This is a genomic window from Haladaptatus sp. CMAA 1909 (assembly GCF_043952005.1).
GTDB lineage: Archaea > Halobacteriota > Halobacteria > Halobacteriales > Haladaptataceae > Haladaptatus.
The window spans coordinates 576,717-807,402 of record NZ_JBIOAV010000002.1; the positions used below are offsets into that span (position 1 = coordinate 576,717).

Annotated in this window: 180 protein-coding genes and 3 pseudogenes (1 of these 183 running past the window's edge); 97 read left to right on the forward strand and 86 right to left on the reverse strand. The window is 57.4% G+C overall.

All coding sequences use genetic code 11. The annotated features are described in order from the left end of the window. Window positions 1-1,011 precede the first annotated feature (1,011 nt). A pseudogene (locus ACGYLY_RS20860) lies at window positions 1,012-1,691 on the forward strand (IS6 family transposase). 271 nt (window positions 1,692-1,962) lie between these two features. Here ACGYLY_RS20860 and ACGYLY_RS20865 read toward each other — a convergent pair. Beyond that, the gene (locus ACGYLY_RS20865; protein WP_395284622.1) at window positions 1,963-4,737 is read right to left on the reverse strand and encodes an alpha-L-fucosidase; all 2,775 of its coding nucleotides are present in this window, start codon (window positions 4,735-4,737) and stop codon (window positions 1,963-1,965) included. Window positions 4,738-5,605: 868 nt separating this feature from the next. Here ACGYLY_RS20865 and ACGYLY_RS20870 point away from each other — a divergent pair. Further along, entirely contained in the window at window positions 5,606-5,812 is a 207-nt protein-coding gene (locus tag ACGYLY_RS20870) for a hypothetical protein (protein WP_395284928.1), read from the forward strand. Window positions 5,813-5,900: 88 nt separating this feature from the next. Here ACGYLY_RS20870 and ACGYLY_RS20875 read toward each other — a convergent pair whose 3' ends face one another. Then, on the reverse strand, window positions 5,901-6,269 hold the full coding sequence (locus ACGYLY_RS20875; protein WP_395284621.1) for a helix-turn-helix transcriptional regulator: 369 nt from the start codon (window positions 6,267-6,269) through the stop codon (window positions 5,901-5,903). Between the two features lie 369 nt (window positions 6,270-6,638). Here ACGYLY_RS20875 and ACGYLY_RS20880 point away from each other — a divergent pair, with 369 nt between their 5' ends. The 3 genes from ACGYLY_RS20880 to ACGYLY_RS20890 all read left to right on the forward strand — a co-directional run bounded on the left by ACGYLY_RS20880 (window position 6,639) and on the right by ACGYLY_RS20890 (window position 9,277). After that, window positions 6,639-7,349 (forward strand): phosphoglycerol geranylgeranyltransferase, encoded by a 711-nt coding sequence (locus ACGYLY_RS20880; protein WP_395284620.1) that lies wholly within the window; start codon window positions 6,639-6,641, stop codon window positions 7,347-7,349. A 135-nt stretch (window positions 7,350-7,484) separates the two neighbouring features. Next, complete coding sequence (locus tag ACGYLY_RS20885; RefSeq protein ID WP_395284619.1) at window positions 7,485-7,721, forward strand: hypothetical protein; 237 nt, start codon at window positions 7,485-7,487, stop codon at window positions 7,719-7,721. A 431-nt stretch (window positions 7,722-8,152) separates the two neighbouring features. Next, entirely contained in the window at window positions 8,153-9,277 is a 1,125-nt protein-coding gene (locus tag ACGYLY_RS20890; protein WP_395284618.1) for a hypothetical protein, read from the forward strand. A gap of 10 nt (window positions 9,278-9,287) precedes the next feature. Here the strand turns inward: ACGYLY_RS20890 and ACGYLY_RS20895 are convergent, their stop codons facing one another. After that, window positions 9,288-9,590, reverse strand: a complete 303-nt coding sequence (locus tag ACGYLY_RS20895) for a hypothetical protein (protein WP_395284617.1) — start codon at window positions 9,588-9,590, stop codon at window positions 9,288-9,290. Further along, window positions 9,580-9,801 (reverse strand): helix-turn-helix transcriptional regulator, encoded by a 222-nt coding sequence (locus ACGYLY_RS20900; protein ID WP_395284616.1) that lies wholly within the window; start codon window positions 9,799-9,801, stop codon window positions 9,580-9,582. Before ACGYLY_RS20900 ends, ACGYLY_RS20895 begins: the two co-directional genes overlap by 11 nt. 396 nt (window positions 9,802-10,197) lie before the next feature. Between ACGYLY_RS20900 and ACGYLY_RS20905 the strand changes: the two genes are divergently transcribed. From ACGYLY_RS20905 to ACGYLY_RS20930, 6 genes are all read left to right on the forward strand, one after another. Continuing rightward, window positions 10,198-10,440, forward strand: a complete 243-nt coding sequence (locus ACGYLY_RS20905; RefSeq protein ID WP_395284615.1) for a hypothetical protein — start codon at window positions 10,198-10,200, stop codon at window positions 10,438-10,440. A 120-nt stretch (window positions 10,441-10,560) separates the two neighbouring features. Beyond that, window positions 10,561-11,856 (forward strand): hypothetical protein, encoded by a 1,296-nt coding sequence (locus tag ACGYLY_RS20910; RefSeq protein WP_395284614.1) that lies wholly within the window; start codon window positions 10,561-10,563, stop codon window positions 11,854-11,856. A gap of 6 nt (window positions 11,857-11,862) precedes the next feature. Continuing rightward, on the forward strand, window positions 11,863-12,009 hold the full coding sequence (locus ACGYLY_RS20915) for a hypothetical protein (RefSeq protein WP_395284613.1): 147 nt from the start codon (window positions 11,863-11,865) through the stop codon (window positions 12,007-12,009). Between the two features lie 57 nt (window positions 12,010-12,066). After that, window positions 12,067-15,285: a VirB4 family type IV secretion system protein gene (locus ACGYLY_RS20920; protein ID WP_395284612.1), complete on the forward strand. Its 3,219-nt coding sequence runs from the start codon at window positions 12,067-12,069 to the stop codon at window positions 15,283-15,285. Continuing rightward, the gene (locus tag ACGYLY_RS20925; RefSeq protein ID WP_395291273.1) at window positions 15,285-16,334 is read left to right on the forward strand and encodes a hypothetical protein; all 1,050 of its coding nucleotides are present in this window, start codon (window positions 15,285-15,287) and stop codon (window positions 16,332-16,334) included. Before ACGYLY_RS20920 ends, ACGYLY_RS20925 begins: the two co-directional genes overlap by 1 nt. A 100-nt stretch (window positions 16,335-16,434) precedes the next feature. After that, on the forward strand, window positions 16,435-19,383 hold the full coding sequence (locus ACGYLY_RS20930; protein WP_395284610.1) for a type IV secretory system conjugative DNA transfer family protein: 2,949 nt from the start codon (window positions 16,435-16,437) through the stop codon (window positions 19,381-19,383). An 11-nt stretch (window positions 19,384-19,394) separates the two neighbouring features. Here ACGYLY_RS20930 and ACGYLY_RS20935 read toward each other — a convergent pair whose 3' ends face one another. Then, complete coding sequence (locus tag ACGYLY_RS20935; protein ID WP_395284609.1) at window positions 19,395-19,934, reverse strand: hypothetical protein; 540 nt, start codon at window positions 19,932-19,934, stop codon at window positions 19,395-19,397. 568 nt (window positions 19,935-20,502) lie between these two features. On the opposite strand from ACGYLY_RS20935, the gene ACGYLY_RS20940 reads away from it, so the two are divergent. Beyond that, the gene (locus ACGYLY_RS20940) at window positions 20,503-21,009 is read left to right on the forward strand and encodes a hypothetical protein (protein ID WP_395284608.1); all 507 of its coding nucleotides are present in this window, start codon (window positions 20,503-20,505) and stop codon (window positions 21,007-21,009) included. Between the two features lie 2,134 nt (window positions 21,010-23,143). Here ACGYLY_RS20940 and ACGYLY_RS20945 read toward each other — a convergent pair. Then, complete coding sequence (locus ACGYLY_RS20945) at window positions 23,144-23,371, reverse strand: hypothetical protein (protein WP_395284607.1); 228 nt, start codon at window positions 23,369-23,371, stop codon at window positions 23,144-23,146. Between the two features lie 547 nt (window positions 23,372-23,918). Here ACGYLY_RS20945 and ACGYLY_RS20950 point away from each other — a divergent pair. After that, window positions 23,919-24,284, forward strand: coding sequence for an ArsR/SmtB family transcription factor (locus ACGYLY_RS20950; protein ID WP_395284606.1), 366 nt, complete (start codon window positions 23,919-23,921; stop codon window positions 24,282-24,284). 3 nt (window positions 24,285-24,287) lie between these two features. Beyond that, entirely contained in the window at window positions 24,288-24,623 is a 336-nt protein-coding gene (locus ACGYLY_RS20955; protein WP_395284605.1) for a hypothetical protein, read from the forward strand. A 708-nt stretch (window positions 24,624-25,331) separates the two neighbouring features. Here the strand turns inward: ACGYLY_RS20955 and ACGYLY_RS20960 are convergent. The 5 genes and pseudogenes from ACGYLY_RS20960 to ACGYLY_RS20980 form a co-directional block, all read right to left on the reverse strand. Further along, window positions 25,332-26,324: an NAD-dependent epimerase/dehydratase family protein gene (locus ACGYLY_RS20960; protein ID WP_395284927.1), complete on the reverse strand. Its 993-nt coding sequence runs from the start codon at window positions 26,322-26,324 to the stop codon at window positions 25,332-25,334. A gap of 20 nt (window positions 26,325-26,344) precedes the next feature. Beyond that, window positions 26,345-27,366, reverse strand: a pseudogene (locus tag ACGYLY_RS20965) (NAD-dependent epimerase/dehydratase family protein). A gap of 2 nt (window positions 27,367-27,368) precedes the next feature. Next, the gene (locus ACGYLY_RS20970) at window positions 27,369-28,535 is read right to left on the reverse strand and encodes an NAD-dependent epimerase/dehydratase family protein (protein ID WP_395284604.1); all 1,167 of its coding nucleotides are present in this window, start codon (window positions 28,533-28,535) and stop codon (window positions 27,369-27,371) included. Window positions 28,536-28,601: 66 nt separating this feature from the next. Beyond that, window positions 28,602-30,146 (reverse strand): alkaline phosphatase family protein, encoded by a 1,545-nt coding sequence (locus tag ACGYLY_RS20975; RefSeq protein ID WP_395284603.1) that lies wholly within the window; start codon window positions 30,144-30,146, stop codon window positions 28,602-28,604. A gap of 142 nt (window positions 30,147-30,288) precedes the next feature. Further along, a complete protein-coding gene (locus ACGYLY_RS20980) occupies window positions 30,289-31,296 on the reverse strand; it encodes a YbhN family protein (protein WP_395284602.1) in 1,008 nt (335 codons plus the stop codon). A gap of 279 nt (window positions 31,297-31,575) precedes the next feature. Between ACGYLY_RS20980 and ACGYLY_RS20985 the strand changes: the two genes are divergently transcribed. Next, complete coding sequence (locus ACGYLY_RS20985) at window positions 31,576-32,742, forward strand: sulfatase-like hydrolase/transferase (RefSeq protein WP_395284601.1); 1,167 nt, start codon at window positions 31,576-31,578, stop codon at window positions 32,740-32,742. 51 nt (window positions 32,743-32,793) lie between these two features. On the opposite strand, the gene ACGYLY_RS20990 is transcribed toward ACGYLY_RS20985, so the two are convergent. Beyond that, entirely contained in the window at window positions 32,794-33,615 is an 822-nt protein-coding gene (locus ACGYLY_RS20990) for a polysaccharide deacetylase family protein (RefSeq protein WP_395284600.1), read from the reverse strand. A 368-nt stretch (window positions 33,616-33,983) separates the two neighbouring features. Here ACGYLY_RS20990 and ACGYLY_RS20995 point away from each other — a divergent pair, with 368 nt between their 5' ends. Then, window positions 33,984-35,045 (forward strand): DUF2304 family protein, encoded by a 1,062-nt coding sequence (locus tag ACGYLY_RS20995; protein WP_395291274.1) that lies wholly within the window; start codon window positions 33,984-33,986, stop codon window positions 35,043-35,045. Here the strand turns inward: ACGYLY_RS20995 and ACGYLY_RS21000 are convergent. After that, window positions 35,029-35,355, reverse strand: a complete 327-nt coding sequence (locus tag ACGYLY_RS21000; protein ID WP_395284942.1) for a hypothetical protein — start codon at window positions 35,353-35,355, stop codon at window positions 35,029-35,031. The genes ACGYLY_RS20995 and ACGYLY_RS21000 overlap by 17 nt on opposite strands. Before the next feature lie 135 nt (window positions 35,356-35,490). Here ACGYLY_RS21000 and ACGYLY_RS21005 point away from each other — a divergent pair, with 135 nt between their 5' ends. Then, window positions 35,491-36,990, forward strand: a complete 1,500-nt coding sequence (locus tag ACGYLY_RS21005; protein WP_395284926.1) for an ArnT family glycosyltransferase — start codon at window positions 35,491-35,493, stop codon at window positions 36,988-36,990. Between the two features lie 124 nt (window positions 36,991-37,114). Here the strand turns inward: ACGYLY_RS21005 and ACGYLY_RS21010 are convergent, their stop codons facing one another. Next, window positions 37,115-37,768: a right-handed parallel beta-helix repeat-containing protein gene (locus tag ACGYLY_RS21010; RefSeq protein WP_395284598.1), complete on the reverse strand. Its 654-nt coding sequence runs from the start codon at window positions 37,766-37,768 to the stop codon at window positions 37,115-37,117. A 577-nt stretch (window positions 37,769-38,345) separates the two neighbouring features. Between ACGYLY_RS21010 and ACGYLY_RS21015 the strand changes: the two genes are divergently transcribed. Beyond that, complete coding sequence (locus tag ACGYLY_RS21015; RefSeq protein ID WP_395284597.1) at window positions 38,346-38,684, forward strand: HalOD1 output domain-containing protein; 339 nt, start codon at window positions 38,346-38,348, stop codon at window positions 38,682-38,684. Between the two features lie 247 nt (window positions 38,685-38,931). Then, window positions 38,932-40,023 carry a cellulase family glycosylhydrolase gene (locus ACGYLY_RS21020; RefSeq protein WP_395284596.1) on the forward strand — a complete coding sequence of 364 codons (1,092 nt, stop codon included), beginning with the start codon at window positions 38,932-38,934 and terminating at the stop codon, window positions 40,021-40,023. A 24-nt stretch (window positions 40,024-40,047) separates the two neighbouring features. Here the strand turns inward: ACGYLY_RS21020 and ACGYLY_RS21025 are convergent, their stop codons facing one another. After that, entirely contained in the window at window positions 40,048-40,620 is a 573-nt protein-coding gene (locus ACGYLY_RS21025; protein ID WP_395284595.1) for a hypothetical protein, read from the reverse strand. Between the two features lie 1,438 nt (window positions 40,621-42,058). Here ACGYLY_RS21025 and ACGYLY_RS21030 point away from each other — a divergent pair. Beyond that, window positions 42,059-43,003, forward strand: coding sequence for a polysaccharide deacetylase family protein (locus tag ACGYLY_RS21030; RefSeq protein WP_395284594.1), 945 nt, complete (start codon window positions 42,059-42,061; stop codon window positions 43,001-43,003). Window positions 43,004-43,468: 465 nt separating this feature from the next. Next, on the forward strand, window positions 43,469-45,313 hold the full coding sequence (locus ACGYLY_RS21035) for an ArnT family glycosyltransferase (protein ID WP_395284593.1): 1,845 nt from the start codon (window positions 43,469-43,471) through the stop codon (window positions 45,311-45,313). 504 nt (window positions 45,314-45,817) lie between these two features. Here the strand turns inward: ACGYLY_RS21035 and ACGYLY_RS21040 are convergent. Next, on the reverse strand, window positions 45,818-46,837 hold the full coding sequence (locus ACGYLY_RS21040; protein ID WP_395284592.1) for a hypothetical protein: 1,020 nt from the start codon (window positions 46,835-46,837) through the stop codon (window positions 45,818-45,820). Window positions 46,838-47,163: 326 nt separating this feature from the next. Then, window positions 47,164-48,195: an NAD-dependent epimerase/dehydratase family protein gene (locus tag ACGYLY_RS21045; RefSeq protein WP_395284591.1), complete on the reverse strand. Its 1,032-nt coding sequence runs from the start codon at window positions 48,193-48,195 to the stop codon at window positions 47,164-47,166. A 33-nt stretch (window positions 48,196-48,228) separates the two neighbouring features. Between ACGYLY_RS21045 and ACGYLY_RS21050 the strand changes: the two genes are divergently transcribed. The 4 genes from ACGYLY_RS21050 to ACGYLY_RS21065 all read left to right on the forward strand — a co-directional run bounded on the left by ACGYLY_RS21050 (window position 48,229) and on the right by ACGYLY_RS21065 (window position 53,435). Beyond that, complete coding sequence (locus ACGYLY_RS21050; RefSeq protein WP_395284590.1) at window positions 48,229-48,417, forward strand: hypothetical protein; 189 nt, start codon at window positions 48,229-48,231, stop codon at window positions 48,415-48,417. Between the two features lie 416 nt (window positions 48,418-48,833). After that, window positions 48,834-49,871 carry a DUF2304 family protein gene (locus ACGYLY_RS21055; RefSeq protein ID WP_395284589.1) on the forward strand — a complete coding sequence of 346 codons (1,038 nt, stop codon included), beginning with the start codon at window positions 48,834-48,836 and terminating at the stop codon, window positions 49,869-49,871. A 75-nt stretch (window positions 49,872-49,946) separates the two neighbouring features. After that, entirely contained in the window at window positions 49,947-51,830 is a 1,884-nt protein-coding gene (locus tag ACGYLY_RS21060) for an ArnT family glycosyltransferase (RefSeq protein ID WP_395284588.1), read from the forward strand. Window positions 51,831-52,400: 570 nt separating this feature from the next. Next, window positions 52,401-53,435, forward strand: coding sequence for a glycoside hydrolase (locus tag ACGYLY_RS21065; RefSeq protein ID WP_395284587.1), 1,035 nt, complete (start codon window positions 52,401-52,403; stop codon window positions 53,433-53,435). 33 nt (window positions 53,436-53,468) lie between these two features. Here the strand turns inward: ACGYLY_RS21065 and ACGYLY_RS21070 are convergent, their stop codons facing one another. After that, window positions 53,469-54,035: a NosD domain-containing protein gene (locus ACGYLY_RS21070; RefSeq protein ID WP_395284586.1), complete on the reverse strand. Its 567-nt coding sequence runs from the start codon at window positions 54,033-54,035 to the stop codon at window positions 53,469-53,471. A gap of 1,216 nt (window positions 54,036-55,251) precedes the next feature. Here ACGYLY_RS21070 and ACGYLY_RS21075 point away from each other — a divergent pair. After that, window positions 55,252-55,728: a hypothetical protein gene (locus tag ACGYLY_RS21075; RefSeq protein WP_395284585.1), complete on the forward strand. Its 477-nt coding sequence runs from the start codon at window positions 55,252-55,254 to the stop codon at window positions 55,726-55,728. A 21-nt stretch (window positions 55,729-55,749) separates the two neighbouring features. Here the strand turns inward: ACGYLY_RS21075 and ACGYLY_RS21080 are convergent, their stop codons facing one another. The 3 genes from ACGYLY_RS21080 to ACGYLY_RS21090 all read right to left on the reverse strand — a co-directional run bounded on the left by ACGYLY_RS21080 (window position 55,750) and on the right by ACGYLY_RS21090 (window position 60,869). Beyond that, on the reverse strand, window positions 55,750-58,188 hold the full coding sequence (locus ACGYLY_RS21080; protein ID WP_395284584.1) for an alkaline phosphatase D family protein: 2,439 nt from the start codon (window positions 58,186-58,188) through the stop codon (window positions 55,750-55,752). Window positions 58,189-58,352: 164 nt separating this feature from the next. Next, a complete protein-coding gene (locus tag ACGYLY_RS21085; protein WP_395284583.1) occupies window positions 58,353-60,185 on the reverse strand; it encodes an ArnT family glycosyltransferase in 1,833 nt (610 codons plus the stop codon). Window positions 60,186-60,467: 282 nt separating this feature from the next. Continuing rightward, window positions 60,468-60,869 carry a hypothetical protein gene (locus ACGYLY_RS21090; RefSeq protein WP_395284582.1) on the reverse strand — a complete coding sequence of 134 codons (402 nt, stop codon included), beginning with the start codon at window positions 60,867-60,869 and terminating at the stop codon, window positions 60,468-60,470. 102 nt (window positions 60,870-60,971) lie between these two features. On the opposite strand from ACGYLY_RS21090, the gene ACGYLY_RS21095 reads away from it, so the two are divergent. Further along, on the forward strand, window positions 60,972-61,337 hold the full coding sequence (locus tag ACGYLY_RS21095; protein WP_395284581.1) for an ArsR/SmtB family transcription factor: 366 nt from the start codon (window positions 60,972-60,974) through the stop codon (window positions 61,335-61,337). Window positions 61,338-63,120: 1,783 nt separating this feature from the next. Here ACGYLY_RS21095 and ACGYLY_RS21100 read toward each other — a convergent pair. Continuing rightward, complete coding sequence (locus ACGYLY_RS21100) at window positions 63,121-63,870, reverse strand: hypothetical protein (protein ID WP_395284580.1); 750 nt, start codon at window positions 63,868-63,870, stop codon at window positions 63,121-63,123. Between the two features lie 1,377 nt (window positions 63,871-65,247). Here ACGYLY_RS21100 and ACGYLY_RS21105 point away from each other — a divergent pair. Beyond that, window positions 65,248-65,667: a plastocyanin/azurin family copper-binding protein gene (locus ACGYLY_RS21105; protein ID WP_395284579.1), complete on the forward strand. Its 420-nt coding sequence runs from the start codon at window positions 65,248-65,250 to the stop codon at window positions 65,665-65,667. Window positions 65,668-66,833: 1,166 nt separating this feature from the next. Here ACGYLY_RS21105 and ACGYLY_RS21110 read toward each other — a convergent pair. Continuing rightward, entirely contained in the window at window positions 66,834-68,648 is a 1,815-nt protein-coding gene (locus ACGYLY_RS21110; RefSeq protein WP_395284578.1) for a hypothetical protein, read from the reverse strand. Window positions 68,649-69,588: 940 nt separating this feature from the next. After that, window positions 69,589-70,608 (reverse strand): YbhN family protein, encoded by a 1,020-nt coding sequence (locus ACGYLY_RS21115; protein ID WP_395284577.1) that lies wholly within the window; start codon window positions 70,606-70,608, stop codon window positions 69,589-69,591. Window positions 70,609-71,152: 544 nt separating this feature from the next. On the opposite strand from ACGYLY_RS21115, the gene ACGYLY_RS21120 reads away from it, so the two are divergent. From ACGYLY_RS21120 to ACGYLY_RS21130, 3 genes are all read left to right on the forward strand, one after another. Then, a complete protein-coding gene (locus ACGYLY_RS21120) occupies window positions 71,153-72,820 on the forward strand; it encodes a glycosyltransferase family 39 protein (RefSeq protein ID WP_395284576.1) in 1,668 nt (555 codons plus the stop codon). A 44-nt stretch (window positions 72,821-72,864) separates the two neighbouring features. Then, window positions 72,865-74,193: a polysaccharide deacetylase family protein gene (locus ACGYLY_RS21125; RefSeq protein WP_395284575.1), complete on the forward strand. Its 1,329-nt coding sequence runs from the start codon at window positions 72,865-72,867 to the stop codon at window positions 74,191-74,193. Window positions 74,194-74,295: 102 nt separating this feature from the next. Beyond that, window positions 74,296-75,117, forward strand: a complete 822-nt coding sequence (locus ACGYLY_RS21130; protein WP_395284574.1) for an undecaprenyl-diphosphate phosphatase — start codon at window positions 74,296-74,298, stop codon at window positions 75,115-75,117. A gap of 279 nt (window positions 75,118-75,396) precedes the next feature. Here the strand turns inward: ACGYLY_RS21130 and ACGYLY_RS21135 are convergent. Then, a pseudogene (locus ACGYLY_RS21135) lies at window positions 75,397-76,078 on the reverse strand (IS6 family transposase). A 225-nt stretch (window positions 76,079-76,303) separates the two neighbouring features. On the opposite strand from ACGYLY_RS21135, the gene ACGYLY_RS21140 reads away from it, so the two are divergent. After that, window positions 76,304-76,558 (forward strand): hypothetical protein, encoded by a 255-nt coding sequence (locus ACGYLY_RS21140; protein WP_395284573.1) that lies wholly within the window; start codon window positions 76,304-76,306, stop codon window positions 76,556-76,558. A 1,366-nt stretch (window positions 76,559-77,924) separates the two neighbouring features. Here ACGYLY_RS21140 and ACGYLY_RS21145 read toward each other — a convergent pair. The 3 genes from ACGYLY_RS21145 to ACGYLY_RS21155 all read right to left on the reverse strand — a co-directional run bounded on the left by ACGYLY_RS21145 (window position 77,925) and on the right by ACGYLY_RS21155 (window position 81,735). After that, the gene (locus ACGYLY_RS21145; protein ID WP_395284571.1) at window positions 77,925-78,743 is read right to left on the reverse strand and encodes an IclR family transcriptional regulator; all 819 of its coding nucleotides are present in this window, start codon (window positions 78,741-78,743) and stop codon (window positions 77,925-77,927) included. 328 nt (window positions 78,744-79,071) lie between these two features. Continuing rightward, complete coding sequence (locus ACGYLY_RS21150; RefSeq protein ID WP_395284570.1) at window positions 79,072-80,325, reverse strand: M20 family metallo-hydrolase; 1,254 nt, start codon at window positions 80,323-80,325, stop codon at window positions 79,072-79,074. Window positions 80,326-80,466: 141 nt separating this feature from the next. Beyond that, window positions 80,467-81,735 (reverse strand): amidohydrolase, encoded by a 1,269-nt coding sequence (locus ACGYLY_RS21155; RefSeq protein WP_395284569.1) that lies wholly within the window; start codon window positions 81,733-81,735, stop codon window positions 80,467-80,469. A gap of 164 nt (window positions 81,736-81,899) precedes the next feature. On the opposite strand from ACGYLY_RS21155, the gene ACGYLY_RS21160 reads away from it, so the two are divergent. The 6 genes from ACGYLY_RS21160 to ACGYLY_RS21185 all read left to right on the forward strand — a co-directional run bounded on the left by ACGYLY_RS21160 (window position 81,900) and on the right by ACGYLY_RS21185 (window position 88,036). Continuing rightward, on the forward strand, window positions 81,900-83,633 hold the full coding sequence (locus ACGYLY_RS21160) for an ABC transporter substrate-binding protein (protein ID WP_395284568.1): 1,734 nt from the start codon (window positions 81,900-81,902) through the stop codon (window positions 83,631-83,633). Between the two features lie 85 nt (window positions 83,634-83,718). After that, complete coding sequence (locus tag ACGYLY_RS21165; protein ID WP_395284925.1) at window positions 83,719-84,681, forward strand: ABC transporter permease; 963 nt, start codon at window positions 83,719-83,721, stop codon at window positions 84,679-84,681. Window positions 84,682-84,683: 2 nt separating this feature from the next. Then, window positions 84,684-85,694, forward strand: a complete 1,011-nt coding sequence (locus tag ACGYLY_RS21170) for an ABC transporter permease (RefSeq protein ID WP_395284567.1) — start codon at window positions 84,684-84,686, stop codon at window positions 85,692-85,694. Beyond that, window positions 85,691-86,734, forward strand: coding sequence for an ABC transporter ATP-binding protein (locus ACGYLY_RS21175; RefSeq protein ID WP_395284566.1), 1,044 nt, complete (start codon window positions 85,691-85,693; stop codon window positions 86,732-86,734). The genes ACGYLY_RS21170 and ACGYLY_RS21175 overlap by 4 nt, the downstream gene beginning before the upstream one ends. Then, the gene (locus ACGYLY_RS21180; protein ID WP_395284565.1) at window positions 86,727-87,833 is read left to right on the forward strand and encodes an ABC transporter ATP-binding protein; all 1,107 of its coding nucleotides are present in this window, start codon (window positions 86,727-86,729) and stop codon (window positions 87,831-87,833) included. Before ACGYLY_RS21175 ends, ACGYLY_RS21180 begins: the two co-directional genes overlap by 8 nt. Continuing rightward, window positions 87,830-88,036 carry a hypothetical protein gene (locus tag ACGYLY_RS21185; RefSeq protein ID WP_395284564.1) on the forward strand — a complete coding sequence of 69 codons (207 nt, stop codon included), beginning with the start codon at window positions 87,830-87,832 and terminating at the stop codon, window positions 88,034-88,036. The genes ACGYLY_RS21180 and ACGYLY_RS21185 overlap by 4 nt, the downstream gene beginning before the upstream one ends. Before the next feature lie 432 nt (window positions 88,037-88,468). On the opposite strand, the gene ACGYLY_RS21190 is transcribed toward ACGYLY_RS21185, so the two are convergent. Beyond that, window positions 88,469-89,257 (reverse strand): IclR family transcriptional regulator, encoded by a 789-nt coding sequence (locus ACGYLY_RS21190; protein ID WP_395284563.1) that lies wholly within the window; start codon window positions 89,255-89,257, stop codon window positions 88,469-88,471. 264 nt (window positions 89,258-89,521) lie between these two features. Between ACGYLY_RS21190 and ACGYLY_RS21195 the strand changes: the two genes are divergently transcribed. Next, a complete protein-coding gene (locus ACGYLY_RS21195; RefSeq protein ID WP_395284562.1) occupies window positions 89,522-90,970 on the forward strand; it encodes a rhamnulokinase family protein in 1,449 nt (482 codons plus the stop codon). 23 nt (window positions 90,971-90,993) lie between these two features. Here ACGYLY_RS21195 and ACGYLY_RS21200 read toward each other — a convergent pair whose 3' ends face one another. Then, window positions 90,994-91,770, reverse strand: a complete 777-nt coding sequence (locus tag ACGYLY_RS21200) for an SDR family NAD(P)-dependent oxidoreductase (protein ID WP_395284561.1) — start codon at window positions 91,768-91,770, stop codon at window positions 90,994-90,996. 161 nt (window positions 91,771-91,931) lie between these two features. Here ACGYLY_RS21200 and ACGYLY_RS21205 point away from each other — a divergent pair, with 161 nt between their 5' ends. Beyond that, entirely contained in the window at window positions 91,932-92,963 is a 1,032-nt protein-coding gene (locus ACGYLY_RS21205) for an alcohol dehydrogenase catalytic domain-containing protein (protein ID WP_395284560.1), read from the forward strand. Window positions 92,964-92,966: 3 nt separating this feature from the next. Here the strand turns inward: ACGYLY_RS21205 and ACGYLY_RS21210 are convergent, their stop codons facing one another. Beyond that, entirely contained in the window at window positions 92,967-93,743 is a 777-nt protein-coding gene (locus ACGYLY_RS21210) for an SDR family NAD(P)-dependent oxidoreductase (protein ID WP_395284559.1), read from the reverse strand. A 309-nt stretch (window positions 93,744-94,052) separates the two neighbouring features. Between ACGYLY_RS21210 and ACGYLY_RS21215 the strand changes: the two genes are divergently transcribed. The 7 genes from ACGYLY_RS21215 to ACGYLY_RS21245 all read left to right on the forward strand — a co-directional run bounded on the left by ACGYLY_RS21215 (window position 94,053) and on the right by ACGYLY_RS21245 (window position 101,477). Then, on the forward strand, window positions 94,053-95,462 hold the full coding sequence (locus tag ACGYLY_RS21215) for an ABC transporter substrate-binding protein (protein WP_395284558.1): 1,410 nt from the start codon (window positions 94,053-94,055) through the stop codon (window positions 95,460-95,462). A 53-nt stretch (window positions 95,463-95,515) separates the two neighbouring features. Beyond that, a complete protein-coding gene (locus tag ACGYLY_RS21220) occupies window positions 95,516-96,448 on the forward strand; it encodes a carbohydrate ABC transporter permease (protein ID WP_395284557.1) in 933 nt (310 codons plus the stop codon). Then, complete coding sequence (locus tag ACGYLY_RS21225) at window positions 96,448-97,278, forward strand: carbohydrate ABC transporter permease (RefSeq protein WP_395284556.1); 831 nt, start codon at window positions 96,448-96,450, stop codon at window positions 97,276-97,278. The genes ACGYLY_RS21220 and ACGYLY_RS21225 overlap by 1 nt, the downstream gene beginning before the upstream one ends. 78 nt (window positions 97,279-97,356) lie before the next feature. Continuing rightward, complete coding sequence (locus tag ACGYLY_RS21230) at window positions 97,357-98,529, forward strand: ABC transporter ATP-binding protein (RefSeq protein ID WP_395284555.1); 1,173 nt, start codon at window positions 97,357-97,359, stop codon at window positions 98,527-98,529. Window positions 98,530-98,532: 3 nt separating this feature from the next. Then, window positions 98,533-99,192, forward strand: a complete 660-nt coding sequence (locus ACGYLY_RS21235; RefSeq protein WP_395284554.1) for a class II aldolase/adducin family protein — start codon at window positions 98,533-98,535, stop codon at window positions 99,190-99,192. Between the two features lie 92 nt (window positions 99,193-99,284). Further along, on the forward strand, window positions 99,285-100,436 hold the full coding sequence (dgoD, locus tag ACGYLY_RS21240; protein WP_395284553.1) for a galactonate dehydratase: 1,152 nt from the start codon (window positions 99,285-99,287) through the stop codon (window positions 100,434-100,436). 60 nt (window positions 100,437-100,496) lie between these two features. Next, window positions 100,497-101,477 (forward strand): amidohydrolase family protein, encoded by a 981-nt coding sequence (locus ACGYLY_RS21245; protein WP_395284552.1) that lies wholly within the window; start codon window positions 100,497-100,499, stop codon window positions 101,475-101,477. Window positions 101,478-101,820: 343 nt separating this feature from the next. Here ACGYLY_RS21245 and ACGYLY_RS21250 read toward each other — a convergent pair whose 3' ends face one another. After that, window positions 101,821-102,900, reverse strand: coding sequence for a Gfo/Idh/MocA family protein (locus tag ACGYLY_RS21250; RefSeq protein WP_395284551.1), 1,080 nt, complete (start codon window positions 102,898-102,900; stop codon window positions 101,821-101,823). 99 nt (window positions 102,901-102,999) lie between these two features. Here ACGYLY_RS21250 and ACGYLY_RS21255 point away from each other — a divergent pair, with 99 nt between their 5' ends. After that, window positions 103,000-103,875 (forward strand): sugar phosphate isomerase/epimerase family protein, encoded by an 876-nt coding sequence (locus ACGYLY_RS21255; protein WP_395284550.1) that lies wholly within the window; start codon window positions 103,000-103,002, stop codon window positions 103,873-103,875. 54 nt (window positions 103,876-103,929) lie between these two features. On the opposite strand, the gene ACGYLY_RS21260 is transcribed toward ACGYLY_RS21255, so the two are convergent. Together ACGYLY_RS21260 and ACGYLY_RS21265 are read right to left on the reverse strand one after the other, a co-directional pair. Continuing rightward, a complete protein-coding gene (locus ACGYLY_RS21260) occupies window positions 103,930-104,811 on the reverse strand; it encodes an EamA family transporter (RefSeq protein ID WP_395284549.1) in 882 nt (293 codons plus the stop codon). A 38-nt stretch (window positions 104,812-104,849) separates the two neighbouring features. Next, window positions 104,850-105,983 carry a mandelate racemase/muconate lactonizing enzyme family protein gene (locus ACGYLY_RS21265; RefSeq protein WP_395284548.1) on the reverse strand — a complete coding sequence of 378 codons (1,134 nt, stop codon included), beginning with the start codon at window positions 105,981-105,983 and terminating at the stop codon, window positions 104,850-104,852. Between the two features lie 311 nt (window positions 105,984-106,294). Here ACGYLY_RS21265 and ACGYLY_RS21270 point away from each other — a divergent pair, with 311 nt between their 5' ends. Next, window positions 106,295-107,134: an NAD-dependent epimerase/dehydratase family protein gene (locus tag ACGYLY_RS21270; RefSeq protein WP_395284547.1), complete on the forward strand. Its 840-nt coding sequence runs from the start codon at window positions 106,295-106,297 to the stop codon at window positions 107,132-107,134. A gap of 22 nt (window positions 107,135-107,156) precedes the next feature. On the opposite strand, the gene ACGYLY_RS21275 is transcribed toward ACGYLY_RS21270, so the two are convergent. Beyond that, a complete protein-coding gene (locus ACGYLY_RS21275; protein WP_395284546.1) occupies window positions 107,157-108,095 on the reverse strand; it encodes a dihydrodipicolinate synthase family protein in 939 nt (312 codons plus the stop codon). A 128-nt stretch (window positions 108,096-108,223) separates the two neighbouring features. On the opposite strand from ACGYLY_RS21275, the gene ACGYLY_RS21280 reads away from it, so the two are divergent. The 3 genes from ACGYLY_RS21280 to ACGYLY_RS21290 all read left to right on the forward strand — a co-directional run bounded on the left by ACGYLY_RS21280 (window position 108,224) and on the right by ACGYLY_RS21290 (window position 112,625). Further along, window positions 108,224-109,468, forward strand: a complete 1,245-nt coding sequence (locus tag ACGYLY_RS21280) for a mandelate racemase/muconate lactonizing enzyme family protein (protein WP_395284545.1) — start codon at window positions 108,224-108,226, stop codon at window positions 109,466-109,468. Between the two features lie 46 nt (window positions 109,469-109,514). Continuing rightward, window positions 109,515-111,008: a glycoside hydrolase family 4 gene (locus tag ACGYLY_RS21285; protein ID WP_395284544.1), complete on the forward strand. Its 1,494-nt coding sequence runs from the start codon at window positions 109,515-109,517 to the stop codon at window positions 111,006-111,008. Between the two features lie 399 nt (window positions 111,009-111,407). After that, window positions 111,408-112,625 (forward strand): mandelate racemase/muconate lactonizing enzyme family protein, encoded by a 1,218-nt coding sequence (locus tag ACGYLY_RS21290; RefSeq protein ID WP_395284543.1) that lies wholly within the window; start codon window positions 111,408-111,410, stop codon window positions 112,623-112,625. Between the two features lie 47 nt (window positions 112,626-112,672). Here ACGYLY_RS21290 and ACGYLY_RS21295 read toward each other — a convergent pair whose 3' ends face one another. From ACGYLY_RS21295 to ACGYLY_RS21305, 3 genes are all read right to left on the reverse strand, one after another. After that, window positions 112,673-113,347 (reverse strand): carbohydrate-binding family 9-like protein, encoded by a 675-nt coding sequence (locus ACGYLY_RS21295; RefSeq protein WP_395284542.1) that lies wholly within the window; start codon window positions 113,345-113,347, stop codon window positions 112,673-112,675. A gap of 19 nt (window positions 113,348-113,366) precedes the next feature. Then, window positions 113,367-114,254, reverse strand: coding sequence for an NAD-dependent epimerase/dehydratase family protein (locus tag ACGYLY_RS21300; protein ID WP_395284541.1), 888 nt, complete (start codon window positions 114,252-114,254; stop codon window positions 113,367-113,369). A 213-nt stretch (window positions 114,255-114,467) separates the two neighbouring features. Then, the gene (locus tag ACGYLY_RS21305) at window positions 114,468-115,922 is read right to left on the reverse strand and encodes a glycoside hydrolase family 4 (protein ID WP_395284540.1); all 1,455 of its coding nucleotides are present in this window, start codon (window positions 115,920-115,922) and stop codon (window positions 114,468-114,470) included. 142 nt (window positions 115,923-116,064) lie between these two features. Here ACGYLY_RS21305 and thsB point away from each other — a divergent pair, with 142 nt between their 5' ends. Further along, window positions 116,065-117,630 carry a thermosome subunit beta gene (gene thsB / locus ACGYLY_RS21310; RefSeq protein ID WP_395284539.1) on the forward strand — a complete coding sequence of 522 codons (1,566 nt, stop codon included), beginning with the start codon at window positions 116,065-116,067 and terminating at the stop codon, window positions 117,628-117,630. 54 nt (window positions 117,631-117,684) lie between these two features. Here the strand turns inward: thsB and ACGYLY_RS21315 are convergent, their stop codons facing one another. Next, window positions 117,685-118,830, reverse strand: coding sequence for an ABC transporter ATP-binding protein (locus ACGYLY_RS21315; RefSeq protein WP_395284538.1), 1,146 nt, complete (start codon window positions 118,828-118,830; stop codon window positions 117,685-117,687). A 203-nt stretch (window positions 118,831-119,033) separates the two neighbouring features. Here ACGYLY_RS21315 and ACGYLY_RS21320 point away from each other — a divergent pair, with 203 nt between their 5' ends. Together ACGYLY_RS21320 and ACGYLY_RS21325 are read left to right on the forward strand one after the other, a co-directional pair. Further along, entirely contained in the window at window positions 119,034-119,963 is a 930-nt protein-coding gene (locus tag ACGYLY_RS21320; RefSeq protein ID WP_231187887.1) for a carbohydrate ABC transporter permease, read from the forward strand. A gap of 54 nt (window positions 119,964-120,017) precedes the next feature. Continuing rightward, window positions 120,018-120,929 carry a carbohydrate ABC transporter permease gene (locus ACGYLY_RS21325; protein WP_231187888.1) on the forward strand — a complete coding sequence of 304 codons (912 nt, stop codon included), beginning with the start codon at window positions 120,018-120,020 and terminating at the stop codon, window positions 120,927-120,929. A 323-nt stretch (window positions 120,930-121,252) separates the two neighbouring features. Here ACGYLY_RS21325 and ACGYLY_RS21330 read toward each other — a convergent pair whose 3' ends face one another. Further along, on the reverse strand, window positions 121,253-122,521 hold the full coding sequence (locus tag ACGYLY_RS21330) for an extracellular solute-binding protein (protein ID WP_395284537.1): 1,269 nt from the start codon (window positions 122,519-122,521) through the stop codon (window positions 121,253-121,255). Between the two features lie 161 nt (window positions 122,522-122,682). Next, on the reverse strand, window positions 122,683-123,126 hold the full coding sequence (locus tag ACGYLY_RS21335) for a hypothetical protein (RefSeq protein ID WP_395284536.1): 444 nt from the start codon (window positions 123,124-123,126) through the stop codon (window positions 122,683-122,685). Between the two features lie 393 nt (window positions 123,127-123,519). Between ACGYLY_RS21335 and ACGYLY_RS21340 the strand changes: the two genes are divergently transcribed. Continuing rightward, window positions 123,520-124,548 (forward strand): Gfo/Idh/MocA family protein, encoded by a 1,029-nt coding sequence (locus ACGYLY_RS21340; RefSeq protein ID WP_395284535.1) that lies wholly within the window; start codon window positions 123,520-123,522, stop codon window positions 124,546-124,548. Window positions 124,549-124,868: 320 nt separating this feature from the next. Here ACGYLY_RS21340 and ACGYLY_RS21345 read toward each other — a convergent pair whose 3' ends face one another. Further along, a complete protein-coding gene (locus ACGYLY_RS21345) occupies window positions 124,869-125,642 on the reverse strand; it encodes an IclR family transcriptional regulator (protein ID WP_395284534.1) in 774 nt (257 codons plus the stop codon). Between the two features lie 221 nt (window positions 125,643-125,863). Here ACGYLY_RS21345 and ACGYLY_RS21350 point away from each other — a divergent pair, with 221 nt between their 5' ends. After that, the gene (locus tag ACGYLY_RS21350) at window positions 125,864-126,928 is read left to right on the forward strand and encodes a mannonate dehydratase (protein ID WP_395284533.1); all 1,065 of its coding nucleotides are present in this window, start codon (window positions 125,864-125,866) and stop codon (window positions 126,926-126,928) included. A 599-nt stretch (window positions 126,929-127,527) separates the two neighbouring features. Here the strand turns inward: ACGYLY_RS21350 and ACGYLY_RS21355 are convergent. From ACGYLY_RS21355 to gfo6, 3 genes are all read right to left on the reverse strand, one after another. Next, on the reverse strand, window positions 127,528-128,409 hold the full coding sequence (locus ACGYLY_RS21355; protein WP_395284532.1) for a fumarylacetoacetate hydrolase family protein: 882 nt from the start codon (window positions 128,407-128,409) through the stop codon (window positions 127,528-127,530). Window positions 128,410-128,628: 219 nt separating this feature from the next. Next, window positions 128,629-129,867 (reverse strand): mandelate racemase/muconate lactonizing enzyme family protein, encoded by a 1,239-nt coding sequence (locus tag ACGYLY_RS21360; protein WP_395284531.1) that lies wholly within the window; start codon window positions 129,865-129,867, stop codon window positions 128,629-128,631. A 65-nt stretch (window positions 129,868-129,932) separates the two neighbouring features. Next, window positions 129,933-131,024, reverse strand: coding sequence for a D-xylose 1-dehydrogenase Gfo6 (gfo6, locus tag ACGYLY_RS21365; protein ID WP_395284530.1), 1,092 nt, complete (start codon window positions 131,022-131,024; stop codon window positions 129,933-129,935). Window positions 131,025-131,138: 114 nt separating this feature from the next. Here gfo6 and ACGYLY_RS21370 point away from each other — a divergent pair, with 114 nt between their 5' ends. The 3 genes from ACGYLY_RS21370 (at window position 131,139) to ACGYLY_RS21380 (ending at window position 135,390) form a co-directional block, all read left to right on the forward strand. Further along, the gene (locus tag ACGYLY_RS21370; protein ID WP_395284529.1) at window positions 131,139-132,587 is read left to right on the forward strand and encodes an aldehyde dehydrogenase family protein; all 1,449 of its coding nucleotides are present in this window, start codon (window positions 131,139-131,141) and stop codon (window positions 132,585-132,587) included. Window positions 132,588-132,750: 163 nt separating this feature from the next. After that, a complete protein-coding gene (locus tag ACGYLY_RS21375; protein ID WP_395284528.1) occupies window positions 132,751-132,990 on the forward strand; it encodes a hypothetical protein in 240 nt (79 codons plus the stop codon). A gap of 69 nt (window positions 132,991-133,059) precedes the next feature. Continuing rightward, window positions 133,060-135,390 carry a glycoside hydrolase family 3 N-terminal domain-containing protein gene (locus tag ACGYLY_RS21380; protein WP_395284527.1) on the forward strand — a complete coding sequence of 777 codons (2,331 nt, stop codon included), beginning with the start codon at window positions 133,060-133,062 and terminating at the stop codon, window positions 135,388-135,390. A gap of 143 nt (window positions 135,391-135,533) precedes the next feature. Here the strand turns inward: ACGYLY_RS21380 and ACGYLY_RS21385 are convergent, their stop codons facing one another. Beyond that, window positions 135,534-136,502 carry a sugar phosphate isomerase/epimerase family protein gene (locus ACGYLY_RS21385; protein ID WP_395284526.1) on the reverse strand — a complete coding sequence of 323 codons (969 nt, stop codon included), beginning with the start codon at window positions 136,500-136,502 and terminating at the stop codon, window positions 135,534-135,536. A 133-nt stretch (window positions 136,503-136,635) separates the two neighbouring features. Here ACGYLY_RS21385 and ACGYLY_RS21390 point away from each other — a divergent pair, with 133 nt between their 5' ends. The 4 genes from ACGYLY_RS21390 to ACGYLY_RS21405 all read left to right on the forward strand — a co-directional run bounded on the left by ACGYLY_RS21390 (window position 136,636) and on the right by ACGYLY_RS21405 (window position 141,523). Beyond that, the gene (locus ACGYLY_RS21390) at window positions 136,636-137,748 is read left to right on the forward strand and encodes a Gfo/Idh/MocA family protein (protein WP_395284525.1); all 1,113 of its coding nucleotides are present in this window, start codon (window positions 136,636-136,638) and stop codon (window positions 137,746-137,748) included. Between the two features lie 3 nt (window positions 137,749-137,751). Next, complete coding sequence (locus ACGYLY_RS21395; RefSeq protein ID WP_395284524.1) at window positions 137,752-138,513, forward strand: hydroxypyruvate isomerase family protein; 762 nt, start codon at window positions 137,752-137,754, stop codon at window positions 138,511-138,513. Window positions 138,514-138,610: 97 nt separating this feature from the next. Then, the gene (locus ACGYLY_RS21400) at window positions 138,611-140,173 is read left to right on the forward strand and encodes an extracellular solute-binding protein (RefSeq protein ID WP_395284523.1); all 1,563 of its coding nucleotides are present in this window, start codon (window positions 138,611-138,613) and stop codon (window positions 140,171-140,173) included. Between the two features lie 195 nt (window positions 140,174-140,368). Further along, on the forward strand, window positions 140,369-141,523 hold the full coding sequence (locus tag ACGYLY_RS21405; protein WP_395284522.1) for an ABC transporter ATP-binding protein: 1,155 nt from the start codon (window positions 140,369-140,371) through the stop codon (window positions 141,521-141,523). Window positions 141,524-141,636: 113 nt separating this feature from the next. On the opposite strand, the gene ACGYLY_RS21410 is transcribed toward ACGYLY_RS21405, so the two are convergent. From ACGYLY_RS21410 to ACGYLY_RS21420, 3 genes are all read right to left on the reverse strand, one after another. Beyond that, on the reverse strand, window positions 141,637-143,283 hold the full coding sequence (locus ACGYLY_RS21410) for a TCP-1/cpn60 chaperonin family protein (RefSeq protein WP_395284521.1): 1,647 nt from the start codon (window positions 143,281-143,283) through the stop codon (window positions 141,637-141,639). A gap of 70 nt (window positions 143,284-143,353) precedes the next feature. Further along, on the reverse strand, window positions 143,354-144,226 hold the full coding sequence (locus tag ACGYLY_RS21415) for a carbohydrate ABC transporter permease (protein WP_395284520.1): 873 nt from the start codon (window positions 144,224-144,226) through the stop codon (window positions 143,354-143,356). A gap of 12 nt (window positions 144,227-144,238) precedes the next feature. Further along, window positions 144,239-145,180 carry a carbohydrate ABC transporter permease gene (locus tag ACGYLY_RS21420; RefSeq protein ID WP_255666458.1) on the reverse strand — a complete coding sequence of 314 codons (942 nt, stop codon included), beginning with the start codon at window positions 145,178-145,180 and terminating at the stop codon, window positions 144,239-144,241. Window positions 145,181-145,293: 113 nt separating this feature from the next. On the opposite strand from ACGYLY_RS21420, the gene ACGYLY_RS21425 reads away from it, so the two are divergent. Together ACGYLY_RS21425 and ACGYLY_RS21430 are read left to right on the forward strand one after the other, a co-directional pair. Next, window positions 145,294-145,989 (forward strand): hypothetical protein, encoded by a 696-nt coding sequence (locus ACGYLY_RS21425; protein WP_395284519.1) that lies wholly within the window; start codon window positions 145,294-145,296, stop codon window positions 145,987-145,989. Window positions 145,990-146,070: 81 nt separating this feature from the next. Further along, complete coding sequence (locus ACGYLY_RS21430) at window positions 146,071-148,071, forward strand: beta-galactosidase (RefSeq protein WP_395284518.1); 2,001 nt, start codon at window positions 146,071-146,073, stop codon at window positions 148,069-148,071. An 8-nt stretch (window positions 148,072-148,079) separates the two neighbouring features. On the opposite strand, the gene ACGYLY_RS21435 is transcribed toward ACGYLY_RS21430, so the two are convergent. After that, window positions 148,080-148,739 carry a ThuA domain-containing protein gene (locus ACGYLY_RS21435; RefSeq protein ID WP_395284517.1) on the reverse strand — a complete coding sequence of 220 codons (660 nt, stop codon included), beginning with the start codon at window positions 148,737-148,739 and terminating at the stop codon, window positions 148,080-148,082. A 619-nt stretch (window positions 148,740-149,358) separates the two neighbouring features. Between ACGYLY_RS21435 and ACGYLY_RS21440 the strand changes: the two genes are divergently transcribed. The 9 genes from ACGYLY_RS21440 (at window position 149,359) to ACGYLY_RS21480 (ending at window position 159,180) form a co-directional block, all read left to right on the forward strand. Further along, entirely contained in the window at window positions 149,359-150,114 is a 756-nt protein-coding gene (locus ACGYLY_RS21440; RefSeq protein ID WP_395284516.1) for an IclR family transcriptional regulator, read from the forward strand. A 138-nt stretch (window positions 150,115-150,252) separates the two neighbouring features. Continuing rightward, window positions 150,253-151,428 carry a mandelate racemase family protein gene (locus ACGYLY_RS21445; protein WP_395284515.1) on the forward strand — a complete coding sequence of 392 codons (1,176 nt, stop codon included), beginning with the start codon at window positions 150,253-150,255 and terminating at the stop codon, window positions 151,426-151,428. A 104-nt stretch (window positions 151,429-151,532) separates the two neighbouring features. Further along, entirely contained in the window at window positions 151,533-152,042 is a 510-nt protein-coding gene (locus tag ACGYLY_RS21450) for an LUD domain-containing protein (protein WP_395284514.1), read from the forward strand. Beyond that, a complete protein-coding gene (locus ACGYLY_RS21455) occupies window positions 152,043-154,247 on the forward strand; it encodes an LUD domain-containing protein (protein WP_395284513.1) in 2,205 nt (734 codons plus the stop codon). Between the two features lie 82 nt (window positions 154,248-154,329). Then, a complete protein-coding gene (locus ACGYLY_RS21460; protein ID WP_395284512.1) occupies window positions 154,330-155,292 on the forward strand; it encodes a mannonate dehydratase in 963 nt (320 codons plus the stop codon). Window positions 155,293-155,477: 185 nt separating this feature from the next. Continuing rightward, the gene (locus ACGYLY_RS21465) at window positions 155,478-156,659 is read left to right on the forward strand and encodes a UxaA family hydrolase (protein ID WP_395284511.1); all 1,182 of its coding nucleotides are present in this window, start codon (window positions 155,478-155,480) and stop codon (window positions 156,657-156,659) included. After that, the gene (locus ACGYLY_RS21470) at window positions 156,656-156,961 is read left to right on the forward strand and encodes a UxaA family hydrolase (protein ID WP_395284510.1); all 306 of its coding nucleotides are present in this window, start codon (window positions 156,656-156,658) and stop codon (window positions 156,959-156,961) included. The genes ACGYLY_RS21465 and ACGYLY_RS21470 overlap by 4 nt, the downstream gene beginning before the upstream one ends. Beyond that, the gene (locus ACGYLY_RS21475) at window positions 156,958-158,052 is read left to right on the forward strand and encodes a UxaA family hydrolase (RefSeq protein ID WP_395284509.1); all 1,095 of its coding nucleotides are present in this window, start codon (window positions 156,958-156,960) and stop codon (window positions 158,050-158,052) included. Before ACGYLY_RS21470 ends, ACGYLY_RS21475 begins: the two co-directional genes overlap by 4 nt. A gap of 102 nt (window positions 158,053-158,154) precedes the next feature. Continuing rightward, complete coding sequence (locus ACGYLY_RS21480; RefSeq protein ID WP_395284508.1) at window positions 158,155-159,180, forward strand: aldo/keto reductase; 1,026 nt, start codon at window positions 158,155-158,157, stop codon at window positions 159,178-159,180. A gap of 51 nt (window positions 159,181-159,231) precedes the next feature. Here the strand turns inward: ACGYLY_RS21480 and ACGYLY_RS21485 are convergent, their stop codons facing one another. The 8 genes from ACGYLY_RS21485 to ACGYLY_RS21520 all read right to left on the reverse strand — a co-directional run bounded on the left by ACGYLY_RS21485 (window position 159,232) and on the right by ACGYLY_RS21520 (window position 168,277). Beyond that, the gene (locus ACGYLY_RS21485) at window positions 159,232-160,110 is read right to left on the reverse strand and encodes an SMP-30/gluconolactonase/LRE family protein (RefSeq protein WP_395284507.1); all 879 of its coding nucleotides are present in this window, start codon (window positions 160,108-160,110) and stop codon (window positions 159,232-159,234) included. A 102-nt stretch (window positions 160,111-160,212) separates the two neighbouring features. Next, the gene (locus ACGYLY_RS21490; RefSeq protein WP_395284924.1) at window positions 160,213-161,109 is read right to left on the reverse strand and encodes an ABC transporter permease; all 897 of its coding nucleotides are present in this window, start codon (window positions 161,107-161,109) and stop codon (window positions 160,213-160,215) included. A gap of 100 nt (window positions 161,110-161,209) precedes the next feature. Continuing rightward, window positions 161,210-162,811, reverse strand: a complete 1,602-nt coding sequence (locus tag ACGYLY_RS21495; protein ID WP_395284506.1) for a sugar ABC transporter ATP-binding protein — start codon at window positions 162,809-162,811, stop codon at window positions 161,210-161,212. Further along, the gene (locus ACGYLY_RS21500; RefSeq protein ID WP_395284505.1) at window positions 162,804-164,123 is read right to left on the reverse strand and encodes a sugar ABC transporter substrate-binding protein; all 1,320 of its coding nucleotides are present in this window, start codon (window positions 164,121-164,123) and stop codon (window positions 162,804-162,806) included. The genes ACGYLY_RS21495 and ACGYLY_RS21500 overlap by 8 nt, the downstream gene beginning before the upstream one ends. 134 nt (window positions 164,124-164,257) lie before the next feature. Further along, entirely contained in the window at window positions 164,258-165,265 is a 1,008-nt protein-coding gene (locus tag ACGYLY_RS21505) for a TIGR03557 family F420-dependent LLM class oxidoreductase (RefSeq protein WP_395284504.1), read from the reverse strand. 52 nt (window positions 165,266-165,317) lie between these two features. After that, the gene (locus ACGYLY_RS21510) at window positions 165,318-166,112 is read right to left on the reverse strand and encodes an ATP-binding cassette domain-containing protein (protein WP_231187937.1); all 795 of its coding nucleotides are present in this window, start codon (window positions 166,110-166,112) and stop codon (window positions 165,318-165,320) included. Between the two features lie 2 nt (window positions 166,113-166,114). Beyond that, on the reverse strand, window positions 166,115-167,125 hold the full coding sequence (locus ACGYLY_RS21515; protein ID WP_395284503.1) for an ABC transporter permease: 1,011 nt from the start codon (window positions 167,123-167,125) through the stop codon (window positions 166,115-166,117). A gap of 15 nt (window positions 167,126-167,140) precedes the next feature. Next, window positions 167,141-168,277, reverse strand: a complete 1,137-nt coding sequence (locus tag ACGYLY_RS21520) for a sugar ABC transporter substrate-binding protein (protein ID WP_395284502.1) — start codon at window positions 168,275-168,277, stop codon at window positions 167,141-167,143. 199 nt (window positions 168,278-168,476) lie between these two features. Between ACGYLY_RS21520 and ACGYLY_RS21525 the strand changes: the two genes are divergently transcribed. Further along, window positions 168,477-169,475 carry an LLM class flavin-dependent oxidoreductase gene (locus tag ACGYLY_RS21525; protein WP_395284501.1) on the forward strand — a complete coding sequence of 333 codons (999 nt, stop codon included), beginning with the start codon at window positions 168,477-168,479 and terminating at the stop codon, window positions 169,473-169,475. Here the strand turns inward: ACGYLY_RS21525 and ACGYLY_RS21530 are convergent. The 4 genes from ACGYLY_RS21530 to ACGYLY_RS21545 all read right to left on the reverse strand — a co-directional run bounded on the left by ACGYLY_RS21530 (window position 169,472) and on the right by ACGYLY_RS21545 (window position 174,155). Continuing rightward, window positions 169,472-170,203 carry a fumarylacetoacetate hydrolase family protein gene (locus tag ACGYLY_RS21530; RefSeq protein WP_395284500.1) on the reverse strand — a complete coding sequence of 244 codons (732 nt, stop codon included), beginning with the start codon at window positions 170,201-170,203 and terminating at the stop codon, window positions 169,472-169,474. The genes ACGYLY_RS21525 and ACGYLY_RS21530 overlap by 4 nt on opposite strands. A gap of 49 nt (window positions 170,204-170,252) precedes the next feature. Then, the gene (locus ACGYLY_RS21535; protein WP_395284499.1) at window positions 170,253-171,116 is read right to left on the reverse strand and encodes an amidohydrolase family protein; all 864 of its coding nucleotides are present in this window, start codon (window positions 171,114-171,116) and stop codon (window positions 170,253-170,255) included. 2 nt (window positions 171,117-171,118) lie between these two features. Next, window positions 171,119-172,213 (reverse strand): Gfo/Idh/MocA family protein, encoded by a 1,095-nt coding sequence (locus ACGYLY_RS21540; RefSeq protein WP_395284498.1) that lies wholly within the window; start codon window positions 172,211-172,213, stop codon window positions 171,119-171,121. Between the two features lie 1,177 nt (window positions 172,214-173,390). Further along, window positions 173,391-174,155 (reverse strand): IclR family transcriptional regulator, encoded by a 765-nt coding sequence (locus tag ACGYLY_RS21545; RefSeq protein ID WP_395284497.1) that lies wholly within the window; start codon window positions 174,153-174,155, stop codon window positions 173,391-173,393. Between the two features lie 154 nt (window positions 174,156-174,309). Between ACGYLY_RS21545 and dgoD (ACGYLY_RS21550) the strand changes: the two genes are divergently transcribed. Beyond that, entirely contained in the window at window positions 174,310-175,488 is a 1,179-nt protein-coding gene (gene dgoD / locus ACGYLY_RS21550; protein ID WP_231187954.1) for a galactonate dehydratase, read from the forward strand. Window positions 175,489-175,570: 82 nt separating this feature from the next. Here the strand turns inward: dgoD (ACGYLY_RS21550) and ACGYLY_RS21555 are convergent, their stop codons facing one another. The 3 genes from ACGYLY_RS21555 to ACGYLY_RS21565 form a co-directional block, all read right to left on the reverse strand. Next, entirely contained in the window at window positions 175,571-176,341 is a 771-nt protein-coding gene (locus tag ACGYLY_RS21555; protein ID WP_395284496.1) for an HpcH/HpaI aldolase/citrate lyase family protein, read from the reverse strand. 1,069 nt (window positions 176,342-177,410) lie between these two features. Then, window positions 177,411-178,763 (reverse strand): DUF362 domain-containing protein, encoded by a 1,353-nt coding sequence (locus ACGYLY_RS21560; RefSeq protein ID WP_395284495.1) that lies wholly within the window; start codon window positions 178,761-178,763, stop codon window positions 177,411-177,413. Between the two features lie 52 nt (window positions 178,764-178,815). Continuing rightward, complete coding sequence (locus ACGYLY_RS21565) at window positions 178,816-180,105, reverse strand: lactate racemase domain-containing protein (protein WP_395284494.1); 1,290 nt, start codon at window positions 180,103-180,105, stop codon at window positions 178,816-178,818. A 157-nt stretch (window positions 180,106-180,262) separates the two neighbouring features. Here ACGYLY_RS21565 and ACGYLY_RS21570 point away from each other — a divergent pair, with 157 nt between their 5' ends. Beyond that, the gene (locus ACGYLY_RS21570) at window positions 180,263-181,480 is read left to right on the forward strand and encodes a mandelate racemase/muconate lactonizing enzyme family protein (protein ID WP_395284493.1); all 1,218 of its coding nucleotides are present in this window, start codon (window positions 180,263-180,265) and stop codon (window positions 181,478-181,480) included. On the opposite strand, the gene ACGYLY_RS21575 is transcribed toward ACGYLY_RS21570, so the two are convergent. The 3 genes from ACGYLY_RS21575 to ACGYLY_RS21585 all read right to left on the reverse strand — a co-directional run bounded on the left by ACGYLY_RS21575 (window position 181,473) and on the right by ACGYLY_RS21585 (window position 184,706). Further along, window positions 181,473-183,146, reverse strand: a complete 1,674-nt coding sequence (locus tag ACGYLY_RS21575; protein ID WP_395284492.1) for a thiamine pyrophosphate-binding protein — start codon at window positions 183,144-183,146, stop codon at window positions 181,473-181,475. The genes ACGYLY_RS21570 and ACGYLY_RS21575 overlap by 8 nt on opposite strands. Before the next feature lie 74 nt (window positions 183,147-183,220). Next, a complete protein-coding gene (locus ACGYLY_RS21580; RefSeq protein WP_395284491.1) occupies window positions 183,221-184,405 on the reverse strand; it encodes a hypothetical protein in 1,185 nt (394 codons plus the stop codon). Between the two features lie 7 nt (window positions 184,406-184,412). Then, window positions 184,413-184,706 (reverse strand): hypothetical protein, encoded by a 294-nt coding sequence (locus ACGYLY_RS21585; RefSeq protein WP_395284490.1) that lies wholly within the window; start codon window positions 184,704-184,706, stop codon window positions 184,413-184,415. Between the two features lie 91 nt (window positions 184,707-184,797). Here ACGYLY_RS21585 and ACGYLY_RS21590 point away from each other — a divergent pair, with 91 nt between their 5' ends. Continuing rightward, window positions 184,798-185,154 (forward strand): cupin domain-containing protein, encoded by a 357-nt coding sequence (locus ACGYLY_RS21590; protein ID WP_231187973.1) that lies wholly within the window; start codon window positions 184,798-184,800, stop codon window positions 185,152-185,154. A 33-nt stretch (window positions 185,155-185,187) separates the two neighbouring features. On the opposite strand, the gene ACGYLY_RS21595 is transcribed toward ACGYLY_RS21590, so the two are convergent. Beyond that, window positions 185,188-185,979, reverse strand: coding sequence for an SDR family NAD(P)-dependent oxidoreductase (locus tag ACGYLY_RS21595; RefSeq protein WP_395284489.1), 792 nt, complete (start codon window positions 185,977-185,979; stop codon window positions 185,188-185,190). Window positions 185,980-186,208: 229 nt separating this feature from the next. Here ACGYLY_RS21595 and ACGYLY_RS21600 point away from each other — a divergent pair, with 229 nt between their 5' ends. Continuing rightward, a complete protein-coding gene (locus ACGYLY_RS21600) occupies window positions 186,209-187,483 on the forward strand; it encodes a four-carbon acid sugar kinase family protein (protein ID WP_395284488.1) in 1,275 nt (424 codons plus the stop codon). 82 nt (window positions 187,484-187,565) lie between these two features. Here the strand turns inward: ACGYLY_RS21600 and ACGYLY_RS21605 are convergent, their stop codons facing one another. From ACGYLY_RS21605 to ACGYLY_RS21620, 4 genes are read right to left on the reverse strand one after another with little or no spacing between them, the layout of a single operon-like run. Beyond that, window positions 187,566-188,753, reverse strand: a complete 1,188-nt coding sequence (locus ACGYLY_RS21605) for an ABC transporter ATP-binding protein (RefSeq protein WP_395284487.1) — start codon at window positions 188,751-188,753, stop codon at window positions 187,566-187,568. Between the two features lie 40 nt (window positions 188,754-188,793). Further along, window positions 188,794-189,672 carry a carbohydrate ABC transporter permease gene (locus ACGYLY_RS21610; RefSeq protein WP_395284486.1) on the reverse strand — a complete coding sequence of 293 codons (879 nt, stop codon included), beginning with the start codon at window positions 189,670-189,672 and terminating at the stop codon, window positions 188,794-188,796. Next, the gene (locus ACGYLY_RS21615) at window positions 189,669-190,622 is read right to left on the reverse strand and encodes a carbohydrate ABC transporter permease (RefSeq protein ID WP_395284485.1); all 954 of its coding nucleotides are present in this window, start codon (window positions 190,620-190,622) and stop codon (window positions 189,669-189,671) included. Before ACGYLY_RS21615 ends, ACGYLY_RS21610 begins: the two co-directional genes overlap by 4 nt. Before the next feature lie 7 nt (window positions 190,623-190,629). Further along, complete coding sequence (locus tag ACGYLY_RS21620) at window positions 190,630-192,180, reverse strand: ABC transporter substrate-binding protein (protein WP_395284484.1); 1,551 nt, start codon at window positions 192,178-192,180, stop codon at window positions 190,630-190,632. A 182-nt stretch (window positions 192,181-192,362) separates the two neighbouring features. Between ACGYLY_RS21620 and ACGYLY_RS21625 the strand changes: the two genes are divergently transcribed. After that, complete coding sequence (locus ACGYLY_RS21625) at window positions 192,363-193,295, forward strand: 3-hydroxyacyl-CoA dehydrogenase family protein (RefSeq protein WP_395284483.1); 933 nt, start codon at window positions 192,363-192,365, stop codon at window positions 193,293-193,295. A 17-nt stretch (window positions 193,296-193,312) separates the two neighbouring features. Here ACGYLY_RS21625 and ACGYLY_RS21630 read toward each other — a convergent pair whose 3' ends face one another. The 3 genes from ACGYLY_RS21630 to ACGYLY_RS21640 all read right to left on the reverse strand — a co-directional run bounded on the left by ACGYLY_RS21630 (window position 193,313) and on the right by ACGYLY_RS21640 (window position 196,860). Beyond that, window positions 193,313-194,281: a D-2-hydroxyacid dehydrogenase gene (locus ACGYLY_RS21630; protein ID WP_395284482.1), complete on the reverse strand. Its 969-nt coding sequence runs from the start codon at window positions 194,279-194,281 to the stop codon at window positions 193,313-193,315. 94 nt (window positions 194,282-194,375) lie between these two features. Further along, window positions 194,376-195,638, reverse strand: a complete 1,263-nt coding sequence (locus ACGYLY_RS21635; RefSeq protein ID WP_395284481.1) for an MFS transporter — start codon at window positions 195,636-195,638, stop codon at window positions 194,376-194,378. A 4-nt stretch (window positions 195,639-195,642) separates the two neighbouring features. Further along, window positions 195,643-196,860, reverse strand: coding sequence for an enolase C-terminal domain-like protein (locus tag ACGYLY_RS21640; RefSeq protein ID WP_395284480.1), 1,218 nt, complete (start codon window positions 196,858-196,860; stop codon window positions 195,643-195,645). 117 nt (window positions 196,861-196,977) lie between these two features. Between ACGYLY_RS21640 and ACGYLY_RS21645 the strand changes: the two genes are divergently transcribed. Together ACGYLY_RS21645 and ACGYLY_RS21650 are read left to right on the forward strand one after the other, a co-directional pair. Continuing rightward, window positions 196,978-197,901 carry a dihydrodipicolinate synthase family protein gene (locus ACGYLY_RS21645; protein ID WP_395284479.1) on the forward strand — a complete coding sequence of 308 codons (924 nt, stop codon included), beginning with the start codon at window positions 196,978-196,980 and terminating at the stop codon, window positions 197,899-197,901. Between the two features lie 93 nt (window positions 197,902-197,994). Beyond that, window positions 197,995-199,674 carry a TCP-1/cpn60 chaperonin family protein gene (locus ACGYLY_RS21650; protein ID WP_395284478.1) on the forward strand — a complete coding sequence of 560 codons (1,680 nt, stop codon included), beginning with the start codon at window positions 197,995-197,997 and terminating at the stop codon, window positions 199,672-199,674. Here ACGYLY_RS21650 and ACGYLY_RS21655 read toward each other — a convergent pair whose 3' ends face one another. Continuing rightward, entirely contained in the window at window positions 199,675-201,231 is a 1,557-nt protein-coding gene (locus ACGYLY_RS21655) for a TCP-1/cpn60 chaperonin family protein (RefSeq protein ID WP_395284477.1), read from the reverse strand. A 142-nt stretch (window positions 201,232-201,373) separates the two neighbouring features. On the opposite strand from ACGYLY_RS21655, the gene ACGYLY_RS21660 reads away from it, so the two are divergent. The 7 genes from ACGYLY_RS21660 to ACGYLY_RS21690 all read left to right on the forward strand — a co-directional run bounded on the left by ACGYLY_RS21660 (window position 201,374) and on the right by ACGYLY_RS21690 (window position 208,588). After that, window positions 201,374-202,918: an extracellular solute-binding protein gene (locus tag ACGYLY_RS21660; RefSeq protein ID WP_395284476.1), complete on the forward strand. Its 1,545-nt coding sequence runs from the start codon at window positions 201,374-201,376 to the stop codon at window positions 202,916-202,918. A gap of 83 nt (window positions 202,919-203,001) precedes the next feature. Next, window positions 203,002-203,949, forward strand: coding sequence for a carbohydrate ABC transporter permease (locus ACGYLY_RS21665; protein ID WP_395284475.1), 948 nt, complete (start codon window positions 203,002-203,004; stop codon window positions 203,947-203,949). Between the two features lie 2 nt (window positions 203,950-203,951). After that, the gene (locus ACGYLY_RS21670) at window positions 203,952-204,779 is read left to right on the forward strand and encodes a carbohydrate ABC transporter permease (protein WP_395284474.1); all 828 of its coding nucleotides are present in this window, start codon (window positions 203,952-203,954) and stop codon (window positions 204,777-204,779) included. 90 nt (window positions 204,780-204,869) lie between these two features. Further along, complete coding sequence (locus ACGYLY_RS21675; RefSeq protein WP_395284473.1) at window positions 204,870-206,045, forward strand: ABC transporter ATP-binding protein; 1,176 nt, start codon at window positions 204,870-204,872, stop codon at window positions 206,043-206,045. Window positions 206,046-206,097: 52 nt separating this feature from the next. Next, entirely contained in the window at window positions 206,098-207,153 is a 1,056-nt protein-coding gene (locus tag ACGYLY_RS21680) for a 3-isopropylmalate dehydrogenase (RefSeq protein ID WP_395284472.1), read from the forward strand. A gap of 89 nt (window positions 207,154-207,242) precedes the next feature. Beyond that, window positions 207,243-208,145 (forward strand): dihydrodipicolinate synthase family protein, encoded by a 903-nt coding sequence (locus ACGYLY_RS21685; protein WP_395284471.1) that lies wholly within the window; start codon window positions 207,243-207,245, stop codon window positions 208,143-208,145. Window positions 208,146-208,207: 62 nt separating this feature from the next. After that, the gene (locus tag ACGYLY_RS21690) at window positions 208,208-208,588 is read left to right on the forward strand and encodes a cupin domain-containing protein (RefSeq protein WP_395284470.1); all 381 of its coding nucleotides are present in this window, start codon (window positions 208,208-208,210) and stop codon (window positions 208,586-208,588) included. 36 nt (window positions 208,589-208,624) lie between these two features. Here ACGYLY_RS21690 and ACGYLY_RS21695 read toward each other — a convergent pair whose 3' ends face one another. Further along, window positions 208,625-209,791: an enolase C-terminal domain-like protein gene (locus tag ACGYLY_RS21695; RefSeq protein WP_395284469.1), complete on the reverse strand. Its 1,167-nt coding sequence runs from the start codon at window positions 209,789-209,791 to the stop codon at window positions 208,625-208,627. 152 nt (window positions 209,792-209,943) lie between these two features. Here ACGYLY_RS21695 and ACGYLY_RS21700 point away from each other — a divergent pair, with 152 nt between their 5' ends. Further along, on the forward strand, window positions 209,944-210,894 hold the full coding sequence (locus ACGYLY_RS21700) for a malate dehydrogenase (protein WP_395284468.1): 951 nt from the start codon (window positions 209,944-209,946) through the stop codon (window positions 210,892-210,894). A 1-nt stretch (window position 210,895) separates the two neighbouring features. On the opposite strand, the gene pdxA is transcribed toward ACGYLY_RS21700, so the two are convergent. Next, window positions 210,896-211,918 carry a 4-hydroxythreonine-4-phosphate dehydrogenase PdxA gene (pdxA, locus tag ACGYLY_RS21705; protein WP_395284467.1) on the reverse strand — a complete coding sequence of 341 codons (1,023 nt, stop codon included), beginning with the start codon at window positions 211,916-211,918 and terminating at the stop codon, window positions 210,896-210,898. 43 nt (window positions 211,919-211,961) lie between these two features. Next, a complete protein-coding gene (locus ACGYLY_RS21710) occupies window positions 211,962-213,281 on the reverse strand; it encodes a DUF362 domain-containing protein (protein ID WP_395284466.1) in 1,320 nt (439 codons plus the stop codon). A gap of 132 nt (window positions 213,282-213,413) precedes the next feature. On the opposite strand from ACGYLY_RS21710, the gene ACGYLY_RS21715 reads away from it, so the two are divergent. Both ACGYLY_RS21715 and ACGYLY_RS21720 read left to right on the forward strand, forming a co-directional pair. Then, window positions 213,414-214,205, forward strand: coding sequence for an SDR family oxidoreductase (locus ACGYLY_RS21715; RefSeq protein WP_395284465.1), 792 nt, complete (start codon window positions 213,414-213,416; stop codon window positions 214,203-214,205). A gap of 4 nt (window positions 214,206-214,209) precedes the next feature. Then, complete coding sequence (locus ACGYLY_RS21720) at window positions 214,210-215,031, forward strand: fumarylacetoacetate hydrolase family protein (RefSeq protein WP_395284464.1); 822 nt, start codon at window positions 214,210-214,212, stop codon at window positions 215,029-215,031. Window positions 215,032-215,087: 56 nt separating this feature from the next. Here ACGYLY_RS21720 and ACGYLY_RS21725 read toward each other — a convergent pair whose 3' ends face one another. Further along, a complete protein-coding gene (locus ACGYLY_RS21725; protein WP_395284463.1) occupies window positions 215,088-215,999 on the reverse strand; it encodes an NAD(P)-dependent oxidoreductase in 912 nt (303 codons plus the stop codon). A gap of 220 nt (window positions 216,000-216,219) precedes the next feature. Here ACGYLY_RS21725 and ACGYLY_RS21730 point away from each other — a divergent pair, with 220 nt between their 5' ends. Continuing rightward, window positions 216,220-217,326 (forward strand): mandelate racemase/muconate lactonizing enzyme family protein, encoded by a 1,107-nt coding sequence (locus ACGYLY_RS21730; RefSeq protein ID WP_395284462.1) that lies wholly within the window; start codon window positions 216,220-216,222, stop codon window positions 217,324-217,326. Window positions 217,327-218,289: 963 nt separating this feature from the next. Here the strand turns inward: ACGYLY_RS21730 and ACGYLY_RS21735 are convergent. The 3 genes from ACGYLY_RS21735 to ACGYLY_RS21745 all read right to left on the reverse strand — a co-directional run bounded on the left by ACGYLY_RS21735 (window position 218,290) and on the right by ACGYLY_RS21745 (window position 221,781). Beyond that, entirely contained in the window at window positions 218,290-220,254 is a 1,965-nt protein-coding gene (locus ACGYLY_RS21735; protein WP_395284461.1) for an archaea-specific SMC-related protein, read from the reverse strand. Between the two features lie 241 nt (window positions 220,255-220,495). Further along, a complete protein-coding gene (locus ACGYLY_RS21740; protein ID WP_395284460.1) occupies window positions 220,496-220,912 on the reverse strand; it encodes a hypothetical protein in 417 nt (138 codons plus the stop codon). Then, window positions 220,909-221,781, reverse strand: a complete 873-nt coding sequence (locus ACGYLY_RS21745) for a ParA family protein (protein WP_231188022.1) — start codon at window positions 221,779-221,781, stop codon at window positions 220,909-220,911. The genes ACGYLY_RS21740 and ACGYLY_RS21745 overlap by 4 nt, the downstream gene beginning before the upstream one ends. A 999-nt stretch (window positions 221,782-222,780) precedes the next feature. Between ACGYLY_RS21745 and ACGYLY_RS21750 the strand changes: the two genes are divergently transcribed. Next, window positions 222,781-224,166: an ATP-binding protein gene (locus ACGYLY_RS21750; protein ID WP_395284459.1), complete on the forward strand. Its 1,386-nt coding sequence runs from the start codon at window positions 222,781-222,783 to the stop codon at window positions 224,164-224,166. 1,449 nt (window positions 224,167-225,615) lie between these two features. Here the strand turns inward: ACGYLY_RS21750 and ACGYLY_RS21755 are convergent. Next, the gene (locus ACGYLY_RS21755) at window positions 225,616-227,010 is read right to left on the reverse strand and encodes an orc1/cdc6 family replication initiation protein (RefSeq protein ID WP_395284458.1); all 1,395 of its coding nucleotides are present in this window, start codon (window positions 227,008-227,010) and stop codon (window positions 225,616-225,618) included. A 217-nt stretch (window positions 227,011-227,227) separates the two neighbouring features. After that, window positions 227,228-227,455: a hypothetical protein gene (locus tag ACGYLY_RS21760; protein WP_395291275.1), complete on the reverse strand. Its 228-nt coding sequence runs from the start codon at window positions 227,453-227,455 to the stop codon at window positions 227,228-227,230. Between the two features lie 162 nt (window positions 227,456-227,617). On the opposite strand from ACGYLY_RS21760, the gene ACGYLY_RS21765 reads away from it, so the two are divergent. Together ACGYLY_RS21765 and ACGYLY_RS21770 are read left to right on the forward strand one after the other, a co-directional pair. Then, the gene (locus ACGYLY_RS21765; RefSeq protein ID WP_395284456.1) at window positions 227,618-227,914 is read left to right on the forward strand and encodes a hypothetical protein; all 297 of its coding nucleotides are present in this window, start codon (window positions 227,618-227,620) and stop codon (window positions 227,912-227,914) included. A gap of 821 nt (window positions 227,915-228,735) precedes the next feature. Continuing rightward, window positions 228,736-230,686: the 5' portion of a xanthine dehydrogenase family protein molybdopterin-binding subunit gene (locus ACGYLY_RS21770; protein WP_395284455.1), read on the forward strand. The gene runs 431 nt beyond the window's last position; 1,951 of the gene's 2,382 nt are visible here — the first part of the coding sequence; the start codon lies at window positions 228,736-228,738; its stop codon lies off the right edge, out of view.

The window sequence follows — 230,686 nt, forward strand, 5'->3', positions numbered from 1 at the left end:
AATATATCGCTGGGAACGAGGTGGGAAGATCATTCTACGACAAACACGGGTTCGAGGTACACGAAGAACGGACGATTGAACTCGCCGAAGAAAAAGTCGACGACGGCGTGCTCGTCCGGGATTTGTAGACGTCTCCATATCAAACGAAGATGAACAGAATGGATCAATGATAGATTTTTAACGCTCGCTAACAAAGAAATAATCGGCAACAAATGACCAACGCCCTTAATGAATATCTCAAAGAAAGGCCGGCACTCGGCGGTCTTGCCGTCCTTGGCATGCTCTTCATCGGAATGATGATCTGGACAAAAATATACTATCCCTATCGTCCTGTCGGAACTATTCTCTTTGATCCTGGTCTTTGGTTTGTCTTTATTCTCCTCGCTCCTATCCTTTTTCTCAGTTATTATCTCAGTTCTAAGTATTTCAACTAATACTCTACATAAATCAATTATTGATTTGAAAATACTACAAACTGAACTAGAACGCAAGACGACGGTGGGTTCCTGATTCTCTGGAGTGGCCGGTTTGGCGGTTTTTGGGACTACACGGGCCGGTAAGTGGAGCAAAAGCCCAAAGTAGGCCGACCGCCCTTCTACTGCCTGATTTGATAATCGGAAGTACAACCTCCCCGAGAGTTTCGAACCAATCTATGCGCAGTTCGTAGCAGCCAACATCATTCAGAGCTATTCAAAATATCCCGCCTAGAAGTATAAACACACTAACCACTGCCACAATGATACTCATGACCTGACTAAGAAGGACGCTCCAGTTTGCTGGCTCCACTTCGTCCCAGGGTGTTGTACTTCCAATCGAATCGATACGTTCACTCAACCGTGACAACTCGTAGGCATACTGGTACCCGAATATACCCCCCTAGGAGTGCAAGTACAAAAAGCGTTTTCCAACCTCAATCATGTTGAGTTATAGAACACTGGTAGTAAGAACTTTGTGGATAGTTAGTATAGCACTGTCCAGATAAGGACGAGCAGGTCGAAGCGCTAGTTGTTCATGCTACCTTCAAACCTGCTCAAAGAGTGTGTAGACACGGCTACGCTTGAATGTTGGGAGCGTGAGCGGACTGCAACGCCCATCAGGGCGTTGCAGTCCGGCTCCACGCAACCGGATGTTCAATAAGAGAAACAAAAGGGACTCTCGCGCTCCTCGGCGTGAAACGGTCGTATCAAGCGATTTTTCAATGGATTCATAGGATCACTGACAGCGTCTCCGACCCATCGTTGGCATCGCCGGCGCGGGTCGCGGTCGACGAGACCGCTGTCAAAATAAACGGCGAATGGTCTTGGGCGTATGATGCAATAAGTATCGAAACGAAGTTCCCTCTCGACATCGCCGTGTTTGATCAGCATGGGACTGATTCAGCGGTTGCGTTTCTGTCAGGATTGTCCGAGAAACGCGATCTCTCGGACGCCATGTTTCTCGTTGATGACTACGGCTATCGGACTGTACTCTTTCGAATTGGGTTGGGCGGTCGGCTCGACGACACCGAGCGAAACCTGCTTGAAAAGTGGTTTCACACGCTCAAGCAGCGGATCGACCGCTTCCATACGTCATGGGTGGGCAGTCGGCCGAGCGTTCAGCAGTGGCTTGAGCAGTTTGTGCATTACTATAACCGTCAGAGACCGCATCATTCGCTTGAAAACCGAACACCTGTCAAGGAGGAGCTTAACTAAACAGTGCCCAAATTTTTAATATAGTGGAATGCGGATTTTAGATCATGGAGTATGGTTGGTAATAGCTGTACTTAAATATTCCAAATACAGTTTTTCAGAGATTAATTTTAAGATAATTACCTACGGTTTCACGACATTCATCTCCAGAATGGATGCTATTTAAATAATCCATATTCCGGTCTAATTACCGCTATTGGTCTAGTATCACCTTTCAAAACGTCGCGAACAGATCATATAGTAGAGAAATTATTGATTTCTCTGCCTCGTAGTATTACAAATTTTTGAAAAGGGCGACGATATCATCGAAATCGAACCGCCCGTTTTCGTTGAAATCAAACGCGTCAACGTTGTCCTGCACTGCGTCCTTTTCGGAATTGTTGAAAAGGTCGACAATATCATCATAGTTGGCCTTCCCGTCACCGTTGATATCCTCGTAGTGACCATCCCTGTCTAGGTCTTGCGGTCGCGAGTCCCCGACAACTGGTGGAGGACTGTCGGCATTGACCGTAATCGGACCGAGTGGACCGTCATAGAAGCCACCATCTCCATTGCTATCATAAACACGAATAGCAATCGTGTTCTCTCCACCGAAATTCACGTCCTCACGATCTACCGTATACTGACGTGTCTCTTCCCAGGCCGTTTCATCTCCGTTTTCGGGGAACGTTCCCGATTGCCCAATTTTGACCCCATTGAAGAACGTTTCATCAACGTCATCGATTTTACCGAGTGGAATATGTAGGTCATAGCCTTTCCATTTGCTGGGAATTGTGATCGACTTTCGGTACCAGCCATATGCTGGATTCTCCGTGTAGTCGGAATGGTCCTCCCAGTTGGCGGGAACAGTAACTACTTCCCAGTCGCTTTCGTCAATCGATGATTGCTTCCAGTCCGTGTTATCTCCTCGGTGGAAACGCCACTCACCAGCAAGATTCATAATCGGTAACGGGATAATCTTTGCCGCGGTATTATTCTCTTCCGAATCTTCGGAATCAATTACTGCTGTGATTTCATAGATTCCTTCCGATTGACTACCGATTTCCCAATCAAAGTCTACAGTGAATGACTCCTGTGGTTGGATCGACTCAATAGTTTTTGACGCAAGCTGTGTCTGATCCTCTCCAGATGTTTCGAAAAATTGCAGGGAGGATTTTTCCGTAGTCGAATATCCATCGTTATTAACCGTCGCAGAAATATTGAGAACGCCCGAACCATCATTCTCAACAGTAATATCCGATGGCGTTATCGCGAGATCTCCCGGTTGTGCCTCTAATTCAAATCCTTTGAATTCGAATGCTATTGCATGCTTACTCGGTCGTTCGGACTCCGAGAGATCTGGAATGTCGATCGTCACTTGTTTGTTGGCATCGTCAACGCTGAAATCAACCGCTCTGTATCCCAGCAAGGTGACCTCGGACGCACCAGCGTGAGGCGGGACCTGTCCACTATCGGAATTATTCGATTTCTCCGGGCCAGAGTATTTCTCGACTTTGACAGCATCGAGAGTCAGTTCTTCTTTCTCCGGCCATCCAAGGACGGTCGCATACAGCGTTTCTCCATTTTTCGACTGTGTGTATCGTACGTCTTTTTGTGTATATTCCACGCTTCCGACAAAGTGGCCACCCGAATCTAAGCGGGTCGGGCCTTCGCCAAATACCTTCCAGGGTCGTGTTTCGTATACTGCATCACCATTGGTCTCTAGCCAGCCTCCCACACCGAGCAAGCGCTCGCGCTGTACATCTGGAATCGTACCGTTAGCCTTCGGTGAAATGTTCAACAACATTTGGCCGTTCTTGCTGACAATATCGATCAGTGTATGAATCACTTGATCAACTGATTTGTACGTTTGGTCTTCTGTATATGACCAAGATCCGAATGAGAGCGTAGTGTCGGTTAGCCACGCTTGATCCTGCATCGTCCGTGGTCGTCCCTTCTCGAAGTCCTCGATACTCATCGAACTAGGTAGGTCTTCTTGCTTCCGAGTGACGGCGACATCCTGATCGTTTTCGGCCGCTTGGTTGTAGTAGTACGCAAGGAAATTGTATGCGTACTCATCTGGGACAGTTTCGACAGCGTTGTCAAACCAAATCAGATCCGGTTGATATTGACTGATCACCTCTAGAAGTTTTGCTTCCCAACTTTCTAAGAAGAGCTCTGTAGACATATTGGCATACATCGCTCGTTCAGGCCACCCCTCTGTAACCGATGGGAAGTTTTCGTACGCGTGTGAGTAGTGGCCGACCTCCCCTGCAGGATCAATATATGAGAAATCACCTTCGTCCCAGGGGAGGCCGTTGCGGGCATGGTGGAACGATGTGATAAAGTGAAGACCCTCGTTTCGGATCGCTGATTCGAGCTTACCGGTAATATCTGTTTGAGGTCCTCGATCGCTAGCATTCCACGGATTAATTGCCGAATCCCAATTTGACCAACCATCATGGTGCTCTGCAATAGGACCCGCAAATCGCGCACCAGCTTGTACAAATAGATCTGCCCATTCTTGAGCGTCGAATATTTGGCCAGTGAACTGCTGTACTAATTTTTGATAGGGGTAATCTTTCGGAGAGCCATATGCTTCTAAGTGATGATCGTACATGTAATTATTCGTATCGTACATATGACGAGGGTACCATTCCGATCCGTACGCGGGGACAGAGTATGGACCCCAATGGAAATAAATGCCAAACTTATCATCACGGAACCACTCTGGGACTTGATCTACGTTCTTGAGTGAATCGCGTGTGGGCTCGTAAGGACCCTGGTCAATGACCGACTGTGCATTTTCGAGTGTGTCATCGATTACGCTTTGGAATTCTTCAAAGCTTTTGGGGGCGGATTGGTTCATCTCACTTTGTCCGGCAACTGTCCCGACACCAAACGCTGTGGCTAAAGTGAGAGCACCGCTCGCGGCAAGAAAGCGGCGTCGTGATGCTTTGAGTGACTTTCGATCTTGTTGCTCGTCGTTAATATCGTTTATATCAATTGAGTGTTCTTCATGATCTGTTTGCTCATTCCTCGAGCTCTCTTCTGCGTCGTTTGTTGACATGGATCTACGGCATATATAATATGTTGTATATACAAATATATTTTGAAGAATTAATTACAATTAAATGTAGCTATACTTCCTACTAAGGATAATAGAATATTTATCCCCTTCTGACATTTTAAACCTGCGTTATTTAGCATAAAATATACTACTAAAAATATTACAGAAATAATACGCTCGATCTACCAATGCTTACCGCTATTAATATATCTAATTCATCCTTTGTCAAGATGCTCACTATCGTGAGACCACTCTTTTGATCATCGGCGAAGATAAAAGTGTCATATTATAGTTGCACGGGTGCTGTATTCTGTACAGTATTCGAAGAGACTGACTGGAATTTTTCAAGTTCAGTGGGCACTCGGTTGTTTACAGTTGTCGTACTGTAATACTCTGCTTTATCCAAATATTATCTAAAGGAATTGTGTGTGGGGAGAGCTCTCGTTCCTATAATTTTGCCTTAACCTAGTAATAATGAATCACTCAATAGTGATTTTTGTCGTATTTTGTATTACTAGTGATTCAAATGTTATGCAGTAAGAACGAAAAATTACATAGACGAGACTCTACTGACCTCGAATATCTGACCGTCAAACGTGGCGTATCCGACGAATGTCAACTGTGTATAAATCTAAGCCTTCCCAGCGAGCGGTTCGATAGAATAAGTACAAAAGTTATTGACAAACCCGATAATCGAATCAATTGTCGAGTGTATCTGGATAGGGTATTGTTGTCTTCCTCACGGACACTCACGTATCGTTTCAACGAATTTTGTTTCCAATCAATACACCAATGCATTCTTCGGGGGAAATACTATACTAACACTATGGTCGGTCACACTGTGTTCGATTACAGCGGTTAATCAGCGATCGTTACTGGATCTACGAAAGAAATTGGTCGTGGTATCGCAGAAGGGCTCGCCGATGCTGGAGCCAACGTCGCTATCAATTCACGAACGAAGGAGGACGTAACTACAGTTACTGAGCAACTTGACAAATCATGTAGGTTACTTGCTGTGCTCGCGATTGAAGCAGTCATTGTCGCACTCTCTCCGTTCGCAGAAGCGTTCCCATGAGAGAATTAGTCCTGACTCAAGCCCTATCGTAGACGATGATATGACCGACTGAAAAAGCGACAATCAGCAGTTAGAGGTGATTTGATAGCTACTCTGGCGTCACGATATCGTGCATGAATTGGTGATATTCTTCGACCGCCCAATCACCCCTCCCGACGGTCGCATACGCATTCCGTCGCTTATCGCTCGCTTTCGTCTGTTTTGAGATCAACCCTTTCTCCACAAGGCGATCGAGGCCAGGATATAATCGACCGTGATTGATCGGCTCAGGATAGATGTCTTCCAACGCCTCCTGCAGATCGACGCCCTCAGCGGGTCCCAAACGGTAGATGAGACACAGGAGGTGTGCCTGAAAGGCGGTGAGATCGGTCGGGAGATTATACGAAGCAAAGTCAAGACCGGATTCGTTCTCGTGTGTGTCAGCAGAGGCGTCTTGGTCGGATTCTGAAGTAGTCATACTGGAGTGACTAATCTTCGCTACTTAAAATCTACTATTACTACGATAGTAAATTGGTGCTAGCGAGTGGGAGAGTTTGTGACCAACACTCGCTATTGCGGGAAGAGAAGCGTATTGGTTGCTTTGATCCCCCGACAAAACCTTTGGGGTGAGTCGGAGTTGCCTCACAGTCCTTTGTGGGACCCAGTTGATATTCATAGGGACTAATACTTCTAGCAAGGGGAAACCCGAACGAGCTGATACAAACGACTTCCATTTCGAAAACGGAGAGTGAGACACGAATATCTATGGGGGCTAGAATGGTACACAAACGTGGATCAATTTTTGCGGAGAGAAAGTGGTTTGCGTGTCATCGCATTACAGTGAGCTATGGCGGCTCCGTGGACGCAGTGGAATCACGTCACGAAGGTCGACCCAGACAAAGCACTCCACGATGGGAATACCTATGCTGGCATTGCTGACACGGGCACAGACGCAATTATTATTGGAGGAACTACGAACGTCACAGAAGCACGCGTGCAACCGATTCTTGATGCACTCGCTTCTGCCGAGATTCCCATTTTTGTCGAACCGACCTATCGCCCGTCGTCGTTTCACACTGAGTCACTCTCTGGCTACTTGCTCCCGATCGTTCTGAATGCCGATGACCCACTGTGGATCACAGGAGCACACCACGAATGGGTTCGTTCGTCTGATCTTGAGTGGGAAGCTGTCCATCCAGAAGCCAATATTGTTTTGAATCCGGCGTCGGCAGTCGCCACATACACGCGAGCAGACTGTGACCTCGACGTCGATGACGTCATCGCCTATGCTGAACTCGCCGAACAGATCCTTGGCCAGCAAATCGTTTATCTCGAGTATTCCGGCGCCCTCGGTGATCCAGCAGTTGTGGCTGCCGTACATAATGCACTCTCATCAGCGCAGCTCTTTTACGGTGGTGGGATTCACGACTACGACTCGGCCTACGAGATGGCGAGTGTCGCTGATACAGTGATTGTCGGTGATGTGCTCCATGAGGCCGGTATCGAGGCAGTCAAGGAAACTGTTCGCGGAACACTGGACGCGAAGCACGACTCGTAATCCTTCATTCAACAATCGAAGTGGTCACTGCGTTGATCAAGAGTGTGCGCTTGCAGTCAGTCGCTCGTAGATTAGTATATAATACTAACCTAGACAGCCAGCCGATTTAACGACGTTCGGGCACTACCAGTCGATATGAGCGAGAATGCCACAATCGTCGCTCGGATAATCGAGCATAACACGGGCGGGCAGAACCGTGCGACAATCGATCGCGACCACATCGGTGTGGTTGCATCCCAGCATGGGCGCTTTGACGGCGATATTGATGATTCGATAGCCGAGGCCCTTGCTGAAGGATACATCGAAGAGCAGGACGGTGAGTACGTCGCGACAGAGAAAGTGTGGAATCTCGTTCCCGGTACTACTCGCTAACCCGTCGGTTAATCTGCCTGCGTTAAGTACTCTTTTGTTTTCTCATTAGCATAGTGTGCTAACGGGAACAGTTGCAACTTCTAAGATACTTAAATCAGTAAATACAGTAACTCACGAAAATCTTATCTAGATAGATGTAATACTATCTCCTAGAAACAACGTTCGCACTGAACTACTATTGATTCCCCTCCATGGCAACATCTCCACCTACTGACACGGATACCCGCAAATCGTATAGCAGACGTGCGTATCTCGCGACAGGAACAAGTGTAGGAGCGACAGCGCTGTCAGGCTGTCTCCTTCCAACTGGCGCGAGCGGTGGGAGTGTCCCGTCCACAGGGCCGACAAATAACAGCACAAACGCAACGAACGGTAATTTCGGATCGATCGACCCCAAGCCGTGGCGCGGCGAGTTCCAGAACGTTGTGAACATGGCGAAAGCAGGCGCGGATCCAACCGGCAACGAGGACGTTTCGCCCGCCATCCAGCGGGAGATTGGGAGTGATACGCTCCTCTACTTCCCGCCCGGGAGATACAAAATGAACAGCCAGGTTCGCCGCGTCGGGCTTCAGAACCTCGGTATTATCGGGCAGAACGCAACGCTCGTTCACGGGAAGGTGGATGCAATCAACGGCTTCGACGTTTCGGCAGGCGAGTTCCACGGTCCCGCCCAGCACTTCAAAATCGGGATTCCAGACAACCCGCATCGAGGGAAGTTCGTGTTCGGCGGGTTCACGCTCGACTGGCGCGGAGATAACCAAGGGATACAGGTATTGAATCACCATACGGCGGGGACATCGGAGATTCGTTCGCTTCGCCAAGTCGGCATGCATTCGCTTGGCTGTCAGGGACCACTTCGAGTACACCCAGCAACGGAGAAAGCCCGAGCCCGCGTAAGTAACGTTGACTTTCGCTTTGGTGGACTCACGTACCAGAAGACGATCAACACGCGAGATACATACGACGGTGGGCCGTATGCTGGTCGATCGTGGGCAACGTCGGGAATTACGATGCATCCGAAGGCACAGGGATACCTCCGTGTCGAGAACTCATTGTTCGGCGGGTGGCCGGACAACGGCATCTACGTGATTGGTGGGCATCCTGGAACGGGCGATGGGACGGTCGAGGTCGTGAATTGTATCGCGGCGAATAGCCAGGCATCGAATATCCGTATCGGCGGCGATAACTCACGAATCCACAACTGTGTCGTTGTGACCGATCGCTCGTTTGGCGGCGAATTCTATTACGAGCAACGCCCGATCCGAATCGACGACGGCACGTGTACGGTCTCGAATACGAAAATCGTTCAGACAAAGCCGACTGGATGGTCGCTCACAGCGTTGCACGGTGTTGAGAAAGCAGTGATCCAAAATGTGGAGGTGACGATCAAGGATACGCCGATGAAGGCACTTGTCGTCGACGAAGGTGTCGGCCAAGCGACGGTCAAAGACTTCGTGATCAAAACGCCAGGGTGGAATGCGACAAAGGCCCGAGTCATTCGGAACGGAGGTGCGACGCTCAAGAACGTGTTTCTCGACGGCGAAAAAATCGCGTGAGTTCTGTGCTTCAAACTCGGGTGAACTGATCAGCGTTCACAGGGAAGATGCTCCGCCCATAGAGTTTGATGAAATACGCCGCAAGGAACCACGAGAGGATTACCATCCAGCCAGTGGCAGTGCTAGAGTAGTGGAGGACATGACGGCCAAGCGCCCACGCACAGGCGAGGACGACGATCTGAATAATGCTGCCGACGAGAACGACTTTCAGTAAGCCGATGAGTATCGCGAAGTGCCGACGCATTGCTTCTCGGGCGCTTTCGTTTCGTGGCTTGATCGAGAGTGGCGGAATTTGCACGGCTTCATCCTCCATTCTCCTCGTCAGCAAGCGGATCGTCTACTAGCTCGTACAATGCTGTCTTCGCGTGAATGTTCTCAAGATAGCCGGCAGCGGCAAGGATTCCTAAGCGATTGTGGATGTGTTGGCGTGAGAAACCCGTTTCGTCGACAATGTACGATTGCGTAGCTCGTCCTTCTCGAAGGAGTTCGAGAATTTCTTTGTCGACATCTGTGAGCGAGACCATGCTACTGGGTTTGTATAGGAGCATGTAAAACAGCCCTATTCCGAACTACTAGTACTTTACGGACACACTAATTGGGTTCGTAATACAATCCAGACCACTGTGTCCGTAAAGTATATATCTAGAGATCTAGATCTCATAGTGAACACGATGATTGAACGAAAGTCGAAATCAGATGAAAAAACCAACTCAAACTGGTTCCAGTACTTCAAACACGACTCACCACAGGGTGATCGGTCTTGGAAATCCGTGCTTGCCGGGACGTGTGAGGTAATTTCCACGCGATCCGTTCGGAAGAGTATGGGAATCATCACTCTCTTGTCGGTGTTTTCGGTCCCGGTCGCAGCACAGGCGACTAACGAGGCGAGTGACGTAATGTGTTCATCGGGGCTCGGTCCTGTGATCACACTCGCATTCGGGATGATCACCCTCGGAATGATCCTCCTCTCGGCATTTCGCGGTGCGATCGCCGTGAACAAGATGGGAAGCGCTCGGTCGGACAAAAAGAAAGAGGGCCGTGAAGCGCTCAAGGGTGCGATTATCACGTTCCTTGGCGCGTGGTTCTTCCCGCTGTTCGCGGTCGTGATCGACAAAGCAGGCGTGAGCACGCTCTCGTGCGTGAATTTCGCGAACATCATGTGAGCCACATGGCTCATCCTTTTGACTATGATACAGAATCGTAACACCAGGTGGCTGTCGGTGCTTTGTCTCGTCGCGATAGTTGCACTACTCACTACTCCCGTCGGCGCTCAATCAGCCGCAATGAACAATTCGACCACCGAGCAGAACCACTGGATCGGTCTCCCGGGGATCGGGCAAACGTCGCCTCCGGACAACGCGACGACAACGACGAGCGGGAACAACTCGACAAGCGGCGGGAATAGTGGAAACGACGGCGGGGGCCTTGTCGACGACATCCTTGGCGGTGGTGGCGGTGGACTGGTCCCATCAATTAACCCGGTTGATATGGCGAAGGGCCAGCTCAAAGCGATCGCCGGAATCTTCCTCGGTATCGGGAAAGGCATCGCGAATACGGTTCGCGATAGCGTCGCAGCAGTTCCAGCGCCCGGGCAAGCCGACAAACCGAGTACGTGGGTCAATCCGCAAAATGGGCTCTGGCCTGGTGTGTATACAGCCGCACGATGGACGTCTGGCCTTGCTGCAGTGGCGCTCATGGCCGGGTTCGGTATGTCCTTCTACCGCTCGGATCCGTACGAAAAGCGCCAGGCCTGGAAGCGTGTCGGTATCGCGTTTCTCATGGTCGCGACAACCTGGATCATCCCCCCGCTCATCCTCCATCTCGCGAATGAAACAGCCATGTCGGTCGCTCCTGATGGCGCCGAGTTCATTCGGACAAACTCGAAGCTCGCGAAGCTGGGCGTCGGGATTGGCGTCGGTGCGCTCCTTGGGTTGATACAATCGGGGACGATCGCGGTCGGGATTCTCGTCCTCGGGCTTGAGCGCGCGCTTATTTACTTGAGCGTGTTCTTATGGCCGCTGGCCTGGGCGTGTCGGTGCTTCTCCGGGTTCCTGAAGAGCATCGGCGACACGTTCGTCTACCTTTTTGGCGTCGTGATCATCACGAAGCTCTTTCAGGCACTCGTCCTTCGGTTGCTTGCCGATCTCCCCTGGACGTCAGGGGTGCTCGGTATTCTGGAGACGTTTGTCCTCGTGGTTGGCGGGCTCGTCTTCGCCTTGGTCATTCTCCCGAAGGAGATGCTCGCACACGCGAACGACGCGGCGTCGGTCGCACTCGGTACTTCCGCGTCAAACCAGCGGAAGGCGGGCGAATACGTCGACAAAGCCGGCGAGCGCGTCGGCCACGCGGTTCACGAGAAGTACCAGGACTATCGCAGCGATGATTCGAGTTGGGAGCAGTCGGAGAACTCGACGTTTAGCGCTGGCTCGTCGGCGGATGATGAGACGGTGAACTACCACTCGGTGGACAACGCGCTGAATGCCGACGGCGGTATTGACGCCCAAGCTGCCCGCGAAGAACAGGAACGCGCCGATTACGAACTGAACCGTGGTCGCGACATCCTCCGGCGATACGAGTAGTCAACTATGACAGATGATACCACAACCGAACCGCTCGAACTGGCAGAAGACGACGGATACCACCGAATCACGCTTGGACAGACCGGAATCGGGAAGTCCCAGCTGATGGCCGCGAATGTGGCTCGATGGTATGCAGAACAGCACGACGACTAACTCCCGTTTCGGTTCACGCCACCATCCCGGTGCAAGGCTGGGAAACGGGCCTTACCCATGACAACCAACGAAGACGCGCCGAAAGACCCGACCCAACTCGTCCCGCCGTACGTCGATTCTAGTCTCGACTTTCACGGGTTCAACGTGAACGACATGCTCTACAGTGCCCCGGGCGCCGGTCTGATGGGCGTTAGTGGCCTCGCTGCCCTGTTTGGCGCCCCACTTGTTCCCTCTGCAGTGGGCGCCGGGATCGGCGCTCTGGGTGGCCTTGGCGCCTTTGGGCTCGCGATTTCTTCCGACGAGTACACCACGGGGCTGGACAGGATCAAAGCCCCACTCGCCCAGCTGAAGGCCAGCCGTCGTCTGCCCAAGACGGGCGACGAAGCGGCGACTGTCCACGGCGTAAAGCGAATCCACGCCGATGGCACCGCCGAAATGGACGACGGGCGGCTGGTCGCGATGGCCCGCATTTCGGGCCGCAACACGGCGATGCAGAAAGAGAGCGAGGCACGGGAAATGATTGGCCGAGTTCGGACCGAACTCGACCAACACGTGAGCGATTTCAGTTTCCGCCTGTTCAGCTCGGCACTTGAGATCGATTCGCGCGACGTCACGGACAAGTACCGATCGAAGCTCTATTCCTCGGAGTACGCCGGCGAGGAATGGAAACTGGCGCGCGAGCTGTTACGGAGCGTCATTCAGTGGACCGAGAACACCGATTTCCCACGCTTCGACGCTCGGGAATGGCAGCACTATCTCGTCGTCGAGGTCCGCCCGGACGAAGTTGCGGTGTCGGATATGACCGACGACGGCGAGATTCGTTCACTTCTGTTCGGCAGCGACAATGAGCAGTGGGAGGCGAAGCGGCGGCGGATGCAGCGGGAAGTGAAAACCCGTCTGTCTCGCCTCTGTCGGGCGTTCGGGAGTACCGATGGGTGTGAGACAACGCAAGTCGGGCCGGCCGAGCATGCGCTTCTCTTGGGCCGGTATTGGAGTGGTACGGAACACTCCTTCGACACCGAACGGGTGACGAAAGATATCGATGCCGCGGTGTGGCCGCATAGCGCCGAGGAGGGCGATAGCCCGCGCCCGGAAGCCGTGGATGCAACCGATACGCCACGGACAGGAGTAGCGGACGTCGCGACGGTCGAAGCGACAACCGATGGCGGCACTGTCTCGCAACCAGTCGCAACGAGTACCCATGCTGACAAGGACGCCGACGAAGACACATCGTTCCTCGCGCAGGTCCGCGAAGGGTTGCTCAATCCGCTCGCGAGCGGTAACGACGATGGTAACAGCCTATCCAATGACCGCGTTCAGGAACTGCTCGCGCCACAGACGTTCGACGCTCGCGACGGCTACGTGCGAACGGGCCAACAGTACTGTCGGACCTACTGGATTGCCGATTGGCCGGTCGAACCCCGAGAGAAGTTCCTGGAGCAGATCTACACCATGCGAGGCGTGGATGTGGACGTCTGTTTGGACGTGCGTGAACGGGACAAGCGCATGACCGAGTTGGAATTGAAGGATACAATCGGGGAGATTGACGCGAACATCGACGAGCGCAAAGACGTGAGCGACGTCTCGGCGATTCTCGTCGAGGACGACCTCGATCCCTACGTGAAGATGTATAAGCTGCTCCACCACACACAAGCCCAGCCGTGGGACTTGAGCGGCTACGTCACCGTACGAGCAGGAACGCGCCAAGCGCTCGACAAAGCCGAAGAACGAATCGAGGAAGGCCTGGCGAGCGAAGACGACCTCACGTTAGACATCGCGAAGCATCGGGCGCTCGAAGACGATTGCGACACGGTGCGAGACACGCTCGAAAGCGCACCCGCTCACCTGACGGTGCTGGCCCCGGAACAGCGCCAGGCCGAATTATTCGAATCCTGCTCGCCGAACGGCCGGGACAAATTCGCCGATGTCTCAACGCGCGAGCGCTATTCGCTCACCCTTTCGGGAACGATCGCGGCGGCCTTCCCACCGGTATCCGCCTACATCGACCAGGAGGACGGCGTCGAGCAGGGGCGAAACGTCCAGAACGGGAGTGAAATCATCAAGGATCAATTCTCGGTTGCGCCGGGCCATCGGTTGACGATCGGGAACTCCGGCAGCGGGAAATCCTACCACGTTGGCAAGCAAGCGACCCGCTGGTACCTTGCTGGCGAGGATCGCACGCTGATACTGTGCGATACAATGGGTGAGTTCGGGAGTCTCATCGAACTCATGAACGGCCAGCACATCACGGTCGACGGGTCGCAGACCATCAACCCGCTTCATATTGAGGAAACGCCGGAAGCGGCGCTGGCAGCATCAGGGAACCTGGATCCGTACGATATGAAATTCACCGAAGCGCGCAACTTCATCCTCGATATGATCGGGGACGAAGCCGGTGAGTTCGCCCCGCTCGTTTCCGATGCACTGAACGCCACCTACGAAGAGGCGGGTGTGCTGAAAGAGGACGTCACGACACACAAAGCCGAGAACAGCCCGACGATGGCCAATTTCCGGGAGACCGTCAACGACATGGGCGAGAATCCGGGCGAGTACGTCGACTCGGAGTTAGAGAAGGTACAGATCCAAGAGAACGCGGGCCCGCTCCTTCGCCGTCTTAGTGGCTTCAAACAGGGCGGCGAACACGACGCACTCGTCGGGGAATCCGAGGCGCACATCCGGCCGGGAGAAGTGTCGTATCTCGACCTCCAACAGATTCAGGGGCTCGGTGCAGCGGCGGACAAAGCGACCATGCTCCAGTTGATGCTGGGGCAGGTCTATCAGGCGGTGAAGCGAGCGCCGAGTAAGACGCTGTTCGTGATCGACGAAGCGCACTACCTCTTTCAATCGAAGGAAATCCTCGCCTGGCTTCAACAGTCGGCCCGTCACTGGCGGCACTTCAACGCCGGGCTGTGGTTTCTCTCGCACCGTCCGAGCGACTTTGCGAGCGCCGACGACAAGGACATGCAAGAGTCCAAGCGCGCTATTCTCGGTCAGGTTCCGACAACCGAGTTCTTCTACACGGACAAGCTGGAGGAAGACGACGCAAAGACGCGCTTTGGGATGAACGACGAGCAACTGAACTTCATTACCAGCCAGGCAAAACGCGGAGAAGACGGACTGGGGTATACTGACTATCTCGTTGATTATGCGGACGTCGAAGGGTGGATGCACGCACAGGAACGAGCCTCGCCCTTCGAGGACGTGATCTATAGCTACAAAGCGAGCGAGGACGGGCCGTTTCGGCCGTACATCGAGGACGAATGGGGTGAGATCTGATGGGGCTATTCAGCCGGTCGAACAGCACGTTCACCGCAACGAACCTCGGCGAGCAGTACTTCCAACCCGCCGAAGACACACCAGGAACACTCTTGCGAATCACGCCGCACAAGGATAACGACGGCATCCAAGGAGCCGCCCGTCTGTTGCAGTCAATTCACGACGTGCAGACGAGTGGGTTTCGCGGCAAGAATACGAGTGATCATCACGCGTTCGAACTCTGGTTTGATGAGGGTCGTGTAAAGTTCCTCATGCACGCCGCAACCGAGAAAGTCGCCACCAAGTACACGACACGCTTGGAAAATGCGTATGCAAACTCCGACGTGCATACCGTCGAGGACGGTGACGGGTTCCCCCCTATCGATACTGACGACTATGTGGCGGCTGCTGAACTCGATATTGAGCGTCATTACTTCTACCCGATTCGCCACCACGAGGGCGATGGGTTCACTCACGACCCCTACAGCGAAGTGACAAGCGAAATGCAAGGGCCAGAAGAGACGCGGGTGGTTGTCCAGGTCGTCTTTCGGCCTGAGCCCAAAGAATGGGCGATCGACGATGGGGGCGGGCTCCTCCGCAGCGGTGAGAGCGTCGATGATGTCGCTGAAGGGTTGCGCCAAAACACGGTGACGGGATGGCTCGATCCCCGCGAACGCGAGGCATCGAAAAAGGACAAGGACGCCGCGAAGATCATCGAACAGCAACGTGGGAAGTACGCGTTCAACACGAACCTCCGAATAATCGCCGTTTCACCCGACAAGTACGAGGCCGAAGCCCGCTGTGAAGGCGTGGCGGGGATGTTTACTCGCTATTACAACAGTAAGACCGAACAAGGCTTTGAGGCAACACCCGTTTCGAAGAGTCGCCTTCCAACGATTATCGAGTCATTCCACACTCGTGAATGGCATGACCGAGAGATGATTCTGACCATTGATGAGTTAGCAGGGGCAGCCCACATTCCCAACGAGGAGATCAACACGCCGAATATCGATTGGAAGAACACCCAGCGGGGCAGCAGTATTCCGCCGGATTCAGCACAGCAGCAGTAGCAAACACCCCATCATTACCAACCCAACCATGTCACTATTTAACTTCAGTTCAGACGACGAGCCAGCAGCAGACGAACCGGCCACAGACGACGTGAACGACGTGCCCGACGAAATGCAGTCACTCACAGGCGAACCCTACCAGATCGACCCGCAGGACCATATCCGAGAGGGTGGCACCTACGTGGCAACCAAGACCCCAAGCACGAGTCCAGACCGAGAGTACGATTTGGTGGCGAGTGAGCGGATTCGACGGGGGATTGAAGATGGCTACGAGAATCCACAGTCACCGATCTGGGCCGGATACAACGTCTCCGCCCAGCAGGGCTACACCGCAACGGGCTTCCCGTTCAGAGATATGTTCCAGCACCTCTGGGTGGTCGGGACGACCGGTGCGGGGAAAACGACCCTGTTGCTCAATCAGATGGTGCAACTCGCATATGCGGGCCATGGCTTCGTCTATTTCGACCCGAAAGCCGAGGATTCACGCGAGTTGTTGCGCATGCTTCCCGAACATCGCTTAGATGATGTTGTGTGGATTGAGCCAGGGAGCGACGAGTTCGACAAAACCGTCGCGATCAATTTCCTCGACGTGCCCAAGTGCGACACCGATGCCGAACGGGAGCGGGCGATTGAAGACCGCTTGGAGGTGCTGAAAGCGATTTTCGATAATGATGAGTACTGGGGGATTAACATGGAATCGATCACCGAATCAATGGGCCGGGCGATGCTCCGGCACAATGTGGAGGCTGATCATCCCCAGGACTACTATTCGATCATCGACTTCTACTTTGTGTTGCTCAATCAGCAGCGCCGCGAGCAGTTCGCCCAAGAAGTTGAAGACCCGTTTGTCGCCGAGTTCGTGAACGAGATCGCGGAGATGGAGGACGACGAGGTACGACCCCTACTGAAGCGCATCAAATCATGGGTCGAAAACGGCATCATCCGACGTATTGCCGCGTGTCGCTCATCGACGATCGACTTTGAGGAGATCATCAATGACAACAAAATCGTCATCGTTCGCACCCCCGTCACGAATGACGATATCAAGCAGATGATTTCACTCGGGACGATGCGTCCCATCTGGACGGCCGTCCAGAACAAATCCTTCGACGGGAAAGAGCGCGAACCGTTCTTTGCCATCTTCGACGAGTCGGACAAAGTGCTGAACGAGAATCTAGACGTCGAGGATATGCTAGCGCGGGCCCGGTCGATGAAACTGTCGGTGACGCTGGCGTGTCAGTATCCCACCCAACTCAAGAAAGCTGGAGTGCTGAAAGCGGTTGAAAACAACTGTAACAACCTCATGGCCTTCCGGGTAAACGACGATGACGACGCCCGGCCATTGATGAAGAAGTTTCGGGGCTACGACGTAGAAGACCTCATCGAGACGGAGAACTATCGCATTTGGACGCGTGTACCTCTGAATGGGGGTGGGTACAGTGACCCGCTCAAGCTGCATACGTTCCCACCCTACCCGCCACTCCGATCCGAAGACGACGTAGACGACGTGATTCGGGCCTCGCTCGATCAGTATGGACGCACCCCGCAGACGGACGAAGAGATACAGCAAAATCTCCAGTTCGGCAGCCTGGGTGAGGCACTTGAGACGACCGTTGAAGAGCACCAAGACAGCGAGCAAGCACCGGACGAACTGATGGACAAGGACGTGCTGGAAGCGCTCTTTGTGGCGGCGGTCGAGCGGACCGGCGACGGCATGGGTAGCGTCTCGGTACGAAAGATCGAAGTCGAGTGCAAGCGGCGGACGAACTACGACAACTATCCCGCGTTCACAAATCTCGTGGTTGAAAAGCTGGGTGGATTAGTCGAGACGCAGCGAGCAGACGGAAACGTCATGGCGTCGCTTACTGAGCAAGGCCATACAAAACTGTTCGAGCAGGACACCGGCAAGGGCGGCAGTGGTGGCGGTGAGGATCACCGCTGGGTCCTCGGCGAGTCGTTCAAAGCATTCACCCGATTGGGCTACCGGGTTTCGTTACCGAGCCAGGACGAAGGCGGTGAACTGCCGGACGGCGTTGCAAAGCTGCCGATTGACCCAACAGCAGAGCCAACCCTGCCGAAAATCGAAGAGAAACGTGAGGAACTCATCAACAGCTATGGCGACCTCTACGCGTTCTCAGGCGGGCAGAATCTGAGCATTGAGGCCGAGACAACTACGATCAAACGGCCCATGCAGACACTGACGAACCTGCGAAAAGCGGTTGAGGCCGATCAGAAGTGTGTGTTCACAACGAAGGACGCCACTGCGTCGAAGGATAGCTTCGTCTTCTGGGCACGCCGTGGCGAGCGAGCAATCTATCATACAACCGGCCACGCCCAGGCGACGGAAACCGACTATTCGACACTCACCTTTGCGAGCGATGGCACGCACGGGAGCCGCGTGTTCTTCAATAAGGGTGAGGCAATCGAACCGGAACCAAATCGCTACGCGCTCCGGCCAGCAGTCGAGGAGCTAAACAAAGAGAACGATACCGTACAGTGGCAAGAGGACGGCGAGGAGATCGTCTTCTCACATGCAAACACTGATGAAGAGTATGCCCGCTTCGAGAGCATGGACGCCCTGGCAGCGGTCGAGAAAGAGGCGTTCCCCGCCTATTATCACTACGACCCTGGCGACCGAACCTATACGATCTACCACGATGGCGAGCAGGAAACGTATGAAGACAAGGAGGGCTGGGCGAATAAGTGGAAGAAAGTGCCCGTGCCGTTCCTACCGGAGAAAGAGTTTGGTCGGCTTCCCACCGAGAAGGATTTTGAGTTCGTCATCTTCCCGGACGATGACAACGACACCTACGACGGACCACAGCGCTACGAGCAGGGCGAACTTCGACCCTTGTTTGAGGATGAGACGATCAGTAATCAGATAGCCCACGAGCCGGACACCGCCCCCGAGCATACCGAGTCAGTGCCACCGTCAAGCGATGAACCAACAGAGGAACTGCAGACACCGGAGACGGAGGAAAACACGGCAGAGACACAGACAGAAAACGAACAGAGTGATGAAGGTAGTAGTTATGATAGTTTCTTCTAATCCTGGTCGGACTACTGTTGACCATAGCTAGCGAGGTCAACATCGTTCTCAGTCTGAATGTAGTCCCGAATCACTTCCATTGCGTTCCACAATTCATCGACCTTGTGGTCAAGTTCTTTCAGATCAATATCATCCGGAACAGTCGCGTTCTCGTCGGGGTATGAGTTCGTTTCTGCCTCCTGATCGAGACGGGCCTGCACCTGTGATATTCCTGCCTCAACTTTTTCTATCCGGTCTGATATATCGGTGGGTGTTTCCTGGCGCTCGGCAATCTTCTCGGCAACGCTCTCTCCGGTCGGTGTGAGGGTCGTCACCTTGGCTGGAATCTGGTTATTCTCGATCTCAGGCTGCATCACCTCCACGAGATCATTCGGCACTAACTTCTCACGAAGCCGATATAGAATATGATCGTTGTTCTCTAATCCTGTGAAGCTCCGTATTTCAGATGTATCGGCGGTTCCATCCTGCTCGTAGAGCGCCCACAGAATCTCCTGAGATTTCCAGTCGAGCTGCTCGGTGAGCGGTCGATCATCGTCGGTAGTCTGGCTCATATATTTCTCTCTAATCTCTGTACACTTAAACAATAGGCCCTAAAATAAGGTACCAAAAGATAGTACCTAAGAGAATCCTTCCAAATATGGCCTCTAAATTAGTAGTGTTTAGAAGCCAAAAATCCCGCGCAACACTAAAGACTGGAATACCAGACGGTGCACCAAAGCCAAAGGGGGATACAAATGAAGCGAGAAAGACGGAAAATAAAATAATCGAAAAACAGACACAACCGAAGTCAACAAAGGCCGACAATCAACAGAAACGACACAGAAGGGATTCAACCAGGAACAAGCAGTCAGGGATTCAGATGAGAGTGATAGACCGACCAGAATACAGTTCGATACAGAGGGGATTCACTAGAGCAACAGCCAAACAGAAGTCGAGAAAGTGTTAGAAAGTGGATGTTGAATTGAGAACAACAGAGCGACAGGAACCAGGCGAACAGCAGAGACGAGAGAACAGGAAGAGCAACCAGCAGACAACAGATCGAGAACGAGAACAAAGGGGGGTTCGACTGAGGCGAGAAAAGAGAGGGGTTCAGAGGGTAGTCGGAAGAGTGATACAAAAGTGAGAATCAACACCAATCAGCCGAGAATAACAGCAGGGTGGTATCCCAATAGAGAACGAGAATCTGGTATTCCAAAGGTACTACAGCCAATGGAAGTATCAACAGTAGTAAGAAGAGGAAACAGCGATAGAGAAAGCGAACAACGAGACAGCAAAAGCGGAAGAAAACGAGGAGGAGCTAGACCAAATTCAGCACAGAGAGCAACAGCAGTTAACAGCTATACAGCAATGTCAAATATAGCATGGTTCTCGATGAGAGGGGAAGCCAGCAGGCAACAAAACAGGGGCAGTGTTACAGCGGAAGTCCGGTGTGGTAAAATGAGTCAAGACGACGGTCGATCAGTCGAGCAGCGCGAGCAAAGTGGAGCTCGAGCAGCACCAACCAGAGACAAACAGCCAACAGCATCAGCAAGGGTGAATCCCGACTGGGACGACACACCAGGAATCCCACAGTGGAGTGCTACATCTGAATCCCATTTCTGGTTCGACCAGTGGAATCCCATATGAGAAAGTAGTTGAGGAATCCCCCAAGGGCAATCAGACAAGCAGCAACCGCTGGTGACGATCAACAGCAACACTGCACGGAGAACACCAACGGCACGACTACGAAGTCAGCATCATAGCAGAGGTGAACCCCAACAGTGTTACAGCAGGTTGAACCCCAGATCGGAACAGAATAATTGAACCCCAGATCAGCGAAAGAGGGAAGCCCAAAACTCGAGCAGCACGACAAAGGGAGGACGGTAGCAGAGAGAACATCCAGCGGATTGAGCTCTGCCCGGCTTCCTGTTGTGCCGGCAGATCACAGGTTCTCGTGAACGGTGGTGTTGTACAATCGAGCAAGAAAGCCATCCTAGAGCGCGTTCTTTGTCGCTTGAAAAGAATAAATGATAACAACGAGAGATTGTCCCGCTCAGTCTAAATTCGAAATCGCTTCGTCAATATCGAAATCTTGAGTGGTTTCGGACCCCTCTTCTGTCCGATCGACCTTCTCTTGATCCTCATCGATCTCTACTTCCGGTCCCTCTTCCTCGGTAAACTCCGTGTTTACTCCCCACGGCATGTTATTGTTCCCCGACCTGAACGTACTCGAGTTCTGGATCCATTATGTGCTTTTGAAGCCATCAGTTCTATTGAATCCATCGGTGGTGTAGTGGTAGCGATGAGGGATGCATCCTCTCTAATCAGCAGGCCGTTTGTATCAGCTGCTAAATATCCCAAGGAGCAGGCTGATTCATGATAGTACAAAGCAGAAAGAGAGTCAAAGGAGCGCCACAGATAACTGTAGAGTAGTATCATCAGTGAAAGGATGTTGGTGGCCATGAAGGTCCACCCATCACCCTCAAAGCAGGGAAATATCCCTACTCCATGTTCTGCTGCTCCCCGCGTGAAAGAGAACAGCAGATTGCCATACGGTAGTGGGGGTCTTAACCTTGCAACTCTCGTCGAGAGCCGGATTCCAATGACGTTCGTTGGGAACATAGCCTCAGACACCACGGTCTGTGAGACAGCACAGGACAATCTCCAAGTGTGACGAATTCTGACAATCCTCTCCCTGGGACAGGACGACGAGATCCAATGAGCGACGTGAGAGGAGCGCCAGTGGCAATACTGGTTGGGGTGCCCACAGTCATCACGCAAATCTAGGTGCCAACCTGGACGACAGAATGGGTGCTAACAGGAGCACGCACCATCTGAGGTGCCGGTGTGCCTGTATCATTTGGGTGCCACCCTAATCACATCAGTGGGGTGCCGTCTCTTGCGGGACACCGCAGCTTCAATGAAGTGATCCGCGACAACGGGAGGGAACAGCACAGTGGACTGTCCACCAATAACAGATTACCGTGTCCGATGATCACTACAGATGGACTGTCATGTTTGGTGACCAGCATTCCCTAATCTCCGGTGGTGTCCCACTGAAGGAACTTTCCACCCTGCCGGGAAAACTGGACGCCGAGCAGCAACAGCACTCGAGACTGCTTCTCTGGGAGGACACTCCACGACTGCCAATAACAGCAGGGTGATTGTCCTCTAGACTGTCTCCAAAGGGACTGTCAGAAAGAGCGCTAATGTACTGAATTAATTCCACGATGGATGGGAAAGAAGTGTGTGGTAGCGGTGTGAGAAGTGCGGAATACGGCCGATTTACTGCGGAAATGTGGTGTCTTCAAACAAAGTTATTGGTAGCAGACATATCTGGCCTAATACCGAGTGAACCAGAGGGAGCTTCCTGCCCTCTGTCTCTACTTGGAGAGTGCCCAGAGACCAGCTGCGATGACAAGGAGAAACGCGACGAAGAGTGAGAGTACGAAGAAACTCCGCTCTCCGTAAACCAGTTGGTATACTTGACTGACTGCTCCAAGTGCGCCAAATAACGCAATGAGAATCAATCTTCGTCGACTGATCGAGACTGCTGTGGACATAGCTGACGTTGTCAGTGTTAATATTTAAACACTGATGACCCGTGTATTGGACCTTGGGCGTATGCCATCTCTTAGTGAGACAATTGCGTTGTGGCAGGGTATGGTCACGAGGTGCATTTTCTCATACACCTGTGTCTTCAAAGACGGACTGTCCCCCCGGTCACGAGCAGCGGTCCATTCGACGCATCGCTGGGCGTTCGCTGACTAGAGAGACAAATTCAGAGACTAAACGCCCGAATCACGAGATAGAACACCGATTCAAGTCCAATAATCAATATGCTGAATACGAAGGTGATGATCACTAAAATCAGAAAGTGAACCTCAACGGACTCATCATCAACATATGTGTCAAAGTCCTCATTTGGAGCAACGCGATCGAGAGCAACGGAGTACAGCATGCGAAAGTCGTCTTCTCGACTCCCGTCGGTTATCTCTTCGTCTATCATTGCAACCCTATTGCTGTTGACTGACAATAAAGCCATCGACAGGGCCATTTACGGCATTGTTCTCTACCTCAAATTTTGAACTAACCAGAGAAAGAGTACAAATATGGCGCGTTTCCTCCGCATTCTCGGCGTTATCGCAGACGTAATGCTTGCAGGCTGCCTCGGCGGCTTTGGATTCGGCGACAGTAGCGGCGACCTAACTATAACAACTAGCACAGATCCGACGCAGACAGCGACCAGAACGGCAACACAAGCAACGACGGTACCAACACAGACCACCGCCTGAATCAATGCACCGAGCGGCGGCCAGCGTTTCGAAGCACGAGTAATCATTGTCGTCGATCCGACAACCCACAAAATCGAACACAACGGCAAGACCCAGACGGCTGATTTGATCGGTGTGCGCGTCCAGAAGAGTGTACTACCACTGGAAGCAAATTATAGAGCAGGTTACCGACAAGGACACGAGATAGTCCTTCGAGTTTAGTTTCTTTTCGAATGCTTCAAATCGGCGTCTATTTATGCTCTCATCTGATTGAGCCAATTTGTGAGCAAGGATTGGGAGCCAGACAATATCTTTGAGGTCTTGGGTAATGCCCAAGCGCGGCAGATACTCGTGCTCGCCGATCTAAAACCAATGTCTGCCCAAGAGCTGGCTGATCGGTGTGAGACGTCCCTTCCTACAATCTATAGACGAATTAATGAGTTAGTAAATTATGATTTACTACGTAAGCAAACACAAAAAGAGGACGGAACCCAGTATCAGATTTTCAAAACTGATCTTAAGAAAGTATGCTTCGAGATCGACAATGGGGGATTTGTTGTGGACGTCCAACTACGCCAACAGATGGTTGATCAATTTGAAGATTTTTGGGGGGAGTTGCAAAACTCAAGTGAAAAGGAGGAGAATTAGATAATGAATAACTTTGTCCTCACCTTCATGCCACAACAACACTCTTGGTTCGAATTTTTTGGCTTCCTACTTGTAAATATATTAACATTAATCTTTGGAAGTGTATTGTCAATTCTTAGCTATCATGCATATAGACGACGTAAGATTCAATCTTTCAAAATCGCCACCATTGGATTCGTGATTATTACAATCGGAACTATTGTTGAAGCAATTTATGAAATTGGGATTAGGAGAAGTTTCGAACTTACCGGTCAGGAGCTAATTATTCTCCACTCTATGGAAAGCTTATTATTAGCAATCGGATTAGGTCTTCTTTTTTATTCTATTACCCGGCAATGATTTAGCATTTTCAGATTAGTACCTGCCCCGGGGAAATTGTTTTTGGTTCAAGATAAAATAACACAAGGCAATAAATAAAAATTGCTAATGATAAAACAGTAATGATGGATAATACTACTTGGGAAATGTCTCTTTCTCGATTCATTATCTATCATTGAATCTCTAGCGGCTCATCTGAATGAGCTTTTTGTTATTTGGGTCTGACCATGGCACTCGGAAACTGTTATTAATCTATATTTGAGCCACCGCGGCATAGAAATGTACACGATTTTCAAATACTGAAAAAGAGAACCATTACACATCTATGTTCGTAAAGGCAGAGTTTATTGCTTTTACCCCACGATTTGGAGAATGCTCACGATCAGTTGGGAGGATAATGGGTCCATGTATTTACCGCTTTTTCATTATCTGAAAATCGTCTTTACAGACTAGTGTGTCACCACAGTTTGGACAAACAATATGTGGTGTACTTGCAGATTTGGTCTTACCACGCGTAGTGCATTAACAAAAATTGTATTTCTTACTGCGTTTCTATAAAATACCATATATTATAGTAATTGACACAAATTTACCGCTCGTTACCCGATCATTCTTGAACTTATAATACTTCCCTAAGAGGAAAGTAGCCTTCTAATTTGTATATTGCTGCACTAGAAAAATATGGAAGTCGGAATTTCCAGCTGCCCCTCGTCACGCCAGATCTATGACCTATTTGCATTTGGTCCTGAGGAGAGAACGGACACTCTGGACAACGGAGCGCTCGGGATGCCAGCCCAATTCACGGCGGGCGCGGGCTGTGTCGACAGCAAAATTCTCAACGAACGTTTCGTTAGGACGAGGGTTCTCGACAAGCGAAATTTCGATATCTCGATCGGTCTCCTTAGTGGCAATCGACTGAACAAGTTTTGCGATCTCAATTACGCTCATGTCCTCGTCACCAGCAATCTCGTATCCCTCAGCTCCTGTTTTCCCACGGTCGAGATCGTTGAGCAACCGCTCCGCGCTATTTACGTATGCCTGGGCCACGTCGTTAACGTGGACATAGTTCCGTGACTGTGTCCCAGGTTCGTACACAGTAAGCTCTTGACCCTCCGACACTCGATTGACGAAGAAATTGATAACGGTGCCTTTTGAGACGGTTCGACCATCAACCTCATGTTCGCCGTAGAGGTTCGACTTTAGGTAGCAATGGGCTGGGAAGGCACCGTCGGCCATATCGGCGACAGCGTGTTCGCCAATGAGTTTCGTCCGACCGTACCAGTTCAGCGGGTCGCGTGGGTGATCAACCGTTATCGGAAAATCCATGGGATCTCCGAGGACAGCCACGCTGAACGGGAAGACAAGCGCGGCACCGGTCTTGCGACAGAACCAAGCAACGTTGTTCGTCCCACCAATATTCACTTCGTAGGCGAGATCCTGACGTTCCTCGCAGTCCTGGACGCCAGTAATCGCTGCGAGGTGGAGGATAACGTCTGCACCGTCGAGAAACGACTCCAGTTGATCGCGCTCGCGCAGGTCTACGTGTTCAATCTCAACGCCGCCGGCCCGCCGAACATCCCCAAACCAGAAGTTGTCCATTGCAACCACTGTCCAATCGGGGTGGGCTGCTTCGAGGTGGTACAGGACACGGCTCCCGATGTATCCCGCAGCGCCGGTGACTGCGATCGTCGGCGTCCTTTCGTCAGCGGTCCTCTCACCCATCGACGCATCGTCGTTGGCGGTCATTCGTCATCACCGTTCCCAAATTGCCCCGAACACTGTCCGTCGGCTCCGAATTCTGCTGTCGGCGTCGGCGGCTCGGTGATGAGTTCCCGAAATCGTCGTGCGAGATCGACGACTCCGTCTTGGACAGACAGCTCCGGTTCAAAGCCGGTCTCACCGGGCGGTCGAAGTTTACGTGGTATGAGGGGCCAGGCTGTTTTTCTCCAAGGTAGGTGACATCGATCGGCTGATCGAGTTCTTCCCGAACGATCTCAGCGATTTCGGCGATGCGGTAGTTCTCCTTGTTACTTCCGACGTTGTATACCAGCTGGGGCCACTGTTCGGGGTGGCAAGCGGCGCAACTGTACGCTCGTGCCGCATCGCGCACGTGGATAAAGGGCCGCCAGTTGCTCCCATCGCCGTAGACAGTAAGCGGCCGGTTCGTGAGCGCTCGGAAGACGAAGTGATTGATGACGAGGTTGAATCGGATACCGGGAGCGTACCCGTAGTTGGTGCTCATTCGGAGCGCGGTCCCATTGAATCCGTAGGTCTCGACCGCTTCCATGAGGAGTTGTTCGGCCTGGAGCTTTGACTCCGCGTATGGGTTCAGCGGTTCGGCTTTTGTCTCCTCGTCCAGACTTTTACTCGTTGTCCGGCCGTAGTTGTTGCAGGAAGACGCAAAGACGACCGTCTCAACACCGAGTTTCCCAGCGGCAGTAAGGACGTTCTCAGTGCCACCGTAATTGACCGCAAATGTCTCCTCCCGACGGTTGTGCGTATTGTCGGCGCCCGTTATCGCTGCGAGGTGGATCACCGAATCGGCGCCACGCATTACGCTCTCGACGGACCCGTACTTGCGGACGTCGCCACGCTGGAACGAAAGTGCAGCGTCCCCTCCGAGACCGGTTCTGATGAGGTTGCGCGGCGACCCCGCTTCAAGCGAGTCAAACACCGTCACTTGCTCAACTGCCTCCTCGGAAAGTAGTTGCGGGACGAGCACGCTACCGATGTACCCGCAGCCTCCGGTCACTAGGACATGCATGGTTAGTCGTCAACGAGAACGCCTGGCAGGAAGCGATCCTCGTAGGTTTCAATGGTGTTCTCATGGCGGGTAAGCGTCTCAAAGATGTCCCGTACGCTCTCCTCGAACGACTGCGCCTGTTTGCCGATGAGAGATCCGTACCGATCATGCTCAATCTCCATCTCGTGGGTTTCATCCTCCTCGCGGGGGTTCTCGAAATGTTTGACCTCAACATCGTAGCCATACTCACGGCCAACCTCGGCGATCGTGTTAGCAATTTCGACGATCGAGATAGCCCGTGTCACCTGATTGTACACCGTGAGACTCTCCTCATCGTTCGTTTCGGTTGCTAAACGCGCAAGTCCCTCGACGGCGTCTTCGAGGCTCACGAATGGTTTTCGCTGTTTGCCCTTTCCGTAGACGGTAACGGGGTACCCCGCGACTGCCTGCGCACAGAAGCGATGGGTGACGGTGCCGAAGTAGTAGTCAAAGTCGAACCGCGTTTTCAGGCGGTCGTCGGTCCGTGTTTCCTCGGTCTCGGTGCCATAGACGATCGCTGTCCGGACGTCGCTGATTGGGATATCAAACTGTTGGTGGGCGAGACGCATGTTCGCCGCATCGTGGCTTTTCGTCAAGTGGTACCACGACCCGGCCATCGCTGGGAACGGAACCTCATCCTCCTGTCCCTGGTGACGCATCGTCGCGCCGCCCTCCGGGATCGGGAAGTCTGGCGCGCCATAGACCCCAGTGGTTGTCGTCTCAACGAAGTGCGTGTCGGTGAGATCTGCCTCCTCGAGTCCCCACAGCAGGTTACGGGTTGCCTGGAGGTTATTGTCCTGGGTATAGTTTGCGCGGTCTCCATCTATTTGGGAGTATGGAGCAGAGGGTTGTGCCGCGGTGTGGATTACTGTTGAGGGTTCGTGAACCTGGAGGAGTCGGTTGACAAACGCCTTGTCCGTGAGGTCGCCTTCGATGAACGAGAGGTTTCCAAGGCCGTGGACGTCCCGAGCGGCTGCCAGCCGCTCGTCTGCGTTGGCAATCGGTACGGCAGACGTCGAACCGACTTCCTCGACCCACCGGCGGCGGGCGAAGTTGTCGACGAGCACGACGCGCTTTTCGCAGCGGTCGGCGATGCGGAGACTGGTCGGCCAACCGAGATAACCATCGGCACCGGTGACGAGAATCGTCATAATGCGTTGGATGCCTCCTTGTTACAAATACATGTTCATTATCGGGAGACGATAGTGAGAGTTCCTTTATTCCATGTACCCGAGCTGTTTGAGCCGGTCGGAAACTTCACCGGCCGCGCGTCGACCGTTGGCTGTGTCGATGGCGATTGGTTCCCGGCGTTCCCACGACAGCTTGTTGGAGAGTATCGGGAGAACCTCACCGCGCATATCCGTCGGGACGTCGCAACCGGCGCTCACTAACAGCGTGGGCGCAAGATCAAGGATACTTATCTGGTCGATCTCTCCTTGTGCGTCGAATGAGGGACCGCTAGCAAGGAAAATGCCGCTACGCGTGTTCTCCGCAGCCCAGCGATCCGGTTTGGTGTGAATTCGACCACCGCCGATGCCGTCATTGATGTGGACGCCTGGGCGTTGATCTACGACAATTTCAGGGCCTTCGGAGACATAGGAACCAGTGTAGACATCCTCACCCCGGTGGACGTCCGTGAATAGGCAGCCCTCGTCATCTGCGGCCTCATGGAGGTCAGCCATCAGTGCCTGGCGCACCGAATCAACGTCGTATGCTGAGTTGAGGTAGATTGGCCCCTGAGAACTCGCGACGGCTTTCGTCCGGTCGAGATCAATTGCCTCTAACTTCCGCCCACGTTTGAGCCCTGCTTGCTGGGGCACCAATTGCTGAAATCGCTCCGGAACCGTCTTTGCAAGCAGATCAACGGCCCCGGCACGTTTTGCGAACCACAGCGCGTTCTCCCGGGTGAGACCAAGTGGACGGAGGTAGTCTTCGAGGGTCCGTTCTCTTGTCTGGTAGCCGTTTTCGGCCAGCCACTCATTAATGTAGAACTCCGTCGTCGTCGCCGCACTCCCATGATCGGACATCAAGACGAGATCCGTATCCTCTAGCTCCGCGAGTCGGCCAATCCACTTATCGATCCTCTGCCAGCCACGTCGGGTCGGGTCGTCATCCCAGAAGAAGTGGTGGAGGACGTTGATATAGAACAGTGTCAGGTGAAGGAAGTCGAGGTCGTGCTCCTCGAACAGCGAGAGGGCGGCCTCGAAGCGCGCGTCGAACAGGTCAAGGATCGCTTCTACCTCCGCGTCGCGCTCGTCATTCGACGAAAGCAGCGGGTCCGGGTGGACGCGGTAGTCGAATCGTTCTTCGAGCTCGTCTGCGAGGGACGCGGGCGCTGTATACCCGGAGTTAATCGAACGGTATTCGCCTTCGACTGCGTCTGGGCCACCGCTTACAACGAAGCCATCGAGCTCGCGCGGAGGGTACATCGTTGGCATGTTGATGACGCCGGTAGTCTGCCCTTCGTCGTTGAGGTAATCCCATATCTCAGCGGTGTGGAAGTCACTGCCGTTTACGACATCGATCTGCCTCTCGGCCAGATCGACACGCTCGAACCAGAAGACACCGAATCCGCCAGGATCCTTCCCCGACGAGTAACACTTCCAGTTCGGAAACGTCACCGGTGGTAGGCAGCTCCGACTCTCCGCCCACGTCCCGTCCTCACGAAGCGCCGCCAGATTGGGTAACTCTCCCGCCTTGATCCAAGGATCAAGCAGTCGCCAGCTGGCACCGTCGAGACCAAGGACGAACGTTCGCGTCATACACTACATTGCTCGGCCTGGCCAGATAGGTTCTTCTACCTCGGTTGGTCTATCACCGGATCAGTCCCCCCTCCTCACTGATCGTTTCTCTTCGTCGATTCATTGCTCCTGTCAAGCCTGTACAGCATCCGCCTGCGACGGCTCACTTTTGGTCTGAGAGAACCGACGAGATATCCAATCGCATCGCCGGAACCCACCCGGCGAATGCCGGGAGGTAGACGCCGAGGAACCGGTCGATGAGGATCGTCGGCGCGGCGACGGACGCGGGAACACCGAGCGCAGCCAACACAAGCGTTGCCGACGCCTCCGCAACACCGACACCGCCTGGGGTCAGTGGGAGCAGCGTGACGGTGTAGGCGGTGACCAGCGCGACTGGAAGCAACACCGGTGGCGAGAACTTCACGCCCGCCGCATCAAGCAGCAACCACGTTCGGACCCCCGGAACGACCATCATCGCAAACGTCCACCCGCCAGCGTAGAGCGCGATCATAGAGTAGTCGGCGGCCAGTCGCTCGAAAGTATCAGCGGCGTCCGCGCCGAAGTTCGGGAGGGCCCCGAAAAACCGATCAGCAACCGATCCGACGAGCGGGATGCGTCCGACGCCGACCCGATTGCGCACCGCGACAGCTACCCTGCCGGCCCCCTCCAGCCGAGTCCCCATTAACAGAATCAACGGACCAACGACGAGGTAGAGCGTCGCGGACGCGCCGACAGCGACGAGTAGGCCCTTTGAGAGAGAGGACGCGAAAAGCGCCAGCCCGAACAGCGCCACCGCGCCGTTGAGGACTGCGTACAGTGCTGTGTGGAAGCCGGCGACCGACACAAGTTCGCTCCAGTCGTATCCGGTGTATTGACGTAGAACAACCGGCGCAAGCGACCGCCCGGAGACGCGGGAGGGGATTACTTGATTGACGAAATTGACTGTCAGTGTTGTCCGCGCTGCCGTCGAGAACGGCGTCCGACGAAGCGTGTTGAGCAGAACGTGCCACATGGAGAACCGGGAAAGAACTTCTAGAACCGTCAATGCGAGGATAAACGCTATGGCAATACGGTTCATCCCACCAATAGTCTCGATAACGCGTCCCCACGCGGCCTGCTGGAGGATCCACGCTAGCGCGGCGATGCTCAGCCCGTAGCGGATGACCTTCAACAGTTGACGGCGACGGGTGGAACTCATGATTGCGAGGGCTTTCGCTTGCGTATTGACGAAAACGGGGCGGCGACCACTGCTCGAAGAGACGAAAGCGAGACTTCCATGTCGACGTAGATCATGTATTGAGTGTCGGCACTTGTCTACTTCGTTGTTGCCTTGTCTACTTCGTTGTCTCCTGTGCCATCATGCTGATTCTTCTGCATTGGCGACGATCAATATCAGCGTTGACCGGACCGCAACGCCTATTCGTCCGTCAGGTGACCTACGAGATAAGTGATGAAGGACATCGTACTCGTCACAGCGGACTCCGTCCGCTACGACCACTTCGATTCGATGGAGTTCCTCTCGTCGTTCGACTCCTACGTGGGCATCACCCCCGCCCACTACACCCGTCCGAGCCTCGCGGGGCTGCTCTCGTCGAGTCTTGTTTCGGCCCTCCAGTCACGAGTAGCGGAGCGGTCGCTCGCCGAGGTGCTGGCGGCGGAAGGTTACACTTGTATTGGGCTGACACCGACGCCACAGGCTGACTCGGCGTTCGGCTTCGACGCTGGCTTTGACGAGTACGAGACGTTCACTGAGGGCGGCGGGGAGAATCCCTTCAAGAACCGACGGAGTCGAATCCGGGAGTATCTCGGTGGGTTCATCCCTGTCCGCCGGCTCTACCGCCGTCTCGTCCCGATGGAGGCAGTGCTCTCCTCGATCCCGCCCGATGAGGAACTCATCGACGTGGCGATCGAGCGCTTCAACGATGCGAGCGGACCGCGATTCCTTTGGATCCACCTAATGGAGAGCCACCGACCGTACGGTGTCGGTGACGAGGCCATCCCGAAGTCTCTCGACCGGAAGGCCGGTGCCGCTGGGGACGGCGGACTTTTTTCGACGCCAGCCCCTTCCGACGAGGAAGTCGAAGTGATCGATCGGGCCTACCGAGACGCACTTTCCCGGGTGGACAAGCAGATTGAGCGCCTGCTCTCAGAACTCGACAGCGACCCGTCATTCGTCTTCACCGCGGATCACGGCGATGAATTTGGCGAGGAGGGCTATTTCTATCACCAAGGATTCCGCCGTCGGGTCGTCGATCCGATCGTCGAGGTGCCGCTCGTGTTCTCTGGTTTCGATGCCGTAGAGAACGCCGAAACCGACCGTGACCGGATAAGCTTGCTCGACGTGGCACCTACACTAGTCGAGAGCATCGGGGTTGAACCACCAGCGAGGTGGCATGGGAACTCCCTCTTTGAGGGCGGTTCGGAGACGATGATTACGGTCGCCCCATGGCACGAAAAGGCGACGGTCGCCGTCAGGAGCGACCTCGGTACGCTGATAGCTCGGAACGCAGATGTAATGCTCGATAGCGGCGGATGGCAGACCGAAGCAAAACGAGCCGAGGCGAGTGAGGAGTTGGAACAGCGGCTTCGTGAACTCGGCTACGTCGATGCTGGGTGAGCCGCTTCCGCTCCAGCAATTGGAGGTGCTAACGTACCATTATCACCGATTTCAATACTTTTCGACAACTGATCTAGCAGTGACGAATTCGAAGTCTTCATTAAGGATTGCCGTCAGCGCACGCCACATCCACTCTCCGGAGCGCCAGTAAATCCTCCGTGGAACGCCCGCTATCGTCGGCAATTCGCAGAACTCCCATGGGTGGACGTAGAGGACGGGCGAAATCCCTTTGCGGGCCAAGAGGCGCATACCAAGGATTGTGTATCGGACGCCGAAAAATCGGAGCCACGTCCCTGTCAGGGGAAGTCCGATCCCTGGCATGACTGCAACCGGGAGTTCGGCGACAGTTGACGGCGCGCCCGCGACAAGCTTGTCAGCGCCGCAAGGGCGACGCATGGACCACTCCCCACCGTACCAGCCAGGGATCTTTCGGCACGGAACAATGCTCGAGTCGTACTCGTACCCAGTGTCGGCGAGCAAGTCGAAGTGGTCTGGCGGGACGTCGAACGATGGGGCGCGGAACCCTGTCACTGACGTACCCGTCGTCCGTTCGAGCGCCTCGCGCGAGCTTTTGAGCTCTGCGTGTCGCTCTTCGGGAGAGATCTCTGAGAGATGGACGTGGCTGCGAGTGTGCGAGGCAATCTCGTGGCCAGCGTCAGCCGCCCGAACAGCGAGCCCTGGACGACGCTCCGCGACGTCGGAAACAACAAAGAATGTCGCCCTGGCGTTGGCGTCATCAAGAATGTCAAGAAGGCCGTCCATGGCTCCCAGTCCAATATCAGTGTCAGTTACCGTCCCACGGGCGTTCCGATAGGCAGGAGTGTGCGAGAAGTACTCGAAGTCAACGGAGATGACGGCGCGGGGAGGGCTCATAGCTGTGGGAAGTGACGATTTCAGCTATCGGAAGGACTTGTGCCCATTTACATCTTTGCCTTCGATCGCCCGAGAATGTGTAGCAGAGATCAAGATGGAGGTTCATCTGGATTTCTCAAATTCAACTCATCATCTCCACAGATCGGTACTGCGCTTATATGATAACCATGAAAGGTCGTTCTAGAATCTCATATCGCGATGATTGTTTTCCGGATTGTTTCCACTGCGCTGGTGATTGCGACAGTGCAAAAACACAATGTAACCGTAACCGATCGCTCGATGCCACGGCACCCACGGCCTCCAGAAGTGTTTCTGGAGAGCCACAACGAATAACTATTATTCTCGCGAACTAACCGTCAACTGAAGCCGTGGTGCTCTCTTTGACGATCCTACAAACGACCGGTCTTGACAGTCCGACACTCACTGCTCTGGTGTTGATCATCGCGCTCGTGACCTTCCTATGGGGGTTCGAGCGCTACCGAACAAGCTTTTCGCGGGCCGAATTCGGCGTCGCAATCCTACTTTCGTTGGGCATGTTCATCCTTGCCCTATTCCCGAACGTATTTTCTCGTATCGGGTTGCTCTTGCACATTCAGCGCCGACCGCTGGCGATCGCATTAGTCGTGAACGTAGCACTGATCGCCTTAGTGCTCTATCTGTTCGCACGGACTCGATCGAACCAGTTGCAGCTGGCTGACCTCGCGCGGAGCCTCACAATCGATCAAGCGAAAATTAATGCGGGCGACGAGCGACGAATCTTCGTCGTGATCCCCGCATATAACGAGGCCGGAAGCATCCGAGGCGTCGTAAGTTCGCTCCCGGAATCGATCCGTGGCTACACGATTGAACCGCTCGTTGTCTCCGATGGTTCGACCGACGATACTTACGATCAGACCGACTCGACCGACGCGTTCGTCGTCGAACACCCGATCAACCAGGGACAGGGCGGCGCACTTAAGACCGGATTCGAGATTGCCCGACAGAACGGTGCAGACGTAGTTGTGACGATGGACGCCGATGGTCAACATCCGGTCGATCAGCTCGAAGACCTCGTCGCACCGATTCTTGAGGACCGGGCAGACTACGTCGTGGGGTCTCGATACATCGGCTCTGATCAATCAGAGAATGGTATCGCTCGACAATCGGGGATCAAAGTGTTCACCGCGTTGATTAACGCGATCACTAAGATGGAGGTCACTGACTGCACGAACGGGTTCCGAGCAATTCGTGGTCCAATGATCGACAAGTTACATCTGACCGAAATGCGGTTTAGTGCACCCGAACTACTCATTGAGGCCCGTAAAAACGGCCTCCGCATTGAAGAAATCCCCGTTACTATTGCCCGTCGCGAGACCGGCCAGACAAAAAAGCCGAAGCTTGGGTACGCGGTCGGCCTCATCCGAACAATCGTCGTTACGTGGATTCGGTGACAGACTGTGCAAATCTCCTTGACGGCTGTCCGACGAGCAACCCACCACGCTTTTTATCGCCTTCCTCTAAGACATCTGCATGCGGCGTGCTATCTCTGCCGTCCTGAATCGGATAACCCAACAAATTCGCGACGATCTCGAAACTGACCCATACCTTTCGTATATTTTCCTCCTCACGTTCGTCCTCGTTGGATTTTGGATCTGGCATCATGTCCCAGACTTCGCGACTCGCGACGAACGCTGGCGCGTTGTCGATCCGCTGGAGGTACTTGTGTTCTTCCTTAGGGATCCCAGCGTTGAGTCTCTTCAAAGGGGACTCCAGCATTGGCGGCCTTATGGAGCGACATTATACCTCTATGGAATCGCCCTCATTCCCATAATCGTGTTTGCGTTTCTCACCGGTCAGCTCGATGCATTTACGGGGATTCTCAGACCACCGGATGGAATGAGTGTTAATCTCTGGGCGCATTGGAATCGGACGCCTGCGTGGGCCTGGATCGCGATCATTATCTCGTCGCGATTGGTTAATCTGCTACTGGCGGTTGGTTGCGTTTACGTGATGTACCGGATCGGAACAACGATGCAAGACCGCGCGACTGGGCGACTGGCAGCGATTCTGCTGTCGCTAACGTGGGGCTTCATCGTTTTGGCCCACGAGGCCGGTGAAGACATCCCGGCATTATTCTTCTTACTGCTAGTCGTCTACTTTGCCCTCCGTTACTCCGTGACCGGAGAGAACTCGCTGTTCTACGCTGGCTGTATCTGTGGCGGGATTGCAATGGCGTTCAAGCTCACCGCAGGAGTCAGTGTCGTCCTGCTTGGGCTTGCATATCTTTTGTACGCACGGAACCCCGAAACGACCCCTCGGGAGGCGCTTGTGCGGCCACGACTTCTCGTGTTCGGCGCAGTCCTCGGCGCGGCAGTGATTGTCATCGGTTTCCCGAGCACGTTTGCTGGGGGAATCAATGTGATTATCGAACGGGTGCATAGAGGAACAACGAATAAGGGGCAGTCGTTTGGTTGGCTGGTTGCCCCGAGTTGGTGGTGGATCCTTCGTGGGTATCTCAATGGTCTTGGACTACCGCTCTTTCTTGGGGTACTTGGGGGCGTCGCCGCGAGCCTTCCACTCCTCCGCGAACGGTCAACAACGTCGAATGGAGTACTGTTGGCGTTTGCAGGAACGGTAACGTACCTTGCCGTCTATAGTCGCTGGGCGTATATTCGTACCCATCACCTTCTTCCAACATTCGCCCTTCTTATTCTCATCCTTGCGGTGGTCTTGGCGCGCTTCTATAATAGAAACCGGTCACTAGCGCGGCCACTCGTCGTAATTCTCATAATAACAAGCGGTGTGTACGCCGGCATAGGTGACTTCGGATATGCAAATCAGCCCCGAGATCAGACGATGTCGTGGTTGTCATCGCACGCTGCAGGGAACGCAACCGTCGAGACGTACACGATGGATCCACAGGATGCCGCAGTTCCTCACGGGATGAACGTCTACCAGCCGAGCAATCGAGAGATGACGATCAATGGGAAGACGCGGACCCCCGGCGTCAGGAAGTGGACGCTCGCCATGCCCGAGCGATGCCCTTCGTACATCCAGCTCAACTATCAAAACGGTATACTGTATCTCGCGCCCGACAATTATAGCGAACGAGCGAAACTCTTGTCCAATCCGCGGATGGAAAGCTACTTCCGACATCTAATAGCCGAAGACAAATACTCTTACGAGGTTGCTGCCACATTCGGTCCCCGTCCACAGTTTTTGGTCACAGACAAGCCTCGTCTCTTTTGGTGGGACTTGCTTCGGGTTGGAATCTTCCCGCGAACCATCCAGTATGGAGACGCACAGGATTTCGGTGTGGACCAATATACAGTAGTCTTGGAGCGGAGTGCCCCGTGTAACACGTCCACACGGCGCAGTACGCATAGGAATGTTTGAGTAACAGATCGACAGTGTTCAACTTGACAGGGAAGTACTGAACGTGAAATTCAGCATTGTTCTGAACAGATGATGGAAAATAAAATACAATTTAATTAAAAATAATATATAAATTATCTATATTTTATTTTATCCTATCTTGATGTTGAATCTGTGGTTGACCAGACTGAGATTGGTATTCGCCCCAGCTAATATTCCATATATTATTTCCTTCAAAATAGACTGATGAGACTGAAACGCGAGGACTTGAGCGGTCAACAACTAGTCCAAAGAGATTGTTTGTCAGTCGACAGTCCTTGATTCTAATTTTAGTGCTATTCCATACTGTAACTCCCTCTGTGTTCCGCCACGCATCAACATCTTGGAGCGTAGCATCTGATGTATTGACTAAGTGAACGCCTCGATTCCACCGAGTAGTTTTGATCGAGCGTACAGTTACATCTGATACGCCATCTGGACTTGATATAAGAATAGCAGTGGAGTCGGTCGCACCCCTACCCATAAGTGTGTGTTTACTACCTTGGAGTGTCACGTGGCTTTCTTTGATCCGAATACAACTACTTGCTATCCTTCCGCCTCGAATATCCTGCGTTAATGTGTAGGTACCCTCTTCCGAAATCACAGTACAGTGGGATATTGGGACTGGTTCTTCTGCTAATGGAGTATCATTGAATAATGATGGTTGTATTACGAGACTGAGTGCAGCAAGGATAATACTAAGTCCTACTAATAGAACGATCCATCTGGCCCTAGAGGGGAGGAGTTGAGTAGGGACCATTCGATATTCTAATTTGAATCGGTAACGTAAAAGTTCGAACGGCCACCGAGCGATACATAGTTTAAAGATAGATTTAATCTATTTCGTAAGGTCACTTTTGACTCATCTTGACATCTCCCCGCTGTTTACGGGGAGATTCTCTCCTCGTAGAAAGATAGCCACAAATACGCGGTTCAGCACGAGTCGAAAGTCTCTAAAACGGTGTGACACATGAGTTTCGGCAACTTTCGTTTGAAGTCAGTCTCCTATACCAAGGCGGCAAATTACACTCCTCAAATAATATATTAAATCTGTTATTTTGAGCCAGTGGCGTATGTATATCGTGGTGGCCCAGTCCGCGTCCATTCCGCAACTAATCAGGATAAATCACCGATAGTGGAAGAGTACCTCTGGCAATGATGTAACGTGATTGGTTTACTAATTGTACTTAATGCAGTAGCGGGGATATAACCTCCTCCGGAGAATGCTATCTTAGACAATGTGTAGTTTGTAATGCAAATTTCCGGATCAGGTGTTTGTTTATCCGCTTAAGTCGTCCACACTTTGTTTATACGAGTCGGTCGTAGTTGGACACAGTATGGGGAGTGAAGATTCGCCAATTGATCAGGAGGAGAAGACGGAGGAACCTAAGCAGATTCAGGCGTTCTATAACTGGGGGGATACAGCACCGAGCGCAGCTGTCATCGATACGGTTGCCTTCGCAGCCCATCGTGAGCTATCTGATCTTCCGTTATTGTACGAAGTAGTCGAACCGGAAGCACTCAATAAGCTGATTTCCTCCTCGAATGCAATGCAGTCCACTCAAGATTCACAGCTCTCGATTTCATTCGCCTATGCAAACTGTGCGGTGACTGTGAAATGTGGTGGCGAAGTTTGTATCCGGTTACCGACTCATTCGGAAAAACAGTCGGAATGATAGGTTCGATCTCCTCGTTTCACCCTTTGATGAGTCCTATCTAAACAGAGGAGCTCCTAGACCGATTTGCAGCGAGTGACATATACCGTCAGAACATGAATATGGGTCTAAAACTCCTGTTTTAGCTTTGTATTGACTAGATTTCCCAGATTTTCCACAGTGAATGAATTTCCCCCATCCTTACAACCGTTGACGATATCTCCATATGTAAGAACTGATGAGAGGTACTCGACGGCAATTTGTTAAAATGAGTAGTGTAACAGGAATTGGTCTCCTTACAGGTTGCAGTGCGCCGGGAACACCAACTAATACGGAAAATGTAGCACCTGTTGATATTAGAGGTGCTCTCTATCTACCAACACGGGATTTTAATTTCTACCAGATGTGGGAAAATTATTCGCCCAAAATAATCGAGCGTGATCTCAGTTATGCAGCACAGTTAAATATGAATGCGATTCGAACCTGGGTGAATTATGAATTTTGGCTTGAAAACCCACGAGCTCATAGAAAAGCGATAAATCATTTTCTCACAACTGCCGCCGACAAAAACATCGACGTTTTGTTCAGTCTGTTCGAAAACGTCGGTACAACGCCAAGCCATGAAAATCTAATAGATACTGACCCTCAAACTGCAACGCCAGTACGATCACCTTCACTAACGGTCGTTCAAAATAAGAAACAGTGGACGAAACCGCGAGAATTTGTTCGATGGTTCATGGATCGATATCGTAACGACGACCGGTTGCTCGCTATCGAAGTGATGAATGAACCTGGATGGCGCAACGACGTGAAGAGATTTGCAAAGGCAATGTTTCAAATGCTTCTGCAGAATCGCGGTGCTGTTCCATTAACCGTAGGCGCGACTAGTCTGATTAACAGTGTAGACTATCTCGACTGGGGGAGTGATATACTACAGTTCCATTATAATTATCCATCTAGTAAGAAGATATTCAGGGATTTGCTGCAAGATTATCGCACAATATCGGAACAAGTTGAGCATCCAATTTGGTTAACAGAGTGGCAAAAAGTAGCCTCATTTGGATGGAATAGTTCCAGTCAAGCGGTAGAAGATTGGTATCCTGACTACTCATCACTAGCGCCACTTCTGCAAAAATACGGCGTTGGCAACTTCTTTTGGTCACTTATGCTCAAGCCAGCGTATACAATCCCAATGCGTCGAAAGAGAGTTCTCAATGGCCTTTTTTATGAAGATGGTGCTGTGTGGAGTCTGGAAGACGCACGAAGCATCAAAGGCATGTCCGGCGACAGTTCATTTTCGGGTGTGGAACGAAAGCAATGGCCGCAATGGATCAACGCAATAAAGCACCCACAAAGCTAAATCTCTAATCTGATAAGGTTGATTTTACAATAAATCAACTTCATTATTTGAATACGAATTCTTGTCTACTTCCAACTGTTCAATACCATCACCAACTCTTATTCCAACGGTGTTATTTTGGATTGTATTCCATTTGATTTGTGCCCGAGTGACATTTTCAACGGAGATCCCAAAGACGTTTGATGAAGCCTCAACATTCTGTATATTAGCCACCGTTGCCTGCCGAAATTCAACCCCATTATGCCAATCTGTGAGAGATAAGTTTTGTATTTTAACTCCCTCAGTAGTCTTTGACGTAATTACTTGAACTCCTGTGGTATGACTATTTCCACGCCCGCTTATCGTATGTCCGTTACCATCTAAAACTACATTTCCAGATCGGATTTTTATACAAGATTTGGAAATACCAGTACCGCCTCCGTTTGTGATATTACTTTTCAGTTCGTAGTGCCCTGGCTTATTGATTGATGTGCAATTATTGATTGTCCTCTTGTTTTCAACATTTGATATTTGGTAAGCACTTTGAGCGCCGAGACATCCTGAGAAAGTGATTGTGAAGATTAAAAAGACTGATAAGAGTTCTCTGTTTGTGTGCACAGGGGAACCAATGAGTTCATCCCCAATAGATGTTTATTGAGAGATTCACCAGAAGCTAGATTCACGTCTCGTCACGAGATTTAACGGGGATATCCGAGAGCAATAACTTCTAACGGCGACGATTGATCCCTTGAGAGACTGGTCTCCTCTTACAGATTCATAACCAAGAGTACAAGCGAGCCATTTTTTTGCCCACACCATGGGGAGAGTCGTAATATGACTAAGCCACTGGAATTGTAGTTATTCATCAGCATGATGAGGTAGAGCATTGAAATTGATCTCACAGATGGTTATTTGATAAATCTTAAAGCAAAGGATAAGAATATATATGCAAAAAGGAAGTTCAAATATAGTAGTTTGATGCTCAGAAAGCTTATTACTCTATCTAAAGAGAAAGTACTGTGCCCCCTCGACGACGAATTCTTGCACTGTCGGGTTTAGCGCTGACGACGAGTAGTCTTGGAAGCTGTCTTTCAAAGGTTAGACTTGCGAAAATTGGTCATATCCAAGCGAAAGTCCTCTCTCTTGAGTGGACCGATCAGGGACAACGGCATGAAGATCAACCATTGAATATCGCGTTTGATCGTTCGAGAGGGCTAATTTATGGGAAGTATGATCCAAACATTGTCGGCGATAGTATTCAGTCGCCAACTAACATTGCTGTGACCAAAGCAACACACAACCGGCTCTCTGCTCGGTTCAACGTAAAATATCTCATTCGGATCTGCGGATCAGACTTCTCTCAAGATGGTACGCAGGGATGTTTAAATAGGTGGACAAAGAGAAGTGATTTCAATAGTGTTCAGTTAGGTGATCGGGCAGAGGTTCATGTGACACAAGACAATTTCGATATTATAGATATCTATGGTGGTTCAGATACAGTGCAGTCAGTCAATGTTCACACATTTGACTTTGCTGAGCTTCACAAAAACGATGGGATCTCTCCCGACAAGTGGTAACGTCCAAATTAGGGAGGAAAGATCAAAGCTATGAGATACACACTCGATTTGACAGGCAATGGTGAATGTGCCTGATGGCACTGATAACGAGAGAGAGAGCACAGTACTAGTGGTCAGTTCCAGTAGAGACAGCTGACGATGTTATTCTCACAACAATACTCGTGTCCTACTTACCTACTGTGACCGCTCGGGGGGAGGGGTACAGATACGCTTGAGATTGAGCAGCTATCCGTACAACAACAAGAACTAGAAAATACGTGTTTAATCAATACGTACCGTTGGTAGAAGCTACTAGACTTCAAGAGCTACATACTGTAGACAGTACCCACTTAACAAAGTAAATCCATCGCCTCAGGGAGTAACTCATGAGGGCAATAACTCCAACCAATAATGAGTTCACATTTATCATTGGTATATTGTCAATTAGATCTACCACTCAAAGACCAAGATCAAGTAGCAAGGTAATGGTGAATGCGTAAATGGTTGGAGTAATTACAATAAGTTTAGAGATTGAATTGGGGTGGGGCTATCATGATATGGGATATTATAATCGATTCAGTGAAAATCGCTATAGGGAAACAAAAACCCTCCAACGGTTACTCGAAGCATGTGATGAGTTGAATATCCCGCTAACATTCGATGTTGTTGGTCATCTTCTCGAGAAACAACTACCATCACAGGAAACCCCTCACAGAGAGGGTTGGTGGGACTCAATCCCAAGTGGCTGCGACTCTTTGTTTTTTGCACCCGATATCGTTCAAGCCATTCAAGATTCGAATACTAACCACGAAATCTGCTCACATACCTATTCTCATGTCTTATGTAAACATGTGTCTAATCGTGTCTTAGAATGGGAACTCCAACGAGCAAATGAAGTACACCAAAAAATCGGAGAACCAAAACCGGTGTCACTCGTACCACCTCGTCACTCTCCACCATCAAAGGAGGTTCTCAAAAAAAGTGATGTCGAGATTATTCGCCGGTTAGGGTATGAATCGGCTCCAACCCGGCTACACAAATTCAACCAGCTTGTATTTAGTCCTCCAGATCCAATCGAGCCACAATTAGTCGATGAGATTGTCGAGACATATTGTACTAAATATAGTACTCTTTCTGCTGCCTCTCTTCCATCTGGAGCTGAACAGCCACTTTTCCTATTTCGTTCCATACCAACGTCCATTCGGCAGTGGTTTCATCGGCGATATTTAGAACGAGCAGTATTAAAAGTAATACGACAAGACTCATACATCCATTTGTGGAGCCATCTACATAATATCGCTAATGATGAGCAATGGTCTCCTATTCGTTCATTTTTGGAGATTGTAGCACACTGGCGAGATCGTGGTGACCTTGTAGTGATGCCAATGAGTGTACTGAATAAACATATTCGAGCACAACCATCTGGTAGTAACGATCAATCCTAATATCAATTTCTATCAATCAACTTGTCGACAACGAAATTAGGGAGAGAGATTGGTCGCAGTCACAGTCTTTCGTCGTAGCTTTCATTGATAGCGTCGATTGATCCGAGATCAATGATGTCAAAATATGTGAGAATCATCTAGCTATGCGTTGAGAATTTTAATCTCAACATCTATCGGCAAGAAATTTTGAGAACTGATCTAATAACAGAAGAACATCAAGGAGTCGCTTTTCAAGTATAAGTAATTCAACTAAGCCTTAATATGTGTGCGCTACGCATTGGAACCGCATGGAGCCACTTACAATCTGCGAGATCCCGATTACGGTCGCAGAACGGGTATCCAAAGAGAGTAATAAGCCTAGACTCAGCTACGCATTCAGGCTGACGCGAACGACTCTCGTCACACGAATTCGATGAACCGCGGATACGTTGTTGCGGCACCGGGAGGACGCCCTCGGAGGCAATCGTGTTCCGACTGATTACGAGCCTCTCTCGTCGCGTCTACGCGCAGGTTCGAGACGACCTCCGCGCGGATCCATACCTCGTGTACGTCCTCCTGCTGGCGGTCGTGCTTGCTGGCTTTTGGTTCTGGCACCGCGTGCCGAACTTTGCGACCCGTGACGAGCGGTGGCGGGTTGTTGATGCAATGGAAACAATCGGCTTTCTCCTCCAGGACCCGAGCTACGACTCGCTGAGAAAGGGTGTCCTCTACTGGCGAACCTACGGAGCAACAATGTACCTGTATGGACTGGTCTGTCTCCCCGTATTCGCGTATCTGTTTCTCACCAGGCAGACCGAGGTGTTCACTGCGACGACGCGTGCCTGGAGTGACGGGCTATGGATACACTGGCAGAGCATCCCCGGCTGGGTGTGGACGGGAACGCTGTTGCTCTCGCGGCTCACATGCGTCGTCTTCACGGTGGGTTGCGTCTACGTCATCTATCGCATCGGCACAGTGATGCAAGACCGCGCGACTGGGCGGCTGGCGGCGCTACTGTTGAGCCTTACGTGGGCACTCCTTGTGTCGGCTCACGAGGTCGGAGAAGACGTTCCGGCATTGTTTTTCCTGCTCGTCACGATGTACTGCGCGCTGCAATACGTCGAGACGACGCGGGCAAACTGGTTCTGCACTGGCTGTCTCGCCGGTGGACTCGCCATTGCGTTCAAGCTCTCGGCAGGCGTGGCTGTTCCGATCCTCGGCGTCGCGTACCTTGCCTGTGGACGGCAACCCAATGTAGAGTGGCGTGACGCGCTGTTCAGACCGCAGCTGCTCGTCGTTGGTGGGGTGCTGGGTCTGCTCGCCGTCATGGTAGGTTTTCCGAGCGTCATTCTCGGCGGCATCGATGTGCTTGCCGAACGGATCAGCCGGGGGACAGTGGCAAAGGGAGAGCCCCACGGCTGGATCGTCGCACCCACTTGGTGGTGGCTGCTCCGGAGTTCGCTTAACGGGGTCGGCCTCCCACTGTTCGTCGCGCTCATTGCAAGTGTTCCGGCGGGACTGTGGCGGCTCCGAGAACGCTCGCGGGCGGCCGACGGGATCGCGTTCGCGCTGGTCGGCGTCGCCGTCTACCTGTACGTGTACTCGGGGTGGTCATACGTCCGGATGCACCATCTGCTGCCCGTCTTCGCGCTGTTGATTCTCGTGTTGGCACCCGTCGCGATCCGGCTGATCGAGCACCGCCCGTCGGTCGGTCGACCACTCGTCGCGCTGCTGCTGGTGACGAGCGCGCTGTACGCAGGGATCGGTGTCGCTGGATACGCCGACGCACCGCGAGACGAGGCAACGGCCTGGCTGGCGGCGAACGCCGACGAGAACGCGACCATCGAGTCGTATGTGTGGGACCCGCAGGAGGCGGCCGTCCCCCATGATGCGACCGTCTTCCAGCCGACTGACCGACAGATGACCGTCGACGGCGAGACAGTGAACCCGAATTACGTCCAGTGGACGCAAGCGATGCCGGAGCGCTGTCCAACCTACATCCAACTCGGCTATCATACCTCGTTGCTTTACCTCGCGTCGGACAACCACAGCGCGCGCTCGGCGAGTCTCTCGAACAATACGATGGCAGAGTACTACGGTGCGTTGCTTACCGAGGATAAGTACCCTTACGAGGTGGCAAAGACGTTCGGACCGGAACCGCGGTTCCTCCGAACCAACCAGCCTCGCGACCCCACTTGGAAACTCCTCCGCGTCGGGATCTATCCCCGGACTATTCAGTACGGTGATCCCCAGGATTTCGGCGTCAACCAGTACACGGTGATCCTCGAACGAACCGGAGAGTGTCAGCCAGAGGAGAATTCGCCGCTGTAACGACGATCAGTGGGCTGGGTTTCGTTTTGAGTGTCCGAGCGAATCCCTCCTGAGATACGGATGTATTTTTGTGTGGTTGCCAGATTGTGTCACCCTCTCTGCGCCTGTAACGGTACCGGGGCAACGTCGTTATACGCATAATAGCTGGCGGCGGTCGCTCGCAAACAACGTGGATAGACGCGACCCTAGAGATCGGCTTCACTGGCTGCAGCCCTCAATCCGGTAATATAAAGTCCGTAGGTTTCCGAGCAATAGGCATCCTAGTGATAGATTGTACATGAGTAGGTGCTTATTTTCTTACTCATTATAGCCACGGCACATGGTTCAGCACGGAGTCCACTAAGAGGTGCACCGTACTTCGCGATCTATTTTCGACCGTTCAAATCCGAGGTATGTCGGAGCTTGTTCGCTTGCTGTGAGATAGAGAGATTATTAGTATCCTCCACCACCTGAACGCTGAGGAATCCCAAGCAGTGGGAGTTTTAGGTTTGCAACCATGACTCCTCACTCTGTTGAGGCCATGAAAAACTCCTGATAGCAGGTGGCGGCGAGCAGGGCGAGGAATGGAAGCGGATAGAGCCAGTACGCGCGATACGCACGCACGAACAGCGGCAGTATCATCGAAACCACAAGAAACGCAGTCGTCATAACGGGCACATTCGTCGACAGTGTGGGTCGCTTGGCGTCTCGTGTAAAAAGCACCAATTGAACGACAATCACTGCGGGGACGATAAGAACGAAGTGGTTGAGGGCTTCGCGGTACAGTGCACTCATCCACTGACTCGTGTCGCCGATGAGCGACGGGACGACAGGATTGGTCGTGTACTTCTCCGCGGCCCCGAACGACCAGTAAATCGCGCCGTTGAACGAAGTCTCTCCCCATACCACGTAGACGAATGCGAACGTGATGGCCACGACGCCGAGTCCGGCGAAGGTAAACGATGCTAACCATTTGATGCCCGACTCGCGGTCGAGTTCGCGGAGTCGGTCGTATGCGAGTGCTGGAATGGCGAACACTGCGTATTGGGAAAACAGTCCCGCAACTGCGATGTTCGCGCCGCGTGCCGCAGGATTGCTCACCGAGAGTGAGAGGAGGATGCCCGCAGTTGCGAACGAACGAACATTTATTACTGTTCCTCCAGCGACGGGGACGCTCGTCAAGAACAGTAATCCCGCTACTAAGCCAATGTGGGAGGCATCATGCTGTTTGCAAATTCGCCAGAGGAGGATTGCGATGACCGCATTCGCAAGTCCCACGAGAACGAAAAACACGAGTAGATAATGGCCAGTCGCGGCGACGGTGATGTTGAGCAATTCGAATAGTGGCGGCTTATTGTCTATCGCTGGCCGGACGTAAATGGGCTTTCCGGCAAGCACCGCCTCTGCAAGCGGACGCCAGCAACACCGCACGTCGATGTGTGGGAGTTGTGTGCCCGACTGAATCCGCGCGTATCGACCCATCGTTTCGAGAACGCCGAGAAGGAGGAAGAATGTCGGAACGATGAACATGGAGGATTCGAGCATTTTGTGTTTTAAGGAAAACAGGTGCATTAGAGGAGAACAGAGTGTGTTTGTTTGAGTTTAGTGCTGGGCGTGTCAATGACTGTACTTCCGTCAGTATCTTCTGTGCTATTGATTGTGTAAATATCTTCTTGTACCGGCTTAATAGTTAGTTGTACCGGATATCGAAATGTGGCCATCTCAATCGTTTCGGGCGACAATGAGTTACACAGATTCGAGGAGAAAGCCTATGGTTTCAGTCGCGGATGTCAACTGCTGTCTCAACCTATAGCGCCAATCCGCTTGTTCGGATTGCCACCCTCCTTGCCTATATCCATGTTTGTGGGTTTTTATGAGAGACACTTGGCACGCAGGAGCGAACGGACGCTCTCGGCGACGGATTGCTCGGGACGCCAACCTAGCTCATGGCAGGCACGGGCCGTGTCGACAGCAAAGTTCTCAACAAACGTCTCGTCGGGTCGGGGGTTCTCGACAAGCGAAATTCCGACATCTCGGTTGGTTTCCTCGGCGGCGATCGACCGGACAAGTTTCGCGATCTCTGTGACGCTCATGTCCTCATTGCCGGCGATCTCGTACCCATCAGCACCTGTCTTCCCGTGATCGAGGTTGTCGAGCAACCGTTCTGCGCTCTTCACGTACGCTTGGGCCACGTCGTCGACGTGAACGTAGTTCCGCGACTGCGTCCCCGGTTCGTACACAGTCAGCTCTCGACCCTCGGACACACGATTGACGAAGAAATTGATAACAGTTCCCTTGGAGACGGTTCGCCCGTTGACCTGGTGTTCGCCGTAGAGATTTGACTTTAGATAGCAGTGAGCTGGGAAGGCACCGTCGGCCATGTCAGCGATAGTGTGTTCGCCAATGAGCTTCGTCCGACCGTACCAGTTCAGTGGTTCGCGCGGGTGTTCGACCGTGATTGGAAATTCAATGGGATCGCCGAGGACGGCCACGCTGAATGGAAAGACGAGTGCGGCGCCGGTCTTGCGACAGAACCAGGCGATGTTGTTCGTCCCGCCGACGTTCACCTCGTAGGCAAGGTCTTGACGCTCCTCGCAGTCCTGAACGCCGGTAATCGCAGCAAGGTGGAGGACGACGTCCGCGCCGTTGAGAAATGACTCCAGGTGACCGCGGTCGCGCAGGTCCACATGTTCGATCTTGACGTCTCCGACCTGCCGAACATCGCCGAGCCAGAAATTGTCCATCGCGTTCACCGTCCAGTCGGGGTGGGCCACCGTGAGGTGGTACAGGACGCGGCTCCCGATATATCCTGCAGCGCCGGTGACCGCGATCGGATGAGCCTGCTCGACGTGGCGCCCACGCTGGTCGAGAGCGTCGGGGCCGAACCGCCAGAGGGGTGGCATGGGATCTCCCTCTCTAAGGGTGGTTCAGAGACGATGATCACAGTCGCCCCATGGCACGAAAAAGCGACAGTTGCCGTCAGGAGCGACCTCGGAACGCTGATAGCCCGAGACGCGGATGTAACGCTCGACAGTGGTGGGTGGCGGACTAAGGCCAAGCGGGCCGAAGCGACCGAGGAGATAGAACAGCGGCTCCGCGAACTGGGCTATGTCGACTCCGGATGAGCCACTTCTGCTCCCGAAATAGATATGTCAACTCTCAATGATGTTGGTTTTAACAGCCCTCGACGACCGATCTGACGGTGACGAACTCGAATCCCTCGTCACTCTGCCACTCGGGATTTCTTCGTTTGAAGACAGGTGAAAGTCTCAATTGAACCGAGTCTTTCTGATTTCATTATAATACCGGTAAATGTAAAGGCGCCTAGAGTTCATTTCACACCGTGATGATCATCCTCCTCGGATTATCTCTACGGGAACTGGTGATTGCGACGAAGCAGCAAAAACGCAACAATGACCGATTGCTGTCACCGGCACCCGCGACCCCTAGTAGTGTCGCCGGAAACCATAACGTATAATTATCGTTCTCGCAAAGCAGTCAGTTAGCTGAAACTGTGGTGCTAACTTCGACGATCCTGCAGTTGACCGGTCTTGACAGTCCGACGCTCACCATCGCGCTGGTGATCGTTGCACTCACCATCTTCCTGTGGGGGTTCGAGCGCTACCGGACGAGCTTCTCGCGGGCTGAGTTCGGCGTCGCGATCCTGCTTTCGCTGGGCGTGTTCACTATCGCCCTGTTTCCAGACGTATTCGTCCGTATCGGATCGCTTCTAGACATTCAGAGCCGACCTCTGACGATCGCGCTGGTCGTGAACGTGGCGCTGATTGCCCTGGTGCTCTACCTGTTCGCGCGGACCCGGTCGAACCAATTGCAGGTGGCTGGCCTCTCGCGGAGCCTCACTATCGAACAAGCGACGATCGATGCCGGTACCGACGAGCGGCGGATCTTCGTCGTGATCCCCGCGTACAACGAAGCTGGGAGCATCCGGGGCGTCGTCAGTTCGCTCCCGAAGTCAATCCGCGGTTACGCGGTTGAACCCCTGGTCGTCTCCGATGGTTCGACCGACGACACCTACGATCGAACTGACTCAACCGACGCGATTGTGGTCGAACACCCGATCAATCAGGGACAGGGTGGCGCACTCAAGACGGGGTTCGAGATCGCTCGACGGAATGGCGCGGACATGGTCGTGACGATGGACGCTGACGGGCAACACCCGGTCGACCAGCTCGAAGATCTCGTCGCGCCGATCCTCGAAAACCGAGCGGACTACGTCGTCGGATCTCGATACATCGGCTCTGATCAATCAGGCAATGGTATCGCTCGACAATCGGGGATCAAAGTGTTCACCGCGTTGATTAACGCGATCGCGAAGATGGAGATCACCGACTGTACGAACGGGTTCCGGGCGATCCGCGGCCCAATGCTCGACGAGCTGCGCCTAACTGAAATGCGATTCAGCGCACCTGAGCTGCTCATCGAGGCTCGTAAGAACGGCCTCCGCATCGAAGAGATCCCTGTCACCATCGCCCGTCGTGAGACCGGTGAGACAAAAAAGCCGAAGCTTGGGTACGCGGTCGGCCTCATCCGAACGATCCTCGTCACCTGGATCCGGTAACGGGTCAGTGGAAACCGTCTCACCGTCCGGCGACCAACTCGCCACGCTTTTATCACCCTCCTCCAATAAACCAGCATGCGGCGAGCTATCGCTGGCGTCCTGAATCCGATAAAACGACAGATCCGCGACGATCTCGAAGCTGACCCGTACCTCACATACATCCTCCTCTTCGCGTTCATCCTCGCCGGATTCTGGATCTGGCATCACGTCCCGAACTTCGCGACCCGCGACGAGCGCTGGCGCGTTGTCGATCCGCTGGAGGTGCTGGTGTTCTTCCATAAGGACCCCAGCGTCGAGTCCCTACGGAGGGGACTCGAACACTGGCGTCCCTACGGAGCGACGTTATACCTCTATGGAATCACCCTCATTCCCGTGATCGCGTTCGCGTTTCTGACCGGTCAGCTTGACGCATTCATGGGCATTCTCAGACCGCCCTCGGGGATGAAAGTCGACCTCTGGGCGCATTGGAACCGTACGCCTGCATGGGTCTGGACCGCGATCGTTCTCTCGTCGCGATTGATCAACGTCCTGCTGGCGGTCGGCTGCATCTATGTGATGTACCGGATTGGAACGACAATGCGAGACCGCGCGACCGGGCGACTAGCGGCGATTCTGCTGTCGCTGACGTGGGAATTCCTCATTTTGGCACACGAGGCCGGCGAGGACATCCCGGCACTGTTCTTCCTGCTGCTGGTCGTCTACTTTGCCCTCCGTTACTCCGAGACAGGCGAGGAGTCGCTATTCTACGCGGGCTGCGTCTGCAGTGGGATCGCAATCGCGTTCAAGCTCACCGCGGGTGTCAGTATCGTCTTGCTCGGGCTCGCCTACCTCCTGTACGCACGGAACCCCAAGACGACGCCACAGGAAGCGCTTGTGCGGCCGCGACTTCTCGTCCTCGGCGCCGTGCTCGGCGCGACAATGATAGTCGTCGGGTTCCCGAGCACGTTTGCCGGCGGGATCGAGGTGATTATAGACCGAGTGCACAGAGGAACAACAAACAAGGGACAGTCGTTCGGTTGGCTGATCGCCCCAAGTTGGTGGTGGATCCTGCGTGGATATCTCCACGGCCTCGGACTGCCGCTCTTCCTCGGGGCACTTGGCGGCATCGGGGCGAGCCTCCCGCTTCTGCGCGAGCGGTCGACGGCATCGAACGGGGTACTGCTGGCGCTCGCGGGAACGGCGACGTACCTCGTCGTCTATAGTCGCTGGGCCTACATTCGTGCTCACCACCTCTTCCCGACGTTCGCGTTCCTCATCATCGTCCTCGCAGTGGTCCTGGCGCGCCTCTACGACAGTAACCGATCGCTCGCGCGGCCGCTCATCGTGGTCCTTCTAATGACGAGCGGTGTGTACGCCGGCATGGGCGATCTCGGGTACGCGACCCAGCCCCGAGACCAAGCAATGTCGTGGCTATCGTCGCACGCCACGGAGAACGCGACCGTCGAGACATACTCGATGGATCCGCAGGATGCCGCAGTTCCCCACGGGATGGACGTCTACCAGCCGAGAAATCGAACGATGACGATCGGAGGGAAGACGCGAACCCTCGGCGTCAGGAAGTGGACGCTCGCTATGCCCGAGCGATGTCCCACGTACATCGAGCTCAACTATCCAGTCGGAGTACTACACCTCGCGCCCGACAACCATAGCCAACGGGCAAAGATTTTCTCCAGCCCACGGGTTGAGAGTTACTACCGCCACCTGTTGGCCGAAGACAAGTATCCCTACGAGGTCGCTGCCACGTTTGGTCCCCGTCCACGATTCCTCGATACGGACAAGCCCCGTCCGCTCTGGTGGGACATGCTCCGGACCGGACTTTTTCCGCGAACCATCCAGTACGGAGACACGCAGGACTTCGGCGTGGACCAGTATGTGATGATCCTGAAGAGGACTGGCCAATGTACACGTCCAGACGGTCGCCGTTCGCGTCCAAAGACCGGGAGAATTGGTACTTCGTGAGGAATTGCAAGGGCAATTGAGTGCGATCAAGTGCATCTCAAACCGAATCTTAATCACGAGTGCTATAGAACAGCAAATACTGTCGTCGATTCCATTTATGAATATATTCCAATTTTAATTTTCAATAATAAGATAAAATATGAAAGATGATTTTCGAGCAATAAAGAGTATTAGGTGAGATGAGAGAACTGTTCACTGATGAAAACACCTGTACTCTTGTCCTGTATTTTTAGATGTTTAAATCGGTAATTATTGTGCTCCTCGCGATAATAGTAACATTCGCGGGAACGTTATCCTTCGTTACAATTCCGTCAGTGCGAAACAAATCTCGCAGAGACACAAGAACAAATTGCTGCATGACGACGAAATACCCAGAGTTTTTGAATCTACTCCACTAGCTATTCGTTGGATACCTCTAACTTGGATAACACGGATGGCCTGTACGTTTACAAAACCCGCAGACTTATCGAAAAGTAACCATCAATGACTATTACTCGACGGCAATTCATTCGTACAGGTAGTGCAGTAGGAATCGGAATTTCTACTAGCTCTAGTGGGATCGGTGGCACCTTGACTACTGAGGATAAACCGCCAGTTGATATCAGAGGTGCTCTGTATCTTCCAAGTCGTGATTTTAACTTCTATCAAATGTGGGCCAATTACTCACCAGAAATAATCGAACGTGATCTTGGGTATGCAGCTCGTCTAGATTTAAATGCGATTCGAACCTGGGTGAATTACGAATTCTGGCTTGAGAATCCACAAGCACATGAGAAGGCGATTAACCATTTTCTTACGGCTGCATCAGACAAGAATATCAAAGTGCTATTTAGCCTGTTTGAGAATGTTGGTACAAAACCCACTCATGAAAATTTGATAGATACTAATCCACATACAGCACCACCCGTCCGCTCACCATCGCTAACCGTTGTCAAAAATCCAAATCAATGGACGAAACCCCGTCGATTTGTTCAGTGGTTCATGAACCGTTATCGAAACGACGAGCGATTATTAGCGATCGAGATAATGAACGAACCGGGATGGCGCAAAGACGTTAAGAGATTTGCAAAGGATATGTTTCGAACTCTCTCACGCAACCGTGCTTCTATCCCATTAACTGTCGGTGCAACGAGCCTTATTAACAGTGTGGACTATCTCGATTGGGGAAGCGACATACTACAATTCCATTATAATTATCCTTCGAGCAAACGGATATTCAAAGATTTGTTGCAGAATCATCGAGAATTGTCTTCGAAACTCGAGAAGCCGATTTGGTTGACCGAGTGGCAAAAGGTCGCATCGTTTGGGTGGAGAGGTTCAAATCAAAAGGTGAAAGAATGGTATCCAAACTACTCATCACTAGCTCCACTCATCCGAAAATACAGTGTTGGCAATTTCTTTTGGTCATTGATGTTAAAACCAGCATACACATTGCCGATGCGTCGGAAAGGCGTTCTCAATGGGCTGTTTTATGAAGACGGTGCCGTCTGGAGTCTACAGGATGCAAGAGAACTCAAGGCAATGTCGGGAAATCGTACGTTTTACGGCGTTGAGCGTAAGGAATGGCCCGATTGGGCTAGTTCGATCAAGCATCCACGAAGTTAAATAGTCGAAGAAGAGAAAATCTCATTCAGTGAATCAGATTCGATCGACGTTATTATGAGTGATCGTATTTCCCCACAACTTGAGATGGAGACTGTTGTCACTGCTTTTGATTCCAACCAGATTATTTTCCATCCTACTGTCTGTGGTTACTATCAGGTGGGAATCCTCGATTGAGATTCCATAAACGTTTGATGACGCCGAGACATTGTGGATTTCACCAATAGAACCATGTTGAAATGCTATACCTTCATGCCAATTAGTAACCTTCACATTAGAGATCTGTACATCATTGATGCTGGCTGTATTTATCTGAATTGCGGTCGTATGACTATTTCCCCGTCCGTCAATGGTATGTCCATTCCCATCTAGTACGACGTTTCCGGATCGGATTTCAATACAGCTTTGTGAAATGCCAGTTCCTCCACCATTTGTGATATCTGTTGTAAGCTCATATCGTCCGGGCTTATCGATTGTTGTACAGGAGTTGATTTTCTGTGTATTTAGGTAGCCAGATATCGATGGTGTCGCTTGAATCCCGACGCAAGCGGAGAGAGAAATTACAATAATTACAATGATTACTCTCCGCTCCTTCCTTTGCATAGCGACACAACGTTCTCATCCCGTATAGGATTTACCGCAATTCTCCCTATTCTCGACATTCAACTTGGAAATAATTCGGAGGGAAATATCTTCAAAAAGAGCCATGTCATGGAGACAGACTCCCAACCATAACCAACTTCCCCAGCATCGTTCTTACTGATTTTAACGGTCTATCTCACCGTTGTCCATCTATTCAACACAACAGAATGTTCATGAACTAATTCCCACCTGGAAAACACATTATCTAAGCACATTATCAGAGACCGTTGAGAATGCTACTGTCGCAGAACGATCAAGGCTTATCCCTCGGGGATACTGTGAGCGATAACGAGCCAGATAGGACTGTGAGCGGTTCTTTATTATCCATAACATCAGAGTCCGAGAACTCCATGTTTGTTAATTGAGTGCTACCATTTAACTATTCATTTAATACATGGTGAATATACGGTGTTTAGCTCAGTTCCAAAGCGGCTGGACAACACGTAGAGCGTATTTTCACAATCCGAAAAAACCAGCAGCAAACTAATTAGTATAGTTTGAGTTATGTTTTGATCGTTGAATTCCAAGCTTAATATCGCGGATCAGTAGACTCATTACAGATGTAGTTATGTAAAGCAAGCATTTTTCAGTTATTGAAACTTGACCCAAAAATCAAAACTTCGGTAAGGCATTCTTATTCTAAACAAACGGGATTGTCATATAGCGCGTTTCGATAAGCGAGGAGTAGCAAATGGTGCTTTTGATGAAATGGTTCGGTACGGAGTCTCGATGACACACGTGCAACCAAAGCGATGTCTAGGAAACTCTTGTTTAGTGACGCAGAACGGAGAATATTCGATCGGATGGCTGCCATGAGTGATACATCTCTTTTTTAAATGAATTCATTAGTCATGAGATCTCCTAATCATCTATGTAACAGCGATTCAGTCGATATTGACTTCGTTGTCAATATTTTCTTCATCTAAATATCATTGTATTATATAATTCTGATACGAATGCTATCAACAAACCTGAGCAGAATGTAGTTGATTTATATTGGTCAGCACCACATTCACTCTTGATGGTCTCCTCGCGTTATCGATTAACGAGACGAAGAGTCGTTATTTTATTTCTACTTGGTATTGTACTCTGCGTAGGAATTATCTTGGCTTTCTAGGACCCTTCTAGCGGGAACGATTTATCAATTAGACAATCACAACCAGTAAAACATTGTCGTATGATCTCCAGCCCCGGAACGTACCATATTACACAAGATATCCAAGGTGGGCAATTAGCAAAAAGTTGTATCACTATTAATGCAAGCCATGTCACTCTCAACAGAAGAGATCATATCATTATTAGAAGAGGTGTGACTGATTCAACAGCGATTCTTATTCAAAACCGGATGGGAATCACAGATGTCTCGGTCAACTCGGTACGGATCAGGCGTTGGAATCGAGGAGTGCATATAGTGAATGCGTCCCAGGTAACTGTTCAAAATGTTGATGCCTGGCTGAACGCAGAGGGAGTTACTGTTTGGAACTCGTCCGAAATTAAAATTGTTGGTGGCCGACTTACCCGTAATTTAATCGGAGTGATAGTAGATGATTTATCATCTCAGATCGCTATATCAAAATCCCACGTAGAACAAAACCAAATCAATGTGGACTGGGCTTACAATAGATCAGAAATTAAAACTACTACAAATATCTGAAGCGATTTGCAGGGAGACTGGTTAGTCCCCACTTGTTTCGTCAAACGCAAGGTGATACGGCCACCCCGGATATTGTGTGGCATCGTCTGCTGTTGGATTTTTGAACCAGGGCCAGCATTCGATAACGAACTTCTCAACGCCGTGATCAGCTCTGACAATTCCATAGCCCTCGGGTCTCAGCTCCCGGTCATACAAATCCCCGCTATTGTATTGGTCGAATTCCGCCTTCGAAATATCCGGATTCTTGACTGCCAACATCTGGAACTTGTTTCCGAACGGATCGGTGAACTCGCCGGTATACGCCTGACTCAGATCGGTGGAGCCCGCCCCGTTTGGCTCAAACCACCGGGGATAGACCGCGGCGCCTGCCGGCCCGGTGAACTGAACAGGTCCATCGGTGAAAGTGGTGATCCCGTGGCGCACGAGTGAGGGGAGATGTTGATCTCCGGCTACAATGAGCGCGCCCGCGTCGCGAAGCAGTTTGATCGCTCGATCTCGTCCTTGCTTCGGCCAGCCATTCGTATCATAGAATCCCTTCAATTCACCGTCCGGTGTCGTGCGAGCACTCGCGAAGATCGTTTGAGTCACGCAAATCCGAGGTAACCCATCGTCGCGGGTGGCCCATTGTGCTAAGAATTTAGCTTGTCGATCACCGATAAGTTGCTTATCTTCCCAGAACCATCTGCTTTCGCTCGGTCCGTCCTTGAATTTGCGGCCGGTAAGCAGCGCGAAATTTACCCCACCATACGTGAATGAGCCATAATAGACGTTGATCCCGTTATTAATCGGGGTTGGATCATACGGATCGGGATTGTGACTACACTGGATGCGTTGAGCGAGCGTGACGAATTCGGGTGAATGCGTGTACCCTCCGTCGTGGCGACCCTCGTTCTTCGACACGGTGTCACCACCCGATCCCCAGAGATTTGGCTGATAGACATCGTGATCGTCGGACAAGATGATCGTCGGTGTATCACGCGTGAGGGTACGGAATGACCATACCCAGAGTAACCATCGGTAAAGAAAGTCAAGCTTAGGGTTGTCGTCTTTCGGCTTTCTCGTTGGACTTTGTTCATAGAACTGATCGCCAACAAATAGCAACAGATCAGGGTCATGTGAGCCGGCATTCTTCGTAAGATCCGGATAGGGGAAGTATATGTTCGCCGGCGTGTACCTGCCTAGTACCGCCGTACCTGCAGCATTCATTGTAGGAGCGGACTCGTCGAGACGCTGCCCTGTCGCACTCGTGCAACTGAAGAGTGCAATCGTCGTTTCCTCACTCGCTTTGGGATCGGCAGGAATCGTCCCCTCATACTGCCAATCTGTTCCGGTCTCATCCGTGTAGTTCACACGATACTCCCAGGGTTGAGTCGTATCCCAATCCTCAACACGGAAGCACGACGTGTAGCCTTCTGTGACCTTAGCATGCTCCGTGTGCCATGACTCGGAAATAGTGGACTTGTTTGTCGAACGATACTGAAAGCGAATCGTGTTGGGGGCCGATTTGCCAACCGGGAGGAGTTGGGTCGTGAGTTTCAGCAGGGACTTGCGCGTATCGATAGAAAAGAGCGTTCCCGCGATTGGACCGAATGTACGTTTGGGAAACGTAGCTATTTTGGCGCCACTCGTCGTGAACTCCTTGAACCACCATCGAGGCCCATCTTGTTTTGGGAGTGGGGAAGATACGAACGAGATGCCCCCAGTCAGTACGTCTTCGGAAATGCCATCACATCGTGCGGCTGCACGAAGGCTCCCGCTTTCTTTATCGATGGCTTTGAGAACGATGGTGAATGTCGCATCGTCTTGCGGTAAGATGTCAAGTAGAAGTCGGATTTCGTCATCGGATGTCGGCTCGGGAGCGGGACCCTCCTGCTTGGTTATCGGGAGCGTTTCGTATGCTATCGGCGTTCGTTCATTCGTGTGGTCTCTGAACCGGACGTGTCCGTCGGTCTCGTACGTACAGAGCAAGCCACCGCCGACACCCGAGCTACGTTGAGTGAGAGCTGCGGCACGGTAATCAAGATCGGAGGTGCCGGTACCGAGAAGGAAACCTGAAAATCCGTCGCCGTCATCGCTTCCAGAGATACCGGTCGTTACCCGGAGGTGGCCTGGTTTATTGCCGGGACTGATTTCGCGGGTAAGCGCAGCGACGGTTCGAAGTTCGTATCCCGCTTCACCACGGAGACACTCGATCCGGCCGTGGTTGTACCGCCAGTCCTGTAGACGATTGCCCCAGAATTCAGGGCCAAGCCAATGGCGACGGGTGTCTGGAGAGGTGGCAGTCCCGACCTCGGACGGGTCCTGCAAGTGTGGGTCGAGTGAGACGTCGCCATTTCCAGAGAGGAAGCTACACCCTGGTAGGGCGACAGATGCACCGAGTGAGGTGGCGCCGACCATAAACAACCGACGATCGATCTGAGGGGAATTCGAATCATCCTCTAGTGAAGGCTCCTTATCCATCTTAAATTGCTCAATAGGAAACCTCTATGCAAAAATAAAAAAGTTCTTCGGTGAGCAACCAAACCGAGACTGATTAACTCTACTCAGTAGATGAGTCTTGTCCGATCAATTGTCAGTTTGATCATGAACCTGTTCATCAATTTAGCACCTGGATTGAGAACCACTCACCGTGATACGTTGCATCCCCCAGTCCGCTTTAAAATCACGATATATTGATCAACTCCAAAGTCTTGCGGATCACCATACTGAATCGTTCGAGGAAAAAGGCCAACTCGGAGAAGTTCCCACCATTGTGATCGCGGGATTTGTGTTTTGAGGAACCGAGGTTGTGGACCAAATGTGCGGGTAATGTTGTAGGGGTATTTGTTTTCAGCTAATAAATCGCGATAATATTTTGTCAATCTCGGATCAGAGAGCCGTCTTGCGTGCTCACTGTGGTTATCTGAAGCGAGGTACAGTACTCCGGTGTTGTAGCTTAGTTCGATATAAGTAGGACATCGTTTTGGCATCAATAATATCCATCTAGTGTAAGAGGGTGTCCGGTTTTTTCCGTTAATTTTCATTTCCCTATCGTACGGCCAATCCACTGCCATTCCATGTGGAATCGCCGCTTCTTGAGGGTCACTCACATATATCTCAACAGTACTATTTTCGGAAGCATGTGATGCTAGCCATTTTGTAGCATTATCTCGTGGCTGGCTAGCATATCCAAGATCACCGACGCTAGCATACAATCCGCTTGTTACGATTAAAAAAAGCAAGAGCGGTCGTGCAAGCGACCGATTACTATCATATAGCCGCATCAACATCACTGCGAGGATCAGAATGAGTAACGGAAAGGTCGGCAACAAATGGTGGGTACGAAGATATGCCCATCGAGAAAGCACGACGAGAACAGTTGTGATGCCTACTAACGATAAAATAATACCATCTGTTGCAAGAGATCGCTCTCGAAGTTGAGAAATACTCGCTAGTGCGGCAGTTATCACTCCTATAAATAAGGGTAAGCCAAATCCATTCAAATATCCACGAAGTATCCACCACCAACTTGGTTTAACTCGCCAGCCAAATGTTGATCCCTTATTGTTCGATTTTAACAGTATCCAATTTGTAAGCGTTTCGATTCCACCGACTAATACACTAGGATAGCCAACGTAGATCGTTACAAAGCCGAGGAACGCACCAATGAGCAAAAGTTGAGGTCGCATAAGTTCCGCTCGAAGTGATGTGTCTGGTCTTCTTGCTCGAAGGAGGTATGCGACTCCGAGTAGCAGAATGCTAATACTTGCAGTGAGCTTGAACGTAATAGCAACCCCCCCACAGACACATCCTAAATAAAAGATTTTCTCCTTCCCTGTTTTAACATATTGTAGAGCGAAGTAGAATACGAGCAAAAGGAAAAACAGAGCTGGAATGTCTTCTCCTGCTTCATGTGCTAGAACGACAAACCCCCAGGAAATAGTGAGTAAAATCGCCGCTAATCGACCAGTTGCACGGTCACGCATCGTTGTTCCGATCCGATACATGACATAAACACAACCGACTGCAAGTATGACATTGACAAAGCGTGCAAGCAGTATACTTGATGTCCAAACCCAGCGTGGCGTTTGGTTCCAGAGAATCAACAAGTTATCTGATCTGAGATTTGGGATAGCTGAAAACACGTCCAGCTGCCCAGTAATGAACGCATATATGAAGATAGGAAGGAAAACGAATCCATATAAATAAAAAGTTGCACCAAATGATTTTCCATAGAGAACACCTTTTTTGAGAGATTTTATACTGGGATCAGCAGCAAAAAATCCAACTGCTTCCATTGAGTCGATAATACGCCAACGTTCATCTCGAGTCGCAAAATTTGGAACACGATGCCATATCCAGAATCCAGCGAGTATGAATGAGTAAAGAAGAATGTAGGAAAGAAATGGATCGGCTTTGAGATCGGCTTTGACTTGTCGCTTCACTTGAGACACAGAATCAGAAATTACTCGTCGCATATCCCTTGTCGGGGTTCCTCTGACAAAAAAATAGCGAATTTTCAATTTGAGCCAATTAAAATAACCATATGTGTTCTGAATTAGGGGACTGTCCTCTCCCGGGATCAACATCTCGAATGAAACGATTAATCATTGCTTGAGCTTCGATTGACAACCACACTTTACGTTGCTTTCGACCGTTCTGACTCTCAATCGTGTCTTTGTCGTTCGTTACCTCTAGTTCATGATGGCTACCCTTGTCTATCCAAGAGGTATCCGAAGAAGTGTCGCGGAGAACGTCTATCACGCTTTGTGCTTTGTTTTATCAACAAATTGATACTCGGTGATACCGGCAAAGTGTTTGATGTCTGCACGGTCATGTGTCCGTCGGACGACCCGAAGTACTTTCCGTCGGTGTGGACGTTTCGAGGATGAAAAGACGACCCATACCGTGTCGATATTCCTGACTTGTTTTCGAATCGCCGGACGAAGTGGCCCTGTAATATCACCGACTGTCGGCATGCCCGCTCGGTCGAAGTAATATCCAAATGGTGATGATGACTTTCGTTTGTCGACGATAATCAAATCATCAGGCGAATAGCCTTGGTCGACGAACTGAGCGGCGGATTCGAATTCTCGTTTCTGATGATCTCTATACTGAAAACTATTCAGGGCAACCGAGTTGAGTAAGATAATAGCGAGCAATACTGTTCGGACATTAGGTGGCGGGATGAGTGCAACACCACGCGCGAAAAGCAAAGTTTCAGAATCGCTGTTTATTTATATCCCCGAATAATGAGCCCACCTGTGAGTAAGGATTGGGAGGCAGACAATATCTTTGAAGTCTTGGGTAATGCCCAAGCACGGCAGATACTTGTCCTCGCCGATTTAAAGCCAATGTCGGCACAAGAGCTCGCAGATCGGTGTGAAACATCACTTCCCACAATCTATAGACGCATTAATGAATTAGTGGATTATGATTTACTACGTAAACAACTGCAAAAGGAGGATGGAACACAGTATCAAGTCTTTAAAACCGATCTTAAGAAAGTGTGCTTTGAAATTGAAAACGGGGGGTTCATTGTAGATGTCCAGATACGACAACAAATGGTTGATCAGTTCGAAGGATTCTGGCAAGATTTGCAGGAATTCAATGAACAGGAAGATAGGTGAATAATGTTAGAGATACTACCCAATTTCACATCACAACCAGAATCGGGAATTGGGATTTTCGGCTTCATTCTAGTTAATATAATAACGCTTATTTTTGGAAGTGTCTTATCGATTCTTAGTTACCGTGTATATAGCCAACGAGGTAATCAATCATTCAAAGTCGCAACTTTAGGATTTGTAACAGTCACTGTCGGAACAATTGTGGAAGCAATCTATGAAATTGGAATTCGAAGAAGTTTCGAACTCACTGGTCAAGAGTTAATTACGCTCCATACAATAGAAAGCTTATTGTTGGCAATCGGACTTGGGCTCCTTTTTTATTCAATTGTTCATAGATAGATACAATTAAAATTATATTTATCTAAAATAAGAATAGAACAAATTTGGATCAATATAAGACAGTACAATGTAAAATCCAGCAATAATTGATGACAATATGACAACAATGGATAAAAATATTCGAGTGATCTCCTTCTCTCGTTTCATTATTCCCCATAGCATACCTGGCGCTCTGACCTCATGAGACTTTTGTATTCCTCTGGCTTTCATCATTTGAACGCGATCTTCGAACCATTCTTTTGTACTTTGTCTATCTCGAATGGCACTCTGATTTCAGAAGTTGAAAATATGTCCCATTACACAGCTAATACTGTAAAGGCCATAGAGCTCTCCCTTGCTCAATTGTGGGAAAACCTTCTACAGTCGCCGGCTTCAATACCTCAAATAGAGCACTGCATTTCAGTAATTGAAAAAGGTCCTCAACGTCCCATGGGATAGAGGAAGAATAGCGAACGAAAAATGAATTGCTGAAATCGGAATTAATGTTATGTATGAATTTATGTTTAATTAGAGGATGAAACGCTATAATCGAGATCGTCAATATCGCTACGAATTAGTTTACCGCCACAATCTGGACAGACAATATGCGGAGTAATCGCTGGTTGGGTATTACCACATCTTGTACATTCATACAGCTCATACTCTTCGTTTGCATCCCGTAACCGATCAAGTAGCAACTGGAAAATTGACATAATTAGCTCCCATCTGAGTCTATTACTTTTAGATTAATAAGAGTTCACCTCCAAAATGGTAGCCAAGAGAGTGAGATGGTAGCACACTTTAACTAATTCATACGTTTTTCCTTAGGAACATTGCAGAACACAATATAATCAATCCTACAATCATTACAAGAACTGCAAGGGAAATGGACATACCGTAAAAAAAGGTAACCAAAGGATCCTTTAATTATAAATATATTTATAGATGCGATAGCAAGTAAAATCAATTCTAAGCCGATAAATCGTGCGGCTAATGGACTTCTATACAACCGTCTCTTGCTTCGAGCCGACGTGTCACTCATTTGCCGTGGGTATGAATTAGCCTACTCTCGCTTTGTCTTTGGGGTTCAGTTAAGCAGTCAAAGATCGATTCTCATACTCAAAATTCTGTATTTGAATAGCAAGACATGCTTCTAATCCTCTTTAGTAAATAGATTAGCTGTGGTCCCAAACAAATGCTCCCCAATAACAGGACAATTTATTTAGTTCTCGACGGGGCAAAATGGGTATGAACTATTTGACATTAAGATTTGTACCAGCAATATATAATTCGTACGGACACTGATCGATACGCATTCTAACGAACGGGATGCTGCAAATCAACCCATACATTGTGAGGTAGCCGAGAAATCCCCATAGGAAATCAGTATTGGCTAATTAGAAGAAATAGTCGCAACCCTTTCGGGAATTCGTCCCTCGGAAAGAAAGAGTTCCTTGCATGCAGATTAGAACAGACTAGTGAAAAACGACACCAATGATTCCAAGGCCGAAACAAAACCGCTCCAAATCTGACCAAAGATCGATTGACCTTCATTTATATTTTTATCGTCAGATGGTTTTGATGATGTCGCGTGTTTGCTACTCTCTTTTTGTTTTTTGTTTCTTGCCGTCTCCTGTGGTGGAGACTCTTGTTGGCATGTCTTAGATGAGATCGTGACTGGTTTAGTCATATCGAGTTTTGTTCGGGAGGGGTCGTTCATGTTTCCGGACAGAAACTCCCACTGCTTTACTTTCCCGCTGTTTTCATCCGATAGAATGGCGTTCTCGTTAAATTGAGGATAGATAGTAAACTCAAACTGATTTCCTAATCCACGATAAACGAATCCATCCGAGCTCCCGCTGTCCCATGCCCAACTAATGTTAACACTCGCAGATTCCTTCCCCTTCCAATTTCTGTTCTTTGAGTAGTCCCAGGTATCGAGGTTCGTTGACGAATTGTACGAGTCGTCCTTAACAACGAGCTTGCCTTTAGCCGGGAGATTCGTGACTCGGAACGTAACTGCACCGCCGTCTCCAGCATCGATCTTATCGTGAACCGCCACCAGACTCAGCCCATTGGGTCCCTCGTACAGGAAGAGAATACTCGTGTTCTTCCGTTGGAGTTCCTCCGAGCCGAACGAGGCGTACTTGTGAGAGGATGGATTTGTCTTCGGAGTACGATAGTCATAGAACTGTTTGACTGGGAGTCCAGACATCGACAGCGGTGCAATAGGAATACACTTGCCGTTTTGTTCTAAGGTGTATTGTGGGGAACGACTAGACTGGCGAGCACTTGCCGCTGAGATACCACCAACCAAGGCTATCGAGGCAATCGTCCTCTGAATAAACTGACGACGATTGATGTGACTTGAGCTTACGGGCATGCTATCACGACGAATAAGTACATCTATTGTCTTTGTTCCGTTCCACCTAATTCGAATTAGACAGTGGCAAACAACTTGAGAATGAGGAATCATCAAAGGAAAAGTTACTTTACAGTAGTACGACAACTATTGTATGATAATAATTATAAAATATTATATTTGTAATATAAATTAAATTTTTAGTTTGGTAAATTAAATTGCTGGTTTTGCAAGACAAAACAGAGGAGATCTGTTTAAGAAAGTTGGACTGGATAGAACACTTCTTGGAGCTCGCCAAAAACAGTCTTCAAATGAGTGGTCAGGGAGTCTTGGCGAAGAAAGTTTTCCAATTTGTCTTTCACAAGACCTCTACGCGTGCGTTGAAACCACACTTAATGGCCTCCCAGCAATGGATTTAGATTCAAACGGGTTTCCTCCTTCTCAGCGTAACGAAGCAATTGATCTTCTTCGAAAAGCTGGTGCAATGGTTCTTTCAGGAGATAGACACCTTGCTACCCTTGTTCGCCATGGAGTCACAACGCACACCGATGATCAACTGTATGTTTTGACTCTATTGTTTAATAGAACCAATATCCAATTAGGCTTTTGGCAGCCAAGATCATAAAATATCGTTTGTAGATTGCTACATTAGGGAAAGAATGATACTGCGAGAGTGATGAAGAATGCCGCAATAGTCAATATATGTCGCTTCGACAAACTAGCTTCCACTTTATAAGAATCTTAGCGATTTCAGAATTTGAAATCTGAACCCTCGAGAGGACTCCAAATCCTCCATGTAATACTGTATCGCTAGCTATCCGGTAGTTAATCCTGCTGAATTGCCTTTACAGTCGTAGTACTGTGACGAAGCAGTTTTTCAAAAACTGAATGCGGCTGGGCCCTGACTATTATAGCGGAATTATTCACAAAGGTGGAGATCGGACTACATAATTCAATAAGAATCAATCAAACAAAAAATGGCCAATCATGCTACAAAATTTAAACAGCATTTAGTTTCATGCCCCACAAAATTGGATAAGACTGTCTATCTGAAAAAAGAGATGCGATGCAATTTTCAACACACAAAGCGAAGCAATGTGGAAGTGGTCATACTAACTGACATGGAGAAGATAGGTATACAGACATAATTCGCAAAAAAAACGCTTGCCCCATTTTCAGTGATTAGGAATCCCCAGGAAGTATTTAATAATCGCAGCCTGAAAGTCTACTATGAGACGTCGAGCATATTTAGCTGGTGCTACTGTATCTTTGGCTACTAGTTTAACTGGCTGTGCAAATTTGATTCTTGGCTCCAGTCGCTTAAACGGAGATATTTCTATGGGTTCGCAGTCTTTCAACCCACAGAAGTTCGAAACAAAAATAGGAGAAACCGTTGTGTGGGCAAATACTGATATGCGCAGACATAGTGTTACTGCGTACGAAAATGCTATCCCGAAAAATGCAGAATACTTTGCCTCCGGTGGCTTCGAGTCCGAACAGGCAGCTCGTGATGCTTGGCGGAAGGGCCATGGCACGGTTGATCCGAAAACTACATTCAAACGCACCTTTGAAATCCCTGGAACCTATTCGTACTTCTGTGTTCCTCACGAGATGGAAGGAATGACAGGGAGGATTATTGTAAAAGAATGATTTTAGTATCGAAAATCAGTAATCGGCCCTATTTATTACGAGTGGTCTTCGATTGTGTGAAGCTTTGATGGCAAGGTTGCTTGCGCCATGTATTTACATCCTCTAGAACACAGATATAAACCTAGCATAAAAAAGAGCAGTAGCTCAATTGGGACGCCATATTTGCTTATTAATTGATCGATCGATAGGTAAGCGAATACACTCCCGATAATGGTCCACGAAATAATATTCAAGGTCTTCTCCATCAGAAAAAATCTGACAAGACGAACCTCCCTGGATTGATCGATATTCACCTCCAAGATTTCTGGATCGGAATTCTCTATGGGCATCCCATTTCGTAATAAGGGTTCAGTCTTGATTAATCTTTATGATAGTAGTACTACGTGTTGGAAATTGAGTTCCACGGGCCCAAGGAATATGGTATTCCCCGGTATTTAAATGAAGTATTATGTGCAGTCTTTAATTGAGTATGAACAGCACAATCTTCGGACTGTTCGCTTTTTGAATTGGCTCAATTAAACATAGTCTATAGTAACTGCCTTCCGCAATGTGGACAAGATTCATGATATTCTTTCACTGTGTTTCCACATCCAGCGCATTCAAAATCGACACCCGAAAAGAACAATGAATTGTTTCGAAGAGATTTCCAAAGGTCAGTCAATTTCCTCATAGTAGCTGATGAGAAGGATTCAGATGTAAGTCTGTTGGTGATAAATGATCGAAAGCCATACTGTAACTACGGCTTTTCTGGTCATTAACGGCAAATCACTGCACACTAAAAGATCGTTAACAAATGCCAACAACTGCTTCATAGAATATCTAGTGATGGCTCTCTTGTTGATGAAGTGACTGCTCATACTATCAATAGCGGTCGGGAGATGCTTAGTGCTGTGCTTTCGACGGCTCAGACGCATCTGCAAAAGGTTTTATCATTTTCTTCAGTTGGCAGCCTGTGCCACCCTGTTCCTACTCCATGCTCTAGGGACTTAGCAAGCGTTCATTCCATCAGTGCTCTCGTCAGTCGAATACCTGTCGAAGAGGTGCTAAACTAACAGTGACGAATCAGCGGAATCCCAGAAATCCGACTACTCCTTCTCCGATTGTTTGGAGCAACCGAAGACGGCATATCGATAACCAATCAAGAAAATAGCTTCGTGGCATAAATGCTATTCTGATGTCCGTAGATAATACAATTGGAATCCATCACTAGACTGTACACGAGCGATCCTCGGTTGATTCTCTAGGGACCGGAACCCTCGTCGAGGGAATCGAAGCCCATTGTATACACGAATTTCACGCTGTCGACCAGTAGCGGTAATTGGCAAGTAGTGACTTGAGTTATAATAGTTCACTAAGTATGACCCAGTAAAGTTCTTCCCAGTTGCAGGAGTATCAGCGTAGAGACTGTCACCGAGGAACTCGCGAGGATCTCTTTCCCGAACTCCATACAATGCATCAGCGTACCGCGTTCCAGGCGCACGTAACCCGATGAATGACGAGTTTCCCCTGTTAGCAAATGCGGTTTCATAGCCAGTTACTTCTCCCTCGGTTACATGCTCCGATGGTTGGAAAACATACGGTGAATGAAACAGAGTCGCTCCAGAAAGAACCAGTAGTGCGATGAAAAATATTGTGAGAGGAGATTTCACTAACTCCGTCCGTTTTATATGGTGATCAAGATAGTCAATAAAGTGTGTCAATCCAATCGCGCCGAAAATCGTAGTAATCACCATAATAAACCCAAGTTGGCGAAAATGGAATTTTCCGGTACTTGTGACGAGATAGGCTCCAAAAAGTGTAAACAGAGGAATATAGGCGACGAAGAAATAGTTGCTAAATTGGTTAACTCGCGATGTGGAAAGACGATTGCTCACACCGGCAAGCAGCGTTAGGGCGGTAATCACGCAGAAAATGAAACTGATTAAGAACAGTTTGAGAAACATCGACTCAAGACTTCCACCGATTTGTGTGAGACCACCAGCTTGTTGGGTGATATCTTTTGCAGCAGTATTCGATCGAAAGAGAAGCTGACGGACAAGATATCTCGCTGAGCCACTGGCACGCTGATGCGTTGGCATCCATATCAGGAACAAAATACCAAGAAACACAGTCTGGCCGAACAATGACCGATGCTGTCCAGCGATAGCGTGATTGGAACAGAATAAAGAATAGAGCCACTGAACGCCAACAATAGAGCCGTACACAATCAATACGTTAGCCGTCTGTTGAGGATGCACGAGTAGAATTGCAATAGAGGAAAGCGCAAGTAATACTCCAAACGGAGTTTTAACGAAGGGAATTTTACTTTTCTCGTCGCCGGTGAGATACCGGACAGCAAGGAAGAGAACAAGAGGAAAGAAGAGTACTGCTTGTGATGCGGGGTGTGGCTGCACAAAAAGGCTGATTCCATTGATCGGTAGCAATAGACACGCAGAGAGCGCTCCGAACACTATTGAGAGTTTGTGAGGGTCGAGCGCTCGTGTACAGAGTGGAAGGAATAGAAGATAAAGAAGAACGAATGAAACAACGGTCAACAGCAAGGCTCTATTGAGAGGAAGGCCGGTAGCAGTACTAATGATGACCGAGATCGTATGGATCCCCGGATAGAGTAACTCGGTAGGATTCATGGCTCCGGCGCTGATTTCGCGTGCCCATCCGAGATGGGTCAATGCATCTCCATGACCGAAAAAATAATACCCTCGAATGACTGGAAGACTCACAACCGTCAAAATACAAGTTCCAGAGAGGATGAGTGCGAGGTGCCGTAGAGGTCCAATCGTCCGGAACGCTAGGATAGCAGCAATGAAAAGCGCAATACCAACACCAATCCAGAACGCTACTGGAGTGGCCTGATAGATTGAGAGTTCGTATGATTTTGCCGGGTCTCTATGTGCTATAAGCGCCGATATTGCGAGTGATAAAAATCCAACAAGGAGTGTTGCTTTTTGTGCACGTTGGTTTGAGATATAGTTTGGTGCCATTAAGATCGCTACAGAACAATCGGTAGTTCAGTAGTTTGTTATACACTGATTACGACTCTTTTGCAACCTCATTTCCCGTGGGTCAGATACACACACCTACATTCTCCTCTGGCGGATAGGACATATTTTCGTTTACTGTCTCTGTGGGGGAACGATATCAAATGCAAGCAGTGACATCCCGGCCTGGATGATAAGAATCGTAACAAGTGTTTGTCCGCGAATCTCTCTAAATCGCTCGGGTGCAAGTGACAGCGAGACTGATTCAATCATAATCGCCAGAATCGGTGTCGACAATGGCGTTAGAATGGCTACTACAGGGAATACCAACCCATTCCCACTGAAAGGAGCACCAACATCAAGAGTGATGCACCAATGAGGATAGCGACACAAATAACCATGCTATGAGCCATTGATGAAGGAACCTGGGTTTGAACTCGGGTTATTTATTAGGATTCTATTTTCAGTCCAAAATCAAGGTGGTACTCAAAACATGGTCTCGAAACCACTGATCGCCACAACGAAATATCGCCATTGAATGGAGTAGAAGACCTGATTCATGCTGGCGAGCGGGTTCGCTCAAGAGAGAAACGAGAGAAATAGTAAATAACATACGGTGTGATGAGAGAGAAACAACCAATGAATCCATCAAAGTTACATCAATCAGCTAGTTTAACATTTTCAGTATATCTTATAGGTAGCTCTCTATTTACGGTACTTCTATTCGGTGCAATGATCGGCGTACTCACCACATCGCTTGTCAATCGGACTGGGATTGTGACACGGAAGAGCGCAGTATTCGCACTGTTTTTGATGTGGGTCGGGAGTATGTGTATCACGATCGGTGGAGCAATTTATTTTACTGGATCATAACATACTGATAGTAGATCAATTCCGCCAAGAGAGATGAGAGATATTTGTACATTATAATCGAGGATCAGATTTAGTTCGTTGTTTGTTCGAGTATAAGTACACATATCCCACCAAGCAGAGTAGAAAACCAATATGTTCCAAGTCGATAGATAAGTGCCGCTCCAAGAGCGACTTCTTTCGAAATGCCCATCGGAAGGAGAAGCAATGTTATTGCAACTTCAACGCCGCCAGTCCCACCAGGGAGCGGTGTGACACTTGCTATCGTTGCGACAGGAACAATGATAAAGACGACGAACAGTGGGAAGTTTACACTACCTAACAGCGTCTGTATCGATACAAACATAATCAAGCCCATTAAAACCCATCCAATTGTTAAATACATGGACGCAGCGAAAAGGTCAGTCGGATTCGTGCTGATCCGGTGGATGGTCTGAAAATATCCATCAACCCGTTCGCGAATCGCATCCTGACCAGGTGGCTCATAGGATGGGATAAAGATAGTGCTGTATTGCAAAATAACCGTAAGTAAGTGAGTGAGTTTAGAATTGATCTGTGTAGAATATCGCCATGATGTATAACTCACGATTGGAAGGCAAACGATAGTTCCCGCTATTAGGATCATAATTAGGGATAGATGTTGGCCAACGGCATATTGAACAGCATAATAGCTAAGTCCAATAACTGCCAAGGTAATTGATGGAAGAAGGTTGAGTGCGTCAAAGCTAGTAATTGATGCTAAACCAGTCTCATATGTTGTTTTTGTCGAATTTGAGATTAGTAAAGCACTGAACGGTCCCCCGCCCGCCTGACCAAACAGAGTAATGTTGTCTGCAAATACCGAACTCGCGAATAGAAGAAACGCCACCCAGACAGAAGATTTTGCACCAACCACATTCAATATTCGATGAAGAGCAAGCGACCAAGAAAGCATCCATGCCAATGCTAATCCGAATATGACGGCTACCGATCGCGTCGTAAGCTTTGCAAAGGCGGCACTGATTTCACCGATACCAATGAACCAAAGTAGCATCAGCAGAACCATAGCCGCACTTAGAAACCCGAGCCAGATACTGCGAGAATGAATCTTCATCTAATATAAATGCTGATACCGTATCCCCGTAGGTCTTTTGTACTGATGCTACACGTCAGAAACAGTTATAAGCCACTGTCTAGATAAGAAAAATCGAGCGGCAGCGATACGATTGGCGCAGTTTTTCTCGCCGATTATACGTGGCTGATTCTGGAGATCGATATCGGTTGCACTGTGAGATGACGAAATTCGGCTATGTCACAGAAATCCTAGCCATGATGAGACGAAGTGATTCATTCGCCACTCCCGCTAAAGACATGAAACGCCACTCTACAACAGAATCACGTAACTAGATAGTGCCGATGAGGCTTTATTATCAGATCTTTTACTAATATTTTGCCGCCAATCAGTGTATAACCCATACAGCATCGTTGAAATGACTTTTGTCGCCCTTCCACGACCAGAAAAAGACTAGTTGAAACTCATTGTGTTACCTCGATTAAATCCCAATCTATTGTTGTAATCTCGTTGCTTGAAGTAAAAGCATTCTTACGGATCTCGATATCGGTTCTCTAATCCGTATTGAGACCAGAAATCGAAGAGAATGACGGAGAACGATAGTAAGAATCAAACAACAGAACCAAATAATTCTATCTCGAGCAGATACTACCAGCAGTTCGAATGGATCATCAACAACTCTGTTACTTGGCTGGTACCTAGTATACTCATTGGGACGATTCTTGTTATTGGGTATCTTCGAACGCATCCATACCCCGCGTTCGGCGCGGGATTGTATCTACTAATGGCAGGTCGTATCGTCGACCATGGTTATGCACTGCCACAAGTCATTCCATACTACACGAGCGGAGGATTGCCATTCGCCTATCCACCGTTTGGATTGTATCTCGCTGCTATTCTTCGCGATTGGCTCAATATGCGTCCACTCACCATCGCACGGATCCTCCCTGGCATTCTCACTGTCGGCTATCTCATTCCAGCTTATGCTCTCGCCGAACAATTGCTTGAGTCACGACCGAAAGCCAGCCTCGCGGCAATCATCATTGCTGTGACTCCGCCAGTATTGCAATGGCATCTTTCGGCTGGTGGGTTTGTCCGTGCCCCTGCCTTTGGGTTCGTAATTCTTGGTCTCTATGCCGGTCTTTTGATCTTTCGTGATCAAGATACTCGTTGGCTTCCCGTAGCTTCTATCGCGTTCGCAATGACCGTTCTTTCACATCCACAGTATACTGTCTTCTTTATCGGGAGCTTTGCCTTACAATGGTTCGTTTTTGATCGATCCTTTGATGGGATTCGCTATGGTTGGCTCACTGGTTTAGGGGGGATTTTACTCACAGCACCATGGTGGATGCAAGTCATTCAAACCCATGGTGTCGATATATTCGTGGCTGCAGCAGGAGCACAGGGAGGAATAGGAGGAAATCTGTCCCATTTGAAACGAATGTTTAGATTCGGATCAATGGCTGAGACACTCTATTTCTTTTGGGGACCAGTATCTCTCCTAGGAAGTCTCTATCTACTCGCTCGTCGGCGTGTATTTCTTCCTGCCTGGCTCCTCCTTGCCTCACTTGTGCTTGATAAGGCTCGATTCCCGTTTTTCGTCGGTGCATTTCTCAGTGCGCCCCTTATTATCGATGGCGCCAAAGCAGCCGTTCGTCCGTTCACACAGACGATAGCTGAACGTCAAATTGGTGTAAGTAGTCTCGTATTAGGTATCGTGTTACTTGGTGGCGTAGCTGGTGGGCTCTATGTAACCAGCAGTATTAACACACATGCTGGGAGTCAATCGTTACCTGCGTTTATGGACAAAGCAGACGTGAGCGCAATGCAGTGGGTACAGCAGAATACAGCGCCAACTGCACAGTTCATCGTCTTTGGGGATACTGCCGAATGGTTTCCACAACAAGCACATCGCACTATCATCGTAGGGCCATGGGGGGTTGAATGGATGGGAAAAGAAGCATACCGGACGCAGATTCAGCGATTCAGGCGGATTTCAACATGTGAGACAAGCGATTGTGTGACGGACACACTTCAAAAAGCACATCTCTCGCCCGACTTCCTCTATGTACCGAAAGGAAGGTTCACAGTACGAGGCATACAGCATCGACAAACCCAGCAGACGATTACCTCGTTACGTGCCTCTGCACGTTATCAGCAAGTATTTGAAAACGATGGTGTCGTTATCTTCAAAACAATTCCTATGCGAGATATTAATGAATCAACACACAAGGAATTCAGACACCTTACATGATTTGAAAAAGACTATAAGACTACTATCTTTGTACCTCAGTAACAATGTCTCGCCAAACACGGCGTGCTTTCCTTCGAACAGTTGGAGCAATAGGAACGGTCAGCCTTGCCGGGTGTACTGTATTCGGCGACTCAAACGAGGAAACAAGCGCACCGAACCAGTCATCGACCACTGCGAACAGAGGAACTACATCGGCTCAAGAAACACAGACACCAGAAGAAAAGACAACAACTAGCTCTGATAGTCAAGGAGTTCCCAAGGCGTTTGAGAACTTCGAGTCGCTCGGTAGCTGGAGTGCTGTCGACGGACTAGGAACGCTAAAAAAGGGTACAAAACAGGTATATGCTGGGTCACAGTCAGCCCATGTCATTGGTGGTAAGCAATCTATCGAAGGCCAAATCCATCGAGTGAATTTCGCCAGCAACCCTGCCGATTTTAGCAATAAAAACCTCTCGCTGGCGTTCAAATGTACGTCCCATGATTTTGTAAAAGTCGCCGTTCAGTTGTATGCACCTGATCAAGGGCATATCGTCGAATTGAAACGCACTCTCTATGGACCGAAGGGAAAATGGGTACGAGTAAACCTTGGAGTTACAGATGTTCAGCGCCAGCAGAGCGTCGATCTTTCCAACGTCTATGAGGTACGTATTATTGGCCGTCCGGAAGATCCGAATTCGACGACTCCCATCGATTTTTATGTTGATGATGTGAAAACCGTACCCGCTCCTAAGAAGGGGATGGTGATGCTCACGTTCGATGACAGCCTTGAGTCTCACTATTCAGTGGCATATAAGAAGCACATGAAGAAGCACGGATTCCCTGGGGTAGATGCAGTCATCACGGATGCAATATACGATGATGGCTTCCTCACACAGCCTCAAATGCGTGAGATGGTCAAAGATGGTTGGGATATGATCGCCCATCCAAATATTGGTGCAAAACCGTTTCCTCAATACCCTCCAAAAAAGCAAGAGGAAATAATGACAGAGTCGAAAAGTTGGCTCAAACGGTATGGCTATGATGGACACAAATACATGGCTGTCCCGAAGAATATCGTTGGGCCTAAAACATTCGACCTTGCGCAAAAGCACTTTGATCTAACACTATCGTTCGGCGCATCACCAAACGCACTACCGATAATCGAGAAGGATACAATCCTCTCACGGATGTACGGCGATGGAAATATCGCTCGGACGAAACAGATGGTTGACTATGCAGCAACGTACAAGCAGCTGTCGGTCTTTTTGTTCCATAAGATTGGTGCAGGAGGGTTTTCCGAGAAGAAGTTTGAATCTCTTCTTCAATATATTAAGCAAAGCAACGTTGAAGTCGTCACACTTACAGATCTAGCGAAGAAAGGTTTGTTTATCTGAAAAAACCCATTAGAAGGTGATAGACAGGGAAGTACTCAAGATATTTAAACCGAGTTCATTCAATTCGAAGATTATTTCATCACCCGCTTTGGAGGGTCACATATGAGTCGCTCTTTCCTGATTGGTCTTATCCTCGGTATTCTCCAAGGGATTTTTGAATGGCTTCCGATTTCGAGTGAAGGTAATATCACTCTCGTTTTCGCATTCTTCAACCTAGCATCACCAACGGAAGCAGTTGCATATGCCCTATTTCTTCATCTTGGGACTGCGGTTTCGGCGACGGCATACTATCGAGATGAACTTGTGAACGTCTTGGGGACGCTTCCAGACTGGCGGCCACAAAGTGCGTTCTCGGACGAGACAACCACACTCTCCTTTTTAGGAGTTGCAAGTCTCGCGTCTGGGATCGTCGGAATTATCGCGTATCTTGGGCTCGAACACGTTATTTCTGCGGTGACGGGCGGAACGTTCGTTGCGCTGATCGGTCTTCTGTTGGTTTGTACTGGCTTCTTACAGCGGTTTGCTGGTGGACTCTCTCTTGGAACGCGAGACGAGCCCAATCTCGTTGATGCAGTTCTCGTTGGATCCCTGCAGGGACTTGCAATTCTACCTGGCGTGTCTCGGTCAGGGACAACAGCAAGCGCGCTCCTCCTGCGAGGGCACGATGGCCCCAATTCATTCCGGCTTTCGTTTTTGCTTTCGATTCCTGCAGCTTTGGGAGGGGCCCTTATCGCGGTTCTAGATAGTGGTGGCATCCCATCACTCTCACCACTGGCGGCGTTCGTTTCCATTGTAACTGCGGCAGTGGTTGGCTACATCACGATTGATGGGTTAATGCGGCTTGTTGAACGAGTTTCATTCTGGGCGGTGTGTGTGGGGCTTGGTCTTCTTGCAATTATTGGAGGAGTACTGTTAACTGTTTAATGCTGCAATCGTTTACTACGAAGGATTACGGTTTCTTGTGCGGTGGTGCGGATCAACGATCAGTACCATTGCTATATCGCAGATCCAACTCTCATATCAAGTAAAAGAACAAGTCCAACGAATCCGAACAGAATTAGACTCCAAAACACAATAACCTGGTTTGACCACGCCCCTAAAGCAGTGATAAGGCCGATCCACACGGAGAGAATTGAAATACCTATGACCGACAACTGGACAGAAATTGTTGACATAGTAGCTAATCTGTTCATAGGGCACTGTCTAGTTTAGCTCCTCTTCGACAGGCGTTCGGTTGTTGAGCGATTGATGCGGTCGCTGATGGTTATAGTAATGCACAAACTGTTCAAGCCACCGCTGGACGCTCGGCCGACTGCCCACCCACGACGTATGGAAGCGGTCGATCCGCTGCTTGAGCGTGTGAAACCACTTTTCGATCAGGTTTCGCTCGGTGTCGTCGAGCCGACCGCTCAACCCGATCCGAAAGAGGGCAGTCCGATATCCATAGCCATCAACGAGAAACACGGCGTCCGAGAGATCGTGTTTCTCGGCCAATCCAGACAGAAACGCAGCCGCTTGATCAGTGCCATGCTGATCAAATACATCGATACCGAGCAGCAGTTTTGTTTCAGTGTCTATTGCAGCGTACACCCAAGACCATTCGCCACTGATTTTGACAGCGGTTTCGTCGACCGCGACCCGCCGTCGGCAGCGCCGACGGCGGGTCGGAAACGCTGTCAGATACCCGATGAACCCATTGAAAAATCGCTTGATGCGAACGTTTTACGCCGAGGAGCGCAAGAATCGATTTTGTTTCCCTGAGCGAACAACCGGTCGCGTGAAGCCGGACGGCGAACGCCCTAACGGGCGTCGCCGTCCGCTCACGCTCCCAACATTCAAGCGTAGCCGTCTCTAAACTCTTTTTGAGCAGGTTTGAGAGTAGCATGAATCACTAACTCTTCAACCTGCTCGTCCTTATCTAGACAGTGCCAAACGCGCCAAAATCCCAGAAAGCAGACTACTTTTCTCCAGTTGTTCGGCATAGCCGAATCCAGTCGTCGATTTCATCAACAGATGGCACGCTAAATACGCATCACGCACTTTGTAACTCTCCGAGCAAGATGCTAAATTGAGAGCGTAGATTTATCGCACTAGAAAACCAGTTAGTTCTATGAATAAACTCGGCATCAATAGTCAGTGGCTACTCACCGAAAGCCTCCGCGTTGGAACAATCCTCTTAATCGGCTTTCTCCTCGCCCATTTTCTCGACGAATTCATCGCAGCGTTCGGTATTGAACTCCTCTATGGACTACGGAGTACTCTCATCACAGTCATCCAAAATACCGCGCTCCTCACTGGATTACTCTATGTGATTACGAAGGGGATTAATACCTCTTCGTCATCCGCCAATCATCGTGGCGATTAGCGGTTAGAAAGCAGAAAACGGGCATCACGTGTCTTTTGTACGATCTGTAGCTACAATTTATATTATCTTCGGACTATTGACTAGACGCCATTTGTTATTGGTCAGTTTAAACATTTAGAACTGAGATAGTAGCTAAGGAACAGGATGGGGGCGATGAGAACAAAGACAAACCAAAGACCGGGGTCAAAGAGGATAGTTCCGACGGAACGATGAGGATAGTATATTTTTGCCCAGATCATCATTCCGATGAGGAGCATGCCAAGGACGGTAAGACCACCGAATGCCGGCCTTTCTTTAAGATATTCATTGAGAGAGTTGGTCATTTGATACCGATTATTTCTTTATTAGAAAGCGTTAAAAATCTATCATTGATCCGTCCTCGCTCATCTTCATCTGGGAGAGATGGAGTTTCTTAGACCCAAGGAGCAATAGAGAGCGTGTATTTAGCCGGTAAATCGTGATAGAACACCCGTAGATTGCCGTGTCTATTTCTTCTGGTCTTGTTGGTGGGCGATACGCTGTTGAGCGTCGGCAATGGCTTCTATCGCAACGAGAAATCGCCACAGTAAGTAGAGCGGAATGATGATTAGTGCGGGAAGCAGTCCAAGTAGAGGTGAACCCGCTAACAGAATTGAATATAGTAAAAATATGATATATAGAACAATTATCGTGGCAGCCCAACTTCGCGGAATTGACGGAGGTGACGAGTCAACCATATCTCCTCTCTATTCGCTGTTATCTTAACCATTCTCCTGACCGTTTCTTTTCACTCGCCGTCGAACACCACCTCTCCCTGTAACCGATACACACCCTCTATGCAACACGACTTGACGAACAGTATCCTCAGTTGAGAGTCTGGTCGATGATCGGATAACACTACGAACTGCGCATAGATTGGTTCGGGGGTCCCGGGGTGGTGTTACTTCCGCTTACGGAGATATGGAGAAGTAGAATGGCCGAGCGCTGATGTACCGAAAGCGGGTGACAGAGGACCGCTACCGGCAGAGCAGGAATTGGTAAACTATATTTAGCTATATAAAATTGTGATGCGACGGTCGTGAGCGATTCTCTTCCTTCGCCGGTTTCACGGCCGCTGTCTCTGAAGAATTTGGGAATACTATTTGGCCTCATCAACGCCGAATACAACGTATACCTTGTGTTGCTCTCGAAGAAGTCACAAATTGACTTACAGATGTAGTGTTGTAATGGCGTTCGGCGCGATCACTCGCAATTGACAACGGTGAGTCCGAAGGACGGCGGCCGACGGATGGATAACGAGGGGATCGGTTCGCCGATACCGGGATCAAATGCGGAACCGTCCCCACCGAAGCACGTCTCGGTAGCAGCGCGCGACGTGATGACGGGACTACCCCAAACCCAGCGTGTCGGAGCTCCGATCCGACATGTTGATGTTAACCTCGATGACGTTGGCGGTGCTCGTGACCATCTCCGGTATCGTCTCCTGGAACTGCGTTCCTTTCATCCGGCTCGTCGGCCCGGAGACGCTCAACGCCCCGAGGACGTTTCCGTCGCGGTCCCTGATCGGCGCACCGACCGCGCGCAACCCCTCGATCTCCTCCTCGTCGTTGTAGGAGTAACCGCGTTCGCGCGTCTCCTCGAGTTCTTTGAGAAGTTCGTCCCTGTCGGTGATGGTGTTCCGGGTTTTGGCCGGTAGGCCGTGAAAGTCGATTATCTCCGCGGTTCGTTCGGGCGAGAGTTGTGACAGTATCGCCTTCCCCGTCGCCGACGGGTGCAGATAGTCGGGTTTCTGTAACTTCGACGTCTGATACTCGTCCCCGACGGCCTTCTCGCCGCGTACCTTGAGCAGGCTGATTCGAAGGCCGTGTTGCTCAGTCGAGAGGTGCGCGTACTCGTTGGTCCGTTTGGCCAACTTCTCGACCTCCTTCTTCCCCACTTTGTAGAGGACGTGCTGGTTTCGGACGAACTCGCCGAGGAGGAGGAACTGAAGACTGAGTTCGTACGCGTCGCCGTTCTTGACGACGAGCCCGGTTTGTCGAAGTGTTGCAAGATGGTTGTACATCGTGGTTTTGGAGACGTCGAGGTGGTCGACCAAGTCGTCAACGGTCGCGTTACGTAGCTCCTCCAGAGCCCGTATCACGTTCACCGCCGTCACAACGGTACTCAACGACCGTGATGGCGACCCGTTGTTCGGTAGTTTGCTCATACCATCACTGTGCAAACGACCGTTATAGTTGTTTGCATATGTTGCAATCCCAAGGGAGAAGGTAGTACGTGTGTTTTCGTCCGGCTATGACTCGTCTAACCGTCCCATTACCGACCGACGGAGCTCGAGCCCCGGGTGCAAATCATCTTAGGGCGGCGTGATTTCCCGACGTTACGCGGGGGAAGTCGGAGTATTGAAATCGAACACCAACGGTTGAATCCGACACATATGGAGAGAAACAAGTCCACATACCACTTCTAGACGCCGGTTGCAACTATCTACGACGCAACGAATCGGCGTCCATCGTCGAGTTCGAAGTCCGATTCGGCTAGTAGTCGCTCGCCAGTTCCGCCAGCGTCGTCGCGAGTATATCGGTCGCTGCGGCGCAATCGTCCCAGTCGGTCCATTCGAGTGGATTGTGCGACAGGCCGTTCCGCGAGGGGGCAAATAGGAGCACGGTGTCGGTCACCGACGAGACGTTTGCAGTATCGTGCATCGCTGCGGAGTGCATCTTCTGTGCCCCGATATCGAGCATTTCAACCGCATTCAATGCCACTTCGACACACCTGTCAGCCATCCGGCTGGGCCGCTGGTCACGGTACCGGTTGAATTCGGTTCGAACCGGAGCACGGCGTTCGAGACGCGTGAGCGACTGTCGGGCGCGGTCCGCGAGCGCGTTCATCGACTCGTATTCGACGTCGCGGATGTCCATGTGGAGTTCGACGTACCCCGGAACGATGTTGCGAGCGTTCGGCGCGACGTCGCACCGGCCTACCGTTCCGACGGCCGTCGGACTGGTGGAGGCGACCACTTCTTCTGCGGCGCGACGAAAGTCGACGATGAACTCGCTCGCGGTCGTGAGCGCGTCGGACCGTTCGTCCATGGGCGTCGCGCCCGCGTGGTCGGCCTCGCCGACGACTTCGACCCTGCAGTTCGTGATGCCGGTGATGGCGTCCACGACGCCGACCTGATTCCCGGCCGATTCCAACGTCGTTCCCTGTTCCACGTGCAGTTCCGCCCAGGCAGACCATTCGTCCGCGTGAACATCGTCGTCGCCCGCAAAGCCGACGTTCTGCAGGTGCGTCCCGAGTGTGCGCCCCTCGTCGTCAGCGAGTGACAGCGCCTCCTCGGGCGTTCGAACGCCGGCGGCGACAGACGACCCGAGCAATCCGAAGGAGAACCGTGCGCCCTCCTCTTCGGTGAACGAGACGACCTCGACCGGCCGGCGGAGGTCCGCGTTCGAAGCTTGCAGCGTTCGGACGGCTTCGAGCGCGGCGTAAACGCCGAGCGGTCCGTCGAAGATACCCCCCTCGGGAACGGAATCGAGATGACTCCCGGCCGCCACGGGCGCGGCATCGGGGTCGGCTCCCTCCGGCGTCCACCGCCCGACGATGTTTCCGACCGCATCGACGCGCACGGAGAGCCCGGCGTCTTCGAGCCGCGAGACGAAGAACTCCCGTGCGCGCCGGTCCGCGTCGCTTCCTGTCAGTACCGTCCGCCCGTGTCCTTCATCGACGTCGATGGCACCGAACTGGCCGTTCCGTTCGACGTCGCGACGAAGGCGTTCCTGGTCAACCTGCATACCTCCGCTCAATCGAAATGAGGGGTAATAAACGCAGTGTATCGCCCGGATAACTACCGGTAGCGCCGTCGAGTCGATGGCCGCCCTACCGACGGCGCGGCCGCTCTGAACCCAGCGGCGAGTCACGTCCGAGTGCAGCGATCAGAGCGTTCGAACGGTACGAGCGACGACGTCGACCCCGATAGCGAGGGAATCCTCGTCGATATCGAATCGCGCCGTGTGATGGCCGTGCGGGTTGCTCGCGCCGATGCCGACGTAGGTCGCTTCACCGCCGTTCTCCTGTACGCGACGGATGAGGTACGACGCGTCCTCGCTCCCGCCCATGTCGGCGCGTTCGACGACGGTGGAGACGGTGTCGACATCGGCCGCCGCGGCCGTGACGGCCTCGATCATCGGATCGTCGGCCGTAAACGTCGTCGTCTTCCCGTAGAGGCCGGTTCGAAGTTCCACGTCGTGCATTCCGGCCGCGTGTTCGACGACGCGGCGCGCTTTCTCCAACATGTAGTCGTTCAGGTCCGCCGAGCCGCCGCGAACCTCGACGCGCATCCGGACCTCCTCGGCGACGATGTTCTGCGGATTCGGCGAGTGAACCTTCCCGACGTTGATCCGGGTCGCGCCGTCGGAGTGGCGAGGGATGGCATAGAGGTTCTGAATCGCCGTCGTCGCGGCCTGTAACGCGTTGCGTCCCTCGTTTGGCGCGTTTCCAGCGTGACTCGGGGCACCCTCGAACGTCACGTCGAGTTTCGCGTTCGACAGCGGGTTCTCGTACGCCGCGACGACCATTCCAGTCTCGTTACCGAGTCCGAGGTGAAGCGCGAGGAAGTATTCGACGTCGTCGAGGTGGTCGGTCTCGCTCATCGGTTTACCCCCCCGTCCGCCCTCCTCCGCGGGTTGGAAGAACAGTTTCAACGTCCCGTCGAAACCGCCGTTCTCGTCGAATTCGCGTGCGATACCGAGACCGATGGCTGTATGGCCGTCGTGGCCACACGCGTGCATTTCGTTCGGATGGGTGCTCCCGAACCCGTCGCGGGCGGGGCGGTGGTCGTCGTCGGTAGCCTCGCTGCGTTCGAGGGCGTCCATGTCGACTCGGACACCGACGGTCGGTCCCGACCCGTCTCCGTACGACTTCTCGGCGACGAGTCCGGTGATATCGTCCATTCGATCGATGAACGACTCCGGTGCACCTTCCTCACGGGCGCGAGCGACCGCGTTCGCGATGTCGGCCTCGTCCGGAACGCCGAGGCGAGCGTCCTCGGCGACGGCGTCCGTACCGAGATGAAGGGTGTAGTCGCGTTCGTCGAGTTCGTGTGCGATGAGCGCAGTCGTACGGAACTCCTTCCAACCGGATTCGGGATTTTTGTGCAGGTCTCTGCGTAGCTCTCGTAGGGTGAGCGGTCTGGCATCTGCCATGGCCCTACAACAAAGTTCGACTATTAAACTGCTATGGGACAGGTAATCGTAACGAAACGTATCGAAACGAGGCCGTGCCTCCAACAAAACAATTATATAATCTATCTCCATGTGCTAAGATAGACCACACCAAAATGTGTGAATCGAAGTAGGTATACGTAGACATGAAAGAAGATGACATAATCGAATACAACCTGAATAGACGGCAGTTCGTCGGCGTCGCCGGCGTGCTGGCCGGGACTGCGCTCGCGGGATGTTCCGGAAAGTCGGACGACGGCGATAACAGCGGCGGAGACGGCAACGGTGGCGGCGGCGGTGGCGGAAACGGCAAGAAGACGCGGTTGAACGTCGCCATCTCCGCGGAAGTGTGGAACTTCGATCCCGCGCTCTGGACGGACACCGCCACGAGTACCGTCGGCGGCCTCATCTTCGACGAGGTCATCGAACTGACGCCCGACGAGAAGCTGAAGCCGGGACTCGTGACGGAAGTGCCGGAACCGAAGAACGGCGGAAAAGCGTTCGAGTACACGCTCCGCGACGGAATCACGTTCCACAACGGCGACGACGTGACCATCGAGGATTTCAAATACTCCGTCGATTGGATTCTGAACCCCGAGAACAACTCCCCCATCAAGAGCCGCATGCCGTTCGTGGAGAGCAGCGAAATCGTCGGCGACCGGACCCTCCGGCTGAACACGTCGAAGCCCTTCGGGACGCTCAACTGGTGGCTCACACGGAGTCTGGAAGGAATCGTCCCGAAGGATTCGCGCGGCGAGACGCAGGACGGGAAGGGACCGAGCGGCCTCGCGACGAAATTGACGAACGATCCGAGCGGCGCGGGAACCGGCCCGTACGAGTTCGTCGAGTGGAAGAGCGGAAGTCACGTCCTGTTGAAGAAAAACGAGAACTACTGGATGGACGGCATCCCGTCGGTCGATGAAATCAAGTTCGACTTCATCGGGGAGAACTCCACGCGCCTCGCCAACCTCCGCTCCGGCACGATAGACCTCACGAACAAGGTTCCGCCGAAGGATTTCGAGGGGCTGAAGGGCCAGCCGGACATAACGGCGGAATCGGTTCCCGGAAACCTCACGCAGGTGCTCTACGTGAACCTCATGGAAGCGGAGGGCAACCCGATGAGCAACGTCAACAACCGGCGGGCGGTGCTCTACGGCATCGACGGCGACGAGATTCTGGACGAAATCTTCCAAGGACAGGGCGTCGTCCAGAAAGGTCCGTGGTACCCCGACAGCGAGTGGACGTCGCCGAAGCTCAAGGAGATGAAACTCTACGACCCCGACAAAGCACGCTCGGAACTCGAAAAAGCGGGCAATCCCGACGGCTTCGAAATGGACATCATCGCCACCAAGGGCTCGTGGTTCAAGGACGAAGCCGTCGTCATCCAGAATCAGCTGTCCAACATCGGCATCGATGTGAACGTCACCGCCGTGGACAAGTCGACCCTGTTGAACGAGGTTTACAGCACGAACACGTGGCACGCCGCCATGGAAGACTGGGGACAGTCGATTCCGGTCGTGACGTCGTGGCTGGAGGCAGGCTACGCGAACAACAACCACAACCACAACAACTGGCACCACCAGGCGGACGACCTGATGGACATCTACGCCCCGAGCGGACCGGAACCGCCGGCTGACGCCGAGGGAGACTACTCGAACGGACACGAGTGGTACGTCGCACAACTGCGCGAAGCGCAGGCCGCGACGGACGAAAAGACCCAGAAAGAGATCGTCTACCGTCTCCAGGAGTATCTCGTCGAACACGCGATTCAGATCGACATCGCGTACGTGAACAAGCTCGAAGCGTGGAGCAACTCGGTCAAGAACTACGATATCGGGACGTTCGTCGACAAGTACCGGGACATCGAGATCGGTGAGTAAACGTATATAACCATGGAATTCGATCCAGAGGGAGTGAACGAATGAGTCTATGTAGAACCGCTGCGGTGGTGATCGGTCGATGAGCATGGGACGCTACGTCGCAAAACGCCTGCTGCTGACGATACCAGTACTGCTCGGTGTCAGCGTCGTGGTGTTCGCGCTGGTTCACCTCGCACCGGGTGGCCCCGTCCGCGTGATGCTCGGGCCGCTCCAAGACGAAAAGCTCGTCAGCCAAATTCGACACGACATGGGGTTGGACCAACCGGTGTACGTCCAGTACGGGCTCTGGATGGCCGATGCCATACAGGGCGACCTGGGAACGTCGTGGACCGTCCAACAGGGGGCGCCAGTGACGGACCTCATCGTGGAGCGACTGCCGCTGACGGTCGAACTCTCGATACTCAGCATGATGATGGCGATACTCATCGCCATTCCTACCGGCATCATCAGTGCCGTGCGCCAGGACCGGATCGAGGACCACGCGGCGCGTATCGCCGCGTTGACCGGTATCTCCATCCCCGATTTCTGGCTGGGGATCATCCTCATCATGGTGTTCGCGGTCCAGTTCTCGTTCCCGTGGGCGACAGGCGGTTGGACGCCGCCGTGGGTCGACCCGGTGGCGAACCTCCAGCAGTTGGTACTACCCGTGATTACGCTCGGAACGGCATACTCCGCGCTCATCGCGCGGATGATGCGCTCGGAGATGCTCGACACGCTCAGCCAAGATTACATCAAGACGGCGAAAGCGATGGGTATCAGCAGCCGCGAAGTGATACTGAAAGACGCCACAAAGAACGCACTCATCCCGGTCGTCACCGTCATCGGCGTCGGCCTGGGACAGCTGATGAACGGGGCGATTCTAACGGAGACCGTATTTAATCTCCCGGGAATCGGGAAGCTCCTGATCCTCGCCATCGACCGGCGGGATTACCGCATCATTCAGGCGCTCATCCTGTTCATCTCGATGGTGTTCGTCTTCGCGAACCTCGCGGTCGACGTACTCTACGCCTACCTCGACCCCAGAATCCGATACGGCGGGAGGAACTAACGATGGCAACGAAAGACCACGCAGAGGCGGACGAGTTCGACGCTGGATCGGCCCCCGGGACGCATCACTCGCAGCTCCAGATGTTCTGGAAGGAGTTCCGGCGCAACAAGCTATCACTGATCGGCGGTGGAATAATCGGCACGATGGTTCTCCTCGCGCTGTTCGCACCCTACGTCGCCCCGCACGACCCGACCGCACAGTTCGAGGCACCCGAGGGCGAACACAACCCGATGCCGATGGGCACCGAGATGATAGTCGAAAACGAGAACGGCGAGGCGGTCGGATCGATGACCGCCTACCTCGGAACTGACCATCACGGCCGCGATATCCTCTCGCGCATCCTCTACGGCTTGCGCACACTGATGACGGTGTCGCTCGGCGTCGTCTTTTTCGCCATGCTCATCGGCGTGAGCGCGGGTGCGATAGCCGGCTACTACCGGAACACGTGGATCGACGAAATCATCATGCGGTTCATGGACATCCTCTTTTCGTTCCCGAGCCTCATCCTCGCCATCGCGGTGCTGGGCGTACTGGGCGTCGGGGAGACGGAATACGCGTCGTTCGTGCTCCCGAACTTGGTGAAGATAATCATCGTCATCGGCGTCGTCTACATTCCGAGTTTCGCCCGCGTCATGCGCGGGTCCGTGCTCAAGGAGATGGAGGAGGATTACATCGACGCCGCCAAGGCGCTCGGGGCGAGCGACCGACACATCCTCATGAAGGACATCGCCGTGAACACGTTGCCGACCGTGGTCGTTCAGGGCACGTTGTACATGGGAACGGCCGTGCTGGCGAGCGCCGCGCTGTCGTTTCTCGGTCTCGGCATCCAGCCTCCGAAGGCGAGTCTCGGGTTGATGCTGTCGAACGCGCGAGGCTACCTCTACAGCGGCGAGTGGTGGTACTCGGTGTTCCCGGGCGCGGTCATCGTGCTCACCATCCTCGGGTTCAACCTGCTCGGTGACGGGCTACGTGACGCACTCGATCCGCGGTACACGGAGGAAACGAGAGAATGAGCGACCCGATACTGTCGGTTCGCGACCTCGTCACGCGGTTCTACACGGACGAAGGGACGGTGAAAGCCGTCGACGGCTCCTCGTTCGACCTCCACGAGGGCGAAACCCTCGGCATCGTCGGCGAGAGCGGGTCCGGAAAGAGCGTTACCGCGCTCTCCGTGATGCAACTCGTCGACGACCCCGGACGCATCGAACGGGGAAGCGTCCTCTACGGCGGCGACGATCTATTGGACAAGAGCGAAGCGGAGATGCGCGCGATACGGGGCAACGAGATATCGATGATGTTCCAGGACCCGATGACGAGCCTGAACCCGGTGTTCACCATCGGTCAACAGATCAGCCGCGTCATCCTGCGACATCAGGACGTTTCGAAGCGAGAAGCGCGCGAGCGCACCGTCTCACTCATGAAAGACGTGGGGATTCCGGAACCGGAGGCTCGCGTCGACAGCTATCCGCACCAGTTTTCGGGCGGAATGCGCCAGCGGGCGTTACTCGCGATGGCGATCTCGTGCGAACCGGACGTGCTCATCGCGGACGAACCGACGACGGCGCTCGACGTGACCATCGAGGCACAGATCTTCGAAGTGCTCGACGACCTTCAGGAAAAGTACGGCATGAGCATCATCCTCATCACGCACGATCTCGGCGTCGTCGCCGGCACCTGCGACCGCGTCGCGGTCGCGTACGGCGGTCGCATCGTCGAACGCGCGAGCGTGGACGACCTCTTCGAGAATCCGCGCCACCCCTACACGCGCGGGTTGATGCGTTCGCTGCCGACGCTGCGGGGAGAACTGGACCGGTTGGTCCCGGTCAAAGGCGACGTGCCGAACCTCGCCGCCCTGCCGTCGGGGTGTTCGTTCCATCCGCGATGTCCGCACGCGACGGACGCGTGTCGCGAGTACGACCCGGAACTGCGGTCGGTCGAACCGAATCGCGAGGCCGCCTGTATCCACGCCCGTGGATACGGCCCGACATCGAACGAGACGGAAACCGGTCCGCGTACCGAAACCGCGGCCGATGGAGGAGTAATCGATGACTGACGACTCACTGGTAGAGGTGAGCGGACTGCGCAAGCACTTCGTTCAGAACGATGGACTGATCGACCGACTGATGGGCGCGGAGGAGCGCATCAAGGCCGTCGACGGCGTCGACTTCGAAATCGAACGCGGCGAGACGCTCGGACTCGTTGGCGAATCCGGAAGCGGAAAGTCCACGACGGCACGGTCGCTCCTGCGCCTCGACGAGCCGACGGCGGGGACGGTTCGCTACGACGGAACCGACCTCACCGACCTGTCGGATGGGGAGATGAAGGCGATGCGAAAGCGCATCCAGATGGTGTTTCAGGACCCCGCATCCAGTCTCAATCGTCGAAAGACCATCTCACAGCTGCTCAAACAGCCGATGGAGATTCACGGGCTGTACGAGGGCGAACGCGACGAGCGCGTCGACGAACTGATGGAGACGGTCGGCCTTCCGCCGCAGTTCTCCAATCGGTATCCCCACGAATTCTCGGGCGGGCAGCGCCAGCGCGTCGGTATCGCCCGCGCGCTGGCGGTCGATCCGGAGTTCATCGTCGCCGACGAACCCGTCTCGGCGCTCGACGTCTCCATCCAAGCCCAGGTACTCAACTTGTTGATGGACCTGCAGGACGAGTTGGATCTGACGATCCTGTTCATCGCCCACGACCTCAGCGTCATCCGCCACGTCTGTGATCGCGTGGCGGTCATGTATCTCGGCGAGATCGTGGAGGTGGCTGACGGGTCGGACCTCTTCGAAAGTCCACAACACCCGTACACGAAGTCGTTACTCCGCGCGATTCCGGAACCGGATCCCGACCTCGCCCGCACGCGAACGGCGTTGGAGGGGGAAGTCCCCTCGCCGCTCGACCCGCCGTCAGGGTGTTCGTTCCACTCTCGCTGCCCGAACGCTACGGAGGAGTGCAAGACGACTGCCCCGTCGCTGGATGCGATACCCGGGGCGAACGACGGGCACAAGGCGGCGTGCATTCACGTCGACGAGTTCGAGTACGGAACGGGCTTCGTCGCCGAGGACGCGGTCGTCGACGACAGGTTCAGCATCGAGGGCTTCGACCACGCCGACGAACCTGTCGCGGACGGCGGACGGCCGGGTAACGAATGAAAGTCGCGCTGAAGCCGATGATTCGGCTTGTCCTCACGTTCGCCATCGTGTGGTTCTACAGCGCCCTGCTCACGCCACTCGATTCGGGGGTCCGCTTTCTCGCCATCGTCGTGCTCGCCATCCCGACGTGGCTCGTCGTGAGTCGGGCGCTCTTCACGGACGACGACCGGTCGCCGTTTCGGTTCCGTCGCGACACGGAGTGACCGGGAACCGACCCGGGTCGCCGTTGTTACGCTTACACGATACACTGTGTGTAGAGAGGCTCGGAGCGGATTCGGTTTCGCCTACCGCTCGATACGATACGGAAAAACGCTATTCTTAAGTGGGGAGTGGTCAGAATAGGCAGTAGAGAGGCATTTAGGACAACACATATGCTTGACGATAGTATAGAGAACGAGACGAGGTGACGAGGCCACGTAGGATGCAAGCCAACCGTTGGACCGTCGTCGTTTTGACGATCCATTGCATTACACCCCTACCATTGTAATTTAGATGTGGGAACGTTAGGAACCGCGGTCGCCTCGGCAGTTTCGAGGACGATAGCGGTCGACGAACCAAGGGACGATTCCCGACCGGTACCGAGAGTACGAACGAACCGGAGAACCCGTCGCACCGTTTAGAATTACTAAACGAGTTCAGTCGGATCTGAGTTCCAGTTCTACCTGCTTCGCGGTACTCAACACCTGGCCGGTGATGTCCTCCTCGAAACGCCGGCCGTTGAGTACCTCCGCCCGTCCGACTACGGAGATGGCTCCCTCGCGCTCGTCCTCGTTACTGCGGACGGGAGCGGCAACGCCGTTGACTCCTTCGATTCGTTCCTCCCGACAGTAAGCGACGCCGTCACCGCGGACGCTTCGAAGTTGTGCGTCGAGCGTCTCCCGGTCGGTTATCGTTTGGGGTGTTCGCGCGGGCAACCCGTGTCGTCGAACGCACTCCTCGACACGTTGGTCGGGCATCGAAGCGAGAATCGCCTTTCCAGCGGCGGTCGCGTGGAGCGGCAGTTGGTCGCCATCGACCGACGGCGGCGACCACGTGTCGGAACTCACCGCGTGATAGACACGAGTCCCGCGGCCCTCCTCCTCGATGAAGAGGCCGACCCATTCCCCGGTCGTCTTCGAGAGGTTGTCCAAGTAGGGTTTCGCAACACGGAACAGGTTCGACCGCTCCCGCGTCCGTTCGCCCGTCGCGAGCGCGCGCAAGGTGAGGTCGTATCGGCCGTCGATTTTCTTCACGTATCCCAAACTGCGAAGCGTCGTCAGGTGATTGTGGACGGTTCCCTTCGTCGCGTCCATTCTGGTGGTCACGTCGGTCACGCCGAGCGGCCCATCGGTCGCGAGAATTTCTATGAGCGCGAACGACGTCCGCGTCGCCTTCACCGGATACCGATTCGGTTCGTCCATGAGCGTACATCGCAAGAGTGCCATTTATATTTGTTCACCGATGCTAAACTAGCAGTTTGAATTCATACCGAATGATGATTTATGTTCTGTCGAAGACGGGCGTTCACCGACTTTTCGAACGTATCCACACGAAAACCGAAGTGTGAGACCCTCACGGACCCGTTTTGTCCTCCTAAACATACCAGTATGCTATCCGTAATTTTCTGCTAAATTGAAGACTTTTCCATAGCGTGAGCCAGTTCGGGAAACATTAAAAACAATGGAGGACATCGATAACGAAAGAACGGCATGAAACACGTAGCAGTGGATATCGGCGCTAACGGCGGCACGGTTTTCGCCGGAAGCATCGAAACCGGCCGACTGGACGTGGCCGAGATTTACCGGTTCGACAACAGGCCCACGGAGACGAACGGTCGATACGTTTGGGAGCTATCGAGGCTCCTCGATGGCATCGAAACCGGCCTCTCGTTGGCCGCCGAAGAACTCGACGGAGTCGACACGGTCGGAATCGACACGTGGGGACTCGATTTCGGACTGCTCCGCGACGGCGAGCCGATGGGCGACCCGTACTCCTACCGCGACCCGGCGGTGAGCGAAACGCGCGATGTCATCACCGATGCCGTCGGAAAGCGGTCGATATTCGACGCCACCGGACTCAACCACTGGAACACCCCGAACACGCTCTGGCAGTACCACGCGCTCGCCGAAAACGAACCGGACCGTCTCGCCGACGCGGACCGCCTGCTGATGATGCCGCAGTTGCTGACGTATCTCCTCGGCGGCGACCCCGTCACGGAAGTCACCGTCGCCTCGACGACGCAGATGTTGGACCCTCGGCGACGGACGTGGAACACCGACCTCTTAAACGACCTCTCGCTCCCGACCGAACCGCTGCCGCCGCTCCGGGAACCGGGAAGCACGGCCGGAACGGTGTCGGCGGAGTACCTCCCGTCGGAACCGGAACTGGTCCTCCCGGCGAGCCACGACACGGCGGCGGCCGTCGCCGGAATGCCGCTTTCGGACGGTGCGGCGTTCCTCAGCACCGGGTCGTGGTTCATCCTCGGACTCGTCGCCTCGCGACCAAACCGCTCGGCGGCGGCCTACGAGGCCGGACTCTCCAACGAACTGGGCTTCGACGACACCGTCCGTCTGCTGAAGAACGTGAACGGGTTCTTCCTGCTCGAAGAGTGTCGATGGGCGTGGGAGGAACACGGCGAGTCGGCGTCCTACGAGGAGTTGATAGCCGCCGCTCGCGACGTACCTGCAAAGATGACCCTCATAGATCCTGACGCGGAGACGTTTAGCATCGACGGCGAGATGCCGGAGCGGATAGCCGACTACTGCCGGGAGACGGGACAAGCGGTTCCGGAAACGAAGGGCGAAACCGTCCGCTGTCTCCTCGATAGCCTCGCGGTGAAAACGGCCGTCGCGCTCGACGAGATCGCATCCGTGACCGGTCGTGACCCGTCCACGCTCCACGTCGGCGGCGGCGGCGTTCGAAACGAACTGTTCTGCCGAACCCTCGCTGACGCGACCGGGAGGGTGGTCCGTGCGGGACCGACGGAAGCCACGGCGACGGGCAACCTCCTGACGCAGGCGGTCGCCGCCGGGTCGCTTCCCGACCTCGAAACGGGCCGCGAACTCGTCGAAGCGACGACGAATATTCGCACGTACGAACCGACGAGCAGCGGATGGGACGACGCAAAGACGACGATGCGCGAACTGGCGTCCCGGTGAACCAACGGCGGGTCCACTCCGCTTCAGCGCGAGGTGTAGCCGCCGTCGACGCGGACGATTTCGCCGGTCGTGTACGCGGACGCCTCGCTTGCGAGGTAAACGACGATTCCGCGGAGGTCGTCCGGTCGTCCGAGGCGTCCCATCGGCGTGTTGTCCACCCACTCCCGTTCCATCTCGGGGTCGGCTTCGAGGACCTCCTCGACGAGGTCGGTCCGCATGTACCCCGGCGCGATGGCGTTGACCCGAACGCCGCGGTCGGCCCACTCGACGGCCATCGACTTCGTCACCATCAACACGCCCGCCTTCGACGCGTTGTATCCGACCTGCGGCTGCGGAACGTTGACGTTGTACGCCGACATCGAGGCGATGTTGACGATGCGTCCCCCGTCCCGATCGAGCATTCGGCGACCGACGTGTTTCGCACAGAGGAACACGCCCGAGAGGTTCACGTCGAGCGTCTTCTGCCACGTCTCGTACTCCATCTCCTCGGCCGGGGCGTTCGCGGCGATGCCGGCGTTGTTTATCAGCACGTCTATCGGTCCGAGACGATCCGCTACCGTCCCCACCATCGCTTCGACTTCGGCTTCGTCCGTCACGTCCACCTCGACGGCGGTGGTATCGACGCCGATTTCTTCGAGTTCCGAGGCCGTCGCTTCCGCGGTTTCGATATCGACGTCGACTATCGCCACGTCGGCACCCGCCTCCGCGAGTGCGTCCGCCATCTCCTTCCCGAGTCCGCGGGCCGCTCCCGTCACGATGGCGGTCTCTCCGTCAAGTGCAAATCGGTCTAGTATGCCCATTCGTCCCGAATACTGTTCGTTCATCCATAGTAAATATTTCGCAGGTATTAGCGGAGACAATGTGCGGGTGAACGCGACCGGAACCCGAACATCCGTGCGGCGGCGCTACCGGGGGGGAGAAGATTTAACCGCCAGTCCCGAGATATCAGTCATATCCGCCTATGAAAGCAGCAGTACTGACGGATACCGGTTCCGTCGCCATCGAAGACCGAGAGAAACCGAACCCGGGAGCGAACGACGTCCTCGTCCGAGTGAACGCCTGTGGCGTCTGCATGACCGACTATCACATGTATCACGGGACGTTTCCCGTCGACTTCCCGACGGTTCCGGGCCACGAGAGTTCGGGGGAAGTCGTCGCCGTCGGCGACGACGTGTTGGACGTCGACGTCGGGGACAGGGTCGCCATCAACCCCTCCATTCCCTGCAACCGATGTCAGGCATGCGTGAGCGGGAACGAGAACCTCTGTGAGAACTTCACCTCCATCGGCGGCGCGGCCGACACCATCATCGACGGGGCGTTCGCCGAATACGTTCGTGCGCCCGCGGGGTACGTCGAATCCATCGGGGACGTTCCGTATCGGACGGCCGCGTTCGCCGAACCCCTCGCCTGCTGCATTCACGCCGTCGATCAGGTATCCCTCGAATCCGGCGACACGGTCGTCATCATCGGCGCGGGACCCATCGGCCTGCTCCTCGCCCAGACCTTCCGCGCGAGCGGCGCGGGAACGGTCGTCGTCTCGGAACCCGTCGACGAACGGCGCGAACTGGCGCTCGAAACCGGTGCCGACGAAGTCGTCGACCCCGTCGAAACCGAGTTGGCGTCCGAACTCGACGACCTCGTCGATAGAGTCGACATCGCCGTCGAAGCCGTCGGCCTCCCGGAGACCATCGAAACGGCCCTATCGCTGCCGTCCGCGGGCGGGACGACGCTCGTCTTCGGCGTCCCGCCGCAGGGAACGACCGTCGAAATCGACCCGTTCGACGTCTACTACGACGAACTCGAACTCGTCGGGACGTTCTCGCTCACCCCGAACGACTTCGCTCGCGCCGTCACGTTCCTCCGAAACGGGCGAATCGACGTCGATTCGCTCGTCACCGACGAGTACGACCTCGACGGACTTTCGGACGCGTTCTCGCAGATGGAGGACAAGGAGGGGTTGAAGAAGATGATCTACCCGAACGACGACCGATGACGCTCAGCGACTGTCCAACCGCCAACTGTCGATGGGGACCTGCCCGCCGTCGACGCGCAGTTCGTGGCCGTTGATGTAGTCGCTGGCGGGCGACGCGAGGAACGTCGTCGCTTTCGCGACGTCCTCGGGGTCGGCGAACCGCCCGAGCGGGTTGTTATCGAGTATCTGATTCCGAACGTCGTCGCTGAACTCCTCCGTCATCCGGGTGTTCACCCATCCCGGCGCGACGGCGTTGACGCGGACGCCCTCCCGGCCGAGTTCGAGCGCGAGGCTCTTCGTCAACCCGAGCAGGCTGAACTTTCCGACGTCGTAGGCGGGCGACATTCCGACGCCGTTCTTCGTGTGAATCGACGTGACGTTGATTATCTTCCCGTATCCGCGCTCGACCATCCCGTCCACGACCGCTCGGATGCAGTTCAACGACCCGTTGAGGTGGACGTCGATGTTCAACTCGAACGTGTCGTCGTACGCCTCGTCGAGGAACGGTCCGGCGTCGCCGACGCCCGCGTTGTTCACGATGATATCTATCGGTCCGAGACGCTCCGCGGCCGTCTCCACCATCGCTTCGACTTCGGCTTCGTCCGTCACGTCCGCGCCGATGCCGATGCACTCGACGCCCATGGCACGAATCTCGTCGGCGGTTTCCTCGGCGACATCCGGGTCCACGTCGTTGACGACGACGTCGGCACCGTTGGTCGCGAATCGTTTCGCCGTCTCTCTACCCATACCGCGGCCCGCACCGGTGACGAGCGCGGTCCGCTCGGACAAGTCACAGTCCATGTTCGGAGTGACCGAGTTGAGCCATATATTTGTTTCGCGAATTCACGAAGGAATAGGGGCCGCGATCGGTTGTAGTAAGGGCAATGCTTAATTATGAGTAATGGAATTATTCGCGTGGATAACTGTCGACGGAAACCGGTACCGAAGCCATCGACATCCCGCCGGACGGTTCGGTCGATATCGACGGCGTTTCGTCTAACGCGCACGCGGTCGATGCGACGAACCCGGCCGAACGCCTGCGGGGGACTGACCATCACCAGACACGGACAATGAACACGAGCAATCGAACCACGGCAACGGAGCCGACCAATGACGAATAGGACGCGCCGCGACTTCCTCGCGGTCGCCGGGACGAGCGCGGCAGTCGGCCTCAGCGGCTGTACGCGAGGCGGAGAGGCCTCGTCGGGGAGCAATACGAAGACGGTGGACCCGACGAGCGGCGACGCGAAGATCGACCTCTCCGAGTACACCGGCGCGAACATCGAGTGGAAGCAACACGAGGGGACGACCATCAACGTCGGAGCAGTCCAACACGCGTGGATAGACAACATCCGGCCGCTCGTCCCGCTGTTCGAGGAGTTGACGGGCATAAACGTGGTGTGGAACATCCTCCCAGAACAGCAGTTCCGGACGAAGCGGCTGACCGACGTGAGCACCGGAGCCGGGAAGTTCGACGTCTTCTTCATGGACCAAGTCGTCAACCAGTTCCGCGAAGCGGGGTGGCTCCAGTTCCTCGACCCGTACTTCGAACGCGACGACCTCTTCGACGAGAAGTGGTATCAACCGAACGACCTCCTCGGCGTCTGCCGCGAGGCGTGCCACGGGGCCGGTCGGACGAAGCACTGGACGGGCATGCCGATAACCGTCGAGGTTCACACGATGTTCTACCGGAAGGACCTCTACGAGAAACACGGCCTCTCGGTGCCGAAGACGACCGACCAGTTCCTCCACAACGCGAAGGTCATTCAGGAGCAAGAAGAGGGCATGTCGGGACTCGTCAACCGCGGGCAGAAGGGGTACGGCATGAACGTCTACACGATGGACGCGTGGATTCGGGAGTACGGCGGGAGCCTCTGGAAGCGGTACCCGGACGAGTCCGGCCTCGACACCGACGTGGCGAAGCGGGCGTGTCGGTACTACGTCGACGCGTTGCAGAAGTACGGCCCGCCGTCCATCGGGACCATGACGTGGTCGGAGGTGGTCGCGGCCATGCAAGGCGGCAACGCCGCGCACGTGATGAACGACGCGAACCTCTTCTGGGGAAGCTTCGCCGACTCCTCCCCCGACGGGGGCGAAATCGGCGTCGCCAAGATGGTGACGCCGACGACGAAGGGAAGCAAGTTCGCGCCGGGCGCGTTCACGTGGCAACTGTCCACGTCGAAGGCCGCGCGACACCCCGAGGCGGCGTTCCTGTTCATGCTGTGGGCGACGTCGAAGCCGACCCAACGGTGGATGTCGATTCAGCGGAACGCGTCGTTCCCGACGCGCCAATCCATCTGGTCGAAGAAGGCGTACAAGAAAAAGTACGGGAAGACGTTCAGTCGCGTGTCGCTGGAATCGCTGAGTGACGCGGTGACGGAACCGTACGACGCGATGTACCCCGTCTGGGCACAGAAGTACTCCATCCAGCTTCAGAAGGCCATCACCGGCGGCAAGTCCGTCGAATCGGCCCTCTCGAAGTCCGCACAACAGGCCGAACTCATCGTCCAGCAGGATTGAACCATGATACGAACACGTACCCACCGCAAATCGACGGACCATACCACCGAACCATGAGCATCGACACCCAAACGCGAACGGAGCAAGGAACGCAAGACGAGGGTCGGTCACTCTGGAACGAGTACCTCCCGGTGTGGCTCTCCACGCCGATGGTGCTCGTCGTCCTCCTCATCACGGTGTTCCCCGGAATCTACGACCTGTACCTCAGTCTCGTCAACTACAACTACGTCAACCCGGAACGAATCGGCACGTTCGCCGGACTGCACAACTTCAGGGTCATCTTCACCGACCCCGTCGTCTGGAAGTCCATCACGGTGACGGCGATATTCGTGACGTGCGCGCTGCTCCTCGAACTTGTCCTCGGGTTCGCGCTCGCCGCGCTGTTGACGAACGTGAAAAACAGGTGGGCGCGGACGTTCTACCGCATCGCGTTCATCCTGCCGATGGCCGTGGCCCCGGTCAGTCTGGCCATGATAGGGCGGATAATGCTCGACCCGCAGTTGGGCATCATCGCGTACACTATTTCGACGTACACGCCGTTCGCCGCGCCGAACTTCCTCACGGACGTCCCGCTGCTCACGGTCATCCTGATGGACACGTGGAACTGGACGCCGTTCATGTTCATCATCCTCTACGCCGGACTGTCATCCGTGCCCGACGAGTTGATAGAGGCGGCCCGCATCGACGGCGCGCCGACGTGGCGGACGTACGTCCACGTCGTCATCCCGTACATGAAGCCGGTCATCTTCGTGGCGTTCCTCATCCGCCTCATCGACCTGTTCCGGACGTTCGGGACGGTGTACGGCCTGACGCGGGGTGGCCCCGGGAACGCGACGAAGCTCATCAGCATCCAGATCTTCCAGACCGGGTTCACGTACATCGACATCGGCGCGGCGAGCGCGCTCGCAATCGTGTACCTCGTCATCGTCCTCATCATCTGTAACGTCCTGATTCGGGTCGTCGGCTTCGAGGGGGTGTTGGAGTGATGGCGGTTTCGGAACGCGCGAAAGCCGTCGGTCGTCACGCCGCGCTCCTCGCGTGGACGTTCGTCTGCCTCGCGCCGCTCGGGTGGCTCGCGTTCATGTCGCTCAAGCCGCCGGGAAAGGCGCTCGAACTGCCGCCGAAGTGGGTGTTCCTGCCGACGGTGTACAACTACCTCGAACTGGCGAACGACCCGTCGTTCGTCACCGCGTTCACCAACAGCGTCGTCAGCGTCACCGCCTCGGTCCTCATCGTGTTGGCCATCGGGATTCCGGGGGCGTACGTCCTCTCGCGGTACGACGTGCCGAAGAAACCCGACGTGCTCATCTGGATACTGTCGTCGCGGATGCTGCCGCCCATCGCGGTCGTCATCCCGTTCTTCGTGATATTCCGCACGTTCAACCTCTACGACACCATCATCGGGTTGGTGTTCATGTACGTGACGATCAACGTGGCGTTGGTCGTCTGGGTGATGAAGGCGTTCTTCGACGGCATCCCGCAGTCGCTCGAAGAGGCGGCGATGGTCGACGGCGCGACGCGCTCGCAGGCGTTCCGGAAGGTCGTGTTGCCGTCGGCACTCCCCGGCATCATCTCCGTCGCGATCATCAGCTTCATCTTCGCGTGGATCGAACTGTTGTTCTCGCTCATCCTCACGAACAACCGGGCGACCACCCTCTCGCTGGCGGTGTACAGCTTCATCGGGTCTCGGAACATCGAGTGGTCGATGCTGGCGGCCGCGTCGATGACGATGATCATTCCCGTGCTGTTACTCCTCGCCGTCGCGAACCGATACCTCGCGTCCGGTCTGAGCTTCGGTGCCGTGCTGAAGGAGTGACGGGGGAGTCCCATCGGATCGTTTATTTTCCGATATCGACGTGAAGGTTTATTTGTGAAGAACGACGATACTACTCCGATGGCCGGAATAACTATCGACAGCGTCGTCAAACGGTTCGGAGACGGACAGGGCGAGATCGTCGCCGTGGACGACGTCGACATCGACATCGGGGACGGCGAGTTCGTCGTCCTCGTCGGGCCGTCCGGGAGCGGGAAATCGACGCTGCTTCGGATGGTCTCGGGGCTGGAACAGCAATCCGAGGGAGACATCTGGATTCAGGACGAACTGGTGAACGGGAAGTCGCCGCGCGAACGGAACATCGCCATGGTGTTCCAGAACTACGCGCTCTACCCGAACATGACCGTCCGGGAGAACATGAGCTTCGGTCTCAAGATGTCGACGGACCTCTCGGGCGACGAAATCGAGGAGCGCGTGGAGCGCGTCGCGGAGACGATGGGCATCGAACGCCTGCTGGACAACAGTCCGTCCCAGATGTCCGGCGGCCAACGCCAGCGTGTCGCGCTCGGCCGGGCCATCGTCCGCGACCCCGACGCGTTCCTCATGGACGAACCGTTATCCAACCTCGACGCGAAGCTACGGACGACCATGCGAACCGAAATCAACCGTCTGCAGTCCGAACTCGACGTGACGACCCTCTACGTCACCCACGACCAGACGGAGGCGATGACGATGGGCGACCGACTCGTCGTCCTCGACGGGGGCGAACTCCAGCAGGCCGGCACGCCGCTCGAATGCTTCTACAAACCGGCGAACCGCTTCGTCGCGGGCTTCATCGGGTCGCCCTCGATGAACTTCTTCGAAGCCGAACGGGACGAGTCCACGCTCCGGTCGGACGGGTTCGACTACGAACTGTCCGAGGAACTCGCGACGTCCGTGGACCGGTACGACCGCGTGACCATCGGCGTTCGGCCGGAGGACGTCGAAGTCACGGAGGAACCGGAAGGCGACAACCAGTTCCGCTGTACCGTCGACGTCGTGGAGCCGATGGGAAGCATCCGATACCTCTACCTGAAACCGGTCGAGCAGTCACACGACGAGACGTTCGTCGTCGAAATCGACGGCCAGCGGCCGGTGAAGGAGGGCGACGAACTGTACGTCGATATCCCCGAGCGGACGGTACACCTCTTCGACACGGAGACCGGTGCCGCCATTCACCATCGAACCCTTACCGCCGAAGCCGAAGCCGAACTGACGGACCGAATGGCCGATGCCGGAGTCGCCTCGGAGTAACTCATGTCCGAAGAGAAAGACCAGTATCACGACGAACGCAGCGCCATCCGCGACTACGGGGTCGAACTCATCGAGCGCGGATTGACCGAAGGAACCGGCGGCAACCTGAGCATCAGGCTCGACGACGAACGCATCGCCATCAGTCCCTCGGGCGTCCCGTACGGCGACATCGACGTCTGGGACGTTCCCGTGGTGGACTTCGACGGCAACGTCCTCGCCGGGGACCGTGAACCGTCGACGGAGCTACCGATGCACCTCTCGGTGTACGAAGAGCGCAGCGACGTCGGCGGCGTCGTCCACACGCACTCGCCGTACGCGACGGCCTTCGCGGCGCTCGGTGAGCCGATTCCGGCGTCGCACTACCTCGTCGCCTTTGCGGGGACGGAAGTTCCCGTGGCGGAGTACCGAACCCACGCCACACCCGAACTCGGCGCCGCGGCGACCGAAGCGCTCGGCGACGAGTTCAAGGCGACGCTGCTGAAGAATCACGGCGTTCTCACCGCCTCGGACTCCCTCGCGAGCGCCTTCGACGTGGCACAGATGGTCGAGTACTGCGCCCGCATTCACCACCTCGCCTCGACGGTCGGAACGCCCGACATCCTCCCCGACGAGGAGATTCGCCGGATACAGGGCAAGTTGGAGAGTTACGGAACGAGCGAGTGAGGCGGGTTCCGGCCGCCACGTCCGAACCCGTTCGATTCACGCGATTCGGCGATGCGCGCAACGGTCAAGTGGCTTCGCTGTAAGTGTCGCGTATGCACATCGTCGACTACGAACTGTTCGAAGTGCCGCCCCGGTGGCTCCTCCTGCGGGTAGAAACCTCGGACGGAACGGTCGGCTGGGGTGAGCCGATCGTTCAGGGACGCATCAAAGCGGTTCGCGGTGCCGTTGAGGAACTGATGGCGACGTATCTCCTCGGCGAGGACCCGCTCCCCATCGAGAAGCATTGGGAGACGATGTATCGCGGCGGGTTCTTTCGGGGCGGTCCGATTCTGATGAGCGCCATCGCGGGAATCGACATGGCGCTGTGGGACATCAAGGGAAAGCGGTACGGGGCACCCGTTCACGCGCTCCTCGGCGGACCGGTCCGGGACAGGTTGCGGATTCACCAATGGATCGGCGGGGAGACGCCCGAGGACATCGCCGTCTCGGCCCGCGAGATGGTTGACGCTGGCTACTCGGCGCTGAAGCTCAACGCGACCGCCGAGTTTCGCATGCTGGCGTCGCCCGCCGCCGTCGACGCCGTCGAAGCTCGCTTCGAGTCGGTGAGAAGCGCCGTCGGTGACGGGATCGACATCGGGGTCGACTTTCACGGGCGAGTGTCGTTTCCAATGGCGAAGCGCGTCGTCAGCGCGTTGGACGAGTACGACCCGATGTACTTCGAACAGCCGGTTCCCCCGGAGCAGAACGACCGACTTCGGGAAGTCGCAATGCACACGACAGTACCGGTGTCGACGGGGGAGCGACTGTACTCCCGGTGGGAGTTCGAATCGGCCCTCGTCGACGGGGTCGCCGGCGTCTTCCACCCGGACGTCACGCACGTCGGCGGAATCACCGAGATGCGGAAGGTCGCCACGATGGCCGAAACGCACGACGTGGCGCTCGTTCCTCACTGTCCCGTCGGCCCCATCGCCCTCGCCGCGGCTGTACAGGTCGGATTCTGTTCGCGAAACGTCGTGGTGCAGGAACAGAGTTTGAACCTCCACGACGTGGACAAGAGCGGCGGGTTGGCCCTCCTCGACGATCCGACCGTGTTCGGGTTCTCGGACGGATACATCGCCGCGCCGGACGCTCCGGGGCTCGGAATCGCCATCGACGAGGAGCGGGTGCGGGAACGCGCGGAACACGACGTCATGTGGCACAATCCCGTCTGGCACCACGACGACGGCAGTCTGGCCGAGTGGTAACTCGCCCGCGACCGCCAACGGTCCGCGTTTAACACGTTGGAGGACGTACGTCGGGGGCGTATGAGGGAGATGAAAATCATCGGCGTGGAGGAACACTTCGTCTCGGACGGCTTCGTCGAGAAGGGTGCGGGGAGCGACCCCGGCGAAGGCGGAGAGGGAGATTCGTCGCCGACCGACCGACTCCGCGACCTCGGTGAAGGTCGACTGGCGGCGATGGACGAGGGAGGGATGGACGTACAGGTCGTCTCGCACACGCAGTTGGGGTCCGCGGAGATGACGGCGGAGGAATGGGTCGAACTCGCGAAGGACGCCAACGACGAACTCGCCGACGCCGTCGCCGCCCACCCGGACCGCTTCGTCGGGTTCGCCACGCTGCCGATGGCCGACCCCGACGCGGCGGTCTCCGAACTCGAACGGGCCGTCACGGAACACGGGTTCGTCGGGGCGGTCGTCAACGGAACGACCGACGGGCGGTTTCTCGACCATCCCAGCTACGACCCGCTGCTCGAACGGGCTGCGCGACTCGACGTTCCCCTCTACATCCATCCCGGCTATCCCCCACAGAACGTCGACGCTGCGTACTACGAGGGGTTCGACCCGGACGTCGACTTTTCGCTCGCCACGACGAGTTGGGGATGGCACGCCGAAACGGGACTCCACGCGTTGCGGCTGATCGCTTCGGGGGCGTTCGACCGCCACCCGGAATTGAACGTCGTCCTCGGGCACATGGGCGAGATGATTCCGTTCATGCTCGACCGAATCGACGACTGGCTCACACCGGTGGCGGACGTGGAACACGACGTTCCCCACTACTTCCGCGAACATTTCTGGCTCACTACGAGCGGGATGTTCGGCCGACCGCCGCTCACGATGGCGATTCGGGCCGTCGGCATCGACCACGTCATGTTCGCCGTGGACTACCCGTACAGTTCCATCGACGACGGCCGCCGATTGCTCGAAAACGCGGAACTCGTCCCCGCGGACGTGGAAAAGCTCGCCCACCGTAACGCCGAACGGCTCCTCGGATTGGACGCGGAGTGAGCTTCGAGATTCACGTGCGAGCCCGGCAGGGGAAATGGACATACGACCACTAATTTCCAACAATGATTAAAAATACATATAATTGCAAACACCACACAAACACCCCTGGTAAGCCATAAGGGGGACTATAGAAATTTATATCCTTATTGCAATTATTTTATTACTATATAAGAGATTTAAATATTTTATTTTTAGTAGTGATTGGAATTTGGCGGCGAGATGTCGGAGGTGCAACGTGAGAACTGTCGTGACGCCGCTCCGCAGAACAGTGTACGTAGAGAAACGATCGAAGGGAGGGTTGTATCGTGCGGTTGCCGGCACGAGCGTCGCTCGGAATCGGGGTTTATGCGAGACGGACGGGCGTTCCCTGGTCGGCCGAGGCGTAGATGGCCTCGATAATCTCGACGGCTTTGCGTGCCTCCCGTCCGTCGAGCATGAAGGGCGCGTCGTTCGTCAGCGCGTCGAGATAGGCCGCGATGTTCCGGCGGTGGTACTCGTAATCGATGGACATCGGGTCAGCAGCACCGCCACCGTTAGTCGTCTCGGTGAATTTCGTACGAACCTCCGAGTCGTTCGGCTGTTCCTCGCGGAATTCCCACGTCACGAGTTCGTCTTCGAGGAGCTCCGCGGTGCCCTCACGTCCCCCGAGTTGGACGCGCTTGAGTGACCCAGGATACATCGAAGTCGTACCGAGGAGTTGGCCGAGCGTCCCGTTCCGAAACCGAAGGACGGTGACGGCGGTATCTTCGACCTCCATCCGTTCGTCGTCGTGTGCGAGCCTCCCCGTGTACGCAAACACCTCCTCGACCGGGTTTTCGTCCCCGTGGAGGTTCATGGTCGCACCGGCGAGCCACTGAACGGCATCCACGCTATGAATCGACTGGTTCATTACCGCGCCGCCACCGTCGAGTTCCTCGGTTCCCTGCCACGCCCCCTCGTAATAGTCGTCCGGACGCCACCACGGCACGTACGCGTTCGCGACCGCGAGCCGACCGAATCGGCCCGACGCTGCCGCGTCGTACATCGTTTCGACCACGGGATTGTACCGCTGTGGGAAGACGCCACCGAGTCGAACGCCCGCCGTCTCGCACGCCTCGATCATCTCGTCGATGCGCTCGGTCGTTATTTCGAGCGGTTTCTCACAGAGGACGTGAACGCCGCGGTTCGCCGCGGCGAGCGTGGGTTCGAGGTGGGCACCGCTCGGCGTGCAGACCACGAGGACGTCGGGGATCATCTCGTCCAACATCGTCTCCGTGTCCGCATAATGGTTACAGCCGTACTCGTCCGCAAACTCGTCACCCTTCTCGGCCGTCCGGCAGGATCCGGCGACGAGTTCGGCGTTCGGCAGGTCATCTATCGATTCCGCGTGCATCTCCGCCACCGCACCGATACCGGCGATGGCGATACGGAAGTTCTCCGTCATTCGATTCGAGACGTCTCACGGCCACCGCAAAAGGATACCGGTCATTTCACCGGCGTCGAAACTGTTAACACCGTCACGGCCGTCCTGAAAACCGACATAATGGCATCAGACACCGCACAAAAACCAACGACCAGCGACGGCAGTAGCTTCGTTCTCTCCGGATTCGCGGACGAAATCGATCCCGACCTGAAAACACAACTCGACGTCCTCGAAACGCTCGATATCGACTACTTCGACCTCCGAGGGGTCGACGATACCAACGTCCTCGACTTGGACGACACTGCACTCGAACGCATTCGGGACGCCATAAACGAGCGCGGCATCGCCATCTCCTCCATCGGCTCACCCATCGGGAAAATCGACATCACGGAGGATTTCGAACCTCACAAGGAGCGCTTCGAACGCGCCATCGAGAGTGCGGACTTCTTCGACGTGGAGTACGTTCGCATCTTCTCTTACTACATCCCGGAGGGTGACGACCCGGCGGACCACCGAGACGAAGTCATGCGACGGATGCGCTGGAAAGCCGAGCGCGCGGAGGAAGCAGGTGTGACGCTCGTCCACGAGAACGAGAAGGACATCTACGGCGATACCGCCGAACGATGCCGTGACGTCCTCACGACCGTGGACTCCCCGAATCTCCGCGCCGCGTTCGACCCGGCGAACTTCGTCGAGATAGGGGTCGAGGCCTATCCGTACGCGTTCGCACTGCTGGCCGAGTACGTGGAGTATCTCCACGTCAAGGACGCCGAGATGGGCGAACGGGGAGAGATACGACCCGCCGGAGAAGGCGACGGGCGATTCGACGACTTGATTCGTGTCCTCGACGCGCGGGGATTCGACGGTTTCGCCTCGCTCGAACCCCACCTCCAGTACGCGGGAGCGAGTACGGGACTGAGCGGTCCCGACGGGTTTCGGACCGCGGCCGATGCGTTTCGATCGGTCCTCGCCGAGGGGGGTGCGAACTACGAATAGGAGACGATCGTTCGAGTTCCACCGGTCACTTTCGAGCGAAACGGTGACGGAGGGTCAAATCGCGATAAACCCGACCCCGAACACGGCGATAACTGCCGCGACGAGACGGATTCGGAGATCCTCTTCGTTCAAGACGACTCCGCCTAACAATACGGCGACGACCGCCTGCATACTGAGGATCGGTGACGCGATGCTCGCCGGGATCCGTGTGAAGGCGAGCGCGATGAAGTGTTCCCCGACGATCAGAATCGCCCCCGAGAAGACGAGTTTCGGAAGCGACCCGGTGAACTCGGAATGCCAATCACGGGCCGCTAGCGGTGACAGGAGGGCTGCCGTGCCGCCGAGTTTGAGGATGACCCACGTCGTCCTCGGAAACGCCAACTCCTGAAGGACGACCCGCTGTGCGACGTTCAAAATTGCCAAGACGAACGCACTCAGGAGTGCCAACTGTGCGGGCCGGTACGTCGTCGCTTTCAACACCGGTGTCGCCAAGTTGCCACCCTGATAGTTCGCAACGTACACCGCCAGCGTGGCCAGCCCCACACCGAGGAACTGAACGGCCGTCAGCCGCTCGTCGAGGAGGACGATTTCGAACGGAAGCACGAACACGGGCGTGATTTTGCTGATCGGCGCGACGTACGACACTTGCCCGATTTGAATCGAGTGAAACAGGAGGAACAGACCGGCAGCCAAGAACACGATGGCGCCGAATACGACCGCCCAATCGGTCCCGGAATATCGTGCGGGGAGTGTCATCGGCGTCCCGGTCACTACCGCGACGAGCGCGTACCAGCCCGCCGCAGAGGCGAAGGTGATCGTCATGAAAACGGTAGACGGTACCCGACCGAACTGATATTTGTTGAGAAAGAGGAAGTATCCCCAGACGACGGCCCCGATGACCGCGTACACCATTCCGCTGTCGAGGACTGCATCCATGGTCGGTGATGGGATTCAAAGCACGTGTGAGTACCGGTTCAGTCCAGTCGGTACCGTTCGACGGCGTCCTCGTCCACCGTGATTCCGAGTCCGGGTTCCTGTGGCACCTCCAACATGCCTCCCGTGGGGTCGATTCGGTCGACCAGCAGGTCGTCTCGAAGGGGGTTCTCGCTTCGGTCGAACTCGAAGAGGAGCGGTTCCGGGACGTGGTCGAGGTGTGGATACGCCGGAACGCTCGCGGCGAACTGGATCGCCGCCGCCAACCCGACGCTGCTGTTCCACATGTGGGGACGAACCGCCACGTTTTCCGTCGTCGCCATATCGGCGATACGGCGCGCTTCGGAAAGACCACCGCACCGACCCAGATTCGGTTGGACGATGTCGACGGTTCGGTCGTCGATGAGTCGTTTGAACTCGAATCGGTTGAAATGGGCCTCGCCCGCCGCTATCGGAACGTCGACGAGGTCTCGTACCTGCCGATATCCCGAATGGTTCTCCGGGGGAACCGGTTCTTCGACCCACGCGATGTCGAACTCCGAGAGGTTCTCCATGGACCGAGCGACCTGCTTCGGTCGATAGTTCCCGTTGAAATCGACCATCAAGGACGCGTCGTCGCCGAGTATCTCTCGGGCCGTTCGGACGCGTTCGACGTCGTCTTCGAACCCGCGACCGATCTTGATCTTCGCCGCGGTGAATCCCTCCTCGACCGCTCGCTCTATCGGTTCGGCGGGGTCCTGGCCCCATTCGGTGACGTACATCGTCGACGCGTACGGGGTGATCGAAGTCGTCTTCGTCCCGCCCAACAGTCGATGCACGGGGCGGTTTACGCTCTTTCCGATGAGATCCCACATCGCAACGTCGATACCGCTGAGCGCACATTGGACGATGGCACTCCCGCCGAAGTGATACCCGTCCACGTACGACCGTTCCGCGAGTGATTCGACTTCGAAAGGGTCCATTCCGACGATTTTGTCCGCGAACAGTTCGTCTATCAAGGTCGCCGTCGTCCGTGCCGGGGCGAACGCTTCACCCCAGCCGACGGCTCCATCGTCGGTCGTCAGTTTGACGAGCGTCGTCGATCGAGTGGTATGAATCCCACGTGCACTCCCGACGCCGCGGCCTTTGTCGAGCGAGTGTGAGAGTGGAATCGCTTCTATGTCGGTGATTTCCATATTGGTTTTTCCTTGTTGTCCGGACCAGTGTCCGGTGTAATTGACGTCGCTAGTTGTGACGGTGGTAGTTGCGACGAAATCCCGTTACGGAACAGCCCCGTAGAACGCATTCGTCCCGAATTTCGTCGGGGTCACCACCCATAATTTATGTCTCTTTTCGACCTACGGTCGGAATTCCCTTCGGTACCACATATGTGTTTCGGGAACAGTGACTCCCTTCGGCGACGAGGACCACGCGAACTGAAGCGATCCGTTCACAGGTTTCGTTCGGAGGCACAGGTTTATGGTCTGTCCCCTTGTTCTTTCGACCGATGAACGTTCTTTTAACGGGTACCTACGGCCGGTGTGGGACCGCCATTATCGACCATCTCCACGACCGTCACGAGTACGAGTTCACGTATCTGAATCGTTCGGACCGTCCCGACGACCATCCGTACGGAGACTTCGACACCGTGGTCGCTGACGTGTCGAATTACGAAGCGATTCGACCCGCCTTCGAGGGACAGGAGGCTGTCGTCCATCTCGCGGCCTATCCGTACGTGGATGGGACGTGGGAGGACGTTTTCGAACCGAACGTCCTCGGGATGCTCAACGCGCTGGAGGCCGCCCGCGAGGCGGAAGTCGAGACGTTCGTTTTCGGTTCGACGAATCACGTGGTCGGGATGTACGAGCGGGAGAATTCGCCCGAGATTTATCATCGCGATACCGACATCGTACTGGACCACACCGTTCCCGTGCGTCCGGATTCGTTTTACGGCACCACCAAGAGCTTCGGCGAAAATCTCGGTCGATACTACGTCGAGAACTACGACTACCCGAAACGGTTCTACGCGCTGCGAATCTGTAGCGTCCGAAGTAACGCGTACGACCATCCGTACGGCGACGCCGAAAGCGGAGTCGAAGACGGTGAGTACGAACGGGGCAGCCCGGAGTACGAGGAGCAAGTCGCACGGATGAAGGCGATGTGGCAGTCCCGACGCGACTTCGCCCACCAAGTCGACTGCTGTCTCGAGGACGAGAATGTCGAGTTCGACGTGTTCTACGGCGTCAGCGACAACGACAGACGGTGGTTCGACTTGGAACACGCGCGGTCGAAAATCGGCTATCGGCCGCAGGACGACGGTGAGGAGTGGAACGAGCCGCCGGAATGAACCGTACGTGATTCGGACGAGATCATCCTATCAATCGCTCGATGTCGTCGTCCAGTTGTCGGTACAGGTCCTCGGCCCGATGTTCCTCCTCCTCCGAAAGCGGGACGATCGGCTCACGAACTTGCCCACCGTTGAGACCGGCGAGGTCGAGTCCCTTCTTCACCGCCGGGACGCTGATCGCTCCGGGAAGGGAGTTGTGCTGGCCGGTTTCCCCGCGGAAGTTCTGATACGGTAAACAGATGTTCCGGAGCTGTCGGGCATACTCCCACTCCCCGGCCGAAAGCGCGTCGAAGAGTTCGATGCCTACTTCCGGGCGGAAGTTACTGACGCCGGCGGAAAAGCCTTCGATACCCTCGTTCCAGTACGAAATCGAATACGGCTCCGCGAGTCCGTCGATCCAGACCGTCTCGTCGTCCCCAGCGGCGATGCTCGCCCCGAGTTTTACCGGGTCTTCCAGTGCGTATTTTATACCGACGATGCCGTCGATCCCGCTCATATCACGGAGAAATGCGACCGATGGATCGAACCCGCGAACGTACGGTACGAACGGCGTCTCGGTGACGGACGTGAGTTTTCGATAATACCGGAGTAGTCCCTGTTCGTGAACGTACGTATGGTCGGGTGGCATTATCATCATGGCGTCGACGCCGACGTCGTCGTAATCCTTGATGAGTCGTCTTGCGTCCTTCGTGTTTCCCCCGACTCCGGCGAGAATGCAGGCGTCAGAAGGGAGCGCGTCGGTGTTCGTTTCGGCTATGTCCACCCGCTCTTCGTGTGTCAGTGAGTGATATTCGCTTATATTTGCCGTCGAGAGAAACGTTCGAATACCGGCCTCGTATATCGTTCGAGCGTTTTCTTCCATCTTCGCGTGGTCGACCTCCAGTTCGTCGTCAAACGGCGTCAATAAACCAACTGCGACGCCTCGAAGGCGCTCCCTCACCGTATCGTCTGACAAAGACATAGTTGAGAATTCATCCCGTAGGATATAAGTCCTGCTATCATTTTGATTTCACAATTGATGACAGAACGATGTGACACGGTTTCGGTATCGAGCTAGTAGTTTAAGTTCTCGTCACCGATGGTAGGAATATGAACATCATCGATGTTCGCGGGTACGCACTGTCGTCACCGATCGATCCACCTCAAACGCGCCGTTTTCACGCAGGGAGACGTCGACTTCTGAAACGGGACGTCGTCCTCGTCGTCGTCGAGACGGCGGACGGAACCCGTGGGTTCGCACCCGCGGGCGCGAGCAGTTCCGCGATGCGGGAATATTTCGACGGCGCGTCACAGGCCACCTTCGCCGACGTGATCAACGGACCCGTCGCTGACGAGTTCGAAGGCGAAACGATCGACGAAATCAAACAGGCTCACGCCGTCGTCGCCGCGATGGACCTCCCCGAGCGTCTCCGTAGTCAAGTCAAATCCGTAGTCGACGTGTCGCTGTACGACCTGCTCGGGAAGGAAGTCGGAGCACCGATTTACGAACTGCTTTGCGAACGTCACGGGACGACACCGACCCCGGAACTTCCGTTGTATGCGAGCGCGGGAATGTACATGGAACCGGAGGGCTACGTTCGACAGGCAAAACTCCTCGATGACGAAGGGTTCTTCGGATACAAGTATCGTCCGGGCATCGGACCTGAAGGCGACCGCCGGATCGTCGAACGCCTCGACGAAACCGTGGACTTGGAGATCATGGTCGATGCACACACGTGGTGGAAGATGGACGACCGGTCGTACGGACGGGAAACCGTCCGGTCCCTCGTCGAGCACGCCGCGGAGCACGATGTGTACTGGGTCGAGGAACCGGTGGAACCGGATGACTACGACGGATATCGCGCTCTAAGCGGAGACGTCCCGCTCGCTGGAGGCGAGAGCGAGGAGTCCGCGGCGGGATTGGTCGAACTCGGACGCACCGGCGCAGTCGACTTCCTGCAAGGTGACGTACGTCATCACGGGGGATTTTCGGGATGTTGGAACGCCGTGGAGTTCTGTATTGACCGACCCGTCACGTTCGTCCCCCACAACTTCGGGACGTGGCTCGGTTTGATCGCGAACGCACACCTCACCGCGGCCGCACCGCAAGCGGAGTTGCTGGAATATCCCGTCTTCGAGAACGACCCCGCGCTCGATTCGTCCGGTGAACCGGGGATGTATCCCTTCGAACTGGCGTTCGATATCGTCGATGGAACGCCGGACATCGACACCGGCGTTTTGGCGGTCCCGGACGGACCGGGATTGGGTATCGAAGTGAACATGGACGTCGTCGAGGACTACCCGTTCGTCGAGGGTGCGTGGACCGAATTTCAGTACGACGAGGCGTCGAGTTAAAGGGCGAGCATAACACCTAAGACCCATGTGAAAGATACTACAGTCCATGGTGAATGATCAGCAGCTGATCGGCCAGAGTAGCCACCAGCAATCGCTTCCGAAACTCCCGGACGACCGCGTCAAAATCACCTATATCGGCGGTGGGAGTCGGCAGTGGGCGCCAAATCTGTTCCGCGACCTCGCCCTCTGCACCGAGGTCGAAGGCGAGGTAGCCTTGTACGACATCAACTACGAGAGCGCCGAACTCAACGCGGAATTCGGAAACTGGGTGCAGGAGCGCGAGGGGGCGGTGGGTGACTGGGAGTACGAGGCGGTCGAGGAGCGGGACCGGGCGCTCGACGGTGCCGATTTCGTCATTCTCTCCACGCAGTTCAACCCCGCCGAGACGTTCGTTCACGACCTCGACATTCCGGAGGAGTACGGGATATACGGGGCCGTCGCGGCGACCATCGGTCCCGGCGGGATACTGCGTGCGATGCGGACGATTCCAGTGTATCGTGAATTGGGTGCCGCTATCGGAGAACACTGTCCCGACGCATGGGTACTGAACTACACCAACCCGATGACGTGGGCGACCCGCGCACTGTACGAGGCGTTCCCCGATATCAACGCGCTCGGGTTATGCCACGAGGTGTTCCACGCACAGGACATGCTGGCCGATTTGGTCGGTGAGTATTTCGACGTGGAACGACCGGACCGCGACGAGATCGACATGAACGTCAAGGGAATCAACCATTTCACGTGGGTCGACGAGGCGTACTGGCGTGGAATCGATCTCTTCGACGTGATCGATTATCACTTGCAACAGGACGGCGCGACGCGGGAGTTCAGCGTGGCGGAAATGGCGGACGAGGACCCGTTCGTCGACAACAATCAGGTGACGTTCGAGTTGTATCGGCGGTTCGGGGTTCTTCCCGCAGCGGGTGATCGGCACCTGGTCGAGTACGCCCCGTGGTTCATCCAAGGGACGATGCCCGACGACCTCAACCGGTGGGGAGTCAAGCGGACGACGAGCGAATACCGCAGTCAACACTGGGAGGACGACGCGACGGACCATCAGACGTACGACGTCAAGTCGTGGATGGACGGACGGGAGGAGTTTTCGCTCGCCGAATCCGGCGAAATCGCCGTCGACCTCATCCGAACGCTCACCTCCGGGGACATGATGAAGACGCACGTAAATCTCCCCAACCGTGGACAGATATCGGACCTCCCCGACGGAGCGGTAGTCGAAACGAACGCGCTGATAACGCCGAACAACGCCAAACCGATCACCGCCGGTCCGCTTCCGCGACCGGTACGCACGCAACTTCGAACCCACGTGGACACCCACGAAACGCTCATCGAGGCGGCCGTCGATGGAGGGAACGTGGACCTCGCGTTTCAGGCGTTCCTCAACGACCCACAGGTCAGGTCGCTCCAGACGGAGACCGCACGGGAACTGTTCGCCGAACTCGTCGATGCGGAAGCGGACTATCTCGACGAGTGGGACCTCGGAGGTTCCGCTGTCCTCTCGGAATCGGACGCCTACCAGCAGTAACTTTCGACCCGTTTTGGTCTACGGCTTGCGACCACCCGCGATGTGTTTTTGACCAACTGTTAGAAGAGTCGAGTTTTCGAAGCGGGACACCGTTTTCCGTATCGGACAGTATCGTTCGATAATACCGAATCAAGGTGTGCGCGTTCCTTTCGGGCCCTCCTGCACGGCATTATTACAGTAGTAGTCCTGTAACGGGACGCCGGAAACCGGGGGGTTTACGACGGTCTGTTCGGTCATACCGAACGGGTCCGGTGCGAGGGCCGCCGTAACCCGAACGGCGTACGAATCAGCGTCAATCGGTGTCGTTGTGACCCCACCAGGCGAGTGGTTCCACGCCAGCGACGATTATCGCAGGCGAATAATTATATAAACCATCTACGTGTACGGTAGTCCAGAGAGATGCAAATTGCCGATATACAGGCGTATAACCTGTCGTCCACGCTCGATCCTCCTCGGGAATACCAACTCTACAGCGGGCGGCGGCGGATACTCAAGCGTGATTTGGTCCTCGTAACCGTGGAAACAGTCAGCGGTGAAATGGGGTACGCACCGGTCGACGCCAGTAGTTCAGTAATGAGGGAGTTTTCCACCGATGGAAGCCTCGATGACTTCGTGACGGTGATCGAACGGGCGATCGCCCCCAGTTTGAAACGGGAGAAGATCACGTCAATAGAGACTGTCGGGAAGATAATCAGACAGACGACACTGTCCCAGGAGTTCAAATCCCGGTCCACAGCGGCTCTCGACATCGCGCTCTACGATATAGCGGGCAAACAACACGGGGTACCGGTGTACGAACTGCTCGCCGAGGAAGGCGACGGTACCCCCGAAATCCCACTCTACGCGTCGGGAGGGATGTATCCCTCACCGGACGACGTGGCCGCCGAGGCGAAACGAGTCGCTGAGGACGGTTTCGAGGGATACAAATATCACGTCGGACGGGGACCGGACGAGGACAGGGAAATGATACGCCGCGTTCACGACGCCGTCGGTGAACGAATCGATGTCATGGTCGATGGACACACGTGGTGGGGTTTCGGGCAGCGATCATACGACCTAAACACCATCGTCGACCTCGTATCGGACCACGGAACGTACGGTGTTCGATGGGTGGAAGAACCGATCGAGCCGAGCGACCACGAACGGTACCGCCACATTTCGAAACGGACCGGTGTACCGTTAGCGGGCGGGGAAAGCAAAGCGATGCCGGAGGACCTGATCGAATTGGCGAAGACCGGCGGTGTCGACTATATACAGGGCGACGTTCGACAACACTGTGGCTTCTCCGGCTGCCGAAAAGTCGTCGAATACTGCCGCGAGTCGCCGGTTACGTTCGTGCCACACCACTTCGGAACGGAACTCGGACTGGTCGCAAACGCCCATTTGGCGGCGTCCGCGCCCGAGACGCCGTTCCTCGAATATCCGATCTACGAGGACGGAGGTATGCCGGGGATGTACCCGAATCCGCTCGCGACCGACATCCTATCGACTCCGCTCGAAATAAAAGACGGAACGCTCGAACTTTCCGACGACCCCGGACTCGGTATCGAGGTGAACCGCGACGTTATCGATGAATATCCGTACGTCGACGGCCCGTGGACAGAGTTCGTCCGTTGAACGTACCCGCGCTTTCCCGTTTCGGTGGTGAGATGCCTCCAACCCCGTCAGTCGAATGTGAACCGACCGAAATACGTGGGGGAGTGATACGCAGGCACCTCCGTCGGCATGGGATTCCACGTCGCCTTCTGTTCGTCGGAGGGAACACCGCTTCGGTACACGTTCGCCCTCCAAACGGAATCCGAATTCGGGTCGATGTCGATACCCGTCAGCGACCGAAGTACCGAAAAGGGAAGTGCGGCAGCCAACCACCACCCTTCGTCGTCGTCACGTGGTTCGCGCGTCGGTCCTTCGATGGACGTTTCGACACGGACTCGTTCGGCCACACTCGCCGGGACGAGATCGCGTCCGATATCGCGTTCCTGCCAGCCCGTTTCCTGCCACGCCAGTTTGAAGTAGCCACAACAGTTTGCTTCGAAGTTGAAGTACCGTGAATCCTCGTTCGGATTTGGGTCGGCGAACAGTTCGACCGAACTGTCCCGATACGTCGGTCCGTTCAGGTCCGTTACGAGCGAAGAGATGTTGTGGTCCTCGACGTGAAACTGTAGATACAGCGCATCGTCGTCGTACAGTATCCGTGCTGTCAGCGACGGCTTCGGGCCGTCCCGGTGCCAATTGAACTGATCGACGTCGATTCGGTTAGCTTCGGACCACGGTGTTCCCTCGACGTCACCATCGAGTCGAACGCCGTCGGATACCGATTTGATAGTGGTTTCTCTCATACTTCTGGTCGTCTCCGGCTTACGTTGTGAGGGTCGGCACGGGCCGATTCTCGTCTGCCGCCGTTCGCCAGGTGTGCTTCGGCTGCCATCCGAGAGCCGCTTTCGCTTTTTCCGAACACAAGGCCGACTCCTCGCCACATATCGAAACGTCGTCCGGGAGGTCGCCGAAGTATTCCTCGAACGCTTCCGTCGTCGGTCTGCCCAGATAGTTGTCGTCGGCCGCGATAACGAACGGCTCGTGGCCCGACAGGTCCGCGTCCAACGACTGGGAAACCGCGGTTGCGACGTCGCGTCCGTCCACGTACGACCAAAAGTTACCGACGCCGTTTTCCAGCGAGTCTCGACCGTCGAGTACCGAATACCTGCCCGGATATTGGACGTTCGAAATCCGAAGACTGGCGATCGGAATACCGTATCGTCGTGTGACGACGTCCGCGACGTCCTCGCCGACGAGTTTCGACGAACCGTAGGGGTCTTCCGGTCGTAGAGGATGACCTTCGTCGATGGGAAGGTACTCGGGGAGTGCCGGGTTTTCCGCGAACGGAAATCCGTACGCACTCTCGCTCGACGCCCATGTCACGGGAAGACCCTCCCTCCCCGCTGCGGTGAGAACGTTGTAGGTACTCATTACGTTGTTCTCGAATACCTGCGTTCCGGGGTGAACTTCCGGGTTCGGAATCGCGGCGAGGTGTACGACGGCGTCCGGATCGGCTTCCCGGACCAACTCCTCGAACGCACCCTGCGTGGTCAAATCGCAGGATTTGAGCTCCACACGGTCCCGTGCCCGCGCTCCCGACCCCGGATGGGTCGTATCGATGCCGACGACCGAATATCCCTCTTCTGCCAGCATATCGACGGTCCAACGGCCCAACCGACCGAAACTACCGGTTACTACTACTGTATTCATTGGCTGTTCTCGTGGTAGGTTCGTTGACGGTATATTTAAAATTTCGTTCGAGCGGCATCAGTGAAAGGTTTTTGCGAAGTGAGCCTCGAATCGGAGAGGAGTGGGAAACCGACGTTCGAACGGGTCGTTCCCGAACGATATCACTGGAGTACACCCTCGAAACGAGGGGTTGTGAATAAACAGTGGTCGGTTCGACGATCGTCAACATCGGTATCAACGAACCGCCGATGCGTTCTCGAAGTCCCAGTGGTCTTCCAGATAGGGTCGAACTGCGTTGACCAAGTCGTCGAACATCGCCCGCGCCTCCGCCATGGGGATGGAGACGAGCGGGTCGTTGAGGAACGCTCGGAACGCGAGGTCGATATCGCCCGAAAAACCCGCTTCGATGAGCGTCTCCTGGTTTTCGACGTGTGTACTGACGAGGTTGTGTACCTGTGCGGGGAGTTCACCCGAAGCCAGCGGCGTCACGCTGTCGTCGGTGAAGAGCGCGTTCGTCTCGACGACGGCGTTCGACGGGAGGTTCGATACTTGACCGCGGTTCGGCAGGTTGAGGTTCGTCTTCAGCGCCTCGAACCCCAACAGTGCGTGCATGATTTCGACCAGTTCCTCGCCGGAGTCGAAGAACTCGAACTCCTCCTCGCCGTTCATCGGGTCGTGGAACTTCGAAAGTGCGTCCTCCTGGCGGTCGATCCGATACTCGCTGGGTGTGAGACGGATCCCCCACCGTTGGATCTCCGTTTCGTCGTCGAGGGTGAGAAACCAGGGGACGAATTCCGCCAAATGTCGGTCCCCTGCGGCCGGGAACGTTCCGAACCGTTCGTAGAGTTCGTAGGTGACGAGTTCGTTATCCACGAAATAGGAATCGCCGTTCAAACTACCCGGTTCGAACGAGCGGTCACGAATCTCCTCTTCGAGGTGCCGTTCGATGAGGGGATGGAGGTCCTCTCCGCGCCAACTCGCTTCGTCGATCCACGTGAAATGGTTGATTCCTTTGACGTTCACGTCGATATCCCTTCTCGACGGTTGGTCGGTATCACGGTACTTCCCGACGAGTTCCGCCAGATGTTCCTGGGTATGAAACACCTCGTGACAACAGCCGATAGCGTTGATATCAGGGAATTCCTCGTACAGCGTCCGTACACAGACGGTCATCGGGTTCGTGTAGTTTACCACCCACGCGTCCGGGCAGTGCTCCCGAACGGCCGCGGCGATGTCACGATATACCGGGATAGTTCGCATCGCCCGCACGGTTCCGCCGGGTCCGACCGTGTCGCCGACGGACTGATGGATGCCGTATTCGGCGGGGATATCGATTTCGTGGGCCATCGTTTCCGGAGGAGGGTCTTGCGTGGAGAGAACGACGAAATCGGCACCGTCGAGCGCCCGGTCCCGCTCCTCGACCGCCTCGTACTCCCAGTCACCCACCGCCCCCTCGCGCTCCTGCACCCAGTTTCCGAACCGCTCGTTTCGTTTGGCACTGTCGAAAACGCGGTCGTACAACACCACTTTCCCGGATATCGTCGGACACTGTGCGAGGTCGTTGATCAGCGTGTACGCCCATCCCCGACTTCCCCCACCGACGTAGCCGATTTTTATGTTCTCGACCTGGTCGCTCCGTTTGGAAGCAGTTGCACTACCATCAGTCTTCGAACCTATCTCGCTCTCCATGACTACGTCACCCAATCTCTCGAAGAAGGATATATTTTATGGATACGGAATTTTAGGAAGAAGGACGATATCGGAATCGGTTCGTTCTGGTATTTCGGGGTCACAGAACGTATTTAAGGATGTCCACGCAAATAGGTATCACATGGCTCAAGCCACCACGGACGGGAGGAGATGGTGGGACTCCAACGGCGAAGAAGAACGAACGGTACAGTTCCACAACGCTAGAGCGGCCCGAGCGGTCGCAGGGGCGGTCAGGTCGACGCTCGGGCCGAACGGGATGGACAAGATGGTCATCGACGAGAACGGCGACGTGACGATTACCAACGACGGTGCGACCGTCCTAGAGAGGATGTCGTTCGACGATCCATTCGGAACGATGGTTGCACACGTAGGGTTTGCACAGAAGTCGGAGGTAGGGGACGGAACGACGACCGCGATAATCATCGCGGGAGAACTGATACGGGAAATACGGACGCTCCTCTCCGAGGGAGTCCATCCGACATCGATAGTCTCCGGATTTCGCGCCGCGAGTTCCCTCGCGTGCGACCAGTTGGAGACCATGGCGAGGGGCGTAGCGAACGAGGACGACCCCCTGTTCGAGCAGGCGATAGCGAGTACCCTCGCCGGAACCGTCTCCCATGCGGAGGGGAGAGCGATAGCGGAACTGCTCGTCGATGCCTTTCGACAGGTCGGCGACCGAAAAGGCGGGGACTACACCGAGCGAATCGCCGTCGTTCGTCGCCCCGGCCGACGGGTCGGGGAATCCGAGCTACGTTCCGGCGCGGTTATAGAGAAGTCACCGATCGTCGAGGACGTACCCCTCGAACTCGACGATGCCTCCGTACTTCTCGTAAACGCACCGCTCGAAGTTGGCGACTCGGAAAGCGACTTCATCGCCGACGTGAGCGACCCGAATCGGTATCGACGGTTCGTCCAGCGGGATTCGCGCGTCCGCCGTCGGATAGTAGACGGTATCGTCGAGGCCGGAGTCGACGTCGTGTTTTGTCAAAAACGCGTCGACGACGAAATAGCGGGGCGTCTGGCCGAGGAGGGCGTTCCGATAACGAGGTTCACTCCCAAACCGGACATGGAGTTTTTGGCACGGTTGCTCGACGTACCGATCGTTTCCGACCCGAGTGTGGAGATACGAAACGAGGTCGGGCGAGCGGACGTTCTCTATACCGGGGACGAAAACACCTTCTACATCGATCGAACGGATGCGGCCGCCGTGACGCTGGTTCTCCGTGGGACGACGAAGACCGTCTCGGACGAACTCGAACGTGCCGTCACCGATGCGATCGACCTCGGTGTCCGATTGCTCTCCGATGGGCAAGTCGTTCCGGGTGCCGGTGCGATAGAGATGGAACTCGCGAAAAACGTTCGGAACAGTGCGGTACAACGGAGCGGCCGCGAGCAACTGGCGATGGAGGCTTTCGCGGACGCGTTGGAAAAGATCCCGTACGTCCTCGCGAAAAATGCGGGATACGACTCGTTACGGGCCCTGACCGAGCTACGTGCCGCCCACGACGGCGGCGAGAGGGATGCTGGGATAGACGTCCGTTCCGGGGAGTCGACCGACGCATACGCGTCCGAAATCGTCGATGTTGCGGCGGTAAAACGGAACGCGATCATCAGCGCCACGGAAGCCGCGAATCTCGTTCTGAAGGTGGACGGTGTACTGCCGGCAACGGAACTGTCGAAGGACTAACGCACACGAGGCCGTTCGTTTTCGGTCACGGAAGGACCATTCGTCGGAGGGGTCTCAATCCCCGTGGGAGGACAGTTGTTTCGGGAACGATTCGTCCGTCGGCAAACTTCGGTTACAAAGCGTGTCGCCCGTTTCGCCGCTAAAGAGATGGATCTTCTCTTCGGGAAGCACCAGCGTGACATCGGTGTCCTGTTCTACGTATCGTTCGCCGGGTATCTTCACCGTCAACTCGATACCCTCGACATCGGCGTGCATGTAGTTGATGTCTCCGAGCGGTTCGACGACGTTGACGTTCGCACGGATCGTATGATCGCCCGGACTATCGGCGAGTTCGATATCCTCCGGACGAATGCCGAGCGTGACGTGGCCCTCTCCACGTACCGCGTCGAGACGAGTGCCGGAAAGGGGATATCTGACCCGATCACTCACGAGATCCCCGTCGTCGACCTCCATCTCGAAGAAGTTCATCGCCGGTTCGCCGATGAACCCCGCGACGAACTGGTTCTGTGGCGTGTAATAACATTCCAGCGGGGTTCCGACTTGTTGAAGCGTCCCACCATCGAGGATTGCGATTTTGTCCCCCATCGTCATCGCCTCCGTCTGGTCGTGGGTAACGTAGACGGTGGTGATGTTCAGGTTCTCCTGCAGTTCCTGAATCTCGGTACGCATGTGTGCTCGAAGTTTGGCGTCGAGGTTCGAGAGCGGTTCGTCCAGCAGGAACACGTGGGGTTCACGAACGATAGCACGACCGAGGGCCACCCGTTGTTGCTGTCCTCCGGAGAGTTCCTTCGGTTTATCCCCCAGCAGGTGGTCGATACCCATCATCTCCGAGACGCGCTCGACGCGGTCCGAGACTTCCTCATCCGACAGGTCCGTGGTCATTTTGAGCCCGAAACTCATGTTTTCACGCGCGGACATGTGCGGATAGAGCGCGTAGTTCTGAAACACCATCGCGATGTCCCGGTTTTTCGGCTTCTCGTCGTTGACGACCGTTCCGTCGATCCGAATCTCACCCTCCGACACCGATTCGAGACCGGCGATGCTCCGAAGCGTCGTGGACTTTCCGCATCCGGACGGGCCGACCAGGACGAGGAAGTTGCCTTCCTCCAGCGTGATACTGAGGTCATCGACGCCGATGATCGGATCCGCGGACCCCGATTGATAAACCTTCGTGAAGTTTCGTAGCTCTAGATCCGCCATTGCTGAACGGAGTATTTGCGAATTGTTACTATATGTCTTTTTGAAGTATATTGATAAATGTGGTCTCGAACAATATACGGCGTTCTCCGCGTGGCAGCGGCAGCGATTGAGAGTCGAATCGGGGAGTACTATCTTATTGTACACACATTCGTGTCGGTTTTTGGCATAAATTTTTATATGGCCGTCGATAATTGTCACAATCGATGTCGACACCTACGGGAGAAGAGTATAGATTTCATCGCGTACGCCGATTCTTCGGCGAGGCCGAGTGGTTCGCACGTGAAACGTGGGTCGGATACGGGCTCGTACTACCCGCGACGGTGATGATGCTCGTGATCATCGTGTATCCGACGATACAAGCCCTCTGGATTAGCTTTCATTCTCGTTCGTTCCTGAATCCCGACAACGTCGAGTGGATCGGATTGGTGAACTATCACGAATTGTTCGCGGACCCGGTGTTCGCGCTCGCACTGAAACAGACGGTCCTGCTGACGGTCGGAGCCGTGGTGTCGATGTATCTCCTCGGACTAGGCCTCGCGCTCTTACTCAAGGAGAATCTGCCCGGAATCGGAAAGCTACGGAGTTTATCCATGGTCCCGTGGGTAATTCCCCCCGTGGTCATCGTCATCATCTGGACGTGGACGTTTCAGGTCGACTACGGCTTGGCCAATCTACTGATGAAGATGGTCGGTGGGCCGAACAAATCGTGGTTCGGCGACAAGTCGCTCGCGCTGCCGCTGGTAACGATGTTACGGGTCTGGAAAGACACCCCGTTCGTCGCCATCGCGCTTATGGCCAGCATGCAGTCGATTCCCGAGGAGTACTACGAGGCGGCGGAAATAGACGGTGCCGGTCGGCTACAGATGTTTCGATACATCACCTTACCGAACATCTCGTACATTTCGATGATCATGATCGTCATCGAGACCATCGCCGCGTTTAATTCGTTCCAGATGATTTATATCGCGACCGGCGGCGGTCCCGTGAACGCGACGGAAGTACTCGGCACGTACGTGTATCAACAGGCGTTCCGCGAGTACGCGCTGGGGTACGCGTCGGCCGTCGGCGCCGTGATGCTCGTCTTATTGGCGATGTTCACGACCGTCTACATCGTACTGGAGGACACGGAATGATGGCTTCGAACGACGACAGCTCCCGAACCACGACCAACGGAAAACAGAACGACAATGGCAACAACTAATCGACATACGACGGACGGAAACGAAGGCGTCATCGACCGCTTAGACGCATGGGTCGGCGAAGAGCACAGTCTCAAATACGCGCTCGGTGTGTACGCGGCGTTGGCACTGTATTTCATCTGGTTTCTCCTCCCGGTCGTGTGGCTCGCGCTCTCGACTATCAAATCGGGTTCCATCATTCAGGCGGACCATCTCATCATCATTCCCTCGGCGGAGAACTTCACGCTCGGCAATTACGAGTTGGTACTGTCCGATCCGCAGTTCCAATCGCTGTTAGTCAATTCGATAATCATCGCGTTCAGTACGACCGCGATAACGCTCGTGTTGGGAATCCTCGGGGCGTACTCGCTGAGCCGATTCACCTACCCGGGGCGGAAGGTACTGCTCGTCGCTTTCATGTCGACGAAGATGTTGCCCCCCGCGCTGATCATCATCCCGTTCTTCCTGATGATGTACTCGTTGAGCCTCGTCGACTCCTATCTCGGGATCATCCTCGCACACTGCGTGCGGGCGCTCCCGTTGGCCATGTGGCTCCTGAAAGGGTTCTTCGACGAAATACCGAAAGCGCTCGACGAAGCAGCACGGATAGACGGTTGCTCTCACTTAACCGCCCTCTACCACGTGATCATTCCGCTGGCGCTGCCCGGCATCGCCGTCGCATCGTTTTACACCTTCGTCACGTCGTGGAACGATTTCCTCTTCGTGTCGGTCCTCTCACAGAGTGGCGGAACGCGAACGCTCCCCTTCGGCCTCTTCCTTTTCCAGAGCGCGAACACCATCAACTGGGGAGCGACGGTCACAGCAGCAACCGTCACCGCGATTCCGTCGATCGTGTTCTTCGCCCTCGTCCAGAATTATATCGTCGAGGGGCTCGCAAGCGGCGGAATGCACGGTACGTAACCGCCGATTTCTCGGCAGCGACGATTTCTCACCTCGCTGCGAACCGAACCACACACTCGTTTCAGCACGACCGAATCGAGAGGAGTAATGGGATTCGGTAGAGAAACGAGATGGTATAGAAGGCCGTCTTCTCCTCACTTCGATTCGAACACCGACGACGAAACACCCGTCGAGTTGGTGTACGTATTTTCTCTCACCCCGGAACGAGTAGCGTCGGTGAGAAGAATGCCGAACGTATCGTCGCTGGAAGTGATACGGAAGGACGACAGATATCAGTGCGGTACTACCGAGTTTGCGCCGAAGTTCTCGAAAAGAGGACGCGTTTAGATTTCCCCTGCCTTGCTGGACCACTCCTGGTGGAGTTGTTTGCCCGCCTTCATCGGGTCTATCTCGTCGTACATCACCTTCTGCGACAGGTCGAACCACGTCGTCGAAACCTTACTGACGCTCCAAAATCCGTAGGATTTCCCGGTTTTGAAGACCTCTTTGAACCCTTTCCAATCGGGATTGTTGGTCTGCTCGGGGACGTTCCATTCGACGTCCTCGTGTGCTGGGAGGTTACCAGGGTCCTCTTCGAGGAACGTTTTGATTCCCTCCGGACTCGTGGCCGCTTTGACCACGTTCCACGCGTCGTCCTTGTTTTTCGAGTTGTTGTTCAGGAAAACGGGCTTGACTTCCATGTACGTGCCTTTCTCACCACCTTCGACTCGGGGGTTATGCGTTGCGACGCTGTTCCGATAGTTCTTCATCGCCTGTTCGTTGGTGTCGTCCGACCCGCTGGCCAATCCCGGAATCCACGGGCCGGTGGAGATAGCGGCATAGTTCCCGTTCACGTACGCGATATCGTGAGCGAGGGAATCGATTCCCCTCGCGTTCGGGTCCGTCGCGGGTTTGTCCGTCTTGTAGAAGGGATCCCAGAAGTACTCCTTGAAGACGATGCCGAAGTCCTCCGCCGTCGGCACCAGTTTCCATCCGTCCCCGTCCGGTTCGAATATCGTATCGACACGTTGGAAGAGGAACGACAGGAACTCCTGAAGTCCGCGAGTGTTTCCTTTCTGGCTGGTGAGCGTGAAGCCGTGCATCCCGTCCTCTTTTTTCGTGATTTCAGCGCCCATTTCGACGAAGTCCGACCATTTTTCGGGGACCTCGAAGCCGTACTTCTCGAGTATATCCTGTCGGTAGACGAACCCACGACCGTTTCCGATATAGGGTAACGCCCAGATATCGTCTTTGTACTTCATCGTATCCAGACCGGTGTATCCGTCCTTGTAGTCGAGCTTGTCCACCCGGTCGGTCAACGGCTCGATCAGATCCGCCGAGACGTAATCGCCTCGGTGGTTCGGCGTCGCTTCGACGACATCCGGCGTCCCCGTTTTTGCGCCGGTGAGATACTTCTTCTTGATACTGTCGTAGCGCATATCCGAAAATTCGACCTTCCCGTCCACCGAATCGCGCATCAGTTTCTTGAGCTTCGGTGTCTGGGAATCGAACGCGTCAGACCAGACGGTTATCGTGTCCGAACCGCTGCCGCCACCGCCGCCACCGGAACAGCCAGCGATACTACCCGCGCCCATCGCGGCGGCGAGGCTCATATACTTGCGTCTACTACAACCTGTGTTTGCCATGGTCTATCATGAGTTGATGATTTCACCCTATATATGAGTTGCTATTAGTATTATACACAATATCTGAGGAATAAACCTGTTCCGTGGAGAACAAGTGCGAGTGGACGAGAGGGACGACACCCCGCCAGTTATGGCAGTCCCACGTAGCGCCGACGGAAGGAAAGGTAGACGAGACACGTGACGGTCGTGGAGAAAATCAACGAGTAGACGATGATCAACGGCGTCGGTTTTCCGAGTGAGATACCCTCTACAAGGAGTAGGTAACAGAAGAATGGAATGGCGAACCCCGAGATGAAGTATCGGACCCAACTCGGCTTCCACTGGGACTCGGTGTGTGAGAGATGGATCGTATCCTTGAATAGAGCGAAGTATGCGAACAAGCTCAACAGGGCAGCACCGGTCAGTACGAGACCCGTGAGAAAGCTATACGGACTTGTACTGACCGGCAGAAGCGTGTAAGCCGTGTAGATAGTCACGGCGATACCGAGGACGGCGTAGGCCGCTACCGTCATCCAATGCGTATCGTCGGTTCGAGCACGAGACGTGACGCTCGGATTCGGTGTTTGTTTCATACGGTAGTATCCAAAGAGGAGCCATATAAATGGTCGCTCCACGGGTTAAGCGAACGGAAGTTACCACCTAGGTAAAGCGGGAGACGACACCGAAACGGTCGGTATAACCAGTTATCGGTCGTTTTAGAGCGCACAGTCGCACTACCGGTTATCAGAGGTTCTTCGAACACCACGTGGGGTCGATCGGTGCCTCGAGCGTTTCTATTTCGTCATCGGTAAGGGAGACATCCAGCGCACTGACGCTATCCTCACGGTGTGAGATTTTTCGTGGCTCGATGATTGGAGAATTGACGCCGTGCGAAGTAGTTGTTCGTAGATGTTCCGATATATATTCAAACTATGATCTTTCCATAAGTTTATATCCTCGTGATTGATTCCCATGAACACACCGCAATGACCGATCATACGAACGGCGATGCCGTAAGTCAAATAGGAATAGTGGGCACAGGAGGCTTGGGAGGCATACTGGGGGAGCAATTCAACCGACTCCCATCGGCAGAGGTTTCGGCGATAGCAGACATCGATCCGGCCGCGTTATCCAAAACGGCGACGCGACTTGCCGTTCCCGAGACGTCGCTCTACGAGGATTACGAGCGGATGCTGGACGACGAGTCGCTAGACGCCGTACTCATCGTCACCCCGAATGGACTCCACTACGAGCAAACCGTGGCCGCTCTCGACCGGGGACTTCACGTCCTCTGTGAGAAACCGTTGACCATCGATCTCGCCGATGCGAAAGCGCTGGTCGAACGGGACGAGGCGAGCGATTCCGTGTTGATGGTCGGGTACCAGCGTCACCTGAACCCCGGGTTCATCGAGGCGCGCGAACGCTGGGCGCTCGGGGATTCGACGCCGACATTCGTCACCGCCGAGATTACCCAAGACTGGCGTCACCACTTCGAAAAGGGAACCAATTGGCGTATGAACACCTCCTTGAGTGGCGGTGGCCACCTCTATACGACAGGTACGCACATCATCGATGCGATACTCTGGGTGACAGGACTGACTCCGAAATACGTTACTGCTCGAATGGACTATCACGGCGACGACGAACGACTCGATACACAGTCCTCGATCGTTATCGAGTTCGAAAACGGTACGATCGCAAACGTCTTCGATTCGGGTATCGTCCCCCGAACGCGAGAACATATCCACATCTGGGATGACCAGGGAGCGATGTACTTCGATGGTCGAGAATGGGAAGACAGAACGATGAAGAAGATTACTGGCGATGGTTCGGAAGTGTCACCATATGCGGACAGCGGTGAGCGAAAGACGAAACCGGAAGCGTTCATCGAGTCGATCCGAGAAAACGAAACACCCCCGGCTACGGCACGGGACGCCCTGCGTGCGACGATAGTAAAGGAAGCGGCGTACGAGTCCGCGGCGACGAACGAGCGAGTCGAAGTTCCGAGTCCGTAATCGAGGTTCCGGGGGACCCCAGATTCCGTTCCGAATTATCGAACACAACGCTACTCACCGTTCGGTTACGGCTGGAGTCGGCCGTTTCGGAGCGTTCGAACGTCGAATACGACATATCATTCAGCTAGTTGTCACGATGGGATGCACCGTACACGGATGTTGTTCTATATTATCGAACGGAGAGGCGGATTACAGCACTATGTCTGTAAAGCAGACCCGCTCGTAAAAACCATTCACGCTCGTTCCCACGTTGCGAATCCGACACCGTAACAGGAAGAGGGTATGAACTCCGATTCGATAGTAGCTATCCCATCCATTCTTCACACGTTCGAATAGTTTATCTCGATAACACGCACCGTATGTTGAATTAGCTCGGGCATTCTCTTGCGGAACGTTTCATCGTCCATATGACGAGTCGACCCGGAAACGCTGATAGCTCCGAGGACCTCCTCGGTGTTTGTGAGTATTGGCACCCCTACGCATCGAATGCCTTCGATTTGTTCGTTATCGTCGAACGCCACGTTTCGTGAACGTATTTCCTCACATTCCTTGGTGAGTTCGTCCATCGATGTGATGGTCCTCGAAGTTCGTTCGACCATCCCGTGTCTGTCGAGGATCTCTCGAACTCGCTCGCGGGGGAAGTATGCGAGCATGGCCTTTCCGAATGCCGTGCAATGAAGATGCCGTTCGGTACCGATGTGGGAATCCGTTTGAACCGCTTTGTTTCCTCTCGACTGATGAACGATGATCCCTTTGCCGTGTTCTTCGACGACGAGTTGAGCGGCGAGACCGGTTTCGGCCGCAAGTTCGTCTACCTCGTCTTTCGTGAGCCGATACACCGAGTTGGAGTGGGCGGCGTACCCGCCGATATTCAAAAACCGTAGCCCAACGCGGTACGTGTCGCCGGTTTGTACCACGTACCTTCGTTGCTCAAGGGTGTTTAAATGAGCGTGGATCGTACTCTTAGACCGTCCTAAGTTGTTCGCAAGTTCAGTCACTCCAGCACCATCCTTTTCCATGAGATATTCAATGATCTCGAATGACGTGTCGATGGATTTTATTTTGTTTGCCGCTTTCTTTGTGCGTGGAGTCATACGGTACCCACTGTCCTCTACGATAAAAAATCCACAGTATTGACCGCATACTCGATACGGTTACCATCAAAACACACGAAAAAGATAGTTGTCCTTTTTCACTCCGACACGGGAACGAGATCGGGTGAATCACATCGTAGGGGGCGGAAACGGTTTTTCATCCACCGAACTTGTTTTTAAGATATCAAATATATTTATGTGTTCCAGAACGTGGTTGAGGTATGGATAGCAACCGTGCTACTGCTGAGACGTCGAAAGGTACTGCTGTTCGGGTCGGTGTCAGAACACGTTCGCTCTCGGAGGACCGTTTGAGATACATCCGTCAATTGGGTGCGACCGACATATTCGTCGATCACGCAGACACGGACGAGGAACCGGACGAGTTCAATGACAAGGAAGGGACTCAAACGGTTTCCGTCGGCCGCGATTCGATCCCCACGGTTACAGAGCTAACGGCAGCGCGCGAACGGGTCGAATCGGCGGGGCTGTCGCTCACAGGTATTCAATCGCTTCCGTATTCACTGTACGGGGACATCATGTTCGGTCGGGAAGGAAGTGAAGAATCGCTCGACCAGATCACAACCCTCATCCGGAATCTCGGCGAGGCAGAGATTCCCGTCTTGGGGTATCAATGGAACCCCCGTGGCGTCGTGCCGATGCGAACATCTCCAGTGAACGTTCGCGGTCGAGCGCTCGGCACCGGGTTCGACCTCGCCGAACTCGACGACCCGCACGCGCTCGCTCCCGATTTGGACAGGGAGTATTCGGAATCCGAATTTTGGGACAACTACCGCGAGTTCTTGGAAGCGGTGCTCCCGGTAGCGGAAGAAGCGGGCGTCCAACTCGCACTGCACCCCGTCGACCCGCCGGTGATAGAATCGCTCGGAGGCATCCCTCGACTGTTCCGCAACGTCGAGAACTTCGAACGGGCGATGAACCTCGTTCCGAGTGATAACCACGGATTGAAGCTGTGTCTCGGCTGTTTCTCCCAGATGGGCGAGGACGTCTCGCAGGTACTTCGCCGGTTTGGTGAGCGCGACCAGATCGTCTTTATCCACTTCCGAGATGTCGTGGGGACGGTTCCGGAGTTTCACGAAACGTTCGTGGATATGGGGAACTTCGACACCGTCGAAGTGGTTCGAACGCTCCACGACATCGGATTCGATGGGGTAGCCATTCCGGACCACGTCCCGAAGATGGTCGGCGACGACGATTGGCGTCACCGAGCGCGCGGATTTACCGTCGGATATCTCCGCGGGGTTATCGACACCGTACGTTCCGAGTGAGCGGACGGAGTTCGACGAACAGAGCTACGATTCCCACCGAAGGACTTCGCACGAAACACGGACCCACGCCGGAGAAACGGTCGATTCCGGTTCAAAACTTCGAGCGGTCATCGTTCTTCAAGAACACCGTGGTTGCGGAGTGAGCGGTTCCGTTCGGTTCCGACATCGGGAATGCAGATCTTCGTGGATTCTGCTGCAGAAAACGATTACCCACCGCGGTCGCCGATCGGGGACCAACAGCAGTGAAATCGGATGAATCTTCGTAAGACATACAGCCCTAGGATTGTAACGCCAATGGTGGAGAGGAAGCGAATAGTCGATCGTATAACGAATTCAGCCGAAATTTGTTCTCTATATCAGAACCAATACACTCCATCGATAAATTGCAACAGCTGCGTTATTCCGGCGTATAACTCGGTGAGACGGGGATTCACCACTCGACCGAGGGTTTCTCGACCGGAATACCACCTTCCTTGTCGTCCAGTTCTGTTCTGTATTGTAGAACACGTTGACGGCCGAACGGACGGACCACCACGTCGAAACGGACCGCCCGTCGGAAAAGATGACTCTGTTCGGGTGCGTTAGCGCTTGCTATCGGGTCAGACGGTGACGGTATCGTTGACGAGCTGGCCGATACGGTCGATGTCGATGACGACTTCATCACCTTCGGAGAGGGTGAACGACTCCGGGGGCACGAGCGCGGTTCCCGTGAGCAGAACCAGCGTCTCCGGAAGGCTGTTGTGACGAGCGAGATAGGAGACGAGTTCCTCGCAGGTGGTCACCATCTCGCTCGTCGACGTCGAGTCCTCGTACACCGTTTCACCGTCGCGTCGTATCGAGAGGGACATCGAGAGGTCGTGAGGGTCCTCGACCGTTTCCGCCGAGGCGACACACGGGCCGAGCGAACAACAACGGTCGTACACCTTCGCCTGCGGAAGGTACAGCGGGTTCTTCCCTTCGATGTCGCGGCTGGAAACGTCGTTTCCGATGGTGTAGCCGACGATGTCGCCGCGGTGCAGGACGATGCCGAGTTCCGGTTCCGGGACGTCCCACGTGGAGTCTCCGCGCACCCCGATGGCTTCTCCCGGCCCGACCGTCCGCGACGGCGTGGCCTTCATGAACAGTTCCGGTCGGTCGCTGTCGTACACGTCCATGTACACCTCGGGTTTCCCGCTCTCGGCTTTGCGTGCCTCCTCGCTGATTTGATATGTGACACCCGCCGCCCACACCTCGTCGGCGATGACGGGTTGGAGGACGTCCCGGGCGGCGTCGAAATCGATGCGTTCGGCCTCGTCGAGACGTTTTCGGGCGATCGAATCGACCGATTCGCCGTTCGCGTTCGCCGCGCGGGCGAGATCCCTGAACGAGCCGAGATCGGCTGAAACGGACGAGAGGTCGTATGCGGTTCCGTCGTCGTCGATTGCTACCAAGTAATCCGTGGATGAGCGAGTCTCTCCCCCGGGGAGTCGGTAATAGCGCATACACAGTGATGAGCGGAAGGTGTTAAAAGAGTATCGTCGTCGGAAGCGTTTTCGACCGAGGAGGTGTCGGCTACGCTTCGTCGAACGGCACGAATCGAAGATTCGTTGGCTCGACGCGGGTTACGCCGCGTCGAACAACGCGGAGTAAAACTCCGCTGGCTCGACGAAGCTCACGCTTCGTCGAACGACGCAAATTGGAAATTCGCTGGCTTGATGAGGCTATGCCTCATCAAACAACTCCCCACCCTCGACCATGTGTTCCTCGACGGCGTCCAAGTCGAGCGTCAGGCCGAGACCGGGTTCCTCGGGGATCTCCATTCGACCGTCCTGAATGAGGTCGTCCTCCTCCACGAGATCCTCCCACCAGCCGAGTTGGTAGGAGTGGTATTCGACCGCGAGGCTGTTGGGAATCGCCGCGGCGACCTGCGCGGACGCCATCGTCCCGATGGGCGAGGAGACGTTGTGCATCGCGACCGGGATGTAGTACATGTCCGCGAGGTCGGCGACCTTTCTCGTCTCGCGCATGCCGCCCACGCGGGGCAGGTCAGGCGCGACGATGTCCACCGCTTGCGGTTCGAGCAGCGTCCGCTGGCCGAACTTCCGGTAGACGTTCTCGCCCACGGCGATGGGCGTCGTCGTCGATTCCGTGACTTTCCGCTGTACGTCGTGGTTCTCCGGCGGTATCGGGTCTTCGAGCCACCACACGTCGTACTCCTCGAGTTCGCGGGCGAGGCGTTTCGCGCTGCCGCTCGTGAACGACCAGTGGCAGTCGAACGCCACGTCCGCGCGGTCGCCGACGGCCTCCGTGACGGCTTCGACGATTTCGACCTTGTGATCTATTTCCGGGCCGCGGAGGTGGCGGTTCGCGCGGTCCTTCTCGTGGCCCGACGGGACGTCGAGGTCGAACTTGATGGCGTCGTATCCCAATTCCTCGACGACGCGGACGCCTTCGTCCGCGCAGGCTTGCGGGTCGGCTTCGTCCTCGGTGTGGAGGTCACAGTAGACCCGAACTTCGTCGCGGTATTTCCCGCCGACGAGTTGGTAGGCGGGGAGTTCGACGAGTTTACCCGCGAGGTCGTGGAGGGCGATTTCGATGCCGGAGATGGCCGAGATGGTCTTTCCGGAAATGGAACCTTCGCCGGACATCTTCTGGACGAGGTGTTCGTAAAGTCGGTCGATGTCGAGCGGGTTTTCGCCGACGAGGAACGGCTTCATCCGCTCGATGATGGCCGTGTCGCCGCCGCCCCAGTAGGCCTCGCCGGTACCGACGACGCCGGCGTCGGTGTAGACGCGAACGAGAATCCACGGGTAGTTGCCGTCCACCATCGTCGTCTGAACGTCGGTTATCTCTGCATCGCGGACCCCGCCGCGACGGTTCGTGATGCCCATCGTTTCGGCGGAGAGGTCGCGCATCGTATACTCCGCGTTCGGGTCGCGGAGCTTCGCATGATCAACCATTGCATGCGAGGGTTCCTAGAGGTCGGTAGTAAAGGTTGCGAATCGGGAGAAGCCGTTCGGGTCGGTTACTCGACCGTGACCCGTGTTCCTGTGTCGGCGGCCTCGTAAATGGCGGCGAGCGTCCGCATGTCGACGAGCGCGTGGTCGCCGTCCGGCGTGGGTTCGACGCCGCGAATGACGCGGTCGGCGAAGTAATCGAACTCCTCGGTCATCTCGTCGCCGAACAGGTCGCGTCGGCCGTCGTCGATTTCCATCTCCCGCCCCTCCGCGCCCCGAAGCGTGAGCGTCTGCGGCGTCATGCCCAAAAAGGCAGGGTCGAGGCGCAGTTCGCCCTCGGTTCCGATGAGTTGGAAACCACCCGATAGGTTTGCGTTCTGGCTGACGGTACAGGCCGCGTACGTGCCGTCGTCGAACTGGAGCGAGAAGGTGGCGTGTTCATCGGGGACCTCGTCGAACGCGTCGTGTTTGGAGTGCATCTGTGCGGTCACGCTCACGGGGTCGGCGTCGAGAACGAACCGGGCGGTGTTCAGCGGATAGATTCCCAAGTCCATCACCGTCGAACCGTAGCCGGCGAGGTCGGGATCGAGTCGCCACTGGTCGGGGTTGCCCGAGACGAAGTCGAGCATCTGCTGTTCCATGTGGCCGTGGATGGCGACCGGGTCGCCGATGGCACCCTCGCGGACGAGTTCGCGCATCCACCGGACCTGCGGGTCGGTTTGCATCCGGTAGGCGATCATCAGTGGGATGTCTTCGGCGGCCGCGACGAGTTCCTCCGCCCGTTCGAGCGTGGCTTCCATCGGCTTTTCACAGAGGACGGCCTTTCCGTGGTCCGCCGCGGCGGACACGTACTGAAGGTGATACGCGTTCGGCGTGCAAACGTACACGGCGTCGTATTCGTCGGTCGCGCGACCGTCCACGAACTCTTCGTAGGTGATGGCGGCCGTGGCGGTCGGGATTTCGTCGGCGGCGTCTTCCGCCTTTTCGTGTGAACTGCTGACGACGACGGTCGTCTCGCAGAACTTCGATTCCCGAATCGACGGGATGGCCTGTTCGCGCGTCCACCACCCGAGTCCCACGACGGCGAGGCGGAGGGTCCCCGCATCCAGTTCCTCCCAATCTCGCTGCCTGACGCCGTTTAGGTAGTCGTTGACGGTCATAATCCGATGATTCGACCCGGTCGGCAAAAAGCTACTGATGGCGATAGTAAAAATTCGCGCCAAACCTTCGTCGGACCGTAAAAGTCGTATGGGAGAGGTGTGAATAGGAGGATGATGTCGGACACGACGAAAAATTACGTCAACGGCGAGTGGACAGAAGCGGAGACGGGCGACACCATCGAGGTGGAGAACCCCGCAAACCCGAGCGAGGTCGCGGGACGCTATCAGTCGTCCAGTACGGCCGACGCGACGGATGCGGTCGAAGCCGCCGCGGCCGCTGCGAACGACTGGGCGTCCACACCGGGACCGGAGCGCGGGAAAATCCTCCGAGAGGCGGGAAGCCTGCTCGCGGAACGCAAAGAGGAACTCACGGACATGCTCGTCGCGGAGGAAGGGAAGGCCTACGCCGAAGCCAGTGGGGAGGTTCAGCGGGCAATCGACATCTTCCACTACTTCTCCGGGAAGGCGGCCGACCTCGGCGGGACGATGAAGAGTCCGAGCGCACCGAACCAGAACCTGTACACGATCAAAGAACCGGTCGGCGTCGCTTCGCTCATCACGCCGTGGAACTACCCCATCGCCATCCCGGCGTGGAAGCTCGCGCCGGCACTCGCATCGGGGAACACGGTCGTTCTCAAGCCCGCATCGGCCGCGCCCGGCGTCGCCATCGAACTCGCGCGAGCGCTGGACGAGGCGGGTCTCCCCGACGGCGTCCTGAACGTCGTCACCGGGTCGGGAAGTACCGTCGGCACCGAGTTCATCGAACACGACGCGGTGGACGCGGTGTCGTTCACCGGGAGCAGCGAAGTCGGCGGAATGGTGTACGATCAAGCGACCGACGCGGGCAAGCGCGTCCAGACAGAACTCGGCGGCAAAAACCCGACGGTCGTCGCGTCCTCGGCGGACCCGGCGGAGGCGGCCGACATCGTCGCCAACGGCGGATTCGGAACGACCGGCCAGTCGTGTACCGCGTGTTCCCGCGCCATCGTCCACGAGGACGTGTACGACGAGTTCGTCGCCGAACTCGTGGACCGCGCCGAATCCATCGACATCGGACCGGGTGCCGATCACGAGATGGGACCGCAGGTCAGCGAGAGCGAACTCGAATCGACGCTCGATTACATCGGCATCGCCGAGGAGGAAGGCGCGACGCTCGCTGCGGGCGGCGGCACGCCCGACGGTGACGCGGTCGAATCGGGCTACTTCGTCGAACCGACCGTGTTCACCGATGTGGACTCCGAGATGCGAATCGCACAGGAGGAGGTCTTCGGGCCGGTCGTCGCCGTCATCGAGGTGAGCGATTTCGACGAAGGTCTCCACGTCGCGAACGACGTTCACTACGGCCTCTCGGCGAGCATCGTCACCGACGACCACACGGAAGCCAACCGCTTCATCGACGAGGTGGAGGCGGGCGTCGTGAAGGTCAACGACAAGACGACGGGACTCGAACTGCACGTTCCCTTCGGCGGGTTCAAGCGCTCGTCCAGCGAGACGTGGCGCGAACAGGGCGACGAGGGACTGGAGTTCTACACCATCGAGAAGACGGTGTACGACAGCTACTGAGACCAACTCGGTGCCGTCGTTCGGTTCGTCCTTTTTCGGCGTGACGTTCGTTCCCCGGATTCGGTTCCGGTCGTCGGAATCTGTCCGTCCGTGGGGTCGGTCTCGTCGAGATACCCGACGAAGCCGGTGACGTGTTCGCACTTCGCGTCGGATGTATCGGCTCATGACGTTTCGACTGCCGAATCGGGGAAATGGCGATAGATATCGGCGCGGCATCGTCCGAGAAATGAGTTTGGGTGCCGTATTGGCGGGAATCGCTGGCGAACGCCGTGGGTGTTCCCGGCTTCCCGAACTGGAGTTGTTCCTCCAGTTCGGTGACGGCTCGAACCACACCTGTTCTGCCGTGCGTTTAGGCGGTACCGTTGTCGTGGACTTCTCCATCGTTGCCGAGGGAAGCGAGTAACCGAGCGCGGAAATACCGCGATACCTCCCGTCCAAACCATTAAGAGATGTGATTGCGAGAAATCAACTGATGCAAACTGAATCGGATCGTGGAGAGCCTCGTATCGCCGACGAAGGGCGAGTAGAAGATCTCCTCGAAGAGATGACGATAACGGAAAAGGTCGCACAACTGGGGTCGGTGAACGCGAACAAACTGCTCGACGACGATGGAAGCCTCGACCGGAAGGCGGTGGAGGAACTCCTCGAAAACGGAATCGGTCACCTGACGAGACTCGGCGGGGAAGGAAGCCTTCCACCACGGGAAGCCGCGAAACGGACGAACAAACTTCAGGACTTTCTCGGGAACGAGACCCGACTCGGCATCCCCGCGATTCCCCACGAGGAGTGTCTGAGCGGTTATATGGGACCGAGCGGAACGACGTTTCCGCAGATGATCGGCGTCGCGAGTACGTGGTCGCCGGACCTCGTCGCGGAAATAACGGACACCATCCGCGGTCAGTTGGAAGCGATCGGGACGACGCACGCGCTCTCGCCGGTGCTCGACATCGCTCGGGACCTTCGATGGGGTCGCGTCGAGGAAACGTTCGGCGAGGACCCGTATCTCGTCGCAGCGATGGCCTGTGGATACGTAAACGGTTTGCAGGGTGATGGCGACGGCATCTCCGCAACGCTCAAGCACTTTGCCGGTCACGGCGCCGGCGAGGGCGGGAAAAACCGCAGTTCGGTCAACGTTGGACGCCGGGAACTTCGGGAGACCCACTTGTTCCCGTTCGAGGCCGTCATCAAAACGGCCGACGCCGAGTCCGTAATGAACGCCTACCACGACATCGACGGCATCCCGTGTGCGAGCGACGAGTGGTTGCTGACGGACGTTCTCCGTGGCGAGTGGGGATTCGACGGGACGGTGGTTTCGGACTACTACAGCGTCGAGTTCCTGCAAAGCGAGCACGGCGTCGCGGCATCGAAGCAAGCGGCGGGGGTGATGGCCGTCGAGGCCGGTCTCGACGTCGAACTCCCATACACGGACTGCTACGGCGACCATCTCGTGAACGCCGTCGAAGATGGAAACGTGGCCGAAGCGACGGTGGATACGGCGGTTCGTCGGGTCCTCCGTGCGAAGGCCGAGAAGGGACTCCTCGACGAACCGACCGTCGACGTCGACGCCGCTGACGCTCCGTTCAACACCGAGAGTGCGAGAGAACTCACCACCCGCGCCGCCCGCGAATCGATGACCCTCCTGAAGAACGAGGACGATTTTCTCCCCTTCGACGGGGAGGAACTGAACGCCGTGGCCGTCGTCGGTCCGAAAGCCGACAACGCACAGGAACTCATGGGCGATTACGCGTATCCGGCCCACTATCCCACGGAGGAAGTCGACTTCGATGCCACGACCCCACTCGACGCCATCGAAGCGCGCGGCGAGCACGCCGAGTTCGATGTTCGATACGAGCAGGGGTGTACGACGACCGGATCCTCGACCGAAGACCTCGATTCGGCTGCCGAGGCGGCCGAAGCCGCCGACGTCGCCATCACGTTCGTCGGCGCGCGCTCCGCCGTCGATTTCTCCGACATCGACGAGAAGCAAGCCGACCTCCCGAGCGTTCCCACCAGCGGCGAAGGTTGTGACGTGGTCGACTTGGACCTCCCCGGCGTCCAGCAGGAACTCGTGGAACGCGTCCACGAGACCGGAACGCCGTTGGTCGTCGTCGTCGTGAGCGGGAAACCCCACTCCGTCGAGTGGATCGTAGAGGAAGCGCCCGCGCTCCTCTACGCGTGGCTTCCGGGCGAACGCGGGGGTGAAGGCATCGCCGAAGTGTTGTTCGGCGAACACAATCCCGGCGGCCGCCTCCCCGTCTCCATCCCGCGGTCGGTCGGCCAACTGCCGGTTTACTACAACCGAAAACCCAACACCGCGAACGAAGAGCACGTCTACACGGCGAGCACACCCCTGTACCCGTTCGGCCACGGTCTGAGCTACACCGACTTCGAATACGGTGACCTATCGCTATCGACCGACTCGCTCGCTCCGTCCGGGCAGGTGAGCGCCGAAGTCACGGTCACCAATACGGGCGACCGCGACGGACACGAAGTCGTCCAGTTGTACGCGAGCGCGAAGTCCCCGAGTCAAGCACGACCGGTTCAAGAACTGGTCGGGTTCGAACGGATATCCCTCGTCGCTGGCGAATCGAAACGCGTCACCTTCGAAATCGACGCGTCACAACTCGCGTTCCACGACCGGGACATGAATCTCGCCGTCGAGCGAGGTGCCTACGAACTCCGCGTCGGTCGGTCAGCGAGCGATATCGTCTCCACGGCGGCGTTCGATGTTCCGACGACGAAAGAAGTACCGGCGACCGGCCGATCGTACTTCACGACGACACGAGTCGAAACCGTGGAGTAACACGGTATATCGTTTCGAAACGGATGTTTGAATCCCCGTTTTGATATCCAGAATAGCTATGCCGTATGAACGTGCGTGTTACGTTGGCACGGATGCAAAACGCCGAGTGCGAACCACCGAAAAACGTCGCCCATCGGGGCACCTCAGGCCCAGTACGCGTCACCGGGGTTCGTTTCGAACACCGCCCGTTCGAGCACGTCGATGGCCTTCTCCAGCCCTTCCGTCGCGGACGTGAGTGAATCCTCGTGCTCGATGGAGAGCGCGCCGTCGTAGCCGACCATGCGAAGGGTCGAGACGATATCCTTCCAGAACGCCTCGCCGTGACCGTACCCTATGGACCGGAATATCCACGAGCGGTCTATTTCGTCGGTGTACGGCGTCGTGTCGAGCACGCCCTTTTCGCGGGCGTTCGCGTCGTACACCTTGGTGTCCTTGGCGTGGAAATGGTGGATAGCGTCCCGCTCGCCGAGCAGTCGAATCGAGTCGGTGATGTCGATTCCCTGCCAGAACAGGTGGGACGGGTCGAAGTTCGCGCCGATACGGTCGCCGGTAGCCTCGCGGAGTTCGAGCATCCCGCGCGGTTCGTAGACGAGCATGTTCGGGTGCATCTCGATGGCGACGTCCACGCCGTGATCGTCGGCGAACGCTTCGAGTTCCCGCCAGTAGGGGATGGCAACTTCCTCCCACTGATACCGGTGGGCTTCGCGATGTTCGTCGGGCCAGGGCGCGGTGATCCAGTTCGGAACCGAATCGTCCGGCCCTCCGGCGGGGAGCCCCGAGAACGTGGTTACGGCGTCCACATCGAGTTGGCTCGCGAGGCGAATCGCCTCGCGGAGCTCCTCGTCCGCTTCGGCCGCGCGGTCCTCGACGGGATGGAGCGGGTTGTTGTGCGTCGCCAGCGCCGAAACGTACAGATCGTTTTCGTTGAGAAGTGTCCGTAGGTCGGACTGGGATTCTTCGTCGTCCAAGTACTCGTCCCTCGGAAGATGCGCGTCGCCGACGAACCCGCCACAAGCGAGTTCGACCGCTCCGACACCGAGATCGGAGAGGTACGTGAACGTGTCCGCTATCGATTCTTCCGCTAATGCGACTGTGAGGACTCCGACATCCATGATTGGTAGTCACACGCTCGATTCATATACGTTGCGCCGTCAGCACTCCGGAACGTCATCGAAGAGACATAAGTTACCAAATCACAAACTTTATTGTGGAATTCGAATAACCTCCGTACGTGATTCAGAGGCAATGAAAGCAGTAACTAGCGCCTTCGTCGGAACCGGACCGGACCCCGAGACACAGAACAACCAAGGATTCGCGATGGCGTACCGTCACGCCGCGGCCTACGACCACGCGGGAGCGGAGTTGGTCGCCTGTGCCGATATCGTCGAACCCAACGCGAAAGCGTTCGCCGACTACTGGGGTATCGAAGCGGACGGCGTATTCGAGGAGTACCTCGGCATGGTCACCGAGGTCGAACCCGACATCGTCAGCGTCTGTACGCCCCCGCCGACGCACGCCGACATCGTGACCGACATCGCACGGAGCAACGCGGTGCAGGCGATACACTGCGAGAAACCCATGGACAGGACGTGGTCGAACGTCGAACGGATGGTCGAGGTATGTGACGAGGAGGGCGTCAAATTGACGTTCAATCACCAACGCCGCTTTGGCCGAGGATATCGAAGGGCCAAGGAATTGCTCGATGCCGGCGAAATCGGAGACCTCCAACGGGTCGAGTGTGCGGCTCCCAACATCTACGACTACGGATCCCACTCGGTAGACCTCTGTAACTACTACAACGACGAGGGAAGGGCCGAGTGGGTCATCTCCCAGCTCGACTACCGGGACGAAGACCTGTGGTTCGGTGCCCACAACGAGAACCAGACGCTCGCCTCTTGGAGATACGAGAACGGCGTCTACGGACTCGCGACGACCGGAATCGGAGCGGATCTGGTCAACTGTCACAACCGCCTGGTGGGCAGCGAGGGCACCATCGAAATCGGACACGGCTTCCCGAACAACGAAACCGACGACCAGATCCTCCGCATCAAGCGCGACGGGGACGACGGGTGGGAACACGTCGACTGTGACGGCGAGGGCCTCCACGGCCTCGACTCTCGGGAGTTCGGTCGGGTCTTCATCGACCGTGCGATAGCCGACGTCGTAGAAGCGGTCGAGAACGATTCCACCTCCGAACTGAACGCGGAGAACGCGCTCAAGGCGACCGAAATCATCTTCGGCGCGTGGGAATCGTCACGACGACACGGCCGCGTCGAGTTGCCGCTCGACATCGAAGACAACCCCCTCGATGCGCTGATCGAAGACGGGACGCTCACTCCGGAACCGGCCGAGGAGTGACCGATGCCAGAACTGTCGGTTTGCATCGAGATGGTCTTCGAGGGAGCACCGTTTACGGAGCGAATCGGTCTCGCCGCGGCGGCCGGCGCGGACGCGGTGGAGTTCTGGGGATGGCGCGACAAGGACCTCGATGCGGTCGCCAACGCGTGTGACGAACACGACCTGAACGTCGCAGCCATGCTCGGCAGCGACGTCCCGCTGACAGATCCGAACCGAACCGCCGAGGCCTGCCGGTCCATGCGCGAATCCATCGAAACGGCCGCACGCCTCGGCTGTTCGACCCTCATTATCACCGTGGGACAGGAACAGGCGGATATCGACCGCACTACCCAACGAGGTGCTATCGTGGGTGCTCTCGAAAGCGTCGCCTCCGACGCCGCCGACGCGGGCGTTACGCTCGCCGTCGAACCGTTGAACACGGCCGTGGATCACCCCGGTTACTTCCTCGAATTGTCGGCGGAAGGATACGACATCGTCGATGCGGTGGGCGATCCGAACGTCAAACTCCTCTTCGACGTGTACCATCAGCAGATCACGGAAGGAAACGTCATCGCCAACATGACGAGTCACCTCGACCATATCGGGTACGTCCACATTGCGGACGTTCCCGGTCGACACGAACCCGGAACGGGGGAACTCGACTACGGGAACATCCTCCCCGCGCTCGCCGCCGCGGGGTACGACGGGTACATCGGGTGCGAATTCTCCCCCGAAGGTGACGACGCCGCGGCCGTGAGCGACTGTCGTGCTATCCTAAACGGGTAGCAGTTCTCGTTTCCCTTCGAAGAGCTGTTCGACGAGGAGAGAAGTATCCTAAGGGAAAAGGTTATTGTCCCCTATAGTAATGATAATCCGTGTCACTATGCCGAAGGCAACTGATTCATCGGTCGGCGACGTTACTGACGAGACGGTAACCAGTACCCCCGACGAGGGAGACTACTCCCGGCGCGGTTTCATGGAGGCTGCTGCATCCATGGGTGCGGCCGGTGCCGCAGCCGGATTGGCCGGATGTACCGAACAGTTCGGCGGTAGCGGCGGTGATAGCAAAACGAAGGGTGAAAAGGACTTCATCTTCTGGACGATGCGCGGATACATCCCGGAAGTGACGAAGAACATCAAGCAGGCCGCAAAGGGCTTCGAAAAACACTCGGATTCGCCGGTCAACGTCTCGACGAACGTCATCGTGTGGAATCAGGTGTTCCCGAAGTGGAACGCGTCCATTCAGGGACGGACGACGCCGAACGTCTCGGAGATGGCCAACGAACACGCCGTGAACTTCGGAAGTCTCGGTGCGACGGCACCCATCACGGACATCTACGATTCGTACGACGACTGGTACGGGCCGATGGAAGCGTGGGCCAGTTGGGACGACAAGAAGTGGGGCGTCCCGTGGTTCGTCGAGACGCGACCGATGTACTATCGGAAGGACCTCCTCGAAAAGGCGGGTCACAGCAAGCCGCCGAAGGACTGGAAGGAACTCGTCAAAATCGGGAAAGACGTGGTCAAAGAGACCGGAAATCCGGGGTACATCGAACCCGGCGCTCGCGACTTCACGACCGGTCAACACACGTTCGCCTACACGGCGAACGCGGGAGGGAAGTTCTACAGCAAGAAGGACGGAAAGTGGCAGGTAGAACTCGATTCGGCCGGGTCCCTGTTCGGTCACCTGTTCTACGCCAGCCTGAAGAAGGCGTGGGACCTGCCGGCAGACGGTTGGACGAGCCAGGATTCGAGCGCGACGGACAAGTTCTTCCGGGAGCGCGATGCCGGGATGGCGCACCTCGGCGCGGAGGATGCACGTCTCGCCCGGACGGAGGAACACGCCGGCCTTCGGGACAACGTGGGTATCCAGCCGATGCCCGAGGGACCACTGGGCAAACGGTGGTCGTTCCGCGGCGGTTCCTGTCTCAGCCCGTTCACCGACGACGTTTCCAAGCACGAAGTCGGCGACCGCTCGAACGAGTTCGTGAAGTACATGATGCAACCGGACAACCAGTCCGACTACTTCGCGGCGTCCGCACCCGTCTTCATGCCGGTACGGAAGAGTCAGGAGCAGATGGACCTCTTCACGAAGAACCCGACGAAGCTTCCCGACGACTGGCTCGACGCGTTCGTCACCCAAGCACAGAAGACTCGGCGCTACGGCGTCTACGGCGGCGGACAGGACACGCCGTTCCTCGGCTCGGTCGAAGGTTCGACGACCGGATACAGTCAAGCGATTTCGGCCATTCTGGGCTCGAACAAGGACCCGAAGGAAGCGTTGGTCAGCATGGCCAACAACGTTCGGAACGAGGCGAACAAGAAGCTCGACTACACGCTCGATAGCAACTCGGAGAAACCGAGCCTGGACGACGCCCCGAAGGAGGTGCAGGATTGGATCACCGGTTCCAACAACACGCCGAAAATCTGGAATCCGTACGAATGACGCCGAGGTGGGTACACCCGCCGTTCCCGACACCACATCCATAAACCCCGTCAGGTTCGGTCCGGGTCGATAACCTCCGCCACCCGATCCACTGAAACGACGATTTCTCCGTTCGGAGAGCCGTATCTGATTGGAAATTCCCGTCGACGACGACGGAATATTTTTATAGACAACTGTTCCCTATCAACATGGTATATGGGACGAATAGTTTTCGATTCCGTTCAAAAAGTCTACGGCGGCAAAACGGTTGCGGTCGATAATTTCGAACTCGAGGTCGCCGACGGAGAATTCCTGACGCTGGTCGGGCCGAGCGGTTCGGGCAAATCGACGACGCTCCGGATGCTCGCCGGGCTCGAAGAGATAACGGCTGGGGAGATATCCATCGACGACGAAGTCGTGAATTTTCTCCCGCCTCGTGACCGGGATATCGCGATGGTGTTCCAGAACTACGCACTGTATCCGCACCTCAGCGTGCGTGAAAACCTCGCGTTCGGGCTCAAGCGTTCGACGACGCTCGACAAGGAGGAAATCAACCGACGCGTCGAGGAGACGGCGGATCTGCTTGGCATCCCGGAACTCCTCGACAACAAACCCCGTCAGCTGTCCGGCGGACAGAAACAGCGCGTGGCGACGGGACGCGCTATCGTCCGTGAACCGGAGGTGTTCCTCTTCGACGAACCGCTGTCGAACCTCGACGCGAAACTACGCAAACACATGCGGACGGAGCTCAACCGCATCCAGCAGGAACTCGGCACGACCACCATCTACGTCACGCACGACCAGGAGGAGGCGATGACGATGTCGGACCGGATCGCCATCCTGAACCACGGCGAACTCCAGCAGGTGGGTAGCCCACGGGAGGTGTACAACGACCCCACGAACCTGTTTGTGGCCCAGTTCATCGGGAGTCCGAGCATGAACATCTTCAACGGAATCGTCGAGGACCGACAAGGAGTCGCCCGGTTCACGGGACAGATCGACCACGTCTTATCGGACGAGATCACCGAGAAGGCAAAAAACACCGCCTCGGACCGATTCGTCCTCGGCATCCGACCGGAGGACCTCGAACTGTGCGAACCGTCCCACCGGAACGCGAGCGCGGTCACCGTCGAGCTGGTCGAACCGCTCGGTCGGGACAACCTTCTGTACTTTGAGCCGGCGGCGACGGGGACGGACGTGGACGAAGAGCGAGAATACGTTATGTTCGTCCCGCCGGACGTGAATCCCGACGTCGACGACGAGGTGTACGTCACCTTCGACGATCAAGACATTCACCTGTTCGACGAGGAGACGGGCGACAACCTTCTCGTCGAGAGGCAGACACAGCGGGAAGACCCACCGGTTCGATAGCCGTTCGAGGAAAACGGACGGCTCCCTGCCGATCAGATGGGGACCGATCACTCGACGGCGACACCCGTATTCGTACGCAACTCCGCTCTCGCCACCATCGACCCTTTTTCGAGTTACGACGATGCTCCGTCGAGCGGACTGCCGGGGGTCGCGTTGTAGAGGATACCGTCGATGCGGAGGTAGCTGTTCGTGAACTCGACGCCGCGAACGAACCCGCTGGTCCGAACGAGTTGCGGGTCGAACGCACCGTGGTCGAGCACGTCGTCGACGACGACTCCGTTCGCGGTGATCCCCGCCCGTCCATTCCCGCCGGCGTGACGGCTCCGGAGGTCGAGCACGGTACCAAGCGCATCGCGACCGGCGTTCCGAGCCAGCGTCAGTGGAATCGTCTCTATCGCGTCCGCGAACGCTTCCACCGCGAGCTGTGCCCGTCCGGGGACGCCCGGTGCGAAGTCGCGGAGCGCCACCGCCGCGGCGATTTCCGCCGCCCCGCCGCCGGGAAGCGCTTCTGGGCGCATCACCGCCGCTCGAACGGCGTTCAACCCGTCCTTGACCCGCCGCTCGGCTTCGCGGGCGACGGAGTCGCTGCCGCCGTGGACGACGAACGACACCGCCTCGGGGACATCCGGGCCGGTCGCCATCACTGCCAACCAGCTCTCGTCCTGCTGGTCGAACCGTTGGTCGATGCGTACGGGTGCCGTCGCTTCGGCATCCACCACGTCGGCCGAAACGAGCGGCGTCGATACCGTTGCTCCAGTCGCACGGGCGAGGAACTCGATGCGCGAATCCTTCACGTTCTGCACCGTGAGCACGCCACGGCTACCCAGTTCTTGGGCGATATCGCGGTGAATATCCCCGCTCGCCAGGACGGCAACCGCGCCTGTCGCGCGAATCGCGGCCGCGATGTCGTCGAACCGTCGTGTGTCCACGGTCCGCACGCCGTCGAATCCGTCCGTGTCCGCCGTCACGTTGCCCTGAAACGCCGGGTCCCTGGGTGCCACGTCGCCGCCGACTAGCAGCGCCGGTCCCTCGACCGGCAGTTCGCCGGTTCCCCAGTACGGTTCCTTGGGAAGGAACGCACCGGGCACGAGGGACGAATCGGCGACGCCCCCGCCCGGCATCGCCTCCGTTCGGACGAACGAGAGGTCCACCGAACCGGTTTGCGGGTTCGACACACGGAGGACGGCCTCCACGACGGGGTCGGCGAGGCCGTGCAGCGACCAGGATTTCGTACTCCCGTTCGTCATCCCGGTTATCGCCACGTTCCGAAGGAGGTCGCGGTCGAGCGATGCACCGTTTGACGACGCTAGCGAGACGCTGGAGTCATCCCAGACTTCGAGCGTCCGCTGGGCGGCGATGGAGAACCCCTCGATGACGGTCGTCGGGGCGACGCCCTCGGCGACGAGGTCGAGTCCGGCGGTGAGCAGTTCGCTCGTCAGCAGTACCGTCGTCGTCGTCCCGTCCCCGAAGTCGTCCTCCTGTGCCTCCGCCGTTTCGATGAGGTGTTGTGCGACCGGATGGTTCGTCTCCCCCTCGAACTCCTCGATGATGGAAATCCCATCGTTGCTCGCGAGTCCGCGAATTTCGTCGTCTTGCTGTCGGCGAACGACGAGTTTGTCGAGGCCCGACGGTCCGAGCGTGCTCCGGACGAGGCTCCCCATCTCCTCGGCCGCGGTTCTGATGATTTCACTCGTATCGGACCGGTCGAAACGAGTGTATCCGGAGATCTGACCGGATGGGGAAGTAGGTGGTTGCTCCATAGAAAACAGAACGGACCCCACCCGACTTTACTTTTGTGAAAATTCGTGTCGTTCTGCCCGCGGGCGTCCGTTACGACTTGACGGCACCCTCCGCCAGTCCCTCGACGAGGTAGCGTTGGAGGAAGACGAACAGCAGGAGGAGCGGCAAACTGACCGCCGTCGAACCGGCCATGATGAGCCCCCAGTTGACCGTGTTCTGTCCGATCCACGAGCCGATTCCCGGCGGCAGCGTCTTCTTGGTGGGGTCGTTGATGAGCACGAGCGCGAAGAGAAACTCGTTCCACGCCAGAATCCACCCGAAGATGAACGTCGTCGCGATGGCGGGCGCGGACAGCGGGAGAATGACACTGATGACCGCCCCGATACGGGTGCTGCCGTCGACCATTGCCGCCTCTTCTAGTTGGGCGGGGAGGTTCTCGTAGAATCCCCGCAACATCCACGTGGTAAACGGTAACGTGAAGGCGATGTACGCGATGACGAGGCCGGTGAGCGTGTTGAACAGCCCGAGGTCACGGAAGACGAGAAACAGCGGGATAACGATGACGACGTACGGGAACATCTGCGTGATGAGGAGGAACGTCGCGACCAACTTTCGACCGCGGAATCGCAATCGTCCGATGCTGTACGCCCCGAAGATACAGACGACGATGCTGATGAGCGTGGACGCCAGCGAGACGATGGCGCTGTTGATGAACCACGTGAGAAACGTCGTCTGGTTCAGCATCGTCATGTAGTTGTTCAGGCTCACCCCGCTTAGCCAGCCAGTGATACCGATTCGCGTTAGCTCCTCGACGGTCGTCACGTTCACCGACGTGACGACCATCCAGATGATGGGGAACAAGACGATGAGCGTGAGACTCCACACGAACGCGTGGAATCCGATCTTTTTGAGCATCGGGTCGTTCAGGAACGACGAGTTCGATTGCGGTGATTTGGTTGCCATATCGTGTTCACCTCACACCTGACCGATGTCCTGCCGGTAGAGCTGGAGGTACACCAGTCCGTACCCGAGCATGATGACCATCATGACCATTCCGATGGCGCTTGCCAACCCGACGGAGTTCGACAGGAAGGCGTTGTTGTACACGTACACCGGGAGCACCATCGACGACATCCCCGGACCACCGCTCGTCAGCACGAATATCATGGTGAAATTGTTGAACGTCCACAGACTCATCAGCAGCGTCGTCACGATGATAACCGGCTGTAGGTACGGAAGCGTAATGTGGCGGAACAGCTCCCATCGGGAGGAGCCGTCGACGAGCGCCGCCTCGTACAGCGAATCGGGAATCGCTTTCATCGCGGCGAGGAAGCTGATCATGAAGAACGGGAAGTTTCGCCACACCCAGCCGAGCATTGCCGAAAACAGCGCGAACTTCGAACTCCCGATCCACGGAATCGCGCCGAGGCCGACCAGCCGCAAGAGGCCGTTGAACACCCCGAGATTGTAGTTGTACATCCACTGGAAGTTCAGCGCCACGGCGATGTACGGCATCGCCCACGGCAGCAAGAGCAACCCCTGAACGACGTTTCGCCCTCGAAATTCGCGGTTGAGAAGGACGGCGAACCCCATCCCGACGAGGAGCATGATGATGATCGAGCCGAACGCCCACGAGACGGTGTTGAGCAACACCTGCCAGAACTCCGGCCACCCCGACAGTATCTTCACGTAGTGTGCCGGGCCGACCCACGTCGGCGGGGTGATTCCGTTGTACTCGTTCATGCTCAGGTACGCCGCACGGAAGACGGGATAGACGCTTACCAGACCGAGCGAGACCAAGGTCGGAACGAGAAACAACCAACCCCAGACGCTCTCCTTCGACAGGAGGTGGCGATACTTTCGCGGTAGCGAAACTCGGTTGAGAAACTGATTCCGTAACTGATAGTATTTCACCATGCTACTTCGTCTCACAACATTCCCCGGATGGTAATAACATTTTGGTACCGAGCGTCCCGATGCTCGGTGTCTAGTCGAAACACCCTTGACAGTCTAGTGAAATTGGACGTTGCATGGCGTTCGAAACTGCATACGGGGCCTGGCGCGCCAGGGTCGATTCGACCACCGATGCGTGGCGGGCCTTTCTCGACGCGGATGACTTCGGCGAGGCGGCCGAATCCATCGAATATTACGGCTGGACGGCGCCCGCGATCGGCGTGTTCGCCCACATCCTCTTTCGGAGCGGATTTACGTACCTCATCGAACCGGGAGTGATGAAGGGCGGGGAACCGTTCCCGTCGCTGCTGGCGGCGTTCGTCCTCAACTTCGTCTACACGAGTTTCCAGACCCTGTTGCTGCTGTTCTTTTTCTTCGGAACGATCGGCGCGATCGCCGGGTTGATCGCCTCCAATCGAACGCTCGACGTCACCACGTTCAAAGTCGGCGGGTATCTCTCCGTGGTGTTCGTTCCGATTTTCGTGGTCGCATCCGTTCTCGCGCTCACGATTTCCGGCTCGGACGTCGGCATCGCCGCCGTTTCCGGCGGCAACGTCTCACAGATGGCACCGAAGATCATGGAAGTACGGATGAACATCCGGAGCACACAGCAGATGCAAATCGTACGGCTGCTCCGGATCAGCGGATGGCTTCTCTGCGCGCTCCTTCTTCGGCCGGTGCTCGCACGGCACTACGATCTCGGTCGGATTCGAAGCACGATAGCACTGCTTCCGACGACCGTCGCCTTCGTCGTATTCACCTCGATGACGTGATCGGCGAGAGCCCGGAGTCGAGACCGAGCGCCGTTCGATGCCACCGATAGCTTGATAATAGTTTCCACGCCACACGAAGGTATGTCGATAGGCGTGTGTTATTTTCCGGAACACTGGCCCCGCGAACGGTGGTCCACCGATGTCGAGCAGATGGCCGAGGCGGGGATCGAATACGTCCGCATGGGCGAGTTCTCCTGGTCGAGACTCGAACCGCGACCCGGCGAACTCGACTTCGAGTGGCTCGAAACCGCAGTCGATCTCGTGCACGAGCATGGGATGAAGGCGGTACTATGTACCCCCACGGCGACGCCACCCAAGTGGTTGGTCGACGAGCATCCGGACATCCTTCAGGAGGAACCGGACGGGGGCGTCCGCCACTTCGGCAGTCGGCGACACTACTGCTTCAACTCGGAGACCTACCGAGAGCAGACCGACCGCATCGTCATCGCCCTCGCCGAACGCTTCGCCGACCATCCGGCGGTCGTCGGCTGGCAGACCGACAACGAGTACGGCTGCCACGACACCATCCGATGTTACTGCGACGACTGTGCGACGGCCTTTCGGACCTGGCTGCGTGAGAAGTACGGCGATATCGACTCGCTGAACGAGTCGTGGGGGACGACGTTCTGGAGCCAACATCACACCGATTTCGAGGAGATCGACCCGCCGCGTCACACGGTCACCGATCACCATCCGGGACGGTTGCTCGACTACCACCGCTTCGCGAGCGCGAGCGTCGTATCCTACAACCGGTCGCAAGTGGATCGGCTGCGGGAGGCGAACGACGACTGGTTCGTCACCCACAACTTCATGTTCGATTTCGGCCAGCTAGACCCCTACGACGTCGGAGACGATCTCGACTTCGCCGCGTGGGATTCGTATCCGACCGGATTCCCCCAAGTCGCCGGCGACGATCCGGCCGATGCGGACGAACTTCGGCTCGGAAACCCGGACCAGATCGGATTCAATCACGACCGCTATCGCTGCGCCGCACCCGGGAACTTCTGGGTGATGGAGCAACAGCCGGGGTCGATCAACTGGCCGCCCGAGACCACTCAACCGGCAGCGGGTGCGATGCGTCTCTGGGCACACCACGCGGTCGCTCACGGTGCCGACGTCGTCTCCTACTTCAGGTGGCGACGGTGTCTGGAGGGACAGGAGCAGTATCACGCCGGGCTTCGAAAGCGGGACGGGACCGCCGACCGCGGATACCACGACGCGACGACGGCGGCGGCGGAACTCGCCGATCTCGACCGGGGTTCGGTCAGCGCACCCGTCGCGCTCGTCCTCGACTACGAAAGCCTCTGGGCGCTAGACGAACAGGCGATGTCGCCCGATTTCGACTATTGGAGCCACCTCCACACGTACTACCACGCGCTTCGCGGTCGCGGCGTACAAGTGGACATACTTCCGACCGACGCCGACTTCGGAGACTACGACGCGGTCCTCGCCCCATCGCTGCACCTCGTCGGCGACGATGTCGCGTCGACCTTCCGACGATACGTCGAGAGCGGCGGTCACCTGTTGTTCACGATTCGTTCGGGGGAGAAGGACCCGCATAACAAGCTTCATGCCACGCGACCGCCGGGACCGCTCGCCGACCTCGCGGGTGTTCGCGTCGATCAGCACGAGAGCGTCCCGGCGGACTCGTCCGACGCCCACCTCTCGTATCGGGGCGAACGGTACGGATATCGAACGTGGGCGGAGTGGATCGACGCCGACGACGCGAGGGTCGTGGGGCAGTACGCAACCGGGATCGGCGAAGGACGTACGGCCATCACCGTGCGTGAAGCCGAACCCGGGTCGGTCGCTTACGTCGGGATCTGGCCGGACGCCGACCTCGCGGACGCCCTCGTCTCCGACGTGCTCACGCGGGCCAACGTCACACACGCGGCCGACCCGCTCCCGGACCGCGTCCGGGTTGCCCACCGCGGCGACCTGACGTGGGTGTTCAATTACGGCGGCGAACCGATAGACGTCGACGTCGGCGATGCGGACGTTCGGTTAGGCGAGGAAACCGTTCCCGGCTATGATCTGCTCGTGATCGAGGGGACTCCTACAGACGTAGCGGTGGAAAAGTAAGACGCCGATCAGGCGCTCACCCATCGAACGGCGTTTCGAAGGAGGCGTCGGTACTGCGGGGTTTCGAACGCCTCGGCTGTGTGCCCGAGCGAGACGTAGCAGACGTTTCCGTCGCCGACCGTTCGTACCCACGCGACCGGATAGTCGTCGAGATCGGGGTGGTCCATCCGAGCGAGGACGCGTATCCCGTCCTCATCGTAATCGACCGTGTACGGTTCGTCGAACACGTCGAAATCCTCGACCCCGGCGGTAACCGGGTGATCGATGTCGGCGATATCGACGCGAAACGTCGATTGCTCCGGATGGCCGATGAAGTGCCCGCCAAGCAACTCCCGGAGTTCCGGGAACGGTTCGTCCCGGTGGTCGATGCCACCGGACCCGTCGTGGGTACTGGTGATGTCCGCGGCACAGTGTATCCCGAGATAACCGCCACCATCCGCGACGAACGAGGAGAGACCGTCTCGCTGAGCGCTGGAAAGGGAGCTGTCGGTGAGATAGTCGGCGAGGACGTCGTAGTCGGCGAGGCTGCGCAGGGAATCTCGGTCCGTCGTTCGAGTCACGGCTACGTCGTCCCCGAGAGCGTCCTCGATACGTGGTGCCATTTCGTCGAATTCGTGGAAGGGAAACGTGTTCTCCCCGATGAGAAGCACGCTGGTTTTGTCGGTCATGACATCCACATACGGAATCTGGAGCATAAGGTTCGGTCGGTTGCGGCAATCTACTCGACCGTCAATCGGTGATCGTGGCGTTCTAAACCGTGGAACGCGGAGAACGGTGCCGAAATGACAGCTCCACCTCACGTTACGGGGCGAATAGCGCTCACCGACGTACTCTGCGCTCCGCGTTGTTTCTTTTTCCTACTGTCGACGGTAGTCACAACAATTCTACCGAACAGTCAATGGATACGTCGATTCGCCTTCTCCGTTTTGCAACGGAGAACGGTTTAGTCCTTCCACCGTCGAAATCAAGACGAGGACGGAAATCCATCGACGGTGCGACGGTTTCCCGTCCGCCTTCTTCGGGAAGTTCGCGGTCACTTCGACGATGGACATCCCGACGACCGGCCGAATCCATTTCACGGAGACGCGAGTCCAAGACGCTGACTGAATCCCGCCGAGTGGTCGAAAACGTCGTTCGATGGGACGGTACACGGAGCGTGATGCGTTCTCGGGCGAGCGAAGCGCGCCGTTCGGTTTCGGGTGCGCGATTCGAACAGGTTTGGTCGTTTTTCTTTCCGTTCTGGTCTCCAGAATGCTTATGAGTGATGAATGTGTGCCTTCCATTGACATGGACGCAAAACACCCGGTGCAAACCACCGAAAAAACGCTCGCCTTGGTCGAGGAGTTGATGGAACGGGGTTCGTGTGGCGTGACGGAGCTCGCCAACGGATCGAACATGGGAAAGAGCATGGTCCACAACCACTTGACGACGCTTCGGAAACACGGATACGTCGTCAAGACCGGCGGCGAGTATCGTCTCGGGCTGAAGTTCCTCGAAGTGGGAGGCCACACCCGGAAATCGATGGAACTCTACGAGGTTGCGGAGCCGGAAATCAAAGCGCTCGCGGACGAAACCGGCGAGCTCGCGAATCTCCTCGTGGAAGAACAGGGAAAGGGCGTCTACCTGATGCGAGCTAAAGGCGCGAAAGCGGTCGATTTGGATACGCACGCGGGTCTCCGAACGTACCTCCACACGACGGGACTCGGAAAGGCGATTCTCGCGCACCTGCCCGAGGAGCGCGTCGACGAAATCGTCGAACAGCACGGGCTCGAACGGGCCACGCCACAGAGTATCGGTACGAGAGAGGAACTGTTCGAGACGCTGGAAGAGGTCCGCGAGCGAGGATACGCCATCGACGACGGGGAACGATTGGAGGGCCTCCGCTGTATCGCAGCACCGGTACGCACCTCCTCGAACGAGGTGTTGGGTGCTATCAGCGTCTCCGCTCCCGCGAGCAGGGTGAGCGACGATGACCTCCACGATGAACTGTCGAAACGGGTACTCAACGCGGCCAACGTCATCGAACTCAACATCAACTACTGACCGATAATCGTCACCCTCTGCACCGTTTCACGCTCCGAACCCTCCGAACCACCAGGCGATACGGTCGCCCGTCTCCAGTGCTCCGGAAGCCCGTCGAGGAGAGATAAATTATATACGGCCACATCGGAATCGGATACTGTGGGACCAGAAATAACGAAGATAGTGAGTACGGAGTTTTCGTACCCATTACAGGACGTAGGAACCGACGAACACGGCTTCAACCTCGTTTACGAACCCGGTTCGACGACGGAGCGGAAACTGTTCGCCATCGAAGTACAGACCGACACGGGTATCTCGGGGGAGTATATCGGCGGAAACTCTCCCGGTGCCGCCCAGTACAACACTGTCGCGGACTATCTCGTCGGGAAGAACCCGCTCGAACGTGAAAAACACTGGAGCGAAGTCAAGCGCGCGCTGAGAAAGTACGACCGGATGGGAATCGGTCCCATCGACATCGCACTGTGGGATTTCGCGGGGAAATATTACGACGCCCCGATTCACGAACTGCTCGGGACGTACCGCGATCGCATTCCCGCCTACGCGTCCACGTATCACGGCGACGAGAACGGGGGCTTGGACTCCCCGGAGGCGTTCGCCGATTTCGCCGAGGAGTGTCGTGACAGGGGATTTCCCGGCTACAAGATTCACGGATGGGGCGGCGGGGATACCTCCCGCGACCTCGACCGCGAAATCGCCGCCGTCCACGCCGTCGGCGAACGCGTCGGCGACGAGATGGACCTGATGCACGACCCGGCCTGTGAACTCGAAACCTTCGGTGACGCTGTCAAACTCGGCCGCGCGCTCGACGAAGAGGGGTTCTTCTGGTACGAGGACCCGTTCCGCGACGGCGGTATCTCACAACACGCACATCGGAAGCTTCGACAGACGCTCGACACCCCGATTCTCCAGACGGAACACATCCGTGGCCTCGAAGTCGCGACCGATTTCGTCGCGAACGAGGCGACCGACTTCGTCCGTGCAGACCCCGAGTACGACGGCGGAATCACGGGCGCGATGAAACGCGCACGAATGGCCGAAGGCTTCGGACTCGATACGGAGTTTCACGCACCCGGTCCGGCCCAGCGACACTGCATCGCCGCGACGCGGAACGCCAACTACTACGAGATGGCGCTCGTTCATCCCGAATGCCAGAACACCCAACCGCCGGTGTATCTGGGCGACTACTCCGACATGATCGAAGTCGTCGACGACGACGGAACCGTTCCGGTTCCCGACGGTCCCGGACTCGGCGTGGAGTACGACTGGGAGTACGTCGAATCGAACGCCACCGGAAGCGTGCACGTGTACGAGTAGCAGGTCGAACGCGGACGGCCCGACGGCTTTTTCCCCATCGGCGAGAGGGATAGCGCATCGCCGCCACAAGAATGGTTATTAGGCCACCTCCACAACGTCCTTCTATGCCGACGAAATCGACAACGACGTTCGAATCGTCGTTGCGAAAACTCGACGTCCCGTGTACAGTGACGTCCGTCGATGCGTTCGCCGACGCGCTGGAGGAAGCCATCGAAACGCCGGCGGTCGGCGTCGCGCTGAATATCGAGGGAATCTCGCTCGACGACGCTGACGTGACGTGCTCTCCATCGACGGGGGAGTTAACCGGCGCGAAAACCGGCGTCACGCCCGCTGCGCTCGGCGTGGCAGCCCACGGAAGCTTGGTATTGCAATCGTCCGCCGACGGAACCGAACCGGTCAGCCTCTATCCGCCCTGCCACGTCGCCGTGATCCGTGAGAGCGACATCGTCCCCGACGTCCGCGACGCCCTCGATTGGCTCGACGGCGAGTTCGACGACGGGCGGCGCTCCGCCGTCTTCGCCACCGGCGTCAGCGCCACCGGCGACATGGGCGCGCTCGTCGAGGGCGTTCACGGACCGGCGGACGTCCGCGTCATCGTCGTGGAGGGCCGCTAGATGAGCAGCGATAGCCGACGCGAGAAGGCGGCGAAAATCCGCCATTTACTGGAGACGGAAGGAGAGAGCGTTCAGGAGAACACGACGCACTTCAACGAGGAACGGTACGACGCCGTCGAGGAGTTCGCGGGCTACGAGGCGGTTCGTGAGGAGGCCCGCGCCATCAAGGAGGACGCCATCGACAGACTCCCGGAACTGGTGGAGACCCTCCGCGAGTCGGTGGAGGACAACGGCGGTCATCTGTACGTCGCGGACGACGCCGCGGACGCGAACGCCTACATTCGGGAGGTCGCCGAAGACGCCGACGCCGACTCGCTGGTGAAGAGCAAGTCCATGACGACGGAGGAACTGGAGGTCAACGAGCGACTAGAAGCCGCCGACGTCGACGTCTGGGAGACGGACCTCGGGGAGTTCGTCATTCAAATCGCGGACGAAGCGCCGTCGCACCTCGTCGGGCCGTCGTTACACCGAACGACCGACGACGTCGCGGACCTGTTCAACGAGTACTTCGACCCGGACGAACCGTTCGAGACGGCGGAGGAACTTACCGAGTTCGCCCGGGACTACCTCGGCGAGCGGATTTGTGCCGCCGACATCGGCATGACCGGCGCGAACTTCGTGTTGGCCGACTCGGGGACGATAACCCTCGTCACCAACGAGGGTAACGCGCGTAAGTGTGCGGTGACGCCCGACACCCACGTCGCGGTCGCCGGCGTCGAGAAGATACTCCCGTCGCTGTCGGACCTCGGCCCCTTCGTGGAACTCATCGCCCGGTCGGCCACGGGACAGGACATCGCTCAGTACGTCTCGCTGTTTAGCCCGCCGACGAAATCCCCCACGTTGGACTTCGAGAACCCCGACGACCCGGCGTTCGGAGACCAGCGCGACCGGGAGTTCCATCTGGTCCTCGTCGACAACGGGCGCATGGCGATGCGCGACGACGACCAACTTCGCGAGACGCTGTACTGCATTCGGTGTGGAGCCTGTGCGAACTCGTGTGCGAACTTCCAGCACGTCGGCGGCCATGCCTTCGGCGGTGAGACGTACACCGGCGGCATCGCCACCGGGTGGGAAACGGGCGTCCACGGCATCGACAGCGCCGCCGATTTCAACGACCTCTGCACGGGATGCTCACGCTGCGTCAACGCCTGTCCGGTGAAAATTGACATCCCGTGGATAAACACGGTCGTCCGTGACCGCCTCAACCGCGACCACGACCCCTCGAAGTTCGACTTCCTCATCGAGGGGTTGACCCCGGACGAGGAACCGGGGGGACTCGACGTCCAGAAACGGGCGTTCGGCAACTTCGAGACGATGGCGAAGGTCGCGAGCAAGACCGCGCCTGTGTCGAACCGATTGCTCGGGTCGTCACCGGTCAGAGCCGCGATGAGCCGACTCGCGGGTATCGATGAGCGTCGCGATCTTCCGACCTTTCGGGACGAATCCCTCGTCGAGTGGTTCGACGCACGGGGCGGGAGCCACGTTCGCGACGCCGACCGAACCGCCGTCCTCTATCCGGACGTCTACACCAACTACGTCCTCGTGGAGCGTGGAAAGGCCGCGGTGGTCCTCCTCGAATCCCTCGGCGTCGAGGTGGTCGTTCCGAACGTGCCCGGAAGCGGGCGCACCCCGCTTTCCCAAGGGATGATCGACACGGCCGAATCGAAGGCTCGGCGGGTTTTCGACCGTCTCCGTCGGGACATCGACCGCGGTCGGGACGTGGTCGTCGTGGAACCGAGCGACCTCGCCATGTTTCGACGGGAGTACGAGAAACTGCTCCCCAACCGCGCGTTCGAAACCCTCTCCGAGAACAGTTACGAGGTTCTCGAATACGTCTTCGGGCTGCTGGAAAACGGCGCGGATTCAGACGTACTCCCGCACGACGCCCCGAGAATCGCCTATCACAGCCACTGTCAGCAACGAACGTTGGGACTCGACGTGTACACCGAGGCGGTCTTCGAACGCCTCGGCTACGACGTGGTCACTTCGGACGTGGAGTGCTGTGGCATGGCCGGGAGCTTCGGGTACAAATCGGAGTACTACGAGTTGAGCATGGACGTCGGGACGACGCTCCGCGACCAGTTCGCAGACGAGACCGACCGAACCATCGTCGCATCCGGAACGTCGTGTACCGAGCAACTCGCCGACCTGCTGGACGAGTCGGTGAAGCATCCGGTCGAAATACTCGCACCTCGCAGGCGTTGACGTTCCAGCACCCTCCCCCACGTTGCAACTGGTCGTCGAAAGAGAGAAACAGTGATACCCCCTGACGAGAGACACATCCACCATGGAGCCAGCACTCATACTGCCACCGGAGCGTGACGAGCGATGGGAACTCGCCAAACAGATGGGCGTCGAACGGGCGGTCGTCCACACGCTCGAAATCGGCGACGGGAGCAAACCGTGGCGCTTCGAGGACCTCATGGAACTGACCCAACGGTTCAAGGACTTCGGCATCGACGTCGACGTCATCGAGGGGTGTGTCCCGATTTCCGACGCGACGCGACTCGGACGGAACGGACGCGACGAGGAGATAGAACGGTTCAAACGGTACCTCCGAAACCTCGGCGAACTCGGCGTGCCGGTCGTCGCGTACGACTGGATGGCCGGTCTCCGCTGGGCGCGCACGTCGACCGCGCTCCCGTCGCGGGGCGGGTCGCTCACGACCGGATACGACCACGACCTCATGCAGCGGGGCCCCGACCAACCGCTGGCCCCCGTCGACGCCGAGGAACTCTGGAGTGGCCTCGAACACTTCCTCACGGAGGTCGTCCCGGTCGCGGAGGAAGCCGGCGTGAAACTCGCCCTGCACCCCGACGACCCGCCGCTGGGGAACGTTCGCGGCGTCGATCGTATCATCACCAGCGTGGAGGCCTACGACCGCGTCCTCGATGTCTACGACAGCGAGTACAACGGCATCACCTTCTGTCAGGGCAACTTCGCCGCGATGGGGGCGGACGTTCCGGAGGCCATCCGCCACTTCGGAGACCGCATCAACTTCGTGCACTTCCGCGACGTGGACGGGACCGCCGAGAAGTTCGTCGAGACGTGGCACGACGACGGCCCGACAGACATGCTCGAATGCGTCGAGGCGTATCGGGATATCGGCTTCGAGGGACCGGTTCGACCGGACCACGTCCAAACCATGGCGACCGAATCGAACGACAACCCCGGCTACATGACGCTGGGGCGACTCTACGCCATCGGCTATCTGAAAGGGCTTCTCGAGCAGACGGACGATAGACGGTAGCAAACTTTCGACCGACGATAGCGAACTTTCAGCCGACGATAGCGGGTTTCCGACGGTTCCCGCCCCGGTCCGCTTCACCGATAGGGAGAGCCACTGACTTCCCCCGCGGTGGACTACTTTTCGAGGCGTTTTCCACCGAACGCGGAGTAATACCTATTGCCCTCCTCCGAGAACGGTGTGAGTGTATGAGTACCACGTTTCACGGGTATCGCCGAGACGACGGCCGTGTCGGCGTCCGCAACTACGTCGCCCTCGTTCCGACGTCCGTGGCCGCCAGCCCGGTCGCTCGCCACATCGCGGGGGAAGCGGGCGAGTGGGCGCGGGCGACGCCACATCAGATGGGAACGACGCAACCGAAACCGGCACGGAAACAGACCGAGCGCGTTCTCACCGGAATCGGTCGGAATCCGAACGTCGGGGCGGCGGTCGTCATCGAACTCGGAACGGAAGACATCGACGCCGAGGCGCTCGCAGACGACATCGCAGCGAGCGGAAAGCCTGTCGAGACGCTCTCGATTCGCGACTCTGGGGGAACGAAGCGCGCCCTCGCCGAGGGGCAGCGAATCGCGGAAACGCTTCACGAAGGAATCGCCGACGCGCGGCGGGAGGAGGCGGACGTGTCGGAACTGATTTTCGGAGCGGAGTGCGGCGGGAGCGACGCGACGAGCGGTATCGCGGCCAATCCGGCGGTCGGGAACGCGGCGGACCGAATCGTCGCCGCCGGTGGGACCGTCAGTTTCAGCGAAACGCCGGAGTTCATCGGTGCCGAACACATCCTCGCCGACCGCTGTGCGACCGACGAGGTTCGAGAACGACTCCTCGAACGGGTCGAAGCACGCGAAGGGCAGGCGAAGTTGATGGGCGTCGACCTCCGGGGGGCACAGCCCACGCCGGGAAACCAGGAGGGAGGTCTGACGACCATCGAGGAGAAGAGCCTGGGAGCCATCGCCAAAGGCGGGACGACGCCCGTCCGGGGGCTCGTCGAGTACGCCGAAACCCTTCCGACGGGCGGCGGACTCGTCCTCATGGACACGCCCGGATACGACGTCGAGAGCGTCGTGGCGAAGGTGGCCGGCGGCGCACAAATCGTCGCGTTCACCACCGGTCGAGGGTCGACGACCGGGAACCCCATCGCGCCGGTCATCAAAGTGACCGGCAATCCCCACACGTGGGAGAAGATGCGGAACAACATGGACGTGAACGCCTCGACCATCGTCCAAGGTGAGGAAATCGAGACCGTGGGTGAGCGACTGTTCGAGACCATCAGGGACGTCGCGGACGGCCGCCGAACCGAAGCGGAGCGACGGCAGTTACAGGAGTTCGCCATCAACGAGATACAACCGGAGGAACTGGAGGGAACGGCATGAAAGGCGACGTCATCGACGACGCCGCGCTCGTCATGGACCAGCGGGATTCGGTCGCGACCGCCTTGGAGGACCTCGAAACCGGGAGAACGCTCTCGGACGGGAAGCGTGATGTGACGCTTTCGGACGAGGTTCCCTTCGGTCACAAGTTCGCGCTCGAACCCATCGACCGGGGTGACGAGATTTTCAAGTACGGGGCCGTTATCGGCCGTGCGACCGACGACGTTCCGTCCGGAACGTGGGTTCACACGCACAATTGCGAGAGCACGCGTGGCAGAGGCGACCAACAGGAGGAAACGGGATGACGGACGCCATCGACGGCTACGAACGGCCGGACGGAGCCGTCGGGATACGGAATCACGTACTCGTCGTCCCGTCGGTCATCTGCTCCCACCTCGTCGCCGAGCGCATCGCGGACGAACTCCCGTACGCCCGTGCGACACCGCACGACCACGGGTGTGCGCAACTCGGCGCGGACAACGAGCAGACGGCGCGGACCCTCGTCGGAATCGGGGCGAATCCGAACGTGGCGGGCGTCGTCGTCGTCGGATTGGGCTGTGAGGAGGTGCAGAGCGACGACGTCGCCCACGCGCTCGCCGACCGAGGGGTTCCGGTGCGCGAACTTTCGATTCAGGAGGTCGGCGGGACCGACGCCTGCGTTGAGCGGGGAATCGAGTTGGCACGCGAGTTGTGGACGCAGGCCGATACGCGGGAACGGTCGATTTCGCTCGGCGACCTGACGGTCGGCGTCGTTTCGAGCGACCTCCGCGAGAGCACCCGCGAGACGGCCGGTCCACTGGTCGGGGAGGCGATCGACGAGCTAGTGGGATTGGGCGCACGGGTCGTCGTCGCGGGAACCGAGCGCGTGCTCGCACATCCGGAGGCGGCACGCGCCCGGACGTCCTCGGAGGCGAAGGCACAACTCGACGGGTTGCTCTCCCGCCATCGAGACCAACCACCTCGTGCGACGCGCGTCGGGATGCGTGCCTCGACGCTCGACTTCGAGGAGATAACGCGGGAGTGGGGGACGGAAGCTATCGGAGAAGTCGTCGAGTACGGGTCCGCGTCGTCCCTCGATTCGGGTCTTGCGATTCTCGATGCGCCGTCACGGTTCGAGGAGGCGGCAACCGGTTTGGTCGCCGCCGGTGCGGAACTCATCCTCCACCTCACCGCCGACGGGATTCCGGCCGGACATCCGACCGTTCCCGTTCTCAAAGTCTCGGGGGAGGAATCCACGGTCGGTGCGCTCGCGGACGATATCGACGTGAACGCGACGACGGCAACGGCGGAGGACCTTCTGCCGTCGATTCGAACCGTCGCGGACGGTCGCCCCTGTGCCGTCGACGAACACGGACTGACCGAGTTCGCGATAACCCGCATCGGACCGTCGATGTGACACATCTCGGAACGTTCGACCCCCTGCCGGAACGTTTCGGTTCTCGCCCGGTTCGTCGATGAATGCAAGCGATTTTGTCGCTCCAAACCGTTCGTTCGGACGATGGAATACCGTACATTGGGTTCGACCGGAACGAAGGTTTCCGAACTCTGTTTCGGAACGTGGCGCTTCGGCAAGCGAACGGGAGACGTCCTCGAAACCGACCGGGAGGAGGCCCACGAACTGCTCGACGCCGCGTGGGAGCGGGGAATCAACTTCATCGACAGCGCGAACGTCTACGGCACTCCGAACGGGACGAGCGAGGAGTACATCGGCGACTGGCTCGCCGACCACGACCGCGAGGACTTCGTCCTCACGTCGAAGGTGTACTTCCCCTTCGACGGATGGGGCGAACCCGGTCCCAACGACTCCGGGCTCTCACGGACGCACATCCGGAACCAAATCGACGGGACGCTCGACAGACTCGGCACCGACTACCTCGACCTCTACTACATCCACCGTTGGGACGAGGAGACGCCGATCGAGGAGACGTTGGACGCGCTGAACGGCCTCGTCGATGAGGGCAAGGTGAACTACCTCGGGGCGTCCACGATGGCCGCGTGGCAACTCACGAAGGCGCTGTGGAAGTCCGACGTTCACGACTGGGAACGGTTCGAAGTCACGCAACCGCTCCACCACGCGGGATACTACGAGGACGTGGCCGACTATCTCGACGTTTGCGCGGACCAGGACCTCGCGGTTTGTCCGTACTCGCCGCTCGCGGGCGGGTTCCTGACCGGGAAGTACGAACGCGCGGACCCCGACGACCCGCAGGCAGTGGAGGGTCCGGACGGCTCCCGCGCGGACTTCGACGACGTCTTCGGCGACTACTACGCGTCGGAGCGTGGCTGGAAGGTTCTCGACGTCATCCGTGAAGTCGCGGACGAAGTGGACGCGACGCCCGCACAGGTATCGATTCGCTGGCTGATGGACCACGACGACTTCACCTGCGTTCCGATAATCGGCGCGCGAACGACGGAACAACTGGACGAGAACGTCGGCGCGTGCGACGTCGACCTGACCGACGAACAGTGGGACCGAATCACGGATGCGCGATACCGTGACGGGGACACCCTCTGGGGCCACTGACCGTCGTCAGTCGGCACCGAACTCCGGATGTCCGGACGTCCGTTCCGACGCTCACACCGAAACGTCCGAACGGAACTCCGGAACCCCTTCCACCCCGGGCGAAAGTCGGAAGAGCATCCCCGCACCTTCACCCTCCTCGGCCCGCGTCCCCGCTTCGCCCTCTCCCGGACCGAGCGCGGTTGTCACGTAGGCGTCCTCGTACTCCGCACCGCCGAACGTGATGCAGGAGACTTTCCGTGCGGGGAACTCGATTCGTCGGTCTTCCGTCCCGTCCGGCGTGTACCGGACGAGACACCCGCCGTCCCAGTACGCCGTCCAGACGTAGCCGTCGGCGTCGACGGTCATCCCGTCCGGACTCCCTCGTTCGTCCGTCGTATCGAGGAACACGTCCCGATTCGAGAGTTCGCCCGTCTCCTCGTCGTACTGGAACCGGTAGATATTGTCCGCCTCCGTTTCGGTGAAGTACATCCCGGTCAGGTCCGGCGTGAAGCCCATTCCGTTGGGAATGTCCACCCCGTCGAACAGTTCCGTGATCGTCCCGTCCGTGTCGAGACGATACAATCGCCCGAGGCGGTCATCGGTGGGCATCGTTCCGCAGAAGACCCGACCCGCAGGGTCGGCGATGACGTCGTTGAACCGGGAGTCCAGTTCGGCGTCGAGTTCGTCAACGACGGTCCGGGTGGTCCCGTCGTGCCACGTCTCGATTCGTCCCCTGTCCTCGAACAGGAGGAGCGACCCGTCGGTTTGAATGGTGAAGCCGCCGATGACGTCCGTCTCGTAACACTGCTCGTGGTCACCTGTCGCCGGGTCGTACCGGAACAACCTCCCGTTCGGGATGTCGACCCAGTACAGGCGTCCCTCGTCCGGGTGCCAGAGCGGTCCTTCGCCGGTGTGACAACGGTAATCAGCGATCTCAGTAAGTACTGCCATACAGGACGTTTCGCCCTCTCTCACATAAAATTAGTGCGGGCCGCAGTCGGCCGTTCGCGGTTCGTCGCTCGACTGCCGGAATCGAAATTCCACCGCGGTCGGTCACTTCACGATGTCTATCTTCTCCCGGTCCATCGACATCCAGACGGCACCTATCACGACGAATCCGAGGATGATCTCCTGCACGAACGGGTGGACGCCGCTGAGATCCAGCCCGTTTCGGAGGACGGCGATGACGAACACGCCGAGGACGGTTCGGTGCGGTCCGCCGACGCCGCCGGTGAGCGCCGTCCCGCCCATGACGATGGCGGCGATGCTCGGAAGCAGGAGGCCGTCACCCATCGACGCGGCACCGGAGGAGATGCGGGCGGCCAGCAGCGCGCCGGCCACGCCACAGAGCAGTCCGGAGAGGACGAAGACGCCGATTTTGTACCGGTCCACGTCGACGCCCGAGAGTTCCGCGACGGACTCGCTCTCGCCGAGCGCGTAGCAGTACCGTCCGAACGTAGTCTTCCAGGCCACAAACGTCGTCACGACGTAGAAGAGCGCACCCCAGAGGACGAGGTTCGGAATCGTCGGGACCAGTTCGCCCGTCGCGATCCACCCGACGGTGGCGTTTCGGAACGGGACGGACGACCCGCCCGTGAGGAGGAGTGCGCTCCCCTCGGCGACGGAGAGCGTCCCCAGCGTGACCAAAAACGAGGGGAGTTTGAGCTTCGTGAAGACGACGCCGTTCAACATCCCGAGGACGAGTCCGACGCCGGCGCCGAGCGGTAGCGCGAGGAGGCCGAACTGGCCGACGAGCATCGCAGTGACGACGCCGCTCAATCCCACGTTCGCGGCGACGGAAAGGTCGATGCTCTGTTGGAGAATGGGATACGTTCCGGCCAGCGCGACGAACAGCAGTATCGTGCTGTTCTTGAGCACGCCCATGAAGTTGCCGTACGTGAAGAACACGTCGCTCGTGACCGAGAAGAGGCCCGTCAACAGGATGAGCATGGCGAACGGGCCGATGTTCACCAGCCAGTCCTGCACGGTCCGTCGCTCGCGGTATTCGTCTATCCATTCCCTCGTCCGTGTCGATAGTTCGGTCGCCATCTCAGATCATCTCCCGTATGAGCGTTTCTTCGTCGGGTTTCTCGTCCGCCGGTGCATCGATAGTCCGCACAATCCGTCCTTTCTTCATCACGAGGATGCGGTTCGACAGTCCGATGACCTCCGGGAGTTCGTCCCCGATGAACAGGATAGCAACGCCCTCGTCGGCGAGGCTTCGACAGAGTCGGTACACTTCCTCCTTTGCGCCGACGTCGATGCCGCGCGTCACGTTGTCGAGGACGAGGACGGTCGTGTCGCGGACCACCCACTTGCCGAGGACGACCTTCTGCTGATTGCCGCCGCTCAACTGGTGGACGAGGGTGTCCACGCCGGGGGTCTTGACGGCCAGTTCCTCGACCGCTCGCTCGGCGAGGTCGCGTTCGCGTTCGAAGTCGACCAGCGGAAGGCCGTCCCCGACGACCGGCAGTCGCTCGTGGAGCGTCGACAGGCCGAGACTGGGAAGCGAGACGTTGGAGCGGAGCGATTGGTAGAGCAACAGTCCCTCCGACTTCCGTTCCTTCGGAACGTAGCCGACGCCAGCATCGACGAGGTTCGACACCGTCGGGGTGTCGACTTCCCTTCCTTCCACGATGATACGTCCTCGGTCGGGCACCGTCGGACCGCCGAGCAGTCGACCGAGTCGCTCCTTCCCGGAACCATCGACGCCGACGACGCCGAGGATTTCGCCGCCCCGTAGCTCGAACGAGACTTCGGAAATCCCGTCGTCCATCCCGAGGTCGTCGGCCGCGAGCGCGGTCGATGCGTCGGTCGGAATCGATCGCTGTTCCGGCGTGAGGTAGTACTCGTCCGTCGTTTCGCGTCCAACCATCGCCCGTTGGAGGCGTTCCTCCGTGGCTTCCTCGGTCGGCGTCTCTTCGACGACGCGACCGTCCTTCAGGACGTAAATTCGGTCGGCGAGTTCGAGCACCTCGTCGAGTTCGTGGGAGACGAAGACGAACGACGCGCTGTCCCGGAGTTCATTCACGCGGTCGAACAGGACGTTTCGCCCTTCCTCTTCCAGCCCCGCCGTCGGTTCGTCGAGCAGAATGAAGGGATGGTCCACCCCTTCGAGGTAGCTGAACGCCTTTGCGATTTCGAGCAGTTGGCGGTCGTTGAACGAGTAGGTCGCCACGCGCTCCGTGAGGTCGAGGTCGATGCCGAGGTCGTCGAGAACGTCGTTCCCGGCGGCTTCGAGGGCGGACCGGTCGAAGATGCCGGCCGTGCTGAACGCGTCGAGGAGACCGAGATAGAGGTTCTCTGCGCCCGTCATGTTCGGCACGACGTCCTGTTCCTGGTGCACGAGCGAGATGCCCTTCGATGCGGCATCGCGGGGACCGTCGACGGTGACGGTCGAACCGTGGAGTCGTAACGCCCCGTCGTCGGGACGATGGATTCCGGTGAGTATCTTAAGAAGGGTGCTCTTTCCCGCGCCGTTCTCGCCCACCAGTCCGACGACTTCGCCGGGTTCGACGGTCAGCGACGCGTCCACGAGGGCGTCGACGTTGCCGAAGGACTTCGAGACGTCGTCGACGACGAGTCCGTCCGTGGATTCGGATTCGGGGCGTTGGAAGGCGCCCGATGGTGCGGTTGGTTCGGATTCACTCATACGGATTCGATTTGTACCGGTCGGCGTACGTTTGCTCGACCTCGTCGAACTGCTTGCTCTTACCGTACTCCTTCGGGAGGGAGTAGCTGTTCGGCTTGTTCTTCTCCTTCCAGAGCAGTTGGTAGAAGTCGCTCTTGCGGATGGGAACGAGTTTGTTCTGCGGGTCCCACGAGTCCTTCCCGGCCTTCTTCACCGACATCTTCTCCCAGTCGTACGGCATCGCTCCGTCCCCGAAGACGTTGTCGAGGTACGTCTCGGGCGTCGTGAGCGTGTAGTCGATTTTGTCCTTCCACTCGCCGGGCTTCTTGACGATGATGGTGCCGCCGGTGAACATCATCCGCTCCGGAATTTTCGGTCGCCAGCCGTGAATCCAGTCGTACGTCTTGGCGACGGCCCACCCCGCCTGCCACGGCGGATGGGCCGTCAGCGACCCGACGATTCGCGCTTCGTCCTTACCGCGACCGGCTTTGATCTCCTTTGCGGCCTCCTTCGCGCCGTCGTAGCCGACGATGGGAACGTCGAGGTCGTTCTCGCGACAAACCGTGAGCGCGCCGAGCGCCTCGGTGTCGTTCTGTGCATAGACGCCGTCGATCTTATCCCCGAACTTCGAGACGAACGACTGCATCGCCTGTCGCGATTTCCCGCGTACCCAATCACCTGGCAACGGTTTGCCGAGCCGATTCACGTCCGGATACTCCTTCATCGCCTCCTCGACGCCCATGTTTCGCCCGTTCGCACCGACCGTTCCGAGCATCCCCGTGATGTGGACGAAGTTCCCCGACCCGCCCATCTCCTCGAACAGGACTTTCGCGATGAGTTTGCCCGTCTTCACCGGTTCGGGGATATTGTATTGGACGAACTGTTCCCCGGCATCGGGCGGCGTGTACCACTTTCCCATCGCCCACATCTCGATGAACGGGATGTCGGCGTCTTTGGCCTTCTTCGCGAGCGACGGGACGCCGGAATCCTTGCTCGCGGTGCCGATGATGGATTGGGCACCCTGCGTGACCGCCGAATCGACCTGCGAGAGCATGTCCGTCGTGCTGCCGCCGTTCGCCTGAATGTTCGTGGAGACACCGTACGCGTCCGTCGCTTTCGAATACCCGCGTTTGAACGCGTTCCAATAATCGTTCTCCAGCGTCGGGACGGTCGAGAACGCCTTCTCGTACTCCTCGCTCTCGCCACCGGAATCGCCGGTACACCCCGCGAGAACGGTGCTTCCACCCAGACCGATCGCCCCGAGCGTTTTGAGGTATCGTCGTCGGTCGGAAGTGTCTCTATGCCACTGGCTGCCTTTGTTACCCGATGCCATACTACACAGTAAGAATGACATAAGTTAAATCATTCCCTCCGGTCAATAGTTGTTCTTACGGTTTTATTATTAGTAACAGATAGAATCGAAATCCGATTTCCGCTCCGTCGTTCGAGGGAGTGTGAGGGAGTCAGTCAGGAAAGCGACGGCATGACGACGTCGGCGACCGCGTCGCAGAACGCCTCCTGGTCCGGACTCGAACTCTGGAAGACGACGTGGTCGAACCCGCAATCGACGTACTGCTCCGCGACGTCGAGGAGGTCCTGCGGGTCCGTCGTGATGACGAACTGCTCCTCCAGACAGCGGGTGCTGACCCGGTCGCCGTGTCGCTGCAAATAGCGTGGGTCCGCGATGTCCTGTTCGAAGACCATCGGAAGGAGCGTGAGTCGCCACGGCAGACACGGTTCGAGCGCGGCCGATTTCGTCTCCGCGAGCGAGCAGTGGATGTGTACGGTCCGTTCGACGTCGTCGAACGACTCGTTCCGCGCCGACTTTTCGACGCCGCGCCGTACCGCCGGGAAGAGTTCCTCCGCCGCCCGTTCCGGGGGTTCGAAGACGGTGACGTAGCCGTCAGCCAAATCCCCCGCCATTCGCGCGGAGGTCGGCCCGTTCCCCGCCACGTGAATCGGCGGGGCTTCGTCCGGCCCCGTGTACAAGTTCGCGCCGTCGAGCGACCAGAAGTCGCCGTCGTACTCCACGAACTCCTCCTCGAACAGGGTACGAACGATACGGATGGCTTCCGCCGTCCGCCGCGCGCGTTCGGCGTACTCCGGCCACGGATTGCCGAGCGGCGTTTCGTTCAGGGCTTCCCCGGTGCCGATTCCGAGGAACACCCGGTCGGGATACAGTTCGAGGAGCGTCGCGAGTCGATGGGCCACGTTGGCCGGATGATAGCGGTTGAGCATCGCCGTGACGCCCGTTCCGATCTCGATGTCGCTCGTTCGTTCGAGGGCAGCGGGCAGCCACGACCAGCAGTTGCCGCCGTTCGCGGGCGACCCGTCGGCGAGGTGATCGAACCACGGATGGAAGTGGTCGTTGACCCAAACGCTGTCGAATCCCGCGGCCTCGGCGGTTACGACCTGGTCCAGGCACTCCTCGGGGGAGAACTCCTCCAGTGAGGCGAAGAATCCGAATCGGGTCACGTGACCGTCTCCCCGCTCCGTGACGGAGACACGAGCGTGGTCCGTTCAGTACTCATGAGCCACCCGATGCCGTCCCCGCTATCATCAGTTCGGTCAACGTTTCGACGTCGGTTTCGGTTGCGGACGCGACTTCGGCGAGTTCTCCCTGATAGAGGACCGCGACCCGGTCGGCGTACTCCATGACCGTCTCCAAACTGTGACTGACGACGATGATGGTGTGCCCCTCCCGCTTCAATCGTTCGATAGTCTCGTAGACGAGGTCGGTGGCATCCACGGAGAGCGCACTCGTCGGTTCGTCGAGGATGATGACGTCGGGGTCGAACGCGAGCGCTCGCCCCACCGCGACGAGTTGGCGCTGGCCGCCCGAGAGGAATTCGACCTCCGTTTCAGGGTCGATGTCGCGCCCGAGCAGGTCGGACATGATGTGGTCGGCGCGTTCGTACGTCTCCTCCCAATCGATGATGCTGAACGGTCCGACGCCCCGCTTCGGGAACTGACCCATGAAGATGTTGGTGGCGACGTCGAGGTCGTTCATCAACGCCAAATCCTGATATACCGTTTCGATACCCGTCTCTCGGGCGTCGTTCGGACTGGAAAAGTGAACCGGCTCGTTCTCGAAGTACAGCTGTCCGGACGTCGGTTCGTGGACGCCACACAGCACGTTCATCATCGTCGACTTTCCGGCACCGTTGTCGCCGACGAGCGCGAATATCTGATCCTCGTATATTTCGAGGTCGATGTTTTCGAGCGCGACGATACGCCCGAACCGCTTCTCCACGTCCTCCAGTCGCATCTTCACGTCCGATTCCGTCCCGGTTCGAGTCGATTCGTTGGGTTGCGTTGTCATGGTTATGCGCTCGCCGCGAGGATGCGGTTTCGAATGCTCTCTTGGGTGTTGTACAGCAGGATGGCGATCAGCAGCACGAAGCCGTTGACGACTTGAACTTGCGTCGCCGGAACGCCGCTGATGTTCAGGGCGGCCTGAATCACGCCGAGGAGGAGGACGCCGCCGAGCGCGCCCGATATCTTCCCTCGACCGCCGAACAAGCTTATCCCCCCGATGACCGCCGCCGCGAACGCGGGAAACACCTGTCCCTCACCGATGAGCGGCGGAACGACGCCCGTGTATCCGGTGCTCATCAACCCGGCGAGTCCGGCGAGAACGCCGCTTATCGCGTAGACGGTGATGGTGACGCGGTCGGTGTTGACCCCGACGGCGCGCGCCGAGTCCTTGTCGCTGCCGAGCGCGTACACCTCCTGTCCGAACTCGGAATACTTCATCGCGTAGCCGACGACGACGAACGCGACGATGGTGATCAGGATGGCGAGGTTGGGAATCGAACCGGGCACCAAATATCCCTGCGGAACGGGAACCGGTTGGGTGTTGAGCGCGGTTTTCGCGCCCTCCAGGATGATGAGCGTCGAGAGCGTCTGGAGGAACGGGTTGATACCGAGTTTGCTGATCATCGCGCCGTTGAACACGCCGATGAGGCCCCCGACGACGAGGATGATGACGAATCCGAGCGCCGGACTGCCGATGACGCCCCAGCAACTCGGACAGTTCCCGAGCAACATGCCGGTGAGCATCGCCGAGAACCCCATTATCGCCCCGACCGAGAGGTCGAAGTGTCCGGAGAGGAGGCAGATGCTCTCGCCGAGGACGAGCAGTCCGATGGGCACCGCCTGCCACAGGATCAACTGCACCGAGACGATGTTCCGAAACGTGTTCGGAACGAGCACCGCAACGAAAGCGACGACGACGAGGAGGATCGGCCAGATCATGTACTCGAGGAGCGCGAGGACGAAATCCTCCGAGTCGTCGGCGAACCGTCCGAGGAAACCGTTGGTGGACGTACTCATGTGTTCACCATTCGTTTATCCCCAGATGTTACCCCAGAGGTAGGGTTTATCCGCGTTCTCCTGCGTGATGACGATGCTGTTCGTCTGGAACCACGGGTGGTCGTTCTGCGTTTTGATTTTGGCCGGGCTCCAGATGGCCTTCTTCCACAGTTTCACGCCCTTGTGCTTGTGCGGCTTGATGCTGAGGTCGCTCTTCGAGACCTGATTTCCGGCCTTCGGTATCGCGTCGTCGCCGTTCTCGATGTACTGGCGCATGTATTCGATGGCGATGGGCATGTAGAAGTAGTTCGGTTGGTCCACCGCGGCGTCGATGTAGCCCTTCTTGACGAGCGGGTTGACCTGCGGGCTTCCGTCCATTTGCGTGAGGACAATGTGACCGTCCTCTCCCTTCTTTTTCAACTTCCCGACCTGCTCGACGGCCGTCTTCACGCCGAGACCCATCGAGAGGTTTGCGGAGTAGATGCCGTCGACGTCCCCGTTCGAGTTGAGCCACTGGCTCACCTTGCTCTTTGCCTTGTCCTGTGCGAACTCGGCGTTTATCGTGTCCGCGACTTCGATCTTGTCGTTCTTCTTCACTGCGTCGAGGAAGCCCTGACTGCGCTGGTTCGCGGACTGGTTTCCCTGCGGACCGCGGACGTTCAGCACGCGCCACGTGTCCTTGTCGGATTTTTGTTCCTCCAGTGCCTTTATCATCTGTTCGCCGGATTTCTTTCCGCCGGCGGCGTTGCTGAATCCGACGTACAGTTTCGCCTTCGAACTCGCGGTGTCGGCGTTGGCCGTGAAGACCGGAACGCCCTGCTTCTCCGCGAAATCGATGGCCGATTTGACGGCACCGGTCGACCACACGCTCGCGATGATGCCGTCGTAGTCTTGATTAGCGAATTGACGGATGTCGGACGCCTGCTTTTGAGCACTCTGTTGGTTCGGAACGATATCGACTTCGATTCCCTGATCCTTACAGTAAAACTCGGCGGCTTCCTTGAAGGCGGTGATCCACGAACCGCCGCGAACGTACATCGAAATGCCGATTTTGTTCAGTTCGCTGCTCTTGGGACCGCTACTGGTGCTGAAAAAGTCCGAACAGCCGGCGAGCGCGGTAAGCGAGGCGGCGCCGGAACCCGCAATGTATCGTCTTCTGGTAACGGATGGCATTATTACCATGTTGAAGGTGTGCATTATAACTTTAATCATAAATATATTGTCACCTGATGTCATCATGCGGTACTATATCGCTCCGGATACCGAGAAAACCGCCGGAGGAAACCGAAACCCGAAAACATTCATGATCGATGATTGATGTATTTTGCGTTCCGACCGAACACTTAACGGGGTACGACGAACCGTTCTACTCATGCAATTCGACTGGATGGTACAGTGTTACGCCGGTGCAGGTATCCACCGGGACGCACCGCTCTACGAGGCCCTCGACCGCGACTCGATACACGCCGGGGCCGACATGGCGGTCGAATCCGGCCTCGAAGGTCTCTGGGCACCCGATCACTTCATGCTCGGCCCCCGGAAAGAGGAGTTCGAGGTGTGGACGCTGCTGAGCGCGCTCGCCGAGCGAACCGACGACGTCGAACTCGGCCCGCTCGTCGGTTCGATCACGTATCGAAATCCCGCACTGCTGGCGAAGATGGCGACGACCGTCGACATCCTCTCCGACGGCCGTCTCCGACTCGGACTCGGCGCAGGGTGGCACGAGGAAGAACACGCCGCCTATGGCTTCGATTTTCCGGACGTCAATACGCGAATCGACATGCTGGAGGAGACAATATGCGTCCTTCAAACGATGTTCACCGAGGACGCCCCGACCTTCCAGGGGGACCATTACGACATCGAGAACGCGTACAACGAACCCAAACCGGTACAGGAGCCGTATCCGCCGCTCGTCGTCGGAGGCGCAGGGCCGCGGATGCTGCGCCTCGCCGCGAGGTACGCCGACGAGTGGAACGTCGAAATCAGCGCCCGCGCCCGCGGAAAACCCATCGAGTTCAAAGTTCGAAAGTTCGACGAGTACCTCCGCGAGGAGGGACGCAACCCGGAAGACGTCGAACGGTCGTGGCTCGCCCACGTCCTCGTCCGTGAGGACGAAGACGAACTGCGGGAGTACTGCGACCGAATCTTCCCGCTTCCGTGGGGGGAGGAGTCGGATATGGACGACGAGCTGTCCGATGCGACGGACGCGCGGGAAAAAGGGGACTTCCTCATCGGAACCCCGGCGGAGGTGGCCGAGCAGATCGAGGCGATTCGAGACCTCGGGTTCCACAAACTTCAGTTGCTGTTTCTCGACTTCCCCGAGACGAAGGGAATGGAACTGTTCGGCGACGAGGTGATACCGCGATTTTAGTCCGTCCTGACCCCGTGTTCGAGGGTTCCGACGCCCTCGATTTCGACTTCGACACGGTCCCCGTCGGAGAGCGGGCCGACGCCCGCCGGCGTTCCCGTGATGATGACGTCACCCTGTTCGAGCGTCATGTACGCCGTGATTTCCTCGATTATCTCCGGCACCGAGAAGATGAACTCCGAGCGGGACGATCGCTGTTTGACCTCCCCGTTCAACCGCAGTTCGACCGCCGCGTCGTCCGGCACCTCGTCCGGCGGGGCGATCACCGGACCGATGGGCGCGGACCCGTCGAACGCCTTTCCGCGAATCCAGTTCTGTTCGACCATCTGGTCGTCGCGGTTCGAGATGTCGTTGACGCAGGTGTATCCCTCGATGACCGAGTCCGCGTCCTCGGCGGCGACGTTTCGACACTGCTTCCCGATGACGACGCCGAGTTCGGCCTCGTATTCGACCTGTTCTTTTCCCGCCGGTAGCGTGACCGTATCGCCGTGTCCGGCCACCGAGTTCGGCGGTTTGAGGAACAACAGCGGGCGTTCCGGGATGTCCATCCCGGACTCCGCCGCATGGTCCGCGTAGTTGAGTCCGACGCAGACGATTTTACTCGGCTCCGTCGGCGGGAGAATATCTATCTCGTCGGGGTCGTAGGTGCTGTCGCCGAAGACGATACCGTCGTTCGTCCACGAACCGTTTCGGACGGAACCTGCCGGGTCACGAAATCTAACGTGAGACATGTCTTCAGCATTCCGACGGACGCTCAAAGCTGTTTTCGTTGCGGCAGGGTCACGCGTCGAAGCGTTCGGTGAAGGTCCGCTCCCTGAGATAGCGCTGGTCTCGGGGCGAGAGGAACCGCGCCTCCCCGACCCAGTCGAGACACTGTGAATACGTCGCCCAATCGTCCATCCACGGATAGTCGGATCCGAGCATCAAGCGGTCGGCCTCGAACCACTCGACGAGGTTTCGGACGTAGTCCCAGAGGTCACGATACGGCCATCCCTCGCCCGACGAACGGGGAAGCGAACTCACCTTCACGAACACGTTATCGTGCGTCGCGAGCTCGCTGAAATCGCTCCACGGTGCCGCGTCCGGGTTCGTCGTCTCGTCCGGCCACGCCATGTGGTCCACGACGAACGTGACGTCGGTGTGGGTGTCCGCCAGTTTCGCGACGGATCCCAGTTGCTGTGCCTTCGGAAACACGAACACGCATGCGTCGAGCGCCGCGAGTTCCTCCCACGCTGGAGTGAGCGAGTCGTCGAGAATCCAGTCGCCGGTGCGGTCGAGTTTCGTCGGCGCGTCGTCGTACTCCAACGCGGCGTGCATCCGAACGCCGAGCATGCGGTCGTGGTCGAGAACCGTCCGGAGACGGTCCCGAACGTCGTCGGCGAAGAAGTCCACGAGGCCGACGCCGTAGAGACGGTCGGGGTGTGCCGCGATGGCTTCGAGGGTGTACGCGTTCGCGTTCCGCCCCCTGCCGTACAGCGGCGTGGTGACGACGACGCTCTCGTCGACACCCTCCCGATTCATGTCCGTGATGAGGTCCTCGTGCGTATAGGGTCCCGACCACCCCGGCGGGAGGATGGATTCGTACCACGGGTGTGCCTCCGAGTCCGCTCCCCACGCGTGGACGTGCGTATCGATTCGTCGCATCGTTACCACGACGTGATTCGCACGTCCTTGAGCGGCGTGTCGAGCGGCAGGTCGACGTGGCTTCCCGTGTAGTCCGAGATGTAGAAACTGACGATGATTTCGAGGGACCGCGTCGCGTCGGTCCCCGGGGAGTGGTTCTCGGCGTCACCGTTCAACAGGTTCACGATGTGGTCGGCGGCGTTCGGAAACGCCTGCCTGTAGTCTTCCTCCCACGACCACGCACCCGAAACGCCGGGAATCGGTCGTTCGACGTGGGTGCCGTCTTCGAGACTCCAGTATCGCCACTCGCCGTCGTCGTTATTGAGGTACAGTTTTCCCTCCGTCCCGACGAACTGGAGGCACATCGAGGAGATTTCGCGGGCGACGGTACAGTCGACGGTGGCGAAGGTGCCGTCGTCGAGAAGCACGTGGCCGCCGCCGCCGGAGTCGGTCACCTCCTGCGTCCCACCGAGCGCGTCGACGGCGTCGTTCTCCCCGTTGATGTAGCCGCTGACCGTCGTCGCTCTGGCGTCGAGCAGGAACACCAGAAGGTCGAGCAGGTGGGTAGAGTTGCGCATCAGTTCGCGTCGGAAATCGGCGGATATCGATTTGGTCTCCCCAACGATGCCGTCATCGATGGCGCGTCGGAGGTTCCGAATATTCTCGGTGAACCGGAAGGAGTGATTGACGACGAGTTCGGTCCCGGTTCTCTCACAGATCGCGGTCATCTCCTCGGCCTCGGCAACGCTCGCGGCGATCGGTTTTTCACACCAGATGACGGCCGGATCGGCGGCGGAGTTCGCCGCCGCGACGACGTGGTCCCGATGGAGGTACGATGGGGTACAGACGGAGATTACGTCCAAATCCTCGGTTGCGAGCATCTCTTCGTGTCCCACGTAGCGCCGTGCTTCGGGAACGTCCCACGCGTCGCCGAACCGTTCGAGTTTCTCCTCGTTCACGTCGGCGATCGCGACGAGTTCGACCTCGTCGGTTTCGTTGTAGCCGCCGGCGTGACTCGCTCGGAACTTCTTCCGACCGATGTCCGCTTCGTCGTGCATCCCGAGGATGCCCATTCCCGCGATACCGCCAGTGCCGATGATACCGGCTCTGTAAACCATGGTATTACACCTCACCCGGACTACTTTATTGATTTGTCGGTCTACACCGGATGAAGCGTACGGACCGAGATGTAGGCTCGCCATTCACGAGATATTTTTGAAGATTTTCAATCTTTGTAGTGAAAAAATTGTTCTGCATTAGAGAATACAAGCGACAAATTTTGTTGATAAAAGGCGTAATCCGCGGAAAATAGGCGTGATCCAAAGGATGAGTTCTGTATATCAGAACACCCATTCGCGGGAAATCGCCGACTATCGTAACTCCGGGGCCCGTCACCGTTCTGTATTTGAAAAAATCCGTAATTCATCGTTGATCGCTGTAGATTTATCGTTCGTACGAGTTTAGTACGTGTGTTTCACTGTTCGTTGAAATTCATCGTGAACGTGCCAGCTTTCCCGATATGCCGTCCATCCGACACAGATGGCGTTACAGACCGAAACGGTATCAGCGAGACCCCCGATACGGTGGATTCCGGGACACCATTCGATAGTATCGGGCAGTTCCGTCGGTCGGTTCCCGTATCTCAGCGAGTACCACCTCCGGCCGCACTCACATCGAGATACCGACGGGACGTTTGCGCAGTATACAACGAGACGGAACGGGCGGGCGGAGAGGCGGTACGTTCCGAGACGTTTTCAGCGGTACACGCCCTCTTCATCCAACGCGTGAAAGTCGGCGTTTTATCCGCGGTAATCGATCACCGACGGAGGTATTCGGGACGCGGGCCTCCACGGCAAACACGTCAAGAATACATCATTTCCTGGGTCCTTACCCCGGCCCAATTACAGACGTAGTGATGTAACGGGACGTCCACTATCGAGACGAGCGTAGTAGGTCATCGTCCGGATTCTCACTCGACCGTTATGTGGGAACGGACGGGATAGACACCCCCCTTGCACCATTTGGTTCTGATATCGAGAACACACCTGTTGCCAGTTGCGGGATTCCCGTGGGAGACAGAGGTTGTCGGTCCCGAATACCACCTGACTGCCCATGGAGGAACGCCTCTCACAGGGAGAAGGGGTCTCACGTCGAGTTGAGCGGACGGAATGGCGTCCGCTCGGTGGCGGGGGGCCACCGACTTTCGAGACGGAATCGCGATGTCCGATGGTGGCGTCGACCGGTTTCCGTTCGATGATTCACGCCGAAGGTGCACAGCGGTTCGGCTCCCGTTCGTCACATATGTCGCATGTTCACCTCGATGACGTTCGCCGTTCCGAGGATCTTCTTCGGAAACGTTTCCTCGAAGCGTTCCCCCTGCATCCTATTCTTCGGTGCGGAAATACTGACCGAACCGGCGACGGTTCCAGAGTCGGTCGTCACCGGTGCCGCGACGCAACGAATCCCGTTGAGTCGCTCCTCGTCGTCCGTCGCGTACCCCCGTTCCCGAATCACGTCCAATTCCGCTTCGAGAGCCTCTCTGTTCCCGATGGAGTGCTCCGTAATGCGGGGAAGACCGTGTCGTGAGAGGATGCTCTCGAGTCGAGATTCGTCCATGAACGCTAATATCGCCTTTCCCATCGCGGTCGTATGTAGATACACCCGCATCCCTTCGTACGTATCGATTTTGATCGCCTCCTTTCCCTTCTGTTTCATCAGAAAGACGCCCATCCCGTTTTCCTCGATCATCAAATTGGCGTGCTCTCCCGTTTCGCTGGCCAAGTTCTGTAACTCTGCTTCGGACACCTGAAAGATACGCGAATGGCTTCGTGCATAGCCACCCAATTCGAGGAACTGGGTTCCGATTCGGTACGTCCCGTCGTCGTTCAGCACATAGCCGAGCGCAACGAGGGTTTGGAGGTGATCGTGTACCGTGCTCGTCGGCATTTCGAAGACGTCTACGACCTCGCTCAACGTCGCACCTCCCTTCTCTTTGAGATGTTCGACGATTTCGAACGATATCGCGGTCGAGTTGATTTTTGCGTCCGGTTCGGTGTTCATACTCTACCCAGTTCCCGATCCACCAAATATTTTTCCGATAGTATCGGATAGTGGTGGACGTGAAACGTCGTTCGAACGACCCTCCCCGCGGAGGTGTTCCACGATATCCATCCGAAAGATAAGTATTATTACGACCTTAGTTAAACAGATAACTATGTCGGAGTTGCACATCACCGACGTGGAAACGTATGTCGTCGCCAATCCGTGGAAACCTTGGGTGTTCGTCCAGTTAGAGACGAACCAAGGAATCCAAGGACTCGCCGAGGCGACGACGCACGACAAACCCGAGACCATCGCCGCCGCCATCGAAGAGATGAGCGATTTCTTCATCGGGGAGGATCCCTTCGAAACCGAGCGACTGTGGCTGGAGATGTACCGCGACGAGTGGTTCTCCAAAAACGTCGTCAATACGACCGTCTGTTCGGCCATCGACATGGCGTGTTGGGACATCAAAGGAAAGGTACTCGACCGCCCGGTGTACGAACTCCTCGGAGGAAACGTCCACGGCGACAAAATACGGGCCTACGCGAACGGGTGGTATACCGAGACGACCGACGACACCGCGACGTGGCAGGAAGCCGCAGAACAGGTCGTCGATGACGGCTACGACGCGATGAAGTTCGACCCGTTCGGAAAGTCGTGGCAGCGTATGGACCGCGAGACGTTCAACCTCGCCGTCGACATCGTCGGCGCGGTACGGGAAGCCGTCGGTCCCGACGTGGACCTCCTCATCGAAGGTCACGGTCGGTTCACGGCCGGGCAAGCCGTCGAAGTCGCGAACGCTCTCTCGGAGTTCCATCCGACGTGGTTCGAAGAGCCGTGCCCCCCGGACTCCATCAACAGCCTCGGAAAGGTGGCGGCGAAGTCGCCGATTCCCATCGCGACGGGCGAGCGGCTGATGACGAAGTACGAGTTTCGCGACCTGCTGGCGAACACGGACGTTGACATCGTCCAGCCGGACATCATGAACACCGGCGGCATCACGGAGGCGAAGAAGATCGCCGCGCAGGCCGAGGCCGAACACGTCAGCTTCGCACCGCACAACCCGCAAGGACCGGTCGCGACGGCGATTTCGGCCCACGTGGACGCCGCGGTCCCGAACTTCATGATACAGGAAGTCTTCCAGACGTACGACGTCGAGTGGGTCAACGACCTGCTCGTCGATCCCGTCGTCGTCGAGGACGGTCACATCGAGATTCCACAGCGTCCCGGCCTCGGCGTCGAACTCGATATGGACGTCGTCGAAGAGCACGCGTACTCGGGCGCGAAAGACGAGGTGCACACGATAAACCTGTTCGAGAAGGACTGGGAAACCCGGTCGTTGGTCGACTAACCCCTCTCGACCATCCGACGACAGCTATTCATCTTTCACGTGGTTGCTCTACCAGCAGTCGCTCCGGATTACGGGAGGGCCGTCAGTCCGTTTGCGGGAGGTCGACATCGTCGACGAGGCCGTCCAGGTACTTGGTGAAGAGGGCCACCTCGACGCCGAGGGTGATGTACTGGACGCCGGCGTCGATCCATTTGTTCGCGATCTCCGCGTCGTCGGCGAACGCACCGACGACGGTCTCCGTGTCGGCCGCCCGCTCACAGACGCGTTCCATGAGCGCTTCGACCCGGTCGTCCGTTACCTGCCCCGGAATCCCGAGCGACTGCGAGAGGTCGTACGGTCCGAGGAAAACGACGTCGATACCGTCGACGTCCAGTATCTCGTCGATGTTCTCGACGCCCCGCTCACCCTCGACTTGGATGACCAACAGGGTCTCCTCGTTCCGGTCATCCGTGTACGTCTCGCTACCGACGTAGTCCCCGGCACGGACGTACTTCGAGAGTCCACGACTCCCGAGCGGGTCGAAACGGGCCGCCTCGACGGCCGCTTCGGCGTCAGCACGCGTTTCTATCTGTGGCACCTGGACGCCGGCGGCCCCGATATCGAGCGCACGTTGTATCTCGGCCTCCTCGTTGTTGCGAACGCGGACGATGGGTGCGACGTCCCTGTTTTGCGCGGCAGTCGAGAGTTTCAGCGTCGTCTCCGCCGTCAACGGCCCGTGCTCCTGGTCGTATATGACGAAATCCATCCCCGCGATGCCGATCATCTCCGAAACCATCGTCGAATCGAGCAGTTGGAACGTACCGACCGAAAACTCCCCATCGAGCAGTCCGTGTCGTATCGAGCGTTCAGACATATCGTTTGACTCTCTATCAACTGCAATAAACATTCCGGACGATTAAGCGGGCGTCCCCTTCGGGAAGGGTTCGACGGTGAATAGCCCCGTTTCGATACTATCGGAACGATCGTGGAGAGTGACCCTTCGGCGGAGATGCCGCCCGAAGAGCGGAGTATCGACTGCGACTCATTCGGTCAGTGGCGGATACGAGGACGAAAAATGTAGTCCGTTCACCCCGCAGTCGGTCGACGATGTTACTAACGCTGGAACAACCATCGGGAGAATTCGTCCGCTAGTACCGGAATCATCGCTCCGTCATCGTCGTCACTACTCCGTTGGGGGTACTCGTTACATCACTACCATTGTAATGAATTCGCGGTCTTCGGCGATCGATGTGTCGAAGAAGGAGGTTTTCGGAAGGGAGACAGCGAAATCGGAGGTACCGGTATGCATTCGATCAGCCCTCATCGAGTCGACAACCGTCTCCAGGGAGCACCATTCATCATCGCTCGTCCATCCCGCTTTTGGACCGTATCGGTTCCGCCCGAGTATCAGCCCGTCCCGCTCGACGCGATCAGCAGGGTGAAACCGATCGGTGGGACGACATGACGTCTGTGATCATACCGTTCTGTCTGTAAGAACCACCTCTATTCATCACGGGGGTTTTTCCCCTGTTTGACGCCGGGGTTGGACTTCGAGTGGGCAGTTCCCGTCGAGATCGTTCGTTCGATGGATCCGAAACCGTGCTACGACGGACGTTTTCTTCCGAGGATCTTATTCCCTATTTAAGAACGCAGACCCATATCATTTTATAAATTTATGCTACATCGAAGAGCGGATAATATAAATTCATGTTCTGAATATTATTCCCCATGTTTGTTAATATTCGTCGGGTATGTATTCCAACAGTACACGTTTGTCGGATGTTATCTCTATCACGGTTCAGTTGAGATGCGTGTATTTCACCGAGAGACCGGTTCAACGGCACGATTTATCCTCGGAACGTTTCTTCCGTTGTCGAATATCTTCCGATATCGTTCTGAAAGACGGAATGAGCCAGCACAGTGACTCGAACACCGCGACACCATCAGGGACCAGTAGTTTCGACCACGTTCTCGACGAACTGACCGTCCTCGAAATCGATGGGCTCCGGTTCGAAGGCGACACGCAAGTCATCGCGTTCTCGGGCTTCCGCTATCAGCGAGGGGGACGCCGCAAAGCGACCGAGTCGCATCGTATCGCGGATACGAACGACACGCGCGTCTTCGGGGGGTGTGACGCCGATGGTCGAAAGACAGGCGAGGAGGCCTGCTCGGTCCGTCTCGACGGCCGGAGGGATGCGGACACCTCGGGGTGCCGATGCCGTGAGGCCGTTCACGAGCGTGTCGGGAAGGTTTATCGACTCGAAGAGGTCGGCGTGAATGAAATCGGCGGACCCCAGACCAGTCGCGTTGCCGTGTGAGGGCTCGGTAAGCCCTCGGACGAAGATCCGTTCGATGTTCGGCGTCTCCGGGGCGGGTTCGGGGCCGAACACGAGTCGTCCGATGACGTTCGTATCCATTCCGGATCCGGAAACGTCCTTTCCCATCCGGTCCACGATGAGGACGTCCACTTCGTCGAACGGAATCGTCGGAAGACGGTCGTACGCTTCCTCAAGCAGTTCAGCTTCTCGGTCGAGAAACCCTTCAGGAGGGACACCCTCGATGGTGGCGGTATCGTCGTGTTCGTCCTCGACGATGGCCACCCCACCGACGACTGGAAGCTCCTCGACGAGCAGGGATGCGATTTCGGGGATCATGTTTCTGAAACTCCAGTCCATCGCCCACTCGTGGGCCGTCTTCGCTCCCCGTTGTTTCCCCATGCCGATGACGAGCATCTTCGAGAGACCGCTCTCGACGTCGCCCTGAAAGTCGGTGTGCGGTTTCACGCGGTTGATTGGGACGATGGCGTCCGCCGCGGCGGCGTTCGCGTCGGCGTGAACTTCGACGCCGCGGTCGGGGGTCTCTCCGACGACCGTCGTGTCCATCGTCGCACGAATCTCGCAGTCGATAGCGTCATCGGTGACGCCGAGTGACGCCAGCATCTCGCGTTGGCCGTCGGCGGTGGCCCCGCCGTGGCTTCCCATCGCGGGGAACACGAAGGGTTCGTACCCGCGTTCGCGGAGTTCGGCGACGACGCTGCGAACGATGGCGGGGATGTTCGCGATGCCACGACTTCCCGTCCCGACGGCCACTTCGCCGCCATCGGGGACGTCCGCGAGGTCGAACGAGTCTACCGCCGCCGCCGCAACGTCCGCGATTCGGTCCTCCGGAATCGGGTCCGTCTTCCACAGCTGCTCGATAACGCCGAGTTCAGGGAGCGATCGTTCACCGCAAGCGTCCAGAATAATCCCCTCGGGAACCGGACGGGGCCCATAATTGAAATTATCTTTCGTGTTCATATATTCGTACTACGACGGACTCCATGAAAAATGTGGGGATGCCCGCGCTATCTTACTGGATTTCCTCGAAAGTGGCCTCACCCTCCTCGAAGTCGAGGCGCTCCCAGTCCTGAACCGAGACGTTCTCGGCTTCGTCGACGAGCGCCTCCGAGATACGGAACTCCGAGAGGTGGCCGGTGTCGCGAATCCAGGCGACGCGAACCCGTTCCGGGTCGTACGGACCGACCGAGCCGAGCGTGACGTTCACCGCGGCCTCGTCGGTAGGGAGGACTACCGGGAGTGCCGCCTTCGCGAGGGAGTTACTCGTGATGATGTTCGTGTACGTCTGTGCGAGGTCGAGTCCTTCGACCAGCGACCGTCGGGTGACGTCCGCGAGACCGATACCGGCACCGTTCCCGTGGGACGCCTCGGTCAGTCCGCGGACGTAAATCCGCTTGATGTCGGGGAACTCGGGGTCGTCCGCGTTCAATACGTTGTACCGACCGATGACGTTCGTGTCCATGCCCGCCCCCGAGACGTCCTTCCCCATCCGGTCCACGACGAGGACGTCGAGTTCGTCGTACGGAAGCGTCGGCATGTACTCGTACGCCCGTTCCAACAGCGGCGTCTCACCGTCCGGCAGTTCCCCGACGGGGATGCCGGCCACCTCCGCGAGTCGGTCGTGGAAGTTCTCGACGAGCGCGATGCCGCCGACGAGATTCGATTCGGCGGCAATAACGTCGAACGCGTCGCGGAGGACGGTCTCGTACCCGTCGACGATGGCGTGTTCGTGCGTGTTCCGGGCACCTTGCTGTTTCCCCAACCCGATGACGCTCATCTTCGTGAGACCGCTCTCGACGGCACCGTGGAAGTTCGTATGTGCCTTCACCCGGTTTATCACCAGCGTGGCGTCCGCTTCGAGGGCGGCCGTAGACCAGTGAACGGGGAATCCGCGGTCGGTCTCCCCGAGGATGGTCGTGTCCGTGCGCGGGTCAATGGGGCAGTCGAGTGCGTCCTCGGTGATGCCGTAGGATTCGAGGACGGTCCGTTGGCCCTCGGAGGTCGCCCCGCCGTGACTCCCCATTGCCGGAACGACGACCGGGTCGAATCCGCGGTCGGCGAGTTCGGTCACGACCGCGGCGGTGACGGTGTCGATGCGGTCGATACCGCGACTTCCGACGCCGACGGCGACGGTCGAACCCTCCTCAGCGCCGTCGAGCGGGAGGGAGCCGACTTCGTTTCGGGCGACCGACTTGGGGTCGTCGAGTTCGGGCGTGGACGGTTCGTGACGCACTCGTGCAAACCGCGGTAACTCCACGTCGGGCACGACCGGAGCGAGTTCGTTCGCGTCGGGGAATTCCATACCGTTCGTTGCGAAAGCGTTCACTTAAACGATCGTATCGTACGGTATCCGGTGACAATGGTTATATGGGTTCGATTCCGTACATCGAACGTTATCCCATGGAAGCGAACGCCACGCTGAAAGGTAGCGAGCGGAACGGACGCGGAGGACGGGACTGATGCGCGACTTTTCCAACCACGCGACCAACCGCGCGCCGGACCGGGACGTGAAGATCACCGATATCGAAACCGCCGTCGTCGAAGGGAACTTCGAGTGGAATCTGGTGAAAGTACACACGGACGCGGGTGTCACGGGCATCGGCGAGTCCTATCGCGGCGGAACGGTCACGGATCTCATGGAATACATGAAGCGCTTCCTCGTCGGAGAAAATCCGCTCGACCCGGAGCGAATCTTCCGTCGCATCGTGCAAGACATGTCCGGCCACGGCGGCACGACCGGAAAGGTCGTGACCGCCGCCTCGGGCGTCGAAATCGCCTGCTGGGACATCATGGGAAAAGTCCTGGGGGTTCCGGTCTATCAGTTGCTCGGCGGGAAGTATCGTGACGCGGTCCGGATTTACTGCGATTGCCACGCGGGCGAAGCGTTCGAGACCGAGGACGGATACGTCGCCCATCACGACGAGGACGCCTATCGCCCCGAAGCGTACGCAGAGGAGGCGGCTCGTGTGGCAGAGATGGGCTTTACCGCCCTCAAGTTCGACCTCGACATGGAGATGGACAACCACCCGGATCCGTACAACGGGCGAGTGTCGAACCGCGCCGTGCAGCGGAAGGTCGATATCGTGGAGTCAGTCCGCGAGACCATCGGATATGATATCGACCTCGCGTTCGACATCCACTGGGACTACTCGCTGGACAGCGCGAAACGCGTCGCGCGAAAGCTGGAGCCCTACGACCTGATGTGGCTCGAAGACGTCGTTCCCCCGGAGAACATGGACGCCCAGCGCGAAGTCGCCCGGGCGACCGGTATCCCGCTCGCGACCGGCGAGAACAGGTTCCGCGTCCACGAGTTCAAAGAGCTCCTCTACGACTTCGGCGTCGATATCGTCACGCCGGACCCGTCGACCTGCGGCGGTCTCGCCGAATCGAAGGCCATCGCGAACCGGGCCGAGGAGAACTACATCGCGTTCTCGCCGCACAACGTCTGTAGTCCCATCGGAACGATGGCGTGTGTACATCTCGGAGCCTGTATTCCGAACTTCGACGTCCTCGAATACCACGCGCTCGAAGTCGATTGGTGGGACGACCTGCACACGAGCGACCCGCTCATCGAGGACGGCTACATCGAAGTCCCCGAGCGACCGGGACTCGGTATCGAACTCGACGAAGACGTCGTCGAGGAACACCTGCTCGAAGGCGAATCCGGTTTCAATTGAACGAGAGCTCGGTTTCGTAGTCCGCGGCGGCGGCCGCGGACGGCTCTTCCGTTTCGACGGTCACGTCGATGAGCTCCGGCCCCGCCCGTCGCTCCACCGCGTCCGCGACGGCGTCACCCGCCGCCGCCGCCGTGTCGACGGTGGTCCCTCGAACGCCGAAGCCCTCGGCGATTTCGGCGAAGTCGGGACGGTCCCACGTGAACTCGTGCCGGTCCGTGTACTGCATGATCTTCGGCGACTTCGAGATGATGCCGTAGTCCGCGTTGTTCGAGACCACGACCACGACGTTGAGACCGTACTCGGCGGCGGTGTGGAGTTCGTGGATGCACATCATCAGTCCGCCATCGCCGGTGAGGCAGACGACGGGCTGGTCGTCGTCACGGCCGACCGCGGCGCCGATCGCCGCCGGAAGACCGACGCCCATCCCGGCCCACGACCCGGCGGTGACGAATCGGTCCGGGGCGTCGGTTTCGAACGTCTGCATCGACCAGAGTCGAAACCCTCCCACGTCGGTCGTGACCGGCGATGCACGGGGTGTTGCTTCCCGGACCGCCGCGAGGAGTTCCGGCGTGTTGGCGGGCGAGTCACCATCGAAGAGTCCGAGGTCGTGGAGATGGTTCTCGTACTCAGCGCGGACGCGTCGGGCGACGTCGGCACCGTTCCAACCGTCCCCACCCCGACCTTCCAGGTCCGCGAGGATGCGGTCGCCCGCTCGGGTGACGTCGTCCACGATGGCGACGTCGGCGTCGTATCCCTCGTTCACGTCGTCGGTGTCGAGCGTGACGTGGACGAGTGTCTCCCCCATTGGAAGTTCCCAATTGGCAGTGGTGACGCCGTCGAAGTCGGTTCCGAGTGCGAGGACGACGTCGGCGGCGGAGAGCGTCTCGCGCATTCCTGCTGGCGTGTGTGTTCCGGTGACGCCGAGCCAACGATCGTCGCTCTCCGGGTAGACGCCTTTCCCCTTGAGCGACGTGATGACAGCAGCATCGAGCGCCTCGGCGAGTTCCCGGACGACACGAACCCCCTCGGACGACCGACGTACCCCTCCGCCGACGTATATCACCGGTCGCTCCGCTTCGGCGAGGAGATCGGCAGTCTCCGAATAGGAGTCGTTCCCGTACGTGGCCCGTTCAGGGGTTACGCTCACCTCGGGTGCCTCGATTTCGGCCGCGAGGAGACCCGACGGGACGCCGAGTCGAACCGGACCACACGGCGGGGTGAGGGCCGTCTCGATTCCCCCTTCGACCAGTTCGTGGAGTTCGAGTTCGTCGCTCACGGTCACGTTTCGCTTGACGACGTTGTCGAACGTGTCCGACTCGATTTCGTGAATAGGACCCTTCCCGCGGTCTTCGGGGTTCACGTCGGCGGAAACGTGGAGGATAGGTACGCAATCTTCGTGGGCGTTTTGTAGCCCGTGCATCACGTTCGTGTCCCCGGGGCCGGGGACGGTAAGCGTCGCCGCAGGTCGGCCGGTCGTCTCGAAGTATCCCCACGCGATGTGCGGGACCGCGGTTTCGTGCCGGGCCATCAGATACGCCATTTCGTCACGCCGGACCACGATCCGGTCCAAGGGAAGCGTCTGGGTTCCGGGAAGGCCGACGAGCAATTCCACACCCGCGTCGACCAGCGCATCGTAGACGAGTTCGCCGCCAGTACCAGTTACCATAGTTACGTGGTGTGCACCCATCCCACAAAACGATTCCTCAGGACGAGCGGAAAGGGGACGGGTCGGACGTTCGGTCAGGCGGACCCGTTAGCCGCCGCGCCGTTCGGAGTCGATTCGTTCGTCGCGGTTCCGTTGCCGACACCGCCGGTGTCTATTTTCCGCAACGAAATTTCGGTGTTCGCCTTCGGCATGGTGATGGAGAGCGAGGCACCTGCCGTTCCAGCACGATGATCACCGAGGGCGTTCGCTATATCGCGGATACCCCTCGACGCGACCTCGTTTTCCCGGTCGCCTGCTCGCTTTCGGAGGGTCGCTGCCGCGCTCGTCTCGGCGTCACGGAGGTCGGTGGCGATACCATCGATGCGGGCCCGTTGTGCGGGAGTGAGACTCCGATCCCGTAGGTCCGCTATCGACGACCGAGTGTCTCCCGCGACCGAGTAGGTGGCCAATCCGGTATCGATGAGACGGATGGAATCGCCGTCGTTCCACCCGATTTCGACGCTCGACTCCCGAAGCATGTCCACACGGAACTCGGCCTTGCCGATGGCCGCATCCGTCTCGCTCATTCCGGGAGTCACCGTCTCACGGGCGTCGTACGACGCGAGAACGGCCTTTTCGAGGGGGTTGTACGCGTTCGAGGGATATCCGGCGGCGGCGACTGCGCCGACACCGAGACCCGTGGCCGTCAGGAGGGCAACCGCGAGAAGGATGCGAAACCCGCCCGTGATGGGTTTACGATTACGCATCGGGTTCGCCCACGATTGGTCGAAGGACGTATCGAGAGTCGTCGCGATATCGTCGGCGAGGTCCGCTGTCCGCTTCGAGGCACCCGCGAGGACGAGTCTGCCCGCCGCGTCGACGCGCACGAACGAGTTGTGAAACCCGGCGTGGGTGACCGAGAGGCCGGTTCCCTCCGGGAAATCGTTGGCGGCGACGTCCTCGTAACTATCGGTCCCGTTGACGGCGTCGCGGACGCTATCGAGAACCTCCTCGCGCCCCCGAAACGTTTCGGTGGACCTGAAGTACCGGTCCTTCGTCCCGGCGCGGGCGTCCGCGGCCTTCGACTCGCGCAGATATTGGTAAACCGTGTGTTTCGCGAGGGAGATTGCATCCGGCGCTATCGCCACGAGGATGGCGACGAGCGCTATCCACGCGAACGGTTCGAGACCGGCCGTCGAACCGTATTCGAGAATCCCCCATGCCGCGGCGATGAGGAGAACCGCGCCGCCGAATATCGCCGTCGTGCGCAGTTTGTTCATCGTCTCGTCACCGTGTGTACGTCCCGAGGACGATTCGTTTGAGTTTGCCGATGATACCGACGTTTCGCTTCTGCCTCTCCGCTTCGAACAGCGGTTCCATTTTCACGTAGAGGTCGTCTTCGTCCTCGAACCGGTCGATGTCGCCCTCCGCGAGGAGTTCCCCGAGCATCATCGAGTTTCCGCGTTCGTCGATTCGGATGTTCGCGAGCGCGTGTTTCCGTTCCAGTCGCGTCGTCGTGACGGGGTACGACCACCCGCTCTCCTCGATGAGGTCAACGATTTTCTTGGGCCCGTACGTCATAACCTACCATAGCTCATCGGGCGGATATAAATCTTACACCGTGCCTTCTCCCACACACTTTTGACGTTCGATCGAGTGGGAGCGAACGACCATGGAACCGACGTTCTTCGACGAGGCGGAATCGTACGAACCCGAAAAAGGCTGGCGGCGCGTTTCGATGGCGGGCAGCGAGGAGTTCACCTTCGAGTGGTTCGAAAAGCCCCCCGGACACTCCTCGGCGATGCACGACCACGAGAACGAACAGGTCTGTCTCGTGCTACAGGGTGAGATGACGGTCTACACCGAGGACGACGAGGTGACGCTCGGCGAAAACGACTCCGTGTGGCTCGATTCGTGGGAGGCCCACCGCGTCGAGAACACGGGCGACGAACGCGCCGTCGGCTTGGACGTGTTCGCTCCGGGACGGTCCTTCGACTTCTGGCTCGACCGGGAGGAAGACGACGACTGATTCGTCCCGAACCTCCTCATTTTAGCGCACGACTCAGTCCCAGACGAAGGTGTTCGCCGTGAACCCCGAATCGACCGTGAGTATCTCGCCGGTCGTGTACGACGCTGCATCGCTTGCGAGGTAGATCGCCGCGCCGATTATCTCCTCCGGATGGCCGAGACGTCCCGCAGCGGTTCGCTCCGCGATACGGTCGTGGCGCGGCATCCCCTCCGCGTAGACCCCCTCCGTCTGCTTCGATTCGATAAATCCGGGACGGACGGCGTTGACACGTACCTCGGGGGCGAACTCCTGTGCGGCGACGCGCGTGAAGGCGCCGAGTCCTCCCTTTGCGGTCGAGTACGCGGCGAGTTCCGGCATCGCCAGTTCTGCGGAGAGGGAGGCGACGTTGATGATGCTTCCGTCCTCCATCTCGGGAGCGAACACCTGTGTCGCGCGGCGCGTGCCGTCGAGTTGGACGTCGAAGACCGCATCCCACTCGGCGTCGGTTGCGTCCGCGATATCGCTTCGTGCGATACTGCTGGGCGAGTTCACGAGAACGTCGGTCCCGCCGAGTTCGGCGTCGACCGTCTCCCGCACGGATTCGAGCGTTTCCCGAGCGATGACGTCGCACGTCACTTCGACGGTGTCTGCACCCTCCGCACGGAGGGTTTCGGCGGTGTCCCCGACGCGCGACTCGGACCGACTCGTCGCGACGACGTCGGCGCCGTCCTTCGCAAAGCCGATCGCGATCGCTCGCCCGATGCCGCTCGTGCCGCCGATTACGACGGCCGTCTTTCCCTCGACGGTGACCGGTCGATACTCGTTCGTTCCTCCACTGTCGGACATACACTCATCACTGAGGGGATCGGGTATTTTGCAGTTTCCCGTCGGCACGGTTTCGGCGGGAGGTAGAACTAAGATTCTTCGCGGGGGAAGGGGAGACCATGATAGACATCGATACACCGGGCCGTCCCCTCCAGAGATCATCAGCGGACTCACAGTCGGAGTTTCCCCTCAGTGTGCCATCGTCCGAGACGCGGTTCCGCGACGAAATCGACGGCGTCCACTCGGGTCGATGACCGCAGACCGCACCCTCGTCGTCGCCGACGACTTGACCGGCGCGATGGACACGGGCCACTCGTTCGCCGGACGAGGGTACGAGACCATCGTCCGACTCGATTCGGACTTCGACGATCCGGAGGCGGCAGTCACCGTCGTCGACACCGATTCGCGCTACGCCGCCGCCGAAGAGGCGGCCTCCCGGGTCCGGAGCGTCGTCGAATCCACCGACGCTGCGGTCGTCTATAAGAAGGTGGACTCGACGCTCCGCGGGAACCTCGGCGTGGAAATCGCCGCCGCTCACGACGCCATGGACGCCGACGCGACGGCCGTCGCACCGGCACATCCCTCGAACGACCGCCTCACCGCGTGTGGCTACCACCTCGTCAGCGGCGAACTCCTCACCGATACGGAGGTCGGGTCGGACCCGGACAGCGGAATCGGGACCGCACACGTACCGCGCCTCGTTCGAGAACAGATAGGCGGTCCGGTCGCCCACGCGGGTATCGAACGCGTCGCCGGGCGCTCGATCGGCGAAGCGCTTCTCCCCCCCGACGACGTCGAACCCCACGACCGTCACATCGTCGTCTTCGATATCGTTCACGATTCGCACCTCGACGCCGTCGCCGCGGGTGCCCACGGGTACGACGGGGACGTCCTTCTGGTCGGAAGCGCCGGACTCGCCGAACACGTCCGTTGCCCCGGCGAATCCACCTTGGAGTCCTCGTCCGTCGCCGCGGACCCCAGCGGTGTCGCCTTCGGCGTCGCGGGGAGCGTGAATCCGAGGACGCTGACGCAACTCGGTGCGGTCCCCGAAAATCGGGTCGTCCGACTCGACGCCCGAACCGCCGTGAGCGCCCCCGACGACGCCGCGAGAAATGCCGCCGCCGAATGCCTCGAACGGCTTGCAACGGAACCGGCGGTCGTCCTCACGGCGGCGCGCGACGGCGATACCGTCGCCGCAACGCTGGAGACGGCGAGACGGGAGAACGTCTCGGGACGCCACGCCCGCGAGCGAGTGACCGCCGCGCTCGGTATCGCTGCCGAAACCGTCTGGGAGGGACGGAACCCCGACGGACTGTTTCTCACCGGCGGTTCCGTCGCGAAGAGCGTCCTCGACCGACTCGACGCGGACGGGGTCGCCCTCGGCGGCGAGGAGATCGACGTCGGCGTCCCCGTCGGTGAGGTTCGCGGTGGGGAGGCCGACGGAACGCCCATCGTAACCAAGGCGGGTGCCTTCGGCGGGAACTCGACCATCGTCGACGCGCTCGATCGTCTCCGTCGGGTCTGATTCGGGGGACGGAACGTCCACGCCGCTATCGGGAAGCGAGCTACGATTCGTTGTCGGCGAGCAAAAAAACGGTCCGAGCCGTCTACTGAGATGTGACGTTCTGCCCGGTGTCGTCGTCGAAGAGGTGTATCTTGTTCACGTTCGGTGAGAGGGAGATGGTGGCGTCCTCGGTGGCGTTGCTGTTGGGGACGACGCGAGCCGTGAACTCGATGCCGCCGTCGGGCGGCGTGAGCGTGAGGAACTTATCGGACCCCATCGGCTCGACGACTTTGACGAACGCCTCGAAGGTTCCCCCGTGACGCTGGCCGTCGGATTCCGCGTCGTGAAGGTCCTCGGGTCGGATGCCGAGGGTGACGGAGTGGAGCGGCCCGTCCCACTCGTCCACGGCGCGAACGTGCTGTTCGGGCAGGTCGATGGTGAACAGGCCGTCGGCGTGCACCTCGTACCCGTTCGCCGTCTCGCGGAGGTCCACCGGAACGAAGTTCATCGGAGGTTCACCGATGAAGCCCGCGACGAACTGGTTCGTGGGATTGTCGTAGAGGTGCTGTGGCGGTCCGATCTGTTGGAGTTTCCCGTCGTTCAACACGACGACGCGGTCGCCGAGCGTCATCGCCTCCGCTTGGTCGTGTGTCACGTAGATGGTCGTCTTTCCAACGCGCTTGTGAATCTCGTTCAGCTCCGTCCGCATCTGAACGCGGAGTTTCGCGTCGAGGTTCGACAGCGGCTCGTCCATCAGGAACACCGAGGGTTCGCGGACGATGGCGCGACCCAACGCGACGCGTTGTTGTTGCCCGCCGGAGAGTTCGCTCGGCTTGCGCTCCAGCAGGTCGTCGATGGAGAGGAGGCTGGCGGCCTCCTCGACCCGAGAATCCACCTTGTCGTCGGGGTAGTTCCGGATGCGAAGCGGGAACGACATGTTCTCTCGAACCGTCATGTGCGGGTAGAGCGCGTAGTTCTGGAACACCATCGCGATACCCCGTTCCCGGGGATCCTTTCCGGTGACGTCGTTCCCCTCGATCCAGATGCGGCCTTCGGTGGCTTCCTCCAAGCCGGCGACGGTTCGGAGGGTAGTGGTCTTTCCGCACCCCGAGGGGCCGACGAACACGAGGAACTCACCGCGTCGAACGTCGATGTTGAGGTTTTCGACCGCGACGACGTCCTCGCCGCCGGACCGGTACACCTTCGTGAACTCGTCGATTCGGACGTTGTGGTCGTTCGATTTGTCGTCGATACTTGATCGTACCGCGTTTTCGGATTCGCTTTCGCTCATTCTGTTGGCTCCGTTCGTTGATGGTTCGGTGTCTGTTCGGTCATTCCTTCAACGCCCCCGCCGTCAGGCCGCTCACGATGTAGCGCTGGAAGAACACGACGATGAGGATGGTCGGAAGAACGGCGACGATGCTCGCGGCGGCGAGGCCCGCCCACTGGACGGAGACGTCGCCGACGAATTTGAAAACGGCGACGGAGATCGGCATGGACTGCAGGTCCGTCGTCACGATGAGCGAGAAGAGGAACTCCCGCCACGAGTAGAGGAAGGTGAGGATGGCGCACGCGGCGACGCCGGGGGCCGCGAGCGGCAACGCTATCCTCCAGAACGCTTGGAACTTCGTACAGCCGTCCACCCGCGCCGACTCGTCCAAGGCGGGCGGGATGGACATGAAGAAGTTCCGCATGATGTAAATCATCAACGGCAACCAGAGGTAGATCTGGGCGATGATGATCCCCGGCAGCGTGTTCAGCAACCCTCCCCACGACATGATCTGGTAGTACGGAACGACGAGGCCGATGGGCGGGAACAGTCGCGAGAACAACACCCCGATGAAGATGATGTTGTCGCCGCGGAACCGATAGCGGCTGAACGCGTACCCCGCCGGAGTGGCGAGGGCCATCACGACTGCCGTCGTCACCGACGAAATGATGAGGCTGTTCAGTAGCGCCTTCCAGTACTGTTGACCGATGAGAACCTCGTAGTACGACTTCAACGTCGGGTTGCGCGGAAGGTAGTGGAGGTTGTACACCGCGCCGTTCGTCTTGAACGACGTGAGCAGCTCCCAGAACAGGGGAACGATGACGCTCAGCACCGCGAGTGCGAGCACGAGATGCACGATGTACGGACTCTCGACGACGTCCCAGAACCGCTGTTTGCTCTCGTAGCTGATCCGTTCGTATCCTTCGTTCGGCGTGCTCATTCGTCCTGAACACCTCCCATGATCTTCGTGACGTAAATCACGGCGACGATCAAGGAGATGAGGATGATGAACGTCGCGATGGCCGACGCGTATCCGTAGTCGAAGTTGATCATTCCCTCCCGATAGATGTAGAGGCTGAACACCGTCGTCCGCGTTCCGGGACCGCCCCGCGACAGCGGGAAGATGATGGCGAACGCGCGGAAGGCGAACATCCAGTTCATCAGCGCGACGATGGCGATGTACGGCCGCAGGTACGGAAGCGTGATGGCGCGAAACGTCTGGAACGTCGTGGCCCCGTCGACCTTCGCCGCGTCGTACATGTGGTTCGGGATCGATTGCAGGCCCGCCAGCAGGACGATCATCGCGAACGGGAGTCGAGCCCACGCGTCCGTGAACGTCACGATCGCCATCGCGAGGTTTTGCTGGGCCAACCACGCGTACGGCTGGTCGAGGATACCGAGGTCCATGAGGACCATGTTTATCAGACCCAGTTTGTTACCGGTGAATATCCACTTCCAGATGAGGGCGACGACGGCGATGGGAATGGCCCACGCGAACATCATCACCGTCGAGTAGGTGTTCCGGAGTCGTCGGTGGGTCACGTGATTGATGGCCAGTGCGACACAGAGCCCGCCGCCGAGGCTCAGCGCGAGCGACCCGAACGAGTAGACCAACGTGTGCCGAAAGTACGTCCAGAACTCGTCCCGTCCGAGCATGTCGGTGTAGTTCCCGAGGCCGATGAACCGACTCGGAACGCCCGGGAGGGTCAGGTAGAACGACTGCCTGAACAACTGGAGTACCGGATAGATGAAGATGGCCGTGATGACCACCAGGGCCGGTCCCAGAAGGACGAGGAGGATGTGGTCGTTGACGAACTGGGAGAGGCGGTACTTCACCTCCTCGTACGCCGTATCGGGCTCGCCGAACGGGGTGTCTGTTTCATATGACATGGGATGATTACTGCCCGAGGACTTTGTCGACGTAGTCCTGTGCGTTATCGAGCGCTTTCTTCGGGGACACGTCACCCGCGAGGGCCTTCTGGCATTCCTGGCTCACGTGTTGCTTGATGGGTCGTTCCTGCGGGAAGACCTCGGCCTTGTTCAACTTCATCTGCTCGCCGCGAATCTCCGCGTAGTTCGCGGAGTCGGTTTTCGCCGCCTCCGTGTAGACGTCCTTGGAGTACGATTGGTTGCCCTCGACGACGAACTCCCACCACTGGCTCGTGAGGCTGAGTCGGGTGTCGAGGTAGAGCATCGCGGCGAGTTTCTTCTTCGTCGGCGCGTTCACGTTGATGCCGAGACCGGTGGGGGACGCGATGCCCGCCCGAGTCGGATTCGGCGCGTCCTTGCCACCCTTCGGGCTGAGCGTCGGCGTGTACTGGCCCTCCTTTTTGAACTTCGCCATCGCCTTGGGAACGAGGTCGCCGTACACGGGAACCATCGCGAACTGACCCGAGAGGAAGCCGTCGGCCAAGTCGCCCTGTCCGTAATTGACCACCTCGTCCGGCACCCATCCCTTGTCGTGCCACTCGACCATCTTTTCGAGCGCGACCTGGGCCGGTTTGCTGTTCACCGTCACCGTCCCGCTGTCGTCCATGAACTGACCGCCCGCCTGGTAGAACATCTTCATGAAGTCCCGCATGGTGTAGACGCGCGAGGACCCGCGATAGGCCCACGCGTACGTCCCGGTGCCTTCGAACGCCTTCATCGCGGCTTCCAAATCGTCCCACGTCCACGTTCCGTCGAGGATGGCCTTCCGCGATTTCTCGGGGACCCCTTGTTTCTTCAGAAGGTCCGGGCGGACGTGGATGAGGCTGGCTTCCAAGTACGTCGGACCGGCGTAGAGGTGGTCCTCGTACTTGAGCGAACTCTTCATCACCGGCTGATACGGCTCCCACATCTCCTCTTTGGGCATCAGTGCATCGAGCGACTCGAGGTTGTTCCCGGAGACGAACGACGAAAGCGAGTCGGTGATGACCACGTCGAACATCTCGGGTTTCCCCTTCCCGGCCTGCAGGAACGCCGTCTCCTTCGGGATGGCCTGGTCGACCACGATTTCGAGCGGGTTGAGCGTGATACCCGAGCGGTCCTCGAACAGGGCGTAGGTCGCCACCGTCGCCGGGTCGTACTTCAGCGACCCGAAGTTGAGTATCTGGAGTTCACTGACGTCGCCGACGACGTCCTTCCACCCGTCCGGGAGCTTGAACGGCGAGGATTTGAGCGATTTCGAATCCTTCCACGCCTGCTTGTTCGTGAGCTTCTTTTCGGACGGGACCGCTTTTCGGTCCCCGATCTTCCACTCGTCGAGCGACGTCATGCGTCGCTTCTGCCAGTCATCGGCGAAACCGATCTTCTTCGCCTTCTTCGTGAAGTCCTTCGATCCACCGCCCCCGCTTCCGCCGCCTCCCATGTCGGTACAGCCTGCGAACGACCCGAGCAGTCCGGCGCTCGCGAGCGTGGAGTACTTCATCATCCCTCTACGATCGATGCCGTTGTTACTTCTTGGCATAGGATTACAGTCTAAGTGAGTAACCAAATAATTATTGAACAGTATTATAATATAATGCAAAGTAATAATAATATTTACTAAATATATATGACTCTTTTCGGTCTCCGTCGAGCAGGCGTGATGATCGTCGGATTTCGAGCGACGGTACAGTTTAGTGGGTGCGACGCACGCTCTCACCCACGATGCATCCGATACGGGACGTTGCGGTCATCGGCGCGGGGAACATGGGACACGGCTTCGCGGCTCATTTCGCGCTCAACGGAAGATCCGTCGCGCTCTACGATCATCACGAATCGAATCTCGATAGCGCCCGAGAACGCATCCGGGACGTCCTGTCGTTTCTCGACGAACGGGACCTCGCACCCGTGGAACCCGAGGACGCGTTCTCCGAAGTGACCTACCAAACCGACCTCGAAGCGGCCGTCGACGATACCGACTTCGTCCTCGAAACCGTCACCGAGGACATCGAAGTCAAACGGGAGCTGTTTCAGCGTATCGGCGAAGTGGCCCCTAAAGACGCCGTTCTCGCCTCCAACACCTCCAGTCTCCGCGTCACCGACATCGCCGACGGTGCGCCGAGCTGCGCGGATCGAATCGTCGGTTGTCACTGGTGGTACCCGCCCTATCTGCTGGAACCGGTCGAGGTGGTCCGCGGCGCGGAGACGTCCGACGAGACGATGGACCGGACCGCGGCGTTCGTCGAAGCCGTCGACCGGAAACCGGTGGTCGTCGAGCGCGACGTTCCGGGGTTCGTCTGGAACCGCATCCAGAGCGCCGTCGTCCGGGAGTGCATGCATCTCGCCGCGGAAGGTGTGGCCTCCATCGAGGATATCGACACCGCCATCCGCGACGGCTACGCCCGTCGAACGTCGGTCGTCGGCCCGTTCGAGACGATGGATATCGCCGGTCTGGACCTGTTTCGCACGGTCACGGACGAACTCTACACGCACCTCTGTGACGACGACGAACCGAATGCGCTCTTCGACGACTACCTCGACCGTGGGCGCGGGGGAATCGCCGACGGCGCGGGGTTTCACGACTACGACTCCCCGGACGCGGTGACGCGTCGACGGGACGAACGTCTGGCCGCGCTTCGTCGCCTGTACGAGAAATAAAACCTCGCAATTTCCCCCTACTCCGGCCCCGCCACCTGATTCTCCAACTCGCGGTATTCCCTGGTCTCGTCCACCCGCTCCAGGTTGCGTGCGAGAATATCGGCACATCGCTCGTAGTACTTCGGGGTATGTCCGGCCATGTGGGGGGTGATGTGAACGTTCTCGAAGTTCCACAGCGGGTGGTCTTCGGGAAGCGGTTCGGGATCCGTCACGTCCAGCGCCGCGCCGCGAAGTTGGTTACTCCGCACGGCGTCGAGCAGCGCGTCGGTATCGACGACCGGTCCGCGGGCGACGTTGACGAGGACGGCATCGGGAGCGAGGACGTCGAACTCCTCCGCACCGATGAGCCCCTCCGTCGTCTCCGAGAGCGGGCACGCGAGGACTACGTAGTCCGTTCGTGCGAGCGCAGACTCGAACTCGGGGCCGTCAAAGCCGACCACCTCGTCCGTCGGGCCGCCCTTTGCGGGCGTGTATCGAACGCCGATGGTATCGACCCCGAACGGTTCCAACCGCTCAACGATCGCCCGTCCGATGGCACCGAGGCCGACGACGGTGACGGTCGCGCCTTTGAGTTCGTGGGCTTGGTAGTGTTCCCACCGGCGGTTCCGTTGTCGACGCCATCCCTCGTCGAGGCGGCGTGTGAACACGAGCAAGTTACCGAGGACCTGTTCGGCCATGTTCGGCGCGTGGATTCCGGACCCGTTCGTCACCGCGACGCCGTGCGATTCGAGTTCCGCGAGGGGAAGGTGTTCGTATCCGGCGGAGTAGCAGGCGAACAACCGCATGTTTTCCGCGTTCGCCAGCAGTTCGTCGTCGATTCGCTTGCTCGTGACGACCGTCGCGTCGGGGATCTTTTCGAGTTCCTCGCCGCGCGTTCGCGCCAACTCGACTTCGGCGTCCGGCACTCGCTCACCGATCGCCGCCGCGTACTCCTCGATCGGCATTCCGTGCGTCCCCGACTTCAGTACCAGTATCGTTCGCTCCATTACGAACGATTCGTTCCACGAGAACGGTATAACTGTTCCGCCGCGGCGCGACTCCGTCCGCCTTCGCGTTCGCTTCGGACGATCCCCTCGACGGTCAGTCGACGGCCGGCATCCCCGTCGCCCCAGTCGGTGTGTAGCTCTCGGAGACGAAACGAATCACCAGCGCCGCACCCATCCACGAGAGGAGGGTCGCGGCGAGGAACGTCGTTTGAAAACCCACCACCATCGCGGAGACGCCGAACAGCGGAGGCGCGACGACCCCGCCGAAACCGCGTGCCGTCGACCGGAGACCGATGAGTTCGGATTCGCGGTCGGTGGGGGCCACGTCCCCGATGAAGGAGATGATGCCCGTCTGGAGCGCGGAGAAGGAAGTGCCGAGACAGAACAGGCCGAGTCCGGCGAGGAGCACCTGTCCCGAGAGCGTCCCCGGCATCGCCGTGAGGCCGATAAGGAGCGTGTAGCCGCCGCTCCCGACGAGGCCGGAGACGATGAGGCGCTTCCGGCCGACGCGGTCGGAGAGCCGACCCATCAGGTACATCCCGGCGATTTGGACGGCCGGATTGATCGCGAGGAGGACGCCCATCACGAACGGGGAGACCCCGACGTTCGAGACGAGATAGACGGGAAGCAGACTCGTCATCCCCAGGACGGTCACGCTTCGGAGGAAGGAGGCGACGTACAACCACTGAAGACCGTTCGTTTGCAGGTGGTCGATACCCGTGGTCGGAACGAGTCGGTTGGCCGTTTTCTGTGCAATGAGACCGAGAGTAACCTCGCGATTCTGGTCGGACGTCGGGTCCTCGACGGCGAGGCAGGCGACGGCGACGATGGCCGCAAAGCCGGCGATCAGGAGGTAGACGGTCGAACGAGGGAACAGTTCGATGAGCGCCCCGGAGGTGAACTGGCCGAGCATGAACCCCACCGCGGCGGCGCTCGAAAACAGGCCCACCGCTCGGCCGCGCTCCGAATCGCCGCCCCGTTCGCTGACGACCGTCAGCATCACGGGCAGGAAACCGGCCGCGAAGACGGCGAACAGGGTGCGGAATCCGAGCGATACCCCGACACCGCCGACGAACGTCAATGGGAGTATTGAGACGGCCGCGCACGCCGCGGAGAGGACCAACACCGTTCGTCGGCGACCCGTAACGTCCGCGACGGCACCCCATATCGGGGAGAACACCATCAAACCGAAGAAGTAGGTCGCCGTCACGAGACTGACGGCGAACGGGGTTCCGACGCGGCCGACGTAGATGGCCATGACCGTCCCCATCAGGATGGACCCACCCTTGTTGGCGGCGGCGGCCGTCGCGATGGCCACGTCCTGTCCGCCCGCACGCCGTATCAACCCTGCTGGCACGGTATCACCACCGAGGCTTGTTCGGCAGCCAGTCGCTCCGGCCGATGTCGTCCATCGCGCTCGCGTACTCGGTGGCCATCGAACCGACGCTGGAGTACGCGAGCGGGTCGGATTCCTCGTACCGCCGCCGTGCTCGCTCCAGTTTGTCCTCGTCCAGTTCGACGCCGAGACCGGGACCTTCGGGGGTGAGACAACCGTTTTCGAACGTGAGGGGCGTCTCGATGACGTCGTCGGCCATCCACGGGTAGTGGGAATCGCAGGCGTATCGAACCGTGGGCATGGCCGCCGCGACGTGTGCCATCGCCGCCATGCTCACGCCGAGGTGTGAGTTCGAATGCATCCCGACGCCGAGGTCGAACGTCCGTGCGACCCTATCCAGGTCGACGTTCCCCGACAGACCGCCCCAGTAGTGGTGGTCCGAGAGAATGACGTCGACGGCTTCCCGGCGAACCGCGGGCGCTATCTCGTCGAAATCCACGACGTACATGTTCGTGGCGATGGGATAATCGACGTACTCCTTCAATCGCTGATGGGCGTTCAGGGTCGGGACGGGGTCTTCGAGGAATTCGATGGTGAGGTCGGACTCCCGCAGGCGTCGGGCGATATCGACGGTCGTTTCGACGCTCCACGTTCCGTTCGGGTCGATTCGGAGCGGCGTGTCCTCGCCGAACTCCTCGGCCAGCAGTTCGAGGGTCCGTATCTCCTCGTCGGGTTCGAGGACGCCGCCTTTCACCTTCAGGGTCTCGAAGCCGCCCAGTTCGACGAACTCCCGTGCCTCGCGGACCATGTCCTCCGCGGACAGCACCTCGTACCCGGCGACGGCGGCCGAATCGGGGTCCGAGTCCTCCTGTTTGTAAAAGAGGTACCCCGAGAACTCCACCTCGTCACGGACCTTTCCGCCGAGGAGGTTGTACACCGGTTCGTCCAGCGAGCGGCCGATGAGGTCGTAGAGGGCAGTGTCGATCGCGCCGTAGACCATCGGGTCTTGGAGTTTGAGTTCGAGGGGTTTTCGCTCGAAGGGGTTCGCTCCTTCGACGAGGTGACGAACGTTTTCGAGGGTGTCGCTCTGGTCTCCGTACGTTTCTCCGATACCGACTTCTCCGTCCGCCGTCGTGAGACGGAGTATCGTTCGTGCCGCGACGTCGCTATGACCGCCCCACGAGTTTCGGAGACGGGGTTCCCGGTGTGCGACCGGAAAAACTTCCATGTCTGTGATACGCATATGTGGGTCGTTGACGCACCGCTGCATTAATCCTCGCTTTGGGGGCGATGAGGGAAAACGACCGCCCCTGGAAGCAAGTCTTTTTGTAGTTCGCTAGTAGTACGTCACGTGATACCAATGGACTACGGATCGCTGAGGCAGGACCTCCGAAACGTCGCGTTTACCAATCCGACACCGTTCACCGAAGACGGCGAGGCGGTGCGACACGACGAACTCGCGTCGAACGTCGAATTCATCCGGGATGCGGGCGCGGAAGTGATCGTTCCGTGCGGGAACACCGGCGAGTACTACTCCCTCTCCAACGAAGAGCGGGCCGCCGTCGTCGAAACGACCGCCGACGCCTTCGGCGACGGGGGGACTACCGTCGGCGGCGTCGGCGGGAGCACGAAGAACGCGACGATGCTCGCCGACCGGTATGCCGACGCGGGAGCGGACGCCGTCATGGTGATGCATCCCGTCCACACGTACGTCCACGAGGAGGGCATCCTCGATTACTATCGTACCATCGCCGACCACACCGACCTCGGCGTCGTCCTCTACAAACGCGGGCCGGAACTCACGCACGACCACATCCGTGAACTCTCCGCCCGCGAGAACGTCGTCGCAGTCAAGTACGCCGTGGAGGACATCGCCGCGTTTTCGGACGGCGTGCGAACGACTCCCGGCGACATCGTCTGGATCAACGGCATCGCCGAGCGGTACGCTCCGTCGTTCTCCCTCGAAGGTTCCGAGGGGTTCTCGACCGGCATCGGGAACTTCGTCCCCGAACAGGTGCTCGCCCTTCAGGAGGCGCTCGAAGGCGGCGATTTGTCCCGGGGGAAGGAAATCCGCGATCAGCTTCGGTCCTACGAGGACCTCCGGCAGGAGACGGGGCCGAACAACCGATTCGGTTCCGCGAACAACGTCCCGGCCGTCAAGTACGGTCTCGACCTCGTGGGACAGTACGGTGGTCCCGTCCGCGAACCCCTCGTCGACCTCTCGGAGGATGACCGGGAACGCGCCGAGGAGCGCTATCGATCCATCGTTTCCGCATCGGTGTGAGTAACCGGCGTCTTTACTCCTCGCCCGTCGTTCGTCCCCCCGAACGCCGGTCGGTGGGCAAGTTTATACGTTCCACTTGCAAAATCCGTGTCAATGAATGTCGATGGAACGGAACCCGGTGTCGAGGGCGTCGACAGGAGCGACTGGACGATCCGAGACGAGGAGGCGCGTGAATACATTCGCCGGACCACGCAGCAGGTCGCTTCGCTCGTCCGCTCCACCATCGGTCCGTACGGCCTCGAAAAGCTCGTCGAGACACACGACCTACAGGGGGAACCGGAAGCGGTACTGACCGGGAGCGCCGAGGAGATACTCGCCGCGGTCGAACGAGGCGACGGTTTCAACGACCCCGTCGCCGCCCTGTTCGTCGACAGCGTCGACTCGGTGCAACGGTCGCTCGGCGACGGCACCGGGACCGCGGTTCTCCTCGCGGACGAACTCATCCGTGGCGGCCTCGAGCTGATCGAGCAGGGTCTCCACCCGAGCACCATCGTCGTCGGATACGCGATAGCGGCCCAGCGATCCGGCGAGATCCTCGATACGCTCGCACGGAAGTGCACGCCTGACGACCGTGATACGCTCGCTCGTGTCGCCTCGACCGCGATGACCGCGGACCTCGACGACGACGCCCGCGAACGCTACGCGGAACTCGTCGCCGAAGCCGTCGCCTCGCTCGCCACCGCGGCCGACGGCAGCTGGTTCGACACGGACGACGTCTCGGTGGTCGTCGGAACCGGCGCGACCGGCCGCCTCCACCGAGGGGTCGTCCTCCGACGGCTCCCGGGCGCGGCCCGCGAGCACGAGGACGTTCACGTCGAGTTCGACTGGGAACCGGTCGTCGAGGGAGAACTCACGGACGCGACGGTCGCGATTATGGACGAAACGCCCGCCTTCGGCGAGGCCGCAACGTCCTTCGGTGAGTCCACCGTCTCCCCCGACCAACGCGCCGCCGACAGCCGAGTACTCGCCGAACGTCGGAGCGCGTTCGTAGAGCGTATCGACGAACTCGACGTCGACGTCTTCGTCTGTCGGGACGAAGTCGAGGACGCCGTCGTCGGGGCACTCGAAACGCGCGGAGTCGTCGTCGTGGACCGGGCACAGTATCCGAAATCCGACGTCCACCGCCTCGCACGCGCGACGGGTGCACGCGTCGTATCCAACAGTGAGTACATCGGACGGGACGTCCTCGGGACGGCGGGGCGGGTCACGGAACTCGTACGCGAGGACGAGAAGTGGGCGGTCTTCGACGACTGCGACGGTCCCGTCTACACGCTCATCGCGGGAACCGAGACGGAAACAGCCAGAATCGAGCGGGAACGCACCATCGAGGACGCCCTCGAAGTCGCCTCGGTGGCGGCCATCGACCGGCAGCTACTTCCCGGCGCTGGTGCCGCCGCGACGGCCGTTTCGGTCGACCTCCGACGGTTCGCCCGTTCCGTTTCGGGAACGGAGCAACTCGCCGTCGAAGCGTTCGCCGACGCGTTGGAAGTCGTCCCGGAAGAACTCGCGCGGAACGCGGGGCTCGATCCCGTCGACGCCGTCGCTGCACTTCGTACCGCACACGCGGGGGACGACCCGGTTCCGTTGGGCCTCGATTTGGAAACGGGCAACCTCGCGAACGCCTACGACACGGGTATCGTCGAACCGCGCCGAATCTTCTCGCAGGCCACCGAAACCGCCCGTTCCGTCGCCGAACAGTTGTTGACCGTCGACGCCGTGCTCTTTCCCAACGTCGACGGGGAACGGTTCACCCCCCGAACCGAACACGAGTGATCAGCGGCGCGGGGCGACGGAGTCGTCCTCGTCGCCGAGATTCTCGGCGAAAATTTGCTCGTCGACCCGCAGGAATCGGATTGCAAGGTCGGTGGCGGTGTTCCAAACGGCGCGTCGGAGTGCCGCGGGTTCGACGACCGGGCTCTCGGCGAGGACGTCCCGTATCTCGCCACGGGTGGAGTCCACCCCGATCGCATCACGACCCGTCGAGTGTGCGGCCACGAGACGGGCGATGGCCGTCCAGCCATCCAATCCGCCGTTCCGAGCGAGCGCCCGTGGTACCGCGAGGAGCCCGTCCGCGAACGCTTCGACGGCGAGTTGCTCCTTCCCGGCGACGGACGGTGCGTGGTCGTGAATCGCTCGGGCCGCACCGACTTCGACCGCCCCTGCTCCGGGGACGACTCGTCCGTCCGTCCGCGCGGTGGCGGTCGCACGGACGGCAGCCTCGACCGACCGCTCGAAGGCGTCGGTCGAACGAGGGTCGGGTGCGCGGCAGAACAGCGTGTAGACGGGGGAGGTATCCGCCTGGACGTGAACCATGTCGTGGCCCGCGTGGCGGTTTACCGAGACGGTGCCGTCACCGAGCGTCTCCCGGGAGACGTCATCCAACGAGGGGACGACCATCGCTCCCGTCGCACGCGCGAGGAGGGCGATGTCCGCTTCGTCGAGCGCCGAGAACGCGACGATACCCCGGTTGGCGAGCATGGTGACGACGCGGTCGTTGACCCCACCAGTCGTGAAAACCGCCCGACACCCCGCGTCGGCGACGCGATCCAACGTTTCGATGAACGACGCGCGCTCCCGGTCGCCCACGGCCGCACGGGTCTCGAACCCGTCCACCGAGAAGGCGCGCTCGGACCCGTCCAGTTCGGAAACGTGAGGGACATCGACCTTGCCGGAGAGCACCGCGACACCGGCCTCTCCGACGTTCCGCGGCATCGACCGGACGTCCGGTGACGTATCGACGACGACGCCGGGAACGAGTTTCGATTCGGCGGACGCCGCCCCGACGTGCGAGACCACCGTCACGTTTCGACCGACGTCGGACCCCGGTTCTGCGGCAGCGAGAACGGTATCGACCGCCTCGGTGACGAGGGACGCGGTCATCTCGCGAACTGCCGGGTCACGCGTTCCGGTCAACGCCGTCGCCGCAACGGCCTCCGCGCCGACCGCCGAAAGGGGGCGTGCGTGCGTTCCGACGTACTCGTCCGCCACGGTCATCGCCGCGCGATATCCCCGCTCGATGACCGTCGGGTGACATCCCAGGTCCGCCAGCCGATTCGCCTCGCGGAGAAGACCCCCGAGCACCGTCACGACCGAACTCGCGCCGTCTCCGTGTACCTCGTGAAATCCCTCGACCCCCGTACGGAGGAGTTCTACAGAGGGATTCGAGACATCGAGCCTCTCGATAACGGCGGACCCGGCGGCCGTCGTCGTGACCGTCCCGTCCGCCTCTACGACGAGTTTGTTCGCGCCGAACGGCCCGAGCGTCGAATCGACGACGTCGCACACCGCCCGCACGTCGCCGAGGAGTTCGAATTCATCACCGTTTGTCATGCCTATTCCGTGACTGCCCCCGGCCTTAGGTTTATCGTGGTTCGTCGGTTTCGAATCGAATCATCGATGTTTTGTTTGGAGCGAAGTGAGCGATGATTAATCGGCAAAGTTTATTATACCCTCTTGTTCAAGTAATGATGGGATGCCATTAGATAACACTGGCCAGAACGAAGACAGGTCCCTTTCCCGTCGGACATTTGTCAAGGGAACGGGTGCCACGGCCGCGACGGGGGCACTCGGTGCCCTCGCCGGTTGCTCCAGCGGTGGAAACGACGGCGACGGCAACGGCGGAGACGGAAACAACGATGGAGATGGAAACAACGACGGCGGTGGCGGCTCCGGTTCGACCACCATCCAGTTCATCTCCGGGATGGCCGCCGAGAACTCCGACATTCGAAAGCACTATCAGGATTCGATGAAGGATTTCCAGGAGAAAAACGGGTCGGTAACGGTCAACCTGCAAGCGGTTTCCTATGGGGACATCAAGACGAAACTGTCCTCGACCGTCAACGCCGGGAACCCACCGGCGATAGCGGAGGGAGGCGCACTCGGACTGAAATTCTTCAATCAGGGGAAAGTGCCCAATCACAAGCCGTTTTACGAGAAGACGAAGGGCATGCCCGACAACCTGACCGCCGCAAACAAGGAATCCGCCCAGTTCCGCGGGGACTACTGGTCCGGCGGTGCACAGCGCCACACGAACACCAATCTCGGGATCAACGTGCAAGCGTTCAAGAAGGCGGGTGTCAGCAACCCGAAAAAGGACCTCGCCACGTGGAGCGATTTCTACGGCTATCTCGAAAAGATCGACAAGAACCAGGACATCATCGCCTGGGAAGAGACGGGCGTCTACAACGACCTCGAATCCTACTGGGGCGAGGCACGGACCGCATACACCGACGGGACCGACCCGTGGATTCGCGGCGACCCGAAAGACCCGGACATAGTCGTCGGGAGCGACCACAAGGACGCGCCGAAGACCGACGGCATGGTCAAAAACTGCATCAAGCTCGCGAAGAAGTTCTCGAGCAAGAAGTCCGCGTCGCGGGGTGACGAGGAGATACCGTCGCTCATGCTCACCGACCGCGTCGCGTCCTTCATGTACGCGACGCCGACTGCAAACCGCTGGCGGCAGGTCAAATCGGACGTCAAGTTCGGGTGGCAGGGCGGCGACGGTGACGTGATGTTGCTGCCGGACCCGAAACTCGACCCGGACTACGGTTCCAAGGTCGGTATTTCCGAACTCGAAGGTGTCTCCGGGGAACACGGCGGTCACATGTGGGCCGTAGAACAGCAGACGTCGATCCTCGACACTAGCGACAAGAAAAAGAAAGCGGCGTGGGACCTCAACATGTACCTGCTCACCGACGAAGACTTCGCGCTTCCCGCGTGGGGCGAGTACTACGAGGCGATTCCCGGTTACGCCCCGATGAGCGGCAAGCTGACCGAACAGTACGGCGACAAACTCGCGTCGTGGACCACGACGGCCATCGATAACGTGGACAAGTACGGCAGTCAGTACGCTACGACCGGAGCGGCGTGGGACGTGAAGGGAATGAGTGATATTCGCTGGAACAACATCAACAAGACCATCTCGTCGGCCATAGCAGGTCAGGTTTCCGCGGAGGAAGCTCCGAAGAAGATCAACCAGAAGATCAAGAAAACGTTAAAGGAACAGAACAAATAATCGGTCCAGCTGAATCGTCGACAACTGTTACACGAATAACTATCCAAATCTTTTTGACAGGGGGTATCCAGTGTTTAGGTAACATGGCGCAAGCTGCACAGAGTGCCGAAGAAATTCGACGGAAGTACGGACTGACAGAGGAGTCGGTCTGGGACCGTCTGAAACGGAATTGGACCGGTTACCTGTTCATACTCCCGACGTTCATAATGTTCGCCTTGCTGTTCTACATTCCCATGGTTCAGGGAGTGTGGTTGACGTTCACGAACGCTCAGCTCGGTGGTGCCGGGAGTTTCATCGGCCTCGAAAACTATCAGTGGATGATTACAAACGACCTGTTCGTCTTCGCCCTTGGTTGGTCTATCGTCTTCGTTTTCTCGACGACGCTTCTCCAACTCGGGCTTGGTATGCTTGCGGCCATCCTCCTGAGCGAAGTCAGGGAAGGCTCCCGGGAGTGGTTGAGCGCGATCATCATGTCCCCGTACTTCTCCGCACCGCTCGCGGGCGGGGTCGTTTGGATGTGGTTCCTGAGCCCCGACTTCGGGTTCCTCGCCAAATTTTTGGCCGACATCGGGATACAGAACGCACCGTCGTTCCTCTCCCAAGGATACTGGCCGTACATCTCCATGATCGTGGCACAGGCGTGGCACGACTTCGGGTACGCGGGTATCATCTACTCGGCCGCCGTCATCAACATCCCGAGCGACCAGTACGAGGCCGCCGCGCTGGCGGGTGCCGGGCGGCTCCGTCGGTTCCGTGACGTCACGTTGCCACACCTCATCACGCCGACCATCATTGTTCTCGCGCTGCGCACGGCGTGGAACATCGCCGAGTTCGCCCAGCCGTTCGAGCTAACCGGCGGCGGTCCCGGGACCCGAACCATGCTGTTGAGCATCCTCACGTATCAGGTGGCGTACGTCAAACTGAACTTCGCCCGGGCGTACACCATCGGGATGGTGATGATCGTGCTGGCGATGGCGAGCGCCATCTTCTACGTGACCATCATGAACGAAGAGGAGGACCTCTACCTATAACCATGTTGAACGAAACCAAACGCTCACGATACCTGCTGTACGCTGGCCTGTTCGTCATGGCGGTCTGGGCGCTCCTGCCCTACTACTGGGTCATTCGGACGTCCGTTTTGACCAACTTCGCCGCCATCGACCCATCGACGGGGTACACCCCGTTCTCGCACTTCACGCTCGACCCGTACTTCCAGATATGGAACTCGTTCGCGATGACGACGTACTTCAGGAACAGCATCATCGTCGCGTTGGCCGCGACGGTCATCTCGCTGTTCTTCTCGATTCCCGGCGCATACGCGTTCGCTCGGCTCGATTTCCCGGGACGAAAGTTGTTGTTCTACACCGCGGTGTTCACGATAATGTTCCCGTGGATCGTCATCACGATTCCCGTGTACAACATCTTCTACACGCTGGGGTTGATCAACTCGCTCACAGGTATCATCGTCGCGTTGTCCATCTTCGTCCTGCCCCAGACCATCTGGCTCCTGCAGGGCTTCTTCCGGCAGGGCATCCCGCCGAACATCGAGGAGGCGGCGCTCATCGACGGCCACTCGGAGATCGGTGCGTTCTTGCGCATCGTCCTGCCGCTGTCGCTGCCCGCCGTCGGTGCGGCCGCCCTCTTCTCGTTCCTCACCGCGTGGAACAACTTCCTGTGGGTGTTCGTCCTCACCAGCGATAAGAACGTCCGGACGGCGACGGTCGCCATCCACTACATCCTCGGCAGTGACGCGTTCCGGCAGTGGAACCTGCTGATGGCCGCGGCGGTGCTCCTCGTGTTGCCGCCGGTCGTCTTCTACGCGCTCTCACAGCGCTTCGTCGGGGAGGGCCTCGCCGGGTGATACCGATGCAGGAACACACGTCTCACGCGGTCGAAGTGGTACGGGCCGACAGACAAACTCGTAGCGGTACTGACACGGAGGACCTATAACATGGCAAACGTAGAATTCGACAACGTCACGAAAGTGTTCGACGGCAGTTCGAACACCATCGTCGCGGTAGAGGAACTGGACCTGAAGATTCGAGACGGCGAGTTCGTCGTCTTCGTCGGCCCGTCGGGCTGCGGGAAATCGACGACCCTACGGATGACCGCGGGACTGGAAACCATCACCGACGGCGAACTCCGCATCGACGGACGGCGCGTCAACGACGTCTCGCCGAAGGACCGGGACATCGCGATGGTGTTCCAGTCCTACGCGCTCTACCCGCACAAGACGGTTCGCGGGAACATGGGCTACGGTCTCAATCTGAGCACCGACCTGACCGATGCGGAGGTCAACAGCCGCGTCGAAGAGGCCGCGGAGATGATGGGTATCGACGACCTCCTCGACAAGAAACCGGCGTCGCTCTCGGGAGGACAGCAACAACGCGTGGCGACGGGTCGTGCGATCGTCAGGGAACCCGAGGTGTTCCTCTTCGACGAGCCGTTATCGAACCTCGACGCGAAGCTCCGAAAGCACATGCGAACGGAACTCTCGCGCATCCACTCGGAACTCGACATCACGACCATCTACGTCACGCACGACCAGGAGGAGGCGATGACGATGTCGGACCGCATCGTCATCCTCAACGACGGTCGACTCCAGCAGGTCGGCAAACCCAAGGAGGTATACTATCAGCCAGCGAACCGCTTCGTCGCGGATTTCATCGGGAGTCCCTCGATGAACTTCGTCGAGGTGGAACTGGCGGGCAACACCCTCACCAACAGTGAGAGCTTCAACGTCGATGTCGATGACGAGTTCGTCGATACGCTCCGAAGCGTTTCGGACGATACGCGGTTCACGTTCGGTGTCCGTCCGGAGAACGTCCGCGTGGACGACGACGTCGACGACGCACAAGCCGTACGGACGACCGTGGACGTCGTCGAGGTCATCGGGTCCGACAACTTCCTCTATCTCGACATGGACGGACGGGAGTTCCGCGTCCGCTGTCCCTCCTACATCGAACCGGAGGAGGGTGACGTGATCACGATCACCTTCGACGAAGAAGCGATCCACCTGTTCGACGAGAACTCAGGCGAGGCGCTCGTCCACGGAACCGTCAGCCACGAATCGGGCGAGATGCCGAACCCAGCGAAGGGAGAACAGGAACGCGCGGTCGGCAACTGATTTTATTTCCGTCACCGCTAGTTATTTGTTCCCGTCGTACCCCATTATCGCCATGACGCACGACGTAGCGGTGATTCCGGGCGACGGTATCGGTCCCGAAGTGATCGACGCGGTCCGTCCACTGCTGGAGGACGCCGCCCGAGAGTACGATTTCGAACTCACGTTTACCGACTTCGACTGGGGAACCGAACACTACCTCGAACACGGGGAGATGATGCCGGACGACGGTACCGACGAAATCGCGGACCACGACGCGATCCTCCTCGGTGCGGTCGGTCACCCCGACGTTCCCGACCACGTCACGCTCCGGGGACTGATGCTACCCATTCGGAAGACGTTCGACCAGTACATCTGCAAACGTCCCTCGGTTCTCTTCGACGGCGTCGAATCGCCGCTTCGTGGCTACGATTCGGGCGACATCGATTTGGTCGTCTATCGCGAGAACACGGAGGGTGAGTACGCGGACGTCGGCGGACGTGAACACCGCGGGTTCGACAACGAAGTCGCCATTCAATCCGCCGTGTTCACGCGGACGGGCGTGGAGCGCATCGTTCGCGCCGCCTTCGAGGAGGCGGAGGCGCGCGACGGGAAACTCACGAACGTCACCAAATCCAACGCGCAGGCGTACGGGATGGTCCTCTGGGACGACGTGTTCGACGAGGTGAGCGAGGAATACCCGGACGTGGAAACCGAGCGTCTCCTCGTGGACGCGGCGTCGATGGACTTCATCCGTCGGCCGGACGAGTTCGACGTCGTCGTCGCCTCGAACCTCTTCGGCGACATCCTCACCGACATCGGCGCGATAATCTCCGGTAGCATGGGACTCGCCCCGTCCGCGAACATCAACCCCTCCGATGACGTTCCTTCGATGTTCGAACCCGTCCACGGAAGCGCACCGGACATCGTCGGTCAGGGAGTCGCCAACCCGCTGGCGACGGTCCTCTCCGGGTCGATGCTCCTCGACGACCTCGGCGAGTCCGCCGCGGCCGACGCACTCTGGCGCGCCGTCGCGGAACAACTCGCGGACGATTCGGCCCCGAGAACGCCCGACCTCGGCGGCGATGCGGGGACGCTCGACGTTGTGACCGACCTTCGCGACCGTCTCTGACTCCGAGATAGAGAACCGGACCGGTCCGGAAATCGGCCCGCTCCGACCATCGAGGAAGAGTTAACTTCCCGCATACGAATTCTGTATCCATGTCGAACTTCGATACCGACGGATTCGAGGGCGTATCGTGCCCCCTCGTCACGCCGTACGCCGACGGAGACGTGGACAAAACCGCGCTCGCGGAGTTGGTGACGCGGGTCGATGACGCCGGGATGGACGGCCTCGTTCCGGCCGGGACGACCGGCGAGTTCGCGAGCCTGTCCGACGAGGAGTACGAAACCGTGTTGGAGACGACGGTCGACGCCGCCGACGGGTCGCCGGTTCTCGCCGGGACCGCCGACACCACCGTTTCCGGCACGCTCGAACGAATCGAAACGGCGGCCGACGTCGGTGCGGACGCGGCCCTGATCGTCCTTCCGTACTTCCACGGGGCGAACGACCCGGCGGGGAACGAACGGTTCCTCTCGAAAATCGCGGACGACGCGTCGCTTCCGATATTCCTCTACAACATCCCGTCCTGCACCGGACAGGAGATCTCTCCTGCTACCGTCGAATCCCTCGCCCGTCATCCGAACGTTCACGGGTTGAAGGATTCGAGCGGGGATTTCAACTACTTCCTCGAAGTGGCGGACCGCACGCCCGACGATTTCCGCCTCTTCCAAGGCTTCGACAGTTACGTCGTTCCGGGGATGCTCATGGGTTCTTCGGGCGGCATCAACGCGCTGTCCAACGCGATTCCGGAGACGTTCGTCGCGGCCCGTGACGCGGTGGCCGCGGGGGACGTCGAACGGGCACGCGAAATCGGCGCGGAACGGATCGCACCCCTCTTCCAACAGTGCGTGGACCACGGGTTTGCGCCGGCGACGAAGGCCGCGCTCGAATCGCGCGGGTGGCTGGAAACCGCCGCCGTTCGACCGCCGCTCGTCGAACTGGACTCGGCGGCGAGGGACGAAATCGCATCGAGCGTCCAGCGCGCACTTCGTGAGCCCTGATTCGGCCGCGTTTTCGAGTCCAGCACCCCGACGTTTATCCGCTTCCCATCTCATGTACGCGTATGGCTGACGACTACAGTCTGACCCGAATCGACGACCTCGAACCCGAACCGTCGGCCGGTTCGGGAACCATGCACGTGAACCTCACGGAAGCACTCGGCTGTACCGAGATGCGCCCGAAGGTGTGGTATCTCTCCGAGGGCGACGCGATGAGTTTCCACAGACAGGCCGAACAGGAGGAGTTCTACCTCGTCCTCGAAGGACCGGGTCGCATTCGAATCGGCGACGAGACCCACACGGTCGAGGCGGGCAGTGCTCTCCGCATTCCGCCTGAAACCCGCCGACAGATCAAAAACGACGGTGAGGGCGGCGACGGTGACCACGTCTGGATGGTCGTCGGTGCGCCGCCCGTTCCGGACGACGGCCGCCCCGCCGAGGACTGAACGTCAATCGGCCGTGACGATGCCCGCTCGTTCGTACTACTCGTACACGCGCCCGCCGAGGCGGTTCTCCTGGATGTACTCCCAGTCGTACTCCACGCCGAGGCCCGACCCGTCCGGCACGGGCACCGTTCCCGCCGAATCGATACTGTCGAGTTGGTCGGCGTAGTCGCCGAGGTAGACCGGTGGCTGCGTGTTATCGCACTTCGGCCCGACGAGCGCCATCTCGTAGTAGTTGGCGTTCCGGGTGGCGGCCATACAGTGACGCTGCGCGGGACCCGGTGCGTGGTATTCGACGTCGAGGCCGAAGCTCTCGGCGGCGCGGGCGACCTTTATCGCGCCCGTGATACCGGCGTCGTACTCCGGATCGGCGCGCACGAAGTCAGTCGCGCCGTTCGCGACGAAGTCGGTGTGCGATTCCAGTCCCCTGATGTGTTCGGTCTGGAGGATGGGCGTGTCGAGCTTTTCGGCGAGTTTTCGGTGGGCGTGTTGGCTGATACCCGCGTCGCTGAACGGGTCCTCGTACCAGAAGAAATCCTGTTCGTCGCACGCCTTACCCACCTTCAGCGCGTCGCCCCACGTTTCCAGTTCGCAGGCGGGGTCTATCATGAGGTCCATCCCGTCGCCGACCCGTTCGCCGACTGCATGAACCGTTTCGACCGTCTTCTCGACGTCCAGCCAATCGCCGCCCCAGTCGTGTATCTTATAGCCGGAATACCCCATCTTCAGACACTGCTCCGCGAAGTCCGCGTACGCCTCCGGGGAGTCGAGTCCGCCGTTCCTGTCGCCTTGATACGTCGAGGCGTACGTCGGAAGCCGTTCGCGGTACGTACCGAGGAGTTCGTGAATCGGCGCGTCGTAGTACTTCCCGGCGAAGTCCCAGAGCGCGATATCGATGGGACCCATTCCCATCCGGTCGTACTTGCGGAGCGCTCGCTTGACCTTGCTCCAGTGTCGCTCCCGGTGAAGCGGATTCTTCCCGATCAGATAGTCCGCGAACATGTGAATCTGGGCGAATGCGGGGGAGTTGCCGCCGACGTATTCCCCCGTGATTCCCTCGTCGGTGTGGATTTTCAGGCCGAACAGTTTGCGTTCGATGGCTCCCCCGGGTTCGTAGACGAGACTGAACCCACCCTCGCTGTAGCCGACGTCTTCGACTGGGTAGCTGAACTCGGTACTCTCGATTCGCGTGATGGACGGTGCCATAGCTCATGCCATGAAGACCAGGAACAAGAAGGCTAGTGACGCAGCAATTCTCCCAGTGGTCGCGTTCCGGGTCGGAACGACCCGGTGGAAGACGGAATCGAAACCGGAACGCTACCCGATAAATTTAGTAGTGTGTTACGATATCAACACACATGGAAGTAGCCGTCATCGGCGGTGCCGGCACGATCGGTGCCACGACCGCATATACGCTCACGCTCCTTGCCCCCGATGCCGACGTGACGCTCGTGGACGTACAGGACGACGCGGCCGAGGGTCACGCAATCGACATCCGGACGAGCCTCGGCCACGGCTCACATCCGGCCGGTGCGAGAGGACCGACCGGGAGCGGAACCGTCACGGCCGCGGCTCCCGGTTCCGAGGCCGTCGCCGACGCCGATTGCGTCGTCGTGGCCGCGAGCATCCCTCGCCCCGACGACAGCGCCAAACGCGGAGGACGGCTCTCCTTCTTGGAGCGTAACGGGGAGTTGGTCGACGACATCGCCTCGTGGATGGGGTCGGTCGAACCGCGACCCGTCGTCACCGTGACGAACCCGCTTGACCCCATCAACCATCGGATGTGGCGAGCGCTCGGATGGGATCGACGCTACTGCATCGGCTACGCGCTCTCCGAGACCGCACGCCTCGCCGACCAAGTGGCCCGTCACGCCGACGTCCGTCCGTCGGACGTCACCTGTTACACGATGGGACAACACGGCGAACACCTCGTCCCGCTCTTCTCCCGAACGACCGTGGAGGATGAACCGATTACGCTCTCGCCGGACGAACGCGAGCGAATCTCGGAAGCCGTCAAGGACGTTCCGTACGACATCATGGCGCTCCGTGGTTCCGAGGAGACGTCGCGATGGGTAACCGCCCGCGGCGTCGCTTCGCTCGTCGCGTCCGTGCTCGACGGCGGTCCGGACGAACCGGTCTGTTGTTCGGTGCCCCTCGACGGCGAGTACGGGTACCGCGATTTGTCGCTCTCGGTCCCCGTCCGGCTCTCGGAGGACGGCGTCGAGGAGATAATCGAATGGGAGCTCTCGCAGGCCGAACGCACCGCCCTCGATGAGGCTGCGGAGGCGGTCGGGGAACTCTGTCAGTGATTCACACCCCGTGCGTGCCGCGTGCTCGCCGGTTTCGAACCGCCGTCGTGGCCACTTCGATGGCGTCCTCCATGCTTCTGGGGGAGGCGATGCCCTCCCCGGCGATGTCGAAGGCGGTGCCGTGGTCGACGCTCGTCCGAATGATGGGAAGCCCGACGGTCATGTTGACACCGCTGACCTCGCCGCCCTCGCTGAATCCGAGCATCTTGATCGGGATGTGGCCCTCGTCGTGGTACATCGAGACGACACAGTCGTACGCGCCGCGAGCGGCTTGAACATAGACCGTGTCGGGCGACTCGGGACCTTCGACGTCGATTCCCTCCTCGCGTGCTTCGCTGACCGCGGGTTCGATTTCGGACCGCTCCTCGTCCCCGAGAAGTCCACCGTCGCTCGCGTGCGGGTTCAACCCCGCGACGGCGATACGCGGTTCCGAAAGACCGAGGTCGAGGAGTCCCTCCCGCGTGACCCGAACGGTGTCGAGGACGTTCTCCGTGGTCACGAGGTCGCAGGCCTCCCGGAGCGGGACGTGAGTGCTGACGTGCGTGACGCGGAGGTCTCCCTCGACGAGCATCATCGAGTAGTCCTCGACGCCGGTTCGACTCGCGAGCAGTCCCGTATGACCGGCGTGTTCGCTTCCCGCCATCCGCGTCGCCTGCTTGTTTATCGGGGCGGTGACGATGCCGTCCACGTCTCCGTCGACGGCGAGGTCGATCGCACGTTCGACGTACGCCAAACTCGCGGTCCCGTACTCCTCCCGAAGGTCTCCCCACTCGTGGTCCTCGATGCGGTTCAGGTCGAGGACGTCCAGCGTCCCGGCTTCGAAGCGGGCGTCGGCCACGTCGGATACGGACCGCACGTCCACGTCGACGTCCGTGATTTCGACGGCTTTTTCGACGACTGCGGCGTCACCGACCGCCAGCAGGTCGGCGGTCTCGTGTCCCGTATCGTACGCCCCGGCGATCACTTCCGCGCCGATACCCGCCGGGTCGCCCATCGTCACTGCTAAGAACGGTTTTCCATCCATTGCCGGACGATTGTAGCGCCTACGCTTTACTTTTTCCCGTCGGTCAGTCGTCGAATCCGAACGCGAAATCGCCATCGTCGTCGAACGCGAGGTTTCGATAGTCCCCGATGTCGACGGCATTTCGCTCCGCGAGTTCACGCGCGACGGGTTCCGAGACGTACAGTTCGTCGGGTTCGAGGGTGTTTCTGATGTACCCGACGCGGAGGTCGGCGGGGTCCCGAACGCCGGTCATCGAATAGGCGAGCAACATCGCCGTGCGGTCCGACGGGGAGATTATCGGCATGAAGGCGCGCGACGGCTCGCCGCTCGTCACCGTGTTCAGGTAGGTGTCGGTGAGGTTCACCGACGCGATGACGTCCTCGTGAACGAAGTCGGCCAGCCCCATTCCGATACCGTTTCCGTGGGACGCGGGCGTGATACCGCGGAGGTAAATCCGTCGAACGTCAGGTTTCTCGGGTTCTTCCTCGTCCAGGAAGTTGTATCGGCCGATGACGTTGGTGTCCATGCCGGTCCCTGAAACGTCCTTGCCGATTTCGTCTACGATGAGGACGTCGAGTCGGTCGACGGGAAGTCCCGGAAAGAGTCGTCTGGAGCGGTCGAGGAGTTCGGGTTCGCGGTCGGGGATGTCCTCGACGGCGACACCCTCGATGTGTGCGGCGCGGTCCCGGGCGTTCTCCACGAGGGCGATGCCGCCGACGACGGGAACGCGCTCGAATATGAGGTCGGCGCGTTCCTGAATGACGGTGTCGAGGCCGCGGTCGATGGCGGCGTTGTGCATCTCCTCCGCACCGCGTTGTTTTCCGAGGCCGACCACGGTCATCTTCGTCAACCCCGATTCGACCTCGTTTCGGAAGTCCGTGTGCAACTTCACGCGGTTCGCGACCAGCACGGCGTCGGCGTCGAGCGCGACGGTCGAGACGGGGACGGGACGGCCGACGGCGTCCTCGGCTACTGACTCGACGGCCATGGAATCGCGTATCTCACAGCCGAGTCGGTCCTCCGTGATTCCGTACTCTTCGAGGACGCCGCGTTGGCCCTCGGGGGTCGCCCCGCCGTGGCTTCCCATCGCGGGAAACACGAACGGGTCGAAGCCGCGATCCTGTAGTTCGGCGACGGCCGCTTCGACGAGTTCCGGCATGTCGTGGATACCGCGACTCCCCGCCGTGATGGCCACCTCCGAACCCGCGGACAGTTCGCCGAAGGCGGGGATATCGCCGACCGCCTCGCGCGTGGCCGCCGTCACGTCGTCGACCTGCGGCGGTTCCCTGTGGCGTTCCGCGAAGGCGAACCGCGGAAACGCCTCGATGTCGATATCGTTGACGTCCTCCAGCGTCTCGGAGTCGGGTATCTCCAGTTCCGTCATGTCCATACATCTACGCAGTATCCGCTTAGTTCTGTCCCCGTTCCGATCGGAGACAGTTGCGAATTAACCGGTCGAATACGGCCCTTTGGCAAACAATTATGTATGTGTGGTCGTGCATTCTCATCGTCTACCATGGATTATGAAATGAACGGAAACGTGGCCCTCGTTACCGCGTCGAGTAGCGGGCTTGGAAAGGCGTCAGCGAAGGCGCTCGCGAGGGAAGGTGCGAACGTCGTCATCAACGGTCGAAGCGAGGACCGTCTCGCCGAGGCGAAAACGGACGTCGAATCCGTCGCCACTGGGAGCGTTCTCGCCGTCCAAGGCGACCTCACGAACTCCGACGACATCGACCGCCTCGTCGAACGGACGGTCGAGGAGTTCGGCGGAATCGACCACCTCGTGACCAACGCCGGCGGCCCGCCGAGCGGCGCCTTCATGGAGATGGACGACGACGACTGGTACGACGCGTTCGACCTGCTCGTGATGAGCGTCGTCCGTCTCGTCCGCGAAGCGGCCCCGCATCTCCGCGAGGACGGCGGCGGCACCATCGTCACCATCACCTCCCGGAGCGTCAAGGAGGCGATACCGTCGCTCGTCCTCTCGAACGCCGTCCGCATGGGAGTCATCGGCCTCGAAAAGACGCTCTCGAAGGAACTCGCGCCGGAGGTACGGTCGAACGCGGTTCTCCCCGCGCCGCACGAGACTGCCCGGCAGCAGGAACTCATCCAGGCGGCCGTGGACAGAGGAGAGTACGATAGCTACGAGGAGGGTCTCGAAACGAAGGGCGACATCAACCCGCTCGGGCGCATCGGCGACCCGATGGAACTCGGCGACCTCGTCGCGTATCTGTCGTCCGAGCAGTCGAGTTTCCTCAACGGGGTCGCCATCCCCGTCGACGGCGGACAGGGCGCGTCCAACCTCTAATCCCATGACACGACTTGCACGAACCATCGACGGCAGGCCACTGCTCGGCGACGGGGACGGGTTCGTTCCGCTCTCGTCCGCCGACCCGTCACTGACGACCATCCGGGACGCGCTTCCGCTGGCGGCCGCGGGCGCACTCCCATCGCCCGACGAGGCGGCGGCGAGTCGCGTTTCGGCGGAGGACCTCGCGTTCGCTGCGCCGCTCGAACGACCGGGGAAGCTCTGGGGAATCGGACTCAATTACGCCGACCACGCGTCCGACCTGAACGAGGACAGTCCGACGGAGCCCGCGAGTTTCATGAAACCGTCCACGACGGCCACCGGGCCCGGCGGACCGATTCGACTCCCGTCGCGCGACATCACGGACCGCGTGACCGCCGAGGCCGAACTCGCCCTCGTCATCGGCCGGACGTGTTCCGACGTCGACGAGGGTGACGTCGACGACGTCATCGCCGGCTACGTTCCGGTCATCGATATGACGGCGGAGGACATCTTGGAGCGCAACCCTCGCTTTTTGACCCGCGCGAAGAGTTTCGACTCCTTCCTCGTGTTCGGCCCTTCGATGGTGACCCCCGACGAGGTCGGTTCGCTCGAAGAACTGTCGGTCAGAACCGTCGTCAACGATGCGGTCGCCGCCGAGAACGAGATTCGAAACATGATGACGTCGCCGCGCGAACTCGTGTCGTTCCACTCGAACGTCATGACGCTCGAACCCGGGGACGTCATCTCGACCGGAACGCCGGGTGCAAAGCACATCGTTTCCGGTGACAGCGTGAGAGCGGAAGTCGAACGCGTCGGAACCGTCGAGGCGGACGTCGTCGGCTGACGACCGATTGAGCGACCGCCGAAGCGCCCGACCGTCCGAGGTAAGTCAGTCGAAAGTCACTCGTCGGTGTGTCCCCCTTTCCCGGCCATCATTTCGAGGACTTGCATCACGCCCGAGTTGTCGTCGCGTCCCATGTCGTTCTGAACCATCGTCTTGTAGAGTTCGTGAGCCATTCCGGTCTGAGGCATGGGCGCGCCGAATTCCTCCCCGGCGTCGGTGGCGATTTTGAGGTCCTTGTACTGGTATTTGGCGAAGAACCCCGGTTCGAATCTTCCCTGAATCATGTTCGGAGCGCGGTTGTCGAGCGTCCAACAGCCCGCGGCACCGCCGCTGATGGCGTCCACGACGGCCTCGCGGTCGGCACCCGCCTGATCCGCAAACACCAACGCTTCGCTCACGCCCACCATCTGAGCCGCGACGACGATTTGGTTCGCCGCTTTCGTCGTCTGGCCGGCGCCACTCGACCCGCAGTGATTGATAGTCTCGCCGACGACATCGAGGAGAGCCATATGCTCGTCCAGTGCGTCCTCGTCGCCGCCGACCATGATCGAGAGGCTGCCATCGATCGCGCCCGACTCGCCGCCCGAGATGGGCGCATCGAGCATCGTCACGCCCATTTCCGCGAGATCCGTGGCGATGGATTCGGCAACCGTGGGAGCGATAGTGGAGTGGTCGATGACCGTCATGCCCTCGCTCAGACCATCGATTATCGAGGAATCCTCGTCTTCGTTGCCCAGCACGACTTGTTCGACATCGGGCGAGTCGGGCAGGCACAAAAGGACGACATCGCTCTCTTCGGCGACGCCTGCCGGGGAACCACCGTCCGTCCCGCCATACCGGACGAGTTCTTCTGTAGGCTCGTTCGAGCGGTTGTGACCGATAACCGGATACCCGGCGTCGAGCAGGTTCTTCGCCATCGGTAGTCCCATGATTCCAAGTCCAACGAATCCGATCGTCTGTTTCGACATACTAAGTAGCGTTTGTACCGCGATATAAAATGTATTCCCCAAACAGTCTGACATTTTCGAAAAATCCACGGGGAAACGAACGCCTCACATTCGACTGAACGCCCGGTATCGAAACCGAACGCGTGGATAGTGTCGATAAGGGAGTGGGAGACATCTTTCGGCTATCATTTCATCGTCGGAAAGGTTTTACACGGTGCGTGTGAAAATATAACATACCCGCATGAGAATCGCAGAAGTCGAGAGCTTTGCCGTATCGATCCCGTTGAAAGAACCCGTCGCGTTCGCGACCCGCGTCGTCGAAGAACGGGACCACGCCATCGTGTACGTCCGAACCGAGGACGGGACCGAAGGCGTCGGTTACACGCTCGGATACGGCGGTGCCGACGTCGTCGCACAGGCCGTCGAGAGCGTCCTCGCACCGATGGTCGAAGGGGAAGACCCCCGCGATACGTCGCGGCTCTGGCGCGAGATGTTCGACGGCACGGTCCAAATCGGTCGCAAGGGGGTGATGGTCAGGGCCATCTCCTGTATCGACACCGCGCTCTGGGACATCAAGGCGAAAGCGGCCGGGATGCCCCTGTACAAACTGCTCGGTGGACACGCGGACGAGGTTCCGGCGTACGCCAGCGGGGGGTACTACCGCGAGGGAAAGGGTCTCGACGGACTCCGCGAGGAGATGGAAACGTACGTCGACCGGGGCCACGACGTCGTCAAGATGAAAGTGGGCCGAAAATCCGTCGAGGAGGAAGTCGAGCGGGTTCGCGTCGCACGCGAAGCCATTGGCCCGAATCGGACGCTTCTCATGGACGCGAACGGGAAGTGGAGGAACAAGCAGGAGGCCGTCCGTGCCTGCCGAAAGTTCGCCGAGTACGACCCGTACTTCATCGAGGAACCGGTCATGCCGGACAGCCTCGACCTTTATCGCGAGGTCAACGATGCACTCGACTACGCCGTCGCTGGCGGGGAACTCGAGTTCAGTCGGTACGGTTTCACCGACCTTCTCCGCGAGGATGCCGTCGAAGTCGTCCAACCGGACGTTTCGGTCGTCGGTGGAGTGACCGAATGGATGCGCGTCGCCAACATGGCCGCGTGCTACGACGTCCCGGTCGCCCCGCATTACAACTGGGACCTACACATTCAACTGCTCGCCGCCATCGAGAACGGACTCTGGATAGAGTACTTCTATCGCGACTCCGATGTAAAGGCGTTCGATGACGTGTTGAAACACCCCATCGAACCCGAAGACGGCATGATTCAACTCCCCCAGCGTCCCGGCCACGGCGTCGAACTCGACCGGGACGCTCTCGAGCAGTATCGTCTCGGCTGACCGCGCCGATCGTTAATCCCCGATAGTCGGCGTCCACGTCCGCATTGGGGAGGGAACGAAACGATCTTTGTTCGGCGTGAGACGCCGATGAAGGAACATCCGTCGTTCGTCGGGTCAGCATGCAACGTATCGGAAACGATGGCACGTCTCATTTCCAAAACCGTTCTTAATAGTAGAACGCGAATTTCGACCGGAGAAATCGATAATTGGCCACCGAACCACGTATGGATCGCCGATATTGAACCAGTGTGCATCTCGATTCGATGGATGATTCACTCAGAAATAACCGCTTGTCCGAAGAAGTATCCGGAAACCAGACACCCGATGATTATGGATGTGCGGTTAAACGGTCCACACGGGCAGGAGAGGCCACATTCGTTACACGACACTGATTTCGGTTCATTCGGAGGTCCGACGGCACTCACGGTATATTTTCCTCATACGGAGCGTCGTCAAATTGGGTTTCGATGACAGCCAAATCGGTTCTGTAAAAGAAAATACGGAATTTCGAAATGCGTCCGAACGCCTTCCCGTGAATAAATTCCCGAAAAATCGTCGAGCGGCGACGTCCATTACAACAATAAGGCCGAATTCATTCGGTGGGTCGCGGTGAGAATCGCCCGTCGACTGAATCCCTCGTCACCCCACCTATCGAATCGCCTCCACTACTAAGACGTACTCTTTCCGGTAGTCCGGAAACGCAGATCTCGAATACGAGCGGTGAAAACCGTTCTACACCCACTCGAATGGGCCACCGACCCGCTTTCGAATCGCGACTTTCCAATCCTGTTCTGACATTTAGAATCGGTGTCTTCGCGTCTCGAAGCTCATCCGTTGAAATCCGTGTTACAGTTACGGATGGAGACGGCCACAGCGAATCGCTAGAAACGGATCCATTCGACTGTCGGGCGTCTGTCGTCGGATCGGAGTCATCGCGAAAAAACCAACGAGCGACCGTATGGCTTAGATTTCGGTCACGCGCTCGTGCTTCTCATCGACGGCGGCGGCGTCCTCGGGGAGCAGTGCGGCGACGAGGTAGCCCGCGGATTCGCTGAAGTAGTCGATAAGGGCCGCGATGCGGTCCGAATCGATGGCTTCGAGCGAGTCGAGGAGAATGAACGGAACGATATCGTACACCTCGTGGACGAGGTAGCCCGCGAGAGCGAAGACGAGGCCGGTCACCTCCCGTTCGCTTTCACTGAGATGGTCGATGGTGTCCTCGTAGGTCGTCCCCGACTCCGTACTTCGAATCACGTGGAGATCGAACACGCTCTTCGTCGATTTCCGGCGTCCTTCCCGAACCTCCCGTTTGGTTCGGTCGATCCAGATCCGTTCGAGATTCTCGTAGTCGAGCAGGTCGAGAACGGTCGCCATGTGTTCGTTGAACTGCTCGACCGCTTGCGTTTCGATCTGTTCGATGCGAGTGCGGAGGTCCGCCAGTTCGTCACTGATCTCCTCCCGTCGCGCTTCGAGCTGCTCCCGGTCGCCGACACGTGACTCGATATCCGCGATTTCGTCTTCGACCTCTTCGAGGTCGGATTCGAGTCGGCCGAGTTCGAACTCGATCTGGTTCGCTTCCCTGTGAAGGTCCAGGACGTCGCTGTACTCCTCCTGTTCGAGTTCCTCGACCGCCTCTTCGAGGGTTTCGACGTCGTCCGTGAGGGCCGTCCGCGTCTCCCGGAGGTCATCGAGACGGGCCTTTCGGTCCTCGATTTCGGATTCGAGTCGGCGACGTCGTTGTTCCGCCTGTTCGCGCTGACGCTGCGTCGCTTCCAACTCGCTCTTTTCCTCGCGGAGGTCCGAAATCTCGCTGTCGAGCGCGTTGCGCTCCGAGAGCTTTTCCTTGCGGAGGTCGCGAAGTCGTTCGATGGTTCCCTCGATGGTTCGTTCTTCGACTTCCGTTCCGCACGTCCAACAGACGACCGTCTTCGTGTCTTCCACGAGTTGGTCGGTGACGGAGCCGTCGGAATGCGACTCGTGATCGTCGCCCGACTGCAGTGCAGCGAGTAGCTCGGGACTCGTACCCTCGAGCATCTCCTCGTTGAACTGAATGACCGTCTGGAGCTCCGTCATGGTCGAGTCCAGCCGTTGTTTCTCCTCCCGTCGCTTTCGGATCTGCTCCGTTATCGACGATAGTTTCTCCTCCGAGACTTCGACACCTTCGGCGGCGTCGTCTTCGAGGGAGTCCATTTCGTCTTCGACCGCTTCGATGCTCTCTTCCTCGGTAGTGATGTTGTAGCGAACGTCCTCGAGGCGTGAGCGAGTTTGACTCAGTTCGTCCAGTTTTTCGTCGAGCTCGGCCTTCTCGGACTTCGACTCGCCGATATCCGCGTCCGCTTCTTCCAGTTCGGCCTCCTTCTCCGCGAGTTCGGTCCGTTTCTCCTCGATATCGTTCTGGAGTTGGGTTCGTTTCTCCTCGAGACCGGGCAGCTGCTGTTTGAGCGAGTCGAGTTCGGACAGTTCGTCGTCGAGCTGCTGCCGTTCGCGTTTCAGTTGTTCGATTTCGGCTTGAATCGCGTCGGTGTCGACGGGTCGCATGATGAGATCGCGGAGGTCGTCCCCACGTGCGACGGCTCGGCGGGCCTCGTTCGATTCCAGCAGAAACGCGAACAGGTCGGCGAGTTCCGGATCTTCGAGATACGGGTCGCCCCCCATCGAAATCGTTCCGTTCTTTCGCCGTAGCGTCCGCGTGTACGTCTCGTCACCGAAGGTCAGTTCGGCCCGTCCCTCCTCGGCATCCCCTTTCAGCGACGACTGGTCGCTGCCAAGCGTCGCCATTATCGCTTGGAGCAGGGACGTTCGGTTCGTCGCGTTGCGACCGGTGAGGGCAGTCACGCCGGGGGAAAAGCTGACTTCCGTTTCGTCGATACCGCCGATGTTATGGACGCTCAGATTCACCTGATTCACCGCTTGGTCCGATAGTTGCATATGGACTCGTTGTGGCTCCTCCAATATAAGTGGTTCAGATTTCTTGCAGGAGTATTACAGCACTATTCCTGTAACGATGCCTGGGAGTCGTGGAGGTGGAACGGTTTCGAGGAAGGATGGGGCAGCGTTCGGACGAAAGTGGCGAGGGAACGGAAGATCCATATAGCGATATGAGGTTCATTCATAGTTGCCACTCTCGTCTTTCGGCGAGAGAGCCGACCGAAGAATCGGACGTGTAGAACTAGGAATCGTGTCGGCGTTCGGCGATTATCTCCACGAGCCGTTCGGGGTCTTCCGCTGCGAGCGTGAGGACGGCGTCGTGAATTTCACGTTTCTCTTCATCGCGGATACCCCGTCGCCGAAGCTCCGGGACGACCGAAATTCCGATCGCGTCCTCGAACTCGTCCCACGTCTCGCCTCGGGCGTACAGCGGACGCTGGCGAACCTCCGAATATTCGAACGACGGACCGGAAACTCCCGCGGACTCGGTTTTGGACGACTCCGACGACCGTGACGTCTCAACGGGGGGGCTCTCCGCGGGTTGCATCGAATCGGCCGACGATTCCGTGGACTTTTCCGGAGAAGGTTCTGACGGTTCCTTCGTCGTATCGTCGTCTTCGACGGCACCCAAATCGTCGAACGGGTTCGCATCGGTCATCGTTCGACACCCCCGTTCGCGACGATGGACGCCAGTTCCTCGAAGTTCTCCAGTTGGTCGTTCTCGGGATCGTAGTCCAGCAGCGGCTGGTGTTCCTTCAGCGATTTCGAAAGCGATGCGCTGTATCGGATACCGGGCTTTGGCGGTCGCAGTTCGCCGTCGTCGATGGCGTCGAACTGATCCGCCGTAATCCGAGCGAAGTTCGGGACTTTGCTCTCCGTCGCTTCGGCCGTGTTCAAGTTTTCGAGCAATTCACGGTCTTCCGTCCGTTGGTCGATTCGCTCGCGGAGTTTGTTCGGGACGAGTGCGAGCACGTCGATATCGATGTACTCCTGTGAGGGCGTGATGAGTCGCTCCATGGTGCGTTTGTATCCGCCGATGGAACTCGAACCGGGTTCGAGAGGAATCATGACGTTTCCGGACGCGACCAGCGCGTTGTTGTTGAGCATCCCGGGATAGGCGGGGCAGTCGAACACGATGTAATCGTATCGCTCACCGAGAAGCGGATCGACGATTTTCGTTTTGACCCGTGCGGAGCCCTGAAGTGCGCCTGCGAGGTCCTTTTCGACATCTTCGAGCGTGTCCGAGGACGGAAGGAGGTCGAAATCGAACTCGGTCTCCTGAATGAGGTCGGCAGCGGTCGCGTTGCCTTGGTCGAGGATGACGTCACCCAGATTCGTCTCCCCTCGGTAGACGTCACCGAACCCGAGGCCGTTCGTCGCGTGGCCGTTCGGGTCGAGATCGGCGAACAGCACCCGACCACGTTCGGTGAGTTGCCGGGCGAGGTTCATCGAAATCGTTGATTTGCCGACGCCACCTTTTAAGATGACCACGCTCACAGCGCGTGGAGTGTCTACGTTTGCTACCATTGTGTAACCCGACCGCCGGAATCCCCGTTTGTGATAGGTAGCGGAGGTATACAAGCCACCTATTGTCCGGTTTTCGTTTGTTTCGACGGTTGAGATAGCCGTCTCGCCACAAAAACATAAACTTGCCGCAAGTAGATGGTTGAGGTAGAATAGGTTCACCAGGAGAGATAGATAAGGTAGCTAAACTACCTATTGTACGCACCGCAGTTGAGTAAGTTATAGCGCCGGATTCAGTTCAGCGATCAGCCGAGCAGGTGGGATAGAAGAAGTAGTGGCGATAGGTAGTTCAGGTAAGATAGTATCGATAGGTGGTCTGGGCGGGATAGTGAAGACAGAAAAGACAGCTAAGGTAGACAGACTACCTATTGCTACCGGTACCGGACAGAAATCGAAATACGACCGGACGACGGACGAGGTCCCAAAACGATGATCTGGACGATAGGTAGCTCAGGGACAATAAGTAGCTCAGGAATAATAGGTAATGGAGGGCAAATAGGTAGTGAAGAACAGATAGGTGGTGAAGGATGAATAGGAGATGATAGATAATAGATGGCTCAGAAACAATATGTGGGTCGCTAAAGTGGCCGGCTACGGTTGCTATCTCTAGGACGTTCTCGGAACGGTGAAGCAATAGACATTATCAGATGAGATTCGTCACGTTACAGTTTTCAGACATTCGAGCCGTGGCCTATTCATGCGAATCGGCAGGTCCCTTGTATTTAGAGTTGAACCGTTCGCCATTCCGCTACTGCCAACAGCAATCGAGTGGGACACGGATTACAGCGGTATTAACAAACACGGGTGCCGGATTCACCGGATCGTTGGTTACTGTGAGCGTTTTTATATCTCGGTTATAGTAGTGCGTACCCGATATATGGATGTTTAACCAACGACCTACGGACGAATCTTCGGGATCCGGGACGTAGCCATATAAAGCCATCAACGAGAGCGGGAGCGGGAAAGAGCTAAGTCATTATCTCGATAATGATTATCGTAAGAATGTTTCACGACCGCGCCGACGAACTCGACGCACTTCGCGCGGAGCACGAACGGGATCGATTCAGTCTCGTCATCATCTACGGTCGTCGTCGAGTCGGAAAAACCGAATTGATCAAAGCGTTCTGTGAAAACCGGAACCATCTCTATCACCTCGCGTCCCAAGACTCGGCGAAAGTCCAGCAGGAACAGTTGGTCGAGGAGTTAGCGGCGTACCGAGACGAACGAGTTCCACGCATCGAAAGTTGGCACGATGCAGTCGATTACCTCGGCGAGGTTCTCGCGCAGGACAAACGAATCGTGGCCATCGACGAGTTCCCGTATCTCGTCGAGTCGAGCGACACGATTCTCTCCGCATTCCAACGCCTGGTGGATACACAACAGGCGGAGTCGACATCGACGCTCATCCTGTGCGGGTCGAGCATCAGCGTCATGGAATCGGACGTGATGGGTCACGAGAGCCCGTTATATGGGCGTCGAACCGCCCAAATCGACCTCCAACCGTTCACGTTCGCCTCGGCGAGCGAGATTATCGATTATCCGATCGAGGTACGAGTCCAGTCGTTTGCGGTGACCGGCGGCATGCCGATGTACCTCGCGCTCTTCGATTACGACGAACCGCTCGAAACGAACCTCCTCCGAAACCACCTCTCGAAGACATCGATCCTCTACGACGAACCCGAATTCCTGCTCAGGACGGAACTGCGCAACCCATCGCGGTACATGAGCATCCTCGAAGCCATCGCGAATGGACACACCACGCCGAACGAAATTTCCGGACAGACGGACATCGGTTCGGGACCGCTTTCGGGGTATCTCCAGCGTCTTCGCCGGCTCAGGCTGATTCAGCGGGAGGTTCCTGTCACGGCGATCGAAAAGAAATCGAAACGGTCGATATACCGGATCAGCGACGAGTTCCTTCGCTTCTGGTTCCGATTCGTGGAGCCGAATCGGTCGGGAATCGAGCAGGCACCCGACCTCGTTCTCGAGGATCGGATCATGCCCGAACTCGACCGGTTCGTCGCGACGACGTTCGAAGACATCTGTCAGGAGGCTCTCTGGAAACTCGCCAAGAATGGGGAACTAAACGGGTCGTACGGTGCGATCGGTCGATGGTGGTACGGTGGGCACGAAATCGATATTGTTGGACTCGACGACCGGACACCGACGGCACTCTTTGCCGAGTGTAAATGGACCACCACGCCGGTTGGGACGGAGCTGGTCGAGGATTTGCGCGAGAAGGCGCGTGAGGTGCGGTGGAAGACGGGAGACCGAGACGAGGAGTTCGTGCTGTTCTCGAAATCGGGGTTTAAGAACGACCTTCGAGAGAGCCTCGATGACCGTTGGCGGCTGGTCGACCTGGAGACGTTGGCGGTCGTTTTCGAGTGAGTTGGGGAACGAACCCCCTCCCCCCGTTGTCGAAGTGTAAACGGGAGAATGAGGGGGGTGGGGTGCTCGTGAGGGAACCGGTGGAGAACGGTGATAAGGGAAACTAAGACGAGGGATTTGTCGACTGATTTGGCGGTAAATACGTCGCTATTGCCGGAATTCGGAGGACTGGACGGCAGTATATAATAAACGGAACCTTTAAGTGTAAAGACGGAAAACAATATCTGCAAACCATATTTAGAACAGCTAAGAAGCAGCTAAGAAAGATAACTGAGAGAGGATACCACCGCGTCAACAACACCCGCTACTCCAACCACACGTTACACTTCGATAACGGGGTGGGGGTGATACCATCGACACCAGCCGACGAAATGAGTGGCCTCGTTCGTTTTCCGCAGCGAGTCGAGGATGAACGAGTAGATAAAACAAGTACGTAGAACAGACAGGTGCTGTTCCATCACCACCTCCGGCCTCGACCGGCGATTTTTGCCCGCACTCCGCCAGCAAACCGGTTGTTACACTTCGATGAAGGGGTCGGTAACCGGTCGTGGACTTTCCGGACGAGAATGACTGATAAAAGCACGCATACAACGCATTGTACCTCGTAAACGGAGGAGTAATTACACTTCGATAAGGGGGTAGACGGTGACAGAAAAGTCAACGCATGCTAGCGGTTTCTCCTTCCGGTTACACTTCGATGAAGGGGTTGGAGAGCATCCTCGAGAAGCGTTACTCCTCGATGTTCACAACTCATCTCGAACGGCAACCGTCACGGACAAACGACGACTTCGTTCGGAATACGGTCGCGGTATTCGAGTATCTTCGACACGTTTCGAGTACCCTGAACGGGTTTGAAACCCCCGAGAGGTTCGAGTATCTCTAACAAGTAGGCCTCCATTCCTCACCCTCCGAAGCTCGAAAAGAACCGATCTCCTGTTTGAGAAGCCTTCTAACCAAACAATACACTTCGATGACGGGGTAAGACGGTGCCGGTCCGGCAGACGATGACACCGCCATGGACGTCCCGGTCAGTTACACTTCGATGAGGGGGTACCGTCGGCCGATGTTACACTTCGATGGAGGGGTTGCAGACACCCATCAATCGTCCGTTCACGGCTTGCTGTCCGTCGATTACGACGGGAGGACTGTCTCTTGTCACGACGGGATGTAGCCGTCTCACGATGAGGGGGTGCCTTCTCACGACGAGATGTAGCCCTCCCACGTCGATCCGTCCGTCGATTGCTCATCGATCCGTCCGTCGATTGCTCATCGATCCGTCCGTCGATTGCTCATCGATCCGTCCGTCGATTGCTCATCGATCCGTCCGTCGATTGCTCATCGATCCGTCCGTCGATTGCTCATCGATCCGTCCGTCGATTGCTCATCGATCCGTCCGTCGATTGCTCATCGATCCGTCCGTCGATCTCCCGTCGATCTGTCCCTCGGCATTTACGAGCCCTTGAACTTCTGCATCTTCGTCTGTGCGATGGATTTGAGATGGTCCGTCTCACCGCCGATCGCCGAGAGTCGGGAGTCCTCCGCGAGCAGGTCCAGAATCGGATTGGGGTCATCCGAGAACGAAAACTCCATGTGCATCCCCTGTCCACGGCCACGGCTTTTTCGCTCGGCGTCCACGATTCCGTACGTGTTGAGTTCTTTGACGTACTTGATGTACGTCTCACGCGTCATCTGATCCGCGTCCAACAGCTCGGTGATCCACTTGTAGACTTGATATCCGACGGGACTCGGGACGGATGTCGTGGCATGGGCCGTGTGTACCGCGACTGCCGCCGTCGCGTAGAGCGAGATCTTCTTCTGTGTCGAGAGTCCTTCGATTTGGGTGAGCATGCGGTCCTTGTCGACTTCGTCTTGGGAATCCCGGACGTGCGATTCGGTGACGACGTCGTCGTTCTGCCGGTCGGCGAGGTCGCCGGCTTTCCGGAAGAGATCGATTCCCTTGCGGGCGTCGCCGTGACTTTGGGCGGCGAACGCCGCGACCAACGGGATGACGTCATCGCTGAGGGCACCGGCTCGGAAGGCGTCACGACGATGGTCGAGGATTTCACGCAGTTGGTTCGCGTCGTAATCGGAGAAAGGGATATCTTCGGGATTGAACGAACTCTCCGAGCGCCCGTCCACGTTCTCCATGAATTTGGGGTCGTTCGTCAGGGCGGCCACGGACACCGTCCCGTGAATGGTGTCCGTCTTCCCCGCCCGCGACAGTTGATAGAGGAGCTTCGAATACGCGGGTTCGTCCTCCCGGCCCACGAGGAGATCGATTTCGTCGAGAATGAAGATGACCGAGTCGTAGTAGGTGTTGATGAGGTCGTAGAGGCGCTCGTACTTCTGTTCGGTGGAGACACCCGTCGCCGGGACGCCGGTGGCGACACCGACGTCTTTCGCGACGGTTTCGACGAGTTTGTACACCGCGCGGTCGAGGGTGGTAATCGGCTGGCAGTTGAGACTGATGACGCCGAAGTTGATGTCCTGTGATTCACAGAGTTCGACGATTTGCCCGCAGACGGCGTTGACGATGAGGGACTTTCCGGTCCCGGAGGGACCGTAGAGAAGCATGTTCGGGGGTCGCTCGTCGCGAAGTGCCGGTTTGAGATACGCGACGACGGCTTGAAGCTGGTCGTCACGTCCGACGATGCGTTCTTCGTCGATGATGGTATCCGGTTCGACGAGGTTCCGGTTCACGAACACGGATCCGCCGGAGTCCTCTTCGAGGAGTTCCCGGATCGTTTTCTGGTCGGAGCCGTCGGCCGCAGGCGGACCGACCGCTGTTTCCTCGGACCGATCCGAGAGGGCATCGTCGGGTGTCTCCGTGGTATCGCCTGGCATATTCGAAGTCACCGAGACCACGAACAAAAAACTACCTATGTCGAAGTCTAACCCCTTGAAGAGAGTGTCTTTACTATCCCACGCAGCCATCTGGCGATTTGAAAGGTGAACCGTATCCGAAGTCTAAAAAACGAACGACGAACACCTTCCATCGGTTTCACCCGGCACCGTATTCGCGTGTCGCCACCCACTGCGGTACCGCCACGGTTGTCGTGGGTTACCCCGTGATGCGCAAGTCATCGCCGACCTCGTAGAGATACCCGCGGAGCAACAACGTTTCGAGAAGATCATCGATGAGGACGGCCTCGATGTCGTGCGCTCGAAGCACCTGGTCCGCTTGTTCGTAGGTGAACGACTCTCCCGATCCGAACCGCGTCCGCAGGTGGGAGAGTGCTTCTTCCGTCATCGGCGGGAGTGGCGTGTAATCGGAATCCCTGTCGGACATCGTGGACAGTACTAGCTTGGTCGTTCGGTCAGTTAAGAGTTCGTCCGGGAACGACACCGTTCGAATACTCGAGTACTTCCAGCGACATGGCGTGAAGCCCCGAACCCGAGCGGCAAGTAAATATATGGTAACATGACTCATAGTACGGGCCGAGCGATCGATATGACCGAGAGTCTGAACTGGATGCGTCCTGTAGATATCGAGATACTCACTAGCCTGCAGCGTATACAACCCGAATATCTTCCGATCGTTGCAAATCGGATGGGGCTCCACCTGTCGTACGCTGAACGCCGATGCGACCTTCTTCGCGAGAACGGGCTTATCGCACCCGTAACCGGTGAAGCAATTTACCAGTTAACCAGCGACGGCGAAACGGTTCTCGCGGACGTCCGAGAAGGGTCGCTGACGACCGTTCGCACGGACGACACGGACGAGGACGAGGAGTCCATCTCCATATAACGAACGAGGGGGAGCACCGAACACGCTCTTGACGCTATTTTTGCCGTGACCCCAGCAGTCTGCACCGGTAGCGACATGACGTGCCGACGTTTCCGTTCGAAACCATCGGGAAAAGACAACGAAACTCACGGGGAGTACGCGTAACAGCGTTCACCTGTCGCTCGTCTACGGCGCGTCTCCTGCCGCTTTCCAGCTACAATAGCTACAGCGCTTAAAATAGCCAAAATCGTTTCAATAGGAACAATGGTCACAATAGGTGCAATAGGCAAAATATATACAATAGATATGAAGTTTACAGTAGGTGAAATAGATATAATGGGTGAAATGGATACAATAGTTATATATCTACGATGCCTAAAAAACCAAATTCACTGCAATGATTATAATAGTGTAATTAGTAATAGACCCACAATAACCACAATATTCCAATGGGACTAACAGATGGAATTGCTATAATAGACACAATATCTACGATAGGTGGCTAAGTCACTCACTCTCGGATCCACCCATCGTCGTCACAGCATCTCGGTTGGTACGGAAAGCAGCTTTCTGTGGCTCCTATCTGCCTCCTCAAGGGATGGTTCGCTGCAGCGGGTCTCGTTCGTGCGTTCGTTCCGCTCTACTAGCCGAGAGCGAAGATTCCGCGATGCTGGACGAAACGAGCATGGGAATGAGAACACCGAGCGAAAATCGTCTCACCTAGCTCACCGGAACAGTCGGCTTAATGTGCATGGATAAACCAACTATTTCACCATGCGAATAAGGCTCACGACCGGACGCGGACGAGGAAGTTCGCTTTACCATCCGACGGGAGGAGTTCTATGACGATCGAAACGGTCGATTTCACCGAGGTCAGGCCCGGTGAGATGACTGGCACCGCCGTTCAGCGTCGAGAGGATCGACACCTTCTGACGGGTGACGCCCGGTATACCGACGATATCCAGTATCCGCGAATGGGGTACCTCGCGCTCCTCGGCAGCCAGTACGCGCACGCTCGAATCGAGTCGATCGACGTGAGCGACGCTGAAGCCCACAGTGACGTGATCGCGGTCTATACCCACGACGACCTTCTCGAATCCGGCCTCGATGGTACGATGCCGGCCGCCGAACTGGACGCCGAAGATCTCCAAGAAGACGACGATAGCGGGGAGGAAATGTCCGTCGAGCGGCCCCTCCTCGCCGATGACCGCGTGCGGTACCAAGGGCAACCCGTCGCCGCGGTCGTCGCCGAGCAGCGGTACGCCGCCTTCGATGCACTCGATGCGATCGACGTCGAATACGAACGTCTCGATGCCGCACCACAACTCGACGACGCCGTCTCATCGGATGCGCCGCCGATTCACGATAGCGTACCGGGCAACGTCGCCTTCGAGTGGGACACTGGCGATAGTGAGAAGACCGAGGAAGCGTTTTCACAGGCCGCACACACCGTCTCGCTCGACCCGTCGAACAACCGCGTAATCCCGACGGCGATCGAACCGCGAGCGGCGGTTGCGCAGTATCGACCGTCGGACGACAAACTGACGGTCGAACTCTCGAGCCAAAACCCGCACGCGGTTCAAGATCGGCTTGCCACAGTCCTCGGATTGCCTCGACACCGTATCACCGTTCGTGTGCCGGACGTCGGCGGTGGCTTCGGCGCGAAACTCCAACCGTACGCCGGCCACCTTCTGACGGCGTGGTGCTCGATGCAACTCGAACGTCCGGTCAAGTGGCAGGCCCGTCGCACCGACGACTTCCAATCGATGGTCCACGCTCGTCGGCAGGAGACGCACGTCGAGGCGGCGCTCGACGAGTCGGGGCACATCCTCGCGCTTCGAGGGGAGATCGACGCGGATCTCGGTGGATACCCGACGGTCGGTGGAGTGGGCATCCCGAAGGGGACCGCGGGGATGCTCTGTGGCGCCTACGACATCGACGTCGGACACGTCTCCGTTCGAGGGGTGCTCACCAACACGGCTCCGATTTCGGCCTACCGGGGTGCCGGCCGACCGGAAGCAGCGTACATCATCGAACGGCTAGCGAGTACCTGCGCCCGCGAACTCGGGATGGACCCGGTCGAGTTTCGCCGACGAAACTTCCTTCCGCCCGAATCGTTCCCGGTCGAGACGGCCCTCAAAATGAACTACGATAGCGGTGACTACGGGAAGACGCTCGGCCGAGCCCTCGAAATCGTCGACTACGACGAATTCCGCGAACGCCAGGAGCGCGCCCGTGACGACGGACGGTATCTGGGTATCGGATTTTCCTCGTACGTCGAGATCTGTGGCGGCTCCGCGGGGAGTATCGAGAGCGGACAGATGAGGGTCAACGCCGACGGGCAGGTCGTCGTTCACACCGGCACGCAGGATACGGGTCAAGGGCACGAAACGACCTATGCTCAAATCGTGAGTGACCAATTGGGTGTCGACTACGACGCTATCGAAATCGTCGAGGGGGACACCGACAAGGTCACTGAAGGCGGTGGCACCGCCGGCAGCCGAAGTTTGCCGATGGCGGGGAACGCCATTCGGAAGGCATCCCGCCGTATCGAAGAGAAGGCGCGGACGATCGCCGCCCACCGTCTCGAAGCCGCCGAGGCGGACATCGAATTTTGTGAGGGGGAGTTTCACGTTCAGGGCGCACCGGATTACGGGATTACGTTTCGGGACGTTGCCGCCGACGCGTACAATCCGCGAAACCTCCCGGACGACGTCGACCCCGGTCTCGAAGCGTCGGTGTACTTCGAACCGGACGGCTCGACGGCACCGTTCGGGACCCACGTCGCGGTCG

Coding starts and splice junctions, on each gene's coding strand:
- ACGYLY_RS20865 (WP_395284622.1), bottom strand. CDS start 4,737: ATGTCAACAAACGACGCAGAAGAGAGCTCGAGGAATGAGCAAACAGAT.
- ACGYLY_RS20875 (WP_395284621.1), bottom strand. CDS start 6,269: ATGACTACTTCAGAATCCGACCAAGACGCCTCTGCTGACACACACGAG.
- ACGYLY_RS20880 (WP_395284620.1), top strand. CDS start 6,639: ATGGCGGCTCCGTGGACGCAGTGGAATCACGTCACGAAGGTCGACCCA.
- ACGYLY_RS20885 (WP_395284619.1), top strand. CDS start 7,485: ATGAGCGAGAATGCCACAATCGTCGCTCGGATAATCGAGCATAACACG.
- ACGYLY_RS20890 (WP_395284618.1), top strand. CDS start 8,153: ATGGCGAAAGCAGGCGCGGATCCAACCGGCAACGAGGACGTTTCGCCC.
- ACGYLY_RS20895 (WP_395284617.1), bottom strand. CDS start 9,590: ATGGAGGATGAAGCCGTGCAAATTCCGCCACTCTCGATCAAGCCACGA.
- ACGYLY_RS20900 (WP_395284616.1), bottom strand. CDS start 9,801: ATGGTCTCGCTCACAGATGTCGACAAAGAAATTCTCGAACTCCTTCGA.
- ACGYLY_RS20910 (WP_395284614.1), top strand. CDS start 10,561: ATGAACAATTCGACCACCGAGCAGAACCACTGGATCGGTCTCCCGGGG.
- ACGYLY_RS20915 (WP_395284613.1), top strand. CDS start 11,863: ATGACAGATGATACCACAACCGAACCGCTCGAACTGGCAGAAGACGAC.
- ACGYLY_RS20920 (WP_395284612.1), top strand. CDS start 12,067: ATGACAACCAACGAAGACGCGCCGAAAGACCCGACCCAACTCGTCCCG.
- ACGYLY_RS20925 (WP_395291273.1), top strand. CDS start 15,285: ATGGGGCTATTCAGCCGGTCGAACAGCACGTTCACCGCAACGAACCTC.
- ACGYLY_RS20935 (WP_395284609.1), bottom strand. CDS start 19,934: ATGAGCCAGACTACCGACGATGATCGACCGCTCACCGAGCAGCTCGAC.
- ACGYLY_RS20945 (WP_395284607.1), bottom strand. CDS start 23,371: ATGATAGACGAAGAGATAACCGACGGGAGTCGAGAAGACGACTTTCGC.
- ACGYLY_RS20955 (WP_395284605.1), top strand. CDS start 24,288: ATGAATAACTTTGTCCTCACCTTCATGCCACAACAACACTCTTGGTTC.
- ACGYLY_RS20960 (WP_395284927.1), bottom strand. CDS start 26,324: ATGGGTGAGAGGACCGCTGACGAAAGGACGCCGACGATCGCAGTCACC.
- ACGYLY_RS20970 (WP_395284604.1), bottom strand. CDS start 28,535: ATGACGATTCTCGTCACCGGTGCCGATGGTTATCTCGGTTGGCCGACC.
- ACGYLY_RS20975 (WP_395284603.1), bottom strand. CDS start 30,146: ATGACGCGAACGTTCGTCCTTGGTCTCGACGGTGCCAGCTGGCGACTG.
- ACGYLY_RS20985 (WP_395284601.1), top strand. CDS start 31,576: ATGAAGGACATCGTACTCGTCACAGCGGACTCCGTCCGCTACGACCAC.
- ACGYLY_RS20990 (WP_395284600.1), bottom strand. CDS start 33,615: ATGAGCCCTCCCCGCGCCGTCATCTCCGTTGACTTCGAGTACTTCTCG.
- ACGYLY_RS21005 (WP_395284926.1), top strand. CDS start 35,491: ATGAGTGTTAATCTCTGGGCGCATTGGAATCGGACGCCTGCGTGGGCC.
- ACGYLY_RS21010 (WP_395284598.1), bottom strand. CDS start 37,768: ATGGTCCCTACTCAACTCCTCCCCTCTAGGGCCAGATGGATCGTTCTA.
- ACGYLY_RS21015 (WP_395284597.1), top strand. CDS start 38,346: ATGGGGAGTGAAGATTCGCCAATTGATCAGGAGGAGAAGACGGAGGAA.
- ACGYLY_RS21020 (WP_395284596.1), top strand. CDS start 38,932: ATGAGTAGTGTAACAGGAATTGGTCTCCTTACAGGTTGCAGTGCGCCG.
- ACGYLY_RS21030 (WP_395284594.1), top strand. CDS start 42,059: ATGGTTGGAGTAATTACAATAAGTTTAGAGATTGAATTGGGGTGGGGC.
- ACGYLY_RS21040 (WP_395284592.1), bottom strand. CDS start 46,837: ATGCTCGAATCCTCCATGTTCATCGTTCCGACATTCTTCCTCCTTCTC.
- ACGYLY_RS21045 (WP_395284591.1), bottom strand. CDS start 48,195: ATGCCACCCCTCTGGCGGTTCGGCCCCGACGCTCTCGACCAGCGTGGG.
- ACGYLY_RS21050 (WP_395284590.1), top strand. CDS start 48,229: ATGATCACAGTCGCCCCATGGCACGAAAAAGCGACAGTTGCCGTCAGG.
- ACGYLY_RS21060 (WP_395284588.1), top strand. CDS start 49,947: ATGCGGCGAGCTATCGCTGGCGTCCTGAATCCGATAAAACGACAGATC.
- ACGYLY_RS21070 (WP_395284586.1), bottom strand. CDS start 54,035: ATGCAAAGGAAGGAGCGGAGAGTAATCATTGTAATTATTGTAATTTCT.
- ACGYLY_RS21075 (WP_395284585.1), top strand. CDS start 55,252: ATGATCTCCAGCCCCGGAACGTACCATATTACACAAGATATCCAAGGT.
- ACGYLY_RS21080 (WP_395284584.1), bottom strand. CDS start 58,188: ATGGATAAGGAGCCTTCACTAGAGGATGATTCGAATTCCCCTCAGATC.
- ACGYLY_RS21085 (WP_395284583.1), bottom strand. CDS start 60,185: ATGCGACGAGTAATTTCTGATTCTGTGTCTCAAGTGAAGCGACAAGTC.
- ACGYLY_RS21100 (WP_395284580.1), bottom strand. CDS start 63,870: ATGTCTGGACTCCCAGTCAAACAGTTCTATGACTATCGTACTCCGAAG.
- ACGYLY_RS21105 (WP_395284579.1), top strand. CDS start 65,248: ATGAGACGTCGAGCATATTTAGCTGGTGCTACTGTATCTTTGGCTACT.
- ACGYLY_RS21110 (WP_395284578.1), bottom strand. CDS start 68,648: ATGGCACCAAACTATATCTCAAACCAACGTGCACAAAAAGCAACACTC.
- ACGYLY_RS21115 (WP_395284577.1), bottom strand. CDS start 70,608: ATGAAGATTCATTCTCGCAGTATCTGGCTCGGGTTTCTAAGTGCGGCT.
- ACGYLY_RS21120 (WP_395284576.1), top strand. CDS start 71,153: ATGACGGAGAACGATAGTAAGAATCAAACAACAGAACCAAATAATTCT.
- ACGYLY_RS21125 (WP_395284575.1), top strand. CDS start 72,865: ATGTCTCGCCAAACACGGCGTGCTTTCCTTCGAACAGTTGGAGCAATA.
- ACGYLY_RS21130 (WP_395284574.1), top strand. CDS start 74,296: ATGAGTCGCTCTTTCCTGATTGGTCTTATCCTCGGTATTCTCCAAGGG.
- ACGYLY_RS21140 (WP_395284573.1), top strand. CDS start 76,304: ATGAATAAACTCGGCATCAATAGTCAGTGGCTACTCACCGAAAGCCTC.
- ACGYLY_RS21145 (WP_395284571.1), bottom strand. CDS start 78,743: ATGAGCAAACTACCGAACAACGGGTCGCCATCACGGTCGTTGAGTACC.
- ACGYLY_RS21150 (WP_395284570.1), bottom strand. CDS start 80,325: ATGCAGGTTGACCAGGAACGCCTTCGTCGCGACGTCGAACGGAACGGC.
- ACGYLY_RS21155 (WP_395284569.1), bottom strand. CDS start 81,735: ATGGCAGATGCCAGACCGCTCACCCTACGAGAGCTACGCAGAGACCTG.
- ACGYLY_RS21160 (WP_395284568.1), top strand. CDS start 81,900: ATGAAAGAAGATGACATAATCGAATACAACCTGAATAGACGGCAGTTC.
- ACGYLY_RS21165 (WP_395284925.1), top strand. CDS start 83,719: ATGGGACGCTACGTCGCAAAACGCCTGCTGCTGACGATACCAGTACTG.
- ACGYLY_RS21170 (WP_395284567.1), top strand. CDS start 84,684: ATGGCAACGAAAGACCACGCAGAGGCGGACGAGTTCGACGCTGGATCG.
- ACGYLY_RS21175 (WP_395284566.1), top strand. CDS start 85,691: ATGAGCGACCCGATACTGTCGGTTCGCGACCTCGTCACGCGGTTCTAC.
- ACGYLY_RS21180 (WP_395284565.1), top strand. CDS start 86,727: ATGACTGACGACTCACTGGTAGAGGTGAGCGGACTGCGCAAGCACTTC.
- ACGYLY_RS21185 (WP_395284564.1), top strand. CDS start 87,830: ATGAAAGTCGCGCTGAAGCCGATGATTCGGCTTGTCCTCACGTTCGCC.
- ACGYLY_RS21190 (WP_395284563.1), bottom strand. CDS start 89,257: ATGGCACTCTTGCGATGTACGCTCATGGACGAACCGAATCGGTATCCG.
- ACGYLY_RS21195 (WP_395284562.1), top strand. CDS start 89,522: ATGAAACACGTAGCAGTGGATATCGGCGCTAACGGCGGCACGGTTTTC.
- ACGYLY_RS21200 (WP_395284561.1), bottom strand. CDS start 91,770: ATGGGCATACTAGACCGATTTGCACTTGACGGAGAGACCGCCATCGTG.
- ACGYLY_RS21205 (WP_395284560.1), top strand. CDS start 91,932: ATGAAAGCAGCAGTACTGACGGATACCGGTTCCGTCGCCATCGAAGAC.
- ACGYLY_RS21210 (WP_395284559.1), bottom strand. CDS start 93,743: ATGGACTGTGACTTGTCCGAGCGGACCGCGCTCGTCACCGGTGCGGGC.
- ACGYLY_RS21215 (WP_395284558.1), top strand. CDS start 94,053: ATGACGAATAGGACGCGCCGCGACTTCCTCGCGGTCGCCGGGACGAGC.
- ACGYLY_RS21220 (WP_395284557.1), top strand. CDS start 95,516: ATGAGCATCGACACCCAAACGCGAACGGAGCAAGGAACGCAAGACGAG.
- ACGYLY_RS21225 (WP_395284556.1), top strand. CDS start 96,448: ATGGCGGTTTCGGAACGCGCGAAAGCCGTCGGTCGTCACGCCGCGCTC.
- ACGYLY_RS21230 (WP_395284555.1), top strand. CDS start 97,357: ATGGCCGGAATAACTATCGACAGCGTCGTCAAACGGTTCGGAGACGGA.
- ACGYLY_RS21235 (WP_395284554.1), top strand. CDS start 98,533: ATGTCCGAAGAGAAAGACCAGTATCACGACGAACGCAGCGCCATCCGC.
- dgoD (WP_395284553.1), top strand. CDS start 99,285: ATGCACATCGTCGACTACGAACTGTTCGAAGTGCCGCCCCGGTGGCTC.
- ACGYLY_RS21245 (WP_395284552.1), top strand. CDS start 100,497: ATGAGGGAGATGAAAATCATCGGCGTGGAGGAACACTTCGTCTCGGAC.
- ACGYLY_RS21250 (WP_395284551.1), bottom strand. CDS start 102,900: ATGACGGAGAACTTCCGTATCGCCATCGCCGGTATCGGTGCGGTGGCG.
- ACGYLY_RS21255 (WP_395284550.1), top strand. CDS start 103,000: ATGGCATCAGACACCGCACAAAAACCAACGACCAGCGACGGCAGTAGC.
- ACGYLY_RS21260 (WP_395284549.1), bottom strand. CDS start 104,811: ATGGATGCAGTCCTCGACAGCGGAATGGTGTACGCGGTCATCGGGGCC.
- ACGYLY_RS21265 (WP_395284548.1), bottom strand. CDS start 105,983: ATGGAAATCACCGACATAGAAGCGATTCCACTCTCACACTCGCTCGAC.
- ACGYLY_RS21270 (WP_395284547.1), top strand. CDS start 106,295: ATGAACGTTCTTTTAACGGGTACCTACGGCCGGTGTGGGACCGCCATT.
- ACGYLY_RS21275 (WP_395284546.1), bottom strand. CDS start 108,095: ATGTCTTTGTCAGACGATACGGTGAGGGAGCGCCTTCGAGGCGTCGCA.
- ACGYLY_RS21280 (WP_395284545.1), top strand. CDS start 108,224: ATGAACATCATCGATGTTCGCGGGTACGCACTGTCGTCACCGATCGAT.
- ACGYLY_RS21285 (WP_395284544.1), top strand. CDS start 109,515: ATGGTGAATGATCAGCAGCTGATCGGCCAGAGTAGCCACCAGCAATCG.
- ACGYLY_RS21290 (WP_395284543.1), top strand. CDS start 111,408: ATGCAAATTGCCGATATACAGGCGTATAACCTGTCGTCCACGCTCGAT.
- ACGYLY_RS21295 (WP_395284542.1), bottom strand. CDS start 113,347: ATGAGAGAAACCACTATCAAATCGGTATCCGACGGCGTTCGACTCGAT.
- ACGYLY_RS21300 (WP_395284541.1), bottom strand. CDS start 114,254: ATGAATACAGTAGTAGTAACCGGTAGTTTCGGTCGGTTGGGCCGTTGG.
- ACGYLY_RS21305 (WP_395284540.1), bottom strand. CDS start 115,922: ATGGAGAGCGAGATAGGTTCGAAGACTGATGGTAGTGCAACTGCTTCC.
- thsB (WP_395284539.1), top strand. CDS start 116,065: ATGGCTCAAGCCACCACGGACGGGAGGAGATGGTGGGACTCCAACGGC.
- ACGYLY_RS21315 (WP_395284538.1), bottom strand. CDS start 118,830: ATGGCGGATCTAGAGCTACGAAACTTCACGAAGGTTTATCAATCGGGG.
- ACGYLY_RS21320 (WP_231187887.1), top strand. CDS start 119,034: ATGTCGACACCTACGGGAGAAGAGTATAGATTTCATCGCGTACGCCGA.
- ACGYLY_RS21325 (WP_231187888.1), top strand. CDS start 120,018: ATGGCAACAACTAATCGACATACGACGGACGGAAACGAAGGCGTCATC.
- ACGYLY_RS21330 (WP_395284537.1), bottom strand. CDS start 122,521: ATGAGCCTCGCCGCCGCGATGGGCGCGGGTAGTATCGCTGGCTGTTCC.
- ACGYLY_RS21335 (WP_395284536.1), bottom strand. CDS start 123,126: ATGAAACAAACACCGAATCCGAGCGTCACGTCTCGTGCTCGAACCGAC.
- ACGYLY_RS21340 (WP_395284535.1), top strand. CDS start 123,520: ATGACCGATCATACGAACGGCGATGCCGTAAGTCAAATAGGAATAGTG.
- ACGYLY_RS21345 (WP_395284534.1), bottom strand. CDS start 125,642: ATGACTCCACGCACAAAGAAAGCGGCAAACAAAATAAAATCCATCGAC.
- ACGYLY_RS21350 (WP_395284533.1), top strand. CDS start 125,864: ATGGATAGCAACCGTGCTACTGCTGAGACGTCGAAAGGTACTGCTGTT.
- ACGYLY_RS21355 (WP_395284532.1), bottom strand. CDS start 128,409: ATGCGCTATTACCGACTCCCCGGGGGAGAGACTCGCTCATCCACGGAT.
- ACGYLY_RS21360 (WP_395284531.1), bottom strand. CDS start 129,867: ATGGTTGATCATGCGAAGCTCCGCGACCCGAACGCGGAGTATACGATG.
- gfo6 (WP_395284530.1), bottom strand. CDS start 131,024: ATGACCGTCAACGACTACCTAAACGGCGTCAGGCAGCGAGATTGGGAG.
- ACGYLY_RS21370 (WP_395284529.1), top strand. CDS start 131,139: ATGTCGGACACGACGAAAAATTACGTCAACGGCGAGTGGACAGAAGCG.
- ACGYLY_RS21375 (WP_395284528.1), top strand. CDS start 132,751: ATGACGTTTCGACTGCCGAATCGGGGAAATGGCGATAGATATCGGCGC.
- ACGYLY_RS21380 (WP_395284527.1), top strand. CDS start 133,060: ATGCAAACTGAATCGGATCGTGGAGAGCCTCGTATCGCCGACGAAGGG.
- ACGYLY_RS21385 (WP_395284526.1), bottom strand. CDS start 136,502: ATGGATGTCGGAGTCCTCACAGTCGCATTAGCGGAAGAATCGATAGCG.
- ACGYLY_RS21390 (WP_395284525.1), top strand. CDS start 136,636: ATGAAAGCAGTAACTAGCGCCTTCGTCGGAACCGGACCGGACCCCGAG.
- ACGYLY_RS21395 (WP_395284524.1), top strand. CDS start 137,752: ATGCCAGAACTGTCGGTTTGCATCGAGATGGTCTTCGAGGGAGCACCG.
- ACGYLY_RS21400 (WP_395284523.1), top strand. CDS start 138,611: ATGCCGAAGGCAACTGATTCATCGGTCGGCGACGTTACTGACGAGACG.
- ACGYLY_RS21405 (WP_395284522.1), top strand. CDS start 140,369: ATGGGACGAATAGTTTTCGATTCCGTTCAAAAAGTCTACGGCGGCAAA.
- ACGYLY_RS21410 (WP_395284521.1), bottom strand. CDS start 143,283: ATGGAGCAACCACCTACTTCCCCATCCGGTCAGATCTCCGGATACACT.
- ACGYLY_RS21415 (WP_395284520.1), bottom strand. CDS start 144,226: ATGGCAACCAAATCACCGCAATCGAACTCGTCGTTCCTGAACGACCCG.
- ACGYLY_RS21420 (WP_255666458.1), bottom strand. CDS start 145,180: ATGGTGAAATACTATCAGTTACGGAATCAGTTTCTCAACCGAGTTTCG.
- ACGYLY_RS21425 (WP_395284519.1), top strand. CDS start 145,294: ATGGCGTTCGAAACTGCATACGGGGCCTGGCGCGCCAGGGTCGATTCG.
- ACGYLY_RS21430 (WP_395284518.1), top strand. CDS start 146,071: ATGTCGATAGGCGTGTGTTATTTTCCGGAACACTGGCCCCGCGAACGG.
- ACGYLY_RS21435 (WP_395284517.1), bottom strand. CDS start 148,739: ATGACCGACAAAACCAGCGTGCTTCTCATCGGGGAGAACACGTTTCCC.
- ACGYLY_RS21440 (WP_395284516.1), top strand. CDS start 149,359: ATGGACGCAAAACACCCGGTGCAAACCACCGAAAAAACGCTCGCCTTG.
- ACGYLY_RS21450 (WP_395284514.1), top strand. CDS start 151,533: ATGCCGACGAAATCGACAACGACGTTCGAATCGTCGTTGCGAAAACTC.
- ACGYLY_RS21455 (WP_395284513.1), top strand. CDS start 152,043: ATGAGCAGCGATAGCCGACGCGAGAAGGCGGCGAAAATCCGCCATTTA.
- ACGYLY_RS21460 (WP_395284512.1), top strand. CDS start 154,330: ATGGAGCCAGCACTCATACTGCCACCGGAGCGTGACGAGCGATGGGAA.
- ACGYLY_RS21465 (WP_395284511.1), top strand. CDS start 155,478: ATGAGTACCACGTTTCACGGGTATCGCCGAGACGACGGCCGTGTCGGC.
- ACGYLY_RS21470 (WP_395284510.1), top strand. CDS start 156,656: ATGAAAGGCGACGTCATCGACGACGCCGCGCTCGTCATGGACCAGCGG.
- ACGYLY_RS21475 (WP_395284509.1), top strand. CDS start 156,958: ATGACGGACGCCATCGACGGCTACGAACGGCCGGACGGAGCCGTCGGG.
- ACGYLY_RS21480 (WP_395284508.1), top strand. CDS start 158,155: ATGGAATACCGTACATTGGGTTCGACCGGAACGAAGGTTTCCGAACTC.
- ACGYLY_RS21485 (WP_395284507.1), bottom strand. CDS start 160,110: ATGGCAGTACTTACTGAGATCGCTGATTACCGTTGTCACACCGGCGAA.
- ACGYLY_RS21490 (WP_395284924.1), bottom strand. CDS start 161,109: ATGCTCATCCTGTTGACGGGCCTCTTCTCGGTCACGAGCGACGTGTTC.
- ACGYLY_RS21495 (WP_395284506.1), bottom strand. CDS start 162,811: ATGAGTGAATCCGAACCAACCGCACCATCGGGCGCCTTCCAACGCCCC.
- ACGYLY_RS21500 (WP_395284505.1), bottom strand. CDS start 164,123: ATGGCATCGGGTAACAAAGGCAGCCAGTGGCATAGAGACACTTCCGAC.
- ACGYLY_RS21510 (WP_231187937.1), bottom strand. CDS start 166,112: ATGACAACGCAACCCAACGAATCGACTCGAACCGGGACGGAATCGGAC.
- ACGYLY_RS21515 (WP_395284503.1), bottom strand. CDS start 167,125: ATGAGTACGTCCACCAACGGTTTCCTCGGACGGTTCGCCGACGACTCG.
- ACGYLY_RS21520 (WP_395284502.1), bottom strand. CDS start 168,277: ATGCCATCCGTTACCAGAAGACGATACATTGCGGGTTCCGGCGCCGCC.
- ACGYLY_RS21525 (WP_395284501.1), top strand. CDS start 168,477: ATGCAATTCGACTGGATGGTACAGTGTTACGCCGGTGCAGGTATCCAC.
- ACGYLY_RS21530 (WP_395284500.1), bottom strand. CDS start 170,203: ATGTCTCACGTTAGATTTCGTGACCCGGCAGGTTCCGTCCGAAACGGT.
- ACGYLY_RS21535 (WP_395284499.1), bottom strand. CDS start 171,116: ATGCGACGAATCGATACGCACGTCCACGCGTGGGGAGCGGACTCGGAG.
- ACGYLY_RS21540 (WP_395284498.1), bottom strand. CDS start 172,213: ATGGTTTACAGAGCCGGTATCATCGGCACTGGCGGTATCGCGGGAATG.
- ACGYLY_RS21545 (WP_395284497.1), bottom strand. CDS start 174,155: ATGAACACCGAACCGGACGCAAAAATCAACTCGACCGCGATATCGTTC.
- dgoD (WP_231187954.1), top strand. CDS start 174,310: ATGTCGGAGTTGCACATCACCGACGTGGAAACGTATGTCGTCGCCAAT.
- ACGYLY_RS21555 (WP_395284496.1), bottom strand. CDS start 176,341: ATGTCTGAACGCTCGATACGACACGGACTGCTCGATGGGGAGTTTTCG.
- ACGYLY_RS21560 (WP_395284495.1), bottom strand. CDS start 178,763: ATGAACACGAAAGATAATTTCAATTATGGGCCCCGTCCGGTTCCCGAG.
- ACGYLY_RS21565 (WP_395284494.1), bottom strand. CDS start 180,105: ATGGAATTCCCCGACGCGAACGAACTCGCTCCGGTCGTGCCCGACGTG.
- ACGYLY_RS21570 (WP_395284493.1), top strand. CDS start 180,263: ATGCGCGACTTTTCCAACCACGCGACCAACCGCGCGCCGGACCGGGAC.
- ACGYLY_RS21575 (WP_395284492.1), bottom strand. CDS start 183,146: ATGGTAACTGGTACTGGCGGCGAACTCGTCTACGATGCGCTGGTCGAC.
- ACGYLY_RS21580 (WP_395284491.1), bottom strand. CDS start 184,405: ATGAACAAACTGCGCACGACGGCGATATTCGGCGGCGCGGTTCTCCTC.
- ACGYLY_RS21585 (WP_395284490.1), bottom strand. CDS start 184,706: ATGACGTACGGGCCCAAGAAAATCGTTGACCTCATCGAGGAGAGCGGG.
- ACGYLY_RS21590 (WP_231187973.1), top strand. CDS start 184,798: ATGGAACCGACGTTCTTCGACGAGGCGGAATCGTACGAACCCGAAAAA.
- ACGYLY_RS21595 (WP_395284489.1), bottom strand. CDS start 185,979: ATGTCCGACAGTGGAGGAACGAACGAGTATCGACCGGTCACCGTCGAG.
- ACGYLY_RS21600 (WP_395284488.1), top strand. CDS start 186,209: ATGACCGCAGACCGCACCCTCGTCGTCGCCGACGACTTGACCGGCGCG.
- ACGYLY_RS21605 (WP_395284487.1), bottom strand. CDS start 188,753: ATGAGCGAAAGCGAATCCGAAAACGCGGTACGATCAAGTATCGACGAC.
- ACGYLY_RS21610 (WP_395284486.1), bottom strand. CDS start 189,672: ATGAGCACGCCGAACGAAGGATACGAACGGATCAGCTACGAGAGCAAA.
- ACGYLY_RS21615 (WP_395284485.1), bottom strand. CDS start 190,622: ATGTCATATGAAACAGACACCCCGTTCGGCGAGCCCGATACGGCGTAC.
- ACGYLY_RS21620 (WP_395284484.1), bottom strand. CDS start 192,180: ATGCCAAGAAGTAACAACGGCATCGATCGTAGAGGGATGATGAAGTAC.
- ACGYLY_RS21625 (WP_395284483.1), top strand. CDS start 192,363: ATGCATCCGATACGGGACGTTGCGGTCATCGGCGCGGGGAACATGGGA.
- ACGYLY_RS21630 (WP_395284482.1), bottom strand. CDS start 194,281: ATGGAGCGAACGATACTGGTACTGAAGTCGGGGACGCACGGAATGCCG.
- ACGYLY_RS21640 (WP_395284480.1), bottom strand. CDS start 196,860: ATGCGTATCACAGACATGGAAGTTTTTCCGGTCGCACACCGGGAACCC.
- ACGYLY_RS21645 (WP_395284479.1), top strand. CDS start 196,978: ATGGACTACGGATCGCTGAGGCAGGACCTCCGAAACGTCGCGTTTACC.
- ACGYLY_RS21650 (WP_395284478.1), top strand. CDS start 197,995: ATGAATGTCGATGGAACGGAACCCGGTGTCGAGGGCGTCGACAGGAGC.
- ACGYLY_RS21655 (WP_395284477.1), bottom strand. CDS start 201,231: ATGACAAACGGTGATGAATTCGAACTCCTCGGCGACGTGCGGGCGGTG.
- ACGYLY_RS21660 (WP_395284476.1), top strand. CDS start 201,374: ATGCCATTAGATAACACTGGCCAGAACGAAGACAGGTCCCTTTCCCGT.
- ACGYLY_RS21665 (WP_395284475.1), top strand. CDS start 203,002: ATGGCGCAAGCTGCACAGAGTGCCGAAGAAATTCGACGGAAGTACGGA.
- ACGYLY_RS21670 (WP_395284474.1), top strand. CDS start 203,952: ATGTTGAACGAAACCAAACGCTCACGATACCTGCTGTACGCTGGCCTG.
- ACGYLY_RS21675 (WP_395284473.1), top strand. CDS start 204,870: ATGGCAAACGTAGAATTCGACAACGTCACGAAAGTGTTCGACGGCAGT.
- ACGYLY_RS21680 (WP_395284472.1), top strand. CDS start 206,098: ATGACGCACGACGTAGCGGTGATTCCGGGCGACGGTATCGGTCCCGAA.
- ACGYLY_RS21685 (WP_395284471.1), top strand. CDS start 207,243: ATGTCGAACTTCGATACCGACGGATTCGAGGGCGTATCGTGCCCCCTC.
- ACGYLY_RS21690 (WP_395284470.1), top strand. CDS start 208,208: ATGGCTGACGACTACAGTCTGACCCGAATCGACGACCTCGAACCCGAA.
- ACGYLY_RS21695 (WP_395284469.1), bottom strand. CDS start 209,791: ATGGCACCGTCCATCACGCGAATCGAGAGTACCGAGTTCAGCTACCCA.
- ACGYLY_RS21700 (WP_395284468.1), top strand. CDS start 209,944: ATGGAAGTAGCCGTCATCGGCGGTGCCGGCACGATCGGTGCCACGACC.
- pdxA (WP_395284467.1), bottom strand. CDS start 211,918: ATGGATGGAAAACCGTTCTTAGCAGTGACGATGGGCGACCCGGCGGGT.
- ACGYLY_RS21710 (WP_395284466.1), bottom strand. CDS start 213,281: ATGACGGAACTGGAGATACCCGACTCCGAGACGCTGGAGGACGTCAAC.
- ACGYLY_RS21715 (WP_395284465.1), top strand. CDS start 213,414: ATGGATTATGAAATGAACGGAAACGTGGCCCTCGTTACCGCGTCGAGT.
- ACGYLY_RS21720 (WP_395284464.1), top strand. CDS start 214,210: ATGACACGACTTGCACGAACCATCGACGGCAGGCCACTGCTCGGCGAC.
- ACGYLY_RS21725 (WP_395284463.1), bottom strand. CDS start 215,999: ATGTCGAAACAGACGATCGGATTCGTTGGACTTGGAATCATGGGACTA.
- ACGYLY_RS21730 (WP_395284462.1), top strand. CDS start 216,220: ATGAGAATCGCAGAAGTCGAGAGCTTTGCCGTATCGATCCCGTTGAAA.
- ACGYLY_RS21735 (WP_395284461.1), bottom strand. CDS start 220,254: ATGCAACTATCGGACCAAGCGGTGAATCAGGTGAATCTGAGCGTCCAT.
- ACGYLY_RS21740 (WP_395284460.1), bottom strand. CDS start 220,912: ATGACCGATGCGAACCCGTTCGACGATTTGGGTGCCGTCGAAGACGAC.
- ACGYLY_RS21745 (WP_231188022.1), bottom strand. CDS start 221,781: ATGGTAGCAAACGTAGACACTCCACGCGCTGTGAGCGTGGTCATCTTA.
- ACGYLY_RS21750 (WP_395284459.1), top strand. CDS start 222,781: ATGTTTCACGACCGCGCCGACGAACTCGACGCACTTCGCGCGGAGCAC.
- ACGYLY_RS21755 (WP_395284458.1), bottom strand. CDS start 227,010: ATGCCAGGCGATACCACGGAGACACCCGACGATGCCCTCTCGGATCGG.
- ACGYLY_RS21760 (WP_395291275.1), bottom strand. CDS start 227,455: ATGTCCGACAGGGATTCCGATTACACGCCACTCCCGCCGATGACGGAA.
- ACGYLY_RS21765 (WP_395284456.1), top strand. CDS start 227,618: ATGACCGAGAGTCTGAACTGGATGCGTCCTGTAGATATCGAGATACTC.